The following is a 228156-nucleotide window of genomic DNA, read 5'->3' as shown; positions in this document are numbered from 1 at the left end:
TGGCTGCCGATCGTTTCGATGCCCGTGATGAAGTTCTCGCGCGTGATCTTGCCGCTGCCTTGCGCCTGGCGCAGGCCCTCGGTCAGCACGCGCGCGGCCAGGTAGCCCTCTGCGCTCGAATAGTTGGCTTGCACCTTGTTGCCGCCTTTTTTGATGGCATCGAGAAACTCGCGCGTGATCTGGCGTGAGGCTTGGTAGGGCGAGTGCACCACCTGTGACACCGTCACGCCGGCGGCATCCGATCCCAGTTCGTCGGCCAGCGCCTGCGCGCCGACGAACGATACGTTGTGGAAGGTGCCGCCAAAACCCGCCTTGCGCGCGGCGCGCACAAAGGCTGCGGCCGGCGCATAGGTCGTGACCTGCACCACGGCGTGGGGCATGCCGGGCACCAGTTTGTCGACCGCAGCCGCCACGTCCGTGGAATTGCGTTCGACCGTGGCGGTGGCCACGGGCACCAGCTTGTGGTCGGCAAGCGCCTTGGTCACGCCATCCAGGCCCGTCTTGCCATAGGCGTCGTTCTGGTAGAGCACGGCGATCTTGTCCATCCCCAGGTGCGTCAGGTGGCGCACGATGAGCGCGGTCTCGTCGTAGTACGAAGCGCGCACATGAAAGATGAGCCGATTGAACGGCTGGCGCAACGCCTCGGCCCCGGTGAACGGGCCGAAGAACGGCAACTTGTCTCGGGTGAACAGCGGCAGCGCGGCCAAACTGGTGGGGGTGCCGATGTAGCCGAACAGCGCGAACACATCGTCGGCAATGAACTTGCGGGTATTTTCGGCACAGCGGTCGGGCTCATAGCCATCGTCCATGGTGCGCAGTTCCACCTGTCGCCTGCCCACGCCACCCTGGGCGTTGAGCTGGTCGAAAAAGAGTTGCGCGCCCAGGTTGAACTGCACACCCAGTTGCGCCACAGGGCCGGTGAAAGGGGCCGATTGCCCCAGCACGATGCGGCCTTCTGCCTGTGCCCGCGCAAGATGGAAGCCGCCGAGCGCCACGGCACCCAGGCCCATGGAAAATCGTCTGCGTCCCGGCATGATGGGGCCCTGCATGCCGAGGCCGGGCTTCACGCTACAGCCATCGGGTACGAAGCACGGTAGAGTCATTGGCGTACAAGATGTGGTTTCGGTGGATCGATACATGTCTGCCATCCTCCCCGGCCGTCGATGCCGTGAGATTCGAGGAAAGACACACCAAGTCACCATTGCAACATTCAGGCCGGAAAATGTCCATGTCTCTTACAAAAGATACCACCTCGTCTGCGCCGATTCAGGTGCGCGGGGCCTGCCCGCATGACTGCCCGGACAGTTGCGCCCTGCTGACCACGGTGGAAAACGGCGTGGCCACCCGTGTGCAGGGCAATCCCGGCCATCCGCACACCGACGGTGTGCTGTGCACCAAGGTCGCGCGTTACACCGAGCGCAGTTACCACGCCGAGCGCCTCCTGGTGCCCCTTCGGCGCAGCGGCCCCAAGGGCAGCGGGCAGTTCGTGCCCGTCAGTTGGGATCAGGCCCTGGCCGACATCGCCGGGCGCCTGCAGGCCATCGCTGCGCGCGCGCCCGAAGCCATCCTGCCCTACAGCTACGCCGGCACCATGGGCCTGGTGCAGGGCGAAAGCATGGACCGGCGCTTCTTTCACCGCCTGGGCGCCTCGCAGCTCGAGCGCACCATCTGCGCATCGGCCGGGGCTGAAGCGCTGGCGCAGACGCTGGGCGACAAGGTGGGCATGAAGCTGGAGTTTTTCGCCCAGGCCCGGCTGATCCTGATCTGGGGCAGCAACCCGATCGGCAGCCATCTGCACTTTTGGCGCTACGCGCAGCAGGCCAAGCGCAACGGCGCCCGGCTGGTGTGCATAGACCCGCGCAAGACCGAAACGGCGGACAAATGCCATGAGCACCTGGCCCTGCGCCCCGGCACGGATGCCGCGCTGGCGCTGGCGTTGATGCATGAGTTGATCCGCAACGACTGGCTCGACCATGACTACATCGCCCGGCACACCCTGGGCTGGCAGGCGCTGCGCGAGCGCGCGCTGCAATGGACGCCGGAGCGCGCCGCCGATGTCTGCGGCCTGCCCGTGGCGCAGATCCGCCAGCTCGCCCGGGACTACGGCAGCACCCGGCCTGCCGCCATCCGCCTGAACTACGGCATGCAGCGCGTGCGCGGCGCCGGCAATGCCGTGCGCGCCGTGGTCTGTCTGCCGGCACTCACCGGCGCCTGGCGCGATCCGGCCGGTGGCGTTCTGCTGTCGAGCGCCGGGCAGTTCCCGGTGCGGCGCGCGGTGCTGCAAAGGCCCGACCTGATGCCGGCGCGCAGGCCGCGCAGCATCAACATGTCCACCATCGGCGACGACCTGCTGCGCCCGACCTCGGCCAGCTTCGGCCCGCAGATCGAGGCCGTGATCGTCTACAACAGCAACCCCGTGGCCGTGGCCCCCGAATCGGGCAAGGTGGTGCAAGGCTTTGCGCGTGAAGATCTGTTCACCGTGGTGCTGGAGCATTTCCAGACCGACACGGCCGACTACGCCGATTACCTGCTGCCGGCCACCACGCAGTTGGAGCACTGGGACATCCACCTGAGCTATGGCCACACCGACATCCTGCTCAACCGCCCGGCCATAGCGCCGCTGGGCCAGGCGCGCAGCAATGCCCGGATCTTCCGCGACCTGGCCGCGCAGATGGGCTTTGCCGAGCCGGCTTTCGCCGACCAGGACGAGCAACTGTGCCGCCAGGCCTTTGGCGACGCGGTGGACTATGCCCGACTCCAGGAGCAGGGGTTTGCCACCCTGGAACTGCCCGATGCCCCGTTTGCCGCAGGCGGCTTTCCCACGCCCAGCGGCAAATGCGAGTTCTTCAGCGCCCGTCTGGCCGCCCAGGGGCTCGATGGCCTGCCCGACTACCTGCCCAACCACGAGCTGCAGGGCAGTTCGGCGCGCCATCCGCTGGCGATGATTTCGCCGCCGGCGCGCCATTTTTTGAACTCCACTTTCGTCAACGTGCGCAGCCTGCGCGCCATCGAGATCGAGCCTTTGCTCGAAATCCACCCCGACGATGCCCAGGCTCGCGGCATTGCCAGCGGCAGCCTGGTGCGCGTGTTCAATGACCGGGGCAGCTACCACTGCCGCGCCAGCGTCTCGCACCGCGCCAGGCCCGGCGTGGTCAACGGCCTGGGCATCTGGTGGCGCAAACTGGGCCTGAACGGCACCAACGTCAACCAGGTCACGGGCCAGGCGCTGACCGACCTGGGCCGCGCAGCCACGTTCTATGACTGCCTGGTGCAGGTGGCGGTGGCGTAGCCGGGCTTGCGGCCGCCTGCCGGACCACCCGGGCAGCGCCTTGGGCGCCTTGGGAGGCAGACTGCCGACATGGCGCGGCTTTGATCTTGCTCAAAGCCCGCCCGGTGCGGGCACGGCACAGTCCGCGCCATGCTGCCTTCCGCACTCTTTCGCCTGCCCGCTGAAACCGAGGTGATGGCCCCCGGCCAGGTGCTGCGCAGGCGCAACGAGGTGCTGACCTGCGTGCTGCATCTGGAAAGCGGCCGCGTGCTGCACGGCATATTGGACGAGGGCTTGGTGCGCCACCAGTTGGGCGCGGTGGAAGGGCCGTTCTGGCTCGACGCCGCATCGGCACTGATGGGCCTGCCGTTTCCGGTGGACATGGTGGCCGACACGCGCGTGCAGGTGCGCCGCTTGCCGATCGAGGGATTTCGCCGCAGCCTGGCCAAGATGGCCCCGGGCGCGCGCGGCCTGCTGCTCGACATGGCCCAGGGCTACCGGCAGCAGTCCGAACTGGCCGTCAGCCGCCTGGCGCAGGATGCCCGAGCGCGCTGCGCGCAGTGGCTGCTCATGCACGCCCGGGCCGATCACAGCGGCGCCTTGCAGGTCACGCTGGGCCAGCGCAAGCGGCTGATCGCCGCGCAACTGGGCATCGTGCCCGAGACCTTCTCGCGCGTGCTGCGCCATTTGCGCGAGCAGGGCCTGATCCACGGCAGCGGCGATGTGCTCGATCTGCCGCAGCCCCGGGCATTGCAGGCCATGGCCGGCGGCTGAGGCCGGCGCACGGAGCGCCACGGCGGCCGACGGACCCAGGGTTTTCCTTGGGGGTGCAACCGAGGGTTCTACCCAGGCCCCGGGGCGCAGGGGCTGCGTATATTCGCCGGGGTCTGACCGTTTCGAACCGTCCCCATGCCGACGAGCGCCACCCCCGAGCGTGCCTGTGACGCCCCCATGTCGGAGTTTCCCGCGCAGCGCGGCACGCCGGGCTGGCTGCTGCCCGGGGCCTTGGTGCTGCGGCTGATGCTGGTGACCGCGCTGGCGCTGGCTTTGTCGGGGGCGCTGGCCACATGGCTGGTCACGCAGGCATTGGAACGAGAGGCCGTGCGCCAACTGGTGGGTCAGCAGACCGATGAGGTCGAAGTGGTCGCGCGCCTGCTGGCCAGCAAGATCGAACAAAGCCAAAAACTGCTGCGCACCGTGGCCGAAGGCATCACGCCGGGCATGCTCAAGTCGCCGTCTGCGCTGGAATGGTTGCTGCAGCAGGGACTGCCGGCGGCGCAGTTTTTCGACACCATGCAGGTGGCCCACGCCAGCGGCCAGGTGCGGCTGAGCCTGCGCGCAGGGCATCTGGAGCAGGCGGCCGATCTCGACCCCGCAGAGCGTGACGCGCTGCGCCGCACCCTCGTGGGCGGCAAGCCGCTGGTCTGCGAACTCATTGCCGGCGGCCGTCCGAACGAGGCGCGGGTCATGTTCACCATGCCGCTGCACCACACCAATGGCAGCGTGCTGGGGGTGGTGGCAGGGGCCTTGCGGTTGCAGTCCCAAAGCCTGCTGCCGCCATCGATGGCCTGGCCCACGCGCGACAACTCGGAGTTCATCGTCTTCACGCGGGACGGCACCATCTTGTCGCATTCCGACCCCCGCCGCATCCTGGGCCAAGTGCGCGATGAGGCCGGGCTGGCGCCGGTCTACGCGCGCTGGCTGGCGCAGGCCCAGCCTGTGGTGGGGCGGGGCATCACCGATGTGCAGCCCGATTACATCGCGAGCATGGCCGGCATGCCGCTGCCGCAGTGGATCGTGGCGCGGGTCAGCCGCACCCAGGCGCTGCTGGCGCCCTTGCGGGATGCGCAGCACCAAGCCTGGTGGCTGGCCATTGCGGGCATGGCGCTGTGCCTGCTGCTGGCGCTGGCAGCGATGGGCTGGATGGCCCAGCCCCTGGCGCAGTTGACCCACAGGTCGCGCCACTGGCTCCAGACCGGCACCGGCCTGCAACCGCTCGCAGACATGGACTGGCCGCGCGTGGACATGGTCTGGTCGCGCGCGGGCGATGAGGTGGGCGAACTGCTGCGCGCATTCCAGGGCCTGGCGCAGCAGGGCCGGCGCCAGCAGATGCGCAAGGACCTGCTCGACGGTCAGTTGCAGGCCGTTCTGGACAAGTCCTCGGCAGGCATCGTCATCTCGCGCCACGGCCTGCTGGACAAGGTGAGCCGCCAAGCCTGCCTGATGCTGGGCTATGCGGCGCACGATGAGTTGCAGGGGCGCCCCGTCAGCAGTTTGTACGCCAGCGACGCAGACTACGCGCAGGTGGCAGACCTGGTGCGCACCGAGATGGTTGCGCATGGCGCATTCGATGGCGACATCTGCCTGCGCCGCAAAAACGGCAGCCCCCTGTGGGTGCGTGTGCAGGGACAAGGCGTTCGGCCCGACGAGTTGCGTGGCGGCATGGTCTGGATACTGGAGAACATCAGCGCCGCGCGCCAGGCGCAGGTGCAGCAGTCCCGGGATCGCCGGCATGACGCGCTGACACAATTGCCCAACCGCGCGGCCTTCGACGAGCGGCTGGGCCTGTTGCTGGCCCAACGCGCGGCAGAGGGCGCGGTGCAGGGCGCAAAGGGAAATCCGCCGCCGGACGATGGCGTCGTGCTGTTTCTCGATCTCGACCACTTCACCGAGGTGAACGACATTGCCGGCCATGACGCCGGCGACGATGTGCTGCGCCATGTGGCGCGCCTGCTCGGAACGCAGGTGCGCCAGATCGGCTGGGTCGCGCGCCTGGGAGGAGACGAATTTGCCGTGGTGCTGCCCGGCTGCGCATTGGCACGCGGCCAGGCGGTGGCCGAACAGTTGCGCGCCGCAGTGCAGGCCTGGGAGCATTCCTACCAGGGCCGCCGCTTCACGCTGGGGGTGAGCATCGGCCTGGTGGCGCTCGATGCCAGCTTGCAGGATGTGGCGTCGGTGCTCTACGCCGCCGACATGGCCTGCCACGAGGCCAAGCGCGCTGGCCGCAACCGGGTGCAGACCCGCGCAGTCACGGCATCCGGGCGCATGACGCTGAGGCCGGCCTGAGCGGTCGAACCGTTGCGCGGCGGCGCCCGGCCCGCATCCCCTTCGCATCTCCTTTGCATCCACCCTGCATCCCCTACAATGGCGCCCTGCCGCCCGCCTGCTCACCTTGGGGCATTGCCGCCGCCAAGGCCCATAGGGGCGAGACCGACAGGGCCTTATCAAGCGCGAGCGCCAGCAAAACCACCGCCGGCTGATCCGGCTCCGGCAGCATCCTGCCCCTGGCCAGACGCGCCGGGGCCTACCCCTTGGTCCGGTACGGTTTTCTTTGAAAGGGCTCTGCAATGGGCAGCAAGTTGACAGGTTTGGTCGGTTGGCGCGGCATGGTCGGCTCGGTGCTGATGCAGCGCATGACCGAAGAACGGGACTTCGACCTGATCGAGCCATTGTTCTTTTCCACATCCGACGCTGGCGGCAAGGCCCCGGCCCCGGCCAAGAATGAAACGACGCTGCAAAGCGCGTTCGATCTCGCGGCCCTGAAGCGCTGCGAGATCATCATCACCACCCAGGGCGGCGACTACACCGACGCGGTCTACGCCAAACTGCGTGCCGCTGGCTGGAGCGGCCACTGGATCGACGCCGCATCTTCGCTGCGCATGCAAAAACATGCCGTCATCGTGCTCGACCCGGTCAACATGCCGGTGATCGGCAAAGCCTTGGCCAGCGGTGGCAAGGACTGGATCGGCGGCAACTGCACCGTCAGTTGCATGCTGATGGGCGTGGGCGCGCTGTACAAGGCCGGCCTGGTGGAATGGATGAACAGCCAGACCTACCAGGCGGCATCGGGCGGCGGCGCGCAGCATATGCGCGAACTGCTGACGCAATACGGCACGCTCAACGCCGAGGTCAAGACCCTGCTCGACGACCCGGGCAGCGCGATTCTGGAAATCGACCGCAAAGTCAGCGCCAGGCAGCGTGCGCTGAGCAGCGCCGAAACCGCCCACTTCGGCGTGCCGCTGGGGGGTAGCCTGATCCCCTGGATCGACAAGGACCTGGGCAACGGCATGTCCCGCGAAGAGTACAAAGGCATGGCCGAAACCAACAAGATCCTGGGCCAAGGCGAGGGCTTTGGCACCCCGGCCGTTCCTGTGGATGGTTTTTGCGTGCGCGTGGGCGCGATGCGCTGCCACAGCCAGGCCCTGAGTTTCAAGCTCAAGAAAGACCTGCCGATCGCCGATATCGAGGCCATGATCGCCGCCGACCACCCTTGGACCAAGGTGATCCCCAACACCCGTGAAGCCACCATCGAGGCGCTGACGCCGGTGGCGGTGTCCGGCACCATGACCATCCCCGTGGGCCGCATCCGCAAACTGGCCATGGGCCCTGAGTATGTCGGTGCGTTCACGATTGGTGACCAACTGCTGTGGGGCGCCGCCGAGCCACTGCGCCGCATGCTGCGCATCTTGCTGGACGCAGCGCAGTGAAAGCCAGTGTCGCGTCACCGGTCAGATGTCGTAGGCTGCGCGCAGCCATCGGAGCGCAGCGCAAGGCGCATCGCTTGCCAATACCGAGCGTATTGGCAAGCGATGCAACGCCGCGATGCGCTTCGATGGCCAGCGCAGACCGACAGATGATCGGTGACGCGACACTAGGGGGGGTGCCGCAGGCGTTTTTTGCACACCATCGATCGCCTGCGGCCTGGTGTATCCGACGGCGTTGTCAATTGACAACATCTGCCGGCCCAAAGTAGGGCCTGCGGCGCTCCAGCCAGAGCTTCTGTGCCACCTTTGCTTGTGAGCGCAACCCATTGATGTTATGGTGCTTTTTACATATTTTCACGCGCCGGGACGGGGATCAGACCATGAGAGAAAAAGCACCGCTCGTCCGAGCCGTAACAAAACGTAACAAATCCTCGGCAAACATGCGTCGTTTGAAATTCTCTGTCTTGGTGGCCGCAGTTTGCGCCGGTTTTTACTCCCTCGATGCCTCCGCCCTGGCGCTGGGCGCCATCACCGTGCGATCGGCCTTGGGCGAGCCATTGCGCGCCGAGATCGACCTGCCGCAGATCACCCCGGTCGAAGCCGATGAGTTGCGCGCAACGATCGCCAGCCCCGGAGTGTTCCGCGACCAAGGCATGGAATACACCTCGGCGGTGAACGATCTGCAGATACAGTTGCAGCGCCGGCCCGATGGCACGGCCATGCTGCGCCTGTCGGGTGAGCGCCCGGTGAACGAGCCTTTCGTCGATCTGGTGCTCGACGCCAATTGGGGGTCCGGCCACATCGTGCGCAGCTACACCATGCTGCTCGACCCGCCCAACCTGCGCCGGGCTGCGCCTGCCGTCGCGGCGGCGCCCCAGGTTGCGGCCTCGGCGAAAGCGCCGGCCGACGGGGCCCCGTCCGACACAGCGGCTGGCGCTGCTGCGGCCACCCGCCCCGTCCCGCGCCAGGCGCCGGTGGGCGGTGCGGCCATGGCACCGGCCGACGGCGTGACCGCGCAGGTCGGCGATACCGCCAGCCGCATCGCCAGTGCCAACAAGCCCCAGGGCGTCTCGCTGGACCAGATGCTGGTCGCGCTGCTGCACGCCAATCCCGAGGCATTCGTCCAGAGCAACGTCAATCGCCTGAAGGCGGGCGCCATTTTGCGCATACCCGACCAGGCCACGGCGCAGTCGATTCCGGCCGCCCAGGCACGCCGGATGCTGGCCGCACAAGCGCGCGACTTCAGCGAGTTCCGGCGCAGGCTCGCCGGCGCAGTGCCGATGGCCAAGGTCGCCGCCGCGCAGCGCTCGGCTTCGGGCAGCGTCAGCGCCCAGGTCGAAGACAACAGGCCTGCGACTGCGGCCCCGGACAGGCTGACGCTGTCCAAAGGATCGGTCAAGGGCTACAAGGCCGCTACCGCCGAGGAGCAACTGGCCAAGGACAAGCAGGCCAGCGAAACCGCCACGCGGATGGCCGAACTGTCCAAGAACATCGCTGAACTGAGCAATTTGGGCACAGGCAGCGCCAAAAGCAACGCTGCGGCGCAAACCACAGCCCCCGCTGCAGCGCAGCCCGCAGCCCCTGCCGCAACGGCGCAAATCGCAGTCCCTGCGGCCGTGACCATACCAACCCCCGCAGCAATACCCGCGCCCCCTGCAGCGCCGCCGGCCCCGGAGGCTTCGCCCGGCGCGGCAAGCGCCGACGCTCCCCCTGCGGAGGTCGCTGCGCAAGCTCCGGCAGCGTCTGCGCCGGCCCCTGCCGCCGCCAAACCCAAGCCGGTGCCCCCGCCGATGCCGGTCGAAGAGCCCGATTTCCTGTCGACCCTGATGGCCGAGCCGTTGCTGCCCATTGGCGGCGGCGTAGTGCTTGTCGGCCTGCTCGGTTTTGGCGCGTACCGCGTCTGGCAGCGGCGCCGCCAAAGCAGCGACGCGAGCAATGTCTCCCGCGAGGAAAGCCGTATTCCGCCCGACTCCTTTTTTGGTTCGAGCGGCGGCCAGCGTGTGGACACGATCCATAGCGATGCGGGCAAAGGCAGTTCGATGATGGCCCCCTACTCGCCCAGTCAACTCGACGCTGGCGGCGATGTAGACCCCGTGGCCGAGGCCGAGGTGTATCTGGCCTATGGCCGCAACCTGCAGGCCGAAGAGATTCTGAAAGAAGCCGTGCGTCACAACCCCGGCCGCATCTCCGCCCAACTGAAGCTCGGTGAAATCTATGCCAAGCGCAAGGACCACAAGGCGCTGGAGGCGGTCGCCACGCAGGTCTTCAAGCTCACCCAGGGCGAGGGGCTCGACTGGTCCCGCATCGTCGAGCTCGGCCGCGACCTGGATCCGGACAACCGTCTGTACCAACCCGGCGGCCGTCAGGGCATCGGTGACGCACCTGCGTCCCCGGACGCCGGCGCAGGCCGCCCGACGGTAATGTCCGACCTGGACCTCGATCTGGACTTGACCCTGCTCGATGCGGCTGTGCCCGAGGCGCCAACGGCGCCGGCACCCCAAGCCCAAGCGCCAACGGCGCCGGCACCCCAAGCCCAAGCGCCAACGGCGCCGGCACCCCAAGCCCAAGCGCCAATGGCGTCGGTGCCCAAAGCCCAGGCGCCAACGGCGCCGGTGCCCAAAGTCCAAGCGCCAGCGGCGCCGGCGCCCAAAGGATTGGCGGCTGAGCCAGCCGTCGCGCCGGTCGTTGCCGCCGCTGTCCCGGCTACGGTCGGCAGCGACCGCGGTCCAGCCAATACCAGTGCCAAGAATGACAAGAATGCCGGTGTGCCCGAAACGCTGCACCCCGGGTTGGAAATGCCGGCTGCTTCGCCCGCCCGATCACCTGCGCCGGCCCCGGCCCCCACCACTGCATCCTTGGTGGCACCACCGGTCGCCCCGCCGGCGCAGGATGTGGTGTACAACTCCCCGGGCACGACGCTGCGTGCTCCGATGGACACGGTGCCCATGCCACTGGCCAGGCCGGGCTTGCCGCGCGCAGAACCGGGCCTGGCGGTAAGCACCTCCCCGATGGAATTCGATATGAGCGATTTGTCACTGGATCTGGATGTGCCGAGCAAACTGGCGGCGGCGCCAGAGTCCGCCGCCAATGGTCTGGCTGCGGCGGCAGACGACCCGTTGGCCACCAAACTGGCATTGGCGCAAGAATTCGATGCCATTGGCGATGCCGATGGCGCCCGCACGCTGATCGAAGAGGTGATGGCCGAGGCCAGTGGCGCGCTCAAAGCCCAGGCCCAGCGCATGCTGGCCAACTTGGGTTGATTCGGCCTCTTGCGCCCTTGCGCCCTTTGTGCCCCTCGTGCCCCTCGTGCCCCTCGTGCCCCTCGTGCCCCTCGTGCCCCTCGTGCGCCTTGCGGCCCGTTCGGCAAACTCTCCCGCCCCAGGTCTGCCGATGAGGATGGCTCTGGGTATCAGCTACAACGGCCAGGCTTACTGCGGCTGGCAGAGTCAGCCTTCGGTGCGCACCGTTCAGGACGCACTCGAAGCGGCCCTGGGCCGTTTCGCCACGCACCCCGTCAGCACCCTGTGCGCCGGTCGCACCGACGCGGGGGTGCATGGGCTGATGCAGGTGGTGCACTTCGATACCCCGCTCGATCGTCCCGCCGCGTCTTGGGTGCGCGGCACCAACGGCTTTTTGCCGGCAGACATTGCCGTGCAGTGGGCGCAAGCGGTGCCCGACAGCTTCCACGCCCGCGCCAGCGCCCTGGCCCGGCGCTATGCCTATGTGCTGCTGCAATCGCCCGTGCGGCCCAGCGTGGAGTCCGGGCGCGTGGGTTGGGTGTGCCACCGGCTCGACCACGACGCGATGCAGCAGGCCGCAGACTACCTGGTCGGCGAGCATGACTTCAGCGCCTTTCGGGCCTCGACCTGTCAGGCGCCATCCCCGGTCAAAACACTGCGGCGCATCGGCATCTCGTGCCGTGGCCAAAGCCCGCCCCACCCGGCGCTGGGCTGGAGCCCCTGCTACTGGCGCTTCGAGTTTGTCGCCAACGCCTTTTTGCACCACATGATCCGCAACATCATGGGTTGCCTGGTCGCCATCGGCCAGGGCAAGCAGTCGCCGCAATGGATGCAGCAACTGCTGCGCGCCCGGTCGCGCGCCGCTGCGGCGCCTACCTTTGCTCCGGATGGGCTGTATTTTCTGGGGCCGGTCTACGCTGCCGGTTGGGGCCTGCCCGAGCGCACGGTTGCTTTTGACGGTTGGCCATGAAACACCCGGCAACTGCGCTGCGGCCTGCGGCCCGCACCCGCATCAAGATCTGTGGCCTGACGCGCGAAGAAGACCTGGATGCCGCCGTGGCGGCCGGTGTCGACGCCATCGGCCTGGTGCTGTACGCCGCCAGCCCGCGCGCCGTGACCCTGGCGCGGGCCGCAGCGCTGGCCCGGCGCCTGCCCCCGTTCGTGACCCCGGTGCTGCTGTTCGTCAACGCGCCGGCGACCGATGTGCTGGCGGCCTGCGCGGCGATCCCGGGCGCAACCATACAGTTCCATGGCGATGAATCGGCGCAGGATTGCCTGGCGGCGACCGGCCAGGGCGCCCGGCCCTATCTGCGGGCGGCGCGGATTCCGCTGGGCGATGGAACGGGCGGCGCGCGCGGTGGCGGGCGGTTCGATCTCGTACAATACGCGCTGGATCACTGTCAGGCCCAGGCCATCTTGCTCGACGCCCATGTCGACGGTTATGGCGGTAGCGGCAAGGTATTCAATTGGTCACTCCTTCCACCAAGCGTCGACTGTCACCTCGTTTTGTCTGGTGGACTCACACCTGCAAACGTGGCCGATGGCATTTTGCAAGTCCGCCCGCGTTGCAAGACGCTGGCGGTTGATGTCAGCTCCGGCGTCGAGGCCGATGGCCCCGATGGCAAGCCGCTCAAGGGCATCAAGGACGCCGGGAAAATCCAACGCTTCGTCGCCGCCGTGCGCGCGGCCGACGCACAACTTGCACGAAATCCCGATGACTTCCTATCGACAGCCTGATGCCGCCGGCCACTTCGGCCCCTACGGCGGCAGTTTCGTCAGCGAGACGCTGACCCTGGCCATAGCGCAATTGCGCACGGCCTACGCCCGCTACCAGAACGACCCGGAGTTCCTGGCCGAGTTCGGCGACGAGCTCAAGCATTTCGTGGGCCGCCCCGCGCCGATCTACCACGCCGCCCGCAGCAGCCGCGAGATCGGCGGCGCGCAGATCTACCTCAAGCGCGAAGACCTCAACCACACCGGCGCCCACAAGATCAACAACGTGATCGGCCAGGCCATGCTCGCCAGGCGCATGGGCAAACCCCGGGTGATTGCCGAAACCGGCGCCGGCCAGCATGGCGTGGCCGCAGCCACCATCTGTGCGCGCTATGGGCTCGAATGCGTGGTCTACATGGGCGCGCACGATGTGCGGCGCCAAAGCCCCAATGTCTACCGCATGAAACTGCTGGGCGCCACCGTGGTGCCGGTGGAGTCCGGCAGCCGGACCCTGAAGGACGCCCTCAACGAAGCCATGCGCGACTGGGTGACCCATGTGGACGACACCTTCTACATCATCGGCTCGGTGGCCGGGCCGCACCCCTATCCGATGATGGTGCGCGACTTTCAGAGCATCATCGGCAAGGAATGCATCGAGCAGATGCCGGCCATGCTGGCCCGCAACATGGCGGCCGGCCAGCAGCCCGACGCCGTGATCGCCTGCGTGGGCGGCGGCAGCAACGCGATGGGGATCTTCCACCCCTACATCCCGTTTGCCGGCACGCGCCTGATCGGCGTCGAAGCCGCCGGCCTGGGGCTGGAGTCGGGCCAGCATTCGGCATCGCTGCAAAAGGGCAGCCCGGGCGTGCTGCACGGCAGTCGCACTTTCGTCCTGCAAGATGCCAACGGCCAGATCACCGAAACCCACAGCATCAGCGCGGGCCTGGACTACCCTGGCGTAGGCCCCGAGCATGCCTGGCTGCAGCAGATCGGCCGCGCCGAGTATGTCGGCATCACCGACCAGGAGGCGCTCGATGCCTTCCACTTCCTGTGCCGTACCGAGGGCATCATCCCGGCCCTCGAATCCAGCCATGCCGTGGCCCATGCGCTCAAATTGGCCAAGACCATGCGCCCGGACCAGTCGATCCTGGTCAACCTCTCGGGCCGTGGCGACAAGGACATAGGCACCGTGGCCGACCTGAGCGGTGCCGATTTCTACTGCCGCCCCAGTTGCCATGGGCAGTCCGTCAAGGGGGCCAGCCAATGAGCCGTATCGAAGCCACCTTCCGTGCGCTCGAGGACCAGGGCCGCAAGGCGCTGATTCCCTACGTCACCGCCGGTTTCCCGTTTGCTGACATCACGCCGGCGCTGATGCACGGCATGGTCGAGGCCGGCGCCGACATCATCGAGTTGGGCGTGCCGTTCTCCGACCCGATGGCCGATGGCCCGGTGATCCAGAGGGCCGGGGAAAAAGCCCTGGGACTGGGCATTGGCATGTCGCAGGTGTTCCACCAGGTGCGGGAATTTCGCAAGCGCAACGGCACCACCCCGGTGGTGCTGATGGGCTACGCCAACCCGGTGGAGCGCTACGAGCAGATCCATGGCCAGGGGGCGCAGCAGGGAGCGCAGGGGGCGCAGGAAGCATTCGTGCGCGACGCCGCCGCCGCGGGCGTCGATGGCGTGCTGGTCGTCGACTACCCGCCCGAAGAATGCACCGCCTTTGCCGCCAGCCTGCGCGCACGGGGCATGGACCTGATCTTCCTGCTGGCGCCCACCAGCACCGCCGAGCGCATGGCGCAGGTGGCGCAGGTGGCCAGCGGCTATGTGTACTACGTCTCGCTCAAGGGCGTGACCGGTTCGGGCGCGCTGGACCGCAGCGCCGTCGAACAGATGCTGCCCCGCATCCGCCAGCATGTGCGCATCCCCGTGGGCGTGGGTTTTGGCATCCGCGACGCGGCCACGGCCCAGGCGATTGGCAAGGTGGCCGATGCCGTGATCATCGGCAGCCGCATCATCGAGCTGATCGAAGACCAGGAGCATGCCAAGGTCGTCCCGGTCACGATCGACTTTCTGCGCGGCATCCGCAAGGCGCTGGACGCATAATGCGGCCCGGCGCCGCATCGCGCGCTGGAGCAACCGACGGGAGAACCGCATTGTCCTGGCTAGAAAAACTTCTGCCCGCGAAAATCCAGCAAACCGACCCCACCGGGCGCCGCCAGGTGCCCGAGGGTCTGTGGGTCAAATGCCCGAGCTGCGAAACGGTGCTCTACAAGGCCGACCTGGAGCACAACCAGAATGTCTGCCCGCAGTGCAGCCACCACCACCGCATCGGCGCGCGCACGCGCCTGGATGCCTTCCTCGATGCCGAAGGCCGCTACGAAATCGGCCAGGAGGTGCTGCCCGTCGATGCCCTGAAGTTCAAGGACAGCCGCAAGTACCCGGAGCGGCTCAAGGAAGCGCTGGAAAACACCGGCGAGACCGATGCGCTGATCGTCATCGGCGGCGCCGTCAAGAGCATCAACCTGGTGGCCGCCTGCTTTGAGTTCGACTTCATGGGCGGCTCCATGGGCTCGGTGGTCGGTGAGCGCTTTGTGCGCGGCGTGGAAACCGCCATCGAGCAAAAGCTGCCCTTTCTGTGCTTTACCGCCACCGGCGGCGCCCGCATGCAAGAAGGTCTGTTGTCGCTGATGCAGATGGCCAAGACCAATGCGGCGCTGACGCGCCTGGCGAAAAAGGGCCTGCCGTTCATCAGCGTGCTGACCGACCCGACCATGGGCGGCGTCAGTGCCGGTTTTGCTTTCGTCGGCGACATCGTGATCGCCGAGCCCAAAGCCCTGATCGGCTTTGCCGGCCCGCGCGTGATCGAATCGACCGTGCGCGTCACGCTGCCGGAGGGCTTTCAGCGCGCCGAATTCCTGCAAGCCAAGGGCGCCATCGACTTCATCTGCGACCGCCGCGAACTGCGCAGCACGGTGGCCAGCAGCCTGGCCATCTTGCAGCGGCTACCGGCCGATGCCGTCGGGTGAGCGGCCTCGCCAGGGCCTCGTTACCATCCTTTCAATAGCTTCCGGCAAAAGCAGGCCATGCGCCACTGCGGTGTTTGTTGCGGTATTTGATGCATGGCCAGGGCATCAGCGCAGCACGCTGGCCTGCAAATGCCCGAGAACGATCATCAGCACCTGCAGCAGCACCAAGGCCAGCAGCGGCGTGAAATCGATGCCGTGGACCAGCGGCATCACCCGGCGCAACGGGCGCAGCAACGGCGCGCTCAGCCGGGCCAGCATGTCGGCCAACACAGACCGGCCCTGCACCCATGACAGGACGGCATGGACGATCAGCAGGCCGGTCAGTCCCGAGACCACCACCCGCATCAGGCCGAGCAACGCCAGCCATGGCAGCCAGGTCCATGCAGAGTCCGCCCACATCAGCGCCAGCAGGAAATACTGCACCAGTTGCAGCAGCAGCGCGGCGACCAGGCTGGCGCCATCCCAGCGGCCCACCGGCACCAGCACCCGGCGCAGCGGGATGACCAGCCAGTCGGTCAGCGCAAACACCAAACCACCGACAGGATTGGCAAACCCGACCCGTTGCCACTGCATGTATAGCCGCAAAAGACAGGCCCCGGCGAACAGGCCACCAAGAACGTCGAGCAGGAAAGAGGCGATCTGATAGAGCATGGGGGCCACAAAAGTCAGCGGTTGAGCGGAATGCGTCGTGTAAATGCCGCTGGGCACCATGTGGATGGCGCGCAGCGTCATGGGATGATAGGGCCTGGCGCTACCGTCCATGACACAAGCCCTTACCCTGTCATCGCTGCCCCTTTTCCCGTTGGGCTCGGTGCTGTTTCCCGGCGGTATGCTGGCCCTGCGCGTGTTCGAGCCGCGCTACCTCGACATGGTGCGCAAATGCCGGCAGGCCGGCGCGCCGTTTGGCGTGGTGGCGCTCACCCGGGGCCAGGAAGTGCGCCAGGCCGGCGCTCCGGCAGAGCAGTTCAATGACATCGGCGTCTTGGCGCTGATCGAACGGCTGGAGCACCCGCAGCCCGGGCTGATCACGCTGCTGTGCCGCGGCAGCCAACGGTTTCGCATCACCCGGCGCCAGCACCTGCCCCAGGGCTTGTGGCTGGCGGACATTGGCCTGATCGACCCGGACCTGGCGGTGCCGATTCCCCCGGACCTGCGCAAGACCGCCACCGCCTTGGCCCAGTTGCTGCGCACATTGGAGCAACGCGGCCTGCACAGCGCCACCAGGCCCACGGCGGAGCAACTGGACGACTGCGGCTGGGTGGCCAACCGCTGGTGCGAGCTGCTGCCGGTGCCGCTGGCGCTCAGGCAACGGCTGATGGAACTGGACAATCCGCTGGTGCGGCTGGAACTGGTCGGGGATGTGCTGGAGCGCACGGGGATTGCCAATTGAGGCAGCCTGCGGACTGCGGTTTTGCGGCTGAACCCTCACCCCTGACCCATGCCGGTGGATGGCTGCGGGCGCGCGTCAGCGCCAACTGTCTGCGGGCATGATCCGCTTCATGAACTGATCGAACATCGGCACCGTGAAGGCGGTGTCGCCGTGGTTCGGGCTCCAGATCATTCCCTTGCCGATGAGCGTGTTTCGGGTCGGGGCCAGGGACGAGACTCGTTCGGCCATGCACTGCGCTATATCACCCGACCGATGGGGGCCTTCACCGAGCTCAGCCATCGCACGCAGGTACTTTTTTTCCTTGGGCGTGCAGCGGTCGAATCGAACCCGGAAGAACCCTTCGTCCATGGCGGCGATCGCCGTGGTCCCGGCCCTGTGGACATCCTGGACAACGATCGGCGAGCCATTGGCCGCCATCCAGGTGTGGCTTGCCCAGGCTTGAAGGAAGTAGGCGTAGCCACGGGTCACGTCCAGAATCTGCCCGAGCGCCTCTGGCGTGATCTCCACCCCCTCGGCATGCAACGGCTTTTCGATGGCCCGGGCCGCCGCTGCCGGCGCGAGTGCGCCGATCTCGGGAAAGTCGAACAGTCGTTCCGCATACGACTTGGCATTGCCCATGCGGCCACGCAGTTGCGGCAGGCCGGCACCGACCAATACGACCGGAAGTTGCCGTTGCTCGATGCGGTGCATCGCCGTGATGAGGGCGGCCTTTTGCCATGGCTACCCATCCCAGCGCCCCGGACCAGACCCGCGCGCCGCAGTCCGCACCCCGTGATCGTTCGCCGATCGAGCCCCGGTGAATGGCCAGTTCGGCGCCTTCCCCCCAGGCCGCGCCGGCCCTGGCGCTGCGGGTGGCCGGCACTGCGGTTTTCAGGCTCAGCGCACCAGATACTCCGGCACCAGCGTCCGGAGCCAGGCCCGTATCGCCTCCTCTGGTTCAGCATCGGCATCCCCGATCCATTGCAACACCGACGCCACATCCGGCAGCCCCTGCCGGGAGGTCTTGGCGATTCTCAGTTTGGGATGCGGCGTGGCCACGCTGGATTCGTCGTTGGCCAGCAATTCCTCGAACAATTTTTCACCGGGCCTCAGGCCGGTGTAGCTGATCGGAATCTCCAGTTCGGTCTTGCCGGACAGACGAATCATCATGCGGGCCAGTTCGATGATCTTCACCGGCTCGCCCATGTCCATCACGAAGATCTGGCCCGAGCGGCCCATCAACCCGGCTTGCAGCACCAACTGCGCCGCTTCCGCAATGGTCATGAAGTAGCGCACGATGTCCGGATGCGTCACGGTGACCGGGCCACCGGTGGCAATCTGCCTGGTGAACAGCGGCACCACCGAGCCGCTCGAACCCAGCACATTGCCAAAGCGCACCGAGACGTAATGGGTGCCGGCGAACGCCTGCGCGGCACTTTGCACCATCAACTCGGCCAGCCGCTTGCTGGCGCCCATCACGTTGGTCGGGTTGACGGCCTTGTCGGTGGAGATCATCACGAAACGCCCGGCCCCGCAAACACCGGCCGCGCGCGCCGCATGCCAGGAGCCGGCCACGTTGGTGCGCAGGGCCTCGATCGCGTTGAGCTCCTCCATCAACGGCACATGCTTGTACGCAGCGGCGTGAAAGACCACGGCCGGGCGGTGCTTGTCCGCGATGGCCAGCAGGCGCGCCGGCTCGCGCACATTCGCGGTGTAGTAGCAGCCTTGCATCTGCGGGTGGGCTTCGCGCAGTTCCTGCTCCAACTGGTAGACGGCAAATTCGCAAATGTCGACGCACACCAGCCGCCGGACACCGAAACGCGCGATCTGGCGGCACAACTGCGCGCCGATCGAGCCCCCCGCGCCTGTCACCAGCACGGTTTGCCCCGACAGCAGGCCCGACAGGCTGGCCACATCCAACTGCACCGACTCGCGGCCGAGCAGATCCTCCAATTCCAGCCTGCGCGGCCCCGCGCCGTCGCTCTTGAGCCATTCGTCCGGCCGTGGCAAGGTCAGCAGCGCCACGCCGGTATCTGCGGCTTGCAGCAGCATCTCGCGCCGGCCCGATGCGCCCGGCGGGCTGGCCACCAGCAAGGCCCGCACGGCCAGCGTCTGCGCCACGCGCGCGGTCTCGGCCGGCGTGCCCCAGACCCGCACGCTCTGCAGCGAGCGGCCCACCTCGTCGGGTTGCGGCGACAAAATGCCCACCGGCTGCCATTGCGAGGACCCCTTGAGCGCCCGCAGCGCGTCCGAAGCCTGCGGCAAAGTGCCCAGGATCAGCACCGGCTTGCCCTGCCGGGCCACCAGGCGCCGCTCGGCGAACGTGCGCCAGCCCGCCCGGGCAGCGCCCATCAGCACCAAGGCCAGCAGCGGCTGCAACAGCAGGGTCGAGCGCGGGAAAGCGTGCAGCCTGAGCATCAGCACCCCCGCCGCAGTCAGCGTGCCGCTCAGGACGATGCCGATGGCCAGTTGGCGTAGCTCGGGCAGGCCGATATAGCTCCAGACCTGGCGGTCGATCCGGGCGAACGCGAAGCCGACCCCGTAGGCCAGCACACACCATGGGCTGCTCGCCAGGGCCAGTTGGACGAATTCCTCCGGAATGTCCAGGTTGAAACGCAGCCAGAAGGCCAGCCACCAGGCCAGCAGCGCCAGCGCCAGGTCGGCGACAAAGAGCACCAAGGGGGAGCGCAAGAAGTGCATACGCCGTCACAGAGCCAGGAAAGAGCGCAACACGCCAAGGCCGTGCTCGGCGCTGCGCTCCGGATGAAACTGGCAGCCCCAGATGTTGTCCCGACCGACTGCGGCACAGATGCGCACACCGTCATAGAAAGTATCGGCTAGGCGGTGCGCCTCGTCGGCAGGAACCGGGGCGAAGGAATGCACGAAGTACATGCTCTGCCCTTCGGGCATTTGCGCCAGCGGCGAATGCGCCCAGGTCGCCCGGGCGGGCGGGCGGACAAGGGCGCTCCAACCGATATGCGGAATGCGGTGCCTGCCGCCGGACGGCGTGGCCTCGGGAACCGGCTGCACCCGGCCGGCAAGCAAACCCAGCCCGGGGTGCTCGCCAAACTCCTGGCCGGCATCGAACAGCATCTGCGCCCCGACGCAAATGTCTAGTGTCGCGTCACTGATCATCTGTCGGTCCGCGCTGGCCATCGGAGCGCATCGCGGCGTTGCATCGCTTGCCAATACGCTCGGTATTGGCTGCGCGATGCGCCTTGCGCTGCGCTCCGATGGCTGCGCGCAGCCTACGACATCTGATCCGTGACGCGACACTAGCAGCGGCCGGCCGGTGGCGGCGAAGCGGCGCATCAGGTCGTCCAGGCCGCGCTGGCGCATCTCCACCATGCCGCCGATGAAGGCGCCGACGCCCGGGAGCACCAGACGCTCGGGCATGGCGTGCAGCCCGGCGGCGTCTTGCACCACCCGGACGCTGGCACCGCAGTGCTGCAAGGCGCGGACTACGTTGAGCAGGTTGCCGATTCCGTAATCGATGACGGTGACCGACCGCGCACCCACGGGAGCACTTGCAGGGGCGCTTGCAGGGGCGTTCGCTGGAGTACCTTCGCCTTCGGCTACGGTGTGAGCGCCTTCGGGCGGCCGGGCAGCGCTCACGGGCGAACCTCCAAACCGGCTGCGCGCGCATGGGCCTTCAACTCGGCAATGGTGGCGCGCTGCCAATGCAGCGCATCAGCGATGGCCAAACCCGAAGCACCGGCCTCGGCCGCCTGTTGCAGGTCCGAGGGCCGGCCATAACCGCCGCTGGCAATGATGGGCACCGTGACACAGCCGGCCACAGTGCGCACCAGGTCGACGTCGAAACCTTTGCGCGTGCCTTCCTGGTCGACGGAGGTCAGCATGATCTCGCCCGCCCCCAGGGCCACGGCCTGCCGGACCCACGCGACGACATCCAGCCCGGTATGCTCGCGGCCGTTGTCGACGAAAGCCTCCCAGCCGCCGCCGGATTTGCGCTTGGCTTCGACGGACAGCACCATGCACTGGGAGCCGAAGCGCTCGGAGACTTCGGCAATCAGCCCGGGCCGGGCCACGGCTGCGGTGTTGATGGCCACCTTGTCGGCGCCGGAGCAAAGCATGGTGCGCACGTCGTGCAGTGACCGGATGCCTCCGCCCACCGTGATCGGCACATATATCTGATCGGCCGCGCGTTCGATGATCCCGGCCAGGTTGTTGCGCTGATACAGGCTGGCCACGATGTCCATGAAGACCAACTCGTCGGCGCCTTGGCTGTAATAGCCTAGTGTCGCGTCACCGATCAGATGTCGTAGGCTGCGCGCAGCCATCGGAGCGCAGCGCAAGGCGCATCGCGCAGCCAATACCGAGCGTATTGGCAAGCGATGCAACGCCGCGATGCGCTTCGATGGCCAGCGCAGACCGACAGATGATCGGTGACGCGACACTAGGGCGAACACATGAGGATCGCCGACGACCCGCAGGCCTTCGAGATGGATACCCTTGATGAGATGCGGGCCCTTGATGTCGAGCCGGGGAATGATTCGAATGCCAGCCACAACGGTTTTCGGGTCAGACGCGGGGTGCGGGCTTGTATAGTACCCGCACACTCCGAAGCAAATCCTCGACTGATGCCAGCACTGCAGAACATCCTGATCACCGGCGCCGAGGGGTTCATCGGCTCCCACCTCGTCGAAGCCTTGGTGGCACAAGGGCGCCGGGTCCGCGCCATGGCCTTGTACAACTCGTTCGGACACTACGGTTGGCTCGACACGCTGGCGCCGGCCACGCGCGCCAGGATCGATCTGGTCATGGGCGATGTGCGCGACGCAGCGTCGGTGCGCCAGGCGATGCAGGGTTGCGACGCGGTGATGCATTTGGCCGCCCTGGTCGCGATCCCGTACTCGTACACAGCGCCCTCGTCTTATGTGGACACCAATGTCACCGGAACCTTGCATGTGTTGCAGGCGGCGCGCGACCTGGAGCTGCGCAAAGTGGTGCATACCTCGACCTCCGAGGTCTACGGCAGCGCGCAGATCATCCCCATCCCGGAAACCCATCCACTGCTGGCCCAGTCGCCCTACGCGGCCAGCAAGATCGGCGCCGACCAGATGGCCTACAGCTACTACTGCGCCTTTGGCACACCGGTGGCGACTGCGCGGCCGTTCAACACCTATGGCCCGCGCCAGAGCCTGCGGGCGGTGCTGCCCTGCATCATGCTGCAAGCCCTGAGCGCCGCGCCGCGCCTGCGCTTGGGGGCCTTGGCGCCGACACGCGACTTCAATTTCGTCACCGACACCGTCGCCGGCCTGATCGCGATCCTGGACAGTGACAAGGCCGTGGGCGAGACCATCCATCTGGGCAGCGGGCACGAGATATCCATTGGCGACGCGGTCCGGCTGGTCGCCGAAATCACCGGCAAGCCATTGGAGATCGAAGCCGAGCCGGCGCGCCTGCGCCCCGCCGCGAGCGAGGTCGGGCGACTGGTCTGCGACCCGGCCAAAGCCTGCGCGCTGCTGGGCTGGCAAAGCAGCCTGGCCGGCCGGGAGGGCCTCAAGGAGGGCCTGACGCGCAGCCTGGAATGGTTCGCCAACCCCGACAACCGCAGCCACTACCATGACGCGCAACGCTACGTCGTCTGAGATCATCGCCGCCATCTCGGCAGTCGTCGGCGACGCGCCACGCCCGATTGCGCTGCACGAGCCGCTGTTCGCCGGCAATGAGAACGCCTATGTCAAATCCTGCATCGACACGGGCTGGGTGTCCTCGGTCGGCGCCTTCGTCAACCGCTTCGAGAGCGACCTGGCCGCGTTCTGCGGCGCCCGGCGCGCGCTGGTCATGGTCAATGGCACCTGCGCGCTGCACGCGGCCTTGATGCTCTCGGGCGTGCAGGCCGGCGACGAGGTGCTGATCCCCGCACTGACCTTCGTGGCCACCGCCAATGCGGTGGTGCACGCCGGCGCCGTGCCGCACTTCGTCGATGTCGAGGAAAGCTCGCTGGGCGTGGACCCGGTGGCACTGCGCGCCCATCTGCAGCGCATCGCCAGACAGCAAAGCGGCCAGACGCTGAACCGGCTGACGGGGCGACCGATCCGTGCCCTGATGCCGGTGCATGTCTTCGGCCATCCGTGCCAACTCGGGGAACTGGCCGCCATCGCCCGGGAATGGGGCCTGCAACTGATCGAAGACGCCACCGAGGCGCTGGGCGCGACCCTGGACGGCCGGCCTGTCGGCGACGGCCGGCACACCGCCGTCTTCAGCTTCAATGGCAACAAAATCATCACCACCGGCGGCGGCGGCGCAGTCACGACCAACGATGAGGAGGGGTACCAGCGCCTGAAGCACCTGACGACGGCGGCCAAGCAGCCACATGCCTGGGCCTTCTTGCACGACCAGGTCGGCTACAACTACCGCATGCCCAATCTGAACGCGGCGCTCGGCTGCGCGCAACTGGAACAGGCCCCGCGCTTCCTGGCGGCCAAGCGGGCCCTGGCCGCAGCCTACGCGCGGGCCTTCGCCGGCCTGGGCGGGCTGCGCATCCTGCCATCCCCGCCCGGGACCGAGAGCAACTACTGGCTGGTGACGCTGCTGGCCGAAAGCGCCGACCAAGCCTGGCTCGATGCCACGCTGCACGCCTTGCACGACGCCGGCCTGCACTGCCGGCCGGTCTGGCAACCACTGCACCTGCTGCCCATGTACCGCCAGCATCCGCGCAGCCCGCTGACCCGCGCCGAATCGCTGGCGCAGCGCATCATCAGCCTGCCCTCGGGCGTGCGCCTGGGCCTGCCGCTGCTGCCTGCCTAGGGTGCGACCCGGCCATGCTGCTCGACGCCACACAGAACATGCTGCCGGAGCAGGCGCCGGTCTTGCAAGCCATACGGGTCATCGACCAGGCGCAGGCCAAGATCGCGCTGGTGGTCGACGCCAAGGGCCGGCTCACCGGCTCCGTGGTCGACGGCGACGTGCGCCGTGGCCTGCTGCACGGGCACAGCCTGCAAACCCCGGTCAGCGACATCATGCACCGACAGCCGTATACGCTGCCGGTCGGCTCGACCCGCCAGAAGATATTGCAAGCCATGCAGGTGCTGGAGATCAAGCAGGTGCCGCTGCTCAGCCCCGAAGGCATGGTGACCGGCATTGCCGTGCACGACCTGCTGCTCGGCCTGCAACATGGCCAGCGGCCCAACCATGTGGTGGTCATGGCCGGGGGCAAGGGCCAGCGGCTGCTGCCCATCACGCAGGACCTGCCCAAACCGATGGTGCCGGTGGGCGGCAAACCGATCCTCGAATGGATACTGCTGCGGCTTCGGCACTACGGCTTCCGGGAATTCAGCTTCGCAATCAATTACCTGGGCCACATGATCGAGGACTACTTTGGCGACGGCAGCGCCTTCGACTGCCGCATCCGCTATATCCGCGAAAAGGAATTCCTGGGCACGGCCGGCGCCCTGTCCTTGCTGCCGCCGGGCGACGCACACCCGCTGGTGGTCACCAATGGCGACATCCTGTCGGGCATCGATTTCGGCCATCTGGTGGACTTTCATGCCGCCGGCGGGCGCAGCGCCACGGTATGCGCCCGCGCTCACCGCGTCGAAGTACCGTATGGCGTGCTCCAGATGAGCGACGGCTGCCTGCAGGGCATCGTCGAGAAACCCGTCCACGACCACCTCATCAGCGCCGGCATCTACGTGCTGTCACCCCAGGTGCTGCCCCGCATCCCGCAGGGCCAGGCGCTGGACATGCCGGAACTGCTGCTGTCGCTGATCGACGAGCACCATAAAATCGGCGTCTTCGTGCTGGAGGATGAATGGGTCGATGTGGGTCGCCACGATGACCTCGAGCGTGTCAGGCGCAGTTTCACGGACCAGGGCTGAACCGGCCCGGGGTATTGAAACCGCAGTCGCAAAACAAGCACCACCATGCCGACAGTACCGCCATCCTGCATGTGGGAGCTCGCATGCAGCGCCGTGGTAACGCAATGCCAGCCACAGCGCAGACCACCCGCCGCCGGGGAAATCGCTTTCCAACACTTTTGGGAGAAAGCATGGATCTCATATCCACTGCGCCGAATTACACCGGGCACTGGGACGAGAAGTTCCGCAGCCGCAGTTGGGGCCGCTACCCGCCGGAAGACTTGGTGCGCTTCATGGGGCGTCGTTTCCGCGCGGCGGACAAGGGCGCGGTAAAGGTGCTGGAAGTCGGCTGCGGGCCGGGCGCCAACCTCTGGTTCATGCACCGCGAAGGTTTTGCGGTGCATGGCATCGACATCTCGCCCACCGCCATCGCCATCGCGAACGCCCGGCTGGCCAATGAAAACGCCGGCATCCCCAGCCCTGCCGCCGACCTGCGGGTGGGCCATTTCGCTCGACTGCCCTGGCCCGATGGCCATTTCGACTTGGTCGTGGACATCTTTGCGCTGTATGCCAACACCACGGACGTGATCGGCCAGACGCTGGTGGAAATTGCGCGTGTGCTCAAACCGGGCGCCCTGTTCTACAGCAAGCTGTGGGGCACGCACTGCACAGGCTACGGCCTGGGCCGGCAGATCGAGCCCGGAACCTTTGACGAGATCCCCGAAGGGCCGTGCCGTGGCATGGGTGTCGCCCATTTCTTCACCCGCGCGGAGATCGACACGTTGTTCGGCGGCTGCTTTCAGGCCACGGCCATCGATCGGGTCATCCGCAGCGATGTCGGCGCGCACCAGCAGATCGAGGAATTCCACTGCCAGTTCACCCGGGCCCGGCGCTGACATGCCTCGCGTCTGCTTCGTCACCCTCAGCCGCTCCGACTACGCCAGCCTGCGCCCGGTGGCGCTGGCCGCGCTGGCCGATCCGGCCATAGACCTGCGCCTGATCGCCGGGGGCAGCCACGCCCTGGCGCGTTACGGCAATACGCTCGAGCAGATCCGCCAGGATGGTTTGCCGCTGCACGCCGTGGCCCGCTTTCTGCGCGCCACCGACGACAGCCCGTCCGAACTGGCCGCCGCCTATGCGCGCGCGGTGACGCAGTTCGCGCGCATCCTCGGCCGGCAGCAACCCGACTATGTGTTCGTCATCGGCGACCGCTGGGAGATGCTGGCGGTCGTATCGGCGGCCTCGATGCTGCAGATTCCGATCGTCCACCATTCCGGCGGCGACATCACGCAAGGCTCGGCCGACAACCAGACGCGCTATGCGCTCAGCGCCCTGTCGCACCTGCACCTGGTGGCGTTGCCCGAGCACCGCGAGCGCCTGCTGCGCATGGGCGAGCAGGACTGGCGCGTCATCACCACCGGCGAGCCGGCCCTGACGGCCCTGGCCGATCATGCCCGGCTGCGGCCCGGCATCCATGGCCGGCTCGGCCTGACGCCGGGCGAGCCGTTCGTGCTGGCCACCTTCCACCCGACCTCGTTCGATGCGGCACCCCCTGAACGCCAGGTCGAAGTCTTCCTGCAGGCGCTCGATGGCATCCGCAGCGCAATCGTCCTCACGGCGCCCAATCCGGACCCGGCCAGCGCGCTGTTCCTGGCCCGCTACCGCGCTTATGCGGACGCCCACCCGAGGGTCCGGCTGCACCACAGCCTGGGCACACAGCACTATTACGCGGCCATGGCGCAGGCGCAGTACATGATCGGCAACTCGTCCAGCGGCATCTGGGAGAGCGCGAGCCTGCGCCTGCCGGTGGTCGACATCGGCCCACGGCAGCAGGGCCGGGTCCACGGCGACAACGTGCTGCACTGCGCGCTGGAGCCGCAGGCCATCGCGGCGGCGATCGCCCGGGCCACGGACCCGGCTTTGCGCGCCAGCCTGGACGGCAAAAACCCCTACGTGCGCCCCGACACCCTGGCGCTGATCGTGGACAGCCTCAAACACCCCTGGGACCGGGCGCGGCTATTGGCCAAGCGCTTCGTCGACCCGCTGGCGCCACACTGAGCGAGCGATGCAACGCCTGATTCCCGCAAGCGAGCGCGACGACTGGCGCGCGGCGCTGGCCCCGCTCGGCGCCCTGGACCCGAGCTACCTGCCGGAATACCACCTGGCGTATGCGCTGCGCGTTGCGCATTCGCGCCCCTTGCTCTGGCATTTCTCATCGGACGGCCAGCATTTCCTTTATCCGTTCCTGCTGACGCCGGTGCTGCTGGGCACCGTGGCCACCCCGTATTTCGACATCACCAGCGTCTACGGCTATACCGGGCCGATCGCGACGACGGCCGACAGCCGGTTCCTCGCAGCCGCATGGGCGGCCTTCGACGGATACGCGGCGCAGCAGCGCATCATTGCCGAGTTCGTGCGCTTCAGTCCGTTCAACCGCAACCAAGGCTTTGCGCACCCGCAGGCCAGCGTGCTGGCCAACCGCACGCTGGCGGCATCGCAGTTGCCGGCCTCGGACCCGCCGGCTTCGCACCAGGCGCTACTGCAATCGCTGGGCGCGAAAACCCGCAACATGCTGCGCAAGGCCGAACGGGCGGGGCTGGTCGCGCGCGAGTTGCCCCTGCCGCAATACCTGCCGCAGTTTCGGGCCTTGTACGACGCCACCATGGAGCGCCACCAGGCGCCGCCATTCTTCCGCTACGACGATGCGTATTGGCAGCAACTGCTGGCGCTGGGAGCGCAGGGCTTGCGCCTGTTCGGCACGTTTGGTCGCTGCACTGGCGGCCGCATGACCGCAGCGGCCATGGCCATCGTTCATGGCGCCTCGGGCCTGTACCACCTGGGCGCGAGTGGGGATGAAGGCGCCGGGCCAGGCGCTGGCAACCTCAGCCTTTTCGCCATGTCCTGCGCGCTCATGGACAGCGGGGTCGGGTTTCTCAACCTGACGGGCGGGCGGACTGCCGCCCCGGACGATCCGCTGCTGCTATTCAAACGCAGCAATGCCAACGGCACGGCCGTCTTTCATATCGGTCAAAGAATCGTCGACCCCCCGGCATACAATGCCGTGGCGCGGCAATGGCAGCAGTTGCGGGGGGCGCCCCCGGAAGCCGGAAAAGTCGTTTTCTGGCGCTTTTGAGGGAATGCATGGACTTCATATCGAAGCAATTCGGCTTTCAGCCGGGCGAGCGCTGCATCGTCATCGGCGAGATCGGCGTCAACCACAATCGACAGCAAGACATGCTGTTTCGCCTGATCGACGAAGGCATCGCCGCCGGGCTCGACGTGATCAAGCTGCAACGCTTCAAAGCCGAGCAAGAGATCGCCATGCAGGCGCCTGCCGCCGACTACCAGAAAAGGGCCGGCGCAGGCGAGAGCCAGTTGCAGATGGCGCGCCAGTTGGAATTGCCCGACGCCTGGCTGACCCAGGCATTCGACTACTGCCGGCAACGCGGCGTCGGCTTTCTGTGCACGGCTTTCGACCACGGCAGCGTGGACTTCCTGGCCGATCGACTGGGCTGCAAGACGGTCAAGATACCCTCCCCGGAAGTGAGCAACAAGCCGCTGCTGCAACACATGGCCCGCAGGTTCGACGGCCTGCTGCTGTCCACCGGCGCCAGCTACCTGGGCGAAGTGGCCAACGCCATCGACTGGCTGGCCGCCGAGGCCGGCCCGCGCGAACTGGCGCTGATGCATTGCCTGTCCGAATACCCCGCCCCGGTGGAGCAGGCCAACCTGCGCGCCATGGCCAGCATGCGCGCGGCGTTCAAGGTGCCGGTCGGTTATTCCGACCACACGCCCGGCCAGGTGGCGGCGGTGGTGGCCGTGGGTCTGGGCGCTGCCATGATCGAGAAGCACTACACGCTCGACAAAAACCTGCCAGGCCCGGACCACCAGGCATCGCTGGACATCCCCGAGCTCAGGGCCTTCGTGACCGCCGTGCGCCAGGCCAGCGCCAGCCTGGGCGATGGCATCAAGCGCCCGGCGCCGGCGGAAATCGATAACCGCCCGCTGATCCGCAAAAGCGTGGTCTGCGCCGTGCCGGCCATCGAGGCCGGCACGGCGGTCACCGCAGCCATGCTGGGCGTCAAGCGCCCCTGGACGCGCGGCGCCGTCGAACCCTTCGAGATCGAGAAAATCCTGGGCCTGTCCCTGCGCCATGACAAGCAATACGATGAAGCCATCCTCTGGTCCGATTTCCGCTGACCCGGGCCGCCCGATCAGCCCGATCAGCCCGAGGATCCTGTGCATCAGCCTGGGCAGCATCGGCCGGCGCCATCTGCGCAACACCCGCGCGCTGCTGCCCCAGGCCCGCATCGCCGTCTGGCGCCAGCGTGCGGGCACTGGGGTTGCCCTGCCCGAAGGCGCCGACGACGTCGTCACCAGCCTGCAGCAGGCGCTGGCGTTCATGCCGGATGCCGTCCTGGTGTCATCACCGGCCAGCGAGCATGTGGCCAACGCCCGGCCGTTCGTGCAGCGCAACCTGCCGGTATTTCTGGAAAAGCCCCTGGCGGCACGCGGTGCTGACCTGGGCGACTTCCCGGCACTGTGCCGCGCCTCGTCCGGTTTCACCATGGTGGGCTACGTGCTGCGCTTCCTGCCGGCCCTGCACGCGATCCGGCAAGCGCTGCGCGACGGCCTGCTCGGCCAAGTGCACACGGCGCGCGTCGAGGTCGGCCAGTACCTGCCCGACTGGCGCCCTGGCAGCGACTACCGCCAAGGCGTGAGCAGCCAGCAGCGACTCGGTGGTGGCGCGCTGCTCGAGCTCAGCCATGAGATCGACTACGCCACCTGGCTGTTCGGCTGGCCGCAATCGCTGCAATGCAGCCGCGCCCGGCTGAGTTCGCTGGAAATCGATGTCGAAGACTCGGCCCATGTGCTGCTGGAGTACACCGACAAGCGCATCAGCCTGCAACTGGACTTCCTGCAGCGCGTGGTCCATATGGCCGTGCAAATCGTCGGCAGCAAAGGCACGCTGGTGGCCGATCTGGTCCGGCAAGAGTTGCGCTTGACCGACCCCGCCAGCCCGCAGGGCCGCAGCCTGGCAGCGCCGGCACTGCCCGACGGCAACGACATCTACCTGCGCCAGTTCGATTTTTTCTTCGCCAAAGCCCTGGCGGGCTACCAGCCGGTGGATCCCCAAACGCCCGGCTTCGATGCTTGGGCCGATGTCGACAGCGCGCACAAGGTGCTTGGGCTGATCGACCTGGCCAAGCAGGCCAGCGACACAGGACTGCGCCAGACCGTCCCATTCGCGCAGGCCCCGGCATGAACGCCACGGCCTTCATCTTCGCGCGCGGTGGCTCCAAGGGCGTGAAGAACAAAAACATCTACCCGGTCGCCGGCAAGCCGTTGATCGCCCACGGCATTGCCAGCGCGCTGGCCAGCCAGTCCGTCGGCCGCGTCGTGGTGTCGACCGACGATGCGCAGATCGCGGCGGTGGCACGGGAGCATGGCGCACAGGTTCTGGAGCGCCCGGCCGCGCTCGCCGACGACACCGCGCCGGAGCTTCTGGCCTGGCGGCACGCCATCGACAGCTTCCCGCAGTTGTTCACCGGCCCTGCGGCCCAGCCCTTCATCTCGTTGCCGGCCACCTCTCCCCTTCGGGCGGCGCAAGATGTGGACGCCGCGATCGGAAAATTCCGCAGCCATCCCTGCGACATACTGTTTGGCATCAGCCCGGCCCGGCGCAACCCGTACCTGAACATGGTGACCATCGACGCGCAGGGTTTCATCGAGATCGCCATCCCCGGCTCGACCGCCGCGCGCCGGCAGGATGTGCCCGAGATGTACGAGGTGACGACCTGTGTGTATGTCGGCGACGCGTCGTACATACAGTCCTGTACCCGCCTGATGCAGGGGCGCGTGGGCCATGTCGTCATCCCGCCCGAGCGCGCGCTGGATATCGACAGCTACTACGACATGCACTTGGCCCAGTGGCTGCTCACCCAGCCCTACCAAGCTTGCGCAAAGGATGCGCGATGAGCCGCAGGGGATCATCTTGGCCATGACCTGCCGCGTTGCCGCCATCACCGGCGGCGCCGGCCACATCGGCCGCGCCATTGCCCACAAGCTCGCCGACCGTGGTGTGCTGATCGCGGTGCTGGACAAGAGCGTGGCCACCGGCCAGGCCCTGATGTCGGAACTGCAAGCCCGGCACCCGGCAGGTCACCGCTTCATCGAAGCCGACCTGATGCAGCCCGAGTCCTTCGCGAGCATCCGCATGCAGATCGGGGCGAGCTTCGGTCGCCTGGACTATCTGGTGAACAACGCCGCCTTCTACGACGATGCCCCCGGCTGGGGCGTGCCCTTCGCGCAGGAGGGCTACGAAGCCTGGCTGAAGGTGCTGCGCGTCAACCTGCTGGCGCCCTTCTTTCTGGTGCAGACGCTGCACCCGCTGCTCGCGCAGTCCGACGATGCCGCCATCGTCAACATCGGCACCATGTACAGCGCGGTCGGTCCCGACTGGAGCCTGTACGAAGGCACGGACATGACCAACCCGGCCGCCTACTCGGCCAGCAAGGGCGGCTTGCTGGCCACCACGCGCTGGCTGGCCACGGCCCTGGCCCCGAAGGTGCGCGTGAACATGGTCTCGCCCGGCGGCATCGAGCGCAACCAAAGCCCGCGTTTTCGCGCGCGCTACAACCAGCGCACACCGCTGGGCCGCATGGGCACGGAAAACGACATTGCCGGCATGGTCTCGCTGCTGCTCTCGCCCGAAGGCGCCTACATCACCGGCCAGCACATGCTGATCGACGGGGGCTGGACGGCGTGGTGACACACAGCGCCCAAGCGGCCCAGATCGAGGCGTATGACGCGATGGCCCCGTTGTACGCCGAGTACAGCGGCAGGTACTGCGCCTACCTGGATGCGGTCGACCAACTGGTGATCGATCGTCTCAAGCCCGGCATCCGCCTGCTGGACCTGGGTTCGGGTGACGGCCGGCGGTTGCACAAGATCGCCGCGCACCATGGACTGACGGATGTCGTGGCCGTCGAGCCCAGCAGTGCCATGGCCGCCCTGTGCCGCAAGACCACCGGCTTTGCCGTGCACCAACTGTTTGGCGACGAGCTCGATCGCCTGCCGCAAACCGGCTTCGATGCCATCACCGTGCTGTGGAACGTGTTCGGCCACATGGCCGATGCCAGCGTCCGGCTCAAGACCCTGGGCCTGCTCAAAGCCAAACTGGCACCGGGCGGCACGATCATGCTGGACGTGAACAATCGCCACAACCGGCGCGCCTACGGGCGCTGGACGGTGTTCAGGCGCTGCCTGATCGACGCCCTGGCGTTCGACGACAAGCGCGGCGATGTGCACTACCAGTGGCAGATCGGCAACCAGTCGTTGCCCTCGTCCGGGCACCTGTTCACGCCGGCGGAGATGGCCGGGTTGTTCCAGCGCGCGGGGCTGGGCGTGGCCGAGCGCCTGTCGGTGAACTACGCCAGCGGCGCGGTTTGCGACTCACCGCTGGATGGCCAATTGTTTTTTCGGCTCCGGCACGGCAGCAGTGGGCGGGCCGGCCTCAGGGGTTGAACAGGTTCCGGGTTGTGGTCTCAGGTGCCGCGTTGCCACGGTACGGACCGGCCGACAAGCCCAAGCACCACCCCTGCAACCCGTTGCGCTGCGCCGCCGCCCGCTCCGAGCACCGTTTGCCCGGACCGTGCAGCGCCCGAAAAACCGGCGTCTGCCGGATCAACCGCCAACAGCGTGGGCAGATCTTCCAGCCGTTCCACGGCCACACCCAGGCCCCAACGGGACAGATCCATCCCGGATATTTGTACGTTTGGCGAAAAGCGCAGGCACACCACGCGCTTGCCCGCAACCGCCGCCTGCACACCGACGGTGGACATTTGTACGACCACATCATCCGCTGCGGCCAGCACCGGCAAAAGCGCCTCCCTGTCGGGGCAGCTCCAATGCACACGGGGGTGCGATTGCGGTGGCATGAAACTGCGCCAATCATTCGGGTGATGGCGCACGATCAGACCCGTCCCGGGATGTTCATCGACCCACCGGAACAATTGCTCCTGCACGATGTCGCTCAGGCCCGTACCTGCCCAGGGCGCCTGCGCGTCGTCAGGCTCGCGCTGACCCGCCCAAAGCAGCACGCGCAAGCCATTCCATCCGTGGACGGTGCGCCATTGGCGGCCGGCCGCCTCGGCGGTATGACCTGCGAATTCGTCAAAAGCCGGGTTGCCTGTGATCACGATGCGGTCTGCGGGAACACCCGCCGCCGCCAGGTTGGCGCGCGTGGTCTCGCACAGTACGGTAATGCGGTCTGCGTATATCTTGCGCTGAAGGTACGGGTCGGCGCGCAGTGCGAACAGGTCCACCATTGACAATGTTGGCACACCGAGCCCGACCGCCGCGTCGATGGCCGCCTGCTCACTACGCGGCGCGTTGGTTGCCACCACCACATCGGGCTTCAGGTGTTCGATCAAGCGCCGAAAGAAATGGATGGGATAAAAGCCCTGGCGCCCTTTTTGCGCGTAGAGCGCCTGCGCCGGGCCGATGCCGTGTTGCTGGACCAGATCCAGGAAATTGACTCCCAGGTACGCTGCCGTTTCTGCGCAGGTGACAGCAGGGTTGCTATTGCCTTCGGCCAGACGGGCGCCCCAGTCGGCCGCGAATGCCGGGTCGGTCAAATGCACGAAGTCTGCAAAACCCGACGCAGTTTCTCCGGCGGCGACGGCACCGGCATGCGCCGTGGTCAGCGCCATCAGTGTCACCTCCACGCCGGGTACTTGCGCGCGCAAGGAACTGAGCACGGGCAGCACCATTGCACTATGGCCAGCGCCGTAGGTCACGAAAAGCGCTTTCAATGGCTGCCCCCTTTGTCAGACGGATCTGTACAAGCCAGTAGCGGGGCTTTCTCAGTGCAAGTCGACATGACGGATGAATTTCGTCGGCGCGATGCCCATCAGGAGTTACACCCGATCATGGGATTCCAAGCCCATGCCGGCGATGGCGTAACCGGCAACACCGGCGCCAGCGCCCAAAACCATTTTCTTGCGCTTGCCCGGCATCAGTTTCGGCAGGCCATGGATGTCCACGAACCGGGCAGCCAGGGAACTGGCCGAATCTGCCATGGCCCTAGTGTCGCGTCACCGATCATCTGTCGGTCTGCGCTGGCCATCGAAGCGCATCGCGGCGTTGCATCGCTTGCCAATACGCTCGGTATTGGCTGCGCGCAGCCTACGACATCTGATCGGTGACGCGACACTAGGGTTCCCGCCCGCTGCTCGCTTCAAGCGCCCTCGGAGAAAAACTCTTGCAGCCACAGTTTGGTCATCAGCAGCGTGCGCAGGGGCTTGGTGTGGTTGTGCATGCCGCTGCGGTGCTCTTGCAACATGTGTTGCAGCCCGCTGGCATCGAAGCGGCCGCCATCGGGTAGCGCCAGGATGTCGCGCGCCCATGGGTAAAGCGGCCCTTTGATCCACTCGCCGATCGGTAGCGTGGGCATGGTCTTGGGCCGGAACACGAAGTCGTGGTCGTAATAGCTCTGCGCCACCCGCTTGAGGAAATGCTTGCCCACCCCTTGGTGGAACTTGGACTGGATCGGCAAACGCGCGAACAATTCGCTGACTCTGTGGTCCAGGAAGGGCGCGCGCCCTTCGATCGACCAGCAGGCGCCCATGCGATCGCTCTTGGGGGAGTCGTTGCCAGGCATCAGCGAGGTCAACTCGTAGGCGGCGACCTGTTCCATCGGCTCCAAGCCGCCAAAGGGTTCGATGATGCCCATGAACCTGTCGAACGCGCCTTCGGTGTGGGGCAGAAAAGACGGGCTCATCACCCGCTGGCGCTCTTGCCGGGTGCTGTAGCTGATGAGGTCGAAGTAGTCGCGCATCGAAAACCGGGCGCGCGTCATCCCGGAGAAAAATTGCGCGTTGTGGCGATAGCCCAGCATGACCTCGTCCGGGCCGTCGCCCGTGAACATGACGACCTTGCCCATCTGGTGCGCCCGGCGCGACAGCAGGTAGAACAGGAAAAACGAAAAGTCGCCATGCGGCTGCTCGGCATGCCGCACGACCGAGCGTGCAATGTCCGCAATATCGGCCGGTCGGATATCCAGTGCGCTCAGGTTGATGTTCAGGTCGGTGGCCACACGCTCGGCGTAAGCGTATTCGGAAAAACCTTGCTCTTCGATGCGCAGACCGATGGCGTCCAACCGGGGCTGCTTCCACTGGGGCAGCAAGTGATGGGCGATGACCGAAGAGTCGACGCCCCCCGAAAGAAACAGCCCCCCATCGACCTCAAAACGCATTTGCAGCTTGACGGCTTCGCCGAGCGCATTTTCCAGATCGGCCTGCGAGGCGTCGACGCGCTCGCCATCGAGCGGCCAGCGCCAGTAGCGCACAGGCTCGGAAAATCGGCCCGATCCGTAACGCATGAAACAGCCCGGCGGCAGATGATGGATGCCTTCGAAGCAGGTCTGCGGCGGTGGGCAGTAGTTGAAGCTGAACACATCGCCCAACGCCGATTCGTTGACTTTGCGCTCGAACTTTGGCAGCGCCAGGATGGCTTTGATCTCGCTGGCAAACGCCAGGCCGCCGCGATACGGCGCATAAAAGCAGGGCTTGATGCCCTGGCGGTCGCGGGCCAGCATGCCGGTCTGCGTGCGCTGGTCCCAGATGAAAAAGGCGAACATGCCGACCAGATCGTCGAGCATCTGTTCGCCCTTTTCGCACCACAGATGCACCAGCACCTCGGTATCGCAGCGCGATTTGAACCGGTAGCCCTTGGCCTGTAGCTGCTCGCGCAACTCGATGAAATTGAAGATCTCGCCGTTGAAGACAACCCAGACCTTGCCGTCGGTGCTCGACATCGGTTGCCTGCCGTTTTCGAGAGCGGCTATCTTCAGCAGGACATTGCCGACAATGGCACCGCCCAGGTCTTCGACAGCTTGTGCATCGACGCCGCGGTATCTGATGCTCCCGACCATCGCCCAGACATCGTCTTTCGTCACCCCCGTCGCGTTGACCACACCGGCTATCCCACACATGGCGATCCCCTCAAGTCTTTCATCGGTTCGTGCAGTCTTGCGGCTCCGGGGCGTTCGCGCGCAGCGCCTTGCCCGTGGGGTCTTCGTAGATCAACCGCAAAACGGGTGCCGGGATTATAGGCCGGCACCGGCCTTCAAGCCCGGCCGCTGGCGGCGCGCAGCAGCCACGGCGGTGGTGGAATGACGGATTTTCCGGGCCGGCCGTGGACCTGGCGCGCCGGCGCGCAACGCCGGGCCATCGCACTGTGGCCGGCGGTGCGATCGCCGGCCAGCACCGGTTCTTCCTGCGCCGTGGGCAACGGGCCATCGGGCGTGGCACGCGAATGCCCATTGCGGCGCCTGCATTTTCCATGGCCACCGGGGGCGCAGCCGGCAGCTACAACAGCATCGGCGGGGGGCTGGTGACGCTCAGAAAGTGGTCGAGCATATGGAAATGGTCTTCAAAGAACGCCTCTTCCAGCCCCGCCAGTTGCGCGATCGGCGTCCATTGCAACGGCCGCGCGTCGCCGTCAGCCGGCACGGCGGGCATGACGACCGGCAAGGGCGCGTCTTCCAGGTCGAAGCAATGCGTGTGCGTGACGCTGCGCCCACGCTGGCTGCGGTCGGGATGGTCGAACACGGCCACGGATTGCAACGCGGCGCGCAGCCGGGCCTCGGGCAATGGGCACCGGGTTTGCTCGCGCAACGCGCGCAGGCACGACTGCCACAGCGTTTCCCGCGGCCCGAGAAAACCACCGGGCAACGCCAGCAGTCCTTTGCCGGGTGCGTGGGCACGGCCGATCAGCAGCACCTGGTCTTGGCAGCGCAGCACGGCGGCGACCGTCACGAACACCGGCGGCCAGGGCGCGGCGGCCCAAGCCTGGCGGTAGTCGCGCAGCATGCGCCATTCCTGTTGCAGCGCGAGGTACGGCGGGGTTTGCGCAAAGCACTCCAGCGCGGCCAGGGTGCTGGCGGGGATCTCATCGGCCAGCGCGGCCAGCGCCGGGCGCACGCTGGCCGGCGTCGCGCCCAGGTAGGCGTCGCGGATGGCGCTGGCGTCGATACGGCCCTGGCGTTGCACGGGCATCAACTCCCAGTCGGGGAAGGCGCTCAGGTAGCTGCTGGTGGCGTCCTTGAAATGGCCGACCAGTCCGATGCGCGCGCCGCCGGCCGTGAACGGCGCCACCGCCCGGTGCACGGCCTGCACCCAGACGGCCTGGTTGTAGTAGTCCCGCACCGGCAGCAGTTGCACGCGCGCTTGGTCGGCATCGGGCAGCACGGCGCGCAGCATGGCCTCGCGCTCCTGCCAGGTGAAGGGGTTTTTCGGCGAGCGGGCCTGCCAGGCCGAGCCCAGCACCACGATGACCTGCCGCGCACTGGCCAGCGCGCGTTGCAGCAACACCCGGTGGCCGTTGTGCACGGGCTGGAAACGCCCGATGTAGATGGCGGTGTCGTGCATGGCGCTCCGGTTCCGGTAGGTGTCTCCAGCCCTCGTGTCGCGTCACCGATCATCTGTCGGTCTGCGCTGGCCATCGAAGCGCATCGCGGCGTTGCATCGCTTGCCAATACGCTCGGTATGGGCTGCGCGATGCGCCTTGCGCTGCGCTCCGATGGCTGCGCGCAGCCTACGACATCTGATCCGTGACGCGACACTAGTCTCTGGCCAGTCCATTGCAGCGGGCCGCTGGCGCATGGTCTGGCGGCGCTGTCAGCCCTCTTTTCTGTGGTGCTCGCCGGGTGACAGTCCGGCTGCCGCGCGCAGCGCAGCCGCTTTGTCCGTCCGCTCCCAGGTGAACTCAGGCTCTTCGCGGCCGAAGTGGCCGTAGGCGGCGGTTTTTTCGTAGATCGGGCGCAGCAGGTCGAGCATCTGGATGATGCCCCGGGGGCGCAGGTCGAAATGCTGCTTGATCAGCGCGGCGATGCGCTCGTCGGCAATCACACCCGTGCCCTCGGTGTACACGGTGATGTTCATCGGCTCGGCCACGCCGATCGCGTAAGCCACCTGGATCTGGCATTGGCGCGCCAGACCGGCGGCCACGACGTTCTTGGCCACATGGCGGGCGGCGTAGGCGGCGGAGCGGTCGACCTTGGTCGGGTCCTTGCCGCTGAACGCGCCGCCGCCATGCGGGCAGGCCCCGCCGTAGGTGTCGACGATGATCTTGCGGCCCGTCAGGCCGCAGTCGCCCTGCGGGCCGCCGGTGACGAAGCGGCCGGTGGGGTTGATCAGGAAGCGCGTGTCGTGCAGCCATTCTTTGGGCAGCACGGGCCGGATGATTTCCTCGATCACCGCGTCTATGAAGCTCTGCTTCATGGTGGTGGCGGTGGCCGATTGGTCCGGGTGGTGCTGGGTCGAGAGCACCACGGTGTCGATGCTGTGGGGCTTGCCGTCCACATAGCGCAGCGTGACCTGGCTCTTGGCGTCAGGGCGCAAAAAGGGCAGGCGCCCGTCCTTGCGCAACTGGGCCTGGCGCTCGACGAGGCGGTGCGCGTAGTAGATCGGCGCGGGCATCAGCTCGGGCGTTTCGTCGCAGGCGTAGCCGAACATCAGGCCCTGGTCGCCGGCGCCGGTGTTCAAATGGTCGTCGCTGGCATGGTCCACGCCCTGGGCGATGTCGTTGCTTTGCTTGTCGTAGGCCACGAGCACGGCGCAGCCCTTGTAGTCGATGCCGTAGTCGGTGTCGTCATAGCCGATGCGCCGGATGGTGTCGCGCGCCACCTGTATGTAGTCCACATGGGCGTTGGTGCTGATCTCGCCGGCCAGCACCACCAGGCCGGTGTTGGTCAATGTCTCGGCGGCAACGCGGCTGCGCGGGTCTTGCCGCAAGAGGGCATCGAGAATCGCGTCCGAGATTTGGTCGGCCACCTTGTCGGGGTGGCCTTCGGAGACCGATTCCGAGGTGAAGAGAAAGTCGTTCGCCATTTGAATAAACTCCTGTGGTGGTTCGGCATTTGGGCGTTGCCCTGACCCCGTAGGAGCTATGGCGAACGCTTTAGCAGAGTTTTTTAACGTCGCCCTGCAAGTTGCTCATTTAACTCAGCGACCCGTGGATTTTAATGCCAGTTGTCTTGCGTTTCTTTTCCGTGCTTCCGCTGTGGTTGCTGCATGCGCTGGGTGCCGCGCTGGGCTGGGTGGCGTTTTGTGCGTCCGCCAGGTACCGGCAGCGCTTTTGCGCTCATGCGGCGCTGGCCGGCTATTCGTTCGGCGCGGTGCGCGCCGCCGTGGCCCATGCCGGCCGCATGGTGGCCGAACTGCCGCGCCTGTGGCTGGGCGCGCCGCTGCCCTGCCGCCTGGAGGGCGGCGCCTGCGTCGAGCAGGCCTACGCGGCCGGGCGCGGCATCGTCTACCTGACGCCGCACCAAGGCTGCTTTGAACTGTCGGCCCAGGCTGCGGCGCGGCGCTGGAGCGCAGCGCATGGGCCGATCACCGTGCTCTACCGGCCGGCGCGCCAAGCCTGGCTGGCCCGGCTGATGGCCACTGCGCGCAACCGGCCCGGCATGTTGGCCGTGCCCACCACGCTGGCCGGCGTGCGGCAGATGCTGCTGGCCCTGCGCCGCGGCGAGGCCGTGGGCCTGCTGCCCGACCAGGTGCCGCCCGCAGGGCAGGGCCATTGGGCGCCATTCTTTGGCCGTGATGCCTACACCATGACCCTGGCCGTGCGCCTGGCCCGGCAGACTGGCGCTGCCATCGTGCTGGCGCGCTGCGAGCGCCTGGCCTGGGGGCGCGGTTTCGTCACCCACTTCGAGCCGCTGGCAGCGCCGCTGGCCAGCCCGTTGGAGGCCGCCGTGTTGCAGATCAACCAGGCCATGGAGCAGTTGATCAGGCAATGCCCCGGGCAGTACCTCTGGGGCTATGCACGCTACAAGCCGCCGCGCGCCGAGGCTGCAAGCCCTGCGGAGCCGGGCGCATGACGGGGCATGTGGGCGGACGCATGAAGGTGCTGCTGCGCTTCGGGGGACGCCTGGTGGTGCCGCTGATGCGGGTGCTGGCGCACCTGCCGCTGCCGGTGCTGCGCGGCCTGGGCTGGCTGATAGGGCGCATCCTGTTCGTGCTGGCCGCGCCGCGCCGGCGCGTGGCATTGCGCAATCTGGCCCTGTGCTACCCGGATGCCTGCGGGCGGCAGCGCCGCCAATGGGCGCGCGAGACCTTTGTGGCGTTCTGCCAGTCCTGGCTCGACCGCAGTTGGCTATGGTTTGCGCCGCGCGAGGTGGTGTTGCGGCGCGTGCGGTTGCAGGGGGCGCTGGAGGAACTCGAGGGCAGCCAGCCGGCCATCATCTTTGCCCCGCATTTCTACGGCATGGACGCCGGCGGCTCGGCGCTGGCGCTGCATACGTCGCGGGCGTTCACGTCGATCTTCTCGACCCAGCCCGATCCGGCAATCGATGCCTGGTTTCGCGCCGGCCGCCAGCGCTTTGGCGATGTGCGCATGCTCAACCGCAGCGACGGCGTCAAGCCCATCGTCTCCAGCCTGCGCCAAGGCGGCCTGCTGTACCTGCTGCCGGACATGGACTTTGGCCGCAACGACTCACTGTTCGTGCCGTTCTACGGAGTGCGGGCGGCCACCGTGCCCTCGCTGTCGCGTTTTGCGCGGCTCGGACGGGCCAAGGTGCTGGCGCTGGTCACGCGCCTGACACCCACCGGCTACTGCGCCGAAATCACCCCCGCCTGGCCCGGCTACCCGACCGGCGACGCCGAGGCCGACACCACCTTGATGAACGCCAAGCTGCAAAGCTATATCGACATCGCGCCCGGCCAGTATTACTGGGTGCACAAGCGCTTCAAGACCCGCCCCGAGGGCGAACCCCCGGTGTATTCCTGAGCGCCTGGGCACCGAACGCCGGGACGCGGTGCGCGGGGCCATTTCCATCCGCATGGCGTTGCCCGGGCATTCGCGATGCCCCGCTGTCCGCAGTCGACAGGGCCTGGAACAGACCGGTGTGGCAGCCAGCAGATGGTCCGCCCTTGTCCTTGTGTTGCCTGGACGGTGCGATGCGGCCGGCTCCCCCAGCGGCCAGTCCATACACATCCCATGCCCATCCTTGGGCGGCTTGCCCCGGGCGTTGCAGGTGAAATCCCGCACGGCATCGGGCACCCGGGCCTGGGCGGTGACGAAAGCAGGGCATCCACTGAGGGCGCCACCGACAAGCCCGCCAACGACGGCGCCTTGCATGCAAGCGACCCGGCCAACGACGACCTCGCCGCGCAGTTCCCGCTGACCGATGGCGGCATCCTGGACATCGCGGAAATCCTGGCCAGACTGGGCAATGCAATCCATGGTTCCAAGAGCGCCAACGGCACCACGGGCAATGGCACTAGGCGCTCCGGGGGAGCATGACAACCTGTACCCCCGGGACGCAGTCGCTGATGGCGCCAGCGCTTGCGGCACCACCGCCGATCCGCCGTGGCCCGGCGGGGCAGACCCGGAACCGGGCCTCGTCGGCGTTCCGGATTCCATGGAATCGAGCGCGTGGTTGCCGTGAAAAAATCCTCAGGCTGAATCGGCGCCCGGCGCCGCCGGATGCGCCCATTGCCACAGCAGCCAGGCCACTTCGTCGACCCCTTGCTTTTTCAGGGCCGAGAACAGCCGCACCTGGCCGCCGCCGGCCTGCAAGCGCGTCACGGACAGCGCCTTGGCCTGCTCGGCGCGTGTGAGCTTGTCGGCCTTGGTCAGCACGATGAGGAATTTCAGGCCCTGCTGCACGCGCGGGCGCAACACTTCGAGCAGGGCTTCGTCGAGTCCGGTCAGGCCCAGGCGGGGGTCGCACAGCAGCACGATGCCGGTCAGTCCCGGGCGGCTGACCAGGTAATTGACCATCACCTGTTGCCAGCGCATTTTGTCCGAGCGCGAGACGGCGGCATAGCCGTAGCCGGGCAGGTCGGCCAGCACGGCGTCCATCACGCCCTGCCGGCCCAGTGCGAACAGGTTGATGTGCTGGGTGCGCCCCGGTTTTTTCGACGCAAACGCCAGTTGCTTTTGCTGGGTGAGGGTGTTGATGCAGGTGGATTTGCCGGCGTTGGAGCGGCCCACGAAGGCGATTTCGGGCACGGCCAGCGGCGGCAGATGGTGCAGTTGCGCGGCCGTGGTCAGGAACTTGGCGGTGTGCATCCAGCCCATGGCGATCTTCGCCTCGGGTGCCGGGGCGCCAGCCATGGGCGTGATCGGGGTGCTGGTCATGGGGCCTTGTTTGTTGTCGGGAACAAGGCCAGGCCTTGGGATGCGTGCGAGCCGCATTGTAGAATCACCGGGCTTTGCGCACATCCAATACAGAACCCTCGATATGAAGTTGCTCGCCTCCTTGCTGACGGCTGCCGCGCTGGCAGCATCTGTTGTCGCACCGGTTGCCCCGGCTTTGGCTGCGGGGGATGCGGTCAAAACCAGGCCCGATCTCGCCAAGGGCGAGGCCAGCTTCAGCGCCGTGTGCGCGAGTTGCCACGGCGCCGACGGCAACTCGGCCGCCGTTACCGACCCCAAGCTGTCGCAGCAGCATCCTGAGTACCTGCTCAAACAGTTGCAGGAATTCAAGTCCGGCAAGCGCCGCAGCGCGGTGATGCAGGGCTTTGTCAGCGCCCTGTCGGATGAGGACATGCGCAACATGGCCTACTGGCTGACCACCCAACCGGCCAAGGCCGGTTTCGCCAAGGACAAGGATCTGATCGCGCTGGGCGAGCGCATCTACCGCGGCGGCATTGCCGAGCGCCAGATCGCGGCCTGCGCCGGCTGCCACAGCCCGAACGGCGCGGGCATTCCTGCGCAATACCCCCGTCTGTCGGGCCAGCATGCCGAATACACGGTGGCGCAGTTGAATCTGTTCCGCGACGGCGGGCGCGCCAGCAGCCTGCCGATGGCCCAGGTGGCGGCCAAGCTCAATGACAAGGAGATCAAGGCGGTGGCCGATTACATTGCCGGTCTGCGCTGATTTTTGCCATACTTTTTGCCATCCCGGCCCGAGCCAACCGTCAACGACAAACCCCGACAGGGCGGGGCCATCGCGCAGATGGTCCCGCCTTTTTGTTTTCACCTCCCCTGGCTGTCCGTATCCATATCCATCCTCTGCTGCCCATGTCCGATCAGCGTCGCATTCCGTCGGCTTCCCGGGCCTTGCGCACCGGGGTCGAACTACTGTCTTCGATGCGCTTTGCGATCTCGCTGTTGGCGCTGATCTGCATTGCCTCGGTGATCGGCACGGTCTTGAAGCAGCATGAACCGGCGGTCAACTACGTCAACCAGTTCGGGCCTTTCTGGGCCGCCCTGTTTGCTGCGCTCGGGCTGAACGCGGTGTACAGCGCCTGGTGGTTCCTGTTGATCCTGGCCTTTTTGGTGCTCAGCACCTCGCTGTGCATCGCGCGCAACACGCCCAAGATCTTCGTCGACCTGCGGGCCTACAAGGAAAACATCCGCGCGCAAAGCCTGCAAGCCTTTCACCACAAGGCGCAGGCGGAACTGCCCGAATCTGCGCAAGCTGCGGCGCGGCGCATGTCCACGCTGCTGGCCGGCGCCGGCTGGAAGGTGCGCTTGCAGCAGCGCGGCAGCGCCGCCGGCCTCGATGCAAGCCCGGACGCAAGCTCCGGCTGGATGGTGGCGGCCAAGGCCGGCGCCGCGAACAAGCTCGGCTACCTGGCCGCGCACAGCGCCATCGTGCTGGTGTGTCTGGGGGGGCTGCTCGATGGCGAACTGATCGTGCGCGCCCAGATGCTGCTGGGCGGCAAGACGCCGTACCAGGGCGGCGGTCTGATCGCCGATGTCGGGCCTGAGCACCGGCTGTCGCTGCGCAACCCCAGCTTTCGCGGCAATCTGCTGGTGGCCGAGGGCACGCAGTCGGGCACGGCCGTGCTGAGCCAGCCCGACGGCGTGCTGTTGCAGGAGTTGCCTTTTGCCATCGAGCTCAAGAAGTTCATCGTCGAGCATTACTCCACCGGCATGCCCAAGCTGTTCGCCAGCGAGATCGTCATCCACGACAAGGCCACGGGCGCAACGCTGCCGGCCCGCGTCGAGGTGAACCATCCGGTCAGTTACCAGGGCATAGAGATCTACCAGGCCAGCTTTGACGACGGGGGCTCGCAGCTCACGCTGCACGCGCTGCCGATGGCAGCGGGCGCCCAGTCCTTCGAGGTGCAGGGCGTGGTCGGCCAAGCCATGCCGCTGGCCAGGCAAGGCAGCGACTTGACGCTGGAGTTCACGGCGCTGCGCACCATCAATGTCGAGAACTTCGGCGCCGCCGCCGGCGAGGATCAGCCCGCGTCGGACCTGCGCGCGTCGCTGCAAGCGCGCCTGGGCGCGGCGAACAAGGCGGCCGGCAACAAAGAACTGCGCAACGTAGGCCCCAGTGTGGGTTACAAGCTGCGCGATGCGGCGGGACAGGCGCGTGAATTCCACAACTACATGCTGCCCGTGGACACCGGCGACGGCGTGCCGGTGTTTTTGCTGGGCGTGCGCGAAGCGCCGTCCCAGCCCTTGCGCTACCTGCGCATTCCGGCCGATGAGCAGGGCGGCATGGATGGCTTCATGCGCCTGAAGGCGGCGCTGGCCGACCCGAACGCGCGCGCGCAGGCCGTGCAGCGCTATGTGGCGCAGGCCACCGATGCCGCGCGCCCCGATCTGGCCGAGCCATTGCAACAGTCGGCTGCGCGCGTGCTGGCGCTGTTTGCCGGCACGGGCATGGCCCAGGGCCAATCCGGCGGCGGGCTGCAGCTCGTGTCCGACTTCATGCAGACCCATGTGCCCGAGGCCGAGCGCGAAAAGGCCAGCCAGGTGCTGGTGCGCATTCTGAGCGGCAGCCTGTTCGAGCTGGCCCAGTTGTCACGCCAGCGCGCCGGCCTGCCGCCCTTGGTGCAGGACGAGGCCACCCGGGGCTTCATGACCCAGGCTTTGTTCGCGCTCAGCGATGCGCAGATCTACCCGGCACCGATGGTCTTTGCACTCAAGGACTTCACCCAGGTGCAGGCCAGCGTCTTTCAGGTGGCACGCGCCCCGGGCAAGTCGATCGTCTATCTGGGCTGCGCCTTGCTGATACTGGGCATTTTTGCCATGCTCTACGTGCGCGAGCGGCGCATATGGGTCTGGCTGGCGCCCCAGGGGGAGCGCAGCCTGGCCACGATGGCCTTGTCGACCAACCGCAGGACCATCGATGGCGACCAGGAGTTTGCGCGGCTGGCCCAGCAACTGCTCGGGGCCAAACCCCAAGAACCCCAAGAACCCGGAGAATCCCGGCAACCCCACGAAGGCAAGCACCCATGAATACCGCCACGATCACTCTGACCCAGGGCTTTTTGTCCCGCCGCAGCGGCCAGGACTGGCTGTTTGCCGCCATCGTGCTCGTGGGCGGCCTGTATGCGTTGCAGCATGGCGGCGGCGCGATGGACATCTACGACAAGTGCATCCTGCTCGGGGCCATGGTGAGCGCGGTCTGGCTGGGCTGGTTCTGGCGCGCGCTGCAGTGGCTGATGCTCGGCGTGGCGGCAGCGGTGCTGTCGGCGATCGGTCTGTACCAGCAGGGCGGCGCGGGCAGTCTGGCGCGGGCCGAGACGGTGTTCGGCCTGAAATACTTTTTGTCGAGCCAGTCCGCCATCCTGTGGATGAGCATGCTGTTCTTCATCAGCACCGCTTTTTACTGGGTCGGCATGTTCGCGCGCGGCGAAGGCCGGACCCTGGGCCTGATCGGCTCGCGCATCGCCTGGCTGGCGCTGGCCATGGGCCAGATCGGCAGCCTGGTGCGCTGGTACGAGGGCTACCTGATAGGCGCGGACGTCGGCCATATCCCGGTCAGCAACCTGTATGAAGTGTTCGTGCTGTTTTGCTGGATGACCACCGTCTTTTACCTGTACTACGAGCAGCACTACCGCACCCGCGCGCTGGGCGGCTTCGTGATGCTGGTGGTCAGCGCTGCGGTCGGCTTTCTGCTCTGGTACACCGTGGTGCGCGAGGCGCACGAGATACAGCCGCTGGTGCCGGCCCTGCAAAGCTGGTGGATGAAGCTGCATGTGCCGGCCAATTTCATCGGCTACGGCATGTTCGCGCTGTCGGCGATGGTCGCGTTTGCCTATCTGATCAAGCTGCATGCGCGCCCGGCCCGCTGGTACCGGTTGGCGCCGCTGTGGCTGCTGGGCGTGGTGCTGTGCTTCGAGCCGATGGTCTTTCGCCCGGGCGCAGGGGCGGGCGGGGCCAGCTACTGGATGGTCTACTTCGGCATCTCGGCGTTCATCGTCGCCGGCATCCTGCTGGGGCGCCGGCGCATTGCCGAGCGCTTGCCCGCCTTCGAGATCCTCGACGACGTGATGTACAAGGCCATTGCGGTGGGCTTTGCGTTCTTTACCATCGCCACCGTGCTGGGCGCCCTGTGGGCCGCCGAAGCCTGGGGCGGCTACTGGAGTTGGGACCCGAAGGAAACCTGGGCACTGATCGTCTGGCTGAACTACGCGGCCTGGCTGCACATGCGCCTGATGAAGGGCCTGCGCGGCACCCTGTCGGCCTGGTGGGCCTTGGCCGGCCTGGCGATCACCAGCTTTGCCTTTTTGGGTGTGAACATGTTCCTCAGCGGGTTGCATAGCTACGGCACGCTGTGAAACCGCCAGTGTTGTCGCGTCATCGGTCGGATGTCGTAGGTTGCGCGCAGCCGTCGGAGCGCGGACCGACAGATGATCGGTGACGCGACACCAGGCCCGGGGGTTTCAGACGCCGTTGGCCACGGCCCGCAGCGCCGGGCGCATCTGCCGGCTGATGGGGTCGATGCGGGCGCTGGGGATTTGGTAGACCTGCTCGTCGAACAGGTCGATGCCGCACATCAGGCTTTCCACCCAGGCAAAAAAGTCGTCGATCGCCTCTTGGCCCTGGATCGGGGCGCCATGCTGCGGCACCAGCATGTCGATGTCCAGTTGCCGCGCCATGCGCGCCCACAGGCGCAGGATTTTGTTGGCGACCATGTAGCGGCGGTGAAAACCTTCCATCTGCGGGATATGCGCTTTCAGGTCGGTCACGGGCTGGCCCGCTTGCGCGCCCGTGACCATGGACACCCCCAGGTCGCCGGTGAACAGGATGCGGCTGACCGGGTCGTAGAAGTGGAAATTGCCTTCCGAATGCAGGAAATGCGCGGGCAGCAAGAGCAGATCGTTGCGCCCCAGGGGCAAGCGCCCGCCACTGTCGGGCACGCCGATCACGCGGTTGTCGGACTTGCCCACCTTGGTGAAGTGCGGCGCAAAGCGTTCCCACACGCGCGAGATCACCAGCGGGGCGGCGGTGCTGCTCATCCACCGGTCGAGCGAGCCGATGATGTCCGGGTCGGCATGTGAAGCGATCAGGTAGGACAACTGGCGGGGCGGGAAATGCCGGCTCACCGCCATGAACAACTCGTTGAAGGCCAGGTTGCCGCCCGGATCGATCAGTGCTCCCGCGTCCTCGTCAATGATCAGGAATTGGTTGGCTTGCACGGCATGGCCGTTTTCCTCGATCAGGTCGCTGAACATCAGGCAACAGTGATTCCTGTCGCGGTAGAGTTCCAAGGTCATGGGGGCCTATGTCGTTCGTGTAAGTAAAGTTCAAAGTGTGAACCAACTGTACGGTGCCGTTGTGGCGAACGTTTGATGTGAATCAAACATCTCGGCATGGCCTGTGCTTGATGGGCCGTTTGTGCCTCGGTCAGCGGGGGGTGGACGCTGCCGATGCGGGTATGGCGGGTGCGGCGGGCGTAGTGGGCGCAGCCGAAGGCGGTGTGGTCTGCTGGCGGGCGGGCAGGTACAACGGGCCGCGTTGGCCGCAGCCGATCAGCAGCGCCGCACTGGCGCCGGCCAGGGTGGCCAGGAGCAACGCGCTGGCGGCACGGGCGGCCATCGTGGTGCGGGTGGAGGTTTTCGACATGCGCGGCAATGCTCACTGTGCGGGTGGCGCCGTGGCGCCGTGTTGCAGCCCGGGCCGGCGGCGCAGCCTGCGCGCCAGCCATTGGCCGAGGTCATCGACGGCGGTGAACACCGCCGGAATCACCAGCAGGCTCAGCAGCGTGGAGGTGATCAGCCCGCCGATCACCGCCACCGCCATCGGTGAGCGAAAACTGGGGTCGGCAACGCCCAGGCCCAGGGCAATCGGCAGCATGCCTGCGCCCATGGCCAGCGTGGTCATGATGATCGGGCGTGCCCGCTTGTGGCAGGCGTCGATCAGCGCCTGCTCGCGCGCCATGCCATGCGCGCGCCGCGCCAGGATGGCGTACTCGACCAGCAAGATCGAGTTCTTCGTGGCGATGCCCATCAGCATGACCAGGCCGATCAGCGACGGCATGGAAAAACTCTTGTGCGCGATCAGCAGCCCGACGAACGCGCCGCCCAGCGACAACGGCAGCGCCGCCAGGATGGTGACCGGGTGCAGGAAGTCCTTGAACAGCAGCACCAGCACGATGTAGATGCACAGCACGCCGGTCAGCATCGCCAGGCCGAAGCTGGCGAACAGCTCGCCCATGACCTCGGCGTCGCCGATCTCGACCTGGTGCACGCCGGGCGGCAGGTTTCTGATCGCGGGCAGGGCCTGCACGGCTTTGCTGACATCGCCCAGCGGCTGGCCGGACAGCTCGATCTCGAAGTTCACGTTGCGCGCGCGGTCATAGCGATCGAGCACGGCCGGGCCGCCGCTGAACTCCAGCGTCGCCACCTGGCCCAGCATCACCGGGCCTTTGCTGCCGGGCACGGCCAGGCGTTCGAGCAGCGCCAGGTCGCCGCGCGCGCCGTCTTGCAGCTTGACGACGATCGGAACTTGGCGCGAGGCCAGGTTGAGTTTGGGCAGCGCCATGTCGTAGTCGCCCATGGTGGCGATGCGCAGCGTCTCGGCGATGGCGCTGCTGGTCACGCCCAGGTCGGCGGCGCGCGCAAAATCCGGGCGCACGGCGATCTCGGGCCGCACCAGGCTGGCCGTGGAGGCAATGCTGCCCAGGCCGGCAATGCGGCGCAGGTCTTGCTCCACGGCCTGCGCCGCCGTGGCCAGGGCCTGGGGATCGTCGCCCGAGAGCGCCAGCACATAGACCTCGCCCGAGCCGCCCAGGCCGACCTTGCTGCGCACGCCGGGCAGGGTGTCGAGCGCGGCGCGAATCCGGTTTTCCACCTCCTGCTTGCGGGGCCGCTGGCCGCGCTCTGCGAGCATGATGGTGAGCGTGGCCCGGCGCGTTTCGGCCGTGGCGCCCATGAACGGGTCGCTGCCGGCCGCGCCGCCGCCGATGGTGGTGTAGACGCTCTCGACATGATCGAGCCGGGCGATGCGCAGGCGCGCGTCCTCGGCGCTGGCGCGGGTCTGCGCCAGCGTGGCGCCGGGCGGCAGTTCCAGGCGGACCTGGGTCTGCGCGTTGTCATCGGGCGGGATGAAGCCCGTGGGCAGCAGCGGGATCAGCGCCAGCGAGCCGACGAAAAACGCCGACGTGGCCACGAAGGTGATCCAGCGGTGCCGGATGCACCAGGCCGCGCAGCGCAGGTAGCAGCGCATCCAGCGCGGGTCCGGCTGCGGGCCGGCGATCGGTTTGAGCAGGTACGCGGCCATCATCGGCGTCAGCAGGCGCGCCACCACCAGGCTGGCAAACACCGCCAGCGCTGCGGTCCAGCCGAACTGCTTGAAGAACTTGCCGGGGATGCCGCTCATGAAAGCCGTGGGCAGAAACACGGCGATCAGCGTGAAGGTGGTGGCCACCACGGCCAGGCCGATCTCGTCGGCGGCTTGCAGCGCCGCCTGGTAGGGCGTTTTGCCCATGCGCAGATGGCGCACGATGTTCTCGACCTCGACGATCGCGTCATCGACCAGGATGCCCACCACCAGCGACAGCGCCAGCAGCGTGACCACGTTGATCGAAAAACCCAGCAGCAGCATGCCGACGAACGCCGGAATCACCGACAGCGGCAGCGCCACGGCCGAGACCAGGGTGGCGCGCCAGTCGCGCAGGAACAGCCAGACCACCAGCACGGCCAGCAGCGCACCCTCGTACAGCAGGTGCATGGAGCCATCGTATTCCTGCTGCACCGGCAGCACGAAGTTGAAGGCTTCGGTGATCTCCAGGTCGGGGTACTGCGCGCGCAACTCCTGGAGCGCGGCCTGCACGGCGGCGCCCACCTCCACCTCGCTGGCGCCCCTGCTGCGCGCGACCTCGAAGCCGACCACCGGCTTGCCATCGAGCAGCGCCAGCGCGCGCGGTTCGGCGATGGTGTCCGACACCGTGGCCAACTGGTCCAGGCGCACCGCGCGGCCATCGGGCAGCGCCAGTGTCAGAGCGGCCAGTTCCTGCGCCGATCGCACCGTGGCCAGCGTGCGCACCGGCTGCTCGCTGCCGCCCAGGTCGGTGCGGCCGCCGGCGCTTTCGGTCTGCACCAGCCGCAGTTGGCGCGACAGATCGGCGGCCGAGGCCGACAGCGCCTGCAACTTGACCGGCTCCAGCGCCACCTGCAACTGCCGGTCCACCCCGCCGACGCGGTTGACGGCGCCCACGCCGCGCACGGCCAGCAGCTTGCGCGTCACGGTATCGTCGACAAACCATGACAGCGCCTCGTCGTCCCTGCGCGCCGAGGCTAGTGTCGCGTCACCGATCATCTGTCGGTCTGCGCTGGCCATCGAAGCGCATCGCGGCGTTGCATCGCTTGCCAATACGCTCGGTATTGGCTGCGCGATGCGCCTTGCGCTGCGCTCCGATGGCTGCGCGCAGCCTACGACATCTGATCCGTGACGCGACACTAGCGTGAACGCCAGCACCGGCTGCCCGGCCAGGTCCATCTTGGTCACGCTCGGCTCGCGCATGTCGCCGGGCAAATCGCCGCGGATTCCGGCCACCGCCGAGCGCACATCGTCGAGCGCCTCCTGCGTGGGCTTGTCCAGCCGGAACTCGGCCCGGATGCTGGCGCTGCCGTCCTGCACCCTGCTGTAGATATGCTTGAGACCTTGCAGCGTGGCGATGCTGTTTTCGATCTTGCGCACGACATCGTTTTCCAACTGCGCCGGCGCGGCCCCGGGCAGCGCTACCGCGACGACGATCGTCGGCAGGTCTATGTCCGGAAAGTTCTGCACCTTCATCGTGTCGAACGCCAGCAGGCCGCCAAAGCCCAGCAGCACGAACAGCATCAGCGCAGGGATCGGGTTCCTGATGGCCCAGGCGGAGGCATTCATCAAGAATGCTCTTCAATGGATGGCTGAAGGCGCGTGCTTTGCCTGCGCTACCGGTGTTTTCTGCGTGGAATCCTGGGAGGCGACCACGCGCACCAGGTCGCCGTCGTTGAGAAAACCCGCGCCCTGCACGGCGATCCAGGACTGCGCGTCCAGGCCCGCGAGCAGTTCCACCCGGTCGGCCACGCGGCGGCCGGTTTGCACCTTGCGCTGCTGCACGCGCTGATCGGCGCCGAGCACGAACACGTAAGAGAAACCATCGCGCAGCACCAGCGCCTGCTGCGGCACCGTGAGCGCGGCACTGCTGCCCAGGTCGAACTCGCCGCGGGCAAACATGCCGGCGCGCAGTTGCGCGTGGGCCGGCAGGTCGACATAGACCAACGCATTGCGCGTGTGCGGATCGACCGTCGGGGCCAACATGCGCACCCGGCCCTCGAGCACCGCGCCGCCGGCGGTCGTGACGCTGACCCGGGTGCCCGGCGTGATGCGGTGCAGTTCGGCGGCGGTGACCTCGGCGCGCCATTCCAGCCGGCCCTTGCGCAACATGCGAAACAGCTCGGTGCCTGCGCTCACCACGGCGCCCACGGTGGCCGTGCGCGCCGAGATCACGCCGCCGTCGGGGGCCAGCACCCGGGTCTGGCGCAGGCGCAGCAACTGCGCATCCAGGCCCGCCTGCGCGGCCTGCACCCGGGCCTGCGCGGTCTTGTCGGCCGTGGTCAACTGCGCGATTTGCTGCACGCTCAACGCGCCCGTGGCCTGTAGCGAGCGGGCCCGGTCGGCGTTGGCCTGGTCCTCGGCGGCATGGGCCTGGGCTTCGAGCAGGCTGGCGCGCGCCTGGGCGACATCGGCCTGCACGGTGTCGGTCGCAAAGCGGGCCAGCACTTGGCCCGCCTGAACCCTGTCACCCACATTGACCAGCACCTCGGTCAGGCGCAGGCCATGGCTTTCGGCGCCAATGCTGGCCTCTTGCCAGGCGGCCACATCGCCGTTGGCTGCCAGCCGCAGCGCGATGGTGCTGCGCTGCGGTTGCGCCTGAGTCACCGTGAGCGCCGGCCGGGCCGGGCCTGCCTCAGACTCGTTGGCCGCGCGCGATGCGCCGGTCACCAGCAACGCGCCGGCCGCAGCCAGCGCCAAGGCGGCGGCCAGAGCGGCGCAGGAGATTTTGAAAGAGGGCATCTGCCATATCCATTGCATCGGGTGATGGATTCATTCGGCCTGAAAACCGCAGTTCGCATCCGGCGATCGGAGGGCCGGGCGGCGGCCCATCGCCGGATGTCGCCGAATCATACCTTGGCGCGGACAGCGGCCGATGGGGCATACCGCCTTATCGACCGCCTTATCGGGCGAGAATCTCCCGCACCCACTTTGCCGGGTTTGCGCGTCCCGCCCCGGGGCCATGATGTGCCGGACGGCACACCAGCCCATGCCGGTTCCGGAGACCGTTGGGCAGGTGCCAGGCCAGGCATGGCATGGCCGGCGGTGGGTGCGGGGCGGCGCCGCCGTTCCCATTGGCATGGGGCATGGGGCAGGGGTTCGGGGCCTGATTTGTCCCTGCATTGACCGCTGCATTGGCCGCTGCGCATCGGCCCCCGTGCCTGAGCGCTCGATCAGCGGGCGCTCACGGTATGCGAACTGCGGTTTCGGGTTCATCGGGAAAGACCGCTTGCCACAGCGCCAGCACCGCATCCCGCTCGGCTTGCATGGCCGGCGGTGCCAGTTGCGTGGGCGCTTCGTCCAGCCGCGCCAGGTGCTGCGCGCGCCGCAGTGCGCGGTAGGCGTCGGCGGCGGCCTGGCCTGTGCCGGCGGGCAGCAGGCCGGCCCGTTCGGCCCGTTGCAGCAGCGCGATATTGCCCACGTTGTCGCGCAGCGCGGGGTGGGCGGCAGACTGCGATAGCACCAGGTACTGCACGGCAAACTCGGCGTCGACCATGCCGCCCGGGCTGTGCTTGACATCGAAGCGCCCGGCGGGCGTGGGATGGGCCGCCCGCACCCGCTCGCGCATGGCCACGATCTGTGCGCGCAAGGCCTGCGGTTCCCGCGCCGAGGTGATCACGGCTGTGCGCACTGCGTCGAAGCGCGCGCGCAAGGCCGGGCTGCCCATGACGCAGCGCGCCCGCGTCATCGCCTGGTGTTCCCAGGTCCAGGCGGTGTTGCTGCCGCGCTGCTGCTGGTAGTTGGCGTAGGCCTCGAAGCGGGTGACCAGCAGGCCCGAGTTGCCGTTGGGCCGCAGCGCGGTGTCGATTTCGTAGAGGTCGCCCTCGCCGGTCTTGACGGTCAGCCAGTTGATCAGCTTGCGCACCAAGGCCGCGTAGACCTCGGGCGCGCGCTCGTCGTCGTCGTCGAACACGAAGACGATGTCCAGGTCGCTGCCGTAGCCGAGTTCCTTGCCGCCGAGCTTGCCGTAGCCGATGACGGCAAACTGCGGTTGCTCGCGGTGGCGCGTCTTCAGGCGCTGCCAGCACCATTGGGCCGTGACGCGCAGCACGCTGTCGGCCAGCGCCGACAGGTCGTCGGCCACCTGCTCGACCGTGATGCGGCGCGCCACGTCGCGCGCCAATGTGCGGAAGGTCTCGGCATGTTGGGCGCGGCGCAGCAGGTTCAGCAGGGTTTCGTCGTCGTCCTCGCGCGTGGTTTGCAGCGCGGCCAGCCGCTGCGCCAGCTCGCGCTCGAAGTCGGCGACCACGAAGCGCTCGGCCAGCAGCGTGTCGCCCACCAGTTCGTCGATCACGCCCGGGTGTTGCAGCAGGTAGCGGGCGGGCCATTTGGCTGCGCCCAGTAGTTGCAGCAGTTGCTCGTGCACCGAGGGGCGCTCCAGCAGCAGCGCCAGGTAGCTTTCGCGGCGCAGCAGGGTTTCGAGCCAGTCGACCAGGCGCACGGCCGCTTCTGCGCTGACATGTCCTGCGTCCAGCCATTGCGCGCTGCGCTGCACCAGCCGGAACAGGCGCTCGCGCGTGTCGTCGCGCAGTCCGGCCACACGCGGGTGATGGCGCCATTCGGCCACGCGCTCGCGCAGGCCGGGCGGCAATTGCTCCAGCAGCGTTTGCAGTTCCGGCGGCGGCGCAACGCGCGGGCCGCCACAGCTGCCGCCATGGCATTGTTTTTTTTCCTGGCTGCCGAGCAAGCGGTCGAATTCTTGCGCCACCAGTTCCCGGTGCGCGTCGAGTTGGCGCAAAAAGGCGCGGCAGTCCTGGTAGTCCAGGGTGTGGGCAATCCAGGCCAGGTCGTCGTCGCGCGTGGGCAGCACATGGGTTTGCTGGTCGTCCAGGTACTGGATGCGGTGCTCGACCTGGCGCAGGAACACATAGGCCTGGGTCAGCGCTGCGGCGGTTTCCCGGGGCATCAGCGCGGCCTGGGCCAGCCGCTGCAAGGCCGCCAGCGTGGGGCGGCAGCGCAGTTCCGGGAACTGCCCGCCGCGCACCACTTGCAGCAGTTGCACGGTGAATTCGATTTCGCGGATGCCGCCGCGCGAGAGTTTCACGTCGTTGGCCCGCTCCGGGTGGCCGGCGCTGCGCTTGGCCGCATGCTCGCGAATCTGGCGGTGCAGCGTGCGCAGCGCAGCGAACACGCCGTAGTCCAGATACCGGCGGAACACGAAAGGCAGGACCACGCCGCGCAGCGCCTGCACTTCGAGGCTGACGATGCAGTCGCGCGGCGCCACCACGCGGCTCTTGAGCCAGGCAAAGCGCTCCCATTCACGGCCGTGCAGTTGCAGGTATTCCTCCAGCGCCGGCAACGACAGCGCCGCCGGGCCGCAGTTGCCATGGGGCCGCAATGCCAGGTCCACGCGGAACACGAAGCCGTGCTCGGTGGTTTCGCCCACCAGGCTGTAGATGGCTTTGACGGCGCGCGCGAAATACTCGTGGTTGGAGATGCGGCCCCGCCCGTCGGCCGTGCCGGCGGTCTCGCCATCGTGCTGATAGACATAGATCAGGTCGATGTCGCTGGAGACATTGAGCTCGCGCGCGCCGAGCTTGCCCATGCCGATGATCCACAGCGGCACCGGCTGGCCGTCAGGGCCGCAGGGCGCGCCGTGGCGCTGGTCCAGCTCTTGCCGGGCCTGGCGGCAGGCGCTGTCGAGCGCCAGTTCGGCCAGGGCGGTCATGGCCCGGGTGATCTGCTCCAGCGGCGCCCGGTCTTGGCAATCGAGCGCGATGAGCCGTTGCAGCACCAGTTGGCGCAGCACCCGCAGCGCGCCGCCGGTGTCGTAGCCGCGCGCGCGCAGCGCGTCGCAGGCCGCCGCCATCGTGGCCGGCACCGGCGCGCCCGGGGGCAGCAGCGGCAGTTCGCTGGCGTAGCGGCGCTGCAGGCGCTGGTACAGGCGCGATTGCCCGGCCCCTGGCACGAAGGCTGCTGCAGGTTCAGCGCGCGGCGATGGCATGGCGGCTGCGGCCGGACGCCGCCCGGGCAAGAACGCTGGCAGCGCGCGCAGCACCGATCATTCGTGCGCCTGCGCCCGGGCTGCGGGTGATAATTTCTGCCACATTCCCTCCCGCCATGATCGATCCCACTACGCCGCCTCCCTCACGCCTGCTGAAAACGGTGGCCGGTCTGGCGCGCTGGTCGCTGCGCTTGCTGCTCGCCTTTTGGCTGCTGCTGGCCATCATCTGGGGGGTGTTGCATGGCGCGATTGTGCCGCGAATCGGGGATTTTCGCCCGCAGTTGGAGGCGTATGCGGCCCGGACCCTGGGGGTTGCGGTCAGGATCGGCGCGGTGGCGGCCGCGACCGAGGGGCTGGTGCTTTCGATCGGACTCTCGGATGTGACCCTGCTGGACGCCGCAGGCCGCCCGGCGCTGCGCCTGCCCCGGGTGGTGCTGGCGCTGTCTGCGCGCTCGCTGCTCGATGCCGGGGTCGAGCAGCTTTTCATCGACCGGCCCGAGTTGGAGATACGGCGCACCAGCGACGGGCGCATACAGGTGGCGGGGCTGGAGTTTGCGCACGATGGCAGCGGGCGCAGCGCGGCCGCCGATTGGCTGTTTGCGCAGCGCGAGGTCTTCATCCAGGGCGGCACCGTGCGCTGGAGCGACGAGCAGCGCCAGGCCCCGGTGCTGGCGCTCAGCCAGGTCGATCTGGTGCTGCGCAACGGCAATTGGCAGCACCTGATGCGGCTGGACGCGACGCCGCCGCCGGCCTGGGGCGACAGATTCACCCTGGTCGGCCGGCTGCGCGCCTCGCTGCTGCACGCCCGCGATAGCAACTGGCGTTTTTGGAATGGCCAGTTGTTCGCCGATTTCGCGCGCGTCGATGTCTCGCAACTGCGCCACCATGCCGACTTGGGCGCGAATGTGGAGGTGGCCCGGGGCCGTGGGGCGCTGCGCGCCTGGGCCGATGTGCGCGACGGGCAGATCGTCGGCGGCACGGCCGACCTGGCGCTGGCCGATGTCGCCACCACGCTCGGCCCCGGCCTGCCGGCACTGGTGCTGCCATCGATCCAGGGGCGCCTGGGCGGACAGCGGTTGGCCGAGGGCTTCGAGTTTTTCGCCCAGGCCCTGCAGTTCCAGACCGACGACGGCCTGCGCTGGCCCGGCGGCAACCTGCGGCTGCTGCACAGTGCTGCCAGCGGCGCGCTGCCCGAGCAGGGCGAACTGCGCGCAGACCGGCTGGACTTGGCGGTGCTGGCGCAAATCGCCCGCCGGCTGCCGCTGGGCGCCACGGTGCATGAGGCCGTGCGCAGCCATGCGCCGCAAGGTCTGGTCGATCAGATCGAGGCCCGCTGGAAAGGCCCGCTCGATGGCCTGCGGCAATACCGGTTGCAGGCCAGCATCCGGGGGCTGGCGCTGGCCGCAGGCGCGCCGGGGGCGGCGCCGTCCCACCCCGGTCTGCGCGGGGCCATGGTGAGCATGAGCATGACCGAGACCGGCGGCCGGGCCGCCTTGCGCATCACCTCGGGCGCGCTGGTGTTGCCGGGCGTATGGGAAGACCCGGTGCTGCCGCTGGACCGGCTCAGCGCCGATGTGCACTGGCAGATTCAGGGCCAACGCATCGCCGTGCAGGCCCGGCAGGTGCAGTTTGCCAATGCCGACGCGCAAGGCCAGGCCCAGATCAGTTGGCATACCGGCGCCGCCCGGCGCGCGCGCTTTCCGGGGGTGTTGGACCTGACGGGCAGCCTGAGCCGCGCCGATGGCGCCCGCGTGCACCGCTACCTGCCGCTGGCAATAGAGCCGTCGGCGCGCCACTATGTGCGCCAGGCCGTCATCGCAGGCAGCGCCAGCCAGGTGCAATTTCGCGTCAAGGGCGACCTGCACGAGCTGCCATTCAACGACCCCAGGCAGGGCGAATTTCGCATCGCCGCGCGCGTCAAGGATGTCACTTACGCCTATGTGCCGCCCGCGTTGCAGCCTGCCGGCGCAGGGCTTTGGCCGGCGCTGACGCAACTCGGGGGCGAGTTGATCTTCGAGCGCTCGGGCATGCAGGTGCGCGGCGCCAGCGGCCGGCTGGCCGGTAGCCGGGGGCTGCAACTGTCCATGGTGGAGGCCCGAATTCCCGACCTGGAGCACACCGTGGTGGCCGTCAGCGCCGAGGCCCACGGCCCGCTGCCCGAACTGCTCCGGTTCGTCAACGACTCGCCGCTGGCCGGCATCACCGACAACGCGCTGGCGCACACCAGCGGCAGCGGCAACGCCGGCGTGCAACTGAGCCTGAGCCTGCCGATCGGCCAGATGCAACTGTCCAAGGTGCAGGGCAGCGTCACGCTGGCCGACAACGATGTGCGCATCACGCCAGACCTGCCCCCGCTGGGCCGCGTGCGGGGCATGGTGCAGTTCAGCGAAACCGGCTTTGCGCTCAGCAACCTGCAAGCCCAGGCGCTGGGCGGCACGGTGCGGCTCGAAGGCGGCATGCGCGCGCTGGCCGCGAACGCGCCGGCGAGCGAATCGGCCTTGCAGATCCGCGCCCAGGGCAGCGCCAGCGCCGAAGGTCTGCAACAGACCCCGCAACTGGGCCTGCTGTCCCGCCTGGCGCGCCGCGCCAGCGGCAGCACCGCCTACACCCTGGCGCTGACGCAGCGCCGGGGCGTGCCCGAGTGGCAACTGAGCAGCAGTTTGCAGGGCTTGGCGCTGGCGCTGCCGGCCCCGCTGGGCAAGCCGGCCGACAGCAGCCTGCCGCTGCGCTTCGACACCCGGGTGGCGCGCGAATCGCTGACCGGGCTGGCCAACGCCGGCGCCGCACCGCCGCTGCGCGAGCGCATCACGCTGGACCTGGGCACGGTGGGCAGCGCCAGCTATCTGCAAGACCTGAGCGGCCCCCAGGCCCGCGTGCTGCGCGGCGCCATCGGCATCGGGCTGGCCCCGGGAGAAGCGGCGCCGCAGCCGGCCCAGGGCGTGGCCGCCCACATGCGTTTCGATCAGGGCCGGCTCGATGTCGATGCGTGGCGGGCGGTGCTGGCGCAGGCGACAGAGCCATCTGCCCACGGCGCAACGCCCGGCCTGGCGCAGGCTTGGCTGCCCACCACGCTGGCGCTGCGCGCACGCGCGCTGACACTGCAAGGCCGCACGCTGCACAACCTCGTCGCCAGGGTGCAGCGCGAGGGCGCCACCTGGCGCGCCAACCTGCATGCCAGCGAACTCGAAGGCTATCTGGAATACCGCCCGCCCGGCGGCTCCACCGAGTACGCCGACGGCCTGGTGTTTGCCCGCCTCGCGCGCGCGCGCATGCCGCCCGGCGAGGTGGCCCAGGCGCAGTCCCGGGTCGGGGCCTTGCCCGATGCCCAGCCCGGTCAATCCGGTCAATCCGGACCGTTGGGCAACCTGCCGGCGCTGGACATCGTGGTCGAGGATTTCGAGATGCGCGGAAAACGCCTGGGACAGTTGGAAATGCAGGCGCGCAACCAGGGCACTGACGGCGGCGACGCGGGCCTGCAACGCGAATGGCGCCTGACCCGGTTCAACCTGCTGACGCCCGAGGCGAGCTTGAGCGCCCAAGGCAACTGGGCCCGGTTGAACGCGACCGGGCCTGGCGCCGGCCCCCGGCCCGCCGAGCGGCGCACGGCGCTCAGCTTCGAGCTCGACATCCGCGACGCGGGCGCGCTGCTCGAACGCCTGGGGCTGGCCCATGTGGTGCGCCACGGCAAGGGGCTGCTGCAAGGCCGGGTGGCCTGGCTCGGCGCGCCGTTCAACCCCGACTACCGCAGCATGACGGGCCAGACGCACCTGAACATCGAATCCGGCCAGTTCCTCAAGGCCGACCCGGGCCTGGCCAAACTGCTGGGCGTGCTCAGCCTGCAATCGCTGCCGCGGCGCCTGACACTGGACTTTCGCGACGTGTTCAGCGAAGGCTTTGCCTTCGACTTCGTGCGCGGCGACCTGCGCATAGAGCAGGGCGTGGCCAGCACCAACAACCTGCAAATGAAAGGCGTCAATGCCGCCGTGCTGATGGAAGGCAGTGCCGACATCGCCCACGAAACGCAGAACCTGCGCGTGGTGGTGGTGCCCGAGATCGATGCGATGACCGCATCGCTGGTGGCCACGGCCATCAATCCGGTGCTCGGACTGGGCAGTTTCCTGGCCCAGATGTTTCTGCGCGGCCCGCTGATCGAGGCCGCCACCAAGGAGTTTCACATCGACGGCAGTTGGACCGACCCGCAGGTCGTGCGCGTGCCGCGCCAGGGCCGCCAGGGTCGCCCGGTGACCGACGCCAACCCGGCCGGCAGCAACGCCAGCCCCTCCGGTAGCGACCCCCGCCCCTCTGACGGCAACACCGGCCCCGCCGGCAGCGACATCCGCCCCGCCAGCCCCCCCGCGACAGCCGGAGCACCCTCATGAAGCCGCCGGCCCTGGCGCAGCGCCTGCCGTGAGCGCCGCCCGGCCGCCCGAAGGCGCTCACACCGTAGCCGAAGGCGAAGGTATTCCAGCGAGCGTCGCCCGGCCGCCCGAAGGCGCTCACACCGTAGCCGAAGGCGAAGGTACTCCAGCGAACGCCGCCCGGCCGCCCGAAGGCGCTCACACCGCAGCCGAAGGCGAAGGTACTCCAGCGAGCGCCGCCCGGCCGCCCGAAGGCGCTCACACCGCAGCCGAAGGCGAAGGTACTCCAGCGAACGCCGCCCGGCCGCCCGAAGGCGCTCACACCGCAGCCGAAGGCGAAGGTACTCCAGCGAGCGCCGCCCGGCCGCCCGAAGGCGCCCACACCGCAGCCGAAGGCGAAGGTACTCCAGCGAGCGCCGCCTGGCCGCCCGAAGGCGCTCACACCGCAGCCGAAGGCGAAGGTATTCCAGCGAGCGCCGCCCGGCCACCCGAAGGCGCTCACACCGTAGCCGAAGGCGAAGGTATTCCAGCAAGCACCGCCGGGCGGCGCACCCTGCTGCAACGCTGGCGCGGCGCATGGCGGCGCTGGTCGCTGTGGACGGCGCTGGTGCTGCTGGTGTGCGCCATGCTCGCCATCCTGGTGTGGCTGGCCGGGCGCTACGAAGCCAGCCAGGTGCAGTCGCAACTCGAACACGATGCGGCCGCTGCCGTCTCCGACATCCGCACCGCTCTGACACGCAACCTGCAAAGCCTGCAGGCGCTGACCGCCGGCAACCCGGGCCCACTGGCCTGGGAGGCCCAGGCGGCCGACCTGCTGCGCCAGCGCCGCGAACTGGTGCGCATCGAATGGCGCGACGCCGAACTGCGCCTGCGCACCCATGTGCAGTCGCCCTATCGCCCGACGGCCTGGGACCAGCGGCTGCGCGACAGCGGCCAGCCGGACTTGGGCATCACCTGCGCCAACGCCCGCCACCTGGGCCAGCCGGCGTACTCCGACAGCTACTTTCGGCCCCATGGCGACGGCCTGGGCTCGGAAATGATGGAACTGTGCCTGCCCTTGAGCGCAGGCGGGCGCAGCACCGGCTTTCTGCTGGCCACCTACGCCTTGCATGGCATGTTGGCGAACCTGGTGGAACACCACCTCACGCGCAGCCAGGACATCTCATTTGCCGAAACCGACGGCACGCGCCTGGCCACGCTGGGCCAGGCGCGCCGGGGCCTGCACCGATTCAGCGCGCAGCATCTGCTGGATCTGCCGGGCAACACGCTGGTGCTGCGCATGGACGGCTGGCACAGCGCGCCGAGCCTGTTTCCGAACGTGCTCACCGCGCTGGTGACCACGCTGTCGATCGCGCTGGTGACCGTGCTCGTGGTGCTGGTGCGCGACAACCGCCGCCGCCTGCGCGCCGAACGCGACCTGGCCGACGCGCTGGCCTTTCGCAAAGCCATGGAAGACTCGCTGGTCACCGGCTTGCGCGCGCGCGACCTGCAAGGGCGCATCACCTACGTCAACCCGGCCTTTTGCGAAATGGTGGGCTTTGGCGCCGCCGAACTGATGGGGCACAGCCTGTCGGCCCCCTACTGGCCGCCCGAGCGGGTGCAGGAATACCGCCAGCGCCAGGCGACCCGTTTTGCCGGCTCGATGCCGCCGCGCGCGGGCTTCGAGTCCGAGTTCATGCGCAAGGACGGCACCCGGTTTGCCGTGCTGATCATCGAAGCCCCGCTGATCAACGCCCAAGGCCAGCACACCGGCTGGATGAGCGCGTTTCTCGACATCAGCGAACAGCGCCGGGTCGAAGAACTCTCGCGCGCCTCGCAAGAACGCCTGCAGGCCAGCGCCCGGCTGGCCACGGTGGGGGAAATGGCGTCGCTGCTCAGCCATGAACTGAACCAGCCGCTGGCCGCCATCGCCAGCTACGCCAATGGCTCGCTGAACCTGCTCGGGCCTGCCCGCCCGGGCGCCAGCGTCGGGCCGGACGCGCTGCAAGACCTGCGCATGGCGATGCAGCAAATCGCCCGCCAGGCCGAACGCGCCGGCCGCGTCATCAAAAGCGTGCACGACTTCGTGCGCCGCCGCGACCAGTCCCGCGAAGCCGTGCACGCGCAGCAACTGCTCGACGCCATCTTGCCGCTGGTGAGCCTGCAAGCGCGCAAACTCGGCGTGCGCGTGCACACCAGCGTGGAGCCGGCGCTGGCCCCGGCCCTGTGCGACCGGACGATGGTCGAGCAGGTGCTGCTGAACCTGGCGCGCAACGCCATGCAAGCCATGGACGACCCCGCAGTGCGCACGCGCGTGCTCGACATCCGGGTGCGCCGCGCGGCCACCCGGCGGCACAGCGGCTGGCTGGAATTTACCGTCACCGACCTGGGCACCGGCATCCCGCCGGAAGTGGTGCAAAAACTCTTCACCCCCTTTTTCACCACCCGCCCGGAAGGCATGGGCCTGGGCCTGAGCATGTGCCGCACGGTGATCGAGCAGCACGGCGGTTGGCTCGGCTTGGCCCCGCATGGGCCGCGTGGTACGGTATGCAGCTTCGTGCTGCCTGCCGCAGCCGCCTCGCCCCCTGCACCGATCCCCGCCTTGCCGCAAACCTGATGGAACCCGTATTCGACGCCACCGTGTACATCGTCGACGACGACGCCGGCGTGCGCGACGCGCTGGCCTGGCTGCTGCGTTCGCGCAGACTGCCCAGCGAATCGTTCGCCAGCGCCGAAGCCTTCGACGCCATGCTGCAAAGCCACCCGCCCCGGCGCCAGCCCTGCTGCCTGCTGCTGGACATGCGCATGCCGGGCATGAGCGGGCTGGCGCTGTTCGACCTGTTGGCACAGCGCGGCGACCTCGGCACCCTGCCGGTGATCTTTCTGACCGGCCATGCCGATGTGCCCACCGCCGTGGACACCGTCAAGCGCGGCGCCTTCGATTTTTGCGAAAAACCCTTCTCCGACAACGCGCTGGTCGACCGCATCGAACAGGCCCTGGCCGAGTCGGCCCGGCGCCTGGCGCAACTGCGCGAGCGCAGCGACCTGCAACTGCGGCTGCGCGAACTGACCGAACGCGAGCGCGACGTGCTCGACCGGGTGGTGGCAGGCATGCCCAACAAACTGATCGCCGACCAACTGGAAATCAGCGTGCGCACGGTGGAAGTGCACCGCGCGCGCGTGTTCGACAAAATGCAGGTCAAGTCGGCCGTGGAACTGGCCAACCTGCTGCGCATCGGAGGCTGATTCCATTCCTGAACCATCCGCATCCGTGCCCTGCGTCGGCGCCGCTTGCCGTGCATGGGCACTGTCGGCGCTGCGCCTTTGCGTTCACGAACGATGGAGCAATGGAACGAACCAGCCCATGCGCTCAGGGCGCCGGCGGCCGGTTGTCGTCATCGTCCGCAGGCGGCTCGGGCTCGCCACCCTTGCGGCCACAGAACATGGTCCACCAGACGATCGCCAGCAACAGCACCAGCGCCAGCAATGCTTCGAGCAAAATCAGCCCCATGACATCCACACTCCTGCGCCTTGTATCGACAGCGCTGATTGTAGGAACGCTGGCCGCCTGCTCCACGCCCACGCCGCCCGGCCCCGGCCCGGCCCGGCCCGAAACCATCCCCCCCGCGCTGTCGCCGGATGACACAGCCCCCTTGCCAGCGCCGATGGCGCAGCCCAAGAGCCGCTGGATCCCGGTGCGCTGGGCCGAACTGCCGGGCTTTGCCGAAGACGCATTGCATGAAGCCTGGAACGCCTGGATCAAGAGCTGCGAGCGCCCCGCGCCCGCGTTCATCGCCCTGTGCCGCGAACTGCGGCCGCTGAGTCTGGCCAACGCCGACGAGCAGCGCGCCTGGCTGATCGCGCGGCTGCAGCCCTACCGCATCGAAGCGACCGACGGCAACGCCGATGGCCTGCTGACCGCGTACTACGAACCGACGATGGATGCGGCACGCCAGCGCGGCAACGGCTTTGCCGTGCCGATCTACCGGACGCCTGACGGGCTGGACACGCGCAAACCCTGGTACACGCGCCAGCAGATCGACACCCTGCCCGAAGCGCAGGCCGCGCTGCAAGACCGGGCCATCGCCTGGCTGCGCGACCCGGTCGAGGCCATGGTGCTGCATATCCAGGGCTCGGGCCGGCTGCGCATCACCGAGCCCGACGGCACCGTCTCGCTGGTGCGGGTGGCCTACGCCGGCACCAACGACCAGCCCTACCAAAGCCCGGGCCGCTGGCTGCTCGACCAGGGCCTGACACGCGACGCGACCTGGCCCGGCATCCGCGCCTGGCTCGCCATCAACCCCGAGCGCCGCAACGAACTGCTGTGGAGCAACCCGCGCTACACCTTCTTTCGCGCAGAGCCGCTCGACGCACTCGACGCCAGCTTCGGCCCGCGCGGCGCGCAAGGCGTGCCGCTGACGCCCGGGCGCTCGATCGCGGTGGACCGCCAAAGCATCCCCTACGGCACCCCGGTATGGCTGGCCTCCAGCGGCCCGCAGTTGCAACTGCACCGGATGGTGCTGGCGCAAGACACGGGCAGCGCCATCCTGGGCGCCGTGCGCGCGGACTTCTTCACCGGCTGGGGCCCCGAGGCCGGCGCCGTCGCCGGACGCCTCAAGCAAAGCCTGCGATTGTGGGCGCTCTGGCCACGCTGACAGTGACAGCGGCAGGGGGATCGAGGCTGGCGCCGTTGCGCTCGAACCGGCAGGGCGCTCTGGCCATGCTGTCTGCATCCACGCCCCTTCGGGTCGTGCCGGTGTCGCAGCCAACGATGCGGACCGTGCGCTGCGTGCGCTGGTACACCGGGGCCTGGGTACACCGGGGCCTGCTGGCGCCCATGCCGGCGCATCGGTGTGCTTGCACCATCCCTATGGCCTGCCCCGACCGGTTTTCCGGTTCGCGCAGTGCCTTCTTCCCTCGAAAATGCCGTCCGCCGGCGTCGATTTCCGCATCGGGACCGATGGCAATCAGTGACACTGTGCGAAAGAATGAAAAGGAATTTCAATTCTGCCAAACAGAACTGATAGAACTGATAGAACTGATGGGATGACGGCATAGCGACTGAAAGGAGACGGACATGGGTATGCAACGACGCTCCTTGGCGATCGTGGCGGCGGCCTTGCTGGCCTGCGCGGCTGCCGTGCCTGCCATGGCGCAGGGCTACCCAAGCAAGCCCATCCGCTTCGTGGTCGGGTTCAGTGCAGGCAACTCCATCGATTCGGTGGCGCGCATCATTGGCCAGCATCTGTCCACAAAACTAGTGTCGTGTCACCGATCAGATGTCGTAGGCTGCGCGCAGCCATCGGAGCGTAGCGCAAGGCGCAGCGCGCAGCCAATACCGAGCGTATTGGCAAGCGATGCAACGCCGCGATGCGCTTCGATGGCCAGCGCAGACCGACAGATGATCGGTGACGCGACACTAGGGCAGCCGGTGCTGGTGGACAACAAGACGGGAGCGAATGGCATGCTCGCGGCCACCGAGGTCGCGCGCTCGCCGCCCGACGGATACACGGTGCTGATCAGCAACTCGAGCACCATCACGGTCAACCCGTTGCTCTACCAAAAGATGGGCTACGAGCCGAAGAAGGACTTCGTTCCGGTTTCGCTGATGGTCTCGGTTCCGTTCATCCTGACGGTCAATCCCCAAAAAGGCCCGATAGGCACCGTGCCTACGCTGCAGGGCATGTTGGATCTGGCCCGGGCCAAGCCGGGCGCCTACTCCTACGGGTCTGCCGGGAGGGGCAATCTCACGCAACTGGGCTTCGAACTGCTCAACGGCATGGCCGGCGTGAACATGACCCATGTGGCCTATCGAGGCTCCGCCCCTGCGCAGGTGGCTCTGCTGGGCGGCGAGGTGGACGCCGCGTTCGACAACCCGTCGGCGGTCCCGAAGATCGAGGCCGGGCAACTGCGCGCGCTGGCCGTGACCTCCGCCCAGCGCTGGCATGAACTGCTCGACGTGCCGGCCATCGCGGAGGCCGGCTACCCGGGCTTCGACATCTCGTTCTGGGTCGGCGCTCTCGTGCCCGCGCAGACGCCCGCGCCCATCGTGAACGCCCTGTCCGAGGCCATCGCCGCCGTGGCGCACGATCCGGCGGCCAAGGCCCGGCTGGAGCAGCAAGGAAACATCCGCATGCTCGGCCCCAAGCGTTTCGCCGAGCAGATCGACGAAGAGACGGCGAAATACGCGCAAGTGATCCGCCAGGCAGGCATCAAACTGGACTGAACTGCGGCATATGCGCGGGCCGATCGCGCAGGGGCGGGGTGGAAAAAGTCCCACGCCACCGGGACAACGGCAAACGGCCGGCTCGTCGACCCGACGCCCTCGAACGTACCGATGAGGAGACTATCTTGAACCCCCTGCTTCCCAACCTTCGCCTGCAATGCGCCATGAATCTGTCGGCGCAACCGAATGCCAAATATGGTGAGCGGCAGCAAGCGATACTCGGCGGACAAGCCTATCTGCGTGCGGAGCAGCAAATCAAGCGCTGGCCGGTGCTTACGCCGTCAGCCACCTGCGTGCGGCAGCATCGGTGGTGTTTGGAGCCTACTGGTTGAGTGGCAAGCATCGGCGGACAGGTTCAATCGGCATCGTGGGCGCCGGTATCATCGCCCGCAACATCATCGACATGTTCATTGCAGACGACTGGCACATCGCGTCCGTTGTTGTGCATGATCTGGATGGCATCGCCGCCCAGGCGATGGCAACTCATGTTGCGCGACGCGGTGGCATGGTGGCATCGACATTGGACGATGCATTGATCTGTGATGTAGTGGTGTTTGCCACCACTGCCAGAGCACCTTACGTGGTACCTCCTCAGCAGTTTCATCATGTGCATCAGATCGTACTGAACGTCTCGCTACGCGACCAAGCGCCCGAGATCATCCTGCAGTGCACGAACATCGTTAACGACGTCGACCACTGCTTGAAGGTATCTACATCGCCTCACCTCGCTGAAGAGCGCGTGGGCCACCGCGATTTCATCCACGGCACGTTGACCGAATTGATCCTCGGTGAGGTGATGCTTCGGTCGGACAGGTTGCGGATATTTTCACCTTTCGAAGTGGGGATTCTGGACTTGGCCGTAGGCCTTGACATCTTTGACCAAGCCAGTGCCAGGAAACTGGTACGGGAGATGCCAGGATTTTTGCCGAGACCACACGCTGACAGGCCCCAACCTGACGTGTTGACAGATAAGATACGCTTGGCCACGAAACCTTCACCCATCAGACAACCGGAACCACTTACAGGTTAACCATGCTCAAAACCGAATCGATTGCCGCCGACAACCCCCGCCTGCAGGTTCACGACTGGCCACCCGTGGCAGCGTTCGAGCAATTCACGCCCGAGGTGAATGCCTTCCTCGCGCTGCCTGCCGAACAACAGCGACAACGCCTGCTGGCTTTGCGTGGAGACCATGACTCGCATGGGGCGCTGATCAACAGTTGTCTGGGTGTGATCTATGCCTATGTCTATGGCTACAAGGACAGCCCGGTGTACTTGCGTGCTGATGTCGAACTGGAGACCCGGTTGCTAGGTGCCAAGCTGATTCTTGAAGAGGAGATGATCCATGTCTGGTTGCCACCGTACGACCTGCCACGCTTCACTGACCAGCGTGCACTGGCCGATTTTCTCGACGACTTCATTGTCAATCCACAACTCAATGTGGGCGTGTACCACGAATTCTGGGAATACATCCGCGACGAGGCCAGCTACGAAGGCATGCGCGAATTCCTGCGTCTGGTGTTGTGCCGCACCGAGATCGTCGACGACGAGTGCGCACTGCTCTTGGTCGGCCTGCAGGGCAATCTGAAGAAGGTGATGTGCTCCAACCTGTGGGATGAATGCGGCAATGGTGCGCTGCCCCGGTTTCACACCTACTGGCTGCGGCGCCTTCTGGAACGCACCAACGATTGGGAGGGTTTACCAGAATACCGTCGATCCAACCAGAAACCGTGGTCATCGGGGGTGCTGTCGAACATGTTCAACGTGCTATTGACGCGGCCCGGCTACAAGCTGCGTGCCTACGGTTGCTTTCTGATCACCGAGTCCTGGGTAGAGCCTCATTTCGTGCGCATCCTCGACGGCCTAAAGCGTGTTGGCCTGGATCACGACGATGTGTCGGTGTATTTCCAAACGCACGTCAAGATTGATCCACAGCATACGGCCGAGTTGATCGAAGCGTTGCGGCACCAAACCCCGGCACTGCAGCCCGTCGAGATTGACGAGATCATGCATGGTGTAGGCTTGGCGCTCTCCGGCGCTATCAGCCAGTACCGTGGTGTGTTGGCGCACCTGCGTGCAGTCGACCGCCGAGCCAGCATTTATCCGCAACTGGACCTGGTGACATGCGACTGAGCCGCGCGGCCGTACACCGGGCCGCTTGAGACCCGAGGACTCGAACGATGGAACAATTCTCCATGCTGGGCTATGTGACCGTGGTGTCGATGATGGTACTTACGCCAGGGCCCAATATCGCCATCATTCTTCAATCCGTGGTGACGCGCAGCGCGCGCAGCGGCTTCGGCAACCTGTTCGGCATTGTTGGCGGCTTCTACTTCCACGCGCTGTGTTCCACGGTGGGCCTGACGCTGCTGCTAAAACAGTCACCCACGATGTACGCGGTGGTCAAGACCCTTGGTGCCTGCTACCTCGTCTACCTGGGCATCAATAGCCTGGTGCAGGCTGCGCGTACCCGAAGAATGCCGGCTGCGCAGCCGGTAAACACTGCCGCCAACACGCGGCCAACACACGGCGCTGTGCTCGAAGGCTTCATCACCAACGTGCTCAACCCCAAAGTCGGGCTGTTTTACCTGGCAATTTTCCCGCAATTCATAGGGCCGCAGGACTCGGTGCCATTGCGATCGTTGCTACTCGTCACCATCCATGCCCTGTTCGCGTTGGGCTGGTACTCGATCCTGATCCTGTCGTTTGAGCGCTACCGCTCCCGACTCGGTGGCGCGTCGATGGTGATGCTGGCGCGGGTTGTTATCGGGGTTGTGCTGGTGGGCTTGGGTCTGCGGGTGCTGTTGTCTTGATCCACCATGAACTACTTCACGTTCGACCTGGGCAGCACACTCGCCGCACCGATACCGGCCACCAATGCATAGCGGCGCGCAGTGCACGCTTCGGTGGGATACATCCATCCGAGTGACAGCCGCCGTGGCTTTGCTCTTGGTGCGCCGGGGGTAACCCATCTTGGCCATGGCGCTGCCGATGACGCGCTTGGCTGCGGGTGACGCCAGCGCACCGTAATTCGCGCCGGTGCTTGTCACTGCCGGTCGTGCCGCCGCAGCAGGGGTCTCGAGCGTTCCCTACCTGCTCCTGGTCCGGCGGATGGCCCGGCGCTTGGCATGCGGCAGGGCCGCCGGTGCCAGCGTGGCGATGATGTGGCGAAAGAAGCGTTCCACCATGTTCAGCCACGAGGCCGAGGCCGGTCTGATGTGTATGTGCAAACGCGGGTGCCTAGTGTCGCGTCACCGATCAGATGTCGTAGGCTGCGCGCAGCCATCGGAGCGCAGCGCAAGGCGCATCGCGCAGCCCATACCGAGCTGTATTGGCAAGCGATGCAACGCCGCGATGCGCTTCGATGGCCAGCGCAGACCGACAGATGATCGGTGACGCGACACTAGGCCCTGTCGACCGGCAAGGCACTGCGGAGATCAACGGCTGCTCGATGGCCCGGGGCCGCGGCCAGCCAGATGACGGAAAGTGATGCGCCCTTTGGACAGGTCGTAGGGCGACATCTCCAGCGACACTTTATCGCCCGCCAGGATGCGGATATGGTGCTTGCGCATCTTGCCACCGGTGTAGGCGATCAGTTGGTGACCGTTGTCCAGGGTTACGCGAAAGCGCGAGTCGGGCAGGACTTCGGTCACCGAGCCCTGCATTTCGATCAATTCTTCTTTGGCCATTTTTTATCTCTTCAAAACAGATGTTCCGCAATCGGCGCCTGAACGCTCGATGCGTCCACCACGGCCGTCATGACGACAGGAATCGGCACGCGGTGCATTGTTGACGCAGGAATCAGGCACAGGGCCGACAGCGTTCGTGGGCCGGCAAAGCGCTGTGCAAAGCCGGTCGATTGTATCGTGGCGCACCCTGCTTGGCGCCGACGGTACGGGTCGGTACGGGTTAGTCATAGGTTTCCAGGCCCGGGCCTCGGGGTATATTTTCGGTTTGATTGTTTCAAGCCTCAACGAAGGGACCCCACCATGAGCACTCGCCGCATCGTCCTCAGCCGCAGCGCCGCCATCGTGGGCGCCGCTGCCACAGGCTGGTTGCTGCCGGCCACGGCGGGCGCGCAAAGCGCCAAGCTGCGTGTGGGCCTGATGCTGCCGTACACCGGCACCTACGCCCAACTCGGGGTGGCCGTCGAAAACGGTGTGCGCATGGCCATCGACCAGCAAGGCGGCAAGCTCGGTGGGCGCGAGATCGAGTGGTTCAAGGTCGACGACGAGTCCGAGCCCAGCAAGGCGGTGGAAAACGCCAGCAAACTGGTGCAGCGCGACAAGGTGCAGGTGCTGATCGGCACGGTGCATTCGGGCGTGCAAATGGGCATTCAGAAGGTGGCACGCGAGACCGGCGTGCTCAGCCTGATCCCCAACGCCGGCGCGCATGCGGCCACCCGGGCATTGTGCGCCCCGAATGTGTTCCGCACCTCTTTCACCAACGCGCAGATCACGCTGGCGCTGGGTCCGGCGATGGTCGCAAGAGGCCACAAAAAGGCCGTCTGGATCACCTGGAAGTACGCTGCCGGCGAGGAAGCCTTCGAGGGTTTCAAGCAAAGCTATCCGGCTGCCGGTGGCAGCATCATCAAGGAACTGGGCCTGCCCTTTCCGAACGTCGAATTCCAGGCCCTGCTGACCGAGATCGCGGCCTTGCAGCCCGATGCCGTGGCCTGCTTTTTTGCCGGCGGCGGCGCTGCCAAGTTCATCCGCGACTACGCCGCTGCGGGTCTGAAGGACAAGATTGCGCTGTATGGCTCGGGCTTCCTCACCGAAGGGGTGCTCGACGCCGCAGGCCCTGCCGCCGACGGCATCATCACCACGATGCACTACAGCGACTCGCTGGACACGCCGCGCAACAAGCAATTTCGCATGGAGTACGCCAAGGCTTTCCGCAGCCAGCCCGATGTGTATGCGATGCAGGGCTATGACACCGGCCTGCTGCTGGTGCACGGGGCCAATGCCGTCCAGGGCGACATGGAGGCCAAGCCAGCGCTGTACCGGGCGCTGGAGAGCGCCGTGATCGACAGCCCACGCGGCCGATGGACCATGAGCCGCGCCCACAACCCGGTGCAGGACATTTATCTGCGCCGGGTCGAGAACATGGAAAACAAGGTGATCGGCGTGGCCGCCAAGGCCCAGGCCGACAGTGGTGCCGGGTGCCGGATGGGCTAAGACCCAAGATCGGCTACGCGCGTGCCCGGCCGCAGGGCACATGCCGGGCATGCGGCGTCTGTCGCGCCCGGACTCAGGGTGCCCTACACTCCCTCCGCCATGGACTTCGCCACCTTTCTGATCCAGTTGCTCAACAGTGTGCAGTACGGTCTGGTGCTGTTCATGCTCGCGGCGGGTCTGACGCTGATTTTCGGGATCATGGGCGTGGTGAATCTGGCCCACGGCAGCTTCTACATGCTGGGCGCATACCTGGCGTATGCACTGACGGGCTACTTTGGCAGCCTGGCTTGGGCGATTGCCGTGGGTGCCGTGCTGGCCATGGTTTTTGGTCTGGCGCTGGAGTGGCTGTTGTTTCGCCATTTCCATTGCCGCGACCACCTCGACCAGGTGTTGCTGACCTTCGGTCTGATCTACATCTTTGAAGATCTGCGCTCCATCCTGTGGGGCGATGCGGTCCATGGTGTCGCCATTCCAGAGCCGCTTGCGGCCTCGATACCGCTGACCGACATCCTCTCGTACCCGCTGTACCGCTTGTTCATCTGCGGCATCTGCCTTGCGCTGGCGCTGGGCCTGTACCTGCTGATCGCCAAGACCCGCCTGGGCATGAAAATCCGCGCCGGCGCCTCCAACCCCGATATGGCCCAGGCGCTGGGCGTGAACACCCGGCTGATCCACTCCATCGTGTTCGCGCTGGGCGTGACCCTGGCCATGGTCGCGGGCATGGCGATGGCGCCGGTATCGAGCGTCTATCCCGGCATGGGCTCATCGGTGCTCATCATGTGCTTTGTGGTGGTGGTGATCGGCGGCATCGGGTCGGTGCGCGGCGCATTCATCTCCGCGCTGCTGGTCGGTCTGGTCGACACCTTTGGCAAGGTGCTGCTGCCACAGATCGCCGGCATGCTGGTCTACATGTTGATGGCCGCCGTGCTGCTGTACAAACCCGAAGGTCTGTTCAAGCAATGAGCACCGCGCGCGCGCATATCGAGGTACTGCCCCGCAGTGTGCAGTTGGCGCTGGCCTTGGGCCTGCTGGCCCTGCTGCTGTTCCCGCTGGTGGGCAGCGACTTTTATCTGCAGATGGTCACGCGCATGATGATCATGGCCATTTTTGCGATGAGCCTGGACCTGCTGCAGGGCGTGACCGGCCTGGTGTCGCTCGGTCATGCGGCCTTTTTTGGCGTCGCGGGCTACGCCCTGGCCTGGTTCACGCCGAGCGACATGCCGGTCAGCCTGTGGTGGTCGCTGCCGCTGGCGATCGCGGCTGCGGGGCTGCTTGCATTGCTGATCGGCTGCTTCGTGGTTCGCACCCGGGGCATCTACTTCATCATGGTCACGATGGCCTTTGCCCAGATGCTGTTTTACCTGTTCTTTGACAACCGGCTGCTGGGCGGCTCGGACGGTCTGTTCATCCAATTTCGACCCGACGCCAGCATCCTGGGCTGGCTGCCGTTCGATCTCGAAGTGCGCACGACCTTTTATTACTTCACGCTGACGCTGCAAGTCGCGGTCTATGTGCTGCTGCGCCGGCTGCTCTGGAGCCCGTTCGGCCGGGCGCTGGCAGGCATCCGCATCAACGGGCAGCGCATGCGCGCCCTGGGCTTCGGCACGCACGGCTACCAACTCGCGGCATTCACGCTGGCGGGCGCGCTGGCGGGCCTGGCCGGCTATCTGTTGGGCGCGCAAACCGGCCATGTGACCCCCGAGATGATGGGCTTTCACATGAGCGCCCACGCCCTCATGATGCTCATCCTGGGCGGCATGGGCAACTTTGCCGGCGCCATGATCGGCGCGTTTGCTTTCGAGTACTTGCTGCATCTGTTCCAGGACCTGAGCAACAAGCATTGGCAATCGCTGATGGGCGGCTTCATCGTGCTGGTGGTACTGGCCGCTCCGCGCGGATTGCTCGGTCTGCTGGGGCTGCTCGGCCAGCGGAGCGCCGGGCCGCAGCAGTCACAGGGGCCGGGGCATGGCTGAAGTGCTGCTGCGCGCGCACCAACTGACCCGGCGCTTCGGCGGACTGGCCGCCGTCAATGGCGTGTCGGTGCAACTGTGGCGCGGCTGCATACATGCCGTGATCGGCCCCAACGGCGCCGGCAAGTCCACCCTGACCAACCTGCTCTCGGGCGAGATGCCCCCCACCTCGGGCCAGGTGCAACTGGGCAGCACCGACGTGACGGGCTGGGCGCCCGAACGCATCGCGCGCCAGGGCCTGGGGCGCAGCTACCAGAAGGTGAACCTCTTTTTGCCGTTCACGGTGCATGAAAACATACGCTTGGCGGCCCAGTCGCGCGCTGCGCAGCAACCCTGGAACCCGCTGCATTGGTGCGCCGATACGCGCCGGGACACGATCAAGAACAGGGCCATCGGCGAACGGGTCGCAAGCGTCATGGAGCTGGCGGGCCTGAAGGACCGGCGCAACGCCAGCGCCGGCACGCTGAGCCACGGCGAGCAGCGGCAGTTGGAGATCGCGATGACCCTGGCCACCGAGCCGCAGGTGCTGCTGCTCGATGAACCCCTGGCCGGCATGGGTGTGGCCGAGGCCGAACGCATGGTGCAACTGCTGCAAGACCTCAAACCCGCCCATGCCATCATGCTCGTGGAGCACGACATGGATGCCGTGTTTGCGCTCGCCGAGCAGATCACGGTGATGGTCAATGGCCAGGTCATCGCCCATGGCACACCGGCCCAGGTGCGCGCCGACGCGGCGGTGCAGACCGCTTACCTCGGGCAAGACCACTGAAGATGAGCCAGACCAAGCCCCAGGGCATGCCATGGATCGAGGCCCGTGGCATCCACAGCTTCTACGGCAACAGCCATATCCTGCATGGCGTGGACCTGTGCGTCGGCGCAGGCGAGACCATTGGCCTGATGGGCCGCAACGGCATGGGCAAAAGCACCTTGCTCAAGTCGCTGATGGGGCTGGTCCGGCCGCGCTCGGGCAGCGTGCTTATCGCAGGCCGCGACATGACCGGCCGGCCGACCTATGAAATCGCGCGCCGGGGCATCGCCTACGTGCCCGAAGGCCGGGGCATCTTCGGCAACCTCAGCGTGCTCGAAAACCTGCAAATGGCCGCCCGCGCCGGCACACGGGGCCAGTGCGACTGGAACTGTGAGCGCGTGCTGCAAACCTTCCCGCGTCTGGCGCAGCGCCTGGGCCATGGCGGCCAGCAGCTCAGCGGCGGCGAGCAGCAAATGCTGACCATAGGCCGCGCGCTGATGACCAACCCCGATGTGCTCATCCTCGACGAGGCCACCGAGGGCCTGGCCCCGCTGATCGCCCACGAGATCTGGCGCATCTGCAGCCTGATCAAGGCCAGCGGCATCAGCAGCGTGATCGTCGACAAGAACTGGAGACAGGTCACGCAGATCACCGACCGCAACATCATCCTGGTCAAGGGCCAGGTGGTGTTCGCGGGCAGTTCGGCAGCACTGCAGGCGCAGCCGGAACGATTGGCGCAGTACCTGGGGGTGTGATGCAAAGCGCCGCGTCAACCGACGCCGGCCCGCCTGCGCCCGTTTTTCCCCGTCTGCATGATTCATCCACCCATCCGTCAACCCCTCATGAACGACATCCCATCCAAGCCCCGCGTCGCTGTGGTCACCGGAGGCGCTCGCGGCATCGGGCGCGCCATCGGTGAATGGTTTTTGCATCATCACTACCAGGTCGCCCTGCTGGACATCGACGGGCCAACGCTGGACAGCGCGCTGGCAGAGATGGCCCCGGCACAGGGGCTGATCGGCATCCACTGCGATGTCTCCGACCCGGCGCAGGTGCAACGCGCCACCGGGCAGGTGATGGCCCGCTTCGGGCAGGTCAACGCCCTGGTCAACAACGCGGGGGTGGCCATTTTCAAGCCCTGCGCAGAGATCTCCTTTGCCCAATGGCGCTCGGTGATGGCCACCAACCTGGACGGGGCTTTCCTGTGCACGCAGGCTTTTGGCGCGCTGATGGCGCAGGGCCAAGGCGGCGCCATCGTGAACATTGCCTCGATCTCCGGCCTGCGCGCCAGCACCTTGCGCGTGGCCTATGGAACCAGCAAGGCCGCGCTGATCCATTTGACCCGGCAATACGCCGTGGAACTTGGCAATGTCGGGGTGCGCGTCAACGCGATCGCCCCCGGGCCGGTGGAAACCGAAATGGCCAAGCTGGTGCACAGCGTTGCCCTGCGCAGCGACTACTACGACGCCATTCCGCTGGGGCGCTACGGGACGGTTCAGGAGATGGCCCGGACCGTGGGCTTTCTGTGCAGCGATGAGGCCAGTTTCATCAATGGCCAGGTGCTGGCCGTCGATGGCGGGTTCGATGCCGCCGGGGTGGGCCTGCCCACGCTGCGCCGGCGCATGGGCGCGCCCGGCTGAGCGCCTGCGCGACAATCGGTAACCCCCCACATCCCCAACACCCCCCAGGAGAGCACCATGGCCATCGCGCGCCGCACCCTTCTTCGCAGCACAGCGGCTGTCGTAGCGCTACCCGGCGTCATCGAGCGCGCCTTCGCCCAAAAGGCCGAGTTCACATACAAGTACGCGAACAATCTGCCGGCGACCCATCCGATGAACCTGCGCGCCAAGGAGATGGCGGCGGCCGTCCTGGCAGAAAGCAAGGGGCGCGTCGACATTCAAGTCTTCCCGGCCAATCAGTTGGGCAACGACACCGATATGCTGAGCCAGTTGCGTGCCGGCGGCATCGAGTTTTTCACCTTGTCGGGGCTGATTTTGTCCACCCTGGTGCCCGGTGCGGCCATTACCGGGCTGGGTTTCATCTTTGCCGATTACGACAGCGTCTGGAAGGCGCTGGACGGCGAGCTTGGCGGCCATGTCCGCAAGGAGATCGGCAAGTCTGGCCTGGTGGTGATGGAGCATATCTGGGACAACGGGTTCCGCCAGATCACCTCGTCGGGCAAGCCCATCCACAGCGCCGATGACCTCAAGGGCTTCAAGATCCGGGTGCCGGTCTCGCCGATGTGGACTTCGCTGTTCAAAGCCTTCGATTCGTCCCCGGCCTCGATCAACTTCGCCGAGGTGTACTCGGCCTTGCAGACCAAGGTGGTCGATGGGCAGGAGAACCCGCTGGCGGTCATCGAGACCGCCAAGCTCTACGAGGTGCAGAAATACTGCTCGATGACCAACCACATGTGGGATGGCTTCTGGTTCCTGGCCAACCGCCGTGCCTGGGAGCGCCTGCCGGACGAGTTGCGGGCCCTGCTTGCCAGGCACATCGATGGGGCGGCCCTCAAGCAGCGGGCCGATGTCGCGGCGCTGAACGCGAGACTGCAAAAATCCCTGAGCGACAAGGGCATGGTCTTCAACATGGTCAAGACCGACAGCTTCCGCAGCCGTCTGCGCCAGGCCGGTTTCTATGGCGAATGGAAAGCCAAGTTTGGCCACGACGCCTGGGCCGTTCTGGAGCGCCACAGCGGCCAACTGGCCTGACAGGGCCGGGGGAAAGCAAGACCGCACCATGTCGACAGGCCGTTCCCCCGCGCCGTCAGGCGGCAGTTCCATTGCACCGTCAGGCGGCTCCCCTGCACCGTCAGGCGGCAGTTCCGCTGCGCCGTCAGACGCCTCCTTGCCCATCGGCCCGCCCGACCGCGCCGGCCACCCGCGCGCGCTGCCCTGGCTGATAGTCCCTCTGGAGTGGGCCTCTGCGGGGCTGATGCTGGTCATCATGGCCCTGCTTTTGACCGCCGTCCTGTCCCGTTATCTGTTCTCCAGCCCGATTGTCTGGATCGACGAGATCGTCTCGATGTCGTTCATCTGGCTGTGCATGATGGGAACGGCACTGGCCATGCACCGCAACGAGCACCTGCGCCTGGGCCTGTTCGTCGACCAACTCTCTGGCACCGTGCACGCCACGGTGCGCGCGTTCGCGCTGTGTGCGATGCTGGCTTTTCTGATCGTCTTGCTGCCGTCGGCATGCGAATACGCACAGCAAGAGTGGCTCATCCGGACGCCGGCGCTGGATCTGCCCAACACATTCCGGGTGGCGGCCATTCCCTTCGGTTTTGCCGCCATGCTGCTGATCGTGTTGGCCTACGCGGTGCGCACCGTCCCCGCCAAGGTGCTGCTGGGAACCGCTGCCGTGGTCATCGCCGTGGTGGCCGCTTTGTACGGGGCGCGCCCGGCGCTGGCCGCTCTCGGCAACTGGAGCATGCTGATCTTCCTGGTGGGGGTGGTGCTCTTGTGCCTGCTGGCCGGGGTGCCCATCGCCTTTTGCTTTGGCCTGGGCGCCATCGGCCAACTGGCATTCACGACGCAGGTGCCGTTGCTGATCGTGGTCGGCCGCATGGACGAGGGCATGTCCAGCCTGATCCTGGTGTCGGTGCCGATCTTCGTGCTGCTCGGCTGCATTCTCGACGCCACCGGCATGGGCAAGGCCATCGTGGAGTTCCTGGGGGCACTGATCGGGCATCTGAAGGCCGGGATGTCGTATGTCCTGCTGGGCTCGCTGTTCATCGTCTCCGGCATCTCCGGCTCCAAGGTCTCGGACATGGCCACCGTCGCGCCAGCGCTGTTTCCCGAGATGAAGCGCCGCGGGAACAAGCCCGGCGAGATGGTGGCCTTGCTGGCCACAGGCGCAGCCATGGCCGACACGGTGCCGCCGAGCATTGTGCTGATCGTGCTCGGTTCCGTGGCCGGGGTGTCGATTGCCGGGCTGTTCCAGAGCGGCTTCGTGGTGGCGCTGGTGCTGCTGCTTTCCCTGATGGCGCTGGCACGCTGGAAGGCCAGAAACGAGCGGGCGCCGCACCGGCGCCGGGCGTCGCCGAAGGTGATCGGGCAGAGCCTGCTGGTGGCGGCGCCGGCGCTGCTGCTGCCGTTTCTGATCCGCAGCGCGGTCGGCGGCGGAGTGGCCACTGCGACCGAGGTCTCGACCATCGCCGTGCTGTACGCGCTGCTGACGGGGCAGGTGATGTACGGCGGCATTGGCGCGCGCAGGTTCTACGCGATGCTGGTCGAGACAGTCGCACTGTCCGGCGCCATCTTGCTGATCCTGGGCGCCGCTTCGGCGCTGTCCTGGACGATTACCCAAAGCGGCATCGTCCAGCAGTTGTCCCCCTGGATGACGGCCATTCCTGGCGGCCAGATGGCGTTCCTGGCGCTCACCATGGTGCTCTTTTTGGTGCTGGGCTGTTTGCTCGAAGGTCTGCCGGCCGTGCTGCTGCTGGCGCCCATCATGTATCCGATGGCCAGAAAGCTCGGCATCCATGATGTCCACTACTCGATGGTGATCGTCTGCGCGATGAACGTCGGGCTGATGATGCCCCCGATAGGGGTCGGGTTCTATATTGCCTGCCGTATCGGCGAGGTCAAGCCGGATGAAGCCTTGCGCTCGATTTGGCCTTACCTGCTGGCCTTGCTGGCCGGGGTCGTGGTCATTGCGGCGGTTCCGGGCATTTCCACGCTGGCATTGAAGGGCTGAGGCTGGCCAGCGTGAGGGCCGCCAGCGCCGCCAGCGCTGCGGTTTCGGCGCGCAGCACGCGCGGGCCTAGCGTGACGGGGGTAAAACCGTGCTGCCGGGCCAGGTCTTGCTCGGCGCTGCTCAGACCGCCTTCGGCGCCTGAGAGGATGTACAGGGGGCGTTCGTCGCGATCGGCCGCAGGCCGCAGGCCGCGATCGGCCGCCGCAGCGCTGTGCAGCGGTGCGGCGCCGGGGCCTGGCGCCAGCAGCAGGCGCAGCGCAGTTTGCTGGACGCAGGCCGCCGCCTGGGCGCGCACCCAGTGCGCCAGGGCCGTGGCCGGGTGCACCGGGGGCACGCGGTTGCGCCCGCATTGCTCGCAGGCGGCCACGGCCACGGCCTGCCAGTGGGCGATTTTCTTGTCGGCGCGCTCGCCCCTGAGCTTGAGCACGCTGCGCTCGGTCAGCAGCGGCGTGATGCTGGCGGCGCCCAGTTCGGTGGCTTTTTCCACCAGCCAGTCCATGCGCTCGTTGGCCATGATGCCGGCGAGCAGGTGCACGGCCCGGGGGGCTTCGCGCTCGATGCGGTGGTGGGCACCCAGTTGCACGCGCACGTCGCTGCGGCCCATGCGCAGCACGGTGGCGTCAAACTCGCCGCCCTGGCCGCCATGGAACAGCGTGATGCCGTCGCCCGGCTGCAAGCGCAGCACCTGCACATGGCGCGCCACGCGGGCCGGCAGGTCGAGCTCGGCGCCCGTGGCCAATGGACTGGGGCAGTGAAAGCGCGGCATCGGGGTCATGCCAAGCCATGCGCCGCTTCCTGCGCAGTACCGGACATGCGCCGGTGGCCGATGCGATGCCGCATCGTGCCAGCGCTATACCCGGCCATACGCCAGGCCCGTGACCGGCTCCGTGCCTTCGATCTGGTCGAGCATCTTCAGCAGCGGCCCGAGCTGCCGGTAGCGGTGGGCGCTGGCGCGGATGTAGCCGATGAAGCGCGGCGTATCGGCCAGGTAGCGGGGCTTGCCGTCGCGCAGGGTCAGGCGGGCGAAGATGCCGGCGATCTTCAGGTGGCGCTGCAGGCCCATCCATTCGACGCTGCGGTAGAACGCGCCAAAGTCCTCGCCCCAGCCGCTGGCGCTGCGCGCGCCCAGCAGGCCGGCTTTGCGCGCCTTCTCCCAGTAACGCACGGTGATGTCGATGACGAACTCCTCCTCCCAACTGATGAAGGCGTCGCGCAGCAGGCTGGCAATGTCGTAGGTGATGGGGCCGTAGACGGCGTCCTGAAAGTCCAGCACGCCCAGCCGCTGCTCGCCCGTGCCGGCCGTGGGGGGCATCAGGTTGCGCGTCATGAAGTCGCGGTGGACATAGACCCGGGGGGCGGCCAGGTTGTCGGCCACGATGGCGTCGAAGGCGCTGGCCAGCGTTTGCCGTTGCTGTGCGTCGAGCGTCACCGCGCGGTGCCGGGCCAGGTACCAGTCGGGAAACAGCGCCAGTTCGCGGCGCAGCAAGGTGTGGTCGTAGGCCGGCAGCACATCCGGCCGGGAGGACTGTTGCCAGGCCAGCAGCACATCGCTGGCCTGGCGGTACCAGTCGCAGGCCGCCTGGGGGTGGTCAGGGTGCAGTCGTTCGATCAAGGTCTGCGGCCCCAGGTCGGACAGCAGCATGAAGCCGCCGGGCGCGTCCCAGTCCAGTATCTGCGGCACGTTCAGGCCCGCCGCCGCCATCAGGCCCTGCACCTGCACGAAGGGCTGGCAGTTCTCCTTGTCCGGGGGCGCATCCATCACGATGCGGCTGGCGCCGGTGGCGCTGTCGATGCGCAGATAGCGCCGGAAACTGGCATCGACCGAGGCCGGGCGCAGCGTGGCGGGCAGCAATTGCCAGGGGGCGGTCTGGCGGGCCAGCCAGGTCTCGAAGGCGGCCTTGCGGGCGGGATCGGGCCAGGTGACCGGCGGGGTCGGCGGTGCAGCCGACGATGAGGTCGACGGTGCCGAGGAGGTGGCCAGCGCCGCGTCCGTGGTCGGGCCGCAGGAGGCGGGGGGAGATGGGGGGGCGGGGGGGTGGCTCATGGATAATCCGATTTTACAAACCAGTCCCCGGCGCTCCCGGCGCTTTTCACGCTCCCGGCGATCTCGGCGCTCTCGACGCCATGGGGTGCTGCCATGGGGCGTTGCTTTTCCCGTCGCTGCCTTCGTGTCCTTTCCTTTGCCGCTCCCCGCGCCACGCTGCAAGCCCCTGTCCGTGCAGCCCCTGGTGCGCCTTGCACAGGCCCGTGCGCGAGCCTGCGCGCTGGCGCTGGCCTGCTGCGTCGTGCCGCCCGGTGCGCCGGCACAGGAACCGGCGCCGCCCGCCCCGCTTACCCCATCCACCCCATCCACCGCGCCAGTCCCGCCCGACCTGCGCACCACGCCCCGGTTGCAAGAGAAAATCCCGCAGGCGCTGCAGCCCCAACTGCCGGTTTTCGTCCAGGGCGATCGCATCAGCGGCCAGACCGATCTGCACACGCTCGTCGAAGGCGATGCCGCGCTGCGCCGTGGCGATACCGTGATCCGCGCCGACCAGTTGGACTACCGCCGGCCCGAAGATCTGGCCCGGGCCCGGGGCCGGGTGCGCCTGAACCGCGCCGGCAATCTGTACGAGGGCCAGACGCTGCAGTTGCAGGTGGAGACTTTCCAGGGGTTCTTCGACGATGTGCGCTACCGTTTTCTGGCCACGCAGGCGCATGGGACGGCCACGCGGGTCGACTTTCTCGACCGCGATCGGTCGGTGGTGCACAACGCGACCTATACGACCTGCGAGCGCCGTGACCTGGCCTCGCAGCCCGACTGGCTGCTGCGCGCCGCCACCTTGCATATCGACGAAGCGCAGCAAGTCGGCAGCGCAGACGATGCGGTGCTGGAGTTCAAGGGCTGGCCCTTGCTGCCCATTCCCCACATCAGCTTTCCGTTATCGGACCAGCGCAAGTCCGGCCTGCTGCCGCCCACCGTCGGGCTCGACCGCCGCGATGGCCTGAGCTATTCGCAGCCCTACTACTGGAACATCGCGCCCAACCGCGATGCCACGCTGAATGCGGCGCTGATGACCGAACGCGGCGCCAGCCTGGGCCTCGAATGGCGCTATCTGGAGCCGAGCTACCATGGGCAGATCAACACCGACCTGATGCCCTACGACCGGCTGCGCCAGCGCTCGCGCTGGAGCTTGTCGGGCCAGCACCAGGGCCGTTGGGACACCGGCATCGGCGCGCTGGGCCTGAGCCTGGGCCTCTACCGGGTCAGCGATGACAACTACTGGCGCGACTTCAGCCGGGTCGCCACATCGCTGCGCCAGCGCCTGCTGCCGGCCGACGCCGTGCTGTCATGGGCGCGCAATGACATGTCGGCCACGCTGCGCACGCTCCAGTGGCAGACGCTGCAAGACGTGACGGCGCCCATCGTGCCGCCATACGACCGCATGCCGCAGTTGCAATGGCGCTATGCGCCGACCCGGCTGGGCGGCGGCCTGGACGCCAGCCTGGAGCTCGACGCCACGCGCTTCGAGGCCGCGCGCGCGCTCACCGGCCAGCCCAACGCCAACCGCAGCTATGCGCTCGCGCAGATCAGCCGGCCATTCCTGGCGCCGCAGGGCTTCATCACGCCCCGGCTGCAGTGGCATGCCACGCGCTACCAGTTCGACGCGCCGCTGGTCGATGGCGCGCGCTCGGCCAGCCGCGCGCTGCCCACGTTCAGCCTGGACAGCGGTCTGGTGTTCGAGCGCGGCGCCGCCTACCTGGGCCGCAACTTCCTGCAGACGCTCGAGCCCCGGGCCTTCTACACCTACACGCCCTACCGCGACCAGAGCCGGTTGCCGGTGTATGACACGGCGGCCAACGATTTCAACTTCGCCACGGTCTACACCGAAAACGCTTTCGGGGGCAACGACCGCCTGGCCGACAACCATCTGCTCACGCTGGGCCTGAGCACACGCCTGCTGGCGCCGGACACCGGGGCCGAGGCTGCGCGCCTGGGCATTGCCCAGCGCCTGCGTTTTTCCGACCAAAAGGTGACCCTGCCCGGCGACCCGCAGGTCAGCGAGCGCCTGTCCGACCTGCTGCTGGGCGCGGGCATCAGTTGGACGCCCGGCTGGGGCCTGGACTCCACGGTGCAGTACAACCCCAAGACCCGCCGCTCGATCCGCACGACGCTGGGCGCGCACTACAGCCCCGGCAGCTACCGCACCGTCAGCGCCGCCTACCGCCTGCAGCGCGGCACCAGCGAGCAGATCGATGTCGGCTGGCAATGGCCGCTCAATGACCTGTGGGGCGACAAAGGTCTGAACCTGGGCCCGGGCCGGGGCCAGGGCGGCGGGCGCTGGTACAGCGTCGGCCGGCTCAATTACAGCCTGCATGACCGCCGCCTGGTGGACACCGTGGCGGGCCTGGAATACGACGGCTGCTGCTGGATCGGCCGCGTGCTGATCGAGCGCCTGCAAAGCGGCCTGACCAGCGCCAACGCCCGATTGCTGTTCCAGATCGAATTCCTGGGCCTGTCGCGGCTGAGCCTGGGCGCAAGCCCGCTGGACAGCTTCAAGCAAAATGTGCCGGGCTACCGGAACCTGCGCGAGCAGATGACGACGCCCAGCCGTTTCAGCAACTACGACTAACGCCATGAACCATCGTGATCACCGTGCCTTTGCCCTGGTCCTTGCCAGCTTGGCGGGCCTGACCGCGCCAGGCGCCACCGCGCAGGGCCTGCGCCTGCCGGCGACGCCGCAGGGCCAAGGATTGACGCTGCCTGCGCCGGCCGCAACGATAGCGCCGGCAACGCCGGCAACGATGGCCGCGTCGGCGCCGCAGGCCGGCCGGGACAGCAGCGCCACCGGCTGGGCGGATTTCATCGTCGCCGTGGTCAACTCCGAGCCGGTGACCAACAACGAAGTGCGTTCCCGTCTGGTGCGGGCCGAGGCGCAAATCGCCCGGCAGGGCGCCAGCATGCCGTCGCGCGAGTGGCTCGCGCATGAAGTGCTCGAACGCCTGATCCTGGAGCGCGTGCAGTTGCAGCAGGCGCGCGAGAGCGGCATCAGGGTGGACGATTTTGCGCTCGCACAGGCCGAGCAAGGCGTGGCGCGCCAAAACGGCATGACGCTCGAACAGTTCTACGCGCGCCTGGAGCGCGACGGCATCGGCAAGGAGCGCTTTCGCGCAGAACTGCGCGACCAACTGCTCGAACAGCGTCTGCGCGAGCGCGAGGTCGATGCGCGGGTGCAAGTCTCGGAGCAGGACATCGACCAGTACCTGCACGCGGAGCCGCCAGCAGGCGCGCAGGCCAAGCCCATGGAAATCAACCTGGGCCATGTCCTGGTGCTGGTGCCCGAGGACGCCACCCCGGCGCAGGTGGCCGAGCGGCGGGCACGGGCGCAGCAGGCCGCCGAGCGGCTGCGCTCCGGCGCCGACTTTGCCACGGTGGCGCGCGAATTTTCCGACGCCCCCGAGGGCCAGCGCGCTGGCGGCATGCTGGGCCTGCGCCCGGTCGATCGCTACCCCGAACTGTTCGTGAGCTCGACCCGGGGCCTGCCAGTGGGCAGCCTGGTCGGCCCGGTGCGCTCGCCGGCGGGCTTTCACCTGCTCAAGGTGGAGCAGCGCGTCATCGCCGGCCAGCCGGCAACGGTGCTGCAAAGCCATGCCCGCCATATCCTGCTGCGCACCGGCCCCCGGATGTCCGAAACCGCAGCGGCCGAGCGTCTGGCCGACTATCGCCGCCGCGTGCTGGCCGGCCAGGCCGACTTTGCGGCATTGGCGCGTGAGCATTCGCAGGACGACGGCAGCGCCAAAAAGGGCGGCGACCTGGGCTGGGCCAACCCGGGCCAGTATGTGCCCGAGTTCGAGCAAGCCCTGCAAGCCCTGCAGCCGGGCGACATCAGCGCACCGCTGGTGACACGCTTTGGCGTGCACCTGATCGAGTTGCTCGAGCGGCGCCAGGCCAGTCTGACTGCGCGCGAGCAGCGCGACATGGCGCGCCAGGCCGTGCGCGAGAAAAAGCTCGACCAGGCCTACATCAGTTGGACGCAGGACCTGCGCGCGCGCGCTTACGTGGAATACCGTGACCCGCCCCGCTGAACCGGCCCGGGCCGCAGGGCGGCATAGACCGCGCAAGCGCTTGGGCCAGCATTTCCTGACCGATCAGCGCATCATCGACGCCATCGTGCAGGCGATTGCGCCGCAGCCGGGCCAGCCCATGGTCGAGATCGGCCCCGGCCTGGCAGCGCTGACGCAGCCGCTGGTCGAGCGCCTGGGGCGGCTGACGGTGATCGAGCTCGATCGCGACCTGGCACTGCGGCTGCGCCGGCATGCGCACCTGCAGGTGATCCAGGCCGATGTGCTGCGGGTCGATTTCACGGCGCTCGCGCAGACGCTGCGCGCCACGCCACCCACGCCACCCACGAGGCTGCGCGTGGTCGGCAACCTGCCCTACAACATCTCCACACCCATCTTGTTTCACCTGCTCGCGCATGGGTCGGCCATCGAAGACCAGCACTTCATGCTGCAAAAGCAAGTGGTCGAGCGCATGGTGGCCAAGCCAGGCGGCAGCGACTACGGGCGCCTGTCGGTGATGCTGCAATGGCGCTATGCAATGGAGAAACTGCTGCATGTGCCGCCCGCGAGCTTCGCGCCGCCGCCGCGCGTGGACAGCGCCGTGGTGCGCATGCTGCCGCACGCGCAGCCTGCCGCCGTGTCCAGGCCGATGCTCGAAGAACTGGTGCAGTTGGCCTTCAGCCAGCGGCGCAAGCTGCTGCACCACACGCTCGGGCGCTGGCTCGACGCGCACCAGTACGCAGGCCGCTTCGACACCCGGCGCCGCGCCGAGGAAGTGCCGGTCCAGGAGTATCTGGACCTGGCCCGGGAAGCGCATCGATGGATCGCTGACGGTAAAGACCCACCATGCGCTGGCGCATGATGGCTGTCATGCAGCGCTGAGCCAGTAATCGGCGTTGAAGGGGCTGCTCATGCGCAGCGCCAACGGGGACACATCGACGAGCTTGTGGGTGGGCATTTTCTCGGTGGGGTCGGCATCGACTGCCGTGCCCGCGACCGCCGGGGTGCCGTTCGCCTCGTTCGCCCGTTCTGCTTGGCTGGTGGATGCAGAACGGGCTACAGAAAAGAATAGAAACACCGGAACGGGATCTTTCGGTCGCCCCAGTAGTCGGCAGCGTCGCGAAAGACATCGAGCAACTGCTCGCGCGCCTCCTTGTCGAACTTGCCGGTGGCCGGAATCTGCTCGAGCACCACGATGAAACCGGGCTGCTGGCCCGATTGATGCAATGGCTCGGTCATGCAGTCGTACAGCGCATCAAAGTTCTTGCCGAAATGCGCCGGGAAGATGAATTGCCCGGCAATCAGGTCGAGCACATCCTGCTTGGACTGCGCATGGGCCAGGTTGGCGTACAGGAAATGCTGGCCCATGACAGTGGCGGCATCTTGCAAGTCCTGCACGCGGAAGGCGCGAATCGACTGCACGATGTTGGTGCGCACGCCACGCAGTGGCGTTTCCTGGTGAGCACGCAGCGGTGTTTCCGAATGGACACGCAACGGTGTCTCCGGGTGGACGCGCAGCGGCGTCTGGGGGTGCAGCGGCGTTTCCAAGCCGCTGCACAATGGCATGTTCAGATCCTTACGCAACGGCGTATCCAGGTCTTTACAAAGTGGCGTCTGCATCTGTGCGCTACTCTTTCTTTATCAAGAACTTGCGGCCATTCGCAAGGCGGCGGGATGCCGCCTGTGCGAATGGGTGATTTGCTCGTGGGGCGCGCCACCGGGGGGCGTCTGGTCTGCGTGTACTGTGGCCGGACTTACTCGACAATCTCGCGAAAACTGGCGTAGTGGTCACTGGTGTAGTAGCAGGCATCCGGTATCCGGGGCCTGCTGCCGCCACAGACGATGCGCCGGGCTCCCCGGTCGCGCAGTCCTGGTGTTCTGACGGTGTATTCACGGTAGTAGCCCCGCTGGTTGGCGGGCAGCAGCCGCTCGCGATTGCCAAAGACCGTCCCGTCCTTGGCATGCGCGAAAGGCCCTCCCGTGCGAATCTGCGCATAAGTCTCGCGCCCCTGGGGCGGCAACTCGGCCAATGTGATGGAACTGGCGATCCCGTCGGTGGACGGGGATTGGCGGGCCTGCACCGCCGCCAAAGACAGCACGAACAACGAAACACCCGCAACACTCCAAAAACCCCTGCGCACCCGGGTGGCTACAGCCTTGAGCATCAACACACCTTTCAGAAACCACGGGTTAACCCGAGATTTCAGGCCGCAGTGTGACGCAATGGTTTTCAAAATGCAAGCCTGCTTGTCACCCAAGGAGCAGGCGTGGTTTTTCACCCCGTCCACCCCGCGTCCACCCCGGGCCTGGGTCAGGCTGGTGGACGCGGCACGCCGTCCAGGCGCGTCGGCCAGCGCCCGTGCACAGGCGCCCCGGCGGAGCCTTGGGCCTTCGGGAAAACGGAAGGCTCTGTCTTGCAATGCGTGATTGTGCGCACGGCGCGTCCGGGCGATCATGGCCCCATGACAGCCGATCCACCCGACCCCGCAGCGCTCGGCACCACCCTCCGCCCCGCAGGGGTCGGTATCACCTCCCATCCCGCAGGGGCCGGCGCCAACCTTGCCCCCGGCGCGGCCGGCGCCAGCCCTGACCTGCGCCCCATCGACGCCACCGAATTGGCGCATCTGCAACGCTGGCAAGGGCGTACCGAGGTGCGCAGCGACATGCTCCACGCCGCTCCGGTGCGCGGCCTGTCTGCCACCTTGGACCGCGCAGACCCCGAGCCTGTGCCCGGCAGCGTGCTGCCGCCGCTGTGGCACTGGCTGTACTTTCTGCCGCAGTCCAGGCACAGCGAGATCGGCCCTGACGGCCACCCGCGCCGGGGCGGCTTTTTGCCCCCGGTGCCGCTGCCCCGGCGCATGTGGGCGGGCGGGCGCCTGCACTGGCAGGCCGGCAATCCGCTGCGCGTGGGCGATGCGGTCGAGCGCCGCTCGTGCATCGCCTCGGTCAGCCACAAGACGGGCCGCATCGGCGACCTGCTGTTCGTGCTGCTGCGCCATGAGCTGCACAACGCCGCCGGCCTGGCACTGACCGAAGAGCATGACATCGTCTACCGCAGCGCCGCCCGGCCCGGCGACCCGCAGCCCGCACCCCAGGCGGCCCCTGCCGGTGCAGCCTGGCAGCGCGAGTTGCTGCCCGACGAGGTGCTGCTGTTTCGCTACTCGGCGCTGACCTTCAACGGCCACCGCATCCATTACGACCGCCGCTATGCGAACGCGGTCGAAGGCTACCCCGGCCTGATCGTGCATGGCCCGCTGATCGCCACGCTGCTGCTGGACCTGCTGCGCCGCGAAATGCCCGAGGCCCGGCTCGCCCGCTTCGAGTTCAGGGCCGTGCGGCCGGCGTTCGACCTGAACCCGCTGCGCCTGAACGGCCAGCCCGAGGCCGATGGTTGCAGCGCCGACGGCGACGGCAGCCGCCGTGTCAGCCGCGACGGCAGCCGCCGTATCAACCTGTGGGCCCAGGACCATGAAGGCTGGCTGACCATGCAGGGCCTGGCCACGCTGGCCTGACCCGACGCCGCCCGCCGCACTTGCCATTGGCCAACCGCCATGACGACCAGCCACCACGCCCCCCCGGACAAATACCAGGACATCCGCGACGCCGTGCGCGCACTGTGCGCCGAGTTTCCCGATGCATACCACCGCCAGGCCGACGCGCAGCGGGCCTACCCCGAAGCCTTCGTCGCCGCGCTCACCAAGGCCGGCTGGATGGCCGCGCTGATTCCGCAGGAGTACGGCGGCTCCGGCCTGGGGCTGACCGAGGCTTCGGTGATCATGGAAGAGATCAACCGCAGCGGCGGCAACTCCGGCGCCTGCCATGGCCAGATGTACAACATGGGCACGCTGCTGCGCCATGGCTCCAGGGCGCAAAAGGAGCTGTACCTGCCCCGCATCGCCCGTGGCGAGTGGCGCTTGCAATCGATGGGCGTGACCGAGCCCGGCACCGGCACCGACACCACCAAAATCAAGACCAGCGCCGTGAAAAAGGGCGACCGGTACTTGGTCAACGGCCAGAAGGTGTGGATCAGCCGCGTGCAGCATTCGGACTGGATGATTTTGCTGGCGCGCACCACGCCGCTGGCCGAGGTGGCCAGGAAAAGCGAGGGCATGTCGATCTTCATGGTCGATCTGCGCCAGGCCGAAAAGAGCGGCATGACCGTGCGGCCGATTCCCAACATGGTCAACCATGAGACCAACGAACTATTCTTCGAGAACCTGGAGATCCCGGCCGAGAACCTGATCGGCCAGGAGGGCCAGGGCTTTCGCTACATCCTCGACGGCCTGAACGCCGAGCGCACGCTGATCGCCGCCGAGTGCATAGGCGACGGCTACTGGTTCATAGACCGCATCACCCGCTACGCCAAAGAGCGCAACGTGTTTGGCCGCCCCATCGGGCAGAACCAGGGCGTGCAGTTTCCGATTGCCCAGGCCTACATCGAGCTGGAGGCCGCCAACCTGATGCGCTGGCAGGCGTGCGCGCTGTTCGACGCGCAGCAAAGCTGCGGCGCGCAGGCGAACATGGCCAAATACCTGGCGGCCAAGGCCAGTTGGGAGGCGGCCAATGTGTGCCTGCAATACCACGGCGGCTTTGGCTTTGCCTGCGAATACGACGTGGAGCGCAAGTTCCGCGAGACGCGGCTGTACCAGGTGGCGCCGATCTCCACCAACCTGATCTACGCCTACGTGGCCGAGCATGTGCTCGGGCTGCCGCGGTCGTTCTGAAAGGGGCCGCGATGACCCGCCCCCTCGATGGCATCACCGTGGTAGCGCTCGAGCATGCCATCGCCGCCCCGCTGTGCACGCGCCAACTCGCCGACCTGGGCGCGCGCGTCATCAAGGTCGAGCGCCCGGGCAGCGGCGACTTCGCCCGCGCTTATGACACGCGGGTGAACGGGATGTCCTCGCACTTCGTCTGGACCAACCGCTCCAAAGAAAGCCTGACCCTCGATCTGAAGCACCCCGAGGCGCTGGCCGCATTGCGCCAACTGCTGGCCCAGACCGACGTGCTGGTGCAAAACCTGGCACCCGGCGCCGCTGCGCGCCTGGGGCTGTCTTACGCCGCCTTGCAGGCCGACCATCCGCGCCTGATCGTCTGCGACATCTCGGGCTACGGCGCCGACGGCCCGTACCGCGACAAAAAAGCCTACGACCTGCTGATCCAGAGCGAGGCCGGTTTCTTGTCGGTGACCGGCAGCCCGGACGCGCCCGCCAAGGCCGGCAACTCGGTGGCCGACATCGCCGCCGGCATGTACGCCTACAGCAGCATCCTGGCAGCGCTGCTGCAGCGCGGCAAAACCGGGCAGGGCGCGCATATCGACCTGTCGATGCTCGAAGCGCTGGGCGAATGGATGGGCTACCCGATGTACTACGCCTACCAGGGCGCAGCGCCACCGCCGCGCGCAGGCGCCGCCCATGCCAGCATCTACCCCTATGGGCCGTTCGCCACGGGCGACGGTGGCAGCGTGATGCTGGGCCTGCAAAACGAGCGCGAGTGGCAACTGTTTTGCACGCTGGTGCTGCAAGATGCCCAGTGCGCCAGCGACCCGCGCTTCGACACCAACGCGCGGCGCAGCGAGCACCGCGCCGCGCTGCAAGCCATCATCGAGCAAGCCTTCGCCAGCCTGGGCAGCGCGCAGGTGATGGCGCGCCTGGACCAGGCGCAGATTGCCAACGCCCGCGTCAACGACATGGCGGGCCTGTGGGCGCACCCGCAACTGGCCGCGCGCGGGCGCTGGCAGGACGTGCCAACGCCTGCCGGCCAGGTGCCGGCGCTGCTGCCGCCGGGGCGCAACAACCGGTTCGACTACCGCATGGACCCGGTGCCCGCCGTGGGCCAACACACCGAGGCGATACTGCGCGCGCTCGGCCACGACACCGGCAGCCTGGCCAGGCTGCGCGCGCAGGCCGCGATCTGAGCCATGGGCCGATCCGGTGAGCGCCAGCAAAACACCCGCACAACGATCGCCAGCGATGAACCATGGCCCCCGCCAACGCTGCGCCCGCACCCATGGTGGTCTGCCCGCATGGCGCGCGGCCGCCGTAGCCGACCCCCGAGCCTGCAACTGCAACCCATGACTTTTTCATTCACGACACTTTGCCGGTGCCGATCGGCGCACGCGGCTCGGCCCCTGCGCGCTGGCCGCCAGCGCCTGGCGCTGACCGTGCTGGCCGTGCTGACCATCATTGCGCCAGCGCTTCTCGCGGCATTGCCGGCCAGCGCGCAGGGCGTGCCGTTGGAGCCATTGGAGCGGCCGATCACCATCGTCGTGCCGGCAGCGGCCGGCGGCACCACCGACATCGTGGCCCGCGTGCTGGCCGGTCCCATGGGCAAGGACCTCGGAGTCCCGGTCGTGGTCGAGAACAAGGGCGGCGGGGGCGGCAGCATCGGCACCGCGCAAGTGGCGCGCGCCAAGCCCGACGGCCATACGCTGCTGATGGGCAACATCGGGCCGGTGGCGATCAATTTCAGCCTCTACAAACAGCTCAGCTACAAGGAGAGCGACCTGCGCGGCATCACCAACGTGATCTCCGTGCCCAACGTCCTGGTGGTCCATGCCGACTCGCCGGTGCGCAGCGTGCCCGAACTGCTGGCCTTGGCCAGGACGCGCCGCCTGAACGTGGCCACCTCGGGCGTCGGCCAGTCGTCGCACATGTCTTGCGAAATGTTCCGCCAAAAGACCGGCATCGAGATCACGCTGGTGCCCTTTTCCGGCGCCGCGCCCGCCGTGACCGCGCTGCTGGGCCAGCAGGTGGACTTCGTGATCGACAACCTGCCCAGTTCCATGCCCCACATCAAGGCCGGCAAGTTCCGCGCACTGGCCATCACCAGCGCCACACGCTCGGCGCAATTGCCCGAGGTGCCGACGATGGCCGAGGCCGGCGTGCCGATGCAGGTGACCGCCTGGTTCGGCCTGCTGGCGCCGGCCGGCACGCCCGATGCAATGATCGAGCGCCTGCAGCAGTCCGCGCGCAAGGCAATGCAGACGCCCGAGGTGCTCCAGCGCTGGGCCGGCCTCGGCGGCGTGCCCGGCGGCCAGACGCCGGCCGAGTACGACGCCTTCATCGCGCAGGAGCGCAAGCACTGGGCCCGGATCGTCAAGGCCGCAGGGCTGTCGCTCGAATAGGCCCGATAGGTCCGATAGATCCGATAGATCCGATAGATCCGATAGATCCGATAGATCCGATAGATCCGATAGGCCCGCCTGTCTGCGCTCCCTCTCCCGGATGCCATGCCAGAAAATACCGCGTCCCTGCTGTCCCGGCCCTGCGGTTCGCGGCCCCGGCTGACCGCGCCACAGGCGCTACAGGCGGTGCAGGCGGCGCAGGCCGGGCGTAGCCCTGCCGCCACCGCCTTCGGTGCCGGACAGGCAGCGCCCGGGCTGCACCCCCTGCGCGTGGCTTTGCGCCTGGCCCTGCGCATGACCATCGAGCGCGTGGCCCTGGGCCGGCAACGCCACGGCCTGCGCCCTGGCGGCATGGCGGCCCCCTGTGCCGGCACCCCGGTCGGGGACTTGCCGGCCTTCCCCGGCGCGTTGCGCGCCGGCGTGGTCGTGGCGCCGCTGGCGCCCTCGGTCGGACATCTGCGCGCCCTGCCAGACGACCCGGGCGCCCGGCCGGTGCTGCGCGCTCGCAACTCCTTACTGCACGACGAAAAGCCCGCCATGTCCCCTCGCCGTTTGCGGCCGCGCCGCGCCCTGCTGGCCTGCCTGGCCCTGGCCGGCGGCGCCCTTCTCGCATCGACCGCCCCTGCCGCCGACGCCTGGCCCGCCAAGCCGATACAACTGGTGATTCCGTACCCGCCCGGCGGCAGCGCCGACCTGTTGGGCCGGCCGCTGGCCGCGCAACTGCAGCAGCAACTCGGCCAGCCGGTGGTGCTCGAATACAAACCCGGCGCCGGCGGCACGCTGGCCTCGCACTACGTGGCACGCGCCAAACCCGACGGCTACACGCTGCTGATGGTGCTGGCCGCCCATGCGATCAACGACAGCCTCTACCCCAAGCTGCCCTACGACACGCGCAAGGACTTCGTGCCCGTGTCGCTGCTGGCCAACCTGCCGATGGTCGTCGCGGCCAGCAGCAAGCTGCGCGCCAGGAACATCCAGGAACTGATCCAGGCCGCCAAGGCCGCCCCTGGCCAGCTCAGCTTCGGCTCGGCCGGCAACGGCAACACCGGGCACCTGGCGGCCGAGTACTTCAGCAGCCTCTGCGCCATCGAGATGACGCATGTGCCCTACAAGGGCAGCGCCGGCGTGGTCAATGCGATGCTGGCGGGCGACATCGATCTGACCTTCGACAGCATCTCCACCTCCATGCCGCATATCCGCAGCGGGCGCATGCACGCGCTGGCCGTCACCAGCGCCGAACGCTCGGCGCTGGCGCCCGAGGTAAAGACGGTGCAGGAGCAGGGCATCGCCGGTTTCGACGTGACCGGCTGGTACGCGCTGATCGCCCCGGCCGGCACGCCAGCGGACATCACGCAGCGCCTGAGCCGCGCGATCGCCAGCGCGCTGCGCCAGCCGCCGCTGCAAGCACAGTTGGCCGCTGGCGGCTACGAACCCGTAGGCTCCACGCCCGAGGCGCTGCAAGCGCACCTGGAGCGCGAGATCACCCGCTGGGCCGCCGTGGTGAAAGCCACCGGCGCCCGGGTGGATTAGCCGGCATGCGCCGGGCAGCCCCATGATCGCCGCACAGCCGCCCGAAGGCGCTCATACCGCAGCCGAAAGCGCAGGTGCTCCAGTGAACGCCGGCACATGCCCCGCACGGATGCGTTGCGACCCTTTCATCGACCACACCTGCCGAAACCCCCTATGACTGCCCATGCGTCGCGCACCGCCGAGTTGGCCGCTTTTGCTGCCGGGCTGCGCCTGAAAGACATCCCGCCGGCCGTGCTGCGCCGCACCGAAGACCTGCTCGTCGACTGGTTCGGCTCGGCCGTCGCCGGCCATCGTGCGCGGCCCGTGGCCAGCATCGCCCGCTTTGCGCTGGCAATGGGGCCGGCCACCGGCCCCGGCGAAGTCATCGCCCGCCGCGCCAGCACCAGCCCCCATGCCGCCGCGATGATCAACGCCGCCGCATCGCATGTGGCCGAGCAGGACGATGTGCACAACGGCTCGGTGTTCCACCCGGCGACCGTGGTGTTCCCGCCCGCGCTGGCGGTGGCGCAGGCCATTGGGGCCAGCGGGCAAGAACTGCTGCTGGCCTGCGTCGCCGGTTACGAGGTGGGCATCCGGGTGGGCGAGTTTCTGGGCCGAACGCACTACAAGGTGTTCCACACCACGGGCACGGCCGGCACGCTGGCAGCGGCGGCGGCCGTGGGCCGGTTGCTCCGGCTGGACGCGGCGCAGATGCGCGATGCGCTAGGCTCTGCCGGCACGCAATCGGCCGGGCTGTGGGAATTCCTGCGCACCGCAGCCGACAGCAAGCAACTGCACACCGCGCATGCGGCGGGCGCGGGCCTGATGGCGGCCTACCTGGCCAAAGACGGCTTCACCGGCGCGGCCGATATCTTGCAAGGCCCGCAGGGCATGGCCGCCGGCATGACGCAGGACGCCCGGCCCGAGAGCCTGACGGACGGCCTGGGCAGCCGCTGGGCCACCGCCGAGACCTCATTCAAATACCACGCCTGCTGCCGCCACACCCATCCGGCCGCCGACGCATTGCTGCAAGTGATGCAGCAGCAGCAACTCCAGGCGCAGGACTTGGCGCGCGTGGTGGCCCATGTGCACCAGGGCGCCATCGACGTGCTCGGCCCGGTGCTGCAGCCGGCCACGGTGCACCAGAGCAAATTTTCGATGGGCACCGTGCTGGCCCTGGTGGCGCAGTACGGGCAAGCGGGCCTGGGTGAATTCGATGCGCATTTCCTGAGCGCGGCCACCCAGGCCCTGCGCGACAAGGTAGAGATGGCGCTGGACGCCGAGGTCGACAGCGCCTACCCGCGCCGCTGGATCGGCAAGGTCACGGTGCACACCCGCGACGGCCGGGTGCTGAACGGCCGGGTCGACGAGCCCAAGGGCGACCCGGGCAACAGCCTGAGCCGCGCCGAAATCAGCGCCAAGGCGTTGCGCCTGGCCGACCATGGCGGCGTGAGCAGCGCCGCCATGCAGCGCGCGCTGGAGTCGCTGTGGCAACTGGCCCAATGGCCGGTGGTGGGCCGTTTGCTGGCATTGGAGCCGCAGGCATGACCCACGCAGGCATGGCCCCGACCGGCCCGGCGCCGGCGCTGGCCGAGGCGCGCAGCTTCCTCTTCGTGCCGGCGAACCGCCCCGACCGCCTGCCCAAGGCGCTGGCCAGCGGCGCCGATGCGGTGATCATCGACCTGGAAGACGCGATTGCGCCGCCGCAGCGCGATGGCGCGCGCAGCGCATTGCAACCAGTCTGGGCCAGCATCGCCGCGCCGGACCGCGCCCGGCTGGTGCTGCGGATCAACGGCGCCGGCACGCCCTGGCATCGAGCCGACGTGGCGCTGGCGCGCGCCTTGGTCGCCGATGGGCTGGCCGCGCTGATGCTGGCCAAGGCAGAGCAGGCGCGGGACCTGGCGGCCCTGGCCCAGGCCTGCCCTGGCGCCGCGCTGCTGCCGCTGGTCGAAAGCGCCGAGGGCGCGGCGGCGCTCGACGCGCTGGCAGCCGCCCCCCGGGTGCTGCGCCTGGCGCTGGGCGACATCGACTTGCAGGCCGATCTGGGCATGGCCTGCGGCCCGGAGCAGGCCGAGTTGGCCCCGCTGCGCTGGGCCATGGTGCTGGCCTCGCGCCGCGCCGCGCTGGCGCCACCGATCGATGGCGTGACGACCGCCCGGGACGATGCAGCGGCGCTGACGCAGGACACAGCGCGCAGCCGGCGCTTCGGTTTTGCCGCCAAGCTGTGCATCCATCCGGCGCAGATTGCCGTGGTCCATGCCGCATTCGCCCCCGGCGCCCGGGAATGCGACTGGGCCCGGCGCGTGCTGGCCGCCGCCGAGGCGGCCGGCGGCGGGGTCTGCGTGGTCGATGGCCGCATGGTCGATGCGCCCGTCATCGCGCTGGCGCGCCAGACCTTGCGGCGCCAGGCATGACCGCCCGTCTCGCCGCTCCGGCGCAGCCCCGAACCCCCTGCACAATGATCCTGATGCGCGTTGCCTGCGCCCTTTTCTGCGCCCCGCAAAACATCACCGATCGGGTGGATGCACCTGGGGCACCTGACGCACCTGACGCACCTGACGCACCTGACGCACCTGATGCGGCGCTTGGGTGCGGGCACTTTCTCGGCCAGGGGCAAGCCACGGCAGGCGCCGTCACCGCTGCATCGGGTGAACCTGGAACTTGCAAACCGCTGAACCACCATGGAATGGAGTCGTCATGAATTTCCTCGCTCTCCGGCTGACCGCACGAGCCTCATCACCGATGCGCCAACACCGGCGCATGGCGTGCATCGACCGGAAAACCCCCGGCTGCCGGCCTGGTCTGGCGGCCCTGGCCTGCGCCCTGGCCGCCACTTGGGCGCTGCACACCGGCGCGGGCGCCCAGACGGTGTGGCCGGATAAACCCGTGACCCTGGTGATTCCGTTCGCCGCAGGCGGCCCGACCGATGTGGTGGCCCGCATGTTGGCCATCCCTATGGGCAAATCCCTGGGCCAGCCGGTGCTGGTGGACAACACCGTCGGCGCAGGCGGCACCATTGCGACCACCAAGGTGGCGCGCGCGCCCGCCAACGGGAACACGGTGTTCCTGCACCACATGGGCATGTCCACTGCGCCCGCGCTGTACAAAAAGCTCGCGTTCGACCCGCTCAAGGACTTCGAGTACATCGGCCAGGTGCTGGATGTGCCGATGACCCTGCTGGGGCGCAGGGACTTTCCGGCCAACAACCTGCAGGAACTGCTGGCCTACATCAGGGCCAACCAGGACAAGGTCGCGCTGGCCAATGCCGGACTGGGCGCCGTCTCGCACCTGTGCGGCCTGCTGTTCATGAGCCAGATCGGCATCGAGCTGACCACCGTGCCCTACAAAGGCACAGGCCCGGCGATGAACGACCTGCTGGGCGGGCAGGTAGACCTGCTGTGCGACCAGACCACGCAAACCGTCCCGCTGATCAGGGACGCCCGCGTCAAGGTGTTCGGCGTCACCGTGCCCCGGCGGCTGACGGCGCTGCCGAACGTGCCCACGCTCGATGAGCAGGGCCTCAAGGGCTTCGATGTCAAAGTCTGGCACGGCCTGTACGCCCCCAAGGGCACACCACCCGAGGCATTGAAAAAGCTCAACACCGCGCTGCGCTTTGCCTTGCAAGACCCGGTGGTGAAACAGCGTTTGGCAGACCTGAGCTCGGACATACCGCCTGCCGACAAGATCACGCCCGAAGGACTCAAGACCCACCTGGAAGCCGAGATCGCCCGCTGGGGGCCGGTGATACGCAAGGCCGGCATCTACGCCGATTGAGGCCGCTGGCCCCGGGGGCCCCGGGCGCATGAGGGACGCATGGGGGGCAATCGCTGCCGGAAAATCCCCGCCGCCGCCTGCGCAGCAGCGATCGCAGCGCGCCGGCTTTTGCGCGGCGCGTCGTGCGACCCCGCGCACCATGTCTTCTGGCACACCGGCCCAACCCGGGGCACTGCAACGCCGCAGCGCAGCGCCGCTGCCGCCGGACCCCTGGTCGCTGGCTGCCATCGAGGCCCTGCCGGCCAAGCCGCTGCCGGACCTGCTCTTTCGACATGCAGACCGTGCAGCGCCAGCACGGGCCTGCGGGCGGCATCGAACGGGCCACGCCGCTATCGGTCAAGACCGGCGGCTGCCCCGAGAGACCCCTGCCTGTGTCTGGCGAGGATGGGCAACGCCGCCCTGGCGCGCAAGGCGCGGTGCCATGCGCCGTCATTTGCAGGGCGGCACAGGCCATGCGCAGTCCCCATGGGTCGTCCATTGGCGGGGCGGCGCATCAGAGGCCATCGACCAAAACGAAGGCAATGCGCGCCGGGCGGCCCGAACGGTTGGCCCATGCGTGGCGGGTGCCGCGCTGGATCAGCACATCGCCCGCGCGCAGCGTGGTCTGACTGCTTTCCATGATGGCCAGCAACTCGCCTTCCAGCATCAGCGCATAGTCCACGGTGCGCGTGCAGTGCATGCCGGGATGCTCGCCGGCGCGCGGCGCATGTCGTGCGTCGCGGTACATGCTGGCGAAGGTGGCTTGCAGCATGTGTTCGAGCGCTTGCGGGTCCTGCGGCTCGGGCGGGAAGTCGATGATGCGCAGCACGGTGCCGCCCTTGGCCGGCGCTACGCCCTGGTGCCCGGCAATGGCGTCGGCAGCGTCCACGGGGGCTGGCGCTGCGCCGGTGCACCACAGATTGGTCACGCGATAGCCGGGGCGCTGCGGCACCATGCGCACTGCGGGAGCAGGCCCGTCCTCGATGAATGCGGACTCGCCTTGCGGGTTGATGCCGGTGACGACCCGGCGAATCGGGGGGAGTGTCATCTTCAGTGCCTTTCCAGGTCGAGGTGGGGCAACAGTTCGGCGTTGGCTTGGTAAGTGCGCAGGATGCGGGCCTTGAACTGCGCTGCATCGAGGTAGGCCGGCACCTGGTGCAGTCCCAGCGCGGCCTGCCGGAAGCCGTCAGACGCCACCACCTTCTGGCACAGCCCCTGGATTCGGGCGAGCGTCGCGGGCGGGGTTGCGGCCGGGGCAAAGAGGCCGTTCAGACCCGGGGTCACTGCGGGGTAGCCCAGATCGGCCAGCGATGGGGCCTCGGGCAGCAAGGGGTGGCGCCTGTCGGACAGCAGCGCCAGCACACGCAGACCTTTGCCCGCGATCGAGGCAATGGCCGGCGCAGCGAAGTCCAGATGGCCGCCGAGCAACTGCGCCAGCACCGCCGAATCGCCTTTGAAGGCCACCGGATTGAATGGCACCCCCAGCGCCTTGGCCACGGCCGCAACGCCCAGATGCGGCACAGAGCCGTTGCCGGCATGGCCGTAGACCAGTTTTCCGGGGGCGGCCCGGGCGCGCGCCGTCAGATCCTGCAGGGTCTGGATCGGAGAGTCGGCGCGCACGGCAATGGTGAAGATGTTTTCAAACACCTGGCATACCGGCTCGAGCTGTTCATTGCGGTACGGCATGGTCTTGAAAAGCAAGGGCGCATGGGTGATCGGAGAGGCCGGCGAGAACGCCAGGGTCTGGCCATGGGGCGCGGCGCGCGCGAGCGCCGCAAAACCGATGATGCCGGCAGCGCCGTCGCGGTTGGTCACGACCCAGTTCTGTCCGCTCATGCGCGCGGCCTGGCGCGCAAAGGCGCGCGCCATCAGATCGACACCACCGCCGGCCGAATAGGCAACGATGACCTCGGTGACACCGGCTGCGGGTTTGTCCTGCGCGCATGCCAGTGTGGCGACGGACAAGAAAATGACGCCAATCCATGCTTTCATCGAGGGAGTCCTGAAATGCCCGCTTGCGCTGGCCGTCGGTTCAATGGCTGATGACAGGCCCCGGCCCACAGGCTATAGTCGGGGGCTTTTTCTGCGGCCCAAGTATGCCAAATGCTCTACGGCGCAAAGGTTGCACCGGGTTTGGCACGGCTAGGCGCATTTGACCCCCAAGGGAATCGACGATGAAAGAAGGCATTCACCCCAACTACCGCGAAGTCTTGTTTTCGGACCTGTCCAACGGCTTCAAGTTTGTCACCCGTTCGTGCGCGAACACCAAGGAAACCGAGACCTTCGAGGGCAAGGAATATCCGCTGTACAAGCTCGATACATCCTCCGAGTCGCACCCTTTTTACACCGGCACGCAAAAGTCGGTGGACAACATGGGCGGCCGCGTGGAGCGCTTTCGCAACCGTTTCGGCAAGACGGCAGCGAAGTAAGCCGTCTTTTGCCCGTGCGCCGATGCGGGCGCATATCCGGTCCTGTGCGCCCAAGGGCGCGCATCCAGTCCTGTCACCCGGGCATCGGCGCGCACCCGCTGCCTGCTGACGGCGCATTCTCGCCCCGCTGGCGGCGGCTTCGGCCCGGTGCCAGCCCCGATGCCCCGATGGACTGCGCGCCGCGCGGTCTGGCCGATGACCGCGCAACGCGGCATTTCGTCGCCCCCACCCGGGTAGCCCCCAGGCGCTCAGTCCTGCGGCCGGAATCCGATGACCAATGACGGGGGCACCCGTCCGTCCACATCGCGCGGCAGCGTTTCGGTTTTGTCCAGCGCCCGCAGCACGGCGTCATCCCAGGCTTTGCTGGTGCTCGGTTGCAGCAGCCGTTTGCCGACGATGGTGCCGTCGGGCGACAGACGCACTTCGACCTCGGCGCGCGGGTTGCCCGCGATGGCGTCGGGGTACACGATGTTTGGCCTGACCCTGGCGCTGACCTTGGCGCTGTAGCTGCCCGAGGGGCCTGGCGGGCCGGCGCTGCGCAAGGCGGCGCCATTGTCACCCCCGCTGGCCCCGGCCAGTCCTTGCAGGCGCCGCAGATTGTCCTCGCGCTGCCGGGCCAGTCGTTGCTCCTGCTCCTGTGCCTGTGCCTGTGCCTGTGCCTGCGCTTTGCTCTTGGCGGCTTGCTCGGCCCGGAGCTTGTCTTGCGCGAGTTTCTTCTGCTTTTCCTGTTCGGCCAACTGCTTTGCGCGCTGCTCGGCTTCTTTTTTCTTTTGCAGGCGCTCGCGGCGCTGCGCTTCCTGGCGCTCGCGTTCTTGGCGCTTTTTCTCGCGTTCGATGGCGATGTCGGCCACGCGCGTGTCGGGGGGCTGCGCTGCGGGCGCCGTGTCCGGCCGTGCCGTGGGCGCCGCAGCCGGCGCTACTGGCGGGACTACTGGCGGCACTGCTGGCGGCGCGGCGGGTTCGACGGCGGCCTGCCGGGGCGCAGCCGCCCATAGTTCGGCGGTGACGGCGGGCGGGTTGGTGCTGCTTTTCCAGTGCACGCCCCAGGTGAGCGCGCCAATCAGCAGCGCATGCACCAGCACGGACAGCACGATTGCGCGCAGATGCGCCGGCGGGCGGGGCGGGGCAAACTGGTCGCGGTCGTCGTGGGCATGCATGGGCGTCTGAGCTACACGGGGCGGGTTCGGTTCAACCGCCTTGCTGCACGAGCAGTCCGACCCGTTGCACGCCGGCTTTTTGCAGCGCATCCATGGCCTTGACCACGGTATCGTATTGCACGCCTTTGTCGGCGCTGATGAGCACGGCGCTGTCCGGCCCCTGGTCTGCTTGCCAGCGCACGGCGGCAGCGCCGATCTCGCGCAGGCTCAGGCGCAGCGTGGCTTGGGCGGTGCGCCACTGGAGCGCGCCGTCCCGGTGGACGATGAGCTGCGCCACCACTTTGGGCGGGTTCATGCTCTGGCCCACGCGGGGCACGCCGATCATGCCCGGGGTGAACATGGGGGCCGTCACGATGAAGATGATCAGCAGCACCAGCATCACGTCGATGAACGGCACCATGTTGATCTCGTTGATGGTACGGCGGCCTCGGCCGCGGGTGGCGATGGCAGGCATGGCGGCGGTTTTCCTGTGCTCAGTGGCCCGGGGCTGCGGCATGGGCGACATGGGCGCCCAGATTGCGTTGCAGGATGTTGGAGAACTCCTCGATGAAGGTCTCCTGGTGCGTGGCCACGCGGTCGATGTCGCGTGCAAAGCGGTTGTAGGCGATCACCGCCGGAATCGCGGCAAACAGGCCGATGGCCGTGGCCACCAGGGCTTCGGCAATGCCGGGGGCCACCGTGGCCAGCGTCACCTGCGCCATGCCGGCAAAGCCGGTGAAGGCGTGCATGATGCCCCACACCGTGCCAAACAGGCCCACATACGGCGACACCGAGCCTACCGAGGCCAGGAACGACAGGCTGGATTCGACCACATCCATCTCGCGCTGAAAGCTCGCGCGCATCGCGCGGCGCGCGCCGTCGAGCAGGGTGCCGGGGTCGGCGATGCGGCGCTCGCGCAGTTTTTGGTGCTCGCGCATGCCGCTGGCAAAGATGCGCTCCATCGGGCCGGCCTGTCTGGCGTTGCGGGTGGCGTTGGCGTACAGGTCGTTCAGGCTGGCGCCGGACCAGAATTCGCGCTCGAATTCCTCGTTCAGGGCTTTGATGCGCGCCAGCGCAAACAGCTTGCGCAAGATCGCCGCCCAACTGGCGATCGACACGCTCAGCAGCAGCAGCAGCACGAGTTGCACCATCCAACTGGCGTGCAGCATCAGGGAGATGATGGACATGTCTTGGGAGTTCATCGGCGTCGTTTCAAAAAAGAGGTGCTGGCGATTCTTGCAGGGCGCAACGTGGCCCGGGCCGATGCGCAGCGCATCCGGCCCGGGCGGCTCGGGTCTCGCTCAGGGCGCTGCCCTGGCCCTGTCGGCCGCCACTTCGGCGGCGCGCAGACGCGGCGCCAGAGCGTTGAGCATGGCGTTGACGTACTTGTGGCCGTCGGTGCCGCCAAATTCCTTGGCCAGTTCGATGCATTCATTGAGCACCACGCGCCAGGGCACGTCCGGGCAATGCTGAAATTCGTACACGCCGATCCACATCGTGGCGCGCTCTATCGGCGAGATGGCGATCAACTGGCGGTCCAGCAGCGGGACGATCAGCGCATCGATGTCCGCTGCCGCGCCGATGCAGCCATGCAGCAGGGTCTGGTAATGCGCCGCATCGGCCTTGTGAAAACCGGCCAGGCCGCGCGTGAATTCGTCGATGTCCGCCGCATCGTTGCCGCCCACCAGGTGCTGGTACAGCGCCTGCAGCGCGAATTCGCGCGCGCGGCTGCGGGGCAGGCGCGCGCCCGGCCCGCGCCCGCCGATGGCCTTGGCGCGCGCTGCCGGGGGCGGTCGAGCGTCAGCCGGCGCGGCGTCGTGGTTCGTGCTCATGACAGCGCGTCCAGCAAATTGGCCATTTCCACCGCCACGCGGGCGGCGTCGGCGCCCTTTTCGCTCTGGCGGGCAATGGCCTGCTCGAGGTTCTCGACGGTGATGATGGCGTTGGCGATCGGGATTTGGTAGTCGAGCGCCAGCCGCGTCACGCCGGCGCCCGATTCGTTGGCCACCAGCTCGAAGTGGTAGGTCTGGCCACGGATGATGCAGCCCAGCGCGATCAGCGCGTCGTAGTGGTTGCGCTCGGCCATGGCTTGCAGGGCCACGGGGATTTCGAGCGCGCCGGGCACCTGCACCTGCATGATGTGCTTGTCTTGCACGCCCAGCGCCAGCAGTTCGGCGCAGCAGGCCGCTGCCAGCGCGTTGGTGATGCCGCTGTTGAAGCGGGCTTGCACGATGCCGATGTGCAGTTTCTTGCCGTCGAGCCGGTCTGCCGTGCCTTTGTCTGCGCCGAACATGTTCATTCCTTGGGGATGAAGCCGGTGATCTCCAGCCCGTAGCCGGCCATGCTCGGCATGCGCCGGGGTTGGCCCATCAGCGCCATCCGGTGCACGCCGCATTCGCGCAGGATCTGCGCGCCCACGCCGTGGGTGCGCAGATCCATGCGACCGCGTTCGGGGGCCTGGGCGGCGCGCGCCCGGCCTTCGAACTGGGCCAGCAACTGCTCGGCGCTTTCGCCGCAGTTGAGCAGCACGGCCACGCCCTTGCCCTGGGCGGCCAGGTATTGCAGGCCGGTGTTCAGATCCCAGGAGTGCATGGAGCGGTTGCCTCCGAGCGCGTCGAGCACCGACAGCGGCTCGTGCACGCGCACCGGCACCACCTCGTCGGCGCTCCACTGCCCCTTGACCAGCGCCAGGTGCACGGCCTGGCTGGGCTGGTCGCGAAAGGCGTGGACGGTGAACTCGCCGTAGGCCGTTTGCAGTGCGCGGCTGCCCACCTTTTGCACCAGCGATTCATTGCGGCTGCGGTACTCGATCAGGTCGGCAATGGTGCCGATCTTCAGGCCATGCCCGGCGGCGAAGGCTTGCAGATCGGGCAGGCGGGCCATGGTGCCGTCGTCCTTCATGATCTCGCAGATCACCGCCGCCGGGCTGCAACCGGCCATGCCGGCCAGATCGCAGCCGGCCTCGGTATGGCCGGCACGCATCAGCACGCCGCCATCGACCGCCTGCAACGGAAAGATATGGCCCGGTTGCACCAGATCGCTGGCCCGGCTGCCCGGGGCCACGGCCACCTGCACGGTGCGGGCGCGGTCGGCCGCAGAGATGCCGGTGGTCACCCCTTCGGCCGCTTCGATGGAGACCGTGAAGGCCGTGCTGTACACCGTGCCGTTGCGCGCGGCCATCGGCGGCAGGTGGAGAAACTCGCAGCGCTCGCGCGTGAGCGTCAGGCAGATCAGGCCGCGGCCGAAGCGCGCCATGAAGTTGATCGCCTCGGGCGTGACATGGTCGGCGGCCAGCACCAGGTCGCCTTCGTTTTCGCGCTCTTGCTCATCCACCAGGATGACGATGCGCCCGGCGCGCATCTCGGCGACGATGTCTTGCACCGGCGAGATGGGCACGGGAGTGGGGACAGAGGTCATGGAGGCCTTTCGTCGGCAACGCTGGCGCAGGCCACAAAAGGAGCCTGGGCGTCGGCGGCCCTTGGAGGGGCGATTTTAGTTCACCGGGGGATGGCCCATGCGTCTGGCCCATGTACCTGGCCCATGCGCCGGTCCGTCTCATTGCCGCGCCGTGCGCATGTTGCGCGGCAGGCCCTGCGGGTGGCTGGTGCGCAGCGGGTTGATGTCCAGGCCGCCACGGCGCGTGTAGCGCGCGTAGACGGTCAGTTCGATGGGCTGGCAGCGCGTCCACAGGTCCATGAAGATGCGCTCGACGCATTGCTCGTGGAATCCGCTGTGGTTGCGAAAGCTCACCAGATACTGCAGCAGCCCTTCCTGGTCGATCGGCGGGCCGCGGTAGGCGATCTGCACGCTGGCCCAGTCGGGCTGGCCCGTGACCGGGCAGTTGCTCTTGAGCAGTTGGCTGGTCAGCCGCTCGGACACGGGGGCGGCGTCGTGCTGTGCGCTCAGCAGTTCGGGCGCGGGCTGGTACTGCGTGCATTGCACGTCCAGCCGGTCCAGGCTCAGGCCATCGAGCTCTTGCATCAGCTCCTGCGCGAACCGGTCCGGGCCCAGCAGCGTCACGCCGACGCTGCCCGCGCTGGCCGCCCCGCGCCAGACGGCGGCACTGACATCGGCACGGATGCGCGCCTGCACCTGCGCGGCATCGGCAAAGCGGGTGTTGGAAAAGCTGTTCAGGTAGAGCTTGAAGGACTTGCTCTCCACGATCCGGGGCGTCTCGCAGGGCACGGTGATATGGGCCAGCGCCACCTGCGGCTTGCCGCGCTGATTGAGCCAGGACAGCTCGAACGCCGTCCACAGGTCGGCCCCGAAAAAGGGCGCCGCGCCGCTGATGCCAAGCTCGGCCCGCTGGTCCGCGCGCGCTATCGGAAACAGCAGCGTGGCGTCGTACTGGTCGACACAGGCGGAGGCCTTGCCCAACGGCGATGACTCTGGCGGGTTCATGGCCTGCCCCTGCATGGGTGGTGGTTGCGCGGCTGCGGATGCTTCATTTTTTTGCCGCTATGGGCACAGGCAGGACATGCGCCAGCACCGGCTTTCGGTTCAATGGCCGCGCGCGCCGCGCTTCAGGCAGCGGGCGACTTGCGCCGGAACACCAGGCGCTCGGGGTCGGATGCTGCCGGGGCATAGGCATAGCCGCCAAGCCCAAAGCCTTCGAGCTGCCGGGGCCGGCTCAGGCGGTGGGTGATCGCGTGGCGCGCCATCAGGCCCCGGGCGCGCTTGGCATAAAAGCTGATGATCTTGTAGGCGCCGCCCTTGAAGTCCTCGAACACGCATTCGACCACGCGCGCGTTGAGCGCTTTGCGGTCTACCGCCTTGAAGTATTCCTGCGACGCGAGGTTGACGAGCACCGGGTCGGGGTCGTCATGCAGCCGGTGGTTCAGATGCTCGGCAATCTGGCGGCCCCAGAACTGGTAGAGGTTGCCGCCGGCCGCAGTGGCCAGGCGCGTGCCCATCTCCAGCCGGTGGGGCTGTATCCGGTCCAGCGGGCGCAACACGCCGTACAGACCACTGAGGATGGCCAGATGCTGCTGCGCCCAGTCCAGATCCGGCGCGCTCAGCGTGCGCGCCTGCAAGCCCTCGTAGACATCGCCGTCGAAAGCCAGCAGCGCCTGGCGCGAGTTGCTGGCGCTGCAACGCGGCTGCCAGGCCTGGTAGCGCTCGGCATTGAGCGCCGCCAGCGGCGCGCTCAGCTGCATCAGCGCAGCGATCTGCTGCGGCGACCGGCTGCGCAGCAACGCGATCAGCGCGCTGGACTGCGCGATGAAACAAGGCGTGGAATGCGGCCAGCCTTCAGGCAAGGGCGTGGCGTAGTCCAGCGATTTGGCGGGGGACAGCAGCAACAGCATCGGGAGCCGGGGGTGAAAGATGGGCCAGCAGATCGGTAAAGCGCTCTGCGGGGTCGCCGCAGAGCCATTGTCGGAAGAACGACCGGCCAGGCATCAGGCCGCAGGCGGTTGCGCCTCGAAGGGCAGGGTGAGCGCCGACAGGTCGCGGCGGGTTTCCACCAGCACCAGCGGGCCATCGTCTGGCTCCGGCACCGGCATCCGCTCACGCGGCACGCGGATCGGCGCAGGCTCAGCGGCAATCGCCGCCTGGACGGCAGCGATCTTGTCGGCGTCGGAGTTCACCCATTGCAGGCCCGAGGTGGCGGCGACCTGCTGCAACTCATCGATGGGCAGCGTGAAGGACTGAACCCGGGGCAGGGTATGCGCGACCGGGGTTGCCGCAGGGGTGGCCGGGGTGACCGGGACGGCAGCCACTGGCGCAACCGGCGCAATGGGCGCAATTGGCGCAATTGGCGCAATTGGCGCAATGGGCGCGACCGGCACGGCAATGTCCGCCTCGGCCAGCGCCGGCGCAGCAGCGACGGCGGTCACCGGGGCGGCCATCACGGCCTCGTCAGGCGCCGGGACCGGGGCCACCGGTGCTGCGCTGGCCGGCGCCGGCGTGGCGGCGCTGAAGTAGCTGCGGCGCGGGGACTCGTCCTGCGCGGGCGCGGCTGCGGGGTCGGCATCCATCGGCGCTGGCGCGTCGGCCTCGGCGTCGGTGGCGGCGTCGCGCGGGCCTGGCTCATGGCGATCACGGCGATCGCGCCGGTAGCGGCCGTAGCGGTCACGCGAACGGCGCTCGCGGCGCTGCGGGTCTTCGCTGCCGGGGGCGCCGCCATCGGTGCCGTCGACATCGTTTCCGTGCAGCGTGACGGGGCTGCTGCTCAGGTCCAGATCGGGCAGCGCGGCCAGCGGCAGCGTGTCGGGAAAACGGCCGGCGCCGGCGCCTTCTGGCGCGGCAGCGCCGCGCTCGGCACGGCCTTCGACACGCTCGCCGCGCTCAGCACGCTCAGCACGCTCAGCACGCTCAGCACGCTCGTGGCGCGGGCCGCGCTGTGGTTGGGCCGGCGCGCCGTTGCCGATGTGCTGGCCGTTCAGTCCTTCCACCGGCGCTGCGCTGCCGTCACTGCTGGCGTCGGCGGTCTGCTGGCGTGGCGCGCCATCCGGCACCGCAGAGCGGCGGCCACGGCCACCGTCGCGGGCATTGCGGCCTTCACGGACCGCCCGGCCTTCGCGGCCTGCGCCTTCGGCGTCACGCGCGGTATTGGTATTGCGCGCTGCGCGGTTGTCGGCATCACGGGGTGTGCGGCCTTCGGCATCACGGGATGGGCGGCCCTCGGCATCGCGGGGTGTGCGCTCGCCACGGCGGCCACGGCCTTCGGCGCTGCGGCCATCGCGCCGGGGTTCGCTGCGGCCTGTCGTGGCCGCTGCGGGCGTTGGCGCTGGCGCGGTGCCAAAGCCGAGCACGCTCTTGAGCCAGGTCAGAAAGCCCGGCTCTTGCGCTGCGCCAGCCACGGGCGCCGGGGCAGCGGGCCGCTGGCCGCCCGGCGGTGGCAAGGCTGCGCTTTCGGGGCGGGATTGTGCAGCCGGGGCCGGAGCCGGAGCCGGTATTGGGGCCGGGGCCGGGGCGTCGGGCAGCACGCCTTTGATGACCGGGGTCTGCTTGTTGGTCGGCTCTTGCGAGCGGCGTGTCACGGCGGTGGGGTCTTGCACTTCTTCGGCGAGCTTGTAGCTGGCTTCGATATGGTCCAGGCGCGGGTCGTCGTGCTTCAAGCGCTCCAGGCGGTAGTTCGGGGTTTCCAGTGTCTTGTTCGGCACCATCAGCACGCTCACGCGCTGCCTGAACTCGATCTTGGCGATCTCGGTGCGCTTTTCGTTGAGCAGGAACGAGGCCACTTCCACCGGCACCTGGCAGTGCACGGCGGCGGTGTTGTCCTTCATCGATTCTTCCTGGATGATGCGCAGGATTTGCAGCGCCGAAGATTCGGTGTCGCGGATATGGCCCGAGCCGCCGCAGCGCGGGCAGGGGATGGACGAGCCCTCGGCGAGCGCGGGCTTCAGGCGCTGGCGGCTCATCTCCATCAGGCCGAACTTGCTGATGGTGCCGAACTGCACGCGCGCGCGGTCTTGGCGCAATGCCTCGCGCAGGCGGTTTTCCACTTCGCGGCGGTTCTTGCTTTCCTCCATGTCGATGAAGTCGATCACGATCAGGCCGCCCAAATCGCGCAAGCGCATCTGGCGCGCCACTTCGTCGGCGGCTTCCAGGTTGGTGCGGGTGGCGGTGTCCTCGATGTCGCCGCCCTTGATGGCGCGGGCCGAGTTCACGTCCACCGACACCAGCGCTTCGGTGTGGTCGATCACGATGGCGCCCCCCGAGGGCAGTTGCACGGTGCGGGCGTAGGCCGATTCGATCTGGTGCTCGATCTGAAAGCGGCTGAACAGCGCGGCCGCGTCGCGGTAGCGCTTGACGCGGGCGGCATGCTCGGGCATCACATGCGCCATGAACTGCTGCGCCTGCTCGTAGATGTCGTCGGTGTCGATGAGGATGTCGCCGATGTCGTTGTTGAAGTAGTCGCGGATCGCGCGGATCACCAGGCTCGATTCCTGGTAGATCAGGAAGGCGCCCTTGCCGCTCTGGGCCGCGCCGTCGATCGCGTTCCACAATTTGAGCAGGTAGTTCAGGTCCCACTGCAATTCGGGCGCGCTGCGGCCAATGCCGGCGGTGCGCGCGATGATGCTCATGCCGCCGGGGTATTCGAGCTGGTCCATCGCCTCCTTGAGCTCGGCGCGGTCTTCACCCTCGATGCGGCGCGAAACGCCGCCGCCACGGGGGTTGTTCGGCATCAGCACCACATAACGGCCGGCCAGCGAGACAAAGGTGGTCAGCGCCGCGCCCTTGTTGCCGCGCTCTTCCTTTTCGATCTGCACCAGCAGTTCCTGGCCCTCCTTGATCACTTCGTTGATGCGCGCCTGGCCGGGCGCGGCGCCGGGGCTGAAGTAGCTGCGCGCTATCTCCTTGAACGGCAAAAAGCCGTGGCGGTCTTCACCGTAGTCGACGAAACAGGCTTCCAGCGAAGGCTCGATGCGCGTGACCACGGCTTTGTAGATGTTGCCCTTGCGCTGTTCGCGCCCCTCGATCTCGATTTCGTAGTCGAGCAGCTTTTGTCCGTCGACGATGGCCAGGCGCCGTTCTTCGGGCTGCGTGGCGTTGATGAGCATCCGCTTCATGATGCGATTCCTTGCTGTGTGTCGCGGGCGGCAGCGGTGCAGCCAGGCCACGAAGGGGCAGGGCTGCGCGGGCTGCTGCCCACAGTTCAAACCATTAACAACCAGATGACAGGCACGGCAAGAGCCGGGCATGTGTGGACTGACGCATCAAAACGAAAGCGAAAGGAACGACCGGGGCTGCCCGGCACCTGCCGAGCGCTGGCGCGGCGGGCAAAGGCAGGGGCGCGTGGATGATGGCGAGCGGCGCAGTGTTGCTGCCGATGGCGGCGGCGTGCGCTGCTGGCAAGGCCGCCGGGGCCGGATGCGGGCGAGCAGCCAGGGGCCATAGCCACTGCCACAAGGTCACCATCCATGCCATCGACCACCACATGCTCGCTTTGATCCGTTGGCCGGCTGCTCCGGGACAGGGCAGGCGCCAACTTGGGGGATTCCGTATCAGTGTTTCAATCTGTCAGCCCGCCGTTCGGCGTGTAGGCCATCGCAGGCATCGAGCCTGCAATCTGCGCGCACGACGCCCGCTGGCATCGACCGGCCTGCGCCAGTGCAAGGGTTGCGTAGACTAAACTCCAGAAAAATCAACCACTTACATAGCAAACGCGCAGGTGAAACGCATTATAGGGGCCAAACCGCCCTCCGACCGCAGTGTCCCCGCAAGTCCTGTGGCGGCCCGCCTGGTGCAGGTCGACGGCGCCAGCGCAGGCCAGCGGCTCGACAATTTTTTGCTGCGCCAGCTCAAGGGCGTGCCCAAGACCCATGTCTACCGCATCATCCGCAGCGGCCAGGTGCGCATCAACAAGGGCCGGGCACACGCCGACACCCGCGTGCAGGCAGGCGACATGGTGCGCCTGCCGCCGCTGCGCATCTCCGACGCCGTGGCCCAAAAGGCCGAACACCCGGCGCCGGCGCGGGAGTTTCCCATCCTTTGGGAAGACGAACACCTGATCGCCATCGACAAACCCGCAGGCGTGGCCGTGCATGGCGGCAGCGGCGTCAGCTTTGGCGTGATCGAGCAACTGCGCCAGGCCCGGCCGGACGCCCCATTTCTGGAACTGGTGCACCGGCTCGACCGCGAAACCTCGGGCATCTTGCTGGTGGCCAAAAAGCGCTCCGCGCTCACGCATCTGCAAGCGCAGTTGCGCGCGCGCACGACCGGCAAGACCTATCTGGCACTGGTGGCGGGCGCCTGGCCGGCGCACCAAAGGGTCATCGACCTGCCGCTGCACAAATACCTGCAAGCCGACGGCGAGCGCCGCGTGCGTGTGACCACGGCCGACGACCCGCACGGCATGCGCTCCATCACCCTGGTCCGGCCGCGCGGCAGTTGGCCCGCGCGCGCGGGCCTGCCCGCGCTGCAACTGCTGGAGGTGACGATCAAGACCGGCCGCACGCACCAGATCCGCGTGCACCTGGCCAGCCAGGGGCATGCCATCGCGGGGGACGACAAATACGGGGATTTCGAGCTCAACAAGCGCATGCAAAAGCAGGGTCTCAAGCGCATGTTTTTGCATGCTTGGCGGTTACAGTTCAAGCACCCCGCTTCGGGCGAGCCTGTCGCCCTGCATGCCGAGTTGGCGCCCGAACTGGCCGATCTCGTCAATCCCCCGTGAACGCACCCCATGCCCGCCACCAACACCACCCGCCCGCGCCGCTTCGATCTGATCGCCTTCGACTGGGACGGCACCCTGTACGACTCCACGGCCATCATCGCGCGCTGCATACAAGCGGCGGTGCGCGATGTCGGCGGCACCGTGCCCAGCGACAAAGCCGCAACCTACGTGATCGGCCTGGGGCTGATGCAGGCCCTGGTCCACGCGGCGCCGGACGTGCCGCCCGAAAAGCACCACGACCTGGGCCAGCGTTACCGCTTTCACTACGCCCGGCACCAGGATGACCTGAGCCTGTTCGACGGCGTCGCGCCCCTGCTGGCCGACCTGCGCCAGCGCGGCCACCTGCTGGCCGTGGCCACCGGCAAAAGCCGGCGCGGGCTTGACGAAGCCCTGCACTCGGTGGCCCTGCGGGGAGTATTCGACGGCTCGCGCACCGCCGACCAGACCGCCAGCAAGCCGCACCCGCTGATGCTGCAAGAACTGATGGCCGAATTCGACGTGGCGCCGCAGCGCCTGTTGCTGATCGGCGACACCACCCACGACCTGCAAATGGCCGTCAACGCGGGCTGCGCCAGCGTGGGGGTGAGCTACGGCGCCCATGGGCCCGAAGCATTCCAGACGCTGGCCCCGTTGTTCGTCGCCCGCTCGGTGCGCGAACTGCACGATTGGCTGCTGCAAGAAGCCTGAAACCGCCGCCAAACCCCGCCCCCGCCCCCCGCCCCGCGCGCGATGAACGACCCCCTTGCCGAAACCGCCATCGCCCTGTGCCACAGTGCCGACCTCGTCGATGGCGGCCTGGCGCTGGCGTTCGACGTGCGCTACGCAGGCCGGACCTGCCGCGCCTTTGCCATCCGTTACCGGGGCCAGGCCCATGCCTATCTGAACCGCTGCACCCATGTGGCCATGGAACTGGACTACCAGCCCGGGCGTTTCTTCGACGGCACCGGCCAATGGCTGCTGTGCGCCACCCATGGCGCGGCATACCATCCCGGCACGGGCCGGTGCGCCGGCGGCCCCTGCCGGGGCGGCCTGATAAAAATTGCGCTGTCGGAAAATGCCGGCCTGGTGCGCTGGCATACTGCACACGACCTGCAACCCGCAGCGTTCTGAACAAGCCCCCCCTCTCTTCAGGAGCCATTTTGTGAGCGATTCATCGCATGAACCCGGCTGGGAGCGCGCCACGCTGGAAAAGCTGGCCTTTGCAACCCTCAACGAACAACGCAGCATCCGCCGCTGGAGAACCTTCTTTCGGCTCGCCTGGCTGGTGCTGATGGCCAGCATCGCGTTTGTGACGCTGCGCCAGACCGTGCCGGGCATCAGCAAAAGCGCGCCGCACACGGCCATGGTCGACATCAAGGGCGAGATTGCCGCCGGCGCCGGCGCCAGTGCCGAATTCGTCGTCGCAGCGATGCGCAGCGCGCTGGAAAACGACGGCTCCCAAGCCCTGGTGCTGCTGATCAACTCGCCCGGCGGCAGCCCGGTGCAGGCCGGCATCATCAACGACGAAATCCGGCGCCTGAAAGCCAAGCACAACAAGCCGATCTACGCCGTGGTCGAAGAAACCTGCGCCTCGGCGGCGTACTACATTGCCGCCGCCACCGATGACATCTATGTCGACAAAGCCAGCATCGTCGGCAGCATCGGCGTGCTGATGGATGGCTTCGGCTTCACCGGCACCATGGAAAAACTGGGCGTGGAACGCCGCCTGCTGACCTCCGGCGAGAACAAAGGCTTTCTCGACCCCTTCAGCCCGCAGACCGACAAACAGCGCGCCTACGCGCAGACCATGCTCGACCAGATCCACCAGCAGTTCATCGCCGCAGTCAAAGCCGGACGCGCAGAGCGCCTCAAGAGCACCTCCTCGGACACCTTCAGCGGCCTGTTCTGGACCGGCCAGCAGGCCGTTGAAATGGGCCTGGCCGACAAACTGGGCAACCTCGATTACGTGGCGCGCGAAGTGGTCAAGGCCGAAGACATCATCGACTACACCCGCCGTGAGAACGTGGCCGAGCTCCTGGCCAAGCGCTTCGAGCTCCTGGCCAAACGCTTTGGCACCGCACTGGGCGTGGGCATCATGAAATCGCTGTCCGTTGCCGGGGCGCCATTGCGCTGAATGCGCCGGGACTGCGCTGCGGCTGATGCGCAGCGCAGTCCCGGCCACGGCGCACGACCGTCACCGCCGATGCAAACGGCGCTTGCGCCGCCGTCGGCCGTCCCGATGCATGGATCATGGATAAGTCCGTGAAAACGACCAAGCCACCGGGATCGGCGCCAAGCCAGAGACAAACCAGAGACAGACCACCGCAGCGCCGGGAGATGGCAACAATGCCATCGGACCGGTGGCGCGGATGGTAGATGGTATTATCGTGAGGATTTGCAACACACCCCGGATTCGATCGTCGCAGACATCGCCCAACCCGCGCAAGGCCCGGACAGGACCCAGATACCGGGGGTCGCCCGCAGGGTCCGAACCACAGCCATTCACCACATCAGGATATGGATCATGCCCAGAATGATCGTTTCAATCGACGGGGTCGTCGTCAGGGAAGTACAACTGACCAAAGAGCGGACCACGCTGGGGCGGCGCCCGTACAACGACATCGCGATCGATCACCTTGCCGTCAGCGGAGAGCATGCCGTGATCCACATGGACATGGCGAGCCAGGGCGTGGAGATCGAAGACCTCGGCAGCACCAACGGCACCTACGTCAACGCCAAGGCCATCAAACGCCAGGCACTGCGCAACGGCGACACGGTGGAACTGGGCAAGTACAAAATCCGCTTCGTGCAGAGAGCCGGAGACCGCAGCTACGACAAGACATCGTTCGCCAAGCTCGGCAACTCAGGCGCAGCGCCGCTGCCCGCGCCGGCCGCAAAGGCCGCCCCGGCTGCACCGATCGCCCCAACCGCCCCAACGGCCCCGGCCACTCCCGCCGCCCCGGCTTTGGCCTCTGCCAGCGCCCTCATCCGTGTCATCTCGGGCGCCGCAGCCGGGCGCACCGTGGCCTTGCAGAAAGTAGTGACCACCATTGGCAAACCGGGCGTCGCCATCGCCTCCATCACCAAGCGGCAGCAGGACTTCGTGCTGGCCCATGTCGAAGGCCCCGACATGCCGCAGCTCAACGGGGCGTTGATAGGAACGACGCCCGTGCCGCTGAAAAACGGTGACCGGCTCCAACTGGCCGGCACCGAAATGCGGTTCGAGCACGGCTGACGTCTGTCCGTCGAACCTGGCGGGTGTCGATCTCGACGAGCGCCCGGGTGCCGCCTTCAAATCGGGGATTGGCGCGCAGCGCCGATAGGGCCAGGGATGGGCGCATGCCGGGGACGGCCAGCGGAAATTTCGGCGCTTGCGGCTTACGACCCCACCCGGGAGTGCTTTGCATGGCGTGATCCTCAGCGTGATGCGATGGCCTGCCCGTAGAGCGGACTGTGGGGCAGGCCAAAGGCTGCGCCAAGCAGCTTGCCAGTCGGCCTTGTCGCTGTTGTCGCTGTCACCGACCTGATCCCATTCGATGCCATCGGGCCGCAAGCCGCAACGACAAGCCAGGTGGATCGGCCCGGCCATGCACTATGTCTCGGCGCAGGATCACCATCCTGGGCCGCAGCGCCAGGCAACCGGTTGATATGGAACCGGTGGATATGGTCGGCGAACGGCACGCGCAGGGGAGTGTCCAGTTCAAAAGCCTGACTTGGGGTGCACTGGACAAATTCCGCCGGGGTCGGCGTATCACCCATTCTTCGGTGACGCCTTCGGGGTGCAGAGCGCATGAAGACCCGGGCAGTAAGGCCGCATTGGCACAAATGCTTGCAGCCGAATCAATGATTCACCAGACAGAAATTTACGCAGGAATCAATAAATAACAGAACAAAGAATTACATCGCGACCATGGGCAACCGGCATGGCAGTTGCGCAAACCCGGCGCATTTGCAAATTACATCGGGAGGTTTCCATGAAGCGCTATTCCAGCCCCAAGAGTCAACAAGGTTTCACCTTGATCGAGCTGATGATCGTGGTTGCGATCATCGGCATCCTGGCTTCCGTGGCCTTGCCGGCCTACCAGGACTACACCAAGCGCGCCAAGGTATCCGAGGGCATTCTGGCCGGCTCGGCCTGTCGCACCACCATTACCGAAGTGATCCAATCCGCAGCCTCCAACGCGATCATCGGAGCCAATGGCTGGGGCTGTGAAATATCGGAGACCTCCAGCACCAAGTACGTGAAGTCGGTCACGACCGCCGCAACCAACGCTGGCAATACAGGCGGCGCCGTCGTGACGGTGACGATGCGAAATATCGGAGATGGCGTCGATGAAAAAACCATCGTGCTGGCTCCCTGCTCGGAAAGCACGCAAGCCACTTTGGGGGAATGCAAACAACCTGCATTGGGCGGGAATGTGGCCACTTGGCTCTGCGGTCCCGGCTTGAGCAACGGTGTTTCCATCAAGTACTTGCCCGGTTCGTGCCGCACTCCTGCCAGTGGTACCAGTTGATTCTCGTGCCATTCCAAAAAGCGGCTTCGGCCGCTTTTTTTATGTGCATGGGGCCTGCACCGGCATCCGCAGTGGGCAAAGCAGTTTCCCGGCGCGGCGACAAGCGTCAGGGTATGGGCCAACACCCGAGCCACAGGTGGCGGTGGCGCTCTGACCTGCTCCCCGTGGGCGATGCACAGGCCAGGCGATCAACCGCTGGAGCCGCGCCACCGTGATCCCCCGCTGACCGGCGCATGGACAGATATCACCGGGATTGCCAGGTTTTGCCCGGCCTGCGGGTGCAGATCAACCCAAACCAAAGCCCCCCCCGCCAAACCCTTGCGCGGCGCGGCTCCTCGCACAGCGGGCCGGGCCTGTGATCCGGCAAGCGCCTCCGGGCACCACCCCGCAGGCAGCAGCGGCGGGGCTTTCCTGCACAGCGCGGGCAAAGCCAGCGCCACAGTGTGACAGGGGGCTTGCGATCATCGTGCGCCCCTGTGCCAATGGTCTGCGCAGCCTGTTTATGAAGAACAAAAAGGTAAGCGCCGGCGCACAAACCCTGCCCATTCATGGCCTATGCATGGCCCATTCATGACATCAGGCACGAGATCACGCGGTCATTGATGCAGGCATGACAATTGCTCGGCCCCTTGAGTGCGCGTAAACTTTCTTTTCTTTCGTAACTCTTGACTTTAAGGGGATTTTTGATGATGAAGCGCTCTCTCTCTCTCTCTCTCTCAGGACGGGCCAGCAGGGTTTCACCCTGATTGAACTGATGATCGTGGTTGCGGTCATCGGTATCTTGGCATCCGTCGCTTTGCCGACCTACCAGGACTACACCAAGCGCGCCAGGGTATCCGAGGGCATTCTGGCCGGATCAGCGTGTCGCACCACCATCACCGAAGTGATCCAATCCGCAGCCTCCAACGCGGTCATCGGAGACAATGGCTGGGGCTGTGAAATATCGGATGTCTCCAGCACCAAGTACGTGAAGTCGGTGGCAACCTCCGCATCCAACGCTGGCAATGCAGGTGGTGGCCGTGTGACTGTGACGATGCGAAATCTCGGAACCGCGATCGATGATAAAACCATCATATTGTCTCCCTGCGCGGCAAGCGATCAAACCACTTTTACGACTTGCTTGCAACCTGCGTTGGGCACGAATGTAGTCGCTTGGCTCTGCGGTCCCGGCATAACTAACGGTATTCCCACCAAGTACTTGCCCGGTTCGTGCCGCGCACCCGCTAGTACCTGATTCTCGTGTTGTCCATAAAAAGCGGCTTCGGCCGCTTTTTTATGCGCTTTCAGCGCCACCGTCTGCGAGCGGTTGTTCCCGCCAACGCGAGCAGCGGGCCGTGGGTTTGGGGTTTGAGATGCGATCTACTCAACCATCTCGGCAAAGTGGCTTGCCATGCGATTGGTCAGCGCATGGCAACGCTGTGAAGCACGGTGATCGGCCAGAGGCGGCCATTGCCATGGTGGCCGGGTTGGGGGTGCCTTCGTCTGCGGCCGGCCCCCGTCCGTGTTGGTTACCATCCCCGTGATGATCAACCCCTATCCGTCTCAGACCCATCTTCAACCCATGCCACGCTGGAACAGGCGGATGCCCGTCAATGGAATGACCTCCTTCAGGTCGATGCCCGCCTCCCTTTTGCATGCCTTTGGCATTCTCGTTTTCGCCTGGGCCTGGTTGTCTTATGACCATAACCGGCCGTGGCTCAATTTTCCTGCCGAATCGCTGGCGCTGCTGGGTATTGGCCTGCTGGCCGCAAGCAGGTGGGTCGTCCCCGACGCGCAAAGAGACAGGGGGGGCCTCATCGTCCCGCGACTGGCTTGGGGGCTGGTCATTTTGGCCACGCTGCCGTGGTTGCAGTGGTTTGCCGGCATATCGCTGTTTGCCGGGGATGCCGTCATCGTTTCCCTGTACCTGTGCGCGCTGGCCGTTGCCGTTGCACTGGGTTATGCCTATGCGCGCGACGCAGCCGATGCGCTGCAGAGCCTGGCCCCGGTTTTTCTTGTCATCGGTTTTGTGGCCCTGGTTTCTGCGGCCATTGGCCTGCTGCAATGGCTGAATCTGCAAGAACCGCTGGGAATATATGTGGTGCAGACCGATGTCGGGGACCGCGCGATGGGCAATATGGGCCAGCCCAATCAACTGGCCAGCCTGCTGCTGATGGGTATTGCGGCGCTGGCCTGGACCTATGAGCGCAAACGCATTGGCGCCACAGGCTTGCTCTGCGCCACAGGATTTTTGACACTGGTCTTGGTGCTGACGCAATCGCGCGCCGGGATATTGAGCGCCTTGGTCGTGGTGCCGCTGTTCGTCTGGAAAAGCCATCGCGCCGCAACGCGCATTCGCCCTTGGCATGCGGTCGGCTGGCTGCTGTGCTTTCTGCTGGCCTTGCAGGCATTGCCTTGGGTTCATGCCGCATTGCTGATGGACGAGGGGCGCAGTCTGAGCCTGCTGCGCGACAACGGGCGGTTTTTTATCTGGCGGCAGGTATGGGGCGGCATTCTGGAGTCGCCCTGGGTCGGGTATGGCTGGAATCAGACCGCCACGGCGCAGATGGCCAGCCCCCTCGATTCGCCAGGCTCGCTGTCCCTGAGCTATGCGCACAATGTGGTGCTCGATTTGATGGCCTGGAATGGCATTCCCGTGGGTTTGGCCCTGACCTTGGCCGGCATCTACTGGTTTTTGTCGCGCATCCATGCCCTCAGGCAGGTCAATCCGCTGTACGCGATGGCCTGCCTGCTCCCCATTGCCATCCATAGCCTGCTGGAGTATCCGTTTGCCTATTCGTATTTTCTGCTGGCTGCGGGGCTGATGGCCGGGATCGTCGAGGCCGCGTGGAAAGATGCGGCCCCGGCCGTGATGCCACGGCGGTTCTTTGGCGTTTTTCTCGGTGCATGGTTTGCGCTGGGTTGCTACGCAGTCCATGAGTACATGCAGATAGAGGAAGATTTTCGCGTCGTGCGCTTCGAGAATCTGCGCATTGGCAAGACCCCTGCCGATTACCGGCCGCCTGAGCATATCTGGCTGCTTTCGCAGCTGGGCAGCATGCTCGATGCGGCCCGGCAAGAGGCCAAAAGAGGCATGACTGCGCAGGAGATGCAGAACCTGCGCAAGGTCGCGCTGCGCTTTCCTTATGGCTCGCTCACATTGCGCTACGCGCTGGCGCTGGGGCTCAATGGCCGGCCGCAGGAGGCGAGCCGGCAAATGAAGATCATCCGGGGAATATACGGGCCGTATTACTACCGCGCCGCAGTGGCTGCCCTGCGCCGCCAAGAAGAAAAATACCCTGAACTGCGGGAAGTGAAAACGCCATGATGAACCGCCGTGCTGCGTTGGCTGGCACCGGCAGCTTGCTGGCGCTGGACCTTGGCGCCACGCCGCCGCCCGCTGCTGTGTGGCCGCAGGCGCTGCCGGTGCCCGGCGGCGTGGCGCGCCTGGCGCTGGGCGCTGGCGCCGCACGGCCTGTCGCGCACCAGCGCCAGGGCCATCTGGATGTGCCGGTGCTGGTGCAAGGCGATGCCAGCGCGTGGACTGCGGTGGTGGGCATTGCGCTGGCGGCGCCGCCGGGGCCGGCGTGCATCAGCGTGCAAGCAGATGGCGCCGATGGCGCCGGCAGCCGGCCGCTACCCTACACCATAGGCACCAAGCAGTACCCGCAGCAGCACCTGACGGTGCCGCCGCGCATGGTGGACCTGTCGCCCGAAGACCTGGCGCGCCACCAGCGCGAGCGCGCGCACCAGGCGCTGGTGATTGCCACGTTCACCGAGCAGCCTGCGGGCCGCGCCGCGCCGTCACTGCGCATGCAGGCGCCGGTGCCGGGGCCGCGCTCTGGCTCGTTCGGGCTGCGGCGCGTGTTCAACGGGCAAGCGCGCAGTCCGCACAGCGGCATGGACATTGCCGCCGCCACGGGCACATCGATTGCGGCGCCGCTGCTTGCGCGCGTGATCGACACGGGGGACTATTTCTTCAACGGCAACACGGTCTGGCTGGACCACGGCCAGGGCCTGCTGAGCATGGTGTGCCATCTGAGCGCCATCGATGTGCAGCGTGGCGATGTGCTGCAAACCGGCCAGCACCTGGGCGCCGTGGGCGCCACTGGCCGCGTGACCGGCCCGCACCTGCATTGGAGCGTGGTGCTCAACCGCACCATGGTGGACCCGGCGCTGTTCGTCCCGGCCTGACCGGGCCGATGCGCGGCGACACCGTGCCGACTGCGCCGGATATGGCGCCCAAGACGCTGCACGCCTGATTCTCCAATGAAGTCCGGCGCCGAACCGGTCGGACATCCGATGCTGGCTACCGCCTGGCCTGTGCCGGGCGCAGCGCGCAGGCCGATGGCAGCGCAGGATCAGGCGGCAGGCGCTGGCCCGGGTGCGATCAACGCCTGCAAAACGCCCGGCGCAAAGCAGGCATCGACGGTGCGGGCCAGGCCGTCGAACATGGCGTCCGGGGTCGGCAAGGCGGCTGCGCCAGCGCGGCCAAACAGGGCTTGCAGCGCTGCGGGGTCTTCCAGCAGTCCGTGCAGATACAGGCCCAGCACATTGCCGGCGCCGTTTTGCCAGGCCAGGCCGGGGATCAGCTCGCGCGCCAGGCCGCCGCCGGCGCTCACTGGAATACCTTCGCCTGCGGCTGCGGTATGAGCGCCTTCGGGCGGCCGGTCGGCGGTCACTGGAATACCTGCGCCTGCGGCTACGGTATGAGCGCCTTCGGGCGGCCGGGCGGCGCTCACTGGAATACCTGCGCCTACGGCTGCGGTATGAGCGCCTTCGGGCGACAGCGCGGCGGTCACTGGAATACCTTCGCCTGCGGCTGCGGTGCGAGCGCCTTCGGGCGGCCGGGCGGCGGTCACTGGAATACCTTCGCCTACGGCTGCGGTATGGGCGCCTTCGGGCGGCCGGGCGGCGGTCACTGGAATACCTTCGCCTGCGGCTGCGGTATGAGCGCCTTCGGGCGGCCGGGCGGCGCTCATGGCAGCCGGATGCAGGACGGTCTGCCCGTGGTGGATTTCGTAGCCACTGGCCTGCAGGCCCGATAGCGCGGCCCAGGCGCCTTGCAGTGCGGGAAAGCGGACCCGGGTGCGGCGCACGGTCTTGGCCGGCTCGAAGCGGGTGACCAGCGGCAGCAGGCCCAGGCCCGGCGCGTTGCCGTCTATGCCGGCGCTGTCGATCAGGGCCTCGCCCAGCATTTGCAGCCCGCCACAGATGCCCAGCACCATGCCGCCCTGCGCGGCATGGGTGGCGATGGCCTGGTCCAGACCTTGCGCGCGCAGCCAGGCCAGATCGGCGGCGGTGGCCTTGGAGCCGGGCAGGATGACCCAGTCCGTGGCCCGCAACCCGGCCAGATCGGCGGGGCTGCGCGCCCACAGCAGGCGCACGCCGGGCAGGTTTCTGAGCGGCTGGAATTCGTCGAGGTTGCTGATGCGCGGGCAGGCCACCACGGCCACGGTGGTGTGCACGGCGCCGACGCCCTGGCTGCGTTCGTCGGACATGCCGTCTTCTTCCGGCAGGCCATGCTGCCATTGCATCGGAATGGTGGCCACGGTGGGCACGCCGGTCAGCGCTTGCAGCATCTGCGGCGCCGGGTCGAGCAGGGCGGCATCGCCGCGAAACTTGTTGAGCACAAAGCCGCAGATCGAGCGGCGATCGGCCTCGGGCAGCAGCGCCCAGGTGCCGTACAGGTGCGCAAACGCGCCGCCCCGGTCGATGTCGGTCACCAACAGGCAGCGGGCAGCGGCATGGCGCGCCACGCGCAGGTTCACGATGTCGCTGGCATACAGGTTGATCTCGGCGGGCGAGCCTGCGCCCTCGATGACCAGCACATCGTTTTGCGCGCGCAGCGCATCCAGCGCAGCGGCGATCTGCGGCCAGACCCTGGCGCTGCGGCCGCGCCAGGGCAGCGCGCCCAGGTCGGCATGCACCTGCCCCAGCAGCACGACCTGGCTGCGCGTGTCGGTCTCGGGCTTGAGCAGCAACGGGTTCATGCGCACCTCGGGCGCGGCGCGGGCGGCCAGCGACTGGAAGTACTGCGCCGATCCGATCTCGCCCATCGCGCCGCCCGGGCCGGGCACCACCCGGGCGTTGTTGCTCATGTTCTGCGCCTTGAAGGGCGCCACCTTGAGCCCCTGGTTGCTGTACCAGCGGCACAGCGCCGTGGCCAGCCAGCTCTTGCCCGCGCCGCTGCTGGTGCCCAGCACCATCACGCAACGGGCCAGCGGGCGACCCCCGGGCGCGGTCATGCGCGCACCCGGGTCGGCGCCGGCAGCGCGCCGGCCCGCCGCCGTTGGCGCGCAGCCGCCACGGGCACTAGTGTCGCGTCACCGATCATCTGTCGGTCTGCGCTGGCCATCGAAGCGCATCGCGGCGTTGCATCGCTTGCCAATACAGCTCGGTATGGGCTGCGCGATGCGCCTTGCGCTGCACTCCGATGGCTGCGCGCAGCCTACGACATCTGATCGGTGACGCGACACCAGGGTCAAGGCCCACGGCGGGCCGATACGCGCGGCACGCCGCATGGCCAGCGGGCCGGCGCGGGGCGGCGCAGCCGCCAGGCCGGCGCAGGCGCAATGCCGATGTCGATGTCGATGCCCGGGCATGGCGCGGCTTCAATCTTCGATGCCGCGCTGCGCGGGAATGCCGGCATCGAATGCGTGCTTGACCATTTTCATCTCGGTCACGGTGTCCGCCAGCGCGATGATCTCGGGCGGGCAGCGGCGACCGGTCAGGCACAGGTGCACATCGCGCGGGCGTTCGCGCAGCGTTTGCAGCACGTCATCGAGCGGCAGCCAGCCGTAGATCAGCGGGTAGGTGATCTCGTCGAGCACCACCAGGAAGTACGCGCCCGACACGATGGCCGCGCGCGCCTTGTCCCAGCCGTCGCGGGCCAACTGGGCCGAGTGCTCCAGGTCCTTGCTCTGCCAACTGAAGCCGTCGCCCAGACCTTCGATGGCAATGCCGATTTTCTCGAACGAGCGGTGCTCGCCAAAGCGCGCCGTGGGCACCTTCATGAACTGGTAAATCTTCACCGCCTTGCCCCGGCCATGGGCCCGCAGCGCCAGGCCAAAGGCCGCCGTGCTCTTGCCCTTGCCGTCGCCGGTGTTGACGATGAGCAGCCCGCGGCGCTCGCCGGTGGCTTTTGCATGGTGCTTTTCGGTGGGAGGGGATTCGATCTGCATGGGAAGTGCTTTCTGCGGGGGATGGTCTTTTTTCAGCCGCCGTCGGCCGGCTGAAACCGGTGGATCCGCCGGCCTTGTGCGTGCACGGCAGCGGGGGAGTTTTCCCGGCGCTGCCGGTCGCGGTCCATCGGGCCGGATTGTTGCGCCGCTGGCCACTTTGCGCCATTTTTCCACATCGGCGGCGGTGTGCTTTGCAAAAGCCTCTGGCCGCAGCGCGGGCCGGCATGATCAGCCAAGCAAGGCGGCTGCCCCACTCGCCCCTGTTCCACAGGCATGGCAAAAGCGTGCAATAGCGTGCAAAAGCGCTCTTGCGAGCGCTGCACTGCCCGCAGCGGTGAAACAGGCTGATGCCGCAGTGCGGGCAAAAATCGATCTGCTCATTCTTCAGGTCGGTCGGGCGCTCACAGCCTGGGCAGACGCTCTTGGCCAGGCGCGCCAGGGACAGGTCATGGCCAAGTTCCTTGCGGCGCTCCAGGTCGGGCAGTGCCTCGGCCTGCTTTTTCTGCGCCAGATGGCGTGCAACGCTGGGCGTGTGTCGCTGCTGCGATGGGGCGGGCGGGGCCTTTGACATTTCAGCCTCCTTGCGCCCTGCGGATCGTTGCACGCTCCCGATGGACATGCAGCGCGCCGAAGACTAGTGTCGCGTCACGGATCAGATGTCGTAGGCTGCGCGCAGCCATCGGAGCGCAGCGCAAGGCGCATCGCGCAGCCCATACCGAGCGTATTGGCAAGCGATGCAACGCCGCGATGCGCTTCGATGGCCAGCGCGGACCGACAGATGATCCGTGACGCGACACTAAACGCCCGGCGGTGTGTCTGGAGGGGTATATTGCCCGCCCCCGAGCGCCGGCAATGCCAGCCACATCCCTTGCAAATGCCGCACCAGGATGCGCTGCCCGAACACCTGTTCGAGCGCGGCATGGGTGGCGGGCGCGGTGCAACGGCCTTGGTGCAGCACGCGGCCTGCGGCCATCAGCACCATGTCGTCGGCTTGCAGCGCCAGCGAGACCTCGTGCAGCACGCTGACCACCGTGGTGCCGGCGGCGACCAGTGTGCGCATGGTGTGCAGCCAGTCGGTCTGGTGCGGCGGGTCCAGGTTGGCCAGCGGTTCGTCGAGCAGCAGCACTGGGGCCTGCACGGCCAGCGCGCGGGCCAGCAGCACGCGCTGGCGTTCGCCGCCCGAGAGCTGCGACAGCGGGCGCTGGCGCCAGTCCCAGGCCTGCGTGGCGCGCAGTGCCTGCTCCACCGCAGCATGGTCGGCCGGGCCGGGCGGGGCCAGCCAAGCCTGGTGCGGCAGGCGGCCGAGCATGGCGATGTCGTAGCTGGTCAACTCGTCGGTGACGCCTTCGCCTTGCCCCAGCCAGGCCAACTGCCGGGCGCGCTCGCGCGCCGGGATTTGCGCCAGCGCCCGGCCCAGCAGTTGCACCCGGCCCTGCACTGCGGCCCGTGGCAACAGGCCGGCCAGCGCTTTGAGCAGCGTCGATTTGCCGGCGCCATTGGGGCCGACGATGCTGGTCCAGCGCCCGGCGGGCAGTTGCAGGTCGATGCCGTGCAGGATCTGCCGGGCGCCGATGCGGGCGCTCAGTTGGCTGGCGCCAAGGGCGATCGGGTTCTTCATGGCCCTGCGCCTTGCGTGCTGCGCCGGTGCATCAGCCACAGCAGGTAGCTGCCGCCCAGCGCCGCCGTGAGCACGCCCACCGGCAGTTCCTGCGGCGCCAGCAGCCAGCGCGCCAGGATGTCGGCGGCCAGCAGCAGCACGGCGCCCATCAGGCTGGACAGCAGGATATGCCGCGCGTGCGTCACGCGCACGATGGAGCGCAGCAGGTGCGGCGCCGCCAGCCCGACGAAGGCGATCAGCCCGGTCTGCGCCACCGCCGTGCCGGTGGCCAGCGCCAGCGCAGCCACCAGCCCGGCGCGCATCGGCAGCAGCGGCAGGCCCAGGCTGGCGGCCGTGGCCTCGCCCAGCGTCAGGCCGTCGAGCGCGCGCGCCAGCATCCAGGCCAGCGCCGCGCACGAGACCCAGGCCAGCGCCATCAGCACGCAGGCCGGCGCGCCGACGAAGGCCGTGCTGCCCAGCGTGAACGCCTGCATGGCTTGCAGGATGTCGGGCGATGCCAACTGCAGCAATTCGCGCAGCGCCCCCAGCACCACGCCGACGATCACGCCGGCCAGCAGCAGGCGCAGCGGGTGCTGCACGCCCCGGGCCAGCAGCAGCGTCAGCAGCACGGCCCCGGCAGCCCCGACGAAGGCCATGCCGGTGATGCCGATGCGCGCCAGCCACTGCGGCGCCACCGGGGATACGCCCAGCAGCGCCAGCGCCACGGCCGCGCCCAGCGCCGCGCCCGAGGCGCTGCCGAGCAGGTACGGGTCGGCCAGCGGGTTGCGAAACAGCCCCTGCGCGACGGCGCCGGCCAGGCCCAGCAGCGCCCCGGCCAGCCACGCGCCGAGCGTGCGCGGCAGGCGGATGCTCCACAGGATCTGCCAGGCCACGGGGTCGTCGCCGAGGTGCAGCAGGCTGTCCCAACCGGTGCTGCCCACGCTGGCGCCGCACAGCGCCAGCAGCGCGCTGGCCAGCAGCAGCCAGGCGCCACAGCGCAGCGCGCGCTGGTGGGTTGCGCCCGGCGGCGGGGTGGCACCCGATGCCGGCCGGGCCGCAGCGGTCTGCGGGTTGGCGTTGGTCTGCACTATCGAGCCTCGTGCGCCTCGTGCGCTCCGTGCGCCCCATGCGCTTTGTCGGCCAGGCAGCGGGCCATGATGCGGGCCGCCTCGGCCATGCGCGGGCCGGGGCGCACCAGCATGTCGGACTGGCCCGGGCTGAAGACGCAGATGCGTTGCTCGCGGACGGCGCGCAGGCCGGCCCAGCCGGGGTACGACAGCATGGCCTGCATGCCGCGGCTGCCGATCATGATGATGTCGGGGTCGGCGCGCAGCACGAACTCCGGGTTCAGGCGCGGGAATGGTCCGAGCGCGGCCGGCACCACATTGCGCGCACCCAGCCGGGTCAGCGTCTCGCCGATGAACGAGGCCGCGCCCGCCGCATAAGGCCCACGGCCGGCCTCGAAATACACGCGCGCGTTCCTGGCCCGGGGCGGCAGCGATTGGGCCGCTGCCTGTATGCCGGCATCGATCTCGCGCCACAGCCGGTCGGACCCTTGCGCGCGCGGCACGCCGAGCAGGTCGCTGACCAGGCCCAGCACCCGGTGCACATCGGCGTGGGTCTTGGGCTCCAGCGCCACCACGGCCAGGCCCAGCGCCTGGAGCCGCTCGCTGGCGCGCGAACTGCCGGCCAGCAGCACCACGTCGGGCCGCAGCGCGACGACGGCTTCGATGCCGGGGTCCAGACCGCTGCCCAGGCGGGGCAGTTTGCCGGTCACGGCCTCGGGCCAGTTGGAATGGCGGTCGACCCCGACGATGCGCTGGCATTGCCCCAGCGCGCACAGGCTTTCGGTCAGCGAAGGCAGCAGGCTCACGATGCGCTGCGGCGGGCGCGGCAGCGACACCAGGCGGCCCCGGTCGTCCTCGATCTGCACCGGCTGCGCCCGCGCCAGAGCAGACACGGCCAGCAGTGCCACGGCCAGCAGCGCCATGGCCCGCAGGCGGCGCACAGGGGCCGGGTTCATCGGCACGGGTGCTGCCGCAGCGCGGGCAGCGCGGGCAGCGCGGGCAGCGCGGGCAGCGCGGGCAGCGCGCGCACTTGCATCGGCCGCCGCGCCGGGCCGCGCCCAGCCAGGCTGCGCGCTTTGGGCGGGCAGCGCGGCGCTGTCGTGATCTTCATTGCGCGGCCCATTTCACACCGACATACAGCGTGCGGCCGGGCGTGGCGTAGCTGCGGGCCAGTGGGTAGTCTTTGTCGGCCAGGTTGTCGATGCGTGCCAGCAGCGTGCAGTCGCGGGCGATGCGGGTGCTGGCGTACAGGTTCAGCAGCGCATAGCCCCCCAGCACCTTGGTGTTGGCGGCGTTGTCGAAGCGCCGGCCCGAGGCCTGCACCTCGGCGCCCACGCTCCAGTCGGCCAGGCGCGTGTCGGCGCCCAGCGTGGCATGGCGTCTGGCCCGGCGCGCCAGTTGCCGGCCAGTATCCGGGTCGCGCGGATTTTGCAAGTCCAGCGCGCCGTGCAGTTGCCAGCCCGACAGCGGCAAGGCGCCGGCCAGGGTCAGCCCCTGGTATTGCGCGCGCGTCCTGTTGGCGTAGCAGCCATGGGACGAGGCACAGGGGCCCGCCTCGGCGAACGCGATCAGGTTGCGCAGCCGGTTGCGGTAGGCCAGCAGCGAGAAGCTGCTGCGGCCCTGGCCGTAGCGCAGACCCAGTTCGATGTTGCGGCTGCGCTCGGGCTGCAAGGTGGGCAGGCCGTAGGCGCTAAAGCGCTGGTACAGGGTGGGCGCCCGAAAGGCGCTGCCCAGCGAGGCGGTGGCGCGCCAGTGGGCGTCCAGGGCGTAGCCATAGGCGGCGCTGCCGGTGCTGCTGCTGCCGAAGTCGCTGTCGCCATCGTGGCGCAGGTTCAGTTGCACGGTGTGCCGCCCGGTGCTCAAGCCATAGCCCAGCGCCAGCGCATCCTGCGCGCGGCTGCGGTCGATGGGGCCGTTTTGCAGCGCGTCTTCACGGCGCTCCAGCGCGGCGCTGAAGCGGTGCGCGCCCCGGCGGTAATCGTTTTGCCAGAGGTAGCCGCGCAGCCTGGTCTCGGCCAGATAGGGGGTTGGCGCGCTCGCGTAACGGCTGAGCGCATCGCTGACCGACAGGCGCGTGCCGTAAGCCCCGGACCATTGCGCCGCCCAGGTCAGCCCGGCCGTGCGCAGGCGGCCCAGGCTGCGGTCGTCCACGGGGGGGGCGGCGCTGTACTCGTCATAGCCCGCATCCATGCGGTTGGCCAGCAGCGTGGCATCGACATGGTGCCGGGCATCGATGCGCCAACCCAGCCGGGCGTGGCCGGAGGTGCTGCGGTAGTCGTCGCGGTCCGGGTTGTGGGCGACGCCGGTCTTGGCGTCGAAGCCGGCGCTGCTGTCGCGCGCCAGCCCGAGCGTGTAGCCGAACGCGCCGTCCTGCCCGGCGCTGCCGCTGATGCCGGTGTCAAACATGCGGCTGCCCAGGTTGCCCAGGCCCAGGCCCACATACGGCTTGGCCGGGCCTTCCCCTTTGCGGGTGAAAAGCTGTATCACCCCGCCGATCGCGTCCGAGCCATAGACAGCGGCGGCCGGGCCGCGCAGCACTTCGATGCGGTCGATCTGCGCCAGCGGGATCAGCTCCCATTGCGCCCCGCCCGTGGTTTGCGAGTCCACCCGCACGCCATCGATGAAAACCGCCGTGTGGCGCGAGTCGGCAGCGCGCAGGAAAACGCTGCCGGCACCGCCGATTCCGCCGTTGCGCGCCATCTCCACGCCAGGCAGGCGCGCCAGCAGGTCGGCCACACCGGTCAAACCGCTGCGCTCGATGGTTTCGCGCTCGATGATGGACAGGTCGGCCACCAGGTCGGACAAGGGCTGCTCGGTGCGCGTGGCGCTGACCACGGTATCTTGCAGCGCGGGCGCGGCCAGCCCCGGTGCAAGCCCTGGTGTGTCGGGCAGTCCTTGGGCATGGAGCATCTGGCCGGCGCCGACGGCAAGAACGGCCAGCGCACAGGGGCGCAGGCACGCAGGCAGGGAACGGATATTCATGGCAATCGTCACAGACAACAAACGACCCGCGCCGGCTTCCCCGCCAGCATTTGGGTGATACGGCTTGCCGAACACCCGGCGCACGAATGCACCGGGGCGCGCGCAGCCACCATGTTGGCCGGTATCCGGGCTGGCGGAACACCCCCCCAAGCCTTCCCATGCGCTTGGTTTGCCAAGGCACACAGTGGCGTATGGATGGGGGAGGGAATCGGATGATTCGTCCGCTGACCGTTGCGGGGGCAGCGCAGGCCGGGTGCGCCGTGGATGACGACGGCACCTTCCTGCTTCCCGTTGAACTGCGGCATGTGAACCACACCGCGAGCACCAACGGCACCGAGTGTACGGCTTGCGCGACTGTTCACAACCCGTAACCACCCTACAATCGAAAATCCCCAGTACAAGCCATATGGCAGCCCCATTCACCATCGACCAGATCGCCGAGCGGGTTGAGCGCCTGCTGCTGCGCCATGCGGAGTTGCGCCGCACCAATGCGCTGCTGGCCGAGCAGGTGGCCGCGCTGACGCAGGAGCGGGACGCGCTCAAATCGCGCCTGAACGCTGCGCGCGCACGGGTCGACGCCCTGCTCGAACGCCTGCCCGCCGCCCCGTCCCGCACGAAAGAAGCCAAATGAAGCAAATCGAGGTGCAGATATTGCAGCAGAGCTACCTGCTCAGTTGCCCCGAGGGCCACGAGGGCCGCTTGCTCGATGCGGTCGAGCGCGTCGATAGCGCGATGACGCGCATCCGCGATGCGGGCAAAGTCCGCTCCCGCGAACGCATTGCCGTGCTGGCCGCACTGAACCTGGCCTTCGCCATTGCCGACCGCGAGGCGGCAGCGCCAGCCGCCGGCAAATCCGGGGCGCCAGCCACCCGGCAAACCATCGCCCCGGCAGCGGGCGCCACGGCACGGCCGGCAAGCCTTCTGCCCGCAGACGATGAGCAGCACCACCTGCAAATGCTGGTCCGGCGGCTGGACCAGGCCCTGGCGGCCGACAGCCGGTTGTTGTGAATCATCCCCGCATCGCCAGCGGCCTGGCAAAGCCGATTGCGCAGCGTGCCTGGCGGCAGGCGCCGCCGCCTTGCACGACGCAGTGGATGCACGGTAGCGCGCGCCACGGAGCGACGAGCCTACAATGGCGCTGTCTGCGAAGCCGCCGGGCTTTATATTTCCTTGAACCAATGCTCATCGAGCCCGGGCTTGGTACATTGCCCGGTGAGCGTGATCATCTCGCGTCAGATGAACCCAACGCCGGGCTGCCCTCGCCCACCTGAACCCCCGGTTCGGGATGAGGGCCTGGTGGTATTCGCAGACACCTTCATATCCCTGCCACCGCACCCCCGGCCACGGCTGCGCCGCCGGCCTGTGTGCCGTCCGGAAAATGGCTGCACACAATGAAATCGATGCGCTTCGTGTCGGGGCAGCGCGCAAATCCTGGCGCTGCCCGCTGCCTCCAGGCGCCGCAAGAGGCGCCGCAAGGATTTGCAACGCCGCCCCGGCGCTCGCGCGCGTGGATTCATGTGCGGGTCCATGCCCGGTTTCATATGCCGCCTCATATGCAGCCATTTGCGCGCCGGCACGGCTGGCGCAGCGTTTCATCCTTCCCACCTTCCTTGCACCATGCTGGACCCTCTGCTGATCGTTGAACTCGGTGTGCTCGGCCTTGTCACGGGCTTTCTGGCGGGCCTGCTGGGCATTGGCGGCGGCATGTTGATGGTGCCGTTCATGACCTACATACTGGGCACGCAACAGGTGGCGCCCGACCTGGCGGTGAAGATGGCGATTGCGACCTCGATGGCCACCATCGTGTTCACATCGATCTCCAGCGTGCGTGCCCACCACCGGCGCGGCGCGGTGCGCTGGGACATCGTCCGACGACTGGCGCCCGGCATCGTGCTGGGGGGCCTGGGCGCCAGCCTGGGCGTGTTTGCGTTGCTCAAGGGCGCCTTTCTGGCGATCTTTTTTGCCCTGTTCGTCAGTTTCTCGGCCACGCAGATGTTTCTGGACAAAAAGCCCGCCCCCACGCGCCATCTGCCGGGCGCTGCGGGCCAGGTGGCCGCAGGCGGCGTGATCGGGTTTCTGTCGGGCCTGGTCGGCGCCGGCGGCGGTTTTGTCAGCGTGCCCTTCATGACCTGGTGCAACGTGCCGATCCACAACGCGGTGGCCAGCAGTGCCGCGCTCGGATTTCCGATTGCGTTGGCGAACGTGCTGGGCTATGTGATCAGCGGACAGCACATCAGCGGACTGCCCGCCGCATCGCTGGGCTACATCTGGCTGCCGGCCCTGGCGGTGATCGCCGCCTGCAGCGTGTTCACGGCCCCGCTGGGCGCCAAGGCCGCGCACAAGCTGCCGGTGCGGCAGCTCAAGCGGGTTTTCGCGTCGCTGCTGTTCGCCCTGGCGGCCTATATGTTCTACAAGGGCGTGGTGCAGTGAGGCACCGCGCCAGCGGCACGGGCCATGCACATCCCCCTTGGCCCTCGTATCCCCGCGTATCCCCTCGTCCGTGGGGAGCGGGGTCACCGGGGAAAACGCGATCAGCGCAATGCCCGGGCCACGGCCGCCGCCATGCGCTGCGCGAGTTCATGCGCCATGCGCTGGCCTTTTTCTGCGCTGGCACCCTTGGCGGATGACAACACACCGGACGGCGGCACCCAGTCCTTGGGCGTCGGGTACAGGTCGTAGGGCGGGAAGTCGGCCGGCGGCTCGTCCGGGATCAGGTCGGTGCGCACCAGCGACGGATGGTAGTGCAGCATCAGCGACGTTTCTATCACTGCCGCATGTTCCAGCGCAAAGCCGGGAAAGCCGTCCGGGAACACATCGGCCAGCGTGGCGGCTGTCAAAAAGTCCCAGTACTCCAGCCGCATGACCTGCAATGCCGGCTGCGGCTCTGGTGTCGCGTCACCGATCATCTGTCGGTCTGCGCTGGCCATCGAAGCGCATCGCGGCGTTGCATCGCTTGCCAATACGCTCGGTATGGGCTGCGCGCTGCGCCTTGCGCTGCGCTCCGATGGCTGCGCGCAGCCTGCGACATCTGACCGATGACGCGACACCAGGTCGCGCAGGCCCAGGTCGATGCCTTCGATCAAAAACCATTGGTTCTCGTAAAGCCCGTTGCGCCACCTTCGCCGGCCAGGCAACGGCAGCCGTCGGCAGCAGCACGCGATGGCGGCAGGTCATGTCAAACCGCCGTCAGAAATGAGACGCCGACGGCGCCCACGAAGCGATCGGCCCGGCCCGGTGTGCCGAACGGCCCCACCTGGCCGTAGTCTTGCGCAAAAATGCGCCGGATGCGGTTGGCATGAAAGCTGTGCAGCAACTCGCCCACGGTAATCACCTGTGCATGGTCTGGCCGGTACAGCGTGCGGTGGTAGGCCGGCAAACGGTGCCAGGGCACGGTGGGGCGTTCGTGGTGCGCGTTGTGGAAACCGAAGTTCAGCCACACCATGTTCAGCAGGGCATGGCCCCATGCGTCGGAAACGCCCGCCACATCGGTGAACGTATGCGCCTGCCCATAGTCGCGGTCGCGTATCTTGTCTTGCGGCAAGGGCCTGTCGTCCAGGATCGGATAGGCGTCGTAGGTGTGCTGAAAGCAGTCGGCAAAGCGCAGCACGGTGATGAAGATCAGAACCGCCAGGCAATACAGCAGCAGCGCCTTGGGCGAGGCGATGGCCAGCAGCGCCAGCGCCGCCAGCCGCAGCAGCGCGATGGCCACGATACGCAGGCGCGCAGACGCCGTGCCGCCCGCGCGAAACGGCATCAGGATCACGAAGGCGCGCATCAGGTACTCGACCGCAGGGAAGTAAGCCCACTCCAGTGCCACGACGGTGCGGCGCAACCACGCCGGTGAGCGCAGCAAAAATCCCTTGGCATCGAACGTCAGAACATCGGCCCGCTCCAGATGGTGGCGCATGTGCTTGCGCCGCAGGTCGTCGAAACGCGCAAAACAACTGCCGTTCAACCAACCCATCAGCAGGCCCCAGCGGGCATTCGCCTGCGCGCTCCTGAAAATCGTCTGGTGCGCAAACTCGTGGATGAAATAGGCGGAACAGACTAGTGTCGCGTCACGGATCAGATGTCGCAGGCTGCGCGCCGCCATCGGAGCGCAGCGCAAGGCGCATCGCGCAGCCCATACCGAGCTGTATTGGCAAGCGATGCAACGCCGCGATGCGCTTCGATGGCCAGCGCAGACCGACAGATGATCGGTGACGCGACACCAGGCTCAGCACCAGCAGGAACAGGCCCAGCGCATTGCACGCCAGCGCCCAGCCCATGCCGGGCACCAGCAGCAGACCCAGGCCCGCCGGGTAAGTCAGCAGCGTGGCGGCCAGCGCCAGGGTGTTGGGCCAGACGCCATCGGGATGGCGGTAGATGGATGGCATGGCGTGGGTCTCCATCCGGCGGAATGCGTCCGGGCCTGGCCTTGGCAATGGCAATGGTTTGGCAACCCGGCTCACTTTTTCGTCAGGGCCGTCACGAACCGCGCGTCCATCGTGGCCTCGATCGCAGGAATGGCCTTGATCTGGCCCTTGTCCAGCAGCAGTTTGCCGATCACCTCGGCACTGCCGTAGTAGGAGGTGGTGTCTGCGGATTTGGCGAAAGCCTTGGGCATTTCAGCCATCGGGATGTTGTACACGCCGGAGAGCTGTTCCTTGACCTGCTTGGGCGTCACGCCCATGAACTTGCCAATGATCTTGGCGGCATCGTCCGGTTTGGCCTTCATGTACGCCAGGCCATCGAGGTAGGCCCCGATGATGGCGGAAATCTCGGCCGGCCTGGCCTGTATGGTTTTGTCGTCGAACACCAGCACATCGGCAATCAGGCCCGGCGTTTCCCTGGAGGAAAAAACCACCTTGAATTTCTTGCCGCCGCCCTGGCCGAGGATCTGCGACAGGCTGGGCTCATAGGTCACCCCGATGGACATCTGGCCGGAGGCCATCGCCGCAGGCACGCTTTCGGGCGTCATGCTGACGGGGGTGATGTCCTTGTCCGTCAGACCGGCCGTCTTCAGGGCATAGGTCAGCAGAAAGTCGGACGGCGACAAGGGGTTGAAGCCGATTTTTTGGCCCTTGAAGTCGGCCAGCCTGGCAATGGTCTTGTCGGCCACGATGGCGTCGCCGCCGTTGGAGTAATCGATCGGCAGCACCACTTTCTGGGCCCGGCCTGCGGCCACTTGGCCGATCACCTGGTCATAGGTCAGCGTGCCGCCGTCGATCGCACCGCTGGCAATCGCGGACGCAATCAGCGCCGGATCGCTGAACACCTGCAGCGATACCTGCAGGTTGTGCTTCTTGTACAGGTCCAGCGCCTCGGCCACGTAAAAAGGCCCGTAGCCGATCCAGACCGTGGTGCCGATCTTCATGCGCGCCGGACCGGCGCCGGACGCAGCGCTTGCAGCGGCGGCGAGCACCAGGCTGAGCAAGGGTTTGAACAGCCGGCGGGTCCAGCCCGCCGGCCCGCTGGCGCCGCAAGATACCCGCACAGGGGTGGAAATGCCCATCGGGAAACTCCGCTGGAGTGAATGAAAGACGCCGCACGACAGCACTTTGGCGCGGGCATGGTGCCCCTGACCGGGCATGAGCCAAGGAAAGCCCTGCCCGCAGCAGCGCGCGCAACATACATGCCAGAGCCGTCTTGGGGCTTGGGGCGCGTGCGCCTGCCTGCGCTGCCGGTTCTGCGCACCAACCCCGCTCATCGGCGGCGCGCCGGCATCGTCGGCCAGCCCACCGTGGTGCGCGCTGGCCTGCGCCGCTGTGTCCAACGTGGTGGCGCGGGCCTGGAACGGGCGCGCAAAGGGATGCTCGAGGGGGTGCTCAAAGCCCCCGTTCCAGCGCCAGCAGTTCGTCGACCGTCTGGCGGCGGCGGATGAGCCGGGCCTGGGCGCCTTCGACCAGCGCTTCGGCGCTCAGGGGGCGGGTGTTGTAGTTGGAGGACATGGTCGCGCCGTAGGCCCCGGTGTCATGGATGAGCAGCAGGTCGCCCACCTCGGCGGGGGGCAGGTCGCGTGGCAGCACCAGGCCGTCGCCGCTTTGCGTGAATACGTCGCCCGCTTCGCACAGCGGGCCGGCCACCACGGTGGGGCGCCCGGCGGCGCTGGCGCCGTCGCGCCGCAGCAGGCTCATCGCGTGGTAGCTGCCGTACATCGAGGGGCGCAGCAGTTCATTGAAGCCCGCGTCGAGCAGCACGAAGTGGTTGCTGCCCACCTGCTTGGTCGCGCACACCGCAGCGAGCAGCACGCCCGATTCGGCCACCAAATAGCGGCCCGGCTCGATCTCCAGCGTCAGCGGGTGGCCGATGATGGCCTGGGCCTGCTGGCGCGCCGCTTCCCACAGGCCGTGGTAATGCGCCGTGTCGACCACCGGGTCGCCGCTGCGGTACGGGACAGACAGGCCGCCGCCGGCCGATATCGCCCGCAGATCATGCCCTGCCGCGCGCACGCCGCGCACCAGCGCCACCATGGCGTCGCAGACCTGCGCCAGGTGGCGGTAGTCCACGCCCGAGCCGATATGCATGTGCAGGCCCACCAGGTCCAGGCCATGCTGCCTGATGGCGGCGAGCGCGGCCGGCAGGTCGGTGTGCCAGATGCCGTGCTTGCTGTGTTCGCCGCCGGTGTTGGTCTTGTGGCTGTGGCCATGGCCAAAGCCGGGGTTGATGCGCAGCCATACCGCGTGGCCGGGCGAGCGCGGGCCTAGCTGGTGCAGCATGTCCATCGAGCCGGCGTTCACCGGCACGCGATGCTCGATGACGCAGGCCAGCGTGGCGGCGTCGAACAGGTCGGCGGTGAAGACGATCTGCGCGGGCTGGGCGCCGGTCTGGTAGCCGGCGGCCAGCGCCCGCAGGATCTCGCCGCGCGAGACCGCATCGACCAGCACGCCCTGCGCGCGCATCAGCGCAAGGATGTGGATGTTCGAGCAGGCTTTTTGCGCAAAGCGGATGGTGTCGAACCGGGACAGCCGGGCGATGCGCTCGACGATGGTGGCTGCGTCATACACCCACAGCGGGGTTGCGAACCGGTCGGCCAAAGACCAGCATTGGGCGGGCGAGAACAGACTGGACATGGGGCAAACATCACTCCTGCGCTGCCTGGCTGCGTACTTTGGCTTGCAGGCGTTCCTGCACGGCTGGCGAGACGAACTTGTGCACCTCGCCGCCGAGCGCGGCGATTTCGCGCACGAAGGTGCTGCTGATGAACTGGTACTTGTCGCCGGGGGTGAGGAACACGGTCTCGACCTGGGGCATCAGGCTGCGGTTCATGCCGGCGAGCTGGAATTCGTAGTCGAAGTCGGTCACGGCGCGCAGGCCGCGCACCATGGCTTTGCCGCCGCGCGCGACCACGAAATCGCGCAACAGGCCGGCGAAGCTCTCCACCTGCACCCGGGGGTAGTTCTTGACTGCGTCGCGCACCATCTCGATGCGCTCGTCGAGCGCAAACAAGGTCTTTTTGTGATGGCCCGCCGCCACGGCCACGATCACGCGCTCGAACAACTGGGTGGCCCTGCGCACCACGTCTTCATGGCCTAGCGTGATCGGGTCGAAGGTGCCGGGGTAAACGGCGAGCAGGTTCTGGGCCATGGCTGCTTGTCTCCTTCCTGTGGGGCGGCGCAATCGGGCGCTGGCCGCTGCCGGGCCGCGTGCGCGCATTATGCAGGGCCTGCGGGGCCGGGGCGCAGCAGGTGCGCGTGCACCGCGCCGGCTTTCAGATGGCGCTGCAGCACCAGCCCGAGCGGGGCCAGTTGCGCGTCGCTCCAGGCGCGGGGCGCCTCCAGGTAGACGAAGCCAGTCGCCGCCACGGCCCGGGCTGCGCATTGCAGCGCCGGCTCGAACAGCGCGCTGTCGAACGGCGGGTCGAGCAGCACCAGATCGATGCTGGCGGGCGCCGCCTGGCGCAGCGCGGCGATGCCATCGCCGCGCCGTATCTGCAGGGCGCAGGCCGGCAGGTGCCGTTCATCTGCAGCGCCGGCTTGCAGGCGCTGCTGCAGGCCGTGCAACCGGGCCACCAGCGCGGCGTCGCTGTCGATCAACTGCACCGCCGCCGCGCCACGCGAGGCGGCTTCCAGGCCCAGCGCGCCGGTGCCGGCAAAGGCATCCAGGCAGCGCCAGCCAGCCAGGTCCTGCCCGAGCCAGTTGAACAAGGCGGCACGCACGCGCTCGGGCGTGGGGCGCAGGCCGGGGTGGCGGGCCACGGGCAAGCGGGTGCGCTTCCATCGCCCGCCGATGATGCGGATGACGCCGGGGGCATCGGAGGTGGCGCCGGGTGGACGGCCTTTGGCCGGTGCAGCGCCTGGTTTGCGGCCTTTGGCCGGTGCCGTCGATTTGCGGTCTGCGGCAGGAACCTTTGGCCTGCTGCCTGTGGCAGCAGGGGCCTGGCCCGGGCGGCCACCGGGCAGGGCCCGCCGGCGCGGCGTGGCGCGGCGCACTGGAGAGCCTCCGCCTTCGGCTGCGGTATGAGCGCCTTCGGGCGGCCGTGCGGCGATCGATGAGGCACCTTCGCCTTCGGCTGCGGTATGAGTGCCTTCGGGCGGCCGTGCGGCGAAGGATGGAGCACCTTCGCCTTCGGCTACGGTATGAGCGCCTTCGGGCGGCCGTGCGGCGCTCATGGCCGGCCACCGACCACCACGGTCACCATGCGCCCGGGTTGCAGTTTGCGGGCCATTGCGGCGCGCACGTCGGCGACGGTGAGGGCCTGCACCTGGCTCGACCATTGCTCCAGGTAATCGAGCGGCAAGTCGTTCCAGGCGATGTTGGCCACATTGCCCAGCAGTTTTTCGTTGCTGTCGATGCGCAGCGCAAAGCCGCCGATCAGCTGGTCTTTGGCGGCGCGCAATTCGGCCTCGGTGGGGCCGTCGGCGACAAAGCGGGCGATCACTTCGCGCGCGATCCCGACGGCCTCGGCGGCCTGGTCGGGGCGGGTTTGCAGGCCCACGGTGAAGGCGCCGGCGTGCAGACCGGCGGCAAAGTAGCTGTAGACGTTGTAGCTCAGGCCGCGCCGTTCACGCACCTCGTGGGTCAGGCGCGAGACAAAACCGCCTCCGCCCAGAATGTGGTTGCCCACCAGCAGCGCCAGAAAGTCCGGGTCGCGCCGCGCAAAGCCGGGCTGGCCGATGAGCACGTGGGCCTGGGCCGAGGCGAACGGGATGTTTCGCTCCAGCGCTGCCGCCAGGGCCGCGACCTCGCCCACGGCCGGCAGCGGCGCGCAGTCCGGGGTCGCGGGCAGGCGCGCCAGCAGCGTGGCCACCAGCGTCTGCGCTTGCGCGCGCGAGACGGCGCCGACGATGCTCACCCGCGCGCGGCAAGCGGCGATATGCCGGCGGTGAAAGTCCTGCATGTCGGCCACGCCGATGCGCTCGAGCGTTTGCGGCGTGGCGCGCACACCATAGGGATGCTGGCCGTACACGGCGGCGGCAAAGGCCTGGTCGGCCACGTTGGCGGGGCGGGTGTCGTCTTCCCGGAGGCGGGCGCTCCAGCGCTCGCGCTCGCGCTGCCACGGGGCGTCGATCCAGGCGGGTTCGGCGATCTGCCGGGCTGCCAGGCGCGCGGCCTGCGCGAGCAGCGGCGCGTCGGTCAGCGAGCGCAGCGCATAGTGCAGCGCGTCGTTGTCGGCGTTGGCCTGAAAGCGGGCGCCCAGGTCGGCCCAGGCTTGGCCCAGGCCGTTTTCGTCCAGCGGCGGCTCGGTGTCCGTGCCTTGCACGCCTTTGCCGGCCATGGTCGCCACGGCGCTGGCCAGGCCGGCCTGCGCGGCCGGGTCGCGGCGGCTGCCGGCGTCAAAGTCGATGCGCAGGTCCAGCATCGGGATGGCCGGGCTTTGCACCAGCCAGACCCGGGCGCCGCTGGGCTCGGTCCAATGCTCGATGGGCAGCAGCGCCCAGGCCGGATGGCAATGAACGAGGGTCGATGCGCCGATGAGCAATGCGCGTGCAGCTATGTTTTTGATGGTGAGCATGGGGTGATCCCGGGCGGGTTCAGCGGATGGCGGCGTCGTGGGGCGACGACAGGGGCGCAGTGCGCTTGCGTGGGGCCAGGGGTTGCGGCAGCAAGGTGGCCACGGTGAGTTGGTCGTCGCCAAAGTACCTGGCGGCCACGGCCTGCACCTGCTCTGGCGTGACGCTGCGCAGCAAGGCCAGCAGGCGCTCCTGGGCGTCTGGGGCAAATCCCTGCGCCCAGTTGCTGCCCAGTTCCTGCGCCTGGCTGATCATCGAGTCGCGCTGGTACACGCTGGCGGCGATCCATTGTGTCTTGACCCGGTCCAGTTCCGCCTGGCCCACCCCGTCGCGCGCCACGCGCGCGACTTCGGCGCGCAGCGCGTCTTCGACCTGCTGCGCTGCCCGCCCGGCTGCGGGCACGCCGCTGAGCAGGAACAGGCTCGGGCCGCGCCCGATGACCAGTGCAGAACTGCTGGCGCTGTCGGCCACGGGCTGCGCGCCCTGGGTCAGCGCCCGTTCGAGCCGGGCGCCGTCGTAGCCGCTGAGCACGGCGGACAGCATTTGCAGCGCCAGGGCGTCATGGTCGGCCTCGTCCAGGTTCTGCAAGCGCGCGAGGCCGGGCACGCGAAACGCCAGCGCCACATAAGCCTGCTCGGCCGGCGCCTTCACGGCGATGCGGCGCAGGCCCGGCTGCGCCGGCTCGGTGCGCGGCTTGCGCACGGGCAGGGCGTGGGCGGGCAGGCTGCCGTAATACTTTTCGGCCAGCGCGCGCACCTGTGCCACGTCCACATCGCCGACCACCACCACGGCGGCATTGCCGGGCTGGTACCACTGGCGGTGGAAGGCGCGCACATCGTCGGGCGTCATCGCGTCGAGGTCGCTCATCCAGCCCACGACCGGGCGGCGGTAGGGCGAGGCGTTGAAGGTGGCGGCAAAGAGCTGCTCGATCAGCAGGGCGCGGGGCTGGTCTTCGGTGCGCAGGCGGCGCTCTTCCTTGACGACCTCGATCTCCTTGCGGAACTCTGCGTCGGGCCAGTCGTTGTTGGCAAAGCGGTCTGCTTCGAGCCGCATCACCTCTTGCAGGTGCTGCGCCGGAATCTGCTGGTAGTAGCCGGTGTAGTCGCGGGCGGTGAAGGCGTTTTCACGCCCCCCCAGGGCCGCCACGCGGCGCGAGAATTCGCCCGGCGGCACGGTTTTGGAGCCTTTGAACATCATGTGTTCGAGCGCATGGGCCAGGCCCGAACTGCCATCGACCTCATCCATCGAGCCTACCCGCACCCAGACCATGTGCACCGCCGTCGGCGCGCGGTGGTCGGGCTGCACGATCAATTGCATGCCGTTGGCCAGCGTGAACTGCTGCGCTCCACAGGCCGTGGTGATGGCTGCCGGGGTGGGAGGGCAGGGCGGTGGCGTTGCCGCAAAGGCAGCCCCGAAAGACAGGCCGACCAGCAGGCCCGCGAGGGTAGGAATGCGTTTCATAGAATGCAGTGATTCCAAGAGCCCGCCAAATGTTCAGTTTTTTCAAAAAAAAACCCGCGCCCGTGCCGGCCGACGCACCTGCTGCGGCCAGCGCGGCGGCGGCCGAACCTGGCGCCGAGCCTGCGGGCCTGGGCTGGCTGCGCAACCCGTTTGCGTCCCCGGCGCCCGAAACCCCGGCAGCACAGCCGGCCGCACCAGCGGTGGCGGCCCCTGCTGCGGCACCTCCTGCTGCGGCCAGCGCGTCCCCGGCCGGGCGCACCGGCTGGCTGCTCCGTCTCAAGTCCGGTCTGCGCAAGACCGGCAGCAGCATCAGCACGGTTTTTACCGGCACGCAGATCGATGATGCGCTGTATGAAGAACTGGAAACGGCCCTGCTGCTGGCCGACACCGGCGTCAAGGCCACCGGCCATCTGCTGGCCGAGCTCAAGCGCCGCGCCAAGGAGCGCCGGGCCACCGACCCGGCAGCCGTCAAGGCGCTGCTGGCCGAGGCCCTGGCCGAGTTGCTGCGCCCGCTGGAAAAAACCCTGGTCATCGGCGCGCACCGCCCCACGGTGATCATGGTGGCTGGCGTCAATGGCGCGGGCAAGACCACCTCGATCGGCAAGCTCACCAAGCATCTGGCGGATGCCGGCGCTACGGTGCTGCTGGCGGCGGCCGACACCTTTCGCGCTGCGGCGCGTGAGCAGTTGGGCGTCTGGGCCGACCGCAACATGGTCGAGATCGTCGGCCAGGAGGGCGGCGATCCGGCCGCCGTGGGCTTCGATGCCGTCAGCGCCGGCAAGGCGCGCGGCAAGGACGTGGTGCTGGTGGACACCGCTGGCCGCCTGCCCACGCAGTTGCACCTGATGCAGGAACTGGCAAAAATCCGCCGCGTGATTGGCAAGGCCGACGCCGGCGCGCCCCACGAGGTGCTGCTGGTGCTCGACGGCAACACCGGCCAGAACGCATTGGCCCAGGTGCGCGCCTTCGATGACGCGCTGCAACTGACCGGGCTGATCGTGACCAAGCTCGACGGCACGGCCAAGGGCGGCGTGCTGGCCGCGATTGCGCAAGAGCGCCCGATACCGGTCTATTTCATCGGCGTGGGCGAAAAGCTCGAAGACCTGGAGACCTTCAACGCGCGCGAGTTTTCCCAGGCCCTTTTGGACTGAGCGGTTTGGCGTCTGCCGGCACCACGCGCAGCAAGCCCTCCGAGGCCAGTTTGTTGCGCATGCGCCGGGTCATCGACTGGGTGCTGGTATCGGGCGCCGTGAACATGAACAGCGTGCCCTGCGGACTGGCCCAGGTCAGTTGGGTGCGGACCACATGCTCATTGGTGGTCAGATCGACCCAGGCGCCGACCACGAAATCGGCATACGGGTCGGGGTCGCCCGGTTCGCTCACCTCCGGGGCCGGCGCGGCGACTGTCGCCCGGGTATTTTGCGTCTCTGCGGTGCTTTCCTCGAAAGCCGCCTGGTGCAAGCCCACCAGCCGCTGCAACAAGGCGCTGGTCTGCGCGGGCGGGTAGTCGATGCTCACGAGGCCCGCGCGCAGTTGGGCCAGCAGCGCCGGAATGACCTCGTTGAGCAGCGCCGTGTTTTGCCGCGTCAGACCGGGCTGGGCGCTCCATAGCAGCGCCGGGATCAGCCTGCGGTAGCCCTGCGGATCATCGTTTTCGCCAGCTCCCGGCTCCTGCCGGCGTTCTTGCCCATCCTCGCCCTGCGTCAACTGCGCCAAAGCCACCACCTCCGCCCAGGGGCCGGTGGCGAACTCCAGGATGTCGGCCGGCACCTGCCCGATGTCGGGCAACTCGCGGATGTCGGCCGCCACCTGTTCGGCCAGCAGTTTGCGTCGCTCGGCTTGCTGCCGATCCTTGCTTTTCTGCTCTTGCGCGTTCCATTGCGTCTGCCAGGCATCGAGCACGGCGCCGAAGAGGTCCGCATCCTTGGGCTGGCTGGTGGACAAATGCTGTACGGCCTGGGTCGTCAGGTGCATGAACTGGCTGAACCCGGGCGTCGCCTCTTGTGTGAAGGCCAGACTGCGCTGTGTCAGCGTATCGAGCAGGCGGCGTGCGGGATGGGCGCCGTCGGTGAAAAAGCGGGCGTCGGTTTGCGCCAGTTGCAGCAGGGCAGGCTCCAGGCTTTTCACGGCTTGCCGTACAGCGGGCAGCAAACGCGCATCGCGTGCAATCTGCTCCAGCATCTGGCCCACATCCATCGCGTCGGCCGGGCCGGGCGGGTCAGTCCCGTGGGGCATGAGGCCCGTCGACATGTCCACATCCAGTGCGAGCCTGTCCGTGTCGGGCACCGCGCCCTCGTCGTCCCCGACCAACTGCGCCAGCACCTGTTCGAGCAAGGCCATGTCTTCCATGATCTCGGTCGCCGGATCGGAGGGCCTGTGGCCTTCGGGCAATGGGCATGGCATGCCGGCCGTACTGGCCGCGCCGATATGCAGATCCCAGCCTGGCTGCCAATCCATGTTATTCTCTCTCTCTCTCTCTCTCTCTCTCTCTCTCTCTCTCTCTCTCTCTCTCTCTCTGCGCTTTGGAGAGGAGCGGCCAGCACAGTGTAGTCCAGCGGCTGCACACCTTGCTCGTACAGGTCATGGGCGGCATTCCTGTATTCCTGCGCCAGCAACACGCCAAGGAATTCGCCCATCTGCTGCATCCAGATCTGCCGCACCGGGGTGCTCACACCCGTGTGCTCCAACACTTGCTGCAACGCGCGGACGTAGTTGCCGGGCCGCAATGGGTTGTGTCCGGACTGGACATCCGGCAGTCCCTGCGCAGCGCTGACCAGCGCGTCGAGTTCGGCCAGTTCGGTCTGAGTATCGTGCAACACGGATTGCTGTATATCGGACGATTCCGTCCGTTCTTTGACCAGCATCAGGAACCGGACCGGCCCGTCAGGGTCTGGCGCGGCCCACCCGGTGGCCTCGGTCTGCCGCTCGGCAAACTGCCCCAGCAGGGTCTCGGGGTACGCCTCGATCAGCGCCGGGCGGTGCTGATCGAGCAGGCGCAGGCTGTCGGCGATCAAGCGCTGTGGCTCGCGCTCGTTCTCCCCTTTGGATACCAAGGCCCTGTGCGTGGACTGCAATAGTTGATCCATCAGGGCTTGGCTCCGGTGGATGGCGTTGACGACGCAGTGGCGCAATGCGGCGGTCAAATTCAGCGCGAGCAGGGTCATGTGTGGAGGTGCAATAATTATTCCCGGTTACAAATCTTACTTTACTTCGATCATTGTGTCTCAGCCCAGAGCTTTGAAACGCATGCGTTTGGGTTTGGCGCCTTCTTCGCCGAGGCGCTTTTTCTTGTCCGCCTCGTATTCCTGGTAGTTGCCGTCGAAGAATGTCCACTGGCTGTCGCCTTCGGCGGCCAGGATATGCGTGGCGATGCGGTCGAGGAACCAGCGGTCATGGCTGATCACCAGCACGCTGCCGGCGTATTCGAGCAGCGCGTCTTCCAGCGCGCGCAGGGTTTCCACGTCCAGGTCGTTCGAAGGCTCGTCGAGCAGCAGCAGGTTGCCGCCCGCAATCAGCGTCTTGGCCAGGTGCAGGCGCCCGCGCTCTCCGCCCGAGAGCAGGCCGACCTTTTTTTGCTGGTCGCCGCCGTTGAAGTTGAAGCGGCCCGCATAGGCGCGGCTGGCCATCGTGAATTTGCCGATGTTGATCATGTCCAGGCCGCCGGAGATGTCCTGCCAGACGGTCTTGTCGTCCGACAGCGCGTCGCGGTGCTGGTCGACGAAGGCCATCTTCACGGTGGCGCCGATCACCACTTGGCCGCTATCGGGTTGCTCGCGGCCTGCGATCAGCTTGAACAGCGTGGATTTGCCGGCCCCGTTCGGGCCGATGATGCCGACGATGGCGCCGGCCGGGATGGTCATCGACAGGTTGTCGATCAGCACGCGCGCGCCAAACGATTTGCTGACGTTGTGGAACTCGATCACCTGCGAGCCCAGGCGCTCGGCCACGGGGATGAAGATCTCCTGGGTTTCGTTGCGCTTTTGGTATTCGTAGTCGCTCAGTTCCTCGAAGCGGGCGATCCGCGCCTTGCTCTTGGCCTGGCGGCCCTTGGCGTTTTGGCGCACCCATTCGAGCTCCTTCTTGAGCGCCTTGGCGCGGGCTTCTTCCCCCTTGTTTTCAGACTCCAGGCGGGCCTGCTTTTGCTCCAGCCAACTGCTGTAGTTGCCCTTGTAGGGGTGGCCGTAGCCCCGATCGAGTTCCAAAATCCACTGGGCCGCGTTGTCCAGGAAGTAGCGGTCATGGGTGATGGCCACGACGGTGCCGGCAAAGCGGTGCAGGAACTGCTCGAGCCAGTCGACGGACTCGGCGTCCAGGTGGTTGGTAGGCTCGTCGAGCAGCAGCATGTCGGGCTTGGACAGCAGCAGCCGGCACAGCGCGATGCGGCGCTTTTCGCCACCGGACAGCACCCCCACCCGGGCCTCCCAGGGGGGCAGGCGCAGCGCGTCGGCGGCGATTTCGAGTTGGTGCTCCGAATCGGTGCCGGCGGTGGCGATCAGGGCCTCCAGGCGGGCCTGCTCGGCGGCCAGCGCGTCAAAGTCGGCATCCGGCTCGGCGTAGGCGGCGTAGACCTCCTCGAGCCGGGCCTTGGCGGCAAACAGCTCGCCCAGGGACTCATGCACGCTCTCGCGCACGGTGTGCTCGGGGTTGAGCTGGGGTTCCTGGGGCAGGTAGCCGATCTTGATCCCGGGCATCGGGGTGGCCTCGCCTTCGATCTCCTTGTCGACACCGGCCATGATCTTCAGCAGGGTCGATTTGCCCGAGCCGTTCAGGCCCAGCACGCCGATCTTGGCGCCGGGCAAAAAACTCAGGGAAATGTCCTTGAGGATCTGCCGCTTGGGCGGCACGGTCTTGGAGACGCGATTCATCGAATAAACATATTGGGCCATTGTTTGTCCAGGCTGCGAAGCAGAAAAACAGCGCAGAAAGTTCTGCGCGCACACCCGGATTATCGGGCCATGCGACAATGCGCCCCGTGACGGGATCCAGTTGCCCGCCACATCAGCACACCGCTGGGGACGAAGGAAGCCGCTTCCGGGCTCCCGCTTTTGAACCTCATCAGCCTGAGACTGGCTTGGCAACCCACCGGTTGCACGACAGGCCGATACCCGCTAGCCGGCGCCCCGGACGGGCGCATCCACCGACATGACATTCGATGAACTGAACCTGGCTCCTGCCATCCTGAAAGCCGTGCATGAAACCGGCTACGAAACCCCCACCCCGATTCAGGCCCAAGCCATCCCTGCGGTGCTTGCCGGCCATGACCTGCTGGCCGGCGCGCAGACCGGCACCGGCAAGACCGCCGCGTTCACGCTGCCGATACTGCACCGCCTGTCGCAAAACCCGGCCGCAAAGAACAAATTCGGCGGCAAGGGCATCCGCGCTCTGGTGCTGACCCCCACCCGCGAACTGGCCGCCCAGGTGGAAGAGTCGGTGCGCGAATACGGCAAGTACCTCGCCATCGACTCGACCGTGGTGTTCGGCGGCGTCGGCATGGCCCCCCAGATCGAGCGCTTGCAGCGCGGCGTGGACATCCTGGTGGCCACCCCCGGCCGCCTGCTGGACTTGCAGCAGCAGGGCTTCGTCGACCTGGCCAGCGTGCAGGTGCTGGTGCTCGATGAAGCCGACCGCATGCTCGACATGGGCTTCATCCAGGACGTGAAGAAGGTGCTGGCCCTGGTGCCTGGCGACAAGCAAAGCCTGCTGTTCTCGGCCACCTTCAGCGACGACATCCGCGAGCTGGCCAACAGCCTGCTCAAGAACCCGCAAAGCATACAGGTCACGCCGCGCAACAGCACCGTGCAGCGCATCGCGCAGGTCATCCACCCGGTGGGCCGGGGCAAGAAAAAGCAGGTGCTGCGGCACATCATCGAGCAGCATGACTGGAGCCAGGTGCTGGTGTTCACCCGCACCAAGTTCGGCGCCAACAGCGTGGCCGAGTTCCTGACCAAGAACGGCGTCAACGCCATGGCCCTGCACGGCAACAAGAGCCAGAGCGCCCGCACCCAGGCCCTGGCCGATTTCAAGAACGGCGACATCCGCGCCCTGGTGGCCACCGACATTGCCGCGCGCGGCATCGACATCGACGAACTGCCGCATGTCGTCAACTACGAAATCCCCAACGTCCCGGAAGACTACGTGCACCGCATCGGCCGCACCGGCCGCGCCGGCGCCACCGGCCAGGCCGTGAGCCTGGTCTGCATGGACGAAGAAGGCTTCATGATGGACATCGAGCGCTTTACCCAGCAACAAATTCCGGTGCAGCCCATCGAAGGCTTCGGCCCCGAGCCGGGCGAAAAGGCCGAACCGATCGCAATGGGCCGCCAGACCCTCTGGGGCGGCGCAGGCAAGCCCCCCAGCCGGGAAGTGATGCAGGCCGCCGCCAGGGCCGCCCGCAGCGAAATGCTGGCGCGCATCCGCACCAACCAGGCCGGCCAAGGGAACGGCCAGAGCGAACGCGGCCCGCGCCAGCCCTATGGCGGCCGCAACGGCGGCCCGGGCGGGGCCGGCAACAGGGGGCCGGGCGGAGCACGCAATGGCAGTGGCGAGCCGGCCGGACCCCGGGGGGCACCGGCCCGCAGTCGCGGCCCGCGCCCGGAATCTGTCCGTGGCCCGCGTCCGGAAGGCGGCGCTTACCGCAACGACGACGCCCAACCCCCGCGCCCCAACGCCCACCTGGGCACGCACGGCGGCCACGGCAACCTGGGTCAGCGCAATGGCGGCAATGGCGGCGGCCAGCCCGACCCGATGCGTACCAGCGTGGACAGCATGGCAGAGCGCGGCCGCCGGGGTGGCGCCGGCTATCGCAAACCCGAGGGCGGCGGCTATGGCGCTGGCCGGGGCCCCGGCCAGCGCGGGCCAGGCGGTTCGCGCGGCCCTTTCAACCGCTGAGCCATCCCCCTGAGCGCTCCTGCAAGGCCACCATCGTCAGAACCCGCCATGACCATGCACCCTTTCTCGCGCCGCAGCGCCCGGCCGTCGGCACTCCGGGCCGCTTTGCTGCCGGCACATGGCACCGCCTGCGTGCTGCTCGCCGCCTGGCTGCTGACCGCCTGTGGCAGCACCCCGCTGCCGCCCTGGCCGGCCACGCCGACAGCCCCCCGGAGCGCGGAACAGCCGGCGGCATCGCGGCCGCAGGCGCTGCCCGCGCCGACGGGCCCGGCCGCGGTGAGCCGCCCCCTGCCCGATCACGCCCCGTTGGTGGTGCAAGGCGCAGGCCCGATGGCCGCGCCAGCCGTGCTGCCATCCGCGCCACCCGCGCCACCCCCCTATGGCGCCGCCGTCGCCGCCCGGTTCCCGGAGCCACCGATGGCCTATAGCACACCAGGGCTGCGCCCGGAGCGCCGGGCATTCACCACCAACGCCGAACTGGGCCAGTGGCTGCGCGCCCTGGCCGACAGCGCCGCGCAGGGCACGGCGACTATGGCGACGACGGCAACGACGCGCGCCAGAGTGCTGACCATCGGCAATTCGCAGCGCGGCGAACCCATTGCCGGCCTGCTGCTCACCCGCGCTGCCGGCACCGACCCCGCCAGCCTGGAGCGCAGCGGCCGCCCCACCGTGGTGCTGATCGGCCAGCAGCATGGCGACGAGCCTGCGGGCAGCGAGGCGCTGCTGGTGGTCAGCAGCGAACTGGCCCAGGGCCTGCTGGAACCACTGCTCGATCGCATCAATGTCGTGGTCGTGCCCCGCGCCAACCCCGATGGCGCACAGGCCGGCACCCGCGTCACCGCCAATGGCCTGGACATGAACCGCGACCACCTGCTGCTCGACACCCCCGAGGCGCGCGCGCTGGCCCAGGTGGTGAACGACTACCGGCCGATTCTGGTGCTCGACGCGCATGAGTTCACCGTGGCCGGCCGCTATCTGCAAAAGTTCAACGCCATTCAGCGCTACGACGCGCTGCTGCAATACACCACCACCGCCAACTATCCCGAGTTCCTGACCAAGGCTTCCGAGGAGTGGTACCACCAGCCGCTGCTGGCAGCGCTCGCGGCGCAAGACCTGACGAGCCATTGGTACTACACCACCTCGACCGATATGCAGGACCAGCGCCTCTCGATGGGCGGCATACGGCCCGATACCAGCCGCAACGTCAATGGCCTGAAGAACGCGGTCAGCCTGCTGATCGAGACCCGTGGCGTGGGCATAGGGCGCATGCATATACAGCGCCGCGTGCACACCCAGGTCACGGCCATCGCCAGCGCCCTGCGCAGCACGGCCGAGCGGGCCGCCGATCTGGAGCAGGTGCGCTCTTTCGTGGCGCGGGAGGTGAGCGCCCAGGCCTGCCGTGGTCAGGTGGTGGTCGAAGCTGCCGCCACGCCAACCCGGCGCGAGTTGGACTTTCTGGACCCCGACACGGGCGCCGACCGCCGCCTGAGCGTCGTCTGGAACTCCTCGCTGACCTTGCGCCTCGTCAAGGCACGTTTTCGCCCCTGCGGCTACTGGCTGGCAGCGAGCGCCACAGCCGCCGTGGAGCGCCTCAAACAACTGGGCCTGCAAGTCATGCGCATCGCCGAGCCTGGCGCCATGCTGGCCGAAACCTACCTCGAAACCGCGCGCGAATCCGGCGACCGGCAGGACGTGCGCGGCAGCATTGCCGGCAACGCAGGCATCCTGCGGGTGCAGGTGACGCCGATGCGCCGCGCCATCGACGCGCCCGCCGGCAGCTTCTATGTGCCGCTGAACCAGCCCCGCGCCCCCCTGGCCGTGGCGGCGCTGGAGCCCGACACACAAAACAGCTACTTCGCCAACCGGGTCATTGCCGATCTGGCCGATATCGCGCGCGTCATGGCCATCCCGGCCCTGGTGTTCGACGAGACCGAATAGGGGCAGGGGCGGTGGCCGGCATGGCGCAAGGACTTGCCGCGCCCTAGTGTCGCGTCACCGATCATCTGTCGGTCTGCGCTGGCCATCGAAGCGCATCGCGGCGTTGCATCGCTTGCCAATACAGCTCGGTATGGGCAAGCGCTGCGCCTTGCGCTACGCTCCGACGGCTGCGCGCAGCCTGCGACATCTGATCGGTGACGCGACACTAGCGCATCAGCCGCGTCCAGATCCTGTTGCGCAATTCCATGGCTTTGAGGCTACAGATCTGGTTGGGCCGGAAGCGCTTGCGCATTTCGTCGCCGGGATTCACGCCGGGGTCGGCACGCAAAGCGGCATTCATGAATTGGTCCGCACCCCTGATGGCATTGTTGTAGCCAGTGAAGTTGGAGGCGATGGCAATGTTCTCTGGAGCCATCATCCAATCGATGAATTTCCTGGCCCCTTCGGGATTTTTTGCGCCCACGGGAATCGCAAAATTATCGTTCCAGAAAGGCACTCCTTCGCGTGGAATCACGAACACGGCGGTCTTGAGCTTTTCCCTGGTGCGGAAGGCGCTACCGTTCCACTGGTGATGCATTATCACTTCCCCGGCTTGCATGCGTTCAATGGTTCCATTCGAGTTGTACGTGGCCAGAAAGGGTTTTTGTTTTTCGAGAACGTTCAGAATCCTCTGACCGGCTTTCGGGTCTTCGGTACATTGGTCTATGCCCAGGTACAGGGATGCGGCGGAAAATATGTCGTTTGCATCATTCAGCGCCGCTACCCGTCCCTTGAGCGCGGCGGGGGGTTCGAAGAACGATTGCCAACTGTCTTCGAGTTTGCCGCCCGGAACGCGCGCGCTGTCATATGTGAAACCGGTGACGCCCCACATATAGGGCGCGGAGTATTCCCGTTTTGCGTCAAAGGAAGGCTTGTCCAGCGGGGGCATGACGTTCTTGAAGTTGGCCAGCTTGCCGGCCTCGAACCGGGTGAGCAGCTTTTCGTCGATCATGATCTTTATCATGTAATCCGTCGGAACGATGACATCATAGCCGGCAGCCCCGGCCTTGATTTTGGCCAGCAATGTCTCATTGGAATCGTAGACATCGAGGTGCACTTTGATGCCGGTGTCTTTCTCGAATTTCTTCAGCAAGTCCGGTGGAATGTAGTTGGACCAGTTGTATAAATTGATGGCATCTTCGGCATGCGCTGCTCCGGAGAGCAAAATACCGGCTGTCATGGCCAGGGCGGCCAGTTTGGTCACGATTTTCCCAAGCATCTTCATCTCCATCGGATCAAAAATCAACGGCGGTCGCGCTGGCCAATCCACCACGAAAGACCGACAAACACCATGGATGCGATCAGCAGCAAGGCCGCCAGGGCGTTGACTTCCGGCGTGATCCCCATGCGCACCATGCCAAAGATGTAGACCGGCAATGTGGTGGCGCCGGGGCCGGCGACAAAGAAGGTGATGACGAAGTCATCCAGCGACACGATGAATGCCAGCATCGCGCCGCTGATGATGCCCGGCATCAACAAGGGCAGGGTGATCCGGCGGAATGCCTGCCCGGGGGATGCGTACAGATCTGCCGCCGCCTCGACCAGCCGCGGGTCCATGTTCGCCAGCCGCGCCCGTATCGGCAGGTAAGCGAACGGAATGCAAAACACGATGTGCGCTATCGTCACCGTGCGCAGCCCCAAATCCATGCCCAAGGACAGAAAAAACAGCAGCGATGCCACGGCAGTGACGATTTCCGGCACCAGCAACGGCAGCCCCAACATGCCGCTGATCACGTTCTGGCCCTTGAAATTCCGGCGCGCCATGGCCAGCGCGGCCATGCCGGCGAAGACCGTGGAGACGACGGTGGCGACACATGCCACCAGCATCGAGTTTCCGGCCGCCCGCAGGATGTTCGGGTTGTCAAAGACAATGCCGTACCAGCGCAGGGACAAACCGGTCCACAGGGTGGCCACGTTGTTTTCATTGAACGACAGCAGCACCAGCAGCACGATCGGCAGGTACAAAAAGACCAATGCGATGCCGAAGTTCAATCCCAGCCCGGGAAAGCGCCACAGCGCGGTGTTGCGGTGGGTCATGTGTCCAGAGCCTTTTTGAACCGGCGCGTATACAGCAACATGCCTGCCAGCACGATCGAAAGCAATGCGAAAGCCAGTGCCGAACCGAAGGGCCAATTGCGTGCCACGCCGAATTGCGACTGGATCAGGCTGCCAATCATCATTTGCTTGCCACCCCCCAGCAGTTCCGGGATGTAATAAGCGCCCAGCGCCGGAATGAATACCAGCAGGCAGCCCGCGACAATCCCCGGCATGGCCAAAGGGATGACGATCCGGCGCAGCGCCATCCACCGCGTAGCGCCCAGGTCCAGCGCCGCTTCGAACAGACGCCAGTCCATTTTTTCCAGGCTGGTATAAATTGGCAGCACCATGAAGGGCAGATAGGCGTAGACCAGACCGATGCCTGTCGCCAGCGGGGTGTACAAAATGTTGAGTCCCCCGGTCTGAAAGCCCACCAGGTTCAGGCTTTGTTCGATCACTCCGCCGTTGCGCAGCAACAATATCCAGGCGTAAGTGCGCACCAGCAGGTTGACCCAAAATGGAATGGTAATCCACAGCAGCATGTGGTTGCGCTTGCTTTCTTCCTGAAGGGCAATGTGCAAAGCCAGCGGAAAACCGACACCGAGGGTAATCACCACGACGGCCAGCGCCAGCCCGAATGATCTGGAGAATATGGCCATGTAGTCGGTATTCAGGACCCAATGGCCATCGAGGTCCAACTCCATGAAAAAGCGCAAATAGGCATCCGTCGTCCAATGCCCCCAACGCACGCCGCCGTAGGGGGCGGCTTCGAGCAGTGACATCACAGCCACCCACAGCATCGGCAGCACCATGAACAGGCCAAGGGTCGCCAATGTGGGTGCCAGCAGCAGCCACTGTCCCCAGCGCTGGCTGAAGCGTCGCAAGGCAGGCGGGGCAATGCGCGGCATCTGCATGGTAGTTCCAGTCAATCGTTCAGCCGCCGCAATGCGGCTGCATCCAGGCGCAGACCCACTGCATCGCCGACCGCAAACACCTGCGCCGCACCCTGCGCGTTTTGCGTTCGCACACTGCACAGTGCCTGGCCCTGGAGTTGCACTGAGTAGGTGGTGTCATGCCCCATGTACACCAGGTTGCGCACGGTGCCCTGCAATACGGATGCGCCTTGGGATTGCAATGCGGCCGCCATTTCGGCGGTGATCAATTGCAGCCGCTCGGGCCGCACGGCCAGAGTCAGTGGCCCCGTCCACGAACTGTCGGGCAAGGCCATCCGTCCGGCATGGCCGAAGTCCAGCACGCCCTCTTGCGCGATGGCGCGCAAGAGGTTGGTTTCACCAATGAAACTTGCGACGAAGCGGTTCGTTGGCCGCTCGTATATTTGCGCCGGCGACCCCACTTGCTGGACTCTGCCTGCGCACATGACTGCAATGCGGTCCGACATCGTCAGGGCTTCTTCCTGGTCATGCGTCACGAACACGAAGGTGATGCCGGTCTCGCGCTGCAAGCGTTTGAGTTCTACCTGCATTTCCTTGCGCAGTTGCAAGTCCAGCGCGGACAGGGATTCGTCCAGCAGCAGCACACGCGGATGGGTTGCCAGTGCGCGGGCCAAAGCCACGCGCTGCTGCTGTCCGCCCGACAACTGCGCGGGTTTGCGCGCGCCCAGTTCCGTGAGCCGCACCAGTGCCAGCATTTTTTCTACCGTCGCGTTGATTTGCGCTGCGGGTTTGCGCTGCGGGTTTGCGCTGCATCTGCGGACCGAAGGCGATGTTTTGCGCCACGGTCATATGCGGAAACAGGGCGTAGCTTTGAAATACGGTGTTCACCGGACGCTCGAACGGCAGTTTGCCAACCAGGGATGCGCCATCGAGCCGGATCTCTCCCCGGGTGGGCTGCTCGAAGCCGGCAATCAGGCGCAGCAAGGTCGTTTTGCCGCAGCCCGAAGGGCCTAGCAGGGTGAAGAATTCGTTCTCGAAAATGTCCAGCCCAACGTTGTCCAAAGCCTTGTCATTGGGCGCGCCGGGGTAGACCATGGTCACCTGGGCTACTCGAATCGCTACGGCAAGAGGGTTCATCGGATCATTGGCCTTTCCCAAACCATGGTGCGCACAGGGTGCGAGGGGCGATGGCCGCATGGCCGGCGCAGTGGCCGCGCGCCTTGGCCGCTGCTATCGATTCGATCAGCTGCCGGCGCACGACGCAGCCCCATGGCCACTTGACCCGGCGGTCTTCGGACAACGACGATTCGCGGCCCGAGGCCCGCAGTTTGGCTGGCAAACGCTTGTGCGCCGGCCGCCTGGGCGCACTGCGGCTTCGTTGGCCGGCCTCCCCGGCAGACGCCGGTTGCACCTGCACTTGGCTTGGCCCGGGCAGGCGCTCGATCGACCTGCCGCAGCGGGCTGTGTGTCGCGGTCAGAGGGTCTCGTCATGCCAAGGTCCCCAAGCCAGTTGCGTGCCAGTTCGAGGCCACGGCACCCGTCGGCACCATGGCCGCAATGATGGGCGCCAACCGTCCGGGGCGAGCGCCGAATCATCCAGGAGGGGACGGGCGGCCATCATCCAAACAGGGTTTCCGCTGGCCTGGACTCGTTTTCCGGCGCCTGGCGGCAACGGCACAACGGCAACGGGTCACTCCATCGCCTTGCCGATGTCCTCGACCACCTTCTTGGCGTCGCCAAAGACCATCATGGTCTTGTCCATGTAGAACAGCTCGTTGTCCAGGCCCGCATAGCCCGCCGCCATGGAGCGCTTGTTCACGATCACGGTCTTGGCCCGGTAGGCTTCCAGGATGGGCATGCCGTAGATCGGGCTGCCCTTGGTGTGCGCGGCCGGGTTCACCACGTCGTTGGCGCCCAGGATGATGGCGACATCGGCCTGGCCGAATTCGCCGTTGATGTCTTCCATCTCGAAGACCTGGTCATAGGGCACCTCGGCCTCGGCCAGCAGCACGTTCATGTGGCCTGGCATGCGGCCGGCCACCGGGTGGATCGCGTATTTCACGGTCACGCCCTTGCTGGTGAGCTTGGCCGCCAGTTCCTTGACGGCATGCTGGGCGCGCGCCACGGCCAGGCCATAGCCCGGCACGATGACCACGGTTTCGGCGTTGCCCAGCACGAAGGCAACATCGTCGGCGCTGCCGCTTTTGACGCTGCGCTGGCGCTGGTCGGCCGCTGCGACGGCCGTTGCGTCACCGCCGAAGCCGCCCAGGATCACGTTGAAGAACGAGCGGTTCATGGCCTTGCACATGATGTAGCTCAGGATCGCGCCGGAACTGCCCACCAGCGAGCCGGCAATGATCAGCATGGCATTGTTCAGCGAAAAACCGATGCCGGCCGCCGCCCAGCCCGAGTAGCTGTTGAGCATGGACACCACCACCGGCATGTCCGCGCCGCCAATCGGAATGATGATCAGCAGGCCGAGCACGAACGACAGCGCCAGCATCGCAAAAAAGGCCGCCCAGTTGCCGGTGAGCATGAACCCCAGGCCCAGGCCCAGCGTCGCCAGGCCCAGCCCCAGGTTCAGCAGGTGCTGGCCGGCAAACTGCACCGGCGCGCCCTGGAACAGCCGCAGCCGGTACTTGCCCGACAGCTTGCCGAAGGCGATCACCGAGCCGCTGAACGTGATGGCGCCGATGGCCGCCCCGAGGAATAGTTCGAGCCGGTTGCCGGCCGGTATCGGCTGGCCCTTGGCGACGATCTGGAAGGCCCAGGGCTCGGCCACGGCGGCGATGGCAATGAACACCGCCGCCAGGCCGATCATGCTGTGCATGAAGGCCACCAATTCGGGCATCTTGGTCATCTCGACCCGGTGGGCCATGACCGCGCCGGCGGCCCCGCCGAGCAGCAAGGCGGTGAGCAAGGCGGCCATGCCCTGGGTCTTGCCGGCGGACGCCCCGGACAATTGCACGATCAGCGCTGCCGTGGTCAGGATGGCAATGGCCATGCCGGCCATGCCGAAGAGGTTGCCCCGGATCGAGGTGGTGGGGTGGCTCAGCCCCTTGAGGGCCTGTATGAAGCAGACGCTGGCGACCAGATACAGCAGCGTGACCAGGTTCATGCTCATGTCCGGCCTCCTTCGGCCTGGGGCGCGGCCGGCTTGGCTTTCTTGCGGAACATCGCCAACATGCGCCGCGTGACCAGAAAGCCGCCGAAGACGTTGACTGCGGCCAGCGCCACGGCCAGCACGCCCATGCTCTGGCCCAGCAGGGTCTCGGTCAGGGCCGCAGCCAGCATGGCGCCGACGATGACGATGGCAGAAACGGCGTTGGTCAGCGCCATCAGCGGCGTGTGCAGGGCTGGGGTGACCGTCCACACGACGTGGTAGCCGACGTAGATGGCCAGCACAAAGATGATCAGGTTGATCAGGGTGGGAGAGACGGTGTCCATCGGGGGTCTTTCGTTGAGCGTTGCTGGCGCGCAGGTTGCATGGGGCAACCGCCGGCGTCGGTTCATGCGCGCCTGACCGCACCCTCGTGCGTCATCAGGCAGGCGGCAACGATGTCGTCCTGCAGGTCGATGTGCAGCGCGCCTTCGCGGTTGATGATGAGTTTGAGAAAGTCCAGCACATTGCGCGCATACAGCGCCGAGGCATCGGCTGCCACCAGCGCCGCGAGGTTGGTCGCGCCAACGATGGTCACGCCGTGTTGCACCACGGTCTTGTCGGCTTCCGACAGCGGGCAGTTGCCGCCCACGCCGCCGGGGCCCTTGCCGGCGGCGATGTCGACGATCACCGAACCCGGCTTCATGGACTTGACCATGTCTGCGGTGATGAGCGTCGGCGCGGCGCGGCCCGGAATGAGGGCGGTGCCGATGACGACATCGGCGAGCGCGACGCGCTTGGCGACTTCGGCCTGCTGGCGCGCGAGCCAGCTTGCCGGCATCGGCTTGGCATAGCCGCCGGCGCCGACGGCGGCCTGCTTTTCTTCATCGGTGTCGTAGGAGACCTCGATGAACTTGCCGCCGAGCGATTCGACCTGCTCCTTGACGCTCGGCCGCACGTCGGACGCCTCGATGACGGCGCCCAGGCGCTTGGCTGTGGCAATGGCCTGCAGGCCCGCCACGCCGACGCCGAGGATGACGACGCGCGCGGCCTTGACCGTGCCGGCCGCCGTCATCAGCATCGGGAAGAAGCGCTGGTAACGGTCGGCGGCAATCATCACGGCCTTGTAGCCGGCGATATTGGCCTGCGAGGACAGCACGTCCATGCTCTGCGCCCGCGTGGTGCGCGGGGCCGCTTCCAGCGCATAGGCCGTCACCCCCGCGCCGGCCAGCCGTTGCAGGCCCGCCGCATCGAGCGGATCGAGCATGCCCACCACCGTGGCGCCAGCGCGCAGCCGTGGTGTTTCGGCCGGCGAGGGGCTGCGCACCTTCAGCACCAGGTCCGCGCCCCAGGCGCCTGCGGCATCGGACAGTTCGGCCCCGGCCGCCGCATAAGCCGCATCGGGCACGCTCGCCGCCGTGCCGGCACCTGATTCGATACGCAGCGTATGGCCCTGGGCCTTGAGCTTTTTGACGGTTTCGGGCGTCGCAGCGACCCGGGTCTCTCCTGCGCTGGATTCCGCCGGCACACCAATCAGCATGTGATCTCCTCGATGGGGCAGTGAAATGGCTGGCCGCGAGCTTACCTGAAGAAATCCCGGGGGTTGCCGCCCTGGCCGGCGCCGGGCCGTGGCCCCATGGCCCGGAAATCAGTGCACCACCTGCGCCAAGGTGCCCGCAGCGTACTGGGCGGCCACCGCTTGCAGGCTGTGCCCCTTGATCCTGGCGCCCTGGCCTTCGCAGCCGAAATCGATGTAGCGCTGCCGGCACACCGCCTTGGCCGCTTCGCGGGCCGGCTTGAGCCACTCGCGGGCATCGAATTTGTCCGGGTTTTCGTGCAGGAATTGGCGCACCGCGCCGGTCATCGCCAGGCGGATATCGGTGTCGATATTGATCTTGCGCACGCCATGCCGTATGGCTTCCTGGATTTGCGCCACCGGCACGCCGTAGGTCTGTTTGATCTTGCCGCCGTACTGGTTGATGATGGCCAGCAGCGGCGCCGGCACCGACGAGGAGCCGTGCATCACCAGATGGGTGTTGGGGATGCGCTGGTGGATTTGCTTGACGCGGTCGATGGCCAGGATGTCAGCGCTGGGGATGCGGCTGAATTTGTAGGCGCCGTGGCTGGTGCCGATGGCAATTGCCAGCGCATCGAGCTGGGTGGCCTTGACGAAGCTGGCCGCCTCCTCGGGGTCGGTCAGCATCTGGCTGCGCTCGAGCCGGCCTTCGGCGCCGACCCCGTCTTCTTCGCCGGCAGCGCCGGTTTCCAGGTTGCCCAGGCAGCCGAGCTCGCCTTCGACGGTGACGCCCACCTGGTGCGCCATCTGTACCACTTGGCGCGTCACGGCGACGTTGTATTCAAACGTGGCCGGGGTCTTGCCATCTTCCAGCAGCGAGCCGTCCATCATCACCGAGCCAAAACCCAGATCGATGGCGCCCTGGCAGACCTGCGGCGATGCGCCATGGTCCTGGTGCATCACCAGCGGAATATGCGGATAGGCTTCGGCGGCGGCCAGGATCAGATGCTTGATGAACGACGCGCCAGCGTATTTGCGCGCACCGGCGCTGGCTTGCAGGATCACCGGGGCGCCGACTTCATCGGCTGCGGCGACCACGGCCTGGACCTGTTCCAGGTTGTTGACGTTGAAGGCCGGAATGCCATAGCCGTTGCTGGCAGCATGGTCGAGCAGTTCGCGCATCGAAACGAGGGGCATGGTCGAGACTCCGTTCAAGGTCGGGACAAGGTCGGCAAAGGGGCTGCGGGCCAGCCGCGCTGGTGGTAACCGGTTGGTAACCGGCAATTCTAGCCGGGGGCGGCGACCGGTATCGGCCCCTGCGGCCGATGACCAGGGCCGGAACCCATGAGGAGTGAAAACGTCGATCTGTTGCGGCAACCGGGCGCCCGAAAAGTACGACCCGATGCCGGGCGTGATGGAAACGTCGCCCGTCTCGAAGAACTACGCGGGCGGCTTCGGCACCGACCTGATGCCCAAGGACCCGGGACTGGCGCAGGAGAACGCGCCGGCCGTTCGCGCCGCCACGCCGCTCGGTGGCCTGGCGCGCAGCCTAGTGTCGCGTCACCGATCATCTGTCGGTCTGCGCTGGCCATCGAAGCGCATCGCGGCGTTGCATCGCTTGCCAATACGCTCGGTATGGGCTGCGCGATGCGCCTTGCGCTGCGCTCCGATGGCTGCGCGCAGCCTACGACATCTGATCGGTGACGCGACACTAGCGGGCCATGGTGCGCTGGACTTCTCCAGCGTGCTGAAGCGGGTGCAAAAAGCCGGTGGAAGGCCGCTGGACCTGATCTGGTCCGGCCTGACCGGTCAGGCCGACCCGGCCTCCGCCTGCAGGTCGATGGCCCACGGCGGGCCGGCCGTCTTGCAGTAGCTCCCCACCACCTGCCGGATGATGGTGCCGATCGCCGCCACGGCGGGCGACGATTCCCGGGGCCGCGTCACCGTCACGACCAGCGCAGGCAGGGCGGGCCCCTCGCAGAGCTTCAGGTCGCCGGCCTCGATCTCGCGCTGCACGAAGATCGGCGGAATCGCCGCCACGCCGAAGCCTTCCTTGACGAGCTGCACGATCGACTGCACCGACGGGAAACTACAGATGCGCGGTTCCGTCTCGCGGCCCGCGAACAGCGCGCGCACATGCGCATGCGGGCTGGAGGTGCGCACATAGGTCAGCACCGGAATGCGCTCCAGGTCCTCCAGCGTCAGCATGTCCTGCGTGCGCCACACATCGGGCCGCGCGATCCAGCGGATCGGAAAGCGCGACAGCGGCGTCACTTCGAGTTCCACATTGCCGGCTGCTTCTTCGACCGGGTCGTTCTGGATCAAGAGGTCGAGCTTGTGCTGGCGGAACTGCTCGCGCAGGTTGCGCGCCGGCTCGACGGTGATGTCCGGGTCCACCGCCGGAAAGCGGCGCGTGAGCCCGTGGATCAGCGGCGTGAGCCAGGTGTGGACCACGGTCTCGATCACGCCGATGCGCACGCGCCCGGCGGGCGGCGCATCGGGTTGCGTCGCGCGCTTGAGCTCGCGTTCCAGCGCCAGCATGCGCTCGGCCTGCCGCACCACCTGCTCGCCGACGGGCGTGAGGGTCAGGGTGCGATGGGAGCGGTCCACAAGGAAAACCCCTAGCTCGTCTTCCAGCGCCGCGATGCGCTGCGATGCGGCCGCCTGCGTGGTGTGCAGCACCTGCGCCGTCTCGCGAAAGCTCTTCAGGCGGGAAAGGACGACCAGCGTCTCCAGAAAGCGTGTGTTCATCGGTCCGTCGGTGTTCGGTGCAAGGCGGTTCTTAAAAAAATCTTATCGAGGGCGCGAACAATTTCTGAGTCGACGCCACCGGCGTGCCGTGATTTCATCGCCCTTCATTGACATTGACATTGACATTGACATTGACATCGATGCTGTGCCGGCAGGCAAGTCCTGCACCGGCACAAAAGCATGACATCGAGAGGTACGCAATGGAATGGGTGGATACGGGCAGTGCCATGCAGGCGCCCGACGCAACGTTCGCAGACACCCGGGAGGCGCGGCAGGCCATCCGCGCCGGCCGCTGGCGCCGCCACACGAGCGGCCTCGCGCCGGCATACGTGCAGGGCAACCTGGTGATCCTGCCCGTGGACCTGGCCTCGGACTTCATGCGCTTTTGCCAGAGCAACCCGAAGCCGTGCCCGCTGCTGGCGGTCGGCCAGGCCGGCGACCCGGCGCTGCCCACGCTGGGGCGCGACATCGACATCCGCACCGACGTGCCCGCCTACCGCGTCTACCGCGATGGCGTGCTGGTGGGCGAGGTGGACGACCTGAAGGCGCTGTGGCGCGACGATTTCGTGGCCTTCGTGCTGGGCTGCTCGTTCTCGTTCGAGCACGGCCTCATCGAGGCGGGCATTCCGCTGCGCCATGTGGACGAAGGCAAGAACGTGGCCATGTACAGGACGAACATCCAGACCGTGCCGGCCGGCCCCTTCCACGGGCCGATGGTGGTGTCGATGCGCCCGATGAAGGCGGCCGACGCCATTCGCGCGGTGCAGATCACCGCGCGCGTACCCCAGGTGCACGGCGCGCCGGTGCACATCGGCGACCCCGCGCTCATCGGCATTGCCGACATCACTCAGCCCGACTTCGGCGATGCGGTGCGTATCGCGCCCGACGAACTGCCCGTGTTCTGGGCCTGCGGCGTGACGCCGCAGGCGGTGGTGATGGCCGCGAAACCCGCGCTGTGCATCACGCACTCGCCGGGCTACATGCTGATCACCGACATGCTCAACCGCGACCTCCCGTTCGCCTGAGCGCCCCCGGTTTTTCCACACTTTTTTTCATCACCCGGAGGATTTCCACCATGTGGCTGCAGGAAACCAAACCCCAGGAGCGCCGGACGCTGGTCGCGGCCTTTGCCGGCTACGGCGTCGATGCGTTCGACTACATGATCTACACCTTCATGATCCCCACGCTGATCCTGGTGTGGGGCATGACGAAGACCGAGGCCGGCTACATCGCGACCGGCGCGCTGGTCACCTCGGCCATCGGCGGCTGGCTCGCGGGCATCCTGGCCGACAGATACGGCCGCGTGCGCATCCTGCAGCTCACGGTGCTGTGGTTCAGCTTCTTCACCTTCCTGAGCGGCTTCACGCAGTCGCCCGAGCAGCTTTTCGTCACGCGCGCGCTGCAGGGCCTGGGCTTCGGTGGTGAATGGTCGGTGGGCTCGGTGCTCATTGCCGAGATGATCCAGGCGCGCCACCGCGGCAAGGCCGTGGGGCTGGTGCAGAGCAGTTGGGCGGTGGGCTGGGGCGTCTCGGCCATCGCGTTCTGGGCCGTGTATGCCTTGCTGGAGCCGGCGCTCGCCTGGCGCGTGCTGTTCTGGATCGGCGTGCTGCCGGCGCTGTTGATCCTCTACATCCGCCGCAACATCAGCGACCCCGAGGTCTATCACCAGACCCGTGCGCGCATGGCGCAGGAGGGAGACAAGGGCAACTTCCTGGAGATCTTCTCGCCCCAGTTGCTCAAGACCACGATCCTCGCGGGCCTGCTGGCCACCGGCATGCAGGGCGGCTACTACGCGGTGACCACCTGGCTGCCGACCTACCTGAAGATGGAGCGCAACCTCTCGGTGTTCAACACCAGCGGCTACCTGCTGGTGCTGATCCTCGGCTCCTTCGTGGGCTACCTCACGAGCGCGTGGCTCTCGGACAAGCTGGGTCGCCGCCGCTGCTTCATGCTGTTCGCGCTGTGCGCCGGGTTGCTGGTGATTGCGTACACGCAGATCCCGATCACCGACGGGATGATGCTGGTGCTCGGCTTTCCGCTCGGCTTCTTTCTCTCGGGCATTTTCTCGGGCATGGGGGCCTATCTGAGCGAGCTGTTTCCCAGCCGCGTGCGCGGTTCGGGCCAGGGCTTTTGCTACAACTTCGGCCGCGCCGTCGGCTCGATCTGCCCGGCGCTCATCGGCTACATGAGCACCTCGATGCCGCTGGGCATTGCCATCGGCTACATGGCGGCGGGTGGCTACCTGCTGGTGATCGTCGCTTCGCTGCTGCTGCCCGAAACGGGCGGGCTCGAGCTCTCGTCGGAGGACTGAAATGCATCATGGGCCATCGCATCGACTACGCCAAGGTTGCGCCCGATGTCTACAAGGCCTTCGGCGGGGCGTACGTCGCCGTCCGGAAAAGCGGCCTGCCCAAGCAACGGGTCGATCTCGTCTGCCTGCGGGTGTCGCAGATCGACGGCTGCGCCCACTGCATCGACATGCGCTCTCGATGCGCACCCTGTCGATGCGCACCCTGCCGATGGGCACGGGCTACGCGGTCTGGACCGGCATCGGCGCAGCCGGCACCGCGATCGTGGGCATGGTGGTGCCGGGCGACTCGGCCGCGCCGATGCGGCTGCCGTGCATCGCGCTCATCCCGGCGGGCGTGATCGGGTTCAAACGGGTCACGTCCGACGGATGAAGGGGCGGGGCGGGCATCGGCGCGCGCCATAATCTGGCGCCATGCATGTCCTTCGATCCCTGTGCTTCCTGCGCCGACTCGCGCTGGCATGGTTCATGGCCTCGCTGCTGGTCGCGGGGGCTTCGCCTCTCGTGAACCCGCAGGCGATGGAGCTGGTGTGTTCCGCCTCCGGCAGCGTCAAGCTCATCGTGCAGGGCGACGATGGCTCCTCCGGGATGGGCATGGCGGCCATGGACTGTCCGCTGTGCGTGGTCTCCACGCCGCCGCCCGCCGCCACGCAGGTGAAACTGCCCACGCCGCTGCCGTTGGGCCGCGCGCTGCAATCGATTCCCGCTGCCCGCATCGCGGCAGCCACGGCCTCGCCGCTGCCGGCGCGCGGGCCGCCCGCGCTCTCCTGAACTCCCGCTTTTCCTCCACCTGACGTGCCACGCGGCACGCGGTGGGTCTTCGGTCGTTTTGCGGCCGGCGCAGCGTTGTCGCCCCCTGTCGGGCTTGCGCACGCCGCCGCCAGAGAGATTCCATGTCCCGTATTCCTTCCGCCCCCACGCTGGGGCTCGCGGCCCTGTTCGGCGCCGCCTGCGCGCCCGGTTTCGCGATCGCGCAAGAAGCTGGTGCGGCCGCCCGGTCGCTGCCGCAGGTCGAAGTGACCGACGACGCGCCCAGTCCCAACGGCCGGCTCGACCTCGACACCCCCTCCGACACCGCGAGCCGCCTGGGCCTCACGCCGCGCGAGACGCCGGCCTCGGTCACCGTGGTGGACCGTTCGGTCATCGACGCGCGCGGCGCGCAGAACACGCAGGAGATTCTGCGCGCCATTCCCGGTGTGACCGCGCACGACGCGCCGGGCAACATCGGCGTGAGCTACCGCGGCTTCGGCGCCGGCTCGATCGGCCAGATGTTCAACGGCATCAACGTGCAGTATTCGATTGCCGCGCGGCCGGTGGACAGTTGGATCTACGACCGCGTCGAGGCCATCGGCGGGCCTTCGAGCTTCCTCTTCGGTTCGGGCGCGCTGGGCGGCTCGATCAACTACATCACCAAGACGCCCGAACGCAGCGACTTCGCCGAAGCGCGGCTGCGCCTGGGCACGCAGCACCTGCGGGAAGCCTCTTTCGGGCTGAACCGCCGCGTGGCCGGCGATGGGGGCGCGGGCAGCCACTACGCGCGCATCGACGTGAACCACCGCGATGCCAACGGCTGGACCGACGGCACCGGCAGACGTTCCACACAGCTCGCGGCCTCGCTGCTCTCGGACCTGGGCGGGGGCCTCAGGCACACGCTGGCCTACGAGTTCCAGGACGAGAACGTCGCCCGGCCCTACTGGGGCACGCCCGCGCTCAACCCGGTGGCCGGCACGATGCGTATCGACCCCGGCATCCGCTTCAAGAACTTCAACAGCAGCGACGCGATCTATGCGCAGCGCGTGCAGTGGCTGCGCTCGGTCACCGAATGGCAGGCCACCGATGCGTTGCAGTGGAAGAACACCTTCTATGCCTACGACGCACTGCGCGACTACCGCAACGTCGAGCGCTACCGCTACGACCCGGGCAACACTGCGGTGATCCGCTCGGGCGCGTTGCTGCAGCGGCACGACCAGGACATGTGGGGCAACCGCATCGAGGGTCTCTACAAGGGCCGGCTCGGCAGCGCGAAGAGCGACTGGTCTTTCGGCCTGGACTTCAGCGTGAATCGGCAGACGCGCTTTCCCAACAGCCTTCCGGGCACGGTGAGCACGGTGGACCCGTATGCCTTCGTCACCGAGCGCTTCTTCGAGGTGACGGGCATGGTGCCGGGCTTGCGTCCCGACCGCGACAACAGGGTGCGGACCACGGCGTTCTATCTGGAGAACCGCACCGCACTGACGCCTTCGCTGCACCTGGTCACGGCACTGCGCCATGAGCGCATCGACCTGGACCTGGTGAACCGCCGCACGGTGGATGCGGCGAACCCCGCCACCTTCCACCGCGGCTACAAGCCCACGACCGGTCGCATCGGGCTGGTGCGGGACGTGGCGCCGGGCGCGAGCCTGTATGCGCAATACGCCACGGCAGCCGACCCGCCATCGGGCGTGCTGTCCACCGCATCGTTCGCCGACGTGCGCAACAACAGCGAGCTCACCACCGGCCGGCAGGTGGAGATCGGCACCAAGCTCGATTTCTGGCAGGGCAAGGGCACGGCCACGCTCGCGGCCTACGGCATCCGCCGCCAGAACATCGCGACGCAGGACCCGAACGACAGCGCGCTCACCGTGCTCGTGGGCGAGCAGTCGTCCCGGGGCGTGGAACTGGCGCTGGGCCTGCGGCCGACGCGGCAATGGTCGCTGCAGGGCAACCTCACGTCCGTCGATGCGCGCTACGAGCGCTTCATGCGGGGCGGCGTGTCGCTCGCGGGCCGCACGCCGACCAACACGCCGGCCATGGTCGCGAACCTCTGGGTGTCGTATGCGTTCACGCCCCGCCTGGAAGCCAGCCTGGGCGTGCGGCATGTGAGCAAGGTCTACGCCGATGCGGAGAACACCGCGAGCTGGCCGGGCTACACGCTGCTGGACCTCGGGCTGGGCTGGAAGGTCAGCAAGGCCGTCACCGTGGTCGGCCGCATCCGCAACGCGACGGACCGCATCCACGCGGTGCACGTCGGCAGCGCCACCGCCTACCTCGGTGCGCCGCGCACGGCGGATGTCTCGCTGTGCGTGGCGTTCTGAGTAACGGAGAGATGCCATGCATGCCAAACGCTGGTTGTTCCTGATCCACCGCTGGCTCGGCGTGGTCCTCTGCGCCTTCTTCGCGATGTGGTTCGTCTCGGGCGTGGTGATGATGTACGTGGGCTACCCGAAGCTCACCGAGGCCGAGCGGCTGCAGCACCTGCCGCCGCTCGACGCAGCAGCGCCCTTGCTGGGGCCGCGCCAGGCGCTCGATGCCGCCGGCATCGCCGGACCCCTGAGCGAGCTGCGGCTGGCAGCGGCCAGCGGCGCGCGCGCGGTGTATCTGGCGCTGCCTGCACGCAAGGCCGAGGCCGGCCGGCGCCGCCCGCCGCCGGGCAGCGGCACGGTGGTGATCGATGCCGAAACCGGCGCCGTGCTGCGCGCCGTGGACCGCGCCCGCGTGCTCGCGAGTGCGCAGGCCTATGCAGGGGCGGGCGTGCCGATCGACTACCACGGCGCCATCGGCGAAGACGCCTTCACCCATTCCCGCAGGCTCGACGGCCATCGCCCGTTGCATGTGGCCGACCTCGGTGATGCACAGGCCACGCGGCTCTACGTGTCGGGCAAGACCGGCGAGGTGGTGCGCGATGCGCCACGCGCCGAGCGGCTTTGGAACTACGCGGGCGCGTGGATCCACTGGCTGTACCCGCTGCGCGGCACCGCGCTGGACCGCTACTGGGCGGACATCGTCAACGGGCTCTCCATCGCCGGCATCGCGGTCACGTTGACCGGCACGGTGGTGGGCGTGCTGCGCTGGCGCTTCCGGCGCACCTATCGCAGCGGTTCGCACTCGCCGTACCAGGGCTTCGTGATGCGCTGGCATCACATCACCGGGTTGCTCTTCGCGCTGGTGACGCTGACGTGGATTTTCAGCGGGCTGATGTCGATGAACCCATGGCGCGTGTTCGACAGCGGCGCGCCGGCGCTGCGCACCGATGCGATGAACGGCGGAGCGCTCGTCGTCGCCGCAGGGGACGCGACGCCCGCTGCGCTGCTGGCCTCCACCGGCGCCGGCGTGCGCGAACTGCGCTGGGTGCGCGTTGCCGGGCAGACGCTGGTGCTTGCGAGCACGGGCACTGGCCGGCCCTTGGTGCGCGATGCGCAGAGCGCCCGGCCGCACCTGTCCGACCCTGCCGTGCTGCGCGCCGCAGTCGCCCGCCTGCTGCCCGATGCGATCGAGCGTATCGACATCCTCGCCGCCTACGACAGCCACTACTACACCCGTGGGCCGCACACCATGACGGGCGACACCGATAAGCCCTTGCCCGTCTGGCGCGTGGTGTTCGCCGACGCGCATGCCACCTGGGTGCATGTCGATCCGCACACCGGCGCGGTGATCGGCCGCTCGGACGACATGCGGCGCCTGCGCCGCTGGCTGTTCGCGATGCTGCACAGCTGGGACTGGCTGCCGCTGCTCGACCGCCGCCCGGTGTGGGACATGCTGCTCGTGACGCTGAGTCTCGGCGGCGCGCTGCTGAGCCTGACCGGCGTGGTGATCGGCTGGCGGCGCCTGGGCGGCAAGCTCAGGGCGTCGGCGCGCAAGACGCCAGCGCCTCGGCGACCCGCAGCGCAGAGCCGAAGGCCAGCGTGAAACCCAGCGCGCCGTGGCCGGTGTTGAACAGCATGTTCGACGGTGCGCGCGCCAGCCGCCCGATGATCGGCAGGCCCCTGGGCGTGGCGGGCCGCATGCCGGTCCACGGGTGCAGTTCTTCGAGCCGGCCCGCATGCGGGAACAGGGCGCGCGTGGCGGCTGCCAGCGTCGCGATGCGTGTCGCCGGAATGCCCGCGTCGTGCCCCACCAGTTCGGCCATGCCCGCCACGCGCAGGCGTGAGCCGATGCGCGCGAACACCACCTTGCGGGCGCTGTCGGTCACGTTCACGGTCGGCGCCGCGCCGGGCGAGGGATCGACCGCCACCGTGATGCTGTAGCCCTTGAGCGGGTACACCGGCAGATACGCGCCCAGCGCGCGGCCGAGCTTGTGCGAGGCCGAACCCAGCGCCATCACGAAGGCATCGGCCTCGATGTCGCCCTGGCTCGTGTGCACCGCCGCGATGCGATGGCCATTGCGCGCGAAGCCGTGCACGTCGGTACCGGGCAGGAAACGCACGCCGCGTGCTTCGAGCGAACGCATCAGCTCGGCGCACACCTTCAGGCAGTCGGCCGCGCATTCGCTCGGTGTGTAGACCGCACCGGCCATCTGGCTGCGGTAGCTCGCGAGCGCGGGTTCGATGGCGATGCACTCGTCGGGCGCGACGATGCGCTGCTGGCTGCCCATGGTGCGCTGCAGTTCGAGCTGCGCACGCGCGCCCGCGAGCGCAGCCGCGCTCGCGTACAGCACCAGCTTGCCGGTGGCCGAGAAGTCGCAGTCGGGCGCGATGTCGGCCTGCATCGCCTCGAACTCGGTGCGGCTCGACGCGGCCAGCGCCAGCAGCTTCGCCGTGGTGTCGCGCGAAGTCTGCGCATTGCAGGCCGCGAGAAACGCCATGCCCCAGCGCCACTGCAGCGGATCGAGCTGCGGGCGCAGCTTGAGCGGGGAGGTGGGCGAGAGCAGCAGCTTGGGCAACTGCTTCCAGATCGACGGATCGGCCAGCGGCTGCACATACGAGTAGCTCAGTTGCGCGCCGTTGCCGCCGCTCGCGCCGGCGCCGGGCGCCGCGCGGTCGATCACCGTGACCTGGTGGCCCCGGCGTTCGAGCTGCCAGGCGGTGGCCAGGCCCACGATGCCGGCACCGAGCACACACACATGCATGAAGGCAACTTTCCGGGAGTGGAGACAAACAAGGGATTGCCTGCGACTGTAGGCTAGTGTCGCCCCGCACCACCCAAAAATGCCAAAAGAACCCCCGCCCATCACCTTTGGGCATGACCCCGGGGTCATTTGGTTATTTGGAATTGTCGCGATGCGTCGTTCCTTCTTACACTGGCCGCCTGTTCAATCCAACCGAATGAAGGCTCGAATGAAACGCTCCGTCCTGATGGCATCCATGGCTGCTGCGGTGCTCTTCAGCGCCACCGGCGCGCAAGCCGCCGACACGCTCGCCAAGATCGCCGAGTCCGGCAAGATCACGCTCGCCTACCGCGAGTCGTCGGTGCCCTTCAGCTACCTGGACGGCGCCAACAAGCCGATCGGGTTCTCGGTGGAACTCTCCAACGCCGTGGTCGAAGCGGTGAAGAAGAAGTTGAACAAACCCAACCTGCAGGTCGCGCTGATGCCCGTCACTTCGCAGAACCGCATTCCGCTGCTCACCAACGGCACCGTCGATCTGGAGTGCGGCTCCACCACCAACAACAGCGCGCGCGGCAAGGACGTGGCCTTCGCGGTCAATCACTTCTATACCGGCACGCGGCTCTTGGCGAAGAAGTCCTCCAAGATCAAGGACTACGCCGACCTCGCCAAGAAGACCGTGGCCAGCACCACCGGCACCACCAACGCGCAGGTCATGCGCAAGTACAACGCCGACAAGAATCTTGGCATGGACATCGTGCTCGGCAAGGACCACGCCGACGCCTTCCTGCTGGTCGAGAGCGACCGCGTCGTCGCCTTCGCGATGGACGACATCCTGCTGTTCGGCCTGATCGCCAACTCGAAAAACCCGGCCGACTACGAAGTGGTGGGCGAGTCGCTGCAGGTCGAGCCCTACGCCTGCATGCTGCCCAAGGACGACCCGGCCTTCAAGAAACTGGTGGACGACACCTTCATCGACATGATGAAAAGCGGCGAGTTCGAGAAGCTCTACGCCAAGTGGTTCATGCAGCCGATCCCGCCGAAGAACGTGCCGCTGAACCTGCCGATGAACGATCAGTTGAAAGAGAACCTCAAGGCCTTCAGCGACAAGCCGGCGACCTGATCCGGTTCGCGCAAAGAGAAAAGACATGGCCGCAGCGACACGGGTCGTCGGCATCCTCGGGGGCATGGGCCCCGCGGCGGGCGCCGACTTCGTCCGGCTCTTCGTGCAGGCCTGCGCGCAGCAGATGCGCGCGCGCGGCGAGCCGGTGCGCGACCAGTCCTTTCCCGAGCACTGGCTCGCGCAGGTGCCGGTGCCCGATCGCACCGGCGCGCTGGTCTCCGACGTGAGCGGCGCGCACCAGCCGCTGGAGCCGATGCTGCAGGCGCTGGGCCGGCTGGCCGCGCTCGGCAGCCGCGCCGTGGCCATCGCCTGCAACACCGCGCATGCCTGGCACGCCAACCTGCAGGAGCGCTTTCCGCAGGTCGAACTGCTGCACATCGCGCGCGAGACCGCGCAGTCGTTGGCCGCGCAGGGTGCGACCGAGGTGGCGCTGATGGCCACCGAAGGCACCTACCGCGTGCGTCTCTACGAACAGGCGCTGGCCGAAGCCGGCCTCGGCTGCCACGTACCGTTGGCCGACGAGCGCCAGACCATCATGCGCGGCATCTTCGACGGCGTGAAGGCCGGCAACATGCCGCTGGCCGGGCAGTGCTTCTCCGAGGTCGCGTTGCGGCTGGCCGAGCGCCACGGGTCCGTCACCATCATCATGGGCTGCACCGAGGTGCCGCTGGGGCTGCAGGGCTCGGCTGCGATGGCCGGGCTGAGCCTGGTCGATCCCGCGCAGGTGCTGGCGGCCGCGCTGGCCCGTCGCGCCTACGGGGCATAGAGCGCGCAAGGGCCGGCGCGGCCCCGATGCCACTGAAATCCCGGTCACAGAGGCCGGACGCCGATTGCGCCTGCCATCTGCTGCACCGCCATGGCTGGAGAAAGCCCGCTCCCGACAAGCGTCATCCGCAAAGCGACCCATTGGCTCAACAGGAGTGGGGGAAAAACGCTCCGAAACGCGCCACGATATCCACCAAGATTGGGCGCAAGGCAAAACCATCGGGCTGATGTTCCAAGACGAGGCGCGCTTTGGCCGAAAGCCCGGATATGCGCAAATGCTGGGTGCCCAAGCCATGACACCCAATTGGCCAAGGCCTGTCGACGCACGAATACACCTACGCCTATGGCGCAGTGGATGTCTGTACGGGCGAACCCGATAGCCTGATTGGAATATGATTATCCAGCCTCGCCCTTATTCAGTTCCCCCAGCAAATGCGCCAGAAAGATTTCCGCAATGCGCGGCAAAGTGCGTCCCGACAGGGTTTGCACCTCGACGTAACGGCCATTCAACACCCGGTCGCGGATTGGCACCATGGTCAGTTCGCCTCTGGCGATGCGGTAGCGCACGGTCACTTCGCCGGTGATCGAGAGTGCGTCGCCTTCCAGCAGATAATTGTGCAGCGTCTGGATATAGTTGCTGGTCAGGGCTGGCTCGAACAGCAATTGCTGGTGGCTGCATGCCAAATCAAACAACTGCCGCAGCGTGGTATCCGGGTCGGGCAGCGCCAGCGGGTAGGGGTGCAATTGTGACAGCGCAACGCTCTTGAATTTGCTCAGCGGATGGCCGTTGCGCATCAAGAGCAAGACCGGTGCCGGTTTTTGGTACACGATCTTGATAAAGGGTTCGGGCAGTCGGTTGAAAGTCACGCCGATGTCGGCATTGCCGTCGCGCACATGGCGCGATACCAGCGCCGGCGGGCCGACATAGACCTGAAACTGAATCGCCGGATACTGCTGCTGAAAAGCGCGAATCAGGCGCGGCACGAAGTCCACGCCGAGTCCCTCCGACGCCGCCACGCGAACACGCCCCCTGCGCAAGCCCTTCAAGGCCAGCAAGTCGGCCACCACGCGATCGGACTCCAGCATTACCTTTTGCGCATGCGCTGCCAGCATCTCGCCGCCGACGCTCAGCACCATGCCGCGCGGTCGCCGCTCGAACAGCACCGTGTCGAGCAATCCCTCCAGGCTGCTGATCTGGCGGCTGATGGCCGAACTGGCGACATTCAGGCGCTGCGAGGCGGCGGCGATGGAACCGCTGCGCACCACTTCCAGAAAATAGCGCAAGGCGATGTCTTGCAGGTATTCGGATTTCATGTCTGGCCTTTGCAAGCAGTGTGAAGCTGGCGCCGTGACGGTTGCGCGGCGGTTGATTCAGCGCAGCCCTGAAAACCCTGCCTTCTCATTTTGGCAATGCAGGCATAGGAATTCTGTAATTGTAGTGTTGCCAGGTTCGGCCTAGTATCCATTCACGCAGCACCCAGGCATGCCGCCACTGCGATGCCGTTTTCTCTCCAACCATTTTTGATGGAAGCTCTGGAATGAACGCAAATCTCATGACGAAGGTCGCCCATCGGTTCTGGCTGAGGATGCTGCCGCAGGGCATGGCGTGCTGCGCCTTGCTGCCGGCCTTCGTGCCGGCGCCTGCGTTGGCGGGCAAGGCCAATGACACGCTGGTGTATGCCTCTGACAGCGAGGCGCCCAACATCAGCCAGTACCACAATAACGTGCGCGAAGGCGTGATTCTGGCGCACCTGATCTGGGATACGCTGGTCTGGCGCGACCCCCGCACCGGCGACTACAAGCCGCAGTTGGCCAGCGCCTGGAAGTGGGAGTCGCCGACGGCGCTGGTGATGGACTTGCGCCAGGGTGTGCAATTCCAGAATGGCGATCCGTTCACGGCGGAGGATGTTGCCTTCACCTTCAACTATGCGGTGTCGAGCGAATCCAGGGTCATCACACGGCAAAACGTCGATTGGATCAAGAGCGTCGACAAACTCGGCGACTACAAGGTGCGCATCAACCTCAAGCAGCCCTTTCCGGCTGCGCTGGAATACCTGGCCGGTCCCTTGCCGATTTATCCCGGCGCGTATTTCAGGAAAGTCGGCCTGGAAGGATTCGCCAAGGCGCCGATCGGCACCGGCCCTTACAAGGTCGTCAGCGTGACGCCGGGGCGAGGCGTGAGCATGGTCAGGAACGGCAATTATTTCAAGGACAGTCCGCAAGGCCAGCCGAAGATTGGCAATATCAAATTTGTCGTCATTCCCGACCCTGAAACACGCTCGGCACAACTGATGACCGGCGCGATCGACTGGATTTGGCGCGTGCCCGCCGATCAGGCCGAGTCGCTCAAGAGCACGCCCGGGATCACCGTGCAAAGCGGCGAAACCATGCGCGTCGGTTTTCTGGTGATCGATGCGGCGGGCAACTCCTCGCCCCATTCGCCGTTCAAGGATGTGCGTGTGCGCCAGGCGGTCAACCATGCGATCAACCGCCAGGGTATCGCCGACAATCTGGTGCGCGGCGGCAGCAAGCCGGTCTACACCGCCTGTTTCCGCACCCAGTTCGGTTGCGATGACAAGGTGGTGGTCCACTATGACTACAACCCCGCCAAGGCGAAAGAGTTATTGCGCGCCGCTGGTTACGCCAACGGTTTCGACACCGATTTGTATGCCTATCGCGAGCGCGAGTTCGCCGAAGCCATCGTCGGCGATTTGCACAAGGTGGGCATTCGCGCACGGCTGCATTACATGAAGCACGATGCGATGCAGGTCGAGTACCGCGGCGGCAAGGCGCCGATGACGTTTTATGCCTGGGGCTCGTACTCGATCAATGACACGTCCGCCTTTACCGGCGTGTATTTCAAGGGCAGCAGCGACGACATCGTCAAGGACCCGCAACTGCGCCAATGGCTGGAAACGGCCGACACCTCGACCGACCCTGCCGTGCGCAAAACGAATTACGCCAAGGCATTGGCGTTGATTTCCCGGCAGGCTTATCTGGCGCCGATGTTTTCTTATTCCACTTACTACGCCCATAGCTCGGCGCTCAGGTTTCAGGGATATCCCGACGAGTTGCCGCGTTTTCATGAGGCCAGTTGGAAGTAGCGCCACAGTGCGCCAGTGAAGGCCATCGCCATGCTGATCCATATCCTGCATCGTCTGGCGATTGCCTTGTGCGTTGCCGTGACGGTTTCCATCGTCAGCTTTTTGCTGCTGCACCTGTCGGGCGATCTGGCCACGGCGATTGCCGGGTCGGAGGCCAGCGCTGCCCAGGTGGAGGCGATTCGCGTGCAGCTTGGCCTGGACCGTCCCATGCTGTCGCAATACCTCGACTGGCTTGGCCGGGCCGTGCAGCTCGATTTCGGCAGATCCTTTTACTTCCAGGCCGATGTCATGCAATTGATTGCCGAGCGGCTGCCCATTACCATGAAGCTCGGCAGTATCGCCTTGCTGCTGGCGACGGTGGTGGCGATTCCGCTGGGCGTGCTGGCGGCAATTTACCGCGATACCTGGCTGGACCGCATTGCCCTGGCGCTTGCCGTGGTGGGGCAGGCCATGCCGAGTTTCTGGTTTGGGCTTGGCCTGATTCTGATTTTTTCCGTCACCTTGCACTGGCTGCCGGTGGCCGGCAATGAGCGCTGGGAAAATTTCGTCCTGCCGGCCATCGCGCTGGCTTATTACGCCATGCCCGCCATGATGCGCTTGACGCGCGCCGGCATGCTCGAAGTGCTCGGCTCCGATTACATCCGCACCGCCCGCGCCAAGGGCCTCGCAAAAAACAAAGTCATCTTCAAGCATGCGCTGCGCAATGCGGTGATTCCCGTGGTGGCTTTGGCGGCGGTGGAACTGGGCTTCATGCTCGGCGGCTCGGTCGTGATCGAATCGGTCTACTCCATGCAAGGGCTGGGGCAACTGGCCTGGGACGCCATCTCGCGCAACGATTATCCGGTGGTGCAGGCCGTGGTGCTGATCATTGCGATGTTTTATATCGGCCTGACTTTCCTGGCCGATGTCATCAACGCGCTGCTCGACCCGCGCATTCGCATCCGTTAAAGCACCCGTTAAATAATGACGCCATGTCCGCCAACCTGAGCATTCCGCAACTCCTGCCCATGCCGGCACCGCTGTGGCGCCGCAAGCTCCGCCGCCTGCTCGGCCATCGCGGTCTGATGCTGGGTGGCGCCATCCTCGCGCTCATCGTGCTGGCGGCGATTTTTGCGCCGCTGCTGGCCACGCATGATCCCTTCGATCAAAACGTCGCGCAGCGCCTGATTCCGCCCATCTGGCATGCGCAAGGCAGTTGGGAGCATGTGCTCGGCACCGACAAGCTGGGGCGCGATTATCTGAGCCGCCTGATCTACGGCGCGCGCGTGTCGCTGATCATCGGCGCTGCCGCAGCGCTGATCTCCGGCCTGATCGGCACCACGCTCGGCGTGCTGGCCGGCTACTTCGGCGGCCGTGTCGATGCGCTGATCAGCTACCTCATCACGACACGGCTGTCGATGCCGGTGGTGCTGGTGGCAATGGCGATGGCCTCGCTGGTGGGCGGCTCGATCGAGGTGGTGATCACCCTGCTCGGCCTGCTGCTGTGGGACCGCTTCGCCGTCGTCACGCGCGCGGCCACGCAACAACTGCGCGATGCCGAATTCATCGCCGCCGCCAAAGCCATCGGCGCCTCCACACCCTACATCCTGGTGCGCGAAGTCCTGCCCAACATCATGGGCGCGTTGATGGTGGTGATCACGCTGGAAATGGCGCACGCGATTTTGCTGGAAGCCACCTTGTCCTTCCTGGGCCTCGGCGTGCAGCCGCCCACGCCGTCATGGGGGCTGATGGTCGCGGAGGGCAAGTCCTACATGTTCTTCAAGCCCTGGATCATCGTCATCCCCGGCCTGGCATTGGCCATGCTGGTGCTGGCCATCAACCTGGTCGGCGATGGTCTGCGCGACATCGACGCCCCTGATGGCCGTCACTGATGCGGTCCCCGGACAGGAACATGCGATGAGCGTATTACTCGATGTGAAAAACCTGCGCGTCGATCTGCCGACCGAAAACGGCATGCTGCATGCGGTGCGCGGCATCGACTTCCAGGTCCGGCGCGGCGAGATGCTGTGCCTGGTGGGCGAGTCCGGCTGCGGCAAATCGATGACCTCGCTGGCGCTGATGGGCTTGCTGCCGCGCCAGGCCGTCTGCACCGCCGAGCGCATGCGTTTCGACGGCATCGACTTGCCGGGCCTGCCGGAAAAACAGTGGAACAAGCTGCGCGGCCGGCGCATGGCGATGATCTTTCAGGAACCGATGACCTCGCTCAACCCCGCCTACACGCTCGGCAACCAGTTGTGCGAGGCGATGCTGGAACTGCCCGGCGTCACCCGCGCCGAAGCCCGCGAGCGCGCCATCTACCTGCTGCATCGCACCGGCATGGACCATGCCGAAGACCGCTTGCGCCAATACCCGCACCAACTCTCCGGCGGCTTGCGCCAGCGCGTGATGATCGCCATGGCGCTGATGTGCGGCCCCGACCTGATCATCGCCGACGAACCGACCACGGCGCTGGATGTCACCATACAGGCGCAAATCCTGCGCATGATGCGCGACTTGCAACGCGAGTTCGGCAGCGCCGTCATATTCATCACGCACGACCTGGGCGTGGTGGCGCGCATCGCCGATCGTGTCATCGTGATGTATGCCGGGCAGGTGGTGGAAAGCGCCGACGTTGCGCCACTGTTCGCCGCGCCCCGGCACCCCTATACGCGCGGCCTGCTCAACTGCCTCCCGGTGCGCGGCAAGACGCCGCCGGGAAGCCGGCTGCAAGCCATTGCCGGCGTGGTGCCGAACCTGGTTGGCGCGCTCGGCGGCTGCACCTTCCGCAACCGCTGCCCACTGGCACACGACGCCTGCGGGCAGGAGCCTGCCATGATCGACACCTCCCCCGCCAGGCCGCACCAGGTGCGCTGCCACAAGGCCGTGCCGAGCGAGGTGCGCGCATGAACGCCGCCCCCATCGCACTGGAGCTGTGCGCACTGAGCAAGGTCTACACGCTCGAGCGCGGCATGTTCAAGCCTGCGGCTGAAATCAGGGCCGTCAATGCGGTGTCGCTGCGCTTGCACCGCGGCCAGACGCTGGGGCTGGTGGGCGAATCCGGCTGCGGCAAGAGCACCCTGGCCAGGATGCTGCTGGGCTTGCTGGAACCGAGCGCCGGCCATGTGCTGGTCAACGGCCAGCAAGTCGGCCCGGCGCGGCGCAAGGAGAATGCGCGCTGCATCCAGCCCATCTTTCAGGATCCGTATTCCTCGCTCAACCCGCGCAAGACCGTCGCCGACATCGTTGGCCTGCCGCTCAAACTGCACCGCATCGGCAACTCCGCGCAGCAAACCAGGTCGGTGCGCAGGATGCTCGATCTGGTCGGCATGCCGCAGCGCACCGACAGCCACTACCCGAACCAGCTTTCCGGCGGCCAGCGCCAGCGCGTGGCGATTGCGCGCGCACTGATCTTGCAGCCGGAGATTCTGGTGTGCGACGAGCCGACCTCATCGCTGGACGTTTCGGTGCAGGCGCAAATCCTGAATCTGCTGCTGGACCTGAAAGCCGAATTCGGCCTGGCCTACCTTTTCATCAGCCACGATCTCGGCGTGGTCGAGCATCTGGCCGATCAGGTCGCCGTCATGCACAAGGGCAGCATCGTCGAGCTGGAAAGCCGCGAAAGGATTTTCTGCAACGCCCAACACCCCTACACCCGCATGTTGCTGGCCTCGGCGCTCACGCCTGAACCGGGGTTGGGGATTCCAGAGCTTGCCGCCAGCGAGTGAGCGCACCCGACAGCCAGCCTCTTGCAAAACCAAGGAGAAACCCTATGAGCAGAGCACAAGCCATCGCGCAGGCCAGCGCCTATTTCGACCAAGGGCATTTCATGGCAGCGCTGCAAAAGCGGGTCGCCATGCGCACCGAAAGCCAGGAAGCCGCCAGCCGGCCCATCCTGTACCGCTATCTGCATCAGGAAATCGCGCCCGAACTGGAGCGCATGGGCTTCACCTTCGACATCATCGACAACCCCCTGCCAGGCGGGGCGCCGTTTCTGCTCGCCGAACGCCTGGAAGCCGGCGCCGCCTTCACCTTGCTCACCTATGGCCATGGCGATGTCGTGCGCGGCTATGACCAGCAATGGCGGGAAGGGTTGAACCCGTGGGAAATCGTCGTCGAAGGCGAGCGCTGGTATGGCCGCGGCAGCGCCGACAACAAGGGGCAGCACACCATCAACTTCGCGGCGCTGGCGCAAGTCATGCAACTGCGCGGCGGCAAGCTCGGCTACAACGTCAAGGTGATTCTGGAGATGGGCGAAGAAACCGGCTCCCCCGGCCTCAAACAAATCGTCGCGCAGCATGCGCAAAGATTGCAGTCCGATGTGTTCATTGCCTCGGACGGCCCGCGCATCGATGCGTCGACGCCCACCATGTTCCTCGGCTCGCGCGGCGGCTGCAATTTCGATTTGCGCGTCAACGCGCGCGCTGGCGGCCACCACTCCGGCAACTGGGGCGGCCTGCTGCGCAATCCGGGCGTGCGCCTGGCCAATGCCATCGCCTGCCTGATCGATGGCAAGGGGCGCATCCTGGTGCCGAGCCTGCTGCCGGCATCCTTGCCGGCCAGCGTGCGCAATGCGCTGCGCGATGTCAAGGTCGGCGGCGGCCCCGATGACCCGCCCGTCGATGCCCACTGGGGCGAGCCGGGCATGACGCCCGCCGAGCGCGTATTCGGCTGGAACACGCTGGAAGTGCTGGCCTTCAAGACCGGCAACCCGGAAGCGCCGGTCAACGCCATTCCTGGCCACGCCTGGGCGCATTGCCAGATTCGCTTCGTGGTCGGCAGCGACGAGCAAAACTTCATCGCCAACCTGCGCGCACACCTCGATGCGCATGCCTATGCCGACGTGGAGGTGACGCTCTCGGGCGTCCAGTTTTCCGCCACGCGCTTGAACCCCGATGACGAGTGGGTGCGCTGGGGACTGGCGTCGATGCAAAAAACCAGCGCCAAGACGCCCACCTTGCTGCCGAACCTGGGCGGCTCGCTGCCCAATGACGTGTTCTCCGAGGTGCTCGGCCTGCCCACGCTGTGGCTGCCGCACTCCTACCCGGCCTGCTCACAGCATGCGCCGAACGAGCATATACTGGCCAGCGTCTCGCGTGAAGCGCTGCAAATCATGGCTGGCCTGTTCTGGGATTTGGCGGAGCAGGGAGCGCAAGTGCTGGCGCGCAGAAGCGCATCGCATGAATCGTCGCATCGATCATGACCATGCCGGAATCTGCATCATCCCGCATCAGGAGCCCACACATGCGCGCAGCGTTTTGCCAGATATCCGATCTGGACGACATCAAAAGCGAGCTGATCGGCATTCGCCGCCACCTCCACCAGCATCCCGAATTGTCCTATCAGGAAGCCGACACCTCGGCGCTGGTCGCAGCGCGCCTGGAAGGCTGGGGCTATGCCGTCACGCGCCACATCGGCGGCAATGGCGTCGTCGCCACCCTGCGCGCTGGCAGCAGCACGCGCAGCATAGGCCTGCGCGCCGATATGGATGCGCTGCCGATTCACGAGATGACCGGCCTGGCCTACGCCAGCCGGCATCAGGGCAAGATGCACGCCTGCGGCCACGATGGCCACACGGCGATGCTGCTCGGCGCCGCGCTGCAACTGTCGCGCACACGCCAGTTCGATGGCATCGTCAACCTGATCTTCCAGCCCGCCGAAGAAGCCGGTTTCAACAGCGGCGCCGTGCAGATGTTGCAGGATGGCTTGTTCGAGCGCTTCCCCTGCGATGCGATTTTCGGCATGCACAACCACCCCGGCGTTGCCACCGGCGTCTTCATGTTCCGCTCCGGCCCGTTCATGGCGGCTTGCGATACGGTCAAGATCGACATCATCGGCAAGGGCAGCCACGCCGCACGTCCACAACTATCGATCGATCCGCTGGTGACCGCCAGCAGCCTGGTCATGGCGCTGCAAACGCTGGTCTCGCGCAATATCGACCCCATGGATGCGGCGGTGGTGACGGTCGGCGCGCTGCATGCCGGCCATGCGGCCAACGTGATTCCCGAACATGCCACGATGGAATTGAGCGTGCGCTCGTTCAAGCCGGAAGTGCGCGCCTTGCTGGAAAAACGCATCCGCGCCCTGGTGCAGTCGCATGCAGCAGGCTATGGCGCCAAGGCCGAAATCGAGTACCTGTGCGGCTACCCGGTGCTGGTCAATGCCGATGCCGAAACCGAATTTGCCAGGCAGGTTGCGCTGGAGCTGGTCGGGGCAGAAAAAATCATCGCCCCGTTTGATCCGATTGCCGGCAGCGAAGATTTTGCCTACTTCCTGCAACAGCGCCCCGGATGTTTCTTGCGTATTGGCAATGGCGCGGGCAAGCCCATGCTGCACAATGCGCGCTACGACTTCAACGATGACAATGTGAGCCTCGGCGCGGCTTACTGGACGCGGCTGGTGGAGCGCTATTTGCAGGTGCCGTGATCAAGCCGCCATCAGCAACTCCGGCGCGCGATCGAGGCTGTAGCGCGTAAACACCTTGTTCAAGGCCGGCAGCGGCGTGATGTCCATTTCGCGCATCGCAGGCTCCATGATCACCGTGGCTACCGTGGCCGACAAATTGTCGTGGCTGCCCGGGCGCGGCGGACGGCAGACCGACCAGGGCTGGCCGAAGTCGTCGAAGAAGGCATCCTTCAGGTGTTGACGGCTGAGCTTGGGGCCGGCGGCGTTGAGCAGCTTGCGCACACGCCAGTCGCGGTAATGGCTGTCCGGTGAATTGGCAATGCCGATGTCCACCAGTTTGCCCAGCGCAACGGGCGACACCCAGTGGTTGGCATGCACGATCAGCGCATCCGCGCCCGGATAGAGGGGGAAAAACTCATTGGTGGTGCACTCGAAATCGATGCCAAAGCCTTCCGCCATGCCCAGCATGATGTTGTTGGAACAGGATTTTGGCGTGGTGGCGACGACTTTCATCGCCAGTGAAAAAACCTCCTGCTCCAATACCTTGCGGCGAATCAGCGATAGCGGCACGCCGAGTTGCGTGAAGTCGCGGCTCGATTCCAGATAGTTGGCGGTGATGGACACGCCGGCGCTGTTGAAGCCGCTGCGCGCCAGCCCGCCTGCTTCGACGAAGCTCAGAAAATCGGGGCCGTGATCGTTGCGCACGCGCAGCACGATGGCGGTGTCGGTGCACTCGGCGCGCCAGTCCCAGTTCTGGCCGTGCAGCAGGTTGCCGCTGGCCGAGCGTTCGGGCAGGATCAGCGCGCCGGTGCAGCCATCGACCGGTTCTTGCGTCACAGCGGCGCGCGCCTTGGCCAGCACTTCGGTGCGCGCATTGATCATCACGATGTCGGCAAAGTCGACGTTGGCACCTTTGGCGATGCCGCGCATTTCATCGATGTAATGCGGCGCGTAGTCGCCAATCTGCCGGGCAAAAAAATCGATCAGGCGCGCCTGCGCCTGCGCCCCATGGCCGAGCCTGGCCAGTGTCTGGCCGTACAAGGCGATGCTGCCACGGATGCGGTCGGCGGCTTGCTGGCCATATTGCACACCGCGTTCATGCGCGGTGCCGGAGATGGAGATGAAAGGAAACTGTGCGATGGTCGTCGTCATGGTGTCTGGATTCGGGAGTAAATGGTATCGATGCGCCGCGCTGCTGCCCGCTGGCGCGGCGGCTTCAGTCTTTCACGCTGGCGGTCCACATCAGGGGCTTGCCTTCCCAGACGGTGTAGCCGTTCACACGCTTGCGTATGGCCCAGGCGCCTGACGTGTTGTACAGCACGATCAGCGGCGTCTGGCGCATCATCATGGCGTGCAATTGGTCGAACAGCGCCTGGCGTTTTTTGCTGTCGGCTTCGACGAAGCTCTGCACGATCAGCCTTTGCGCATCGGGATCGTCCCAGACCTTGCGCGGCTGCACGGCCTTGCTGCCGGAGAACTGCTCATAACTCAACGCCGGGTCGAGGCGCGAGGAATAGGTGAAGGAACTCATCTGGTAGTTGCCGCTGTTGTAGCGATCGAGTTGCGTGGCCCACTCCAGCACTTCGATCTGCGCATTGATGCCCGCCGCCTGCATCATCGCCTGGCTTAGCACGGCAACGGTGTAGCTCGGCACATGCGCGCGCTTGTTGGCCTGAATCACAATGGGCTGGCCGCGATAGCCGGCCTGTTGCAGCAGCAGTCTGGCCTTGGCCGGGTCGTAGGGGTAGCCCTTTTTTTGCTGCGCGCTGTAAAACAGCGACTTGCCGTGGATGGCCGAGTTGTTGACCTGGGCCAGGCCTTCGGACGCCGCTTCGACGATCTGCCGCATGTCCAGCGATAGCGCGATGGCCAAACGGATGCGTTCATCCTTGAGCACCGGATCATGGGTTTGCATCAGCAAGGTGTTCTTGCTGGCTTCGCCGGGCACGATCACGCGCAGATGGCGATGCGCCCTCAACTCCTTGACATCGGACGAAGTGATCTGGCCGGCATCGATGGCGCCCGATTGCAGGCCGGCCTTGGCGGCAGACAGGTCTGGCACGACCAGAAACTTGACCTGCGCAATCTGCGGCTTCTTCAGGCCGAGATAGCCGTCCGGCTCGTTGCCCGGCGGCGACTGGTAATCCGCGAAGGCGCTCATGGCGACATATTCGCCGCGCTTCCATTCATCGAGCTTGTAGGGGCCGGTGCCGATGGGCTTGTCCCAACTGCCATCTTGCCGCACCGATTTTTTGCTGATCACGGCGGCCATGGCGCAGTCGGTGCGCGCCAGATTGTCCAGAAAAATCGCCGAGGGCTTGTCGATTTGCAGCACGAAGGTTTGCGCATCGGGCGCGCTCGCCGACACCACCCTGGTGCCCGCATGCCCGTCGAAATCGTTCAGGCAGCGCCAGTCGGTTTTGGGATTCATGTAGCGATTCCAGCTCCACAGCACGTCGGCAGAGGTCATGTGCTCGCCGTTGTGGAACTTCACGCCGGTGCGCAGCGTGAAGGTGTAGGTCAGGCCATCGGCGCTGACATCGATGGCCTTGGCCAGCAAGGGTCCGACCGAGCCATTTTCATGGTAGCCGACCAGACCTTCGAGCATGTTGAGCAGCACGCCGTCAGTGGTATTGTCCCGATTGACACCGGGATTGGTGGAGCGGATATCCGCCGGTTGCGCCACCACGATGTGCGCCGGTGCGTGGGTCGATGTTGCCCCCATTGCCCCCATTGCGCTCATTGCAGCCAGCAGCAGGAAAACCGCTGGCGCTGTCAGACGTGGCAGAGAGGTTGAAGGTGGCATGGCGGCTTCCTCGATGAAGGTGGGTGAAGTCTTGTCGATCTTCGTATCGATGGATGAAATTCAGTTCAGCCTGTTTCCCACTCCGTGTGAATCTGCGTCATCCGCGGATTGGAGAATCGATTCATCCGCAGATTGCGCAGAGGGACGCAGATGGCATGGCCTGGTTTCGTCAAAGCGCCACTTGAGTTGCATGCCGCCGCCGGGCGTCGGGAGCAGCACCGGAATGGCCGATAGCAAGGCGCGTGTGTAGGCTTGCTGCGGCTGATCGAAGATGGCATCGCGGCTACCCTGCTCGATGATGCGGCCGTCTTGCATCACCAGCACGCGGTCGGCAATCTGCTCGACCACGCCCAGATCGTGGCTGATGAACAGGCATGAAAAACCGTGGCGCTGCTGCAATTGGGCGAATAGTTCCAGCACTTGTGCGCGCACCGTCACATCCAGCGACGACACCGGTTCGTCGGCAATCACGAACGACGGATGGCGCACCAGCGCGCGCGCAATCGCCACACGCTGGCGCTGGCCGCCGGACAATTCGTGGGCGTGGCGCTCGCCGTATTGGCTGTCCAGGCCCACCTCTTGCAGCATCTGCGCAACGCGCTCGCGCTTGTCGGCGTTCGACATGCCGCCGAGTTGGCGCAGGCCCTCGCCGACCAGTTCGGCAATCGTCATGCGCGGGTCGAGCGAGGAGTAGGGGTCCTGAAACACGACCTGGCAATTGAGCCGGTAATCGCGCCAGCCGGGCGCGCCGCGCCGGGTGGCTTGGCCCTTGAACAGAATCTCGCCCGCGCTCGGTGCGATCAGCCCGGCGATGGCGCGCCCCAGCGTGCTCTTGCCGGAACCGGAGCCGCCGACGACGGCGACGATTTCTTGCGGCTGCACCGTCAGGTCGATGCCATGCAGAACGCGCCTGGCGGCAGTGCTTGCAAACAGGCGCGGATGACAGGCGTAATCGACCGCCAGACGACGCACTTCGATCAGCGCCGGCGCTTGCACTTTCACTTGCGGCAGCGGGCGTGCCGGCTGACGGCGCGGAATTGCCGCCAGCAGCTTGCGCGTGTAGTCCTGCGTCGGCGCCGCCAGCAGCGCGGCGGTATTGCCCGCTTCGATCACGGCGCCCTGTTGCATCACGATGAGGCGTTCGGTGTAGCGCGCCACCATCGGCAAGTCATGGCTGATGAGCAGCACGGCGGTATTGCGCTCGCGGGTGAGCTTGACCATCAGTTCCAGCACATCGCGCTGCACGACCGCGTCCAGCGCCGTGGTCGGCTCGTCGGCAATCAGCAGGGCCGGCTCCAGCAGCATCACCGAAGCCAGCATCATGCGCTGGCGCATGCCGCCGGAAAACTCGTGCGGCCATGCCGCCAGCGCCGCCTGGGGGATGCCGACCTGGGCCAGCATCTCCAGCACCCGTTCGCGGCGCATGGCCTTGCTCCATTGCGGGCGATGCAGGGCCAGACCTTCCTCGAGTTGGGCGCCGATGGTCGCAGAAGGGTTGAGTGAACTCATTGGCTCCTGAAACACCATGCCGATATGCGCACCGCGCAGCGAGCGCAGATGCGCCCGGCTGGCCGGCGCGAGGTCCTGGCCTGCAAACACGATGCTGCCGGCCGTGCGCACCAGCGGCAAAGGCGTCAGTCCCATGATGGCACGCGCCACCTGCGTCTTGCCGCTGCCGGATTCGCCGACCAGACCGACGAATTCACCGGCGCCAACGGAAAAGGAAACCTCCCGCACGATGGCCCGGCCACGGGCAGCGATGCTCAGGCCGGAGATTTCCAGCAAGCCGTGCCTGGCGTGATCGAGGTGATCGGCAGGCGCCGTCATGGCAGACCTTTCATGCGCGGGTCGAGCAGATCGCGCACGGCGTCGCCGAGAAAATTGATGCCCAGCAGCGTGAGCGCGATGCACAGTCCGGGAAAGATCGACAGATAGGTCGCCTGCGCCATGTAAGGCCGCGCCGACGCCAGCATATTGCCCCAGGTCGGCGCCGGCGGCGGCACACCCAGGCCGAGGAAGGACAGCGCGCTCTCGGCCAGGATGACCCAGCCGAACATGGATGTCGCCAGCACCGTCAGCGGCGCAATGCAGTTCGGCAAAATGTGGCGCAACATGGTGTACAGCTCGGAGTTGCCGAGCACACGCGAGGATGCGATGAACTCTTTCTCGCGCAGCGACAACACCGTGCCACGCACGATGCGCGCGACCGATGGGGTATAGGCCAGGCCCAGCGCGAGGATGATGCCGTACTGGTTGGCGCCGAGCACGGCCAGCAGGGCCAGCGCCAGCAACAGGCCGGGAAAGGCCAGCAGCGCATTGATGAACGCCATCACGATACGGTCCGGCCAGCCGCGCACGAAGCCGGTGACGACACCGATGCCGGTGCCGGCGACGATGGCCAGCAGCACGGTGAGCAAGCTGATCCACAGACTGTTGGCAGCGCCCGACATCAGGCGCGAGAGTTCATCGCGGCCAAATTCGTCCGTGCCCAGCGGCCATTCGGCGCCGGGTGGCTGCAAGCGCGCCGAGAAACTGATCTTCAGCGGATCGTGCGGCGTCCACACCAAGGCCAGCAGCGCCGCCCCCAGCATGAGCGCGATGAGCAGCAGACCGAGCAGCGCTTGCGGTGTGCAAAATTTTTTCATTCGGCCAGCACCCGCGGGTCAAAGAAGGGATAGCACAGATCGATCACCAGGTTGGTCAGCACATAGACCACGGCCACCAGCAACAGACATCCCTGAATCACCGGATAGTCGCGCGCAAAAATGGCATCCACCAGCAAACGGCCAAGGCCGGGAACGGTGAACACGGTTTCCACCACGGCCGCGCCGCCGAGCAGATTGCCCAGCACCAGACCGATCAGGGTCCAGGTCGGGCCAAAGGAATTGCGCAAGGCGTGGCGCAGCATCACCGCATGTTCAGGCAGTCCCTTGGCGCGGGCGTGGGTGATGTAATCCAGCCGCAATACTTCCAGCGTGCTGGCGCGTGCCATGCGGATGAGCACGCCGATTTCATGCAGGAACAGCGTCATGATCGGCATCGCCAGATACAGCAGGCCGCCCTTCCAGTCGCTCATGACAGAGACATAGCCCACCACCGGCAGCCATTCCAGTTTCAAGCCAAAAAACAGCAACAGCAACAAGCCCAGCCAGAACGTCGGCAGCGACACCAGCAAGGTGGCCGCACCGATCAAGGCCAGGTCGGGCAGGCGATTTTGCTGCCACGCGGCGATCATGCCGGCGGGCACGGCGACCAGCGCAGCGAGCAAGACGGCCAGCACAACGATCTGCGCGCTCACCAGAAAGCGGCTCGTCACCAGTTGCAACACCGGCTCGCCAGTGGTGATCGAAACGCCGAGGTCGCCGCGCAGGGCATGGCCGCCCCAGACACCAAATTGCGCGAGCCAACTCTGATCCAGCCCCAGATGCGCGCGCAACTCAAGCAGACGCGCCGTGTCAGCCAGATCACCGAGCAGCAGTTGCGCCGGGTCGCCAGGAATGAGGCGGATGAGCACAAAAACGGCAACCGCGACAATGAACAAGGTGGGCAAGGCCATGAGCAAGCGATCGAGCGTGAAACGAAGCATGCGTCGGGTTCTCTGCGTTGAAAAACGAAGTTGCTCAAGAGTTGCGCAAGACTGGCGCGCAGCAGCACGGCCTCGCACCTTGTCGACACAGGCAAACCCCGGCTTCGGGCTGCTTGCCATGCAAGTCGCGTTTTGATTATGTGATGAGCAAGGGAGAATAAAAATGCAGAAATCATTTAGCGAAAGGCAAGGAGAAACCAGCCCCCGCGCAGCGCACAGCCCGGACTAAAATCATCTGCGGCCTTGCAAATAGCCGCCATGAAACCGCCATGGCTGCGGGTTTGCGCGGGGCAATCCACGCCCCATCCGGGCGCGCCAGCGCGCAGATGGATGGTCGCCGCGCCTAAAGAATTTCTTTATCATGCGCCCATGAGCACCATCCGATTTCTTCGCACCTTCGTGGCTGCCGCGCATGGTGGCTCTTTTGCCGCTGCCGCCGACCGGGTTGCGCTGACCCAGGCGGCGGTCGGCCAGCAAATGCGCGCACTCGAAGCAGAATTGAGGACCACGCTATTCGACAAAACCGGGCGCAACATGGCCCTGACACCCGCCGGACATCTGCTGCTGCCGCGCGCGATGGATTTGCTCGGTCAATACGACGCCCTGCGCCGCGACGTGCAAGACCAGCAATCGATTGCGGGCACGCTCAAGCTCGGTTCGCCAATCACCGGCATGGGCCTGCTATCGACGACCCTGGCCGAACTCAAGTGCCGGCATCCCGACCTGGAAGTGGAATTGCGCGTGCAGGACCAGTCGCGCCTGGTGGACGATGTTGTCAGCGGCGCGCTGGATGCGGCGCTGGTGGTCGAACGCCAGTGGCCCCAGGGCCTGCTGTGGACGCAATGCTATGCCGAGACGCTGACGGTCATTGCAAACGCCAGCATAGCCGACGCCGACACCAGCATCGCCAGCCTGTTTGCCGCGCACCCCTTCATCCGTTTCGACCACCGCACGCCGACCGGCGCGCACATCGACAAGATCATGCGCGACATGCGCTTGGTGCCAAATGAATTCCTCGAACTCAATTCCCTGTTATCGATCATCGAACTGGTGCGCAAGAACGTCGGCTTCACCATGGCACCGCTGCTCAAGAACTTCGACTGGGAAAGCGATTCCTGCCTGCGCGTCCTGCACTTGCCAAGCCGTCCCATCGCGCGCCGCCTGGGCATCCTGGAAAACGGCCGCCGCAGCCGCATCACCGGCGTGGTGCGCGAAGAACTGCTGGAGCAGTTGCGGCGCATGCCTTGAGCGGGTTGTGGCTTGAGGTTCAGGCGTGGATGCGTGGTTAGGACAGCGCCGTTTCGTGCCTAACCTGCCTGAGCGCAAAGCTCGAACGGGTGTTTTTGATGCCGGGGATTCTGGTCAAATGATTGAGGGTGGAAGAGTATGCAATGCAAGCGTATTCGCAGGATTTACGAGATAGGGTACTGAGGGCGATGAAATGAGGAAATCGTCCTGCCGATATTGCCAAGCGTTTTGAAGTCAGTCGAGAATGGGTGTACCAAGTTTCAAAACGGAGTGGCAGCATTGGCCTGCTTGCAGTGGAACTGCTGGCTCCGGGTTGACGCAACCCAGGGACGCACTGATTTATTCGCAGCCAGATAGTGCGCAATGACCGATGCTGATTTATCCAGCGCCTCCCTGAGGTCGGCGCGCGCCAGCCGCCCCGCGCCGCGCATCAATCCACACGCGGCGCGGCCTCAAACAGTCCGCGCATGACGACGACAGCCTCTTCGATCTGCCGGGGGGTGTAGGCCGCAAAGCCCATCACGATGCCTACCTGCTCGACCGGCGCAATGCTGAAGCGGCTGATCGGGGTGAGCGTCACGCCCTTCCTGGCGGCGGCAGCGCACAGGGCTTCCAGGTCGATGCTGCATTTCAGGTAGGCGCAGGTGTGCAGGCCGGTCTGGGTGGGCGCCACTTTCAGCCAGGGCGACAGGTGGGTGTTCAAGGCCAGCACCAGCGCGTCGTAGCGTTCCTTGTAAAGTTTGCGCATGCGCCGGATGTGGGTGGCGAAATGCCCTTCGCTGATGAATTCGGCGACGATGGCTTGCAAGTGCGTTGGTACGCCCGGAGAAAACGCTTCCAGACTGGTGCAAAAGAGAGGCACCAGTGGCGGCGGCGCCAGAATGAAGCCTAATCGCAGCGAGGGAAAGAGCGATTTGCTGAAGCTGCCAACATAAATCACACGCCCGCCGCGGTCCATTTCCTTGAGTGTGGGCAGGGGAGTGACGCAAAAATCGCCCACCCAGTCATCTTCGATAATCCAGGCGTCGCCCGCTTCGGCTGCCTGGAGCAGCGCAAAGCGCCGTTCCAGACTCATTTTGACGCCCAGGGGCTGCTGGTGCGATGGCGTGACAAAGGCCAGTTTGAACGATGGTGCCAGACGCAGGCCGTGCTCGACTTGCAGGCCGCATTCATCGACTGGCACGGCCAGCACGTTGGCGCCGGCCAGCATGAAGCAGTTGCGTGCGCCGATGTGTCCTGGGTTTTCGAACCACACGGTGTCGCCCGCGTTGATCAGCATTTCTGCGATCAACTGGAAGGCGTATTGGGCGCCGCCGACGATGAATATCTGCCGGGCATGGCAGGCGATGCCGCGGTTGATGCGCAAATGGGTGGCGATGGCTTCGCGCAGGTGCAGGTCGCCGTGCGGGTCGGGATAGCTCAACAGCGGACTGCGCGAGTTGCGCCAATATTTGCCGGACAACCTCAACCACTGCGCCATCGGAAAGGCGTCGAAGGCGGGTGTGCCGGTCGTGAACGGTTGGTATTTGTGCACCAGGCGCGAGCCGAAATGCTTGGCGATGGCAATGGCCTGCGTCAGTTTGGCGCTGGCGATGGATTCGATGTCCAGGGGCGCATCGACCGGCGCCACACGCGCATGCAGGGCCTGGCTGACGTGGGTGCCGGCACCGACCCGCGACTCCAGCAAACCCTCTGCCACCAGCCGCTCGAAGGTTTCGACGATGGTGGCGCGCGCCACGCCCAACTCGCTTGCCATCGTGCGCGTCGATGGCAGGCGGTCGCCCGCCGAGATGGCGCCATCCAGCATCAATTCCTTGAACTGCCGGTAGATCTGGGTGGACAGAGACTGCGCGCCGTTGCGATCCAGGGCGATGGACTGTAGCAGCATGCCCCGTGAGCGTTTGACCATTATTTTTGCGTGCCGCTTTGAAAAGGGGTTTGATTCAGGCGTTTTGAATGCGTGCCGGCATAATGATAACCCCTTCGATATCGTCGCGAAAATCCGGCACGCCATGCAGTCTGCACATTACACAGGCCGCTTCGCGCCCTCGCCCTCCGGCCCGCTGCACGCAGGTTCGCTGGTTGCGGCCATGGCCAGCTATCTGGATGCGCGCGCGCATCAGGGGCGCTGGTTGTTGCGCATGGAAGATGTCGACGAAGCGCGCACCGTGCAAGGCGCCGCGCAAGATATCGCCGCGAGCCTGTCGCAACTGGGCATGCACTGGGATGGCCCGGTGCTGGTGCAAAGCCGGCGCCAGCAGCATTATCAACGCGCCTGCGCACAACTGGGCGAGCGGGTCTATGCCTGCGGCTGCACACGCAAGGAAATTGCCGATTCACGCCTGGGCATGGCTGCCGACGGCGCTGCCATCTACCCCGGCACCTGTCGCAGCGGGCTGGCCGCAGGCAAGCGGGCGCATGCGCTGCGCGTGCGTGTGCCGGAGCCGGGGCAGGCGTTGGAGCAGATCGATTTCGAAGACCGCTGGCAGGGTTGGCAACGCCAGCATCTGGCCAGCGCCGTCGGCGACTTCGTGCTCAGGCGCGCCGATGGTTTCTGGGCCTATCAATTGGCGGTGGTGGTTGACGATGCCGAGCAGGGCGTGACCCACATCGTGCGCGGCGCCGATCTGCTGGGTTCCACGGCACGGCAAATTTATCTGCAATCCTTGCTCGGTTATCCGACACCGACCTATTTGCATCTGCCGCTGGTCACCCATGCCGATGGTGAGAAACTGTCCAAGCAAAACGGCGCGCAAGCGCTGAACCTGAATCGGTCACTGACTTTGCTGCACGAGGCGGCAAGGTTTCTGGGGCTGGAGGTGGCCAGGGTGGATGGCGTCGCCGCGTTTTGGGAACTGGCGGTGTTGGCCTGGCGGCGGCGTTATCTTTAGGGCAGGGCGCGCATCAAAAAATCGGCCACCAGCGCATGCACACGAGACAAGGTGTCTGGCCCATCATCGGCGCCTGCATTCTGCGAGGGCGAGTGTGGGTTGATGGACATGAACACGAAATGGTCGCCAGGGACGATGTGGTGCTCCGCCCGGGTAGCCGACTTGAAAAAGCGCGCATCGTTGGGGTATTTCAAGAGCATATCCTGCTCCCCCTGCAACAGCAGCACGGGGATTTTGATACTTTCAATCCCCTGCCTCCTGGTAAACAGCGTCGCACCGGGCGGTGCCATCGCGACGACGGCACGCGCGCGCATCTCCCGATAATCCGAGCGCTTCCTTCCGTTGTCCAGGTTCGCGTTCGGCAGCGGGTTGATTTGGTAAGCCGAGGCAGAGCACATCGCGCTGTTCCGAATGGGCGCGGCAGTAATCATCCAAGGCCAATGAGGACGGGCGCGCACCGCCAACGGTCAAGGCCGTGTAGCCACCCGCCGAAAACCCCATTGCGACAATGCGGCTGCGGTCAACCAAGACGGCAAATTGCGATGCGAGCAAGGTATCCAGCGCCGCCGACCATTCCTTCGGACGTGACTGCCAGACAGCAAGGGTTGAACTGCTGCGGGAATTGCTGACGTCAGCATTGTCGTGAATGAGCGCCAGCACAACGCAACCACGACGGGCAAAATAGCGCGCCGTCTTCCAATGCGACATCGACCAGCCGCCTGAGCCATGCGAGAAAACGATCAGCGGATGCGGGTCGGGCAAGGGTGGCGCATCTTTGCCTGCTTCGATCCGCAAACGGCCTATGCTCACTTCATGTTTCGGTGTATTGGGTTGGGTACCCAATGAAACTGGGCGGACTTGCGCATCGTCGACCCTCAGGTCCGGCAGTCGACTAAAGCCGGCCTGCGACGTTGGCGCCGCGGCCATCGACGCGGTGCTCACCAGTGTCAAAACCAGACGCCCCTGCGCACCGGCTGGCGCCATGACAGCCGCGCACTATGGCATAGTTTTTTCAGCATTTTCAGGTCGGTGGTAGCCCGCGTCACATCGTTTTGCCACCACTGGCTTGGTCGATCTGCGTCAGCACCTCGGCATGCGCCTGCTACTCCTGCGCATTGCGCGCAACACCGACAGAACCAGAGCACGCCCATCAATCACTGGCAGTTGCCGGCAGGTCAATCGTGTCGAGTAATTTTGAAGCGGAGACGGCGACCGGGCTGTCTGCGATGGTGGGCGAGGGCGTCAACCACGGCAGCGTCACACGGTTTCTGTCAGGCAAAGACTACACGGCAAAGGGCCACGGCAGGCAGCATGGCCAGACAGGTCGAGAGTGCTGATGGCGTGCTGATCTTTGGCGATCCCATTCAGGAAAAGGCATGGACAGGCGCGAGCGAATAGACCTGCTGGCATGGCGCCCATTGCACAGGCCATGCGGTGCGCGGCCTCAGCCGGCTGACCGCGCTGTACCGCGTCAACGCTCGCTCGATAGCTGTTGCATCAAGTTGCGGATGATGGTCTACAGCAAGGAAATGGCTGGGTTCCCGACCAAAGTGGCTCGTCAATGCCTCCCACAGTGCCTGCGCACAGCTGAGGCAAATGCAGGTGGCACCATCGCGCCGCGCAACATCAGTTAGAATCCAAGGCCTTGGCCCGGTAGCTCAGTCGGTAGAGCAGAGGACTGAAAATCCTTGTGTCGGTGGTTCGATTCCGCCCCAGGCCACCACTATTCAGCGCCCAACCGTTCTCGGTTGGGCGTTTTCGTTTGCGGCTTCCACACAGCACGCGGGCTTCCGGGCCGTTCTGCGTGTGCCGCCAGTCGTCGGGCAAGGGGCGACACCGTGCCTGGTTCGCCCCTGTTCCGCCCTATCTTCTCTCGAAACCTGCGCCAACTTCTTCGCCGAGGCACACGCAGGCAGTGTTGTCCATCAAGCACTTGTGCGTGTGCCGCCGGGAATGGTTTGCCTGCGTGTTTGCACGAGCGGAGTCGCTGTGCAACATGCGAGGCCAGCCCCAGGTCATCCTTTGGGCGGGAACGGATCGTCGCCGTAGCTGTTGCGCTCACGGATCTGCCCGTCTCGTCCTTGGATGAGCAACTCACTCTGTTGGTTGATGGCAATCCCGCGCGCGCGGTCAATCGCCTCTCGTTGGGTGTCATGAATGGATGTGATGCGGTCGTTACCTTCTCCGCGCACACCCCACTGATCACCGCCATTGATGGGGACAACCCACTGGTTTTTTCCGGTCATTTCAAGCACTCCAAAAATGTGAGAACACAGGCTCTTGACGTCGGCGCGAGCCTCGGCGCATCGGGTGGTGAGTTCACGTCATGGAAGTCTCCTTTCTCGATGTTTGATCTCATGGGATCGAGGGATCACGCCAACGCGACCGCCGCCCACGGCATCGCGTACAACCCCGCGCGTTGCTGCGTGACCACCAGCACACCGTAGGCTGCATGTTGCGCCGTAGGCTCCAGCTTGCCCTTGTCCTTCGCCTTGATCTTGAACAGGTCGCTCGGCTTGGCGCTGCCCAGACCCGCGCGCTGCATGATCCGATCTGCCGTTGTGGCCTCGCCCTTGAACGACCACAGCGCGCCCAGCACCTTCGCCTGACCGTCAGTGAATTGAATCGGCGTGCCGTCGCCGTCCGGAAGCGTCACCCACCTGAAGTCTGCCGAGAACGGCCCGTTCACCGGTGCGGCCGGATCGGCGACCGCCGGTTCCGGGGGCGGTGAAGGCGTGCCAATGAGCGCGATGCCGCCGCCGTAGAACGTAAAACGCTCCTCCAGCACCAGCCACTCGACGCCGGTACCGAAGGGCGATCCGCGCGTCTCGCGCGGCCTTGGCGTGATCACGCGAATGCCCCCTCCTGCCACGCGCACCCGATCCAGTAACGCAGGTTCTTGCAGCACCCGTGTCAGATCACGGGCCAGCAGCACTGGGGAACAGCGGGCATCGCCGAGCCGCCATACGCCGTCGCCCAGATCATCGATGCCGTCGCGGCTCTCGATGCCAAGCGCGAGGCGCATCTTCTGCCGCAGCCAGTCCTCGTCCAGGATCAACGCTGCCCCATCGTTCGCTTCGACGGCCACTGGCCCACAGTCGGGACATCGGCACATCCGCCCGCCGCGACCATCACCCCACACCTGCGCCCGATGTTGCTGGCAATGGGGGCAGAGCACGAACGACTGATCCACCGTCGTTGGCTTGACCGCCTTGCCGAGCACGGAGAGCGCGGCAACCTCACGCGGCGGCAGCATCGCGCTTTCCTTGAGGCGGAAAAATGTTAACGTCCCGGCGGGGATCTCCCGCCTTAAAAAATTTATGGGTGCATAGCGATGTTAGAAACGGAACGATTACGCCTACGGCAGTGGAAGGATGAGGATTATCCTGCGTATGCCCGGCTGAATGCAGACCCGATGGTGATGCGCTACTTCCCCAGTGCGTTGCCCGTGCAGGAGAGCCATGAACAGGCTGATAAGTTGCGTTCGCTGATAACAGAAAGGGGCTGGGGGGTGTGGGCGGTGGAGTTGAAAGCCAGCGGCGAGTTTATCGGGATATCCGGCTTGCACACGCAGGCTGGTGACAGCGGCATTCCCCATGCGCCGCTGACGGAGATCGCCTGGCGCATTCTGGCTGCTAACTGGGGAAAGGGCTATGCGCCTGAAGCCGCAAGGCGGGTCTTGCAATTTGCCTTTGAAGAGCTGGCGCTGGACGCGGTGTACTCCTTTACGGCACAGGTCAATACGCCATCACAGCGGGTAATGATTAAAGTCGGCATGAAAAATACCGGCGAGGAATTCAATCATCCCAAACTGGAGAGCGGGCATGAGCTTGAACGACACTGCCTTTATGTCCTGACCAAGGAGCGCTGGTTAGCGACCAATCGCTAATTACAACGCAGGCTGCGTTAGTTTGGTCTGAGCAAAAAAGGCTAACACGGTTTCAATGACGCTTTCCGGCATGTTGCGACAGCCGGAAAAGTTTGGTTTTGCTCATTTACTCGACAACCCCTCAGTATGGGATAGAAATATGTTATCGACCTGGCAGGAGGTTTCTCAAATTCTTTTTCTGACCGGCATGCTGCTTATTACACCCGGGTCAACCAATACACTGCTGCTGTTATCCGGAGCCACCAGTGTTTTTTTAAGCATGCAGAAATTGATTCTGGCTGAAGCGGCAGGTTATTCTATTGCAATCAGCATCTTGGGATATATGACATCAATCTTAGGGCGTGTTAACAATCAAGTAATCCAGATATAAGTACAAACCAGATTGAGAAACGACAGGTAGTTACGCGCCAGCTTTTCATAACGAGTTGCGATTCTTCGGAATTGCTTGATCCGATTAAAAAAACGCTCGACCAAATTGCGCTCCTTATACAGATGTCGATCATAACTTCGCTGCACCACACGATTGCGCCTGGGTGGAATGACCGCCGTCGCACCAGCGACCTGAATGCTGTCAATCAGGGCATCGGCATCGTAGCCCTTGTCAGCCAGTACCGCATCGGCTTTCAAGCCTTCCAACAGCGACTTGGCTTGTGTAATATCGACTACCTCGCCACCAGTGAGCAGCCAACGCACTGGGCTACCGAGCGCATCGACAACGACGTGAATCTTGCTCGTCCATCCACCACGCGAACGGCCTATTGCCTGTGGCCCCTCTTTTTTTTGGCACCAGCAGCGTGTTGATGTGCACGCACCACCGTACTATCGATCATCAGCATTTTCAAATCTCTGTCGCCACTGACAATTTCGCAGACCCGCTGCCATACGCCCGACTCGCCCCAGCGCTTGAACCGCGTGTATGTTGTGTGCCAGTTGCCCAATTCTGCAGGCAAGTCTCGCCATGGTGAACCCGTGCGCATGATCCACAACACCGCTTCCAAAAATAGCCGATTGTCCTGGGCGGTCGCCCCAGGATCGCTCGGCTTACCCGGTAATAACGGAGATAATTTCTCCCATTGTTCATCACATAGTAGTTTTCTGACTTCTTGCATCTTGGACCCCTATTCATTCAAAGATCAAGTATAGACATAACCCATTGATTGTTAACACGCCCTAGGGCGCCAACTTCACGCTGAAGAAGGCCACAGCCTGCGCGACCGTGTCATGATGAACCTGACTGCGAGTGAGAGTCCATGGATCGGTGCAAATCTGAAAATGAAGTACCTTACCCAAGAGCGTGCAGCGCGCAATGAACATGTAGTGCGTGCCGTTTTTGATCTCATGCAGCTGGGCCATCGGTATCTGCGTTGCCAGCAGGGCAGCGTTGCTTAAAGGCGGCGCCTGGTCGTCGTTCTCTCCCACGAGCATTGAAACCGGGATGCTGATGTGCGCCAGGCTGGCCTTATCAAAGGCCAAAGCAAGCACCGGCGCCATCGCAAACGCAGCGCGCACGCGTTCGTCGCGGTAGTTGTCGCCGGCACGCGCCAGCGAAGCCCGCGCCCGCGCATCCGTGTCAAGCACGCGCTTCATCTTGTCCATCCCAAAGTCGGCTTCGGCAGTCAATTTGCAGCTGCTGTCACTGGGAGCCTTGTCGCAGTAATGCTGCCATTGGGCGTAATCGGTGCGCGCACCGGCCAGCGTCAGTGCGGTGTAGCCCCCCAGAGAGAAACCCGCCACGCCGACCCGGTTCATGTCAATGCGCGGCCCGAAGGCCGGGTCGGCGATCAGTTTGTCGAGCAGCACAGACAAATCGCGGGCGCGTTCCCACCAGAGAGCGAAGCCCTGCGGCAGATACTTTGGCTCCACCGCTGTGTTGCCGTGGTGATTGACCGCGGCGACGATGTACCCCGCTTCGGCCAACCCGCGAGCGAACCAGGCCATGGACTGAGCGCTTCCACCCGTTCCATGCGACAGCAGGATCAACGGAAACTTCTGCGGCGTTTTAGGCAAGGAAGCATGAAATGCATGGGGACCGGCAAGCAAAAAGCCGGCGCGCCAGTCTTCCGTGGGAGTGCCGGTCTCGGCGGGAAACCAGAGCACGGTTTCCAAAGGCCGGGGGGCATTCGATTCCCAGGCTGTTCGCTTGGAGTCCGCAAAAGAAATGAAAGACACGCCAACCGGAGAAGCCGTAGGCGGCTCTGAACACGCTTGCAGCAAAAATATGCAGGCCAGGACAACAACTACATGTCTAATGGATTGCTTCATGAACATAGATTCCTTGGACTGTTCGATGATTACCCGAGTTGCATCGTGCTGGATTCTCCCACGTTGATCCAGGATCCGCGCACAACTACCGGCTACTCGATCGGGCGCACCACTGCGCGCGCGGCCACGCCCACATAGGTGGACCAGGCCGGCACATCCTCCAGCACCACACTGCCGGCGCCGATCTTGGAGCCCCGGCCGATTTGAATATTTCCCAGTACAGTGGCGTTTGCGCACAACAAGACCTCAGCGCCGACCTTGGGGTGCCGGTCGCCGGATTGCTTGCCTGTTCCGCCCAGCGTCACACCTTGAAAAATCGTGACATCGTCGCCAACGATGCTGGTTTCGCCAATGACGACGCCGGTGCCGTGATCCATGGTCAGGTCGTGCTGCAAGGCCGTGGCCGCCAGCAGCGCGTCGATGACCGGCAAGGTGCGACCGGCGCTGGCCTGCACGCGACCCCAGCGGTCGGCGACCTCCGCGTCGATGCCCAGCACCCGACCGAGGAAGTAGTTGGGCAATTCCACTTCCAGCCAGTCCGTGAGGGTCTGGCGGAACGCGGGGTCGGCGACACCTTCGATGCCTTTGCGGATTTCACCCAGGCTCAGGACGCAGAGGTACAGCGACTGGCGCGGACGCGCTTGCATCCACGCCACGACCTTTGCGTCGGCCCTGCGGTTGCGCAGTTCGGACAGGACGTTGGTGTCGACGAGGTAGCTCAAAACGTGATCTCGCGCGGCAGGCTGCCGGGGCCACGGTCGCGTTCGAACGCGATCTCATCGTGCCCCGCCAGCGGTGAGGCGCGCATGAATTCCACCAGCGACTGCTCGTTGCCGGAAAGCCGGTCGAACAGTTCGCGCGACAGCACGACCGCCACGGATTTGCCGTGCAGGGTGATGTCTTGTGGCCCCTCCTGGGCCGCGTGCTTGACCAGTTCCGAGAACCGCGCCTTGGCGTTTTGCATTTGCCAGCTTTGCATGATCAACCTCCAAAAGACCACACAGGTCTGACCTAAATGGTCTTAATTTCATCCGATTCCCACGTTCATGGCAAACCGTATTTCCCTACTCGTCGCGCTCGAAGGCGCGGACGAAGGGCTCAAGCGCGCGATCACGAACGCCGAGCGCAGCCTCGGCGGGCTGAGTTCCAGCGCCAAGACCGCCAGCGACAAGGCCGCCGCCGGGATGGCCGAGGTCAAGGCCGGGGTGTCGGCCTTCGGCGACCAAATCAACAAGGCCAAGACCCAGTTGCTGGCCTTCCTCACCATCAACTGGGCGGCGGGCAAACTGCAGGAGATCGTCCAGATCGCCGACGCGTGGAACATGATGTCCGCGCGGCTCAATCTCGCCACCGCGGGCAGCCGCGAGTACACGGTCGCGCAGAAGGAACTGTTCGCTATCGCCCAGCGCATCGGCGTGCCGATCCAGGAAACCGCCACGCTCTACGGCAGGCTGCAGCAGGCAGTGCGGATGCTGGGCGGCGAGCAACAGGATGCAATATCGCTCACCGAAAGCATCTCGCAGGCGCTGCGCATCTCCGGTGCATCGGCGACCGAGGTGCAGTCGTCCCTGCTGCAGTTCGGTCAGGCGCTGTCGGCGGGTGTGCTGCGCGGCGAGGAATTCAACTCCGTCGTCGAGAACAGCCCGCGTCTGGCCAAGGCGCTGGCCGATGGCCTGAACGTGCCCATCGGGCGCTTGCGCAAGCTGGCCGAGGAAGGGCGGCTCACCGCCGACGTGGTGGTCAACGCGTTGATGAGCCAGAAGGACAAGCTGGCCGCCGAGTACGCGCAACTGCCGATGACGGTCAGCCAGGCATTCACGCGGCTGTCCAATGCCTTCGGCCAGTGGATCAGCCGCCTGGACGAATCGACCGGCTTCACCAAGAAGGTCGCCGAGGCACTGACGTGGCTGTCGGAAAACCTCGACACGGTGATGCAGTGGTTGAAGCGCATCGCCGAAGTGGGTCTGGCGGTGCTGATCTACCGGCTGATTCCGGCGCTGATCATCGCGTGGCAGACGGCAGGCGCGGCGGCGGTGACGGCGGCCAGCACCACGGCGGCGGCGTGGGCAACGGCCAACCTGTCGCTGTCGAACGCCATCGCCACGGTGGGCAAGCTGCGCGTGGCCTTCGGCGTGCTCGGTGCGGCCATCATCGGTTGGGAGATCGGAACGTGGCTTTCGGAGAAGTTCGAGATCGTCCGCAAGGCAGGCATCTTCATGGTGCAGGTGCTGATGACGGGCATCGAGCACCTGCGCTTCCGCTGGGAAGTGTTCGCCGCCATCTTCACCTCTGACACCATCGCCGAGGCCACCCAGCGGCATCAGGAACGCCTCACGGAGATGAACCGCATCTTCGTCGAGATGCAGAAAGCGTTTGCCGTCCTCCAGATCGTCGCGCGGCGTCACCGTGACCGGCTTCTTCAGGCCGATCTTCTTGATGTTGCCGACGATCTCCTCGAACACGCGGCCATTGCGGTCGCGCGGGTTGAGCACGGCGATCTGATCGACCGGGATCATTTGCAAGTCGGTGGCGTGGTGCGGTCTGGTCATGCGGCCCTCCGGATGCGGCTGCGCTCGGCCATGCCGTAGAGGTAGTCCAGGCTGTCGAAGCGGTAGCTCTCGAATTCGAGGCCGTTGTGATCGGCCGGCCAGATGGATGCCCGACTGGTCGAAATCCAGACGCGGCAACAGGTAGTAGTCCAGCGGCGCTTGGTTGGTCTCATCCAGCCGGACTGTGACCGTGGCGTCGGGCGTCAGGCTGGTGTCGAAGCGCACCTTGGCCGCAATGCACGCAGCTTCAGGTCATCGTCGAGTTCTCCATGCAAAACCTGCATGGAACCCGTGACCATCAGTGCGCAGCGCGCCAGTTTGCAGCCTATAGACAAACTGACCTTGCCCCTGGAATCCGTACCCCATAGCGGAGTCACGAATTGGCTTGCTTGGCCTGAGCCGCATGCCAGTCTTGCTCGAACCGCGCCGGGCTGACGTACGCCAGCGTGGAGTGTAGCCGGGTGCGGTTGTACCAGAGTACCCAGGCGATGACCTCGTCCTTGGCCTGGCGCCGCGTCACGAAGCGCTGCCCATGCAGTCGCTCCACCTTCAACGAACCGAACAGGGTCTCGCTGCAGGCGTTGTCCCAGCAGTTGCCCTTGCGGCTCATCGAGGCCGTGATGCCGCACTGGACGAGCACGTCCCTGAAGTCCTCGCTGGCGTATTGGCTGCCCCGGTCGCTGTGGAAGATCAGCCCGGCATGCTTGCGCGGATGGCGCTTGAACCAGGCCATGCGCACAGCATCGATGACGATGTCGCGCGTCATGTCCTGGCGCAGTGACCAGCCCACCACCTGGCGGCTGAACAGGTCGATCACCACGGCCAGGAACAGCCAGCCTTCGTCGGTTGCGATGTAGGTGATGTCGCCCACCCAGACCTTGTCGGGTTCGGCCACATCGAACTGCCGATCCAGCAGATTGGGGGCGATCGGCAGGTCATGCTTGCTGTCCGTGGTGACCTTGAAGCGGCGCTTGCCCTTGGCCTGGATGCCGTGCAGTTGCATGAGCTTGCGCACCCGCTCCTTGCCCACCCGGATGCCCCTGGCCAGCAGTTCCTTCCACGTGCGCGGCCAGCCGTAGCCGCCCCGCGTTTCGGCGTGGATCACCTCGATGTGCACCAGCAGCGCGTCGTCGCTGAGATGGTGCCGCTGGGCCGCGCTGGCTCTACGAACGAAGTGTTCGTGGTAGCCGGTGATGCTGGCCTGCAGGACTCGGCACTGCACAGAGATCGGCCACGCCTGGCGGTTGCGGTGAATGAAGGCGTACTTCAGCTCTGCGCCTTCGCGAAGTACGCCGTCGCTTTTCCCAGGATGTCACGCTCCATCTTCACGCGTGCCAGCTCCGCGCGCAGCCGGCTGATCTCCATCTGCTCGACGCTCACTGCCTTGCTGTCAGCGCCTGTGAGCTTGCCCAGGCGATCCGCCTTGACCCAGTTGAACAGCGTCTGTTCCACCACGCCCAGCGTCCTGGCCGCCGCTGCGATGCTCTGGCCGCCATGGACCAGTCGCACTGCCTCCTGCTTGAATTCCAACGTGTAGCGCGCCCGCACTGTCTTCGTCATTTCCGTTTTCCTTGCTTGCATTGAACCACTCAGCAAGGGATACGTTTTTCGGGGGCAGGGTCAAACCATGCCACTAAGTGGCACAATATGATCAATGATGCGAGTCTTCAAAACCCGCCACTTCCAGCGATGGATGCGCAAGACGGAACTGACCGATGCCGCCCTGTGCAAGGCCGTCGAGGAGATGGCTGGCGGGTCGATCGACGCCGATCTCGGCGGCGGCGTGGTGAAGAAACGTGTCGGGCTGGCTGGACGCGGCAAGCGTGGCGGAGCGAGAACGCTGGTCGCCACGAACAAGGGCAATCGCTGGTTCTTCGTGTTCGGCTTCGAGAAAAACGACCGGGCCAACATCAGCGACGAGGAACTGGAAGGCTTGCAAACCATCGCCACCGACCTGCTGGCCCGTACCGGAAAGCAGTTGGATGAAGCCGTCGCCGACGGCACGTTGCAGGAGATCTGCCAATGACTACCAAGACCAAAGCAAAGAGCCGCATCCTTGAAGCCGTCCATGAGACGGCCAACGATCTGCATCGCTTGGGTTTCATCGACAAGCGCAAGATGCAGAAGTACGACGTGCTGTGCCTGGAGCCGGTGCAGGACTACGACGCAGTCAAGGTCAAGGCACTGCGCGAGCGTCTGCACCTGAGCCAAGCCGTGTTGGCCTCGGTGCTCAACACCAGCGCGTCCACCGTCCGCAAGTGGGAGGGTGGCGACAAGCGCCCCAGTGGCCCGTCGCAAAAGCTGCTGGACATCATCGAGCGTAAGGGGCTGGAAGCGGTTCTCTGAACGCCGGGGCGAAATGCATCAGTTCGATCCGGGTTTGAGGATCGAACTCCAGACCGTCGAGGGTTTGAAGCAACGCGGAAATGCACGGGATCGCCCGGTTTTCCCAGGGCCGGAGCATCAAATTTCCCGCAGATGAAGGATATTGGCGAGGTAGTCCGGGTTCCAGGCAGCGGCCTTGCGTTTTTTTGGCAGGCCCATGGCGCGAGAGTGGTCAGCACGAAACAGGTTCATGGCGGCACGGCGCAGCAATGAGAAGTCGAGTGCGGCATTGCGTAGCCGGATGGGGCAGGCGTCCTCTCCAAAGGTCACATCCAGGCACCAGTGCAAGCCATTTTCAATGTCCCAGTGCATGCGCACAGCGTGCAAAATGCGCTCACTGTCGGCGGGCAGTGAACTGATCACATAGCGCCGATCTGTCTCGGTCTTGCTGCCGATCACGCGGCTGGAGTCGATACAGGCCACCGAAGTGATCTTCTTCCAGCGTTCCTTGAGCCCCAGGGTAGCCAGCCAATCCAGATCGCCCACTGCCGTGCAGCGACGGGTTTCAATGCGGCCATCCTCCTTGCTGCCTGGCCGGCCTTGCGCTTGTCCTTCAGCCTGAAGCTCTCGCCGGTGATCTGCACGATGTGGGCGTGGTGCAGCAATCGGTCAAGCATTGCCGCCGTCATGCAGATCCCGTGGAGGGCTGGGCAGAGCCCAGCCGTTGGGGGCTCAAAAGTTAACGTTGTCCCGTCCCTTCAGTCCCAGCATCTGCCGCGCCTGTTGCGGGGTCGCTACCTCCAGGCTGAGCCCTTCAACGAGAGATCGCGCGCGCTTGACCTGGTCGGCATTGGATTTGGCGAGCCGCCCTGGGCCGTCCCACAGCGAATCTTCGAGGCCGACGCGCACGTTGCCACCCATGGCTAACGACTGCGAGGCGATTGGCATCTGGTTGCGGCCCGCGCCGAGAACCGACCAGACGTAGTCGTCGCCGAACAAGCGATCGGCTGTGCGTTTCATGTGCAGCACGTCCTCCGGGTGCGGCCCGATGCCGCCGAGCAGGCCGAACACCGACTGGATCAGGAAGGGCGGCTCGATCAGTCCGCGGTCGATGAAATGCGCGGCGGTGTAGAGGTGTCCGATGTCGTAGCACTCGATCTCGAAACGGGTGCCGTTGCTGGCGCAGCTTTCCAGGATGTGGGCGATGTCCTTGAAGGTGTTCTTGAACACGCGGTCGTCGCTGTTGGCCAGGTAGGGTCGTTCCCAGTCGTACTTGAAGTCCTTGAAGCGCCCGAGCATGCCGTACAGGCCGAAATTCATCGAGCCCATGTTCAGCGACGCGACTTCGGGCTTGAAGGTGTGCACCGGCACCAGGCGCTCCGTCACCAGCATGGTTGGCGCGCCGCCGGTGGTGATGTTGATCACTACGTCGCTGGCCGCCTTGATCTGCGGCAGGAAAGCCTTGAACAACTCGGGGTCCTGCGAGGGCGAACCATCCTCGAGTTTGCGCGCATGCAGGTGCACGATGGCCGCGCCGGCCTCGGCAGCACCGATGGCAGCTTCGGCGATTTCCGGCCCGGTGATGGGCAGGTGGGGTGACATGGACGGCGTATGGATGGCGCCGGTGACGGCACAGGTGATGATGACTTTGTTGGATTTGCGCACGGGGTGCTCCGGTTGGAAGGGGTGGATGGATGGGTCAATCGGCGTCGCGTGCTTGGGTGCGCTGATGCGCGACCAGGGCCATGAGGCGGTTGTCGCGCCAGCGTGCACGCGCGGCCAGTTCGGTGGCCGGCAAGGCTTCCCGGCGTTCCGCATCGATGCGCGCCACCAGCGCGTCGTCCCAGTCGTTGGGCTGTTGGCCGCGCGCCACGTCGCGGTAGGTCGGGCCGTAGCGTCTGGCGTAGTCGAGCAGGCCGGCCGGTGCGTTCAGGTCGATGGTCTCGAATGGGCCCATGAAGGACCAGCGCAGGCCCAGGCCGTCCTTGAGCACCTTGTCCAAGTCCTGCACCGAGGCATAGCCGCCGGCGTAGAGGTTCAGCGCCTCGTTGAGCACCGCCCCCTGGATGCGGTTCAGCAGGAAGCCGGTGATCTCCTTGCGCAGCAGCACGGGCGACTGCCCGGCTTGGCGGTACAGCGCGTGGGCGCGCTGCACGGCGGCATCGGACGTCCACGGCGCTGGCGCGACCTCGACCAATGGGATCAGATAGGGCGGATTGACGGGGTGTCCGACCATGACCCGGTGGCGCCCTGGCAGCCCTTCGGAGAACTCCGAAGCCATGAGCCACGAGGTGGAACTGGCCAAGATGGCATCGGGTGCTGACAGCGCATCCATCTCGGCGAAGATGGCGCGCTTGGCTTCCAGGGTCTCGCGCACGTTCTCCTGCACCAGCGCCGCGTCTTCGAGCGTCTCGGCCAGGTTGGCGGTCGGTTTGATGCGGGCCAGCACGGCCGCCGGGGCTTCCGTGATCAACCCATGCCCGGCGAGGTCGCCGATGTTCTCCAGCAGCAGGCGCTGGCAGTCGGCCAGAGCGTGCGGGTCGGCGTCGTGCAGACGCACCTGGCAACCGGCGCGCGCGAACACGATGGCCCAGGCGCGGCCGATGAGCCCGGCACCGACGATGGCAATGCGGTCTTGCATCGGCTCAGCCCAGATGTTCGACGTTGCCGCACACCGAAAGGCTTTGGCCGCTGATCGTCGCGCCCGCCGGCGAGCAGATGAAAACGATCTGGTTGGCGATGTCCTGCGCCGTGACCATGCTGCGCAGCGACACCTTGGACAGCAGCCTCTCGCGCATCGCTTCATGGTCGATGCCATAAGAGGCCGCCCTGGCGGCGATCACGCGCTCCTGCCGCGCGCCGGCGACGATGCCCGGCAGGATGGCGTTGACGCGGATGCGAGAGGGCCCCAGCTCCATGGCCCAGCTTTCCGTCAGACCGATGACGCCGAACTTGGATGCCGAATACGGGGTGCGCAGCGGAAAGCCCAGCCGACCCGCCGCCGACGACAGGTTGACGATGGAGCCCCCGCCCGCCGCCTTGAGCAGCGGCACGGCGCGCCGCGTGCAGAGGAAGGGGCCGGTCAGGTTGACGGCGATGGTCTGCTCCCAGTCGGCCAGCGCCGTGTCCTCCACTGCGGAGGTGGGGCCGGCGATGCCTGCGTTGTTGACCAGCACGTCCAGCCTGCCCCAGCGCTCGGCGATGCCGGCGAACATGGCATCGACCTGGGCGGCGTCGGAGACGTCGGTGCGGCTGTGGCAGAGCTGCGGCAGTTGCCGCGTCGCCTGGGCCAAGAAGCCCTCGTCGACGTCGCAGATGTGCACCTGCGCGCCTGCGGCCACGAAGGCCTCGGTGATCGCCAGGCCGATGCCCTGTGCGCCTGCGGTGACCAGCACGCGCTTGCCGTTGAGGCCGATGTCCATGAGAAGTCCTTTGTCGAAGTGGGTTCAGAGCCAGAGAATTTGCTTGCGGTAGGTGAGATCGGTCAGCAGCGGCGCGGCCGGTCCGGTGTGGAACACAGCGCCGCGCTCCAACGCGAACACGCGGTCGGCCAGCGCCAGCACCAGGTCGAGGTTGTGCTCGACGATGACGATCGCCACCTCCTTGCGCAGCCGGTCGAACACTGTGAACAGCTCCTGCACCACGGCCGGCGCCAGACCCTCGAAGGGCTCGTCGAGCAGCAGCAGGCGCACGTTGCCCGACAGCGCCCGCGCCACGGCCACCATCTGTTGCTCGCCGCCCGAGAGGAAGTCGGCGTGGGTGTGCAGGCGCTCCTTCAGGCGCGGGAAGTACTGCAGGATTTTTTCTTCGCTCCACACCGTGCCCGTGCTGCCATCGGTCTTGCGCGCCAGCCGGCCGAGCGAGAGGTTCTCCGCCACCGTCATGCCCGAGAACAGGCCGCGCCCCTGCGGCACATAGCCGATGCCCATGCGCGCGATGTCGGGCGCCGACAAGCCGGCAATGTCGCGCCCGGCGTACTCGATGCGTCCCGACGCCGGCTTGAGCAAGCCGGTGAGGGTCTTGAGCAGCGTCGACTTGCCCGCGCCGTTGCGCCCCAGCAGTGCGACGATCTCGCCTTCGCGCACCTCCAGCGTGGCGTCATCGAGGATGTGGCTCTTGCCATAGAAAGCGTTCACCGCCTCGAAGCGCAGCAACTGCGGCCGGTCCTGCGCATCGCCGGCGACGCGTCCGGTGACGGGCGGCGTGCCCGTGCCGGTGTAGATCTCCTGGACGCGTTGGTCGGCACGGGCCTCGGCCGGCGTGCCGGTCATCAACACGCTGCCTTGGTTCATGACCGTGACTTGCTGCGACAAGCCCAGCACGCGGTCGATGTCGTGCTCGACGATCAGCACCGGGATGTTGCTGGCGATGGTCTTGACCAGGTGCGACACCCGCTCGCGCTCGGCAGCGGCCAAGCCGGCCAGTGGTTCGTCCATCAGCAGTACCTGCGGCTTGGAGCCCAGCGCGATGCCCAGATCGACCAGGCGCTGGCCGCCATACGATAGCGCGCCGCCTTCGATCTGCTCGATGCCCTGCAGGCCGAGGAATTTCATCAGCTCGCCCGTTTCGGCATGAATCTCGGGGTAGCGGTCGATGTCGCGCCACATGTTGAAGCGCGCGGGGTGCCGCGCCTGCAGCGACAGGCGCAGGTTCTCGTAGATCGACAGGCCGCGGAACAGGTTGGTGATCTGGAACGAGCGTGCCAGGCCCTGCTGGCAGATCTGCTGCGGCGCCAGGCCCTGGATCTCATGGCCGTGCAGGCGTACCGAGCCGTTGCTGGGCGCGAACATCCCGGAGATCAGGTTGAAGGTGGTGGTCTTGCCTGCGCCATTGGGGCCGATCAGCGCGTGGATCTGGCCCGCGTGCAGCGTCAAGCTCGCGGACTCGACGGCATGGATTCCGCCGAAGCGTTTGGCGACGTCGCGCACTTCCAGCACCAGTCCTTCTTGCGCCTTGGGCCGCAGGAAGCCCGGCAGCGGCAGCCCTTCGAAGATCTGGCGCTGGCCCATGGCTGCGCCCACTTCCAACGGAGGCTGCCAGCGCCGTGTCAGGCGGCTCCAGACGCCCACCAGCCCGGTCGGCGAGAACAGGATGAAGCCGACGAAGGCGAGCCCGAACCAGAGCAGCCAGTTGCCGGTCCAGATCGAGAGGAACTCGCGGAACAGCATGTAGAACAGCGCGCCCAGTGCCGGCCCGAGGAAGCTGCGCATACCGCCCATCACTACCATGGCCAGCAGTTCGCCGGAGAACGCCACCGAGGTTGGCTCCGCCGATGCGAAGCGGTGGTGGAACACCATCAGCGCACCGGCCAGTCCGGTCACAGTGGCCGACAGCACGAACATGGTCAGCTTGTAGCGGCTCGTGTCGTAGCCCTGGAAGGTGGCGCGCTGCTCGTTCTCGCGGATCGCCACCACCGTGTGGCCGAACGGCGAGCGCACTACGCGCAGCAGCAGGTAGAGCACGCCCCAGCCAATGAGGCTGACCAGGACCAGGTAAGCCAGCGGATCGTCCAGGTTCACAGGGCCGATGGCGGGGCGCACCACGCCGCCCAGGCCGGATTCGCCGCCCGTGAGGGCGGTCCAGCGGAAGGCGATCGCAAAGGTCAAGGCCGACAGGGCCAGCGTGAGCAGAGAGAAATACACGCCTCGCCGGCGCAGGATCAGCAAGCCGATGGCCGTCGAGCCGCAGGCGATGAACAGCACCGCGAGCAGCAGCGGCAGCACGAACTGGCCCGGTAGCCAGTGCTTCTGGAACAGCGCCGCGGCGTAGGCGCCGATGCCGAACCAGGCGCCGTGGCCGAACGAGGTCAGGCCGGTGTAGCCCACCAGGAGGTTCAGGCCCATCGCGGCGATTGCGAAGATCACCACGTCGGTCGAGGAGGTGAGCGTCAGGCCCAGGGCCTGCAGCAGGAAGGGAGCGACGACCAAAGCGATGGCGCCGATCCACAGCGGGCGGTAGTTGGGATTCACGGTGCGTTTCCTCGCGAGTCTCAGTCGAAGCGCTCGATGCGCTCGCCCAGCAGGCCGCGCGGGCGGAACATCAACACCAGCAGCATCAGCAGGTACATCGATGCCTCTCCTGCGGGCGGGTAGAAATGGATGGTCACGCCGCGCACCACGCCGACCAGCAGCGCCGCGATCACCACGCCCCAGAAACTGCCCAGGCCACCGATGACCACCACCACGAAGGCCGCCGTCATGATCTCGGCGCCCATCGCCGGGTGCACGCCGGAGATCGGAGCGAACAGCACGCCCGCCAGCGCCGCCAGCCCCACGCCCAGCACCACGATGGCCGTCATGTAGGGCTGCAGCCGGATGCCCAGCACGGCCACCATGTCCGGTTTCTGCACCCCGGCGCGCACGACGCGGCCGAACGCGGTCTTGTTGAGCAGCAGCCAGATGCCGACCAGGGCCGCGATGACGACTCCCAGCATCAGCAGGCGGTAGCGCGAGTACAGGAAGTCGCCGATCACCACCTGGCCCTTGAACGCTGGCGGGATCGACGCCGGCAGCGGCGCTGCGCCCCAGACCATCCGGATCACCTGCTCGGCCACCATCGCCAGGCCGAAGGTCAGCAGCAGGCCCAGGATCGGATCGGCCGAGTAGAAGCGGCGCAGCAGGAAGCGCTCGAACAGCACGCCCAGCAAGCCCACCAGCAGCGGCGACAGCACCAACGCGCCGGCGAAGCCGAGGTGCTTGGTGAGCTCCACAGCGAGGTACGCACCGATGGCATAGAAGGCGCCGTGCGACAGGTTGACGATGCCGCCCAGGCTGAAGATCAGTGACAAACCCAGCGCCAGCAGCAGGTAGTAGCCGCCGACCAGCAGCCCGTTGAGTATTTGTTCAAGCAGAAAGACGAGTTCCATGGAGATTCCAGGCATGCGCAATGCGACCGATGCCCCGGCGAGCCCGCCGTTGGTGGGTACTGCGCGGAAGGCGCGGGCTGCCCACCCGCGAGCGGCGGGGACGGCTACAACGTGCAGGCGTTCTCTTCACGCGTGGGCGCCAGGGTCTCTAGCGCAGCACTGGCAGCCGGCACGGCCGCATCCACAGCCATGAAGCCCCACTTGTCCTTGACCTGGGTCTTCGGCTTGGGGCGGACGGTATACATCTCCTGCAGCAACTGGTGGTCCCAGGCTCGGAAACTGCCCTTGCGGGCCTTGAGCACTTCGATCGGCGCGCCCTTCTCGAAGTACTCGATCATCTTGGCCGGATCGGTGCCCTTGGTCTCGGCCATCGCCTGCACCATGGCCTTGAGGGCCACGTATTCGCCCCAGGCCTGGTTCTCCGGCGGCCTGCCGTACTTCTTGACGAAGGCTGCCACGAATGCCTGGGCCGCTGGGGCCGGCACCTCGTGGTGCCAGGTCAGGGGCCAGATGCCGGCGAAGTTGTCGGCGCCGGCGCCCCAGGCCAGCGCCGTGTCCAGCGCGAAGCCGGCGATCGGATAGGGTAGGCCGAACTCCGCGTACTGCTTGATGAAGTTGGTGATCTGGTTGCCCGACAGGTTGGAGACCACCACATCGGGTTTCGCTTGGCGGATCTTCAGAAGATAAGGGCTGAAGTCGGTGGCATCGGTGGCGACCAATTCGTCCTGTACGAAGCTGCCGCCGTTGGCCGTCACGAAGCGCTTGGCCGCCTTCAGCAGGTCGTGGCCGAACGCATAGTCGGCCGTCAGTCCGAACAGCTTCTTGCCTTTGATCATGTTGTCGCGCAGCAGCGCGCCGCCGCAGGCCTTCACGTATGTGGTGTTGGCGGCCTCGACGTGGAACATGTAGCGGCTGCAGTTCTTGCCGCGCAGCTCGTCCGAATTGCAGCCGGTGTTCACGAAGATGCGTCGATTGCGGGTTGCCACCTGGGAAATGGCCAGGCCCGAGGCTGAGGAGATCTCGCCGATCAACACTACCGCGCCGTCGCGCTCCAGCAGTCGCTGCGCTTTCGACGAAGCCGTAGACGGATTGACCGAATCCTCGGCGATCAATTCCAACGGCCGACCCAGCACGCCGCCGGTGGCATTGATCTCCTCCACAGCGAGCGAGATGCCCATCACTGCATATTCACCCAGCGGGCCGAGAAAGCCGGTGCGCGGCGTCAGGTGACCGATCCGGATCTTGTCCGATTGCGCGTAGACGATGGATGGAAATCCGAGGACCTCCAGCGCGGCAACGCCTGCCATCGCAGCCGAACCAGTCATCAGACGGCGACGGCTCGTGGATGGCGCGCGGGTCGACGATGCCTGCGGCTGCAGGGGCGGAAAAGAGCGCTGGGTCATGGTTGTCTCCGGGTTGCATGAATGATCGATGTGATCAAATATATTACTCTGGATTTGATAGTGCAACCCATAGCGCAAAATTCATCTGAGAATTCAGGGAAAATCCTGGTGAAAACACGGCGCGCGCCGCTGCTCCAAGGCGCACGCCGACTGCGCAGCGCAAGCCCACATTGCGGATGTGAAGAAAGTCCTATGACATTGGAGAAGATGCAGCCCCTCGTTCACCTCACCCTGTCAGCCCGGGTGTATGAGGACCTGCGGGAGCGCATCATTTCGGGCCAAGTACAGCCTGGGGAGCGGCTCACGCTGGCAGGGATGGCCAGCGCGCTTGGCACCAGTGCAATGCCGATCCGGGAAGCGGTTCAGAAACTGGCGGCCGAAGGTGCGCTGGAGATACTTCCCAACAAGTCCGTGGGCGTCCCCGTCATGACGCGCACACGTTTCCAGGAACTGGTCACCATCCGGATTGCCGTGGAGGGGCTGGCCGTGCAGACGGCCGCCAGTTTGATCACGGACGCGCAGTTGGCGCGGCTAGCGGAGTTGGAGAAGGCGTTTCGCACAGAGCGGCGGCTTGCGACGCCCGACGTGAACCGGATCATCCAGATCAACAAGCAATTTCATTTCGGGGCTTACGAGGCGGCTGGCATGCCCACGTTGCTAACCCTCATCGAAGGGTTGTGGCTGCGCATCGGCCCGGTACTGAATCTGGACATCCGCAACGGGTCGAGTCGGCTTGCGAATCCTCCGTCGGTGCGTGCGCACCGCGCGATGCTGGACGGTTTGCGCGCGCACGATGGCCTGGCCGCAAGAAACGGCCTCGCGATGGATATTCAATGCGCAGCCGATGTGATTCTTTCGGGAGATGGCCTGGGTACCGTCTGAGCCTGCGAGCAGTCCGCAAGACGCGTGCCTTGCACACCCGCCGCTGCGGGAGGTTTCAGCAGGGGTCGTTGGGCATGTCGAAGCCAGTCGCATCCCACTGCGTCAGCAGATTGCGGCCTGCGGCGTCATCGAGTGCAACCGGAGGTGGGCGCACCTTGCGCCACGATGCATGGTGCGTAGTTCAGCGATCGTGGACGGCGTTTCAGCGTGATCGTGGAGTGGGAAGCCGCAACGCGCGGCCTGCCGGGCCAGCGCGCAACTGAGCCAGGTTCTGCCCGTGCCGGTGGCACCGGTCAGAAGGACCGTGCGCGAATGACGCACCCAGTCGCAGCCGGCCAGCGACGTGATCAGGTTGCGATCCAAGTTGTGCGAGTCGCGCCAGAGGATGTCTTCGATGCTGGCGCTGCTGACCTTGAGCCTGGCGCACTTGAGCAGGCGCGTCAGACGCTTGTCATCGCGCCAGTCGATCTCGCGCTGCACGAGCAGGCTCAGGCGCTGCTCGAAGCCGAGCTCGGCCGCCGCACTGCTGATGGCTTGGTCGCTCAACGCAGCCACCATGCCGTCCAGGCGCAGCGCCTTGAGTTGGTCCAGGGTGTGGGCAGGGATCACAGGTTCTCCTTCAGTGGTAGTAATCAGGGCCACGCACGTTCTCGTGCAGCGGCAGCGAGGTCTGGGTCGACTGGGCCGGCAGTGGCTGGCGGTCCGTGCCGCTGGCCAGAATCGAGTTGACGCTGCGGTAGATCGGCGAATGGATGGCCATCGCCCGCGTGCACGCGGCTTCCAGGCGTTCGTGGCCGTGCTGGCGCGCCAGGCGCTGCAGGCCCAGGCAGCAGCGGTAGCCTTGCCCCGGGTGCGGGCGGTTGTCCATCTGCCAGCGCACGAGCGCAGCGCACCCCACGCCGATGCGCTCGCCCCAGGCAATGAGCTTGGCCGGCGTCCACTCCAGATGGGCGCGGTGCGAGGCCGGCATGTGCTCGGAGATAGTCGAGTGCTTGCCCTTGGCAGTGCTCACCGGGTGCACGGCCACGCGCTGCTGGCCGGCGAAGATCTCCAGCGTCGCGCCGGCGATGCGCAACTCCACCGTGGTGCGCACCAGTCGGTGCGGCACGCTGTAGTAGTGGCCGCCGAGGTCGACGTGATAGTCAATGTTCACGCGGGCGCTCTTGAAGCGCACGATGGGCATGCGCGCGGGCGGCAGCGCACGCAGCGCCGGCTTGTCCAACTTCTCGAAGGCCTCGCGTCGGCAGCCTGGCAGCTTCTTGAAGGGGCGCTGGTTCAGATCGGCCAGCAAGTCGGCGAGAGCGCAGTTGAGCTCGCCCAGGCTGAAGAAGCGGCGGTTGCGAAGCCGCGCGAGAATCCATCGCTGGACGATTTGCACCGCGACTTCGACCTTGGGCTTGTCCTTCGGGCGCGCCGGGCGTGCCGGGAGCATCGCCACGCTGTAGTGATCGCAGAACTCCTCGACCAGGCGGCCCAGGCCGGGCTCGTAGCGGTCGGGCCGTGCGACGACGGCGCGTGGCTGGTCGGGCACCACCAGCCGCGGCACGCCGCCGATGAACTCCAGCGCGTTCATGATCGAGGCGACCCAGTCGGGCGCCGTCTGCGTCATGGTGGCGCAGGCATAGGTGTAGCTGGAGGCACCCAGGGCCGCCACAAAGATCTGTGCCTGGCGAATCTCGCCGGTGGCCGCGTCCACGATCGGCACGGTGTCGCCGTCGTAGTCGACGAAGAGCTTGTCGCCGGCGATGTGGGTCTGTCGCATCGAGCGCTTCAGGCCCAGCGCCCAGGCGCGGTACTTGATGCAAAAGCTGGTGTACTTGTAGGCCAGCGCGTTGGCCTGGGCGTACTCCTTCCAGAGCAGCTGCAGCGTGACGCCGGGGCGCTTGAGCTCCTGGTGGATGAGCGCGTAGTCGGGTTCCAGGTGGTGCGCCGCACGCGGCACCGCCGAGCGGTACAGCCGGGCTTCGAGCTCTTGGTCGGTGAGCGTCTGAGCAACAGCCCAATCGACGCCGGCGGCGCGCGCCAGCAGTGCGAACTTGCCCACGGCGGACTTCGGCAGGCCAAGCGCGCGGGCGACCTTCGCATAGGGAAGGCCTGCATCCAGGTGCAGGCGAAGAACTTGTCGTATCTGGCGCATCGTGATCCTCGGAGTGGACATAGGTCTGGTCCGCAAAAAAAGCGGTGGGCCTATGCCCGCGGTCGGATCACTCCCGCGCGCCTGAATCGTCCACGATCAACGTGAAACGCCGTCCACGATCATTTGAAACAGCGTCCACGCTCGCCTGAAATGCCGTCTACGTTCATCTGAAACGACCGTCTACGATGGCCTGAAATACGCACGGTGCGGCGAGGCGACAGAAGAATTCATCGTCGCCTTGGAAGTCGTGCACCTCGCCTTGCGCAGTCCACCAGCGCCGCGACGCGATCGACGCCGGCGAAGGTGGAGAACGGGCCGCTGGCCGTGATCGATGCGACGCTCAGGCGCCAGTCCCATTCGTTCGCCGTCGCGGGACGGCTCGCACCCCTCGCGATCTCCCGCGTCAATCCGCCGCCGTTGCGCCAGGGTGTCGGCGGACACCGGTCGAGGCTGAATCGCCGCACGGCTCAGGAGACGGCGCCGAGCCCGTACTTGCCGGTCAGCAGGCCGCCGTTGCGGAACCGCTCGAGCGCATAGGGCGTGATGTCGATTTCGGTCTGCAGTCCCAGCGCGGACTGCGCCAGCACCAGCCCGACGGCCGGCGACAGCTTGAAGCCATGGCCTGAGAAGCCGTAGCCGACCACGAGGCCGGGCACGTCCTGCAGTCGGCCCAGCACCGGGTTCCAGTCGGGCGTGACGTCGTAGGCGCCAGTCCACGACGACGCGACGCCGGCGGTCTCGTAGCTCGGGAAGCGATCGGCGACCTGGGCGCCAACCTCCACCATGTAGTCCATGCTGATGTCGCCCTGCTCGTTGTCCGGCGAGTCCAACTTGTCGCCGACAATGCCTTCGCTCACCAGCATCTGGTTGCCGCCGTAGCTGCGGCAATAGAGCATTCCGGGCGAGCCCAGGTCCTTGTAGACCGGCATCTGGAAGGTGTAGGGCTGAGGTCCTTCGAGCGCCAACACCGCGTGGCGCTCTGCCTTCACCGGTTGTTCGATACCGGTCCAGCGCTCGATGTCCTTGGCCCAGATGTTCTGTGCGCTCACGACCACGGGCGCTGAGAAGTCGCCTTGCGAGGTTTCGACGCCGACGACGCGGCCTTCTTCCATGCGCAGGCTGTTCACCTCGACGCCTTCCATGATCTTCACTCCCAGGCGGCGCGCGGCGCGCGCGAAGCCGGTCGCAACCAGGTAGGCGTCGGCGAAGCCCGCTTCCGGCTCGTAGCCGATCAGCGCCGCATCGTCGAAGCGCGCGATCGGGAGCAACGAAGACGCTTGCTGCGCGTCAAGCTCCCGCACTTCGATCCCCAGCGCGCGCTGTGCATCGAGCGCCGAACGCAACGCGTCCAGCTTGGCGCCGTCGGGCGCCGCGATGAGGTAACCCGACTTCACCATGCCGGCGGAGGCCTCTTCGTCGCCGAGATAGTTCGCGAAGTCGTTGAAGACGCGCCAGGATGCTTGCGCGAGCCGGACGTTCTCGATCACCGAATAGTGCGTGCGCAGGATGCCGCTGGACTGCGAGGTCGTGCCGGCGCCGATCTGCGTGCGGTTCAGGACCAGCACCTTCGTGCAACCAAGCCGGGCCAGGTGATAGGCAACCGAGGTCCCGATGACGCCGGCACCCACGACGATTGCGTCAAAGCTGCGCATCTCTGTGTCCTGATGGAAGTAAATGGATGGCGGCAAGCGTAGGCGCGAACCTTCGATGCGGCGCGGTCATCTCGTCGGCTGATCATTAGCATCAGCGAGCGTGAAGCTGAGCGCGGTCGGCCGGCGCGAAGTCCATCATCCGGCCCGCAACTTCTTCTTCACCGCCGCATGGATTCCGACGTTTTCCATCTTCACCGCGGCCGCATCCCGCTGCTGATCTCGATTCCGCATCGCGGAACCGAGCTGCCGGCCGAAGTCCGGTCCGGACTCAGCGACGTCGGCCTCATGCTGCGCGACACCGACTGGCATCTCGAAACGCTCTATGGTTTCGCGCGGGACATGGGCGCCTCGATGCTCGGCGCGCGGCTGTCGCGCTATGCAATCGATGTCAACCGCGCGCCGGACGGCGTCAGCTTGTATCCGGGCCAGACCACGACCGGCCTCTGCCCGACCGAGACCTTCCGCGGCGAGTCGCTGTACCGCGCCGGTCGCGAGCCCGACGCGGCGGAGATCGAACGGCGCCGCGAGGCGTACTGGCAGCCATACCACGATGCGTTGCGTGCGGAGCTCGATCGGCTTCGTTCGATTCACGGTCAGGTGCTGCTCTGGGAAGCGCACTCGATCGCAACCGTGCTCCCGCGACTCTTCGAGGGCGAGCTGCCGGACCTGAACTTCGGCACCAACGACGGCCAGAGCTGCGCGCCCGACGTCCTCGCGGCCGCGCTCGGCGGTGTCGAACGCACCGGCGGCGGCTTCACGCAGGTCGTCAACGGCCGCTTCAAGGGCGGCTACATCACGCGGCACTTCGGCCGGCCGGAGCAAGGCATGCATGCCATCCAGCTCGAGATGTGCCAGCACCTCTACATGAACGAGGAGCCGCCTTTCGACTACCGCCCGGACGTTGCGGAGAAGGTGCGGTCGCTGCTCGAGACGATGCTGGGCGATGCGCTGAAGCAGCTCGCCGCGAAGCCGAGGTCCTGAAGCGGCCTCTACAGATTGATTCACTAACTGGTACGAACATGAAGATTCTGGTCCCCGTGAAGCGCTGCAGCCGCTGGCCGTCACCAAGCTCTTGAAGGCGCTGGTCGACAAGGAGCAACCCTCGCTCATCATCCTCGGCAAGCAAGCCATCGACGACGACGCCAATCAGACCGGCCAGATGCTGGCTGCACTGGCCGACCTGCCGCAAGCCACCTTCGCCAGCAAGGTCGAGGTCGACGGTGACAAGGTCAAGGTCACGCGCGAGATCGACGGCGGCCTCGAAACCATTTCACTGTCGCTGCCCGCGGTCATCACGACCGACCTGCGCCTGAACGAGCCGCGCTACGTTACCTTGCCCAACATCATGAAGGCCAAGAAGAAGCAGCTCGACGTCTTCAAGCCCGAGGACCTGGGCGTGGACGTCAAGCCGCGCCTGAAGACCCTGAAGGTCAGCGAGCCGCCCAAGCGAGGAGAGGGCATCAAGGTGGCCGATGTGGCCGCTCTCGTTGAAAAACTCAAGAACGAAGCGAAGGTGATCTGACATGGCTGCACTGGTAATCGCAGAACACGACCACGCGAGCATCAAGCCCGCGACCCTGAACACCGTGACCGCGGCCATCGCCTGCGGCGGCGAAGTGCACGTGCTGGTGGCGGGCGCCAACGCGGCCGAAGCCGGCAAGGCCGCCGCGCAGATCGCGGGCGTGGCCAAGGTGATCGTCGCCGACAGCCCGAGTTTGGCGCACAACCTGGCCGAGAACGTCGCCGCGCAGGTGCTGACGATCGCGGGCAACTACAGCCACATCCTCTTCCCCTCGACCGCGGGCGGCAAGAACGTCGCACCGCGCGTGGCGGCCAAGCTCGACGTGGCGCAGATCAGCGACATCACCAAGGTCATCAGTGCCGACACCTTCGAGCGTCCAATCTACGCGGGCAACGCGATTGCGACGGTGCAGAGCGCGGACGCGACGAAGGTGATCACGGTGCGCACGACCGGCTTCGACGCGGCGACCGCGACCGGCGGCAGCGCGACGGTCGAGAACGCCGAAGGCGTGGCCGACTCGGGCAAGAGCGCCTTCGTCGGTGCGGAGATCGCCAAGAACGACCGTCCGGAGCTGACGGCCGCGAAGATCATCGTCTCCGGCGGACGTGCGCTCGGTAGCGCCGAGAAGTTCACCGAAGTGATGACCCCATTGGCGGACAAGCTGAACGCGGGGCTGGGCGCGAGCCGCGCTGCAGTGGACGCAGGCTACGCACCGAACGACTGGCAAGTGGGCCAGACGGGCAAGATCGTGGCGCCGCAGCTGTACATCGCCGCGGGGATCTCGGGCGCGATCCAGCATCTGGCGGGCATGAAGGACTCGAAGGTGATCGTGGCGATCAACAAGGACGAGGAGGCACCGATCTTCTCGGTGGCCGACTACGGACTGGTGGCCGATCTGTTCGTGGCCGTGCCGGAACTGACGACGACGATCTGATGCGTCGCCGGGCGTCAGGCAGCCGAAGCTGCCTGATGCTTCAGGACGGCAGCACGCGTCCCGGATTCATCATGTCCTGCGGATCGACCAGCGACTTGATCTTCTGCATGAGCTCGATCTCGACCCGGTTCTTGTAGACGCGCATCTCGTCGACGTGCAGCGACCCGATGCCGTGCTCGGCGCTGAAGGTGCCGCCCAGTTCCGCCGCGATGTCGTAGAGCCGATGGCTCAGGTCGCGCTGGAACGCGGCCTTGTCCGCGACCTCGGCCCAGATCGCATGCGAGAACATCGCGATGTAGTGCAGGTTGCCGTCGCCCATGTGGCCGACCACGACCTGCGTCGCCTGCGGATAGTGCGTCGCGAGCGCGGCCGCGGCGCGCTCCATGAAGGCCGGGATCGTGTAGATCGGCACCGCGATGTCGTGCGTCAGGCCCATGCCTTCGCGGCCGTTCGCCTCGGTCACGTTGTGGCGGATCCGCCAGAACTCGTTGCGATGCTGATCCGAGGTCGCGACCACCACTTCCTGGCAGGCGCCCGATTCGTACGCCGCTTCGAGCGCGTCCTGCAATTGCGCGGTCAGCGCGTCGCCGACGCTCGACGAGGCCAGCTCCACGAGCACGAGCCACGGCGGCACGCCGTCGGGAAACGGGTTGCGAAGCTCATGGCCGTGGCGCAGCGAGATCTCGAATTCCGAGCGCGAGATCAGCTCGAGCCCGACCAGTTCGCCCGGAAAGAGCCCTTGCAGCCGAATGCCTTCGTCGACGGCCGCGTCGACGGTCTCGAAACCCATCAGCGCCGCCGCGACGGACTTCGGCTTGGGGAAGAGCTTCAGCGCGGCCGCGGTGACCACGCCCAGCGTTCCCTCGGCGCCGATGAAGAGATTCTTCAGGTCGTAGCCGCTGTTGTTCTTGCGAAGCGTCCGGATACCGTTCCAGATCTGGCCGTCGGGCAGCACGACCTCGAGGCCCAGCACCAGGTCGCGCGTGTTGCCGAAGCGGACGACGTTCGTGCCGCCGGCGTTGGTCGCGATGTTGCCGCCGATCTGGCACGAGCCTTCGGCGCCCAGCGACAGCGGGAACAGGCGGTCGACCTTCGACGCCGCTTCCTGCAGGTCGGCGAGCACGCAGCCGGCCTGCACCGTCATCGAGTTGTTGCGCGGATTGAGGTCGAGGATTCGGTTCATCTTGCCGAGCGCGAGCACGATGTTGCGGCCCTCGGTCGCCGGCACGGAGCCGCCGCACACGCTGGTGTTGCCGCCTTGCGGAAAGACGCGGATCGCATGCGCCGCGCAGAAGCGCAGCACGTCGGCTACCTGTTCGGTCGTGCGCGGGAAGACGATGGCATCGGCCACGCCGACATGGCGCTTGCGCCAGTCGACCAGATGCGGCGCGAGCGCGTCGGGTGCCTCGGTGGCGCCGTTCTCGCCGACGATGGCGCGCAGTCCTTGCAGCAGTTCGTTGTCGCTCATCCCTGGTTCGCCTTGATCACGACGGTATTGTGCGCGGCCCAGCGCAGCGCGAGCGACGCGCCGACCTCGATGCGATCCGCGGCGCGGTCCGAGATGCCCTTGACCAGCACCGTGCGGCCGTCCGCCAGCCTGACCTCGAAGCGCGTCATGCCGCCGACGAAGGAGATCTGGTTCACCGTGCCGACGCATCGGTTCGGATGGGCGTCCGACGCATCTCCCGGCGCGGCCACCTCGACCTTCTCCGGCCGCACCATCACCTTCACGCGCTCGCCCGGCAGGAAGCCTTGCGCGCTGCGGACGCGCAGCAGCCAACCGCCGTCGAGCTCGACCTGATAATCGTCGCGCAGCACGCCCGCGAACAGGTTCGACTCGCCCACGAAGTCGGCGACGAACTCGTCGACCGGCTCGAAATAGAGCTCGTCCGGCGTGCCGAGCTGCGCGATCCGGCCGCCGTTCATGAGACAGACGCGGTCCGACAGGTTCAGCGCTTCCTCCTGGTCGTGCGTGACGTAGACGAGTGTCGTGCCGAGGTCGCGGTGCAGCTTCTTGATCTCACCCTGCAGCTGGTCGCGCAGCTTCTTGTCGAGCGCGCCCAGCGGCTCGTCCATCAGGATGACCGAAGGCGAGTAGACGATGCAGCGCGCGATGCCGACGCGCTGCTGCTGGCCGCCCGACATCTCGCGCGGCTTGCGCTTCTCGTAGCCGACCAGGCTGACGCGCTCGAGCGCATCGCCGACCTTCTGCTTGATCTCGGCGTTGCTCGCGCCGCGGATCCGCAGCGGGAACGCGATGTTGTCGTAGACGTTGAGGTGCGGCAGCAGCGCGTAGTTCTGGAACACCATGCCGAGCTGGCGCTCGCGCGGCGGCACCGTCGAGACGTCGGCGCCGTTCAGGAAGATGCGTCCGGAACTCGGCGCGATCGCGCCGGCGATGATGTTCAGGATCGTGCTCTTGCCCGACCCGCTCGGGCCGAGAAGGCTCAGGAACTCGCCGCGGCGCACGGCGAGTGCGGTCTCGTGCAGCGCGACGGCGCCGTTGTACGACTTGCTCACGCCGTCGAAGACGATCATGGCGTCGTCGGGAGTCGGACTGATCATCTTCATTATGTTTCGACGTTCTTGGGTGCTGGCATTCATGGTGTCAGGGATTGCCGTCGCTCGGCGCCGCCGGCTGGAACAAGACGGAGATGCAGCAGAAGACGAACGACAGGGCCGTGAGCAACGCGGAGACCGCGGCAATCACGGGGGAAATGTCCCACTGGATGCTGCTGTACATCTTGACGGGCAGCGTGGTGGTCGACGGGCTGGTCAGGAACCAGGCGATCACGACCTCGTCGAACGAGACCAGGAACGCGAACAGCGCGCCCGCCAGGAGCGACGGCTTGAGCTGCGGCAGCACGACCTTGAAGAACACGGTCGAGCGGCTGGCGCCCATGATGGTCGCCGCGAACTCCAGCGCGGGGTCGAGCTTTCGCACGCCTGCCATCACGGTCATCATCATGAACGGCACGACGTAGGCGGTATGGCTCGCCACGAGGCCGATGGTCGTGCCGACGACCTGGAGTCGCGACAGGTAAAGGTACAGACCGAGCGAGATCACAATGACGGGCACGAGGATCGGGCTCATCAGCAGCAGCATGACCAGCTTCTTGCCGGGGAACTCGAAGCGCACCAGGCCGTACGAGGCCGGGATGCCGATCAGCATCGACACGATCGTTGTGATGACCGCGACCTTCAGGCTCTGCAGGATCGACGCCATCCATGGCGTGGACGAGAAGAGCTGGCCGTAGAGGTCGAGGGTCCAGACCCGCGGCGGAAAGGACAGCTCGCCCGACCCGCCGAAGGAGATCGGGATAACGATCAGCGTCGGTACCAAGATGAACGCGTAGACGAAGACGGCCAGCAGGTTGCGCACGCCGCCGTAGAAGTTGCCCTGGCGATCGATCACGCCGCGCGATGCCGATGTGCTCATGCCGGCACCCCGGGGCGGCTGCCGAACCGCTTCGCCTGGTCGGCGAGGATGGCGGCCAGCGTGACGATGCCCAGCAGGATGACGCCGATGGCCGACGCCATGTTCCAGTCCATCGTCTCGCGGGTGTAGAAGTCGACGAGGTTCGACATCATCACGTCCTGGCGTCCGCCGAGCAGCGCGGGAATGACGAAGAAGCCCATCGACATGACGGTGGTGCTTAGCACGCCCGCTGCGACGCCTGGCAGGCTCAGCGGCAGGGTGATCCGAAAGAAGATGCGGGGCGGCTTCGCGCCCATGATCTCCGAGGCGCGGTACAGCGACTTGTCGATCGCGAGCAGGCTGGCGAGCACGGGGAAGACGATGAAGGGAATCAGGTAGTTCGTCATGCCGACCATCACGCCGAATCGGTTGAAGAGCATCGGCAGCTGCACCGTGCTGCCCGACACGAAAGACAGGAGCTGGTTGACCAGCCCCGCGCGCCCCAGCAGCACGGTGAAGGCGTAGCTCTTGACGAGGATGCTGGTCCAGAAGGGCACCAGCACCAGGACCATGTAGATCGCGCGCATGCGGGGCGTCTGCCGTGCCAGATGCAGCGCGATCGGATAGCCCAGCGCGAGGCTGCACAGCGATGCGAGGATGCTGATCTGGAAGGTGGTTCCCAGTGTCCGCTTGAAGAGGTCACTGGAGAACAACCGATGGTAGGAAGCCAGGCTGAAGTCTCCGCCGGCGTTGGTCACGCTCGTGTACGCGACGTACGCGAGCGGGACCAGCATCACCAGGAAGAGGAACAGGGTGGCGGGACCGACGTAGATCCAGCCCTCTTTGCGCGCGTTCATCGGTCGATCAGCTCAGGACCCACTCTTTGAACTTCAGCGTGAGTTCGTCGTAGTGGTCGGCCCACCAGGCGTCGTTGCTCAGCAGGTTGTTCTTGTTCTGCGGGTCGGACAGCCACTTGCTCACCCCGGGCTTCATCAGCGCGCGCGCCTTCTTGCTCGCCGGCGTATTGCCGTGCAGGTCCATCAGCGCGGCCTGGCGGTCGGGACGCAGCGCGAACTGGACGTACTTCATCGCGTTCGCCTTGTTCGGCGCGCCTTTGAGCACGACCAGGTACTCGAGGCCGATCAGGTTCTGCTTGAAGGAGAACTGCGTCGGCTTGCCCGACTCCTGCGATGCCTTGGCGCGGGTCGCGTAGGTGTAGCTGTAGTCCACTTCGCCGGTTTCGACCAGCGACGTGGTCTGCGGCGTCTGGTCGACCCACTTCGCGATGTGCGGCTTGATGCGCTCAAGGGCCTTGAAGGCACGCGGAACGTCGAGCGGGTACATCTTGTCCGGCGCCACGCCGTCGGCCAACAGCGCGATCTCGAGCGTCTCGCTCGCGCGGTTGCGCAGCGTGCGCTTGCCGGGGAATTTCGTCACGTCAAAGTAGTCGGCGAAGGTTTGCGGTGCCTTGCCTTCCGGGAACTTCTTGGCATCCCAGAAGATGCCGCCGGTGAAGCCGTAGAAGGGCACGGCTTCCTTGGTCATCGGTGCGACCAGATCGTTGCGGTCGAAGAGCGCCGGGTCCAGCGTCTCCCAGTAGCCGGCCTTCGATCCGGTCATGGCCATCGGGCCGACCGCGTCGAAGACGTCCCATTCGACGTTCTTGGTCATGACCTGCGCCTTGACTTTAGCGAGGTCCGGCGTGTCGACCAGCGTAACGGCGACGCCGAATTCCTTCTCGAAGGGGCGCACGAGCGCCTCTTCCACGGCGGTGCGGTAGTTGCCGCCCCAGCTGACGACGACCAGCTTCTCGGCGGCGGATGCACGGCGCGGCGTGGCCAGCATCGGCAGACCGATCGCTGCCGATGCGGCCGCTGCGCCCGTGGTCTGCAGGAACTTGCGACGACCGTGATTCGTAGGAATAGGAGAAGACATCATGACCACCTTGAGAGGGTTGACGGAAACGGGTTATTCGCGATCGCGCAGCGGCGGGAGCACCTGGGCGATGCGCTCCTTGATCTTCGCGCTGGCCTGCTTCATCGGTGGCAGGACGTCGCAGCCCATGCCCCAGCCGAGGAAGTCCATCGCGGCCTTCATGGGCGCGGGATTGGGTTCGGCGAAGACCGCGTCGATGAGCGGACGCAGCGTGGCATGCAGGGCGATCGACTCCTGCAGCTTGCCGGCGAGGCCGAGCTCGAGCACGCGGTCCCATTGGCGAGGCAGCAGGTTGGAGCTGGTGATGACCGCGCCGACCGCGCCCATCGCGACGTGCAACGGCATGACGTCTTCCTCGCCTGTGAGGATCGCGATCTTGGAAGCCGCGAGTTCGGCCACGCGCATCTGCTGCGCGAGATCGGGATTGCAGGCCTTGATGCCGACCACGCGCGTCAGGCCTGCCAGCCGGTCCACGGTCTGGAAGTTCAGCGACACGCCGGTGCGGTAGGGAATCTCGTAGAGGATGATGTCGGCGTCAACCTCGTTCGAGAAGCGCTCGAAGTACTCGACGATGCCGTCCTGCGTCGGCCTGAAGTAGTAGGGCGTGACGACCATCAACGCCTTCGCGCCCGCCCGGACGAAGGCCTTGGCGTTGTCGATCGCGTCGCCGATGCCCGGCGACAGGATGCCGGGGATGACGGCGGTCGCGCCGCTGGCGGCTTCGAGCGAGGCCTCGACCACCGACAGGCGCTGGTCGAACGACAGCGAGGTGTACTCGCCGGTCCCGCCCAGCGGCACGATGCCGCGGCTTCCCGCCTCGACCATGCGGCGCACGTGGGCGCTCAACGGGCGGGTGTCAACCTGCAGGTCCGAAGTCAGCGGCGTGGGGACCGCGGTGAGGATGCCGGCGTACTTGTGGGTCACGTTCATGGGTGGTCGATGGGCTGAGGTCGGTGGTGGAAGTTCCGGCCAAGCGCAGGCGATTCCGTCTCGATGCGCCGAACATAAGTGGCGAACGACGTCGCTCTTTCAGCATCTGCCGCTATGATCATCTGCATCAGGGGCCTTGATCAATCCGACCCGAATTGGGGTGGAGACGCACCAATCGCAGTCATCGGCGCGCTGGCGCCATGCGTATTTTCCCTGAGTGCGAGAGCGCCAGAAATGCAAAGGGCCCCAAAGGGCCCGTCTGCTCGAAGCGGCGAAGCCTCAGAGACCGCGCGGCGGCGCGTAGGTTTCCTTGACCACGCGCGGCGAGGTCCAGCGCAGCAGGTTCATCCACGAACCGGCCTTGTCGTTGGTACCGCTCGCACGGCCTCCGCCGAAGGGCTGCTGGCCCACGATCGCGCCCGTCGGCTTGTCGTTGAGGTAGAGGTTGCCGGCCGCATGCAGTAGCGCGTCCTGCGCCTGCTTGAGCGCGGCACGGTCGGTGCAGAAGATCGAGCCGGTCAGCGCATAGTCGGATACCGAGTCGACCGCCTCCAGCACTTCGGTCCAGGCCGAATCGGGGTACTCGAACACCGACAGCACCGGCCCGAACAACTCGTCCTTCATGAGCCGATGGCTCGGGTCCTCGACCTGCAGCACGGTCGGCTGCACGAAATAGCCGACCTCGTCCTGGAAGGTGCCGCCCGCCACCACCTTGACCTGCGAATCGGCCTTGGCGGCACCGAGCGCATCGCCCAGACGGCGATACGAGTTCTGGTCGATCACGGCGCCCATGAAGGTGGACACGTCGGCCACGTCGCCGATGCGCACCTGCGCCATCAGGTCGCACAGGATCGACTTGACCTTGGGCCAGAGGCTGGCGGGCATGTAGGCGCGCGATGCGGCGCTGCACTTCTGGCCCTGGTAGCCGAATGAGCCCTTGAGCAGCGCGACGGCGACCTCGCGGGCATCGGCCGAGCGATGCACGAGCACGAAGTCCTTGCCGCCGGTCTCGCCGACGATCCGGGGGAAGGTGCGATAAGCGGCGATGCCTGTGGCGGCGCGCTTCCAGAGCGAGCGGAAGACCTCCGACGAGCCCGTGAAGTGCAGACCCGCGAAGTGCCGTGATGCGAACACCGCGTCGGTGACGAGCGAGGCCTCGCCAGGCACGAAGTTGATGACGCCCGGCGGCAGGCCGGCTTCCTCGAGCGCTTCGAAGAACAGGTAGTTGGACCAGGTCGACTTGTTCGACGGTTTCCACAGCACCGTGTTGCCCATGAGCGCCGGTGCGCAGCTGAGGTTGGTGCCGATCGCCGTGAAGTTGAAGGGCGACACCGCGTAGACGAAGCCTTCGAGCGGACGCCAGTCGCAGCGGTTCTGCGCGTCCTGCACCGACAGCGGCTGGTCCGTCACGATCTGCTGCGCGTTGAAGGTGTTGAAGTGCAGGAAGTCGATCAGCTCGCAGGCGCTGTCGGCCTCGGCCTCGTCGAGGGTCTTGCTCTGGCCCAGCATGGTCGCCGCGTTGATGCGGTGGCGCAGCCGCCCGCGCACGATGCCGGCGGCGCGATGCATGATGGCAGCCCGGTCGGCGAAGTCCATGCGCGACCAATCGTGCGCGGCCTCGAGGTTGCTGCGGATCGCGTCGTCCACTTGCGCTTGGCTCGGCCGATGTACGCGGGCCAGGACGCGGCTGCGGTCGTGCGGCGCATGGATGATTTCGACGTCGTCCGAGAAGATCTTCTTGCCGCCCACGACCGCGGGGATCTCGACCACGGTGCGGTCGGCGAGATGCGTCCGGAGTTTCGTCAGTGCGTCGGTGCCTTCCGCGTAGTTGCACGTCGGCTCGTTCTCGGGACGGGGAAAGAGGGAGCGGGAGTTCATGGAATCCTCATGCGCAAGGCAAAGTTCGACAGGCAAACTGGCAGTTTCCAAGCATGGGCAGGCGACATCCTGATCATCAGCAGCATTGATGCATTGCAGCAGTATTGCCGATGGCCCCATCGGTGAATCGATGACCGAAACCCGGACGAGTGCATGAACGACGAGCCGACCAACGACTATCCCGACTGGGGGCTTCTCGGTGCCTGGGTCGCGGTTGTCGAGTCGGAATCCGTGTCGCATGCGGCCCGGCGGCTCGGCCTGTCGCAGGCGGCCGTGTCGATGCGCGTCAAGATGCTCGAGGGCAAGCTCGGCACCGACCTGCTCGACCGCGGCACGCGACCGGCCAAGGTCACGCTCGCCGGCCAGCGCCTCTACGAAACCAGTACCGAGCTGCTCAAGGGCGCCGACGAGATGCTCGAAAACGTGCGCGGCATCAGCCGCGCGAGGCGGTCCGTCGTGCGCCTGGGCTGCGTCGATTCGTTCGCCGCGGCGGTGGGGCCGGTGCTGTACCGCGCCCTGTCGAGCACCACGCAGCAGGTGCGGCTGTGGTCGGGCTTGACGCCGTCGCTGACGTCGCAGTTCGTCAATCGGCAACTCGACCTCATGATCACCACCGCGACCAGCATGGCCGGCAGCGGCGTCGGCCACACGCCGATCTTCACCGAGCAGTACGTGCTCGTGATGCCGCGCGACTACGCCTTCGACGCCTTCTGTTCCTTCTCGGACCTGGGCCGCAAGCTGCCGCTCATTCGCTACAGCGCGCGCTCGACCATCGGCGACGACATCGATGCGTTCCTCGCGCGACACGGCGACCAGCTCGAGCGGACCTGCGAGTTCGACACCACCGACCCGTTGCTGAGCCTGGTCGCCGCCGGACTCGGCTTCGCGATCACGACGCCGATGTGCCTGTGGCAGTCGCGTCACTTCGCGCCGGAGCTGCGCATGGTGCCGCTCGAATCGTTGCGGATCAAGGGCCGGCCGTATGGATTGCTCAAGCGGTCCTTCTCGGTCCTTCTATCTGTCCTACCGCGAAGGCGAGCTCGGCAAGCTGCCGAAGGAAGTCGAGAACCTCACGCGCATCGCGATGGAGGGCCAGATTGCTCCCGAGATGGAGGCAGTGCTGGGCCTGCCGCGGGCGATGCTGTTCATGCCCGAGGGAACGGCTTCGCTGGCCAGGCCTTCTTAGATGGCAACCAGCACCGAAAGCGATCGTGACCTTGCCCCTGGAATCCGTACCCCATAGCGGAGTCACGAATTGGCTTGCTTGGCCTGAGCCGCATGCCAGTCTTGCTCGAACCGCGCCGGGCTGACGTACGCCAGCGTGGAGTGTAGCCGGGTGCGGTTGTACCAGAGTACCCAGGCGATGACCTCGTCCTTGGCCTGGCGCCGCGTCACGAAGCGCTGCCCATGCAGTCGCTCCACCTTCAACGAACCGAACAGGGTCTCGCTGCAGGCGTTGTCCCAGCAGTTGCCCTTGCGGCTCATCGAGGCCGTGATGCCGCACTGGACGAGCACGTCCCTGAAGTCCTCGCTGGCGTATTGGCTGCCCCGGTCGCTGTGGAAGATCAGCCCGGCATGCTTGCGCGGATGGCGCTTGAACCAGGCCATGCGCACAGCATCGATGACGATGTCGCGCGTCATGTCCTGGCGCAGTGACCAGCCCACCACCTGGCGGCTGAACAGGTCGATCACCACGGCCAGGAACAGCCAGCCTTCGTCGGTTGCGATGTAGGTGATGTCGCCCACCCAGACCTTGTCGGGTTCGGCCACATCGAACTGCCGATCCAGCAGATTGGGGGCGATCGGCAGGTCATGCTTGCTGTCCGTGGTGACCTTGAAGCGGCGCTTGCCCTTGGCCTGGATGCCGTGCAGTTGCATGAGCTTGCGCACCCGCTCCTTGCCCACCCGGATGCCCCTGGCCAGCAGTTCCTTCCACGTGCGCGGCCAGCCGTAGCCGCCCCGCGTTTCGGCGTGGATCACCTCGATGTGCACCAGCAGCGCGTCGTCGCTGAGATGGTGCCGCTGGGCCGCGCTGGCTCTACGAACGAAGTGTTCGTGGTAGCCGGTGATGCTGGCCTGCAGGACTCGGCACTGCACAGAGATCGGCCACGCCTGGCGGTTGCGGTGAATGAAGGCGTACTTCAGCTCTGCGCCTTCGCGAAGTACGCCGTCGCTTTTCCCAGGATGTCACGCTCCATCTTCACGCGTGCCAGCTCCGCGCGCAGCCGGCTGATCTCCATCTGCTCGACGCTCACTGCCTTGCTGTCAGCGCCTGTGAGCTTGCCCAGGCGATCCGCCTTGACCCAGTTGAACAGCGTCTGTTCCACCACGCCCAGCGTCCTGGCCGCCGCTGCGATGCTCTGGCCGCCGTGAACCAGTCGCACTGCCTCCTGCTTGAATTCCAGCGTGTAGCGCGCCCGCACTGTCTTCGTCATTTCCGTTTTCCTTGCTTGCATTGAACCACTCAGCAAGGGATACGTTTTTCGGGGGCAGGGTCAGTTTCAGCGTGATGGCGGACAGGCGCAACGAGCGCGAGTGCCTGGCATCATCGTAGCTCAGGTGTCCGGCATCAGCCTGAAGGCGATGGTTTTTGCTCCCTCAACGATGCAGACTTGTCCACGGCGGCGGGCGTCGCTTGCGACGAACGCACGCCGCGGTGGGCAAGTCGTGTTCAGGGCCGCATCGTCGTGAATCACGGTCCTGCGCGAAGCGATGTTCACTACTCTGGCTCCTCGGGTTCGTGGCTGTGGCCTTTGCCCTGATCCTCGCGCTTGCGAAGCGATGGCCCCTTCAGCGCAATGCGGTGCGAGCAGTGCACGATGCGGTCCAGGATCGCGTCCGCGACGGTGGGGTCGTCCAGCCAGGCATGCCATTTGTTGACCGTCAACTGGCTGGTGATCAGCGGCGCCTTCGCACCGACCCGGTCATCCAGCAGCTCCAGCAGATCGCCTCGCTCGCCCGACTCCATCGGCGCGCCGGCGAAGTCGTCCAGCAGCAGCACGTCCACGCGGGCGAACTGCGCCAGGCGTCGGGCGAAGCCGCCTTCACCGTGGGCCACGCGCAGTTCCTGCATCAGGCGCGTGGTGCGTGCGTACAGCACGCTGAAGCCGCAACGCGCCGCCTGCCGAGCCAGCGCGCAACTGAGCCAGGTTCTACCCGTGCCGGAGGCCCCCGTCAGAAGGACCGTGCGCGCATGACGCACCCAGTCGCAGCCGGCCAACGAGGTCACCAGGTTGCGCTCCAGGTTGTGCGAGTCGCGCCAGAGGATGTCTTCGATGCTGGCGCTGCTGACCTTGAGCCTGGCGCACTTGAGCAGGCGCGTCAGACGCTTGTCATCGCGCCAGTCGATCTCGCGCTGCACGAGCAGGCTCAGCCGCTGCTCGAAGCCGAGCGCGGCCGCCGCGCTGCTGATGGCTTGGTCGCTCAGTGCGGCCACCATGCCGTCCAGGCGCAGCGTCTTGAGTTGGTCCAGGGTGTGGGCAGGGATCACAGGTTCTCCTTCAGTGGTAGTAATCAGGGCCACGCACGTTCTCGTGCAGCGGCAGCGAGGTCTGGGTCGGCTGGGCCGGCAGCGGCTGGCGGTCCGTGCCGCTGGCCAGGATCGAATGGACGCTGCGGTAGATCGGCGAGTGAATGGCCATCGCCCGCGTGCACGCGGCTTCCAGGCGTTCGTGGCCGAACTGGCGCGCCAGGCGCTGCAGGCCCAGGCAGCAGCGGTAGCCTTGCTCCGGGTGCGGGCGGTTGTCCATCTGCCAGCGCACGAGCGCAGCGCACCCCACGCCGATGCGCTCGCCCCAGGCAATGAGCTTGGCTGGGCAAGACATTTCCCAGGGGACGCGAGGAGTTGGCTGAACCATCGCAAGCCTGAGCCAGGCAAGAGTGCCTCGCCCAACTGAGCGCGCTCCCCGCGACGGGGCGTTGTGGGTAGGGAGGCGCACCGCACTCCGGTCACGACTCGTCGGCCTATTCCGGGCGCGCCGCTTTCAGAAACCTATCGATCTCGGAGGAGGTCCCAATGCTGATGCGCACCCAGTCCGTCAGGCCGTAGGATGTCACGGGACGAACGATCAGGCCATGCTTGTCCAGCTTTCGCGCGAATGCAGTGCCACCTCCGACATTTGCGAGGACGAAATTGGTATGCGACATGTCATAGTCATATCCCCCGCGCTGAAGTGCTCGAGAACGCCGCGAAGCATGCGTGCCTTCCAGCCCTCAGCCTGCGCTGAGCACGAGCTCAAACGATGAGTCGCTCAATGCCGCCGAGAGAATTTTTTTGTGTGGCATCATGGCCACCACCGAATCCGGCGCCTGATGACTTCGATCCGGGATTCGCCAGTACCGTCTATTTCCGCTTGGGCGGAATTGCCATCTCTCATTCGTTTCTCCGTACTCCAGAAGTTATCAACTTCTTGCTGCACATGAAATCGAAGCAAGATCACTCAGACGCAACTGAGACTCTTTCGGCCATGATCAATACGCAAGCTGGTTTAGATCGTTGCAACGGGCGTGACAGGTGAGCCAACGGCGCCTGGCAGCCGCAGCGCAGGTGCTGTCAGAAGGAACGTAGAACGCCCTTGCTCCTTCAGGGCACTTTGCAGATCCCTGAAGTACCACAGTTCCCCCAGGGGGATGCCTTGCTTGAACAGGCAAAGTTCGTGCAGCGGGAGGCGCGCACCACACGCATGAGGCCCCCCTACAGGAATGTCTTCGACGCCGTAGTTGTCGGCACAGAGTGCGGCGATGCCGCTGTCGGCGATCCAGTGCCGCAGCCGTTCGTCCCGGCCGTCCAGCACCGCGCACAGCGCGTCGCGCAAGGCAGGGTCCGGGGTGCCGCCCATGTCCATCACCAGATCTGCGAAGCCGGTGTAGAGGCAGAGGATGTCGCCGCTTTGCAGTTGCGTACCGCAAGCCTCGAGCGCACGCATGAACGCGTCGTACCCGATGCGCACGCGTTGCGATCCGGCCATCGCCTGCAAGTCGAGCAGTACGCCGCGGCTCTGGATTGCCTTCTCCGCGAACGTCTCGATGCCCAGCCGATGGGCTCCTGCAG

At 66.6% G+C, this 228156-nt stretch carries 202 protein-coding genes, 1 tRNA gene, 14 pseudogenes and 1 riboswitch (2 of these 218 cut by a window edge); of the genes and pseudogenes, 105 read left to right on the top strand and 112 right to left on the bottom strand.

Features of this window, described 5'->3' with window-relative positions:
• Positions 1 to 1034, bottom strand: partial view of an ABC transporter substrate-binding protein gene (locus VEIS_RS23635; protein WP_011812544.1) — the 5' portion only. The gene continues 103 nt to the left of window position 1, outside the view; the window shows 1034 of its 1137 coding nt (coding positions 1-1034); the start codon lies at positions 1032 to 1034; the stop codon falls past the left edge of the window.
• A 188-nt stretch (positions 1035 to 1222) separates the two neighbouring features.
• Here VEIS_RS23635 and VEIS_RS23630 point away from each other — a divergent pair, with 188 nt between their 5' ends.
• The 4 genes from VEIS_RS23630 (at position 1223) to asd (ending at position 7755) form a co-directional block, all read left to right on the top strand.
• Positions 1223 to 3289: a molybdopterin-containing oxidoreductase family protein gene (locus VEIS_RS23630; RefSeq protein ID WP_011812543.1), complete on the top strand. Its 2067-nt coding sequence runs from the start codon at positions 1223 to 1225 to the stop codon at positions 3287 to 3289.
• A gap of 129 nt (positions 3290 to 3418) precedes the next feature.
• Entirely contained in the window at positions 3419 to 4042 is a 624-nt protein-coding gene (locus tag VEIS_RS23625) for a Crp/Fnr family transcriptional regulator (RefSeq protein ID WP_011812542.1), read from the top strand.
• 177 nt (positions 4043 to 4219) lie between these two features.
• A complete protein-coding gene (locus tag VEIS_RS23620; RefSeq protein ID WP_011812541.1) occupies positions 4220 to 6334 on the top strand; it encodes a sensor domain-containing diguanylate cyclase in 2115 nt (704 codons plus the stop codon).
• 281 nt (positions 6335 to 6615) lie between these two features.
• Entirely contained in the window at positions 6616 to 7755 is a 1140-nt protein-coding gene (gene asd / locus VEIS_RS23615; RefSeq protein ID WP_011812540.1) for an aspartate-semialdehyde dehydrogenase, read from the top strand.
• A 21-nt stretch (positions 7756 to 7776) separates the two neighbouring features.
• Here the strand turns inward: asd and VEIS_RS27325 are convergent, their stop codons facing one another.
• Positions 7777 to 7920 carry a hypothetical protein gene (locus tag VEIS_RS27325; protein WP_157048435.1) on the bottom strand — a complete coding sequence of 48 codons (144 nt, stop codon included), beginning with the start codon at positions 7918 to 7920 and terminating at the stop codon, positions 7777 to 7779.
• A 272-nt stretch (positions 7921 to 8192) separates the two neighbouring features.
• Here VEIS_RS27325 and VEIS_RS23610 point away from each other — a divergent pair, with 272 nt between their 5' ends.
• The 6 genes from VEIS_RS23610 (at position 8193) to accD (ending at position 15730) form a co-directional block, all read left to right on the top strand.
• The gene (locus VEIS_RS23610) at positions 8193 to 11012 is read left to right on the top strand and encodes a FimV/HubP family polar landmark protein (protein ID WP_157048652.1); all 2820 of its coding nucleotides are present in this window, start codon (positions 8193 to 8195) and stop codon (positions 11010 to 11012) included.
• A 130-nt stretch (positions 11013 to 11142) separates the two neighbouring features.
• Positions 11143 to 11961 (top strand): tRNA pseudouridine(38-40) synthase TruA, encoded by an 819-nt coding sequence (gene truA / locus VEIS_RS23605; RefSeq protein WP_011812538.1) that lies wholly within the window; start codon positions 11143 to 11145, stop codon positions 11959 to 11961.
• A complete protein-coding gene (locus tag VEIS_RS23600; RefSeq protein ID WP_011812537.1) occupies positions 11958 to 12728 on the top strand; it encodes a phosphoribosylanthranilate isomerase in 771 nt (256 codons plus the stop codon). Before truA ends, VEIS_RS23600 begins: the two co-directional genes overlap by 4 nt.
• Positions 12706 to 13971, top strand: coding sequence for a tryptophan synthase subunit beta (gene trpB / locus VEIS_RS23595; protein ID WP_011812536.1), 1266 nt, complete (start codon positions 12706 to 12708; stop codon positions 13969 to 13971). Before VEIS_RS23600 ends, trpB begins: the two co-directional genes overlap by 23 nt.
• Positions 13968 to 14807 carry a tryptophan synthase subunit alpha gene (gene trpA, locus VEIS_RS23590; RefSeq protein ID WP_011812535.1) on the top strand — a complete coding sequence of 280 codons (840 nt, stop codon included), beginning with the start codon at positions 13968 to 13970 and terminating at the stop codon, positions 14805 to 14807. The genes trpB and trpA overlap by 4 nt, the downstream gene beginning before the upstream one ends.
• A 50-nt stretch (positions 14808 to 14857) precedes the next feature.
• Positions 14858 to 15730, top strand: coding sequence for an acetyl-CoA carboxylase, carboxyltransferase subunit beta (gene accD / locus VEIS_RS23585; RefSeq protein ID WP_011812534.1), 873 nt, complete (start codon positions 14858 to 14860; stop codon positions 15728 to 15730).
• A gap of 105 nt (positions 15731 to 15835) precedes the next feature.
• On the opposite strand, the gene VEIS_RS23580 is transcribed toward accD, so the two are convergent.
• A complete protein-coding gene (locus VEIS_RS23580) occupies positions 15836 to 16381 on the bottom strand; it encodes a YggT family protein (protein ID WP_011812533.1) in 546 nt (181 codons plus the stop codon).
• A gap of 109 nt (positions 16382 to 16490) precedes the next feature.
• Here VEIS_RS23580 and VEIS_RS23575 point away from each other — a divergent pair, with 109 nt between their 5' ends.
• Positions 16491 to 17120, top strand: coding sequence for an LON peptidase substrate-binding domain-containing protein (locus VEIS_RS23575; protein ID WP_011812532.1), 630 nt, complete (start codon positions 16491 to 16493; stop codon positions 17118 to 17120).
• 75 nt (positions 17121 to 17195) lie between these two features.
• Here the strand turns inward: VEIS_RS23575 and VEIS_RS23570 are convergent, their stop codons facing one another.
• The 4 genes from VEIS_RS23570 to hisF form a co-directional block, all read right to left on the bottom strand.
• Positions 17196 to 17810: a hypothetical protein gene (locus VEIS_RS23570; protein ID WP_011812531.1), complete on the bottom strand. Its 615-nt coding sequence runs from the start codon at positions 17808 to 17810 to the stop codon at positions 17196 to 17198.
• 186 nt (positions 17811 to 17996) lie between these two features.
• Positions 17997 to 19799 carry a polysaccharide biosynthesis protein gene (locus tag VEIS_RS23565; protein WP_011812530.1) on the bottom strand — a complete coding sequence of 601 codons (1803 nt, stop codon included), beginning with the start codon at positions 19797 to 19799 and terminating at the stop codon, positions 17997 to 17999.
• A 6-nt stretch (positions 19800 to 19805) separates the two neighbouring features.
• On the bottom strand, positions 19806 to 20714 hold the full coding sequence (locus VEIS_RS30970; protein WP_232287791.1) for a glutamine amidotransferase-related protein: 909 nt from the start codon (positions 20712 to 20714) through the stop codon (positions 19806 to 19808).
• Complete coding sequence (gene hisF / locus VEIS_RS23555) at positions 20711 to 21628, bottom strand: imidazole glycerol phosphate synthase subunit HisF (RefSeq protein ID WP_232287790.1); 918 nt, start codon at positions 21626 to 21628, stop codon at positions 20711 to 20713. The genes VEIS_RS30970 and hisF overlap by 4 nt, the downstream gene beginning before the upstream one ends.
• Before the next feature lie 72 nt (positions 21629 to 21700).
• Between hisF and VEIS_RS23550 the strand changes: the two genes are divergently transcribed.
• The 11 genes and pseudogenes from VEIS_RS23550 to VEIS_RS23500 all read left to right on the top strand — a co-directional run bounded on the left by VEIS_RS23550 (position 21701) and on the right by VEIS_RS23500 (position 32449).
• Positions 21701 to 22711, top strand: a complete 1011-nt coding sequence (locus VEIS_RS23550; RefSeq protein ID WP_011812527.1) for an NAD-dependent 4,6-dehydratase LegB — start codon at positions 21701 to 21703, stop codon at positions 22709 to 22711.
• Positions 22686 to 23873, top strand: coding sequence for a LegC family aminotransferase (locus VEIS_RS23545; protein WP_011812526.1), 1188 nt, complete (start codon positions 22686 to 22688; stop codon positions 23871 to 23873). Before VEIS_RS23550 ends, VEIS_RS23545 begins: the two co-directional genes overlap by 26 nt.
• 14 nt (positions 23874 to 23887) lie before the next feature.
• The gene (locus tag VEIS_RS23540) at positions 23888 to 24943 is read left to right on the top strand and encodes a nucleotidyltransferase family protein (RefSeq protein ID WP_011812525.1); all 1056 of its coding nucleotides are present in this window, start codon (positions 23888 to 23890) and stop codon (positions 24941 to 24943) included.
• Between the two features lie 170 nt (positions 24944 to 25113).
• Entirely contained in the window at positions 25114 to 25818 is a 705-nt protein-coding gene (locus tag VEIS_RS23535; RefSeq protein ID WP_041950315.1) for a class I SAM-dependent methyltransferase, read from the top strand.
• Position 25819: 1 nt separating this feature from the next.
• Positions 25820 to 26980 (top strand): UDP-N-acetylglucosamine 2-epimerase, encoded by a 1161-nt coding sequence (gene neuC, locus VEIS_RS23530; protein WP_011812523.1) that lies wholly within the window; start codon positions 25820 to 25822, stop codon positions 26978 to 26980.
• A gap of 7 nt (positions 26981 to 26987) precedes the next feature.
• Positions 26988 to 28055: a GNAT family N-acetyltransferase gene (locus tag VEIS_RS23525; RefSeq protein WP_011812522.1), complete on the top strand. Its 1068-nt coding sequence runs from the start codon at positions 26988 to 26990 to the stop codon at positions 28053 to 28055.
• Between the two features lie 8 nt (positions 28056 to 28063).
• Positions 28064 to 29122, top strand: coding sequence for an N-acetylneuraminate synthase family protein (locus VEIS_RS23520; RefSeq protein WP_011812521.1), 1059 nt, complete (start codon positions 28064 to 28066; stop codon positions 29120 to 29122).
• Positions 29091 to 30188, top strand: a complete 1098-nt coding sequence (locus VEIS_RS23515; RefSeq protein WP_041950314.1) for a Gfo/Idh/MocA family protein — start codon at positions 29091 to 29093, stop codon at positions 30186 to 30188. The genes VEIS_RS23520 and VEIS_RS23515 overlap by 32 nt, the downstream gene beginning before the upstream one ends.
• Positions 30185 to 30901 (top strand): acylneuraminate cytidylyltransferase family protein, encoded by a 717-nt coding sequence (locus VEIS_RS23510; RefSeq protein ID WP_011812520.1) that lies wholly within the window; start codon positions 30185 to 30187, stop codon positions 30899 to 30901. Before VEIS_RS23515 ends, VEIS_RS23510 begins: the two co-directional genes overlap by 4 nt.
• Positions 30789 to 31679: pseudogene (locus tag VEIS_RS23505) on the top strand (SDR family NAD(P)-dependent oxidoreductase); the annotation flags it as partial. The gene VEIS_RS23510 and the pseudogene VEIS_RS23505, both read left to right, overlap by 113 nt.
• Before the next feature lie 11 nt (positions 31680 to 31690).
• The gene (locus tag VEIS_RS23500; protein ID WP_157048651.1) at positions 31691 to 32449 is read left to right on the top strand and encodes a class I SAM-dependent methyltransferase; all 759 of its coding nucleotides are present in this window, start codon (positions 31691 to 31693) and stop codon (positions 32447 to 32449) included.
• A 20-nt stretch (positions 32450 to 32469) separates the two neighbouring features.
• Here VEIS_RS23500 and VEIS_RS23495 read toward each other — a convergent pair whose 3' ends face one another.
• The 4 genes from VEIS_RS23495 to VEIS_RS23485 all read right to left on the bottom strand — a co-directional run bounded on the left by VEIS_RS23495 (position 32470) and on the right by VEIS_RS23485 (position 37356).
• Positions 32470 to 33738 carry a glycosyltransferase gene (locus VEIS_RS23495; RefSeq protein ID WP_011812517.1) on the bottom strand — a complete coding sequence of 423 codons (1269 nt, stop codon included), beginning with the start codon at positions 33736 to 33738 and terminating at the stop codon, positions 32470 to 32472.
• A gap of 203 nt (positions 33739 to 33941) precedes the next feature.
• Complete coding sequence (locus tag VEIS_RS27315; protein ID WP_083758705.1) at positions 33942 to 34139, bottom strand: hypothetical protein; 198 nt, start codon at positions 34137 to 34139, stop codon at positions 33942 to 33944.
• A 24-nt stretch (positions 34140 to 34163) separates the two neighbouring features.
• A complete protein-coding gene (gene asnB, locus VEIS_RS23490; protein ID WP_011812516.1) occupies positions 34164 to 35918 on the bottom strand; it encodes an asparagine synthase (glutamine-hydrolyzing) in 1755 nt (584 codons plus the stop codon).
• Between the two features lie 376 nt (positions 35919 to 36294).
• Positions 36295 to 37356 (bottom strand): bifunctional nicotinamide-nucleotide adenylyltransferase/Nudix hydroxylase, encoded by a 1062-nt coding sequence (locus tag VEIS_RS23485; protein ID WP_011812514.1) that lies wholly within the window; start codon positions 37354 to 37356, stop codon positions 36295 to 36297.
• A gap of 34 nt (positions 37357 to 37390) precedes the next feature.
• Between VEIS_RS23485 and VEIS_RS30965 the strand changes: the two genes are divergently transcribed.
• Complete coding sequence (locus tag VEIS_RS30965) at positions 37391 to 37723, top strand: hypothetical protein (RefSeq protein WP_232287789.1); 333 nt, start codon at positions 37391 to 37393, stop codon at positions 37721 to 37723.
• Here VEIS_RS30965 and metK read toward each other — a convergent pair.
• Entirely contained in the window at positions 37606 to 38817 is a 1212-nt protein-coding gene (metK, locus tag VEIS_RS23480; RefSeq protein WP_011812513.1) for a methionine adenosyltransferase, read from the bottom strand. The two genes, VEIS_RS30965 and metK, sit on opposite strands and share 118 nt — an antisense overlap.
• A 134-nt stretch (positions 38818 to 38951) precedes the next feature.
• On the opposite strand from metK, the gene VEIS_RS23475 reads away from it, so the two are divergent.
• The 3 genes from VEIS_RS23475 to VEIS_RS23465 all read left to right on the top strand — a co-directional run bounded on the left by VEIS_RS23475 (position 38952) and on the right by VEIS_RS23465 (position 41230).
• Positions 38952 to 39806 (top strand): lysophospholipid acyltransferase family protein, encoded by an 855-nt coding sequence (locus VEIS_RS23475; protein ID WP_011812512.1) that lies wholly within the window; start codon positions 38952 to 38954, stop codon positions 39804 to 39806.
• A 20-nt stretch (positions 39807 to 39826) separates the two neighbouring features.
• On the top strand, positions 39827 to 40714 hold the full coding sequence (locus VEIS_RS23470; protein WP_041950312.1) for a lysophospholipid acyltransferase family protein: 888 nt from the start codon (positions 39827 to 39829) through the stop codon (positions 40712 to 40714).
• Positions 40715 to 40924: 210 nt separating this feature from the next.
• Positions 40925 to 41230: a hypothetical protein gene (locus tag VEIS_RS23465; protein ID WP_041950311.1), complete on the top strand. Its 306-nt coding sequence runs from the start codon at positions 40925 to 40927 to the stop codon at positions 41228 to 41230.
• Positions 41231 to 41383: 153 nt separating this feature from the next.
• Here VEIS_RS23465 and yihA read toward each other — a convergent pair whose 3' ends face one another.
• Positions 41384 to 42070 carry a ribosome biogenesis GTP-binding protein YihA/YsxC gene (yihA, locus tag VEIS_RS23460; protein ID WP_011812509.1) on the bottom strand — a complete coding sequence of 229 codons (687 nt, stop codon included), beginning with the start codon at positions 42068 to 42070 and terminating at the stop codon, positions 41384 to 41386.
• 103 nt (positions 42071 to 42173) lie between these two features.
• Between yihA and VEIS_RS23455 the strand changes: the two genes are divergently transcribed.
• The 3 genes from VEIS_RS23455 to ccsB all read left to right on the top strand — a co-directional run bounded on the left by VEIS_RS23455 (position 42174) and on the right by ccsB (position 46455).
• The gene (locus VEIS_RS23455; RefSeq protein ID WP_011812508.1) at positions 42174 to 42812 is read left to right on the top strand and encodes a c-type cytochrome; all 639 of its coding nucleotides are present in this window, start codon (positions 42174 to 42176) and stop codon (positions 42810 to 42812) included.
• A 143-nt stretch (positions 42813 to 42955) separates the two neighbouring features.
• Entirely contained in the window at positions 42956 to 45130 is a 2175-nt protein-coding gene (locus VEIS_RS23450; protein WP_011812507.1) for a cytochrome c biogenesis protein ResB, read from the top strand.
• The gene (gene ccsB / locus VEIS_RS23445) at positions 45127 to 46455 is read left to right on the top strand and encodes a c-type cytochrome biogenesis protein CcsB (protein ID WP_011812506.1); all 1329 of its coding nucleotides are present in this window, start codon (positions 45127 to 45129) and stop codon (positions 46453 to 46455) included. Before VEIS_RS23450 ends, ccsB begins: the two co-directional genes overlap by 4 nt.
• Before the next feature lie 105 nt (positions 46456 to 46560).
• Here ccsB and VEIS_RS23440 read toward each other — a convergent pair whose 3' ends face one another.
• From VEIS_RS23440 to glnE, 5 genes are all read right to left on the bottom strand, one after another.
• A complete protein-coding gene (locus VEIS_RS23440; protein ID WP_011812505.1) occupies positions 46561 to 47394 on the bottom strand; it encodes an oxygen-binding di-iron domain-containing protein in 834 nt (277 codons plus the stop codon).
• A 130-nt stretch (positions 47395 to 47524) separates the two neighbouring features.
• A complete protein-coding gene (locus VEIS_RS23435) occupies positions 47525 to 47743 on the bottom strand; it encodes a lipoprotein (RefSeq protein WP_041950310.1) in 219 nt (72 codons plus the stop codon).
• Positions 47744 to 47755: 12 nt separating this feature from the next.
• Positions 47756 to 51007 (bottom strand): efflux RND transporter permease subunit, encoded by a 3252-nt coding sequence (locus tag VEIS_RS23430; RefSeq protein ID WP_011812503.1) that lies wholly within the window; start codon positions 51005 to 51007, stop codon positions 47756 to 47758.
• A gap of 12 nt (positions 51008 to 51019) precedes the next feature.
• The gene (locus VEIS_RS23425) at positions 51020 to 52180 is read right to left on the bottom strand and encodes an efflux RND transporter periplasmic adaptor subunit (protein ID WP_041951241.1); all 1161 of its coding nucleotides are present in this window, start codon (positions 52178 to 52180) and stop codon (positions 51020 to 51022) included.
• 442 nt (positions 52181 to 52622) lie between these two features.
• Entirely contained in the window at positions 52623 to 55382 is a 2760-nt protein-coding gene (glnE, locus tag VEIS_RS23420) for a bifunctional [glutamate--ammonia ligase]-adenylyl-L-tyrosine phosphorylase/[glutamate--ammonia-ligase] adenylyltransferase (protein ID WP_011812501.1), read from the bottom strand.
• Between the two features lie 116 nt (positions 55383 to 55498).
• On the opposite strand from glnE, the gene VEIS_RS23415 reads away from it, so the two are divergent.
• From VEIS_RS23415 to VEIS_RS23405, 3 genes are all read left to right on the top strand, one after another.
• Complete coding sequence (locus tag VEIS_RS23415) at positions 55499 to 59761, top strand: YhdP family protein (RefSeq protein ID WP_011812500.1); 4263 nt, start codon at positions 55499 to 55501, stop codon at positions 59759 to 59761.
• Between the two features lie 502 nt (positions 59762 to 60263).
• Positions 60264 to 62336 carry a two-component system sensor histidine kinase NtrB gene (locus tag VEIS_RS23410; RefSeq protein ID WP_049774117.1) on the top strand — a complete coding sequence of 691 codons (2073 nt, stop codon included), beginning with the start codon at positions 60264 to 60266 and terminating at the stop codon, positions 62334 to 62336.
• Positions 62336 to 62965 (top strand): response regulator transcription factor, encoded by a 630-nt coding sequence (locus VEIS_RS23405; RefSeq protein ID WP_011812498.1) that lies wholly within the window; start codon positions 62336 to 62338, stop codon positions 62963 to 62965. The genes VEIS_RS23410 and VEIS_RS23405 overlap by 1 nt, the downstream gene beginning before the upstream one ends.
• Before the next feature lie 124 nt (positions 62966 to 63089).
• On the opposite strand, the gene VEIS_RS30045 is transcribed toward VEIS_RS23405, so the two are convergent.
• Positions 63090 to 63230, bottom strand: a complete 141-nt coding sequence (locus tag VEIS_RS30045; protein WP_198137928.1) for a hypothetical protein — start codon at positions 63228 to 63230, stop codon at positions 63090 to 63092.
• Here VEIS_RS30045 and mltA point away from each other — a divergent pair.
• Positions 63163 to 64374 carry a murein transglycosylase A gene (gene mltA, locus VEIS_RS23400; RefSeq protein ID WP_198137927.1) on the top strand — a complete coding sequence of 404 codons (1212 nt, stop codon included), beginning with the start codon at positions 63163 to 63165 and terminating at the stop codon, positions 64372 to 64374. The genes VEIS_RS30045 and mltA overlap by 68 nt on opposite strands.
• A 576-nt stretch (positions 64375 to 64950) precedes the next feature.
• Here mltA and VEIS_RS30040 read toward each other — a convergent pair.
• Positions 64951 to 65139, bottom strand: a complete 189-nt coding sequence (locus tag VEIS_RS30040) for a hypothetical protein (RefSeq protein WP_198138089.1) — start codon at positions 65137 to 65139, stop codon at positions 64951 to 64953.
• Here VEIS_RS30040 and VEIS_RS23395 point away from each other — a divergent pair.
• From VEIS_RS23395 to VEIS_RS23380, 5 genes are all read left to right on the top strand, one after another.
• On the top strand, positions 65121 to 65945 hold the full coding sequence (locus tag VEIS_RS23395; RefSeq protein WP_232287788.1) for a Bug family tripartite tricarboxylate transporter substrate binding protein: 825 nt from the start codon (positions 65121 to 65123) through the stop codon (positions 65943 to 65945). The genes VEIS_RS30040 and VEIS_RS23395 overlap by 19 nt on opposite strands.
• Positions 65946 to 66070: 125 nt before the next feature.
• Positions 66071 to 66277 carry a hypothetical protein gene (locus VEIS_RS29370; protein ID WP_157048650.1) on the top strand — a complete coding sequence of 69 codons (207 nt, stop codon included), beginning with the start codon at positions 66071 to 66073 and terminating at the stop codon, positions 66275 to 66277.
• On the top strand, positions 66274 to 66975 hold the full coding sequence (locus tag VEIS_RS25035; protein ID WP_232287787.1) for a hypothetical protein: 702 nt from the start codon (positions 66274 to 66276) through the stop codon (positions 66973 to 66975). Before VEIS_RS29370 ends, VEIS_RS25035 begins: the two co-directional genes overlap by 4 nt.
• 2 nt (positions 66976 to 66977) lie before the next feature.
• Positions 66978 to 68078, top strand: a complete 1101-nt coding sequence (locus tag VEIS_RS23385; RefSeq protein ID WP_011812495.1) for an iron-containing redox enzyme family protein — start codon at positions 66978 to 66980, stop codon at positions 68076 to 68078.
• Between the two features lie 47 nt (positions 68079 to 68125).
• Entirely contained in the window at positions 68126 to 68758 is a 633-nt protein-coding gene (locus VEIS_RS23380) for a LysE family translocator (RefSeq protein ID WP_011812494.1), read from the top strand.
• Between the two features lie 438 nt (positions 68759 to 69196).
• Here the strand turns inward: VEIS_RS23380 and VEIS_RS27305 are convergent, their stop codons facing one another.
• Positions 69197 to 69349 carry a hypothetical protein gene (locus VEIS_RS27305; RefSeq protein WP_157048417.1) on the bottom strand — a complete coding sequence of 51 codons (153 nt, stop codon included), beginning with the start codon at positions 69347 to 69349 and terminating at the stop codon, positions 69197 to 69199.
• A gap of 33 nt (positions 69350 to 69382) precedes the next feature.
• A complete protein-coding gene (gene infA, locus VEIS_RS23375; RefSeq protein WP_011812493.1) occupies positions 69383 to 69634 on the bottom strand; it encodes a translation initiation factor IF-1 in 252 nt (83 codons plus the stop codon).
• 300 nt (positions 69635 to 69934) lie between these two features.
• Between infA and VEIS_RS23370 the strand changes: the two genes are divergently transcribed.
• From VEIS_RS23370 to VEIS_RS23335, 8 genes are all read left to right on the top strand, one after another.
• Positions 69935 to 71122: an ABC transporter substrate-binding protein gene (locus VEIS_RS23370; protein WP_011812492.1), complete on the top strand. Its 1188-nt coding sequence runs from the start codon at positions 69935 to 69937 to the stop codon at positions 71120 to 71122.
• A gap of 99 nt (positions 71123 to 71221) precedes the next feature.
• Positions 71222 to 72085, top strand: a complete 864-nt coding sequence (locus VEIS_RS23365; protein ID WP_041950309.1) for a branched-chain amino acid ABC transporter permease — start codon at positions 71222 to 71224, stop codon at positions 72083 to 72085.
• A complete protein-coding gene (locus VEIS_RS23360) occupies positions 72082 to 73095 on the top strand; it encodes a branched-chain amino acid ABC transporter permease (protein ID WP_011812490.1) in 1014 nt (337 codons plus the stop codon). Before VEIS_RS23365 ends, VEIS_RS23360 begins: the two co-directional genes overlap by 4 nt.
• Positions 73088 to 73861 (top strand): ABC transporter ATP-binding protein, encoded by a 774-nt coding sequence (locus tag VEIS_RS23355; RefSeq protein ID WP_011812489.1) that lies wholly within the window; start codon positions 73088 to 73090, stop codon positions 73859 to 73861. Before VEIS_RS23360 ends, VEIS_RS23355 begins: the two co-directional genes overlap by 8 nt.
• Positions 73862 to 73863: 2 nt before the next feature.
• The gene (locus VEIS_RS23350; protein ID WP_011812488.1) at positions 73864 to 74595 is read left to right on the top strand and encodes an ABC transporter ATP-binding protein; all 732 of its coding nucleotides are present in this window, start codon (positions 73864 to 73866) and stop codon (positions 74593 to 74595) included.
• Between the two features lie 87 nt (positions 74596 to 74682).
• On the top strand, positions 74683 to 75480 hold the full coding sequence (locus tag VEIS_RS23345) for an SDR family NAD(P)-dependent oxidoreductase (RefSeq protein ID WP_041950308.1): 798 nt from the start codon (positions 74683 to 74685) through the stop codon (positions 75478 to 75480).
• A gap of 57 nt (positions 75481 to 75537) precedes the next feature.
• Positions 75538 to 76551: a TRAP transporter substrate-binding protein gene (locus VEIS_RS23340; RefSeq protein ID WP_011812486.1), complete on the top strand. Its 1014-nt coding sequence runs from the start codon at positions 75538 to 75540 to the stop codon at positions 76549 to 76551.
• Between the two features lie 28 nt (positions 76552 to 76579).
• Entirely contained in the window at positions 76580 to 78538 is a 1959-nt protein-coding gene (locus tag VEIS_RS23335; protein WP_083758773.1) for a TRAP transporter large permease, read from the top strand.
• Here VEIS_RS23335 and VEIS_RS23330 read toward each other — a convergent pair.
• Together VEIS_RS23330 and VEIS_RS23325 are read right to left on the bottom strand one after the other, a co-directional pair.
• Entirely contained in the window at positions 78492 to 79304 is an 813-nt protein-coding gene (locus VEIS_RS23330; protein ID WP_049774116.1) for a 16S rRNA (uracil(1498)-N(3))-methyltransferase, read from the bottom strand. The two genes, VEIS_RS23335 and VEIS_RS23330, sit on opposite strands and share 47 nt — an antisense overlap.
• Positions 79305 to 79388: 84 nt before the next feature.
• Positions 79389 to 80582 carry an aminoglycoside phosphotransferase family protein gene (locus tag VEIS_RS23325; protein WP_041950307.1) on the bottom strand — a complete coding sequence of 398 codons (1194 nt, stop codon included), beginning with the start codon at positions 80580 to 80582 and terminating at the stop codon, positions 79389 to 79391.
• Here VEIS_RS23325 and VEIS_RS23320 point away from each other — a divergent pair.
• Genes VEIS_RS23320 through rsmA form a run of 3 tightly spaced genes read left to right on the top strand, consistent with a single transcriptional unit; the run spans position 80581 to position 85442 of the window.
• Positions 80581 to 83151: an LPS-assembly protein LptD gene (locus tag VEIS_RS23320; protein ID WP_011812482.1), complete on the top strand. Its 2571-nt coding sequence runs from the start codon at positions 80581 to 80583 to the stop codon at positions 83149 to 83151. The genes VEIS_RS23325 and VEIS_RS23320 overlap by 2 nt on opposite strands.
• 4 nt (positions 83152 to 83155) lie before the next feature.
• The gene (locus VEIS_RS23315; RefSeq protein WP_011812481.1) at positions 83156 to 84604 is read left to right on the top strand and encodes a peptidylprolyl isomerase; all 1449 of its coding nucleotides are present in this window, start codon (positions 83156 to 83158) and stop codon (positions 84602 to 84604) included.
• Positions 84588 to 85442, top strand: coding sequence for a 16S rRNA (adenine(1518)-N(6)/adenine(1519)-N(6))-dimethyltransferase RsmA (gene rsmA / locus VEIS_RS23310; RefSeq protein WP_011812480.1), 855 nt, complete (start codon positions 84588 to 84590; stop codon positions 85440 to 85442). The genes VEIS_RS23315 and rsmA overlap by 17 nt, the downstream gene beginning before the upstream one ends.
• A gap of 194 nt (positions 85443 to 85636) precedes the next feature.
• Here rsmA and VEIS_RS23305 read toward each other — a convergent pair whose 3' ends face one another.
• The gene (locus VEIS_RS23305) at positions 85637 to 86146 is read right to left on the bottom strand and encodes a barstar family protein (protein ID WP_265259779.1); all 510 of its coding nucleotides are present in this window, start codon (positions 86144 to 86146) and stop codon (positions 85637 to 85639) included.
• Positions 86147 to 86334: 188 nt separating this feature from the next.
• Entirely contained in the window at positions 86335 to 86745 is a 411-nt protein-coding gene (locus VEIS_RS23300; protein WP_011812478.1) for a ribonuclease domain-containing protein, read from the bottom strand.
• Between the two features lie 297 nt (positions 86746 to 87042).
• Here VEIS_RS23300 and VEIS_RS23295 point away from each other — a divergent pair, with 297 nt between their 5' ends.
• The 8 genes from VEIS_RS23295 to VEIS_RS23260 all read left to right on the top strand — a co-directional run bounded on the left by VEIS_RS23295 (position 87043) and on the right by VEIS_RS23260 (position 96989).
• A complete protein-coding gene (locus tag VEIS_RS23295; RefSeq protein WP_011812477.1) occupies positions 87043 to 88092 on the top strand; it encodes an FAS1-like dehydratase domain-containing protein in 1050 nt (349 codons plus the stop codon).
• Positions 88093 to 88131: 39 nt separating this feature from the next.
• Positions 88132 to 89304: an acyl-CoA dehydrogenase family protein gene (locus VEIS_RS23290; RefSeq protein WP_011812476.1), complete on the top strand. Its 1173-nt coding sequence runs from the start codon at positions 88132 to 88134 to the stop codon at positions 89302 to 89304.
• Between the two features lie 11 nt (positions 89305 to 89315).
• A complete protein-coding gene (locus VEIS_RS23285) occupies positions 89316 to 90497 on the top strand; it encodes a CaiB/BaiF CoA transferase family protein (protein ID WP_011812475.1) in 1182 nt (393 codons plus the stop codon).
• Between the two features lie 156 nt (positions 90498 to 90653).
• The gene (locus VEIS_RS23280; RefSeq protein ID WP_011812474.1) at positions 90654 to 91706 is read left to right on the top strand and encodes a Bug family tripartite tricarboxylate transporter substrate binding protein; all 1053 of its coding nucleotides are present in this window, start codon (positions 90654 to 90656) and stop codon (positions 91704 to 91706) included.
• Positions 91707 to 92243: 537 nt separating this feature from the next.
• Positions 92244 to 93236: a tripartite tricarboxylate transporter substrate binding protein gene (locus VEIS_RS23275; protein ID WP_041951227.1), complete on the top strand. Its 993-nt coding sequence runs from the start codon at positions 92244 to 92246 to the stop codon at positions 93234 to 93236.
• 153 nt (positions 93237 to 93389) lie between these two features.
• Positions 93390 to 94763 carry an MmgE/PrpD family protein gene (locus VEIS_RS23270; RefSeq protein WP_041950306.1) on the top strand — a complete coding sequence of 458 codons (1374 nt, stop codon included), beginning with the start codon at positions 93390 to 93392 and terminating at the stop codon, positions 94761 to 94763.
• Entirely contained in the window at positions 94760 to 95629 is an 870-nt protein-coding gene (locus tag VEIS_RS23265) for an HpcH/HpaI aldolase/citrate lyase family protein (RefSeq protein ID WP_011812471.1), read from the top strand. The genes VEIS_RS23270 and VEIS_RS23265 overlap by 4 nt, the downstream gene beginning before the upstream one ends.
• 346 nt (positions 95630 to 95975) lie before the next feature.
• Positions 95976 to 96989: a tripartite tricarboxylate transporter substrate-binding protein gene (locus VEIS_RS23260; protein WP_049774112.1), complete on the top strand. Its 1014-nt coding sequence runs from the start codon at positions 95976 to 95978 to the stop codon at positions 96987 to 96989.
• Between the two features lie 493 nt (positions 96990 to 97482).
• Here the strand turns inward: VEIS_RS23260 and VEIS_RS23255 are convergent, their stop codons facing one another.
• Both VEIS_RS23255 and VEIS_RS23250 read right to left on the bottom strand, forming a co-directional pair.
• Positions 97483 to 98016 carry a cupin domain-containing protein gene (locus VEIS_RS23255; protein ID WP_011812469.1) on the bottom strand — a complete coding sequence of 178 codons (534 nt, stop codon included), beginning with the start codon at positions 98014 to 98016 and terminating at the stop codon, positions 97483 to 97485.
• 2 nt (positions 98017 to 98018) lie between these two features.
• The gene (locus VEIS_RS23250) at positions 98019 to 98960 is read right to left on the bottom strand and encodes a tripartite tricarboxylate transporter substrate binding protein (RefSeq protein ID WP_011812468.1); all 942 of its coding nucleotides are present in this window, start codon (positions 98958 to 98960) and stop codon (positions 98019 to 98021) included.
• Between the two features lie 182 nt (positions 98961 to 99142).
• On the opposite strand from VEIS_RS23250, the gene VEIS_RS23245 reads away from it, so the two are divergent.
• Complete coding sequence (locus VEIS_RS23245; RefSeq protein WP_011812467.1) at positions 99143 to 99397, top strand: type B 50S ribosomal protein L31; 255 nt, start codon at positions 99143 to 99145, stop codon at positions 99395 to 99397.
• Between the two features lie 248 nt (positions 99398 to 99645).
• On the opposite strand, the gene tolA is transcribed toward VEIS_RS23245, so the two are convergent.
• The 9 genes from tolA to VEIS_RS23200 form a co-directional block, all read right to left on the bottom strand.
• Positions 99646 to 100554, bottom strand: a complete 909-nt coding sequence (gene tolA / locus VEIS_RS23240; RefSeq protein WP_011812466.1) for a cell envelope integrity protein TolA — start codon at positions 100552 to 100554, stop codon at positions 99646 to 99648.
• 31 nt (positions 100555 to 100585) lie between these two features.
• A complete protein-coding gene (locus VEIS_RS23235; protein ID WP_011812465.1) occupies positions 100586 to 101008 on the bottom strand; it encodes a biopolymer transporter ExbD in 423 nt (140 codons plus the stop codon).
• A gap of 19 nt (positions 101009 to 101027) precedes the next feature.
• The gene (tolQ, locus tag VEIS_RS23230) at positions 101028 to 101735 is read right to left on the bottom strand and encodes a protein TolQ (protein ID WP_011812464.1); all 708 of its coding nucleotides are present in this window, start codon (positions 101733 to 101735) and stop codon (positions 101028 to 101030) included.
• Between the two features lie 99 nt (positions 101736 to 101834).
• Complete coding sequence (nusB, locus tag VEIS_RS23225) at positions 101835 to 102365, bottom strand: transcription antitermination factor NusB (RefSeq protein ID WP_011812463.1); 531 nt, start codon at positions 102363 to 102365, stop codon at positions 101835 to 101837.
• Positions 102362 to 102826: a 6,7-dimethyl-8-ribityllumazine synthase gene (ribH, locus tag VEIS_RS23220; protein ID WP_011812462.1), complete on the bottom strand. Its 465-nt coding sequence runs from the start codon at positions 102824 to 102826 to the stop codon at positions 102362 to 102364. The genes nusB and ribH overlap by 4 nt, the downstream gene beginning before the upstream one ends.
• 2 nt (positions 102827 to 102828) lie before the next feature.
• The gene (gene ribBA / locus VEIS_RS23215) at positions 102829 to 103950 is read right to left on the bottom strand and encodes a bifunctional 3,4-dihydroxy-2-butanone-4-phosphate synthase/GTP cyclohydrolase II (protein WP_011812461.1); all 1122 of its coding nucleotides are present in this window, start codon (positions 103948 to 103950) and stop codon (positions 102829 to 102831) included.
• Between the two features lie 138 nt (positions 103951 to 104088).
• Positions 104089 to 104934 (bottom strand): NADPH-dependent 7-cyano-7-deazaguanine reductase QueF, encoded by an 846-nt coding sequence (gene queF / locus VEIS_RS23210; protein WP_011812460.1) that lies wholly within the window; start codon positions 104932 to 104934, stop codon positions 104089 to 104091.
• A 122-nt stretch (positions 104935 to 105056) separates the two neighbouring features.
• Complete coding sequence (gene yaaA / locus VEIS_RS23205) at positions 105057 to 105839, bottom strand: peroxide stress protein YaaA (protein ID WP_011812459.1); 783 nt, start codon at positions 105837 to 105839, stop codon at positions 105057 to 105059.
• Positions 105840 to 105932: 93 nt separating this feature from the next.
• Positions 105933 to 109049, bottom strand: coding sequence for an Rne/Rng family ribonuclease (locus tag VEIS_RS23200; RefSeq protein WP_011812458.1), 3117 nt, complete (start codon positions 109047 to 109049; stop codon positions 105933 to 105935).
• A gap of 602 nt (positions 109050 to 109651) precedes the next feature.
• Between VEIS_RS23200 and VEIS_RS23195 the strand changes: the two genes are divergently transcribed.
• The 9 genes from VEIS_RS23195 (at position 109652) to VEIS_RS23155 (ending at position 119322) form a co-directional block, all read left to right on the top strand.
• The gene (locus VEIS_RS23195) at positions 109652 to 110656 is read left to right on the top strand and encodes an RluA family pseudouridine synthase (RefSeq protein ID WP_011812457.1); all 1005 of its coding nucleotides are present in this window, start codon (positions 109652 to 109654) and stop codon (positions 110654 to 110656) included.
• A 9-nt stretch (positions 110657 to 110665) separates the two neighbouring features.
• A complete protein-coding gene (locus VEIS_RS23190) occupies positions 110666 to 111343 on the top strand; it encodes an HAD-IA family hydrolase (RefSeq protein WP_011812456.1) in 678 nt (225 codons plus the stop codon).
• A 42-nt stretch (positions 111344 to 111385) separates the two neighbouring features.
• Positions 111386 to 111766, top strand: coding sequence for a Rieske (2Fe-2S) protein (locus VEIS_RS23185; RefSeq protein ID WP_011812455.1), 381 nt, complete (start codon positions 111386 to 111388; stop codon positions 111764 to 111766).
• A gap of 31 nt (positions 111767 to 111797) precedes the next feature.
• The gene (locus VEIS_RS23180; protein ID WP_011812454.1) at positions 111798 to 112769 is read left to right on the top strand and encodes a S49 family peptidase; all 972 of its coding nucleotides are present in this window, start codon (positions 111798 to 111800) and stop codon (positions 112767 to 112769) included.
• 390 nt (positions 112770 to 113159) lie between these two features.
• Entirely contained in the window at positions 113160 to 113870 is a 711-nt protein-coding gene (locus tag VEIS_RS23175; protein WP_011812453.1) for an FHA domain-containing protein, read from the top strand.
• 739 nt (positions 113871 to 114609) lie between these two features.
• Complete coding sequence (locus VEIS_RS23170; protein ID WP_011812452.1) at positions 114610 to 115149, top strand: pilin; 540 nt, start codon at positions 114610 to 114612, stop codon at positions 115147 to 115149.
• 679 nt (positions 115150 to 115828) lie between these two features.
• Entirely contained in the window at positions 115829 to 116383 is a 555-nt protein-coding gene (locus VEIS_RS27295) for a pilin (RefSeq protein ID WP_269667647.1), read from the top strand.
• 381 nt (positions 116384 to 116764) lie between these two features.
• The gene (locus VEIS_RS23160) at positions 116765 to 118456 is read left to right on the top strand and encodes a PglL family O-oligosaccharyltransferase (RefSeq protein WP_198137925.1); all 1692 of its coding nucleotides are present in this window, start codon (positions 116765 to 116767) and stop codon (positions 118454 to 118456) included.
• Positions 118453 to 119322, top strand: coding sequence for a M23 family metallopeptidase (locus VEIS_RS23155; protein WP_011812449.1), 870 nt, complete (start codon positions 118453 to 118455; stop codon positions 119320 to 119322). Before VEIS_RS23160 ends, VEIS_RS23155 begins: the two co-directional genes overlap by 4 nt.
• A 167-nt stretch (positions 119323 to 119489) precedes the next feature.
• Here VEIS_RS23155 and VEIS_RS23150 read toward each other — a convergent pair whose 3' ends face one another.
• Positions 119490 to 121376 (bottom strand): cobyric acid synthase, encoded by a 1887-nt coding sequence (locus VEIS_RS23150; protein ID WP_011812448.1) that lies wholly within the window; start codon positions 121374 to 121376, stop codon positions 119490 to 119492.
• Here VEIS_RS23150 and VEIS_RS27290 point away from each other — a divergent pair.
• Positions 121375 to 121599: a hypothetical protein gene (locus tag VEIS_RS27290; protein ID WP_083758772.1), complete on the top strand. Its 225-nt coding sequence runs from the start codon at positions 121375 to 121377 to the stop codon at positions 121597 to 121599. The two genes, VEIS_RS23150 and VEIS_RS27290, sit on opposite strands and share 2 nt — an antisense overlap.
• Before the next feature lie 143 nt (positions 121600 to 121742).
• Here VEIS_RS27290 and cobO read toward each other — a convergent pair whose 3' ends face one another.
• The 8 genes and pseudogenes from cobO to VEIS_RS23120 form a co-directional block, all read right to left on the bottom strand.
• The gene (cobO, locus tag VEIS_RS23145) at positions 121743 to 122312 is read right to left on the bottom strand and encodes a cob(I)yrinic acid a,c-diamide adenosyltransferase (RefSeq protein WP_011812447.1); all 570 of its coding nucleotides are present in this window, start codon (positions 122310 to 122312) and stop codon (positions 121743 to 121745) included.
• A gap of 228 nt (positions 122313 to 122540) precedes the next feature.
• Positions 122541 to 122814: pseudogene (locus VEIS_RS30960) on the bottom strand (serine endopeptidase); the annotation flags it as partial.
• Between the two features lie 70 nt (positions 122815 to 122884).
• Positions 122885 to 123109 (bottom strand): hypothetical protein, encoded by a 225-nt coding sequence (locus tag VEIS_RS27280; protein WP_232287785.1) that lies wholly within the window; start codon positions 123107 to 123109, stop codon positions 122885 to 122887.
• Complete coding sequence (locus tag VEIS_RS23135) at positions 123109 to 123930, bottom strand: ABC transporter ATP-binding protein (protein WP_049774007.1); 822 nt, start codon at positions 123928 to 123930, stop codon at positions 123109 to 123111. The genes VEIS_RS27280 and VEIS_RS23135 overlap by 1 nt, the downstream gene beginning before the upstream one ends.
• Positions 123927 to 124910 (bottom strand): FecCD family ABC transporter permease, encoded by a 984-nt coding sequence (locus tag VEIS_RS23130; protein WP_232287981.1) that lies wholly within the window; start codon positions 124908 to 124910, stop codon positions 123927 to 123929. Before VEIS_RS23130 ends, VEIS_RS23135 begins: the two co-directional genes overlap by 4 nt.
• Before the next feature lie 86 nt (positions 124911 to 124996).
• A complete protein-coding gene (locus VEIS_RS23125) occupies positions 124997 to 125932 on the bottom strand; it encodes an ABC transporter substrate-binding protein (RefSeq protein ID WP_011812445.1) in 936 nt (311 codons plus the stop codon).
• Positions 125929 to 126087, bottom strand: coding sequence for a hypothetical protein (locus VEIS_RS29355; protein WP_157048647.1), 159 nt, complete (start codon positions 126085 to 126087; stop codon positions 125929 to 125931). Before VEIS_RS29355 ends, VEIS_RS23125 begins: the two co-directional genes overlap by 4 nt.
• On the bottom strand, positions 126084 to 127958 hold the full coding sequence (locus tag VEIS_RS23120) for a TonB-dependent receptor domain-containing protein (RefSeq protein WP_011812444.1): 1875 nt from the start codon (positions 127956 to 127958) through the stop codon (positions 126084 to 126086). The genes VEIS_RS29355 and VEIS_RS23120 overlap by 4 nt, the downstream gene beginning before the upstream one ends.
• Before the next feature lie 99 nt (positions 127959 to 128057).
• A riboswitch (cobalamin riboswitch) is annotated at positions 128058 to 128302 on the bottom strand.
• Between the two features lie 62 nt (positions 128303 to 128364).
• On the opposite strand from VEIS_RS23120, the gene VEIS_RS23115 reads away from it, so the two are divergent.
• The 3 genes from VEIS_RS23115 (at position 128365) to VEIS_RS23105 (ending at position 130388) form a co-directional block, all read left to right on the top strand.
• Positions 128365 to 128589, top strand: coding sequence for a hypothetical protein (locus VEIS_RS23115; protein WP_041950303.1), 225 nt, complete (start codon positions 128365 to 128367; stop codon positions 128587 to 128589).
• Positions 128586 to 128966, top strand: a complete 381-nt coding sequence (locus tag VEIS_RS23110) for a cell division protein ZapA (RefSeq protein ID WP_011812443.1) — start codon at positions 128586 to 128588, stop codon at positions 128964 to 128966. The genes VEIS_RS23115 and VEIS_RS23110 overlap by 4 nt, the downstream gene beginning before the upstream one ends.
• Before the next feature lie 609 nt (positions 128967 to 129575).
• Positions 129576 to 130388, top strand: coding sequence for a sulfite exporter TauE/SafE family protein (locus VEIS_RS23105; RefSeq protein WP_041950302.1), 813 nt, complete (start codon positions 129576 to 129578; stop codon positions 130386 to 130388).
• Between the two features lie 101 nt (positions 130389 to 130489).
• On the opposite strand, the gene VEIS_RS30955 is transcribed toward VEIS_RS23105, so the two are convergent.
• The 9 genes from VEIS_RS30955 to VEIS_RS23065 all read right to left on the bottom strand — a co-directional run bounded on the left by VEIS_RS30955 (position 130490) and on the right by VEIS_RS23065 (position 139351).
• Positions 130490 to 131041: a creatininase family protein gene (locus tag VEIS_RS30955; RefSeq protein WP_232287784.1), complete on the bottom strand. Its 552-nt coding sequence runs from the start codon at positions 131039 to 131041 to the stop codon at positions 130490 to 130492.
• A 92-nt stretch (positions 131042 to 131133) separates the two neighbouring features.
• Positions 131134 to 132051 carry a fatty acid desaturase gene (locus tag VEIS_RS23095; RefSeq protein ID WP_011812440.1) on the bottom strand — a complete coding sequence of 306 codons (918 nt, stop codon included), beginning with the start codon at positions 132049 to 132051 and terminating at the stop codon, positions 131134 to 131136.
• Positions 132017 to 132334 (bottom strand): hypothetical protein, encoded by a 318-nt coding sequence (locus VEIS_RS27275; RefSeq protein WP_011812439.1) that lies wholly within the window; start codon positions 132332 to 132334, stop codon positions 132017 to 132019. The genes VEIS_RS23095 and VEIS_RS27275 overlap by 35 nt, the downstream gene beginning before the upstream one ends.
• Positions 132335 to 132405: 71 nt before the next feature.
• Positions 132406 to 133452 carry an ABC transporter substrate-binding protein gene (locus tag VEIS_RS23090; protein WP_011812438.1) on the bottom strand — a complete coding sequence of 349 codons (1047 nt, stop codon included), beginning with the start codon at positions 133450 to 133452 and terminating at the stop codon, positions 132406 to 132408.
• Positions 133453 to 133765: 313 nt separating this feature from the next.
• Positions 133766 to 135010: a diaminopimelate decarboxylase gene (gene lysA, locus VEIS_RS23085; protein ID WP_011812437.1), complete on the bottom strand. Its 1245-nt coding sequence runs from the start codon at positions 135008 to 135010 to the stop codon at positions 133766 to 133768.
• Positions 135011 to 135020: 10 nt separating this feature from the next.
• Complete coding sequence (gene coaD / locus VEIS_RS23080) at positions 135021 to 135524, bottom strand: pantetheine-phosphate adenylyltransferase (RefSeq protein ID WP_011812436.1); 504 nt, start codon at positions 135522 to 135524, stop codon at positions 135021 to 135023.
• A 68-nt stretch (positions 135525 to 135592) separates the two neighbouring features.
• A complete protein-coding gene (locus tag VEIS_RS23075) occupies positions 135593 to 136339 on the bottom strand; it encodes an RsmD family RNA methyltransferase (RefSeq protein ID WP_049774111.1) in 747 nt (248 codons plus the stop codon).
• Between the two features lie 206 nt (positions 136340 to 136545).
• Positions 136546 to 137892 carry a M16 family metallopeptidase gene (locus tag VEIS_RS23070; protein WP_011812434.1) on the bottom strand — a complete coding sequence of 449 codons (1347 nt, stop codon included), beginning with the start codon at positions 137890 to 137892 and terminating at the stop codon, positions 136546 to 136548.
• Between the two features lie 19 nt (positions 137893 to 137911).
• On the bottom strand, positions 137912 to 139351 hold the full coding sequence (locus VEIS_RS23065; protein ID WP_011812433.1) for a M16 family metallopeptidase: 1440 nt from the start codon (positions 139349 to 139351) through the stop codon (positions 137912 to 137914).
• Between the two features lie 29 nt (positions 139352 to 139380).
• On the opposite strand from VEIS_RS23065, the gene ftsY reads away from it, so the two are divergent.
• Complete coding sequence (gene ftsY, locus VEIS_RS23060) at positions 139381 to 140502, top strand: signal recognition particle-docking protein FtsY (RefSeq protein ID WP_011812432.1); 1122 nt, start codon at positions 139381 to 139383, stop codon at positions 140500 to 140502.
• On the opposite strand, the gene VEIS_RS23055 is transcribed toward ftsY, so the two are convergent.
• The 3 genes and pseudogenes from VEIS_RS23055 to ettA all read right to left on the bottom strand — a co-directional run bounded on the left by VEIS_RS23055 (position 140465) and on the right by ettA (position 144237).
• Positions 140465 to 141808, bottom strand: coding sequence for a DUF1631 family protein (locus VEIS_RS23055; RefSeq protein ID WP_011812431.1), 1344 nt, complete (start codon positions 141806 to 141808; stop codon positions 140465 to 140467). The two genes, ftsY and VEIS_RS23055, sit on opposite strands and share 38 nt — an antisense overlap.
• 83 nt (positions 141809 to 141891) lie before the next feature.
• Positions 141892 to 142437 (bottom strand): annotated as a pseudogene (locus VEIS_RS31775) (DUF1631 family protein); the annotation flags it as partial.
• 138 nt (positions 142438 to 142575) lie between these two features.
• Complete coding sequence (ettA, locus tag VEIS_RS23045; RefSeq protein ID WP_011812430.1) at positions 142576 to 144237, bottom strand: energy-dependent translational throttle protein EttA; 1662 nt, start codon at positions 144235 to 144237, stop codon at positions 142576 to 142578.
• 256 nt (positions 144238 to 144493) lie between these two features.
• On the opposite strand from ettA, the gene VEIS_RS23040 reads away from it, so the two are divergent.
• Both VEIS_RS23040 and VEIS_RS23035 read left to right on the top strand, forming a co-directional pair.
• Positions 144494 to 146239 (top strand): DEAD/DEAH box helicase, encoded by a 1746-nt coding sequence (locus tag VEIS_RS23040; protein WP_011812429.1) that lies wholly within the window; start codon positions 144494 to 144496, stop codon positions 146237 to 146239.
• A gap of 48 nt (positions 146240 to 146287) precedes the next feature.
• Complete coding sequence (locus VEIS_RS23035; RefSeq protein WP_086014381.1) at positions 146288 to 148177, top strand: M14 family metallopeptidase; 1890 nt, start codon at positions 146288 to 146290, stop codon at positions 148175 to 148177.
• A 205-nt stretch (positions 148178 to 148382) separates the two neighbouring features.
• On the opposite strand, the gene VEIS_RS23030 is transcribed toward VEIS_RS23035, so the two are convergent.
• The 9 genes and pseudogenes from VEIS_RS23030 to fba all read right to left on the bottom strand — a co-directional run bounded on the left by VEIS_RS23030 (position 148383) and on the right by fba (position 156959).
• Positions 148383 to 149435, bottom strand: coding sequence for an extracellular solute-binding protein (locus VEIS_RS23030; RefSeq protein ID WP_011812427.1), 1053 nt, complete (start codon positions 149433 to 149435; stop codon positions 148383 to 148385).
• Positions 149436 to 149458: 23 nt separating this feature from the next.
• Positions 149459 to 150253 (bottom strand): ABC transporter permease, encoded by a 795-nt coding sequence (locus VEIS_RS23025; protein WP_011812426.1) that lies wholly within the window; start codon positions 150251 to 150253, stop codon positions 149459 to 149461.
• Positions 150250 to 151065 (bottom strand): ABC transporter permease, encoded by an 816-nt coding sequence (locus tag VEIS_RS23020; RefSeq protein WP_198137924.1) that lies wholly within the window; start codon positions 151063 to 151065, stop codon positions 150250 to 150252. The genes VEIS_RS23025 and VEIS_RS23020 overlap by 4 nt, the downstream gene beginning before the upstream one ends.
• Positions 151066 to 151178: 113 nt before the next feature.
• Positions 151179 to 151901, bottom strand: coding sequence for an ABC transporter ATP-binding protein (locus VEIS_RS31290; protein WP_011812424.1), 723 nt, complete (start codon positions 151899 to 151901; stop codon positions 151179 to 151181).
• 121 nt (positions 151902 to 152022) lie between these two features.
• Positions 152023 to 152241: pseudogene (locus tag VEIS_RS31285) on the bottom strand (ATP-binding cassette domain-containing protein); the annotation flags it as partial.
• A 595-nt stretch (positions 152242 to 152836) separates the two neighbouring features.
• The gene (locus VEIS_RS23005) at positions 152837 to 154270 is read right to left on the bottom strand and encodes an NAD(P)(+) transhydrogenase (Re/Si-specific) subunit beta (protein ID WP_011812423.1); all 1434 of its coding nucleotides are present in this window, start codon (positions 154268 to 154270) and stop codon (positions 152837 to 152839) included.
• Complete coding sequence (locus tag VEIS_RS23000) at positions 154267 to 154593, bottom strand: NAD(P) transhydrogenase subunit alpha (protein WP_041950299.1); 327 nt, start codon at positions 154591 to 154593, stop codon at positions 154267 to 154269. The genes VEIS_RS23005 and VEIS_RS23000 overlap by 4 nt, the downstream gene beginning before the upstream one ends.
• Positions 154594 to 154655: 62 nt before the next feature.
• On the bottom strand, positions 154656 to 155786 hold the full coding sequence (locus VEIS_RS22995) for a Re/Si-specific NAD(P)(+) transhydrogenase subunit alpha (protein WP_011812421.1): 1131 nt from the start codon (positions 155784 to 155786) through the stop codon (positions 154656 to 154658).
• Positions 155787 to 155894: 108 nt separating this feature from the next.
• Positions 155895 to 156959 carry a class II fructose-bisphosphate aldolase gene (gene fba / locus VEIS_RS22990; protein ID WP_011812420.1) on the bottom strand — a complete coding sequence of 355 codons (1065 nt, stop codon included), beginning with the start codon at positions 156957 to 156959 and terminating at the stop codon, positions 155895 to 155897.
• 175 nt (positions 156960 to 157134) lie between these two features.
• Here fba and VEIS_RS30940 point away from each other — a divergent pair.
• Positions 157135 to 157635, top strand: a pseudogene (locus VEIS_RS30940) (hypothetical protein); the annotation flags it as partial.
• Here VEIS_RS30940 and VEIS_RS22985 read toward each other — a convergent pair.
• Positions 157572 to 158513, bottom strand: a complete 942-nt coding sequence (locus VEIS_RS22985; protein WP_011812418.1) for a LysR family transcriptional regulator — start codon at positions 158511 to 158513, stop codon at positions 157572 to 157574. The pseudogene VEIS_RS30940 and the gene VEIS_RS22985 overlap by 64 nt on opposite strands.
• 227 nt (positions 158514 to 158740) lie before the next feature.
• Here VEIS_RS22985 and VEIS_RS22980 point away from each other — a divergent pair, with 227 nt between their 5' ends.
• The 7 genes and pseudogenes from VEIS_RS22980 (at position 158741) to VEIS_RS22955 (ending at position 165486) form a co-directional block, all read left to right on the top strand.
• On the top strand, positions 158741 to 159538 hold the full coding sequence (locus VEIS_RS22980) for a putative hydro-lyase (protein ID WP_041951211.1): 798 nt from the start codon (positions 158741 to 158743) through the stop codon (positions 159536 to 159538).
• Positions 159539 to 159588: 50 nt separating this feature from the next.
• Entirely contained in the window at positions 159589 to 160824 is a 1236-nt protein-coding gene (locus VEIS_RS22975; RefSeq protein ID WP_011812416.1) for an MFS transporter, read from the top strand.
• 8 nt (positions 160825 to 160832) lie between these two features.
• A pseudogene (locus VEIS_RS30935) lies at positions 160833 to 161003 on the top strand (carboxymuconolactone decarboxylase family protein); the annotation flags it as partial.
• Positions 161004 to 161011: 8 nt separating this feature from the next.
• Positions 161012 to 161194: pseudogene (locus VEIS_RS30930) on the top strand (DMT family transporter); the annotation flags it as partial.
• Between the two features lie 41 nt (positions 161195 to 161235).
• Positions 161236 to 161592, top strand: coding sequence for a DUF2946 family protein (locus tag VEIS_RS22965; RefSeq protein ID WP_011812414.1), 357 nt, complete (start codon positions 161236 to 161238; stop codon positions 161590 to 161592).
• Between the two features lie 122 nt (positions 161593 to 161714).
• Positions 161715 to 163895: a TonB-dependent receptor gene (locus VEIS_RS22960; protein WP_011812413.1), complete on the top strand. Its 2181-nt coding sequence runs from the start codon at positions 161715 to 161717 to the stop codon at positions 163893 to 163895.
• A gap of 16 nt (positions 163896 to 163911) precedes the next feature.
• Positions 163912 to 165486 carry a PepSY domain-containing protein gene (locus tag VEIS_RS22955; RefSeq protein ID WP_011812412.1) on the top strand — a complete coding sequence of 525 codons (1575 nt, stop codon included), beginning with the start codon at positions 163912 to 163914 and terminating at the stop codon, positions 165484 to 165486.
• Here the strand turns inward: VEIS_RS22955 and VEIS_RS22950 are convergent.
• Entirely contained in the window at positions 165419 to 166645 is a 1227-nt protein-coding gene (locus VEIS_RS22950; protein ID WP_011812411.1) for a D-amino acid dehydrogenase, read from the bottom strand. The two genes, VEIS_RS22955 and VEIS_RS22950, sit on opposite strands and share 68 nt — an antisense overlap.
• A gap of 208 nt (positions 166646 to 166853) precedes the next feature.
• On the opposite strand from VEIS_RS22950, the gene VEIS_RS22945 reads away from it, so the two are divergent.
• From VEIS_RS22945 to VEIS_RS31770, 3 genes are read left to right on the top strand one after another with little or no spacing between them, the layout of a single operon-like run.
• Positions 166854 to 167744: a transporter substrate-binding domain-containing protein gene (locus VEIS_RS22945; protein WP_011812410.1), complete on the top strand. Its 891-nt coding sequence runs from the start codon at positions 166854 to 166856 to the stop codon at positions 167742 to 167744.
• 25 nt (positions 167745 to 167769) lie between these two features.
• Complete coding sequence (locus VEIS_RS22940) at positions 167770 to 168510, top strand: aspartate/glutamate racemase family protein (protein WP_011812409.1); 741 nt, start codon at positions 167770 to 167772, stop codon at positions 168508 to 168510.
• 26 nt (positions 168511 to 168536) lie between these two features.
• Entirely contained in the window at positions 168537 to 168737 is a 201-nt protein-coding gene (locus tag VEIS_RS31770; protein ID WP_157048645.1) for a winged helix-turn-helix domain-containing protein, read from the top strand.
• 168 nt (positions 168738 to 168905) lie between these two features.
• Here VEIS_RS31770 and VEIS_RS22935 read toward each other — a convergent pair whose 3' ends face one another.
• The gene (locus tag VEIS_RS22935; RefSeq protein WP_011812408.1) at positions 168906 to 169823 is read right to left on the bottom strand and encodes a LysR family transcriptional regulator; all 918 of its coding nucleotides are present in this window, start codon (positions 169821 to 169823) and stop codon (positions 168906 to 168908) included.
• Between the two features lie 272 nt (positions 169824 to 170095).
• On the opposite strand from VEIS_RS22935, the gene VEIS_RS22930 reads away from it, so the two are divergent.
• From VEIS_RS22930 to VEIS_RS22900, 7 genes are read left to right on the top strand one after another with little or no spacing between them, the layout of a single operon-like run.
• Positions 170096 to 171613 (top strand): ABC transporter substrate-binding protein, encoded by a 1518-nt coding sequence (locus VEIS_RS22930; RefSeq protein WP_041951209.1) that lies wholly within the window; start codon positions 170096 to 170098, stop codon positions 171611 to 171613.
• A 30-nt stretch (positions 171614 to 171643) separates the two neighbouring features.
• On the top strand, positions 171644 to 172561 hold the full coding sequence (locus VEIS_RS22925; protein ID WP_011812406.1) for an ABC transporter permease: 918 nt from the start codon (positions 171644 to 171646) through the stop codon (positions 172559 to 172561).
• A gap of 23 nt (positions 172562 to 172584) precedes the next feature.
• Positions 172585 to 173484, top strand: coding sequence for an ABC transporter permease (locus VEIS_RS22920; RefSeq protein WP_011812405.1), 900 nt, complete (start codon positions 172585 to 172587; stop codon positions 173482 to 173484).
• A 25-nt stretch (positions 173485 to 173509) separates the two neighbouring features.
• The gene (locus tag VEIS_RS22915) at positions 173510 to 174499 is read left to right on the top strand and encodes an ABC transporter ATP-binding protein (protein WP_011812404.1); all 990 of its coding nucleotides are present in this window, start codon (positions 173510 to 173512) and stop codon (positions 174497 to 174499) included.
• Entirely contained in the window at positions 174496 to 175317 is an 822-nt protein-coding gene (locus tag VEIS_RS22910; protein WP_011812403.1) for an ATP-binding cassette domain-containing protein, read from the top strand. Before VEIS_RS22915 ends, VEIS_RS22910 begins: the two co-directional genes overlap by 4 nt.
• A gap of 44 nt (positions 175318 to 175361) precedes the next feature.
• Positions 175362 to 176792 carry a M20 family metallopeptidase gene (locus VEIS_RS22905; RefSeq protein WP_011812402.1) on the top strand — a complete coding sequence of 477 codons (1431 nt, stop codon included), beginning with the start codon at positions 175362 to 175364 and terminating at the stop codon, positions 176790 to 176792.
• Positions 176793 to 176833: 41 nt separating this feature from the next.
• Positions 176834 to 178015, top strand: coding sequence for a M20 aminoacylase family protein (locus VEIS_RS22900; protein WP_011812401.1), 1182 nt, complete (start codon positions 176834 to 176836; stop codon positions 178013 to 178015).
• On the opposite strand, the gene VEIS_RS22895 is transcribed toward VEIS_RS22900, so the two are convergent.
• From VEIS_RS22895 to VEIS_RS22875, 5 genes are all read right to left on the bottom strand, one after another.
• Positions 178016 to 179146: a C45 family autoproteolytic acyltransferase/hydolase gene (locus tag VEIS_RS22895; protein WP_011812400.1), complete on the bottom strand. Its 1131-nt coding sequence runs from the start codon at positions 179144 to 179146 to the stop codon at positions 178016 to 178018. It abuts the gene before it with no gap.
• A 64-nt stretch (positions 179147 to 179210) separates the two neighbouring features.
• A complete protein-coding gene (locus tag VEIS_RS22890) occupies positions 179211 to 180800 on the bottom strand; it encodes an ABC transporter substrate-binding protein (RefSeq protein ID WP_011812399.1) in 1590 nt (529 codons plus the stop codon).
• Positions 180801 to 180860: 60 nt separating this feature from the next.
• Positions 180861 to 182627, bottom strand: a complete 1767-nt coding sequence (locus tag VEIS_RS22885) for a dipeptide ABC transporter ATP-binding protein (protein ID WP_011812398.1) — start codon at positions 182625 to 182627, stop codon at positions 180861 to 180863.
• A complete protein-coding gene (locus VEIS_RS22880) occupies positions 182624 to 183445 on the bottom strand; it encodes an ABC transporter permease (RefSeq protein ID WP_011812397.1) in 822 nt (273 codons plus the stop codon). Before VEIS_RS22880 ends, VEIS_RS22885 begins: the two co-directional genes overlap by 4 nt.
• On the bottom strand, positions 183442 to 184386 hold the full coding sequence (locus VEIS_RS22875; RefSeq protein WP_011812396.1) for an ABC transporter permease: 945 nt from the start codon (positions 184384 to 184386) through the stop codon (positions 183442 to 183444). The genes VEIS_RS22880 and VEIS_RS22875 overlap by 4 nt, the downstream gene beginning before the upstream one ends.
• A gap of 369 nt (positions 184387 to 184755) precedes the next feature.
• On the opposite strand from VEIS_RS22875, the gene VEIS_RS22870 reads away from it, so the two are divergent.
• Positions 184756 to 185634, top strand: a complete 879-nt coding sequence (locus tag VEIS_RS22870; protein ID WP_011812395.1) for a LysR family transcriptional regulator — start codon at positions 184756 to 184758, stop codon at positions 185632 to 185634.
• 37 nt (positions 185635 to 185671) lie between these two features.
• Here VEIS_RS22870 and VEIS_RS30925 read toward each other — a convergent pair.
• Together VEIS_RS30925 and pdxR are read right to left on the bottom strand one after the other, a co-directional pair.
• Positions 185672 to 185761, bottom strand: a pseudogene (locus tag VEIS_RS30925) (ArsR family transcriptional regulator); the annotation flags it as partial.
• 303 nt (positions 185762 to 186064) lie between these two features.
• Complete coding sequence (pdxR, locus tag VEIS_RS22865; protein ID WP_011812394.1) at positions 186065 to 187543, bottom strand: MocR-like pyridoxine biosynthesis transcription factor PdxR; 1479 nt, start codon at positions 187541 to 187543, stop codon at positions 186065 to 186067.
• Between the two features lie 103 nt (positions 187544 to 187646).
• Between pdxR and gluQRS the strand changes: the two genes are divergently transcribed.
• Positions 187647 to 188525 carry a tRNA glutamyl-Q(34) synthetase GluQRS gene (gene gluQRS, locus VEIS_RS22860; protein WP_011812393.1) on the top strand — a complete coding sequence of 293 codons (879 nt, stop codon included), beginning with the start codon at positions 187647 to 187649 and terminating at the stop codon, positions 188523 to 188525.
• Here the strand turns inward: gluQRS and VEIS_RS29340 are convergent.
• Both VEIS_RS29340 and VEIS_RS29335 read right to left on the bottom strand, forming a co-directional pair.
• Positions 188522 to 188752 carry a hypothetical protein gene (locus tag VEIS_RS29340; protein ID WP_157048644.1) on the bottom strand — a complete coding sequence of 77 codons (231 nt, stop codon included), beginning with the start codon at positions 188750 to 188752 and terminating at the stop codon, positions 188522 to 188524. The genes gluQRS and VEIS_RS29340 overlap by 4 nt on opposite strands.
• 16 nt (positions 188753 to 188768) lie before the next feature.
• Positions 188769 to 189476, bottom strand: a complete 708-nt coding sequence (locus VEIS_RS29335) for an alpha/beta hydrolase family protein (protein ID WP_157048643.1) — start codon at positions 189474 to 189476, stop codon at positions 188769 to 188771.
• Positions 189477 to 190172: 696 nt separating this feature from the next.
• Between VEIS_RS29335 and VEIS_RS22850 the strand changes: the two genes are divergently transcribed.
• A tRNA-Phe gene (locus VEIS_RS22850) sits at positions 190173 to 190248 on the top strand.
• A gap of 292 nt (positions 190249 to 190540) precedes the next feature.
• Here the strand turns inward: VEIS_RS22850 and VEIS_RS22845 are convergent.
• The gene (locus VEIS_RS22845; protein WP_041950296.1) at positions 190541 to 190771 is read right to left on the bottom strand and encodes a DUF2188 domain-containing protein; all 231 of its coding nucleotides are present in this window, start codon (positions 190769 to 190771) and stop codon (positions 190541 to 190543) included.
• 125 nt (positions 190772 to 190896) lie between these two features.
• Positions 190897 to 191781 (bottom strand): hypothetical protein, encoded by an 885-nt coding sequence (locus VEIS_RS30020; RefSeq protein WP_011812392.1) that lies wholly within the window; start codon positions 191779 to 191781, stop codon positions 190897 to 190899.
• Positions 191782 to 191859: 78 nt separating this feature from the next.
• Between VEIS_RS30020 and VEIS_RS22835 the strand changes: the two genes are divergently transcribed.
• Positions 191860 to 192414, top strand: coding sequence for a GNAT family N-acetyltransferase (locus VEIS_RS22835; protein WP_011812391.1), 555 nt, complete (start codon positions 191860 to 191862; stop codon positions 192412 to 192414).
• A gap of 55 nt (positions 192415 to 192469) precedes the next feature.
• The gene (locus tag VEIS_RS29325) at positions 192470 to 192784 is read left to right on the top strand and encodes a hypothetical protein (protein WP_157048642.1); all 315 of its coding nucleotides are present in this window, start codon (positions 192470 to 192472) and stop codon (positions 192782 to 192784) included.
• Here VEIS_RS29325 and VEIS_RS27255 read toward each other — a convergent pair.
• The 4 genes from VEIS_RS27255 to VEIS_RS22810 all read right to left on the bottom strand — a co-directional run bounded on the left by VEIS_RS27255 (position 192766) and on the right by VEIS_RS22810 (position 195655).
• Positions 192766 to 193523 (bottom strand): IS5 family transposase gene (locus tag VEIS_RS27255; protein WP_086014380.1). Its coding sequence is split into 2 segments (ribosomal slippage): positions 192766 to 193193 and positions 193193 to 193523, totalling 759 coding nucleotides; the frame shifts between segments, so codons are not numbered across the junction. The two genes, VEIS_RS29325 and VEIS_RS27255, sit on opposite strands and share 19 nt — an antisense overlap.
• 61 nt (positions 193524 to 193584) lie before the next feature.
• Positions 193585 to 194676, bottom strand: coding sequence for an alpha/beta hydrolase family protein (locus tag VEIS_RS22820; RefSeq protein ID WP_198137922.1), 1092 nt, complete (start codon positions 194674 to 194676; stop codon positions 193585 to 193587).
• 92 nt (positions 194677 to 194768) lie between these two features.
• The gene (locus tag VEIS_RS31400; protein ID WP_011812388.1) at positions 194769 to 195398 is read right to left on the bottom strand and encodes a PIN domain-containing protein; all 630 of its coding nucleotides are present in this window, start codon (positions 195396 to 195398) and stop codon (positions 194769 to 194771) included.
• Complete coding sequence (locus VEIS_RS22810) at positions 195395 to 195655, bottom strand: type II toxin-antitoxin system Phd/YefM family antitoxin (protein WP_011812387.1); 261 nt, start codon at positions 195653 to 195655, stop codon at positions 195395 to 195397. Before VEIS_RS22810 ends, VEIS_RS31400 begins: the two co-directional genes overlap by 4 nt.
• Before the next feature lie 67 nt (positions 195656 to 195722).
• On the opposite strand from VEIS_RS22810, the pseudogene VEIS_RS31395 reads away from it, so the two are divergent.
• Positions 195723 to 197039, top strand: a pseudogene (locus tag VEIS_RS31395) (tape measure protein); the annotation flags it as partial.
• A gap of 182 nt (positions 197040 to 197221) precedes the next feature.
• Here VEIS_RS31395 and VEIS_RS27240 read toward each other — a convergent pair.
• Positions 197222 to 197453 (bottom strand): annotated as a pseudogene (locus VEIS_RS27240) (recombinase family protein); the annotation flags it as partial.
• Between the two features lie 145 nt (positions 197454 to 197598).
• Positions 197599 to 198785 (bottom strand): IS3 family transposase gene (locus VEIS_RS22800; protein ID WP_198137921.1). Its coding sequence is split into 2 segments (ribosomal slippage): positions 197599 to 198530 and positions 198530 to 198785, totalling 1188 coding nucleotides; the frame shifts between segments, so codons are not numbered across the junction.
• Positions 198786 to 198879: 94 nt separating this feature from the next.
• On the opposite strand from VEIS_RS22800, the gene VEIS_RS22790 reads away from it, so the two are divergent.
• On the top strand, positions 198880 to 199251 hold the full coding sequence (locus VEIS_RS22790; protein WP_011812385.1) for a type II toxin-antitoxin system RelE/ParE family toxin: 372 nt from the start codon (positions 198880 to 198882) through the stop codon (positions 199249 to 199251).
• On the top strand, positions 199248 to 199571 hold the full coding sequence (locus VEIS_RS22785; protein WP_011812384.1) for a helix-turn-helix domain-containing protein: 324 nt from the start codon (positions 199248 to 199250) through the stop codon (positions 199569 to 199571). The genes VEIS_RS22790 and VEIS_RS22785 overlap by 4 nt, the downstream gene beginning before the upstream one ends.
• 117 nt (positions 199572 to 199688) lie before the next feature.
• On the opposite strand, the pseudogene VEIS_RS22780 reads toward VEIS_RS22785, so the two are convergent.
• The 8 genes and pseudogenes from VEIS_RS22780 to VEIS_RS22750 form a co-directional block, all read right to left on the bottom strand.
• Positions 199689 to 200123, bottom strand: a pseudogene (locus VEIS_RS22780) (ISAs1 family transposase); the annotation flags it as partial.
• Between the two features lie 20 nt (positions 200124 to 200143).
• Positions 200144 to 200239, bottom strand: a pseudogene (locus tag VEIS_RS30900) (ATP-binding protein); the annotation flags it as partial.
• Between the two features lie 43 nt (positions 200240 to 200282).
• Positions 200283 to 201215 carry a BKACE family enzyme gene (locus VEIS_RS22775; protein ID WP_011812382.1) on the bottom strand — a complete coding sequence of 311 codons (933 nt, stop codon included), beginning with the start codon at positions 201213 to 201215 and terminating at the stop codon, positions 200283 to 200285.
• Between the two features lie 34 nt (positions 201216 to 201249).
• On the bottom strand, positions 201250 to 202191 hold the full coding sequence (locus tag VEIS_RS22770; RefSeq protein ID WP_011812381.1) for a 3-hydroxyacyl-CoA dehydrogenase: 942 nt from the start codon (positions 202189 to 202191) through the stop codon (positions 201250 to 201252).
• A gap of 4 nt (positions 202192 to 202195) precedes the next feature.
• A complete protein-coding gene (locus VEIS_RS22765; RefSeq protein ID WP_011812380.1) occupies positions 202196 to 202972 on the bottom strand; it encodes an SDR family oxidoreductase in 777 nt (258 codons plus the stop codon).
• A gap of 24 nt (positions 202973 to 202996) precedes the next feature.
• Positions 202997 to 205519: a branched-chain amino acid ABC transporter ATP-binding protein/permease gene (locus VEIS_RS22760; protein ID WP_011812379.1), complete on the bottom strand. Its 2523-nt coding sequence runs from the start codon at positions 205517 to 205519 to the stop codon at positions 202997 to 202999.
• A gap of 20 nt (positions 205520 to 205539) precedes the next feature.
• Positions 205540 to 206415, bottom strand: coding sequence for a branched-chain amino acid ABC transporter permease (locus VEIS_RS22755; protein ID WP_041950293.1), 876 nt, complete (start codon positions 206413 to 206415; stop codon positions 205540 to 205542).
• A 104-nt stretch (positions 206416 to 206519) separates the two neighbouring features.
• Complete coding sequence (locus VEIS_RS22750) at positions 206520 to 207818, bottom strand: ABC transporter substrate-binding protein (protein ID WP_011812377.1); 1299 nt, start codon at positions 207816 to 207818, stop codon at positions 206520 to 206522.
• Positions 207819 to 208010: 192 nt separating this feature from the next.
• Between VEIS_RS22750 and VEIS_RS22745 the strand changes: the two genes are divergently transcribed.
• The gene (locus tag VEIS_RS22745) at positions 208011 to 208700 is read left to right on the top strand and encodes a GntR family transcriptional regulator (protein ID WP_041950292.1); all 690 of its coding nucleotides are present in this window, start codon (positions 208011 to 208013) and stop codon (positions 208698 to 208700) included.
• A 165-nt stretch (positions 208701 to 208865) separates the two neighbouring features.
• On the opposite strand, the pseudogene VEIS_RS22740 reads toward VEIS_RS22745, so the two are convergent.
• From VEIS_RS22740 to VEIS_RS22730, 4 genes and pseudogenes are all read right to left on the bottom strand, one after another.
• Positions 208866 to 209309, bottom strand: a pseudogene (locus tag VEIS_RS22740) (ATP-binding protein); the annotation flags it as partial.
• 10 nt (positions 209310 to 209319) lie between these two features.
• Entirely contained in the window at positions 209320 to 210858 is a 1539-nt protein-coding gene (gene istA, locus VEIS_RS22735; protein WP_041950291.1) for an IS21 family transposase, read from the bottom strand.
• 206 nt (positions 210859 to 211064) lie between these two features.
• Positions 211065 to 211301, bottom strand: coding sequence for a HutD family protein (locus VEIS_RS27230; RefSeq protein ID WP_083758698.1), 237 nt, complete (start codon positions 211299 to 211301; stop codon positions 211065 to 211067).
• Between the two features lie 3 nt (positions 211302 to 211304).
• Entirely contained in the window at positions 211305 to 212489 is a 1185-nt protein-coding gene (locus VEIS_RS22730; RefSeq protein WP_011812373.1) for an NAD(P)/FAD-dependent oxidoreductase, read from the bottom strand.
• 168 nt (positions 212490 to 212657) lie between these two features.
• On the opposite strand from VEIS_RS22730, the gene hutG reads away from it, so the two are divergent.
• The 3 genes and pseudogenes from hutG to VEIS_RS22715 all read left to right on the top strand — a co-directional run bounded on the left by hutG (position 212658) and on the right by VEIS_RS22715 (position 214945).
• The gene (hutG, locus tag VEIS_RS22725) at positions 212658 to 213470 is read left to right on the top strand and encodes an N-formylglutamate deformylase (protein WP_011812372.1); all 813 of its coding nucleotides are present in this window, start codon (positions 212658 to 212660) and stop codon (positions 213468 to 213470) included.
• A gap of 64 nt (positions 213471 to 213534) precedes the next feature.
• Positions 213535 to 214011 (top strand): annotated as a pseudogene (locus tag VEIS_RS22720) (electron transfer flavoprotein subunit beta/FixA family protein); the annotation flags it as partial.
• A gap of 1 nt (position 214012) precedes the next feature.
• Positions 214013 to 214945 carry an electron transfer flavoprotein subunit alpha/FixB family protein gene (locus VEIS_RS22715; RefSeq protein ID WP_011812370.1) on the top strand — a complete coding sequence of 311 codons (933 nt, stop codon included), beginning with the start codon at positions 214013 to 214015 and terminating at the stop codon, positions 214943 to 214945.
• Between the two features lie 40 nt (positions 214946 to 214985).
• Here VEIS_RS22715 and VEIS_RS22710 read toward each other — a convergent pair whose 3' ends face one another.
• From VEIS_RS22710 to pruA, 7 genes are all read right to left on the bottom strand, one after another.
• Positions 214986 to 216413, bottom strand: a complete 1428-nt coding sequence (locus tag VEIS_RS22710) for an FAD-binding oxidoreductase (RefSeq protein WP_011812369.1) — start codon at positions 216411 to 216413, stop codon at positions 214986 to 214988.
• A complete protein-coding gene (locus VEIS_RS22705; RefSeq protein WP_232287783.1) occupies positions 216410 to 217516 on the bottom strand; it encodes an ABC transporter ATP-binding protein in 1107 nt (368 codons plus the stop codon). The genes VEIS_RS22710 and VEIS_RS22705 overlap by 4 nt, the downstream gene beginning before the upstream one ends.
• Positions 217517 to 217553: 37 nt before the next feature.
• Complete coding sequence (locus VEIS_RS22700) at positions 217554 to 218384, bottom strand: ABC transporter permease (RefSeq protein ID WP_011812367.1); 831 nt, start codon at positions 218382 to 218384, stop codon at positions 217554 to 217556.
• Positions 218381 to 219220, bottom strand: a complete 840-nt coding sequence (locus VEIS_RS22695; protein ID WP_011812366.1) for an ABC transporter permease — start codon at positions 219218 to 219220, stop codon at positions 218381 to 218383. The genes VEIS_RS22700 and VEIS_RS22695 overlap by 4 nt, the downstream gene beginning before the upstream one ends.
• 7 nt (positions 219221 to 219227) lie before the next feature.
• Positions 219228 to 220298 (bottom strand): ABC transporter substrate-binding protein, encoded by a 1071-nt coding sequence (locus tag VEIS_RS22690; RefSeq protein WP_011812365.1) that lies wholly within the window; start codon positions 220296 to 220298, stop codon positions 219228 to 219230.
• Positions 220299 to 220331: 33 nt separating this feature from the next.
• Positions 220332 to 221228: a 4-hydroxy-tetrahydrodipicolinate synthase gene (gene dapA / locus VEIS_RS22685; RefSeq protein WP_011812364.1), complete on the bottom strand. Its 897-nt coding sequence runs from the start codon at positions 221226 to 221228 to the stop codon at positions 220332 to 220334.
• A 279-nt stretch (positions 221229 to 221507) separates the two neighbouring features.
• Complete coding sequence (gene pruA / locus VEIS_RS22680) at positions 221508 to 223106, bottom strand: L-glutamate gamma-semialdehyde dehydrogenase (RefSeq protein WP_011812363.1); 1599 nt, start codon at positions 223104 to 223106, stop codon at positions 221508 to 221510.
• Between the two features lie 153 nt (positions 223107 to 223259).
• Between pruA and VEIS_RS22675 the strand changes: the two genes are divergently transcribed.
• Positions 223260 to 224321, top strand: a complete 1062-nt coding sequence (locus VEIS_RS22675) for a LysR family transcriptional regulator (RefSeq protein ID WP_011812362.1) — start codon at positions 223260 to 223262, stop codon at positions 224319 to 224321.
• A 33-nt stretch (positions 224322 to 224354) separates the two neighbouring features.
• Here the strand turns inward: VEIS_RS22675 and VEIS_RS22670 are convergent.
• The 6 genes from VEIS_RS22670 to VEIS_RS22645 form a co-directional block, all read right to left on the bottom strand.
• Positions 224355 to 225541, bottom strand: a protein-coding gene (locus tag VEIS_RS22670; protein ID WP_198137921.1) for an IS3 family transposase whose coding sequence is annotated in 2 segments (ribosomal slippage) — positions 224355 to 225286 and positions 225286 to 225541 — 1188 coding nt in all. Because the reading frame shifts where the segments join, the coding sequence is not laid out codon by codon here.
• Positions 225542 to 225661: 120 nt separating this feature from the next.
• Positions 225662 to 225826 (bottom strand): hypothetical protein, encoded by a 165-nt coding sequence (locus VEIS_RS29320; protein WP_157048639.1) that lies wholly within the window; start codon positions 225824 to 225826, stop codon positions 225662 to 225664.
• The gene (istB, locus tag VEIS_RS22660; protein ID WP_011812360.1) at positions 225826 to 226596 is read right to left on the bottom strand and encodes an IS21-like element helper ATPase IstB; all 771 of its coding nucleotides are present in this window, start codon (positions 226594 to 226596) and stop codon (positions 225826 to 225828) included. The genes VEIS_RS29320 and istB overlap by 1 nt, the downstream gene beginning before the upstream one ends.
• Positions 226597 to 226606: 10 nt before the next feature.
• Complete coding sequence (locus VEIS_RS22655; protein WP_011812359.1) at positions 226607 to 226930, bottom strand: hypothetical protein; 324 nt, start codon at positions 226928 to 226930, stop codon at positions 226607 to 226609.
• A 139-nt stretch (positions 226931 to 227069) separates the two neighbouring features.
• Positions 227070 to 227315, bottom strand: coding sequence for an aminotransferase class I/II-fold pyridoxal phosphate-dependent enzyme (locus tag VEIS_RS22650; protein ID WP_332253992.1), 246 nt, complete (start codon positions 227313 to 227315; stop codon positions 227070 to 227072).
• A gap of 278 nt (positions 227316 to 227593) precedes the next feature.
• On the bottom strand, positions 227594 to 228156 hold the 3' portion of the coding sequence (locus VEIS_RS22645; protein ID WP_011812357.1) for a cyclase family protein. It continues 472 nt past the right edge of the window; only the last 563 of its 1035 coding nucleotides appear in the window; the start codon falls outside the window, past its right edge; its stop codon occupies positions 227594 to 227596.

It is taken from the genome of Verminephrobacter eiseniae EF01-2 (assembly GCF_000015565.1).
Classification (GTDB): domain Bacteria; phylum Pseudomonadota; class Gammaproteobacteria; order Burkholderiales; family Burkholderiaceae_C; genus Acidovorax; species Acidovorax eiseniae.
This window is presented reverse-complemented; position numbering and strand designations above follow the sequence as displayed.

Coding starts and splice junctions, on each gene's coding strand:
- VEIS_RS23325 (WP_041950307.1), bottom strand. CDS start 80,582: ATGAGCCACCCCCCCGCCCCCCCATCTCCCCCCGCCTCCTGCGGCCCG.
- ribBA (WP_011812461.1), bottom strand. CDS start 103,950: ATGACCTCTGTCCCCACTCCCGTGCCCATCTCGCCGGTGCAAGACATC.
- VEIS_RS22705 (WP_232287783.1), bottom strand. CDS start 217,516: ATGAAGATGATCAGTCCGACTCCCGACGACGCCATGATCGTCTTCGAC.
- VEIS_RS23610 (WP_157048652.1), top strand. CDS start 8,193: ATGCGTCGTTTGAAATTCTCTGTCTTGGTGGCCGCAGTTTGCGCCGGT.
- VEIS_RS23200 (WP_011812458.1), bottom strand. CDS start 109,049: ATGAAGCGGATGCTCATCAACGCCACGCAGCCCGAAGAACGGCGCCTG.
- VEIS_RS23250 (WP_011812468.1), bottom strand. CDS start 98,960: ATGAAAGCATGGATTGGCGTCATTTTCTTGTCCGTCGCCACACTGGCA.
- VEIS_RS22785 (WP_011812384.1), top strand. CDS start 199,248: ATGACTACCAAGACCAAAGCAAAGAGCCGCATCCTTGAAGCCGTCCAT.
- VEIS_RS22770 (WP_011812381.1), bottom strand. CDS start 202,191: ATGCAAGACCGCATTGCCATCGTCGGTGCCGGGCTCATCGGCCGCGCC.
- tolQ (WP_011812464.1), bottom strand. CDS start 101,735: ATGAACTCCCAAGACATGTCCATCATCTCCCTGATGCTGCACGCCAGT.
- VEIS_RS22915 (WP_011812404.1), top strand. CDS start 173,510: ATGAGCGTATTACTCGATGTGAAAAACCTGCGCGTCGATCTGCCGACC.
- VEIS_RS23385 (WP_011812495.1), top strand. CDS start 66,978: ATGCTCAAAACCGAATCGATTGCCGCCGACAACCCCCGCCTGCAGGTT.
- VEIS_RS23550 (WP_011812527.1), top strand. CDS start 21,701: ATGCCAGCACTGCAGAACATCCTGATCACCGGCGCCGAGGGGTTCATC.
- VEIS_RS23440 (WP_011812505.1), bottom strand. CDS start 47,394: ATGACCTTGGAACTCTACCGCGACAGGAATCACTGTTGCCTGATGTTC.
- VEIS_RS22950 (WP_011812411.1), bottom strand. CDS start 166,645: ATGCATGTGTGTGTGCTCGGTGCCGGCATCGTGGGCCTGGCCACCGCC.
- VEIS_RS22820 (WP_198137922.1), bottom strand. CDS start 194,676: ATGAAGCAATCCATTAGACATGTAGTTGTTGTCCTGGCCTGCATATTT.
- ribH (WP_011812462.1), bottom strand. CDS start 102,826: ATGTTCGGCGCAGACAAAGGCACGGCAGACCGGCTCGACGGCAAGAAA.
- VEIS_RS23355 (WP_011812489.1), top strand. CDS start 73,088: ATGGCTGAAGTGCTGCTGCGCGCGCACCAACTGACCCGGCGCTTCGGC.
- VEIS_RS22985 (WP_011812418.1), bottom strand. CDS start 158,513: ATGAACACACGCTTTCTGGAGACGCTGGTCGTCCTTTCCCGCCTGAAG.
- VEIS_RS22980 (WP_041951211.1), top strand. CDS start 158,741: ATGCAGGCGCCCGACGCAACGTTCGCAGACACCCGGGAGGCGCGGCAG.
- asd (WP_011812540.1), top strand. CDS start 6,616: ATGGGCAGCAAGTTGACAGGTTTGGTCGGTTGGCGCGGCATGGTCGGC.
- VEIS_RS23175 (WP_011812453.1), top strand. CDS start 113,160: ATGCCCAGAATGATCGTTTCAATCGACGGGGTCGTCGTCAGGGAAGTA.
- VEIS_RS23435 (WP_041950310.1), bottom strand. CDS start 47,743: ATGTCGAAAACCTCCACCCGCACCACGATGGCCGCCCGTGCCGCCAGC.
- VEIS_RS23025 (WP_011812426.1), bottom strand. CDS start 150,253: ATGACCCACCGCAACACCGCGCTGTGGCGCTTTCCCGGGCTGGGATTG.
- VEIS_RS22940 (WP_011812409.1), top strand. CDS start 167,770: ATGGCCGCAGCGACACGGGTCGTCGGCATCCTCGGGGGCATGGGCCCC.
- mltA (WP_198137927.1), top strand. CDS start 63,163: ATGGTCCACCAGACGATCGCCAGCAACAGCACCAGCGCCAGCAATGCT.
- VEIS_RS23525 (WP_011812522.1), top strand. CDS start 26,988: ATGCAACGCCTGATTCCCGCAAGCGAGCGCGACGACTGGCGCGCGGCG.
- VEIS_RS23485 (WP_011812514.1), bottom strand. CDS start 37,356: ATGCACGACACCGCCATCTACATCGGGCGTTTCCAGCCCGTGCACAAC.
- hutG (WP_011812372.1), top strand. CDS start 212,658: ATGGATTCCGACGTTTTCCATCTTCACCGCGGCCGCATCCCGCTGCTG.
- VEIS_RS22810 (WP_011812387.1), bottom strand. CDS start 195,655: ATGCAAAGCTGGCAAATGCAAAACGCCAAGGCGCGGTTCTCGGAACTG.
- pdxR (WP_011812394.1), bottom strand. CDS start 187,543: ATGGTCAAACGCTCACGGGGCATGCTGCTACAGTCCATCGCCCTGGAT.
- VEIS_RS23245 (WP_011812467.1), top strand. CDS start 99,143: ATGAAAGAAGGCATTCACCCCAACTACCGCGAAGTCTTGTTTTCGGAC.
- VEIS_RS22870 (WP_011812395.1), top strand. CDS start 184,756: ATGAGCACCATCCGATTTCTTCGCACCTTCGTGGCTGCCGCGCATGGT.
- VEIS_RS23005 (WP_011812423.1), bottom strand. CDS start 154,270: ATGAGCATGAACCTGGTCACGCTGCTGTATCTGGTCGCCAGCGTCTGC.
- VEIS_RS23365 (WP_041950309.1), top strand. CDS start 71,222: ATGGACTTCGCCACCTTTCTGATCCAGTTGCTCAACAGTGTGCAGTAC.
- VEIS_RS23055 (WP_011812431.1), bottom strand. CDS start 141,808: ATGGATTGGCAGCCAGGCTGGGATCTGCATATCGGCGCGGCCAGTACG.
- VEIS_RS22700 (WP_011812367.1), bottom strand. CDS start 218,384: ATGAGCACATCGGCATCGCGCGGCGTGATCGATCGCCAGGGCAACTTC.
- VEIS_RS23315 (WP_011812481.1), top strand. CDS start 83,156: ATGAACCATCGTGATCACCGTGCCTTTGCCCTGGTCCTTGCCAGCTTG.
- VEIS_RS22755 (WP_041950293.1), bottom strand. CDS start 206,415: ATGGAACTCGTCTTTCTGCTTGAACAAATACTCAACGGGCTGCTGGTC.
- yihA (WP_011812509.1), bottom strand. CDS start 42,070: ATGACCAGCACCCCGATCACGCCCATGGCTGGCGCCCCGGCACCCGAG.
- VEIS_RS23135 (WP_049774007.1), bottom strand. CDS start 123,930: ATGAAGAACCCGATCGCCCTTGGCGCCAGCCAACTGAGCGCCCGCATC.
- VEIS_RS30045 (WP_198137928.1), bottom strand. CDS start 63,230: ATGGGGCTGATTTTGCTCGAAGCATTGCTGGCGCTGGTGCTGTTGCTG.
- VEIS_RS23470 (WP_041950312.1), top strand. CDS start 39,827: ATGAAGGTGCTGCTGCGCTTCGGGGGACGCCTGGTGGTGCCGCTGATG.
- VEIS_RS23370 (WP_011812492.1), top strand. CDS start 69,935: ATGAGCACTCGCCGCATCGTCCTCAGCCGCAGCGCCGCCATCGTGGGC.
- lysA (WP_011812437.1), bottom strand. CDS start 135,010: ATGTCCAGTCTGTTCTCGCCCGCCCAATGCTGGTCTTTGGCCGACCGG.
- VEIS_RS22880 (WP_011812397.1), bottom strand. CDS start 183,445: ATGAAAAAATTTTGCACACCGCAAGCGCTGCTCGGTCTGCTGCTCATC.
- VEIS_RS23190 (WP_011812456.1), top strand. CDS start 110,666: ATGCCCGCCACCAACACCACCCGCCCGCGCCGCTTCGATCTGATCGCC.
- VEIS_RS23565 (WP_011812530.1), bottom strand. CDS start 19,799: ATGCACTTCTTGCGCTCCCCCTTGGTGCTCTTTGTCGCCGACCTGGCG.
- VEIS_RS22995 (WP_011812421.1), bottom strand. CDS start 155,786: ATGCTGATTGGTGTGCCGGCGGAATCCAGCGCAGGAGAGACCCGGGTC.
- VEIS_RS23170 (WP_011812452.1), top strand. CDS start 114,610: ATGAAGCGCTATTCCAGCCCCAAGAGTCAACAAGGTTTCACCTTGATC.
- asnB (WP_011812516.1), bottom strand. CDS start 35,918: ATGTGTGGGATAGCCGGTGTGGTCAACGCGACGGGGGTGACGAAAGAC.
- VEIS_RS23095 (WP_011812440.1), bottom strand. CDS start 132,051: ATGGCGGCGCGCAGCCTGCGACATCTGATCCGTGACGCGACACTAGTC.
- VEIS_RS23255 (WP_011812469.1), bottom strand. CDS start 98,016: ATGACACTCCCCCCGATTCGCCGGGTCGTCACCGGCATCAACCCGCAA.
- coaD (WP_011812436.1), bottom strand. CDS start 135,524: ATGGCCCAGAACCTGCTCGCCGTTTACCCCGGCACCTTCGACCCGATC.
- nusB (WP_011812463.1), bottom strand. CDS start 102,365: ATGAGCACGAACCACGACGCCGCGCCGGCTGACGCTCGACCGCCCCCG.
- glnE (WP_011812501.1), bottom strand. CDS start 55,382: ATGCCATCGCCGCGCGCTGAACCTGCAGCAGCCTTCGTGCCAGGGGCC.
- VEIS_RS23575 (WP_011812532.1), top strand. CDS start 16,491: ATGACACAAGCCCTTACCCTGTCATCGCTGCCCCTTTTCCCGTTGGGC.
- VEIS_RS31290 (WP_011812424.1), bottom strand. CDS start 151,901: ATGCTGGCACTGGTGCGGCTCACGGAACTGGGCGCGCGCAAACCCGCG.
- VEIS_RS23475 (WP_011812512.1), top strand. CDS start 38,952: ATGCCAGTTGTCTTGCGTTTCTTTTCCGTGCTTCCGCTGTGGTTGCTG.
- VEIS_RS23510 (WP_011812520.1), top strand. CDS start 30,185: ATGAACGCCACGGCCTTCATCTTCGCGCGCGGTGGCTCCAAGGGCGTG.
- VEIS_RS23520 (WP_011812521.1), top strand. CDS start 28,064: ATGGACTTCATATCGAAGCAATTCGGCTTTCAGCCGGGCGAGCGCTGC.
- dapA (WP_011812364.1), bottom strand. CDS start 221,228: ATGAACGTGACCCACAAGTACGCCGGCATCCTCACCGCGGTCCCCACG.
- VEIS_RS23150 (WP_011812448.1), bottom strand. CDS start 121,376: ATGACCGCGCCCGGGGGTCGCCCGCTGGCCCGTTGCGTGATGGTGCTG.
- VEIS_RS22750 (WP_011812377.1), bottom strand. CDS start 207,818: ATGACCCAGCGCTCTTTTCCGCCCCTGCAGCCGCAGGCATCGTCGACC.
- trpA (WP_011812535.1), top strand. CDS start 13,968: ATGAGCCGTATCGAAGCCACCTTCCGTGCGCTCGAGGACCAGGGCCGC.
- VEIS_RS23580 (WP_011812533.1), bottom strand. CDS start 16,381: ATGCTCTATCAGATCGCCTCTTTCCTGCTCGACGTTCTTGGTGGCCTG.
- istA (WP_041950291.1), bottom strand. CDS start 210,858: ATGTCCACTCCGAGGATCACGATGCGCCAGATACGACAAGTTCTTCGC.
- VEIS_RS22960 (WP_011812413.1), top strand. CDS start 161,715: ATGTCCCGTATTCCTTCCGCCCCCACGCTGGGGCTCGCGGCCCTGTTC.
- VEIS_RS23380 (WP_011812494.1), top strand. CDS start 68,126: ATGGAACAATTCTCCATGCTGGGCTATGTGACCGTGGTGTCGATGATG.
- VEIS_RS23000 (WP_041950299.1), bottom strand. CDS start 154,593: ATGGACACCGTCTCTCCCACCCTGATCAACCTGATCATCTTTGTGCTG.
- VEIS_RS22895 (WP_011812400.1), bottom strand. CDS start 179,146: ATGACGACGACCATCGCACAGTTTCCTTTCATCTCCATCTCCGGCACC.
- VEIS_RS23040 (WP_011812429.1), top strand. CDS start 144,494: ATGACATTCGATGAACTGAACCTGGCTCCTGCCATCCTGAAAGCCGTG.
- VEIS_RS23090 (WP_011812438.1), bottom strand. CDS start 133,452: ATGGGCATTTCCACCCCTGTGCGGGTATCTTGCGGCGCCAGCGGGCCG.
- VEIS_RS23280 (WP_011812474.1), top strand. CDS start 90,654: ATGACTTTTTCATTCACGACACTTTGCCGGTGCCGATCGGCGCACGCG.
- VEIS_RS23300 (WP_011812478.1), bottom strand. CDS start 86,745: ATGCTCAAGGCTGTAGCCACCCGGGTGCGCAGGGGTTTTTGGAGTGTT.
- gluQRS (WP_011812393.1), top strand. CDS start 187,647: ATGCAGTCTGCACATTACACAGGCCGCTTCGCGCCCTCGCCCTCCGGC.
- VEIS_RS23465 (WP_041950311.1), top strand. CDS start 40,925: ATGCCCATCCTTGGGCGGCTTGCCCCGGGCGTTGCAGGTGAAATCCCG.
- VEIS_RS29325 (WP_157048642.1), top strand. CDS start 192,470: ATGACGCTTTCCGGCATGTTGCGACAGCCGGAAAAGTTTGGTTTTGCT.
- tolA (WP_011812466.1), bottom strand. CDS start 100,554: ATGCATGCCCACGACGACCGCGACCAGTTTGCCCCGCCCCGCCCGCCG.
- VEIS_RS27275 (WP_011812439.1), bottom strand. CDS start 132,334: ATGCCATCCATCTACCGCCATCCCGATGGCGTCTGGCCCAACACCCTG.
- VEIS_RS23115 (WP_041950303.1), top strand. CDS start 128,365: ATGGCAGCCCCATTCACCATCGACCAGATCGCCGAGCGGGTTGAGCGC.
- VEIS_RS23120 (WP_011812444.1), bottom strand. CDS start 127,958: ATGAATATCCGTTCCCTGCCTGCGTGCCTGCGCCCCTGTGCGCTGGCC.
- VEIS_RS22765 (WP_011812380.1), bottom strand. CDS start 202,972: ATGGACATCGGCCTCAACGGCAAGCGCGTGCTGGTCACCGCAGGCGCA.
- VEIS_RS30020 (WP_011812392.1), bottom strand. CDS start 191,781: ATGCTGCCGCCGCGTGAGGTTGCCGCGCTCTCCGTGCTCGGCAAGGCG.
- VEIS_RS23570 (WP_011812531.1), bottom strand. CDS start 17,810: ATGCACCGCATCGAGCAACGGCAACTTCCGGTCGTATTGGTCGGTGCC.
- VEIS_RS23275 (WP_041951227.1), top strand. CDS start 92,244: ATGTCCCCTCGCCGTTTGCGGCCGCGCCGCGCCCTGCTGGCCTGCCTG.
- VEIS_RS23185 (WP_011812455.1), top strand. CDS start 111,386: ATGAACGACCCCCTTGCCGAAACCGCCATCGCCCTGTGCCACAGTGCC.
- trpB (WP_011812536.1), top strand. CDS start 12,706: ATGACTTCCTATCGACAGCCTGATGCCGCCGGCCACTTCGGCCCCTAC.
- VEIS_RS22975 (WP_011812416.1), top strand. CDS start 159,589: ATGTGGCTGCAGGAAACCAAACCCCAGGAGCGCCGGACGCTGGTCGCG.
- VEIS_RS23270 (WP_041950306.1), top strand. CDS start 93,390: ATGACTGCCCATGCGTCGCGCACCGCCGAGTTGGCCGCTTTTGCTGCC.
- VEIS_RS22920 (WP_011812405.1), top strand. CDS start 172,585: ATGTCCGCCAACCTGAGCATTCCGCAACTCCTGCCCATGCCGGCACCG.
- VEIS_RS23430 (WP_011812503.1), bottom strand. CDS start 51,007: ATGAATGCCTCCGCCTGGGCCATCAGGAACCCGATCCCTGCGCTGATG.
- VEIS_RS22965 (WP_011812414.1), top strand. CDS start 161,236: ATGCATGTCCTTCGATCCCTGTGCTTCCTGCGCCGACTCGCGCTGGCA.
- VEIS_RS23360 (WP_011812490.1), top strand. CDS start 72,082: ATGAGCACCGCGCGCGCGCATATCGAGGTACTGCCCCGCAGTGTGCAG.
- VEIS_RS22835 (WP_011812391.1), top strand. CDS start 191,860: ATGTTAGAAACGGAACGATTACGCCTACGGCAGTGGAAGGATGAGGAT.
- VEIS_RS22905 (WP_011812402.1), top strand. CDS start 175,362: ATGAGCAGAGCACAAGCCATCGCGCAGGCCAGCGCCTATTTCGACCAA.
- VEIS_RS22935 (WP_011812408.1), bottom strand. CDS start 169,823: ATGAAATCCGAATACCTGCAAGACATCGCCTTGCGCTATTTTCTGGAA.
- VEIS_RS22885 (WP_011812398.1), bottom strand. CDS start 182,627: ATGACGGCGCCTGCCGATCACCTCGATCACGCCAGGCACGGCTTGCTG.
- yaaA (WP_011812459.1), bottom strand. CDS start 105,839: ATGCTGTTGCTGCTGTCCCCCGCCAAATCGCTGGACTACGCCACGCCC.
- VEIS_RS22925 (WP_011812406.1), top strand. CDS start 171,644: ATGCTGATCCATATCCTGCATCGTCTGGCGATTGCCTTGTGCGTTGCC.
- VEIS_RS31770 (WP_157048645.1), top strand. CDS start 168,537: ATGCCACTGAAATCCCGGTCACAGAGGCCGGACGCCGATTGCGCCTGC.
- pruA (WP_011812363.1), bottom strand. CDS start 223,106: ATGAACTCCCGCTCCCTCTTTCCCCGTCCCGAGAACGAGCCGACGTGC.
- VEIS_RS23065 (WP_011812433.1), bottom strand. CDS start 139,351: ATGAAACGCATTCCTACCCTCGCGGGCCTGCTGGTCGGCCTGTCTTTC.
- VEIS_RS23515 (WP_041950314.1), top strand. CDS start 29,091: ATGAAGCCATCCTCTGGTCCGATTTCCGCTGACCCGGGCCGCCCGATC.
- VEIS_RS23455 (WP_011812508.1), top strand. CDS start 42,174: ATGAAGTTGCTCGCCTCCTTGCTGACGGCTGCCGCGCTGGCAGCATCT.
- VEIS_RS23600 (WP_011812537.1), top strand. CDS start 11,958: ATGAAACACCCGGCAACTGCGCTGCGGCCTGCGGCCCGCACCCGCATC.
- VEIS_RS23340 (WP_011812486.1), top strand. CDS start 75,538: ATGGCCATCGCGCGCCGCACCCTTCTTCGCAGCACAGCGGCTGTCGTA.
- VEIS_RS22695 (WP_011812366.1), bottom strand. CDS start 219,220: ATGAACGCGCGCAAAGAGGGCTGGATCTACGTCGGTCCCGCCACCCTG.
- VEIS_RS23305 (WP_265259779.1), bottom strand. CDS start 86,146: ATGCCATTGTGCAGCGGCTTGGAAACGCCGCTGCACCCCCAGACGCCG.
- VEIS_RS22910 (WP_011812403.1), top strand. CDS start 174,496: ATGAACGCCGCCCCCATCGCACTGGAGCTGTGCGCACTGAGCAAGGTC.
- VEIS_RS22930 (WP_041951209.1), top strand. CDS start 170,096: ATGCTGCCGCAGGGCATGGCGTGCTGCGCCTTGCTGCCGGCCTTCGTG.
- VEIS_RS22875 (WP_011812396.1), bottom strand. CDS start 184,386: ATGCTTCGTTTCACGCTCGATCGCTTGCTCATGGCCTTGCCCACCTTG.
- neuC (WP_011812523.1), top strand. CDS start 25,820: ATGCCTCGCGTCTGCTTCGTCACCCTCAGCCGCTCCGACTACGCCAGC.
- VEIS_RS22745 (WP_041950292.1), top strand. CDS start 208,011: ATGACATTGGAGAAGATGCAGCCCCTCGTTCACCTCACCCTGTCAGCC.
- VEIS_RS23125 (WP_011812445.1), bottom strand. CDS start 125,932: ATGAACCCGGCCCCTGTGCGCCGCCTGCGGGCCATGGCGCTGCTGGCC.
- VEIS_RS22945 (WP_011812410.1), top strand. CDS start 166,854: ATGAAACGCTCCGTCCTGATGGCATCCATGGCTGCTGCGGTGCTCTTC.
- VEIS_RS22890 (WP_011812399.1), bottom strand. CDS start 180,800: ATGCCACCTTCAACCTCTCTGCCACGTCTGACAGCGCCAGCGGTTTTC.
- truA (WP_011812538.1), top strand. CDS start 11,143: ATGAGGATGGCTCTGGGTATCAGCTACAACGGCCAGGCTTACTGCGGC.
- VEIS_RS23330 (WP_049774116.1), bottom strand. CDS start 79,304: ATGCCGCGCTTTCACTGCCCCAGTCCATTGGCCACGGGCGCCGAGCTC.
- ftsY (WP_011812432.1), top strand. CDS start 139,381: ATGTTCAGTTTTTTCAAAAAAAAACCCGCGCCCGTGCCGGCCGACGCA.
- VEIS_RS23290 (WP_011812476.1), top strand. CDS start 88,132: ATGACGACCAGCCACCACGCCCCCCCGGACAAATACCAGGACATCCGC.
- VEIS_RS23405 (WP_011812498.1), top strand. CDS start 62,336: ATGGAACCCGTATTCGACGCCACCGTGTACATCGTCGACGACGACGCC.
- VEIS_RS23335 (WP_083758773.1), top strand. CDS start 76,580: ATGTCGACAGGCCGTTCCCCCGCGCCGTCAGGCGGCAGTTCCATTGCA.
- VEIS_RS23285 (WP_011812475.1), top strand. CDS start 89,316: ATGACCCGCCCCCTCGATGGCATCACCGTGGTAGCGCTCGAGCATGCC.
- VEIS_RS23160 (WP_198137925.1), top strand. CDS start 116,765: ATGCCCGCCTCCCTTTTGCATGCCTTTGGCATTCTCGTTTTCGCCTGG.
- fba (WP_011812420.1), bottom strand. CDS start 156,959: ATGCCCCTCGTTTCGATGCGCGAACTGCTCGACCATGCTGCCAGCAAC.
- infA (WP_011812493.1), bottom strand. CDS start 69,634: ATGGCCAAAGAAGAATTGATCGAAATGCAGGGCTCGGTGACCGAAGTC.
- VEIS_RS23235 (WP_011812465.1), bottom strand. CDS start 101,008: ATGCCTGCCATCGCCACCCGCGGCCGAGGCCGCCGTACCATCAACGAG.
- VEIS_RS23425 (WP_041951241.1), bottom strand. CDS start 52,180: ATGCCCTCTTTCAAAATCTCCTGCGCCGCTCTGGCCGCCGCCTTGGCG.
- VEIS_RS23345 (WP_041950308.1), top strand. CDS start 74,683: ATGAACGACATCCCATCCAAGCCCCGCGTCGCTGTGGTCACCGGAGGC.
- VEIS_RS23105 (WP_041950302.1), top strand. CDS start 129,576: ATGCTGGACCCTCTGCTGATCGTTGAACTCGGTGTGCTCGGCCTTGTC.
- VEIS_RS23350 (WP_011812488.1), top strand. CDS start 73,864: ATGAGCCAGACCAAGCCCCAGGGCATGCCATGGATCGAGGCCCGTGGC.
- VEIS_RS22900 (WP_011812401.1), top strand. CDS start 176,834: ATGCGCGCAGCGTTTTGCCAGATATCCGATCTGGACGACATCAAAAGC.
- VEIS_RS23035 (WP_086014381.1), top strand. CDS start 146,288: ATGACCATGCACCCTTTCTCGCGCCGCAGCGCCCGGCCGTCGGCACTC.
- VEIS_RS23070 (WP_011812434.1), bottom strand. CDS start 137,892: ATGCTCACCATCAAAAACATAGCTGCACGCGCATTGCTCATCGGCGCA.
- VEIS_RS23625 (WP_011812542.1), top strand. CDS start 3,419: ATGCTGCCTTCCGCACTCTTTCGCCTGCCCGCTGAAACCGAGGTGATG.
- VEIS_RS29355 (WP_157048647.1), bottom strand. CDS start 126,087: ATGAAGATCACGACAGCGCCGCGCTGCCCGCCCAAAGCGCGCAGCCTG.
- VEIS_RS22790 (WP_011812385.1), top strand. CDS start 198,880: ATGATGCGAGTCTTCAAAACCCGCCACTTCCAGCGATGGATGCGCAAG.
- VEIS_RS22715 (WP_011812370.1), top strand. CDS start 214,013: ATGGCTGCACTGGTAATCGCAGAACACGACCACGCGAGCATCAAGCCC.
- VEIS_RS23295 (WP_011812477.1), top strand. CDS start 87,043: ATGACAGCCGATCCACCCGACCCCGCAGCGCTCGGCACCACCCTCCGC.
- VEIS_RS23110 (WP_011812443.1), top strand. CDS start 128,586: ATGAAGCAAATCGAGGTGCAGATATTGCAGCAGAGCTACCTGCTCAGT.
- VEIS_RS22710 (WP_011812369.1), bottom strand. CDS start 216,413: ATGAGCGACAACGAACTGCTGCAAGGACTGCGCGCCATCGTCGGCGAG.
- VEIS_RS23415 (WP_011812500.1), top strand. CDS start 55,499: ATGATCGATCCCACTACGCCGCCTCCCTCACGCCTGCTGAAAACGGTG.
- VEIS_RS23155 (WP_011812449.1), top strand. CDS start 118,453: ATGATGAACCGCCGTGCTGCGTTGGCTGGCACCGGCAGCTTGCTGGCG.
- VEIS_RS23545 (WP_011812526.1), top strand. CDS start 22,686: ATGACGCGCAACGCTACGTCGTCTGAGATCATCGCCGCCATCTCGGCA.
- VEIS_RS23395 (WP_232287788.1), top strand. CDS start 65,121: ATGATCGGTGACGCGACACTAGGGCAGCCGGTGCTGGTGGACAACAAG.
- VEIS_RS23620 (WP_011812541.1), top strand. CDS start 4,220: ATGTCGGAGTTTCCCGCGCAGCGCGGCACGCCGGGCTGGCTGCTGCCC.
- ccsB (WP_011812506.1), top strand. CDS start 45,127: ATGAATACCGCCACGATCACTCTGACCCAGGGCTTTTTGTCCCGCCGC.
- VEIS_RS22655 (WP_011812359.1), bottom strand. CDS start 226,930: ATGTCTTGCCCAGCCAAGCTCATTGCCTGGGGCGAGCGCATCGGCGTG.
- ettA (WP_011812430.1), bottom strand. CDS start 144,237: ATGGCCCAATATGTTTATTCGATGAATCGCGTCTCCAAGACCGTGCCG.
- VEIS_RS23320 (WP_011812482.1), top strand. CDS start 80,581: ATGGATAATCCGATTTTACAAACCAGTCCCCGGCGCTCCCGGCGCTTT.
- VEIS_RS22955 (WP_011812412.1), top strand. CDS start 163,912: ATGCATGCCAAACGCTGGTTGTTCCTGATCCACCGCTGGCTCGGCGTG.
- metK (WP_011812513.1), bottom strand. CDS start 38,817: ATGGCGAACGACTTTCTCTTCACCTCGGAATCGGTCTCCGAAGGCCAC.
- VEIS_RS23450 (WP_011812507.1), top strand. CDS start 42,956: ATGTCCGATCAGCGTCGCATTCCGTCGGCTTCCCGGGCCTTGCGCACC.
- VEIS_RS23260 (WP_049774112.1), top strand. CDS start 95,976: ATGGCGTGCATCGACCGGAAAACCCCCGGCTGCCGGCCTGGTCTGGCG.
- VEIS_RS27290 (WP_083758772.1), top strand. CDS start 121,375: ATGCGCGCACCCGGGTCGGCGCCGGCAGCGCGCCGGCCCGCCGCCGTT.
- VEIS_RS22675 (WP_011812362.1), top strand. CDS start 223,260: ATGAACGACGAGCCGACCAACGACTATCCCGACTGGGGGCTTCTCGGT.
- VEIS_RS23030 (WP_011812427.1), bottom strand. CDS start 149,435: ATGCTTGGGAAAATCGTGACCAAACTGGCCGCCCTGGCCATGACAGCC.
- VEIS_RS22690 (WP_011812365.1), bottom strand. CDS start 220,298: ATGTCTTCTCCTATTCCTACGAATCACGGTCGTCGCAAGTTCCTGCAG.
- VEIS_RS22845 (WP_041950296.1), bottom strand. CDS start 190,771: ATGACCGGAAAAAACCAGTGGGTTGTCCCCATCAATGGCGGTGATCAG.
- queF (WP_011812460.1), bottom strand. CDS start 104,934: ATGAACCCGCCAGAGTCATCGCCGTTGGGCAAGGCCTCCGCCTGTGTC.
- VEIS_RS23630 (WP_011812543.1), top strand. CDS start 1,223: ATGTCCATGTCTCTTACAAAAGATACCACCTCGTCTGCGCCGATTCAG.
- VEIS_RS23265 (WP_011812471.1), top strand. CDS start 94,760: ATGACCCACGCAGGCATGGCCCCGACCGGCCCGGCGCCGGCGCTGGCC.
- cobO (WP_011812447.1), bottom strand. CDS start 122,312: ATGCAGATCGAATCCCCTCCCACCGAAAAGCACCATGCAAAAGCCACC.
- VEIS_RS23540 (WP_011812525.1), top strand. CDS start 23,888: ATGCTGCTCGACGCCACACAGAACATGCTGCCGGAGCAGGCGCCGGTC.
- VEIS_RS23535 (WP_041950315.1), top strand. CDS start 25,114: ATGGATCTCATATCCACTGCGCCGAATTACACCGGGCACTGGGACGAG.
- VEIS_RS23020 (WP_198137924.1), bottom strand. CDS start 151,065: ATGGTGCTGCCGATGCTGTGGGTGGCTGTGATGTCACTGCTCGAAGCC.
- VEIS_RS22730 (WP_011812373.1), bottom strand. CDS start 212,489: ATGCGCAGCTTTGACGCAATCGTCGTGGGTGCCGGCGTCATCGGGACC.